General features: G+C 71.8%; 200 protein-coding genes and 13 pseudogenes. 125 read left to right on the forward strand and 88 right to left on the reverse strand.

What is annotated here, in order from left to right; translation table 11 throughout:
* Positions 1-248: 248 nt before the first annotated feature.
* Positions 249-1,688 carry an NADP-dependent phosphogluconate dehydrogenase gene (gene gnd, locus IE277_RS22870; protein ID WP_189955319.1) on the reverse strand — a complete coding sequence of 480 codons (1,440 nt, stop codon included), beginning with the start codon at positions 1,686-1,688 and terminating at the stop codon, positions 249-251.
* A gap of 303 nt (positions 1,689-1,991) precedes the next feature.
* Here gnd and IE277_RS22875 point away from each other — a divergent pair, with 303 nt between their 5' ends.
* Entirely contained in the window at positions 1,992-3,158 is a 1,167-nt protein-coding gene (locus IE277_RS22875; RefSeq protein WP_189955321.1) for a transglycosylase family protein, read from the forward strand.
* Here the strand turns inward: IE277_RS22875 and IE277_RS22880 are convergent.
* Positions 3,148-4,365, reverse strand: a complete 1,218-nt coding sequence (locus IE277_RS22880) for a DMT family transporter (RefSeq protein WP_189955323.1) — start codon at positions 4,363-4,365, stop codon at positions 3,148-3,150. The genes IE277_RS22875 and IE277_RS22880 overlap by 11 nt on opposite strands.
* A gap of 226 nt (positions 4,366-4,591) precedes the next feature.
* Here IE277_RS22880 and IE277_RS22885 point away from each other — a divergent pair, with 226 nt between their 5' ends.
* The 7 genes from IE277_RS22885 (at position 4,592) to IE277_RS22915 (ending at position 13,754) form a co-directional block, all read left to right on the forward strand.
* Positions 4,592-5,353 (forward strand): (2Fe-2S)-binding protein, encoded by a 762-nt coding sequence (locus IE277_RS22885; protein WP_189955662.1) that lies wholly within the window; start codon positions 4,592-4,594, stop codon positions 5,351-5,353.
* A 40-nt stretch (positions 5,354-5,393) separates the two neighbouring features.
* Positions 5,394-6,554, forward strand: a complete 1,161-nt coding sequence (gene glgA, locus IE277_RS22890; protein WP_189955325.1) for a glycogen synthase — start codon at positions 5,394-5,396, stop codon at positions 6,552-6,554.
* Between the two features lie 51 nt (positions 6,555-6,605).
* Positions 6,606-7,826: a glucose-1-phosphate adenylyltransferase gene (gene glgC, locus IE277_RS22895; protein ID WP_189955328.1), complete on the forward strand. Its 1,221-nt coding sequence runs from the start codon at positions 6,606-6,608 to the stop codon at positions 7,824-7,826.
* Between the two features lie 56 nt (positions 7,827-7,882).
* Positions 7,883-8,167, forward strand: coding sequence for a hypothetical protein (locus tag IE277_RS22900; protein ID WP_189955330.1), 285 nt, complete (start codon positions 7,883-7,885; stop codon positions 8,165-8,167).
* A 128-nt stretch (positions 8,168-8,295) separates the two neighbouring features.
* Positions 8,296-10,617 carry a GH92 family glycosyl hydrolase gene (locus tag IE277_RS22905; protein ID WP_189955332.1) on the forward strand — a complete coding sequence of 774 codons (2,322 nt, stop codon included), beginning with the start codon at positions 8,296-8,298 and terminating at the stop codon, positions 10,615-10,617.
* A 152-nt stretch (positions 10,618-10,769) separates the two neighbouring features.
* On the forward strand, positions 10,770-12,104 hold the full coding sequence (locus tag IE277_RS22910) for a wax ester/triacylglycerol synthase family O-acyltransferase (protein ID WP_189955333.1): 1,335 nt from the start codon (positions 10,770-10,772) through the stop codon (positions 12,102-12,104).
* 156 nt (positions 12,105-12,260) lie between these two features.
* The gene (locus tag IE277_RS22915; protein ID WP_189955335.1) at positions 12,261-13,754 is read left to right on the forward strand and encodes an SDR family NAD(P)-dependent oxidoreductase; all 1,494 of its coding nucleotides are present in this window, start codon (positions 12,261-12,263) and stop codon (positions 13,752-13,754) included.
* A gap of 79 nt (positions 13,755-13,833) precedes the next feature.
* Here IE277_RS22915 and IE277_RS22920 read toward each other — a convergent pair whose 3' ends face one another.
* A complete protein-coding gene (locus tag IE277_RS22920; protein WP_189955337.1) occupies positions 13,834-14,229 on the reverse strand; it encodes a hypothetical protein in 396 nt (131 codons plus the stop codon).
* Positions 14,230-14,635: 406 nt separating this feature from the next.
* On the opposite strand from IE277_RS22920, the gene IE277_RS22925 reads away from it, so the two are divergent.
* A complete protein-coding gene (locus tag IE277_RS22925) occupies positions 14,636-14,809 on the forward strand; it encodes a hypothetical protein (protein ID WP_189955339.1) in 174 nt (57 codons plus the stop codon).
* Positions 14,810-14,890: 81 nt separating this feature from the next.
* On the opposite strand, the gene IE277_RS22930 is transcribed toward IE277_RS22925, so the two are convergent.
* Positions 14,891-16,237, reverse strand: coding sequence for an amidase (locus IE277_RS22930; protein ID WP_189955341.1), 1,347 nt, complete (start codon positions 16,235-16,237; stop codon positions 14,891-14,893).
* 219 nt (positions 16,238-16,456) lie between these two features.
* Between IE277_RS22930 and IE277_RS22935 the strand changes: the two genes are divergently transcribed.
* Positions 16,457-18,823 (forward strand): alpha-L-fucosidase, encoded by a 2,367-nt coding sequence (locus IE277_RS22935; protein WP_189955343.1) that lies wholly within the window; start codon positions 16,457-16,459, stop codon positions 18,821-18,823.
* Here the strand turns inward: IE277_RS22935 and IE277_RS22940 are convergent.
* Positions 18,813-19,247, reverse strand: coding sequence for an Lrp/AsnC family transcriptional regulator (locus IE277_RS22940; RefSeq protein WP_189955345.1), 435 nt, complete (start codon positions 19,245-19,247; stop codon positions 18,813-18,815). The two genes, IE277_RS22935 and IE277_RS22940, sit on opposite strands and share 11 nt — an antisense overlap.
* 99 nt (positions 19,248-19,346) lie before the next feature.
* Between IE277_RS22940 and IE277_RS22945 the strand changes: the two genes are divergently transcribed.
* Positions 19,347-20,279: an SMP-30/gluconolactonase/LRE family protein gene (locus tag IE277_RS22945; protein ID WP_189955347.1), complete on the forward strand. Its 933-nt coding sequence runs from the start codon at positions 19,347-19,349 to the stop codon at positions 20,277-20,279.
* Here IE277_RS22945 and IE277_RS22950 read toward each other — a convergent pair.
* Complete coding sequence (locus tag IE277_RS22950) at positions 20,216-21,337, reverse strand: LacI family DNA-binding transcriptional regulator (RefSeq protein WP_189955349.1); 1,122 nt, start codon at positions 21,335-21,337, stop codon at positions 20,216-20,218. The two genes, IE277_RS22945 and IE277_RS22950, sit on opposite strands and share 64 nt — an antisense overlap.
* A gap of 218 nt (positions 21,338-21,555) precedes the next feature.
* Between IE277_RS22950 and IE277_RS22955 the strand changes: the two genes are divergently transcribed.
* The 5 genes from IE277_RS22955 to IE277_RS22975 all read left to right on the forward strand — a co-directional run bounded on the left by IE277_RS22955 (position 21,556) and on the right by IE277_RS22975 (position 29,068).
* Positions 21,556-22,842, forward strand: coding sequence for an ABC transporter substrate-binding protein (locus IE277_RS22955; protein WP_189955356.1), 1,287 nt, complete (start codon positions 21,556-21,558; stop codon positions 22,840-22,842).
* A gap of 6 nt (positions 22,843-22,848) precedes the next feature.
* The gene (locus IE277_RS22960; protein ID WP_189955358.1) at positions 22,849-23,736 is read left to right on the forward strand and encodes a carbohydrate ABC transporter permease; all 888 of its coding nucleotides are present in this window, start codon (positions 22,849-22,851) and stop codon (positions 23,734-23,736) included.
* The gene (locus IE277_RS22965; protein WP_189955360.1) at positions 23,733-24,647 is read left to right on the forward strand and encodes a carbohydrate ABC transporter permease; all 915 of its coding nucleotides are present in this window, start codon (positions 23,733-23,735) and stop codon (positions 24,645-24,647) included. The genes IE277_RS22960 and IE277_RS22965 overlap by 4 nt, the downstream gene beginning before the upstream one ends.
* Positions 24,648-24,673: 26 nt before the next feature.
* The gene (locus IE277_RS22970; protein ID WP_189955363.1) at positions 24,674-25,930 is read left to right on the forward strand and encodes a glycoside hydrolase 5 family protein; all 1,257 of its coding nucleotides are present in this window, start codon (positions 24,674-24,676) and stop codon (positions 25,928-25,930) included.
* A gap of 123 nt (positions 25,931-26,053) precedes the next feature.
* The gene (locus IE277_RS22975; protein ID WP_189955365.1) at positions 26,054-29,068 is read left to right on the forward strand and encodes an alpha-mannosidase; all 3,015 of its coding nucleotides are present in this window, start codon (positions 26,054-26,056) and stop codon (positions 29,066-29,068) included.
* On the opposite strand, the gene IE277_RS22980 is transcribed toward IE277_RS22975, so the two are convergent.
* Positions 29,055-29,759, reverse strand: a complete 705-nt coding sequence (locus tag IE277_RS22980) for a FadR/GntR family transcriptional regulator (RefSeq protein ID WP_189955367.1) — start codon at positions 29,757-29,759, stop codon at positions 29,055-29,057. The two genes, IE277_RS22975 and IE277_RS22980, sit on opposite strands and share 14 nt — an antisense overlap.
* Before the next feature lie 184 nt (positions 29,760-29,943).
* Between IE277_RS22980 and IE277_RS22985 the strand changes: the two genes are divergently transcribed.
* The 8 genes and pseudogenes from IE277_RS22985 to IE277_RS23020 all read left to right on the forward strand — a co-directional run bounded on the left by IE277_RS22985 (position 29,944) and on the right by IE277_RS23020 (position 37,623).
* The gene (locus tag IE277_RS22985; protein ID WP_189955368.1) at positions 29,944-31,008 is read left to right on the forward strand and encodes a sugar ABC transporter substrate-binding protein; all 1,065 of its coding nucleotides are present in this window, start codon (positions 29,944-29,946) and stop codon (positions 31,006-31,008) included.
* The gene (locus tag IE277_RS22990; protein WP_189955369.1) at positions 31,005-32,495 is read left to right on the forward strand and encodes a sugar ABC transporter ATP-binding protein; all 1,491 of its coding nucleotides are present in this window, start codon (positions 31,005-31,007) and stop codon (positions 32,493-32,495) included. The genes IE277_RS22985 and IE277_RS22990 overlap by 4 nt, the downstream gene beginning before the upstream one ends.
* Positions 32,488-33,516 (forward strand): ABC transporter permease, encoded by a 1,029-nt coding sequence (locus tag IE277_RS22995; protein WP_189955370.1) that lies wholly within the window; start codon positions 32,488-32,490, stop codon positions 33,514-33,516. Before IE277_RS22990 ends, IE277_RS22995 begins: the two co-directional genes overlap by 8 nt.
* A 36-nt stretch (positions 33,517-33,552) precedes the next feature.
* Positions 33,553-34,893: an L-fuconate dehydratase gene (locus IE277_RS23000; RefSeq protein ID WP_189955371.1), complete on the forward strand. Its 1,341-nt coding sequence runs from the start codon at positions 33,553-33,555 to the stop codon at positions 34,891-34,893.
* Complete coding sequence (locus tag IE277_RS23005) at positions 34,890-35,645, forward strand: SDR family NAD(P)-dependent oxidoreductase (protein ID WP_189955372.1); 756 nt, start codon at positions 34,890-34,892, stop codon at positions 35,643-35,645. The genes IE277_RS23000 and IE277_RS23005 overlap by 4 nt, the downstream gene beginning before the upstream one ends.
* Positions 35,642-36,613, forward strand: coding sequence for an aldo/keto reductase (locus IE277_RS23010; protein WP_189955373.1), 972 nt, complete (start codon positions 35,642-35,644; stop codon positions 36,611-36,613). The genes IE277_RS23005 and IE277_RS23010 overlap by 4 nt, the downstream gene beginning before the upstream one ends.
* Positions 36,610-36,924, forward strand: a complete 315-nt coding sequence (locus IE277_RS23015; protein WP_189955375.1) for an L-rhamnose mutarotase — start codon at positions 36,610-36,612, stop codon at positions 36,922-36,924. The genes IE277_RS23010 and IE277_RS23015 overlap by 4 nt, the downstream gene beginning before the upstream one ends.
* Positions 36,921-37,623: pseudogene (locus IE277_RS23020) on the forward strand (amidohydrolase family protein). The gene IE277_RS23015 and the pseudogene IE277_RS23020 overlap by 4 nt, the downstream one beginning before the upstream one ends.
* Before the next feature lie 76 nt (positions 37,624-37,699).
* On the opposite strand, the gene IE277_RS23025 reads toward IE277_RS23020, so the two are convergent.
* Positions 37,700-39,223 (reverse strand): lipase maturation factor family protein, encoded by a 1,524-nt coding sequence (locus IE277_RS23025; protein WP_189955377.1) that lies wholly within the window; start codon positions 39,221-39,223, stop codon positions 37,700-37,702.
* Between the two features lie 130 nt (positions 39,224-39,353).
* Between IE277_RS23025 and IE277_RS23030 the strand changes: the two genes are divergently transcribed.
* The 3 genes from IE277_RS23030 (at position 39,354) to IE277_RS23040 (ending at position 43,664) form a co-directional block, all read left to right on the forward strand.
* Positions 39,354-40,589 carry a DUF6777 domain-containing protein gene (locus IE277_RS23030; RefSeq protein WP_189955379.1) on the forward strand — a complete coding sequence of 412 codons (1,236 nt, stop codon included), beginning with the start codon at positions 39,354-39,356 and terminating at the stop codon, positions 40,587-40,589.
* An 84-nt stretch (positions 40,590-40,673) separates the two neighbouring features.
* Positions 40,674-42,755, forward strand: a complete 2,082-nt coding sequence (locus tag IE277_RS23035) for a SpoIIE family protein phosphatase (protein ID WP_189955381.1) — start codon at positions 40,674-40,676, stop codon at positions 42,753-42,755.
* 45 nt (positions 42,756-42,800) lie between these two features.
* A complete protein-coding gene (locus IE277_RS23040; protein ID WP_189955383.1) occupies positions 42,801-43,664 on the forward strand; it encodes an Fpg/Nei family DNA glycosylase in 864 nt (287 codons plus the stop codon).
* A gap of 13 nt (positions 43,665-43,677) precedes the next feature.
* Here the strand turns inward: IE277_RS23040 and IE277_RS23045 are convergent, their stop codons facing one another.
* The 3 genes from IE277_RS23045 to IE277_RS23055 form a co-directional block, all read right to left on the reverse strand.
* Complete coding sequence (locus IE277_RS23045; protein ID WP_189955385.1) at positions 43,678-44,334, reverse strand: zf-HC2 domain-containing protein; 657 nt, start codon at positions 44,332-44,334, stop codon at positions 43,678-43,680.
* 151 nt (positions 44,335-44,485) lie between these two features.
* Complete coding sequence (locus IE277_RS23050; RefSeq protein WP_189955387.1) at positions 44,486-45,001, reverse strand: hypothetical protein; 516 nt, start codon at positions 44,999-45,001, stop codon at positions 44,486-44,488.
* 143 nt (positions 45,002-45,144) lie between these two features.
* Positions 45,145-45,714, reverse strand: coding sequence for a sigma-70 family RNA polymerase sigma factor (locus IE277_RS23055; protein ID WP_189955389.1), 570 nt, complete (start codon positions 45,712-45,714; stop codon positions 45,145-45,147).
* Between the two features lie 251 nt (positions 45,715-45,965).
* Here IE277_RS23055 and IE277_RS23060 point away from each other — a divergent pair, with 251 nt between their 5' ends.
* The gene (locus tag IE277_RS23060) at positions 45,966-47,114 is read left to right on the forward strand and encodes a CapA family protein (RefSeq protein ID WP_189955391.1); all 1,149 of its coding nucleotides are present in this window, start codon (positions 45,966-45,968) and stop codon (positions 47,112-47,114) included.
* On the opposite strand, the gene IE277_RS23065 is transcribed toward IE277_RS23060, so the two are convergent.
* Together IE277_RS23065 and IE277_RS23070 are read right to left on the reverse strand one after the other, a co-directional pair.
* Complete coding sequence (locus IE277_RS23065) at positions 47,115-48,539, reverse strand: amino acid permease (RefSeq protein WP_189955393.1); 1,425 nt, start codon at positions 48,537-48,539, stop codon at positions 47,115-47,117.
* A 40-nt stretch (positions 48,540-48,579) separates the two neighbouring features.
* Positions 48,580-49,542: a LysR family transcriptional regulator gene (locus tag IE277_RS23070; protein ID WP_189955395.1), complete on the reverse strand. Its 963-nt coding sequence runs from the start codon at positions 49,540-49,542 to the stop codon at positions 48,580-48,582.
* A gap of 102 nt (positions 49,543-49,644) precedes the next feature.
* Here IE277_RS23070 and IE277_RS23075 point away from each other — a divergent pair, with 102 nt between their 5' ends.
* Complete coding sequence (locus tag IE277_RS23075) at positions 49,645-50,898, forward strand: MFS transporter (RefSeq protein ID WP_229881917.1); 1,254 nt, start codon at positions 49,645-49,647, stop codon at positions 50,896-50,898.
* On the opposite strand, the gene IE277_RS23080 is transcribed toward IE277_RS23075, so the two are convergent.
* A complete protein-coding gene (locus IE277_RS23080) occupies positions 50,834-51,313 on the reverse strand; it encodes a universal stress protein (RefSeq protein ID WP_189955399.1) in 480 nt (159 codons plus the stop codon). The genes IE277_RS23075 and IE277_RS23080 overlap by 65 nt on opposite strands.
* Positions 51,314-51,446: 133 nt before the next feature.
* Here IE277_RS23080 and lysX point away from each other — a divergent pair, with 133 nt between their 5' ends.
* Both lysX and IE277_RS23090 read left to right on the forward strand, forming a co-directional pair.
* Positions 51,447-54,725 (forward strand): bifunctional lysylphosphatidylglycerol synthetase/lysine--tRNA ligase LysX, encoded by a 3,279-nt coding sequence (gene lysX / locus IE277_RS23085; protein ID WP_189955401.1) that lies wholly within the window; start codon positions 51,447-51,449, stop codon positions 54,723-54,725.
* A 144-nt stretch (positions 54,726-54,869) separates the two neighbouring features.
* Positions 54,870-55,712, forward strand: a complete 843-nt coding sequence (locus IE277_RS23090; protein WP_189955403.1) for a polysaccharide deacetylase family protein — start codon at positions 54,870-54,872, stop codon at positions 55,710-55,712.
* Positions 55,713-55,724: 12 nt separating this feature from the next.
* Here the strand turns inward: IE277_RS23090 and IE277_RS23095 are convergent, their stop codons facing one another.
* A complete protein-coding gene (locus IE277_RS23095) occupies positions 55,725-56,396 on the reverse strand; it encodes a class F sortase (protein ID WP_189955664.1) in 672 nt (223 codons plus the stop codon).
* Between the two features lie 333 nt (positions 56,397-56,729).
* Between IE277_RS23095 and IE277_RS23100 the strand changes: the two genes are divergently transcribed.
* Positions 56,730-57,530: a hypothetical protein gene (locus IE277_RS23100; RefSeq protein WP_189955405.1), complete on the forward strand. Its 801-nt coding sequence runs from the start codon at positions 56,730-56,732 to the stop codon at positions 57,528-57,530.
* 107 nt (positions 57,531-57,637) lie between these two features.
* Here IE277_RS23100 and IE277_RS23105 read toward each other — a convergent pair whose 3' ends face one another.
* Together IE277_RS23105 and IE277_RS48855 are read right to left on the reverse strand one after the other, a co-directional pair.
* On the reverse strand, positions 57,638-58,402 hold the full coding sequence (locus tag IE277_RS23105) for a bestrophin-like domain (RefSeq protein ID WP_189955407.1): 765 nt from the start codon (positions 58,400-58,402) through the stop codon (positions 57,638-57,640).
* 33 nt (positions 58,403-58,435) lie between these two features.
* Positions 58,436-58,564, reverse strand: a complete 129-nt coding sequence (locus IE277_RS48855; RefSeq protein WP_268252646.1) for a hypothetical protein — start codon at positions 58,562-58,564, stop codon at positions 58,436-58,438.
* 22 nt (positions 58,565-58,586) lie between these two features.
* Between IE277_RS48855 and IE277_RS23110 the strand changes: the two genes are divergently transcribed.
* From IE277_RS23110 to IE277_RS23125, 4 genes are all read left to right on the forward strand, one after another.
* Positions 58,587-58,880 (forward strand): hypothetical protein, encoded by a 294-nt coding sequence (locus IE277_RS23110; RefSeq protein ID WP_189955409.1) that lies wholly within the window; start codon positions 58,587-58,589, stop codon positions 58,878-58,880.
* Between the two features lie 424 nt (positions 58,881-59,304).
* Positions 59,305-60,273: an SCO0930 family lipoprotein gene (locus IE277_RS23115; protein ID WP_189955411.1), complete on the forward strand. Its 969-nt coding sequence runs from the start codon at positions 59,305-59,307 to the stop codon at positions 60,271-60,273.
* Between the two features lie 294 nt (positions 60,274-60,567).
* On the forward strand, positions 60,568-61,380 hold the full coding sequence (locus IE277_RS23120) for an SAM-dependent methyltransferase (RefSeq protein ID WP_189955413.1): 813 nt from the start codon (positions 60,568-60,570) through the stop codon (positions 61,378-61,380).
* Positions 61,377-63,521 carry a putative bifunctional diguanylate cyclase/phosphodiesterase gene (locus IE277_RS23125; protein ID WP_189955415.1) on the forward strand — a complete coding sequence of 715 codons (2,145 nt, stop codon included), beginning with the start codon at positions 61,377-61,379 and terminating at the stop codon, positions 63,519-63,521. Before IE277_RS23120 ends, IE277_RS23125 begins: the two co-directional genes overlap by 4 nt.
* A gap of 28 nt (positions 63,522-63,549) precedes the next feature.
* Here the strand turns inward: IE277_RS23125 and IE277_RS23130 are convergent, their stop codons facing one another.
* Positions 63,550-64,413 carry a LysR family transcriptional regulator gene (locus IE277_RS23130; protein ID WP_189955417.1) on the reverse strand — a complete coding sequence of 288 codons (864 nt, stop codon included), beginning with the start codon at positions 64,411-64,413 and terminating at the stop codon, positions 63,550-63,552.
* A gap of 123 nt (positions 64,414-64,536) precedes the next feature.
* On the opposite strand from IE277_RS23130, the gene IE277_RS23135 reads away from it, so the two are divergent.
* A complete protein-coding gene (locus IE277_RS23135) occupies positions 64,537-65,427 on the forward strand; it encodes an NAD(P)H-binding protein (RefSeq protein ID WP_189955419.1) in 891 nt (296 codons plus the stop codon).
* 56 nt (positions 65,428-65,483) lie between these two features.
* Here the strand turns inward: IE277_RS23135 and IE277_RS23140 are convergent, their stop codons facing one another.
* On the reverse strand, positions 65,484-66,368 hold the full coding sequence (locus tag IE277_RS23140; protein ID WP_189955421.1) for a LysR family transcriptional regulator: 885 nt from the start codon (positions 66,366-66,368) through the stop codon (positions 65,484-65,486).
* A gap of 119 nt (positions 66,369-66,487) precedes the next feature.
* On the opposite strand from IE277_RS23140, the gene IE277_RS23145 reads away from it, so the two are divergent.
* From IE277_RS23145 to IE277_RS23165, 5 genes are all read left to right on the forward strand, one after another.
* Positions 66,488-67,159 carry a succinate dehydrogenase gene (locus tag IE277_RS23145; RefSeq protein ID WP_189955666.1) on the forward strand — a complete coding sequence of 224 codons (672 nt, stop codon included), beginning with the start codon at positions 66,488-66,490 and terminating at the stop codon, positions 67,157-67,159.
* 1 nt (position 67,160) lies between these two features.
* Entirely contained in the window at positions 67,161-69,110 is a 1,950-nt protein-coding gene (locus tag IE277_RS23150; protein WP_189955423.1) for a fumarate reductase/succinate dehydrogenase flavoprotein subunit, read from the forward strand.
* Positions 69,107-69,856 (forward strand): succinate dehydrogenase/fumarate reductase iron-sulfur subunit, encoded by a 750-nt coding sequence (locus tag IE277_RS23155; protein WP_189955425.1) that lies wholly within the window; start codon positions 69,107-69,109, stop codon positions 69,854-69,856. The genes IE277_RS23150 and IE277_RS23155 overlap by 4 nt, the downstream gene beginning before the upstream one ends.
* A 244-nt stretch (positions 69,857-70,100) precedes the next feature.
* Entirely contained in the window at positions 70,101-70,871 is a 771-nt protein-coding gene (locus IE277_RS23160; RefSeq protein WP_189955427.1) for a GNAT family N-acetyltransferase, read from the forward strand.
* A complete protein-coding gene (locus IE277_RS23165; protein WP_189955429.1) occupies positions 70,871-71,827 on the forward strand; it encodes a lysophospholipid acyltransferase family protein in 957 nt (318 codons plus the stop codon). The genes IE277_RS23160 and IE277_RS23165 overlap by 1 nt, the downstream gene beginning before the upstream one ends.
* Here IE277_RS23165 and IE277_RS23170 read toward each other — a convergent pair.
* The 3 genes from IE277_RS23170 to IE277_RS23180 all read right to left on the reverse strand — a co-directional run bounded on the left by IE277_RS23170 (position 71,803) and on the right by IE277_RS23180 (position 75,436).
* Positions 71,803-74,133: an ATP-binding cassette domain-containing protein gene (locus IE277_RS23170; RefSeq protein WP_189955431.1), complete on the reverse strand. Its 2,331-nt coding sequence runs from the start codon at positions 74,131-74,133 to the stop codon at positions 71,803-71,805. The two genes, IE277_RS23165 and IE277_RS23170, sit on opposite strands and share 25 nt — an antisense overlap.
* Positions 74,134-74,165: 32 nt before the next feature.
* Entirely contained in the window at positions 74,166-74,354 is a 189-nt protein-coding gene (locus IE277_RS23175; RefSeq protein WP_189955433.1) for an antitoxin, read from the reverse strand.
* Positions 74,355-74,428: 74 nt separating this feature from the next.
* On the reverse strand, positions 74,429-75,436 hold the full coding sequence (locus IE277_RS23180) for an LLM class flavin-dependent oxidoreductase (protein ID WP_189955435.1): 1,008 nt from the start codon (positions 75,434-75,436) through the stop codon (positions 74,429-74,431).
* Positions 75,437-75,558: 122 nt separating this feature from the next.
* On the opposite strand from IE277_RS23180, the gene IE277_RS23185 reads away from it, so the two are divergent.
* Positions 75,559-76,050: a phosphatase domain-containing protein gene (locus IE277_RS23185; protein WP_189955437.1), complete on the forward strand. Its 492-nt coding sequence runs from the start codon at positions 75,559-75,561 to the stop codon at positions 76,048-76,050.
* 57 nt (positions 76,051-76,107) lie between these two features.
* Here the strand turns inward: IE277_RS23185 and IE277_RS23190 are convergent, their stop codons facing one another.
* A complete protein-coding gene (locus tag IE277_RS23190) occupies positions 76,108-76,323 on the reverse strand; it encodes a dodecin (RefSeq protein WP_189955439.1) in 216 nt (71 codons plus the stop codon).
* A gap of 208 nt (positions 76,324-76,531) precedes the next feature.
* Here IE277_RS23190 and IE277_RS23195 point away from each other — a divergent pair, with 208 nt between their 5' ends.
* Positions 76,532-77,785 carry an extracellular solute-binding protein gene (locus IE277_RS23195; protein ID WP_189955448.1) on the forward strand — a complete coding sequence of 418 codons (1,254 nt, stop codon included), beginning with the start codon at positions 76,532-76,534 and terminating at the stop codon, positions 77,783-77,785.
* A 1-nt stretch (position 77,786) separates the two neighbouring features.
* On the opposite strand, the gene egtD is transcribed toward IE277_RS23195, so the two are convergent.
* The 4 genes from egtD to egtA are packed head-to-tail and all read right to left on the reverse strand — an operon-like array spanning position 77,787 to position 82,238.
* Entirely contained in the window at positions 77,787-78,746 is a 960-nt protein-coding gene (gene egtD / locus IE277_RS23200; protein ID WP_189955450.1) for an L-histidine N(alpha)-methyltransferase, read from the reverse strand.
* Positions 78,743-79,558 carry an ergothioneine biosynthesis protein EgtC gene (gene egtC / locus IE277_RS23205; RefSeq protein WP_189955452.1) on the reverse strand — a complete coding sequence of 272 codons (816 nt, stop codon included), beginning with the start codon at positions 79,556-79,558 and terminating at the stop codon, positions 78,743-78,745. Before egtC ends, egtD begins: the two co-directional genes overlap by 4 nt.
* Positions 79,558-80,895: an ergothioneine biosynthesis protein EgtB gene (gene egtB / locus IE277_RS23210; protein WP_189955455.1), complete on the reverse strand. Its 1,338-nt coding sequence runs from the start codon at positions 80,893-80,895 to the stop codon at positions 79,558-79,560. Before egtB ends, egtC begins: the two co-directional genes overlap by 1 nt.
* On the reverse strand, positions 80,892-82,238 hold the full coding sequence (egtA, locus tag IE277_RS23215) for an ergothioneine biosynthesis glutamate--cysteine ligase EgtA (RefSeq protein WP_189955457.1): 1,347 nt from the start codon (positions 82,236-82,238) through the stop codon (positions 80,892-80,894). Before egtA ends, egtB begins: the two co-directional genes overlap by 4 nt.
* A gap of 289 nt (positions 82,239-82,527) precedes the next feature.
* On the opposite strand from egtA, the gene IE277_RS23220 reads away from it, so the two are divergent.
* On the forward strand, positions 82,528-83,361 hold the full coding sequence (locus IE277_RS23220; RefSeq protein WP_189955459.1) for a TIGR02452 family protein: 834 nt from the start codon (positions 82,528-82,530) through the stop codon (positions 83,359-83,361).
* Between the two features lie 6 nt (positions 83,362-83,367).
* Here IE277_RS23220 and IE277_RS23225 read toward each other — a convergent pair whose 3' ends face one another.
* The 4 genes from IE277_RS23225 to IE277_RS23240 all read right to left on the reverse strand — a co-directional run bounded on the left by IE277_RS23225 (position 83,368) and on the right by IE277_RS23240 (position 87,332).
* Complete coding sequence (locus IE277_RS23225; RefSeq protein ID WP_189955462.1) at positions 83,368-83,814, reverse strand: type II toxin-antitoxin system PemK/MazF family toxin; 447 nt, start codon at positions 83,812-83,814, stop codon at positions 83,368-83,370.
* Positions 83,815-83,925: 111 nt separating this feature from the next.
* Positions 83,926-84,339, reverse strand: a complete 414-nt coding sequence (locus IE277_RS23230) for a cupin domain-containing protein (RefSeq protein ID WP_189955463.1) — start codon at positions 84,337-84,339, stop codon at positions 83,926-83,928.
* A 204-nt stretch (positions 84,340-84,543) separates the two neighbouring features.
* Positions 84,544-85,965, reverse strand: a complete 1,422-nt coding sequence (locus IE277_RS23235) for an amidase (RefSeq protein ID WP_189955465.1) — start codon at positions 85,963-85,965, stop codon at positions 84,544-84,546.
* Between the two features lie 137 nt (positions 85,966-86,102).
* On the reverse strand, positions 86,103-87,332 hold the full coding sequence (locus IE277_RS23240; RefSeq protein ID WP_189955467.1) for an MFS transporter: 1,230 nt from the start codon (positions 87,330-87,332) through the stop codon (positions 86,103-86,105).
* A gap of 56 nt (positions 87,333-87,388) precedes the next feature.
* Here IE277_RS23240 and IE277_RS23245 point away from each other — a divergent pair, with 56 nt between their 5' ends.
* A complete protein-coding gene (locus tag IE277_RS23245) occupies positions 87,389-88,366 on the forward strand; it encodes an ArsR/SmtB family transcription factor (protein ID WP_189955470.1) in 978 nt (325 codons plus the stop codon).
* 107 nt (positions 88,367-88,473) lie between these two features.
* On the opposite strand, the gene IE277_RS23250 is transcribed toward IE277_RS23245, so the two are convergent.
* Positions 88,474-89,037 carry an NAD(P)H-dependent oxidoreductase gene (locus IE277_RS23250; RefSeq protein WP_189955472.1) on the reverse strand — a complete coding sequence of 188 codons (564 nt, stop codon included), beginning with the start codon at positions 89,035-89,037 and terminating at the stop codon, positions 88,474-88,476.
* Between the two features lie 100 nt (positions 89,038-89,137).
* On the opposite strand from IE277_RS23250, the gene IE277_RS23255 reads away from it, so the two are divergent.
* On the forward strand, positions 89,138-89,818 hold the full coding sequence (locus IE277_RS23255; protein ID WP_189955474.1) for a TetR/AcrR family transcriptional regulator: 681 nt from the start codon (positions 89,138-89,140) through the stop codon (positions 89,816-89,818).
* Positions 89,819-89,864: 46 nt separating this feature from the next.
* Here IE277_RS23255 and IE277_RS23260 read toward each other — a convergent pair whose 3' ends face one another.
* Positions 89,865-91,040, reverse strand: coding sequence for an FAD-dependent oxidoreductase (locus IE277_RS23260; RefSeq protein ID WP_189955476.1), 1,176 nt, complete (start codon positions 91,038-91,040; stop codon positions 89,865-89,867).
* A complete protein-coding gene (locus tag IE277_RS23265) occupies positions 91,037-91,720 on the reverse strand; it encodes a TetR/AcrR family transcriptional regulator (protein ID WP_189955478.1) in 684 nt (227 codons plus the stop codon). Before IE277_RS23265 ends, IE277_RS23260 begins: the two co-directional genes overlap by 4 nt.
* Positions 91,721-91,881: 161 nt before the next feature.
* On the opposite strand from IE277_RS23265, the gene IE277_RS23270 reads away from it, so the two are divergent.
* A complete protein-coding gene (locus IE277_RS23270) occupies positions 91,882-92,883 on the forward strand; it encodes a LacI family DNA-binding transcriptional regulator (protein WP_373310855.1) in 1,002 nt (333 codons plus the stop codon).
* Between the two features lie 37 nt (positions 92,884-92,920).
* Here IE277_RS23270 and trxA read toward each other — a convergent pair whose 3' ends face one another.
* The gene (gene trxA, locus IE277_RS23275; RefSeq protein WP_189955482.1) at positions 92,921-93,319 is read right to left on the reverse strand and encodes a thioredoxin; all 399 of its coding nucleotides are present in this window, start codon (positions 93,317-93,319) and stop codon (positions 92,921-92,923) included.
* Positions 93,320-93,458: 139 nt separating this feature from the next.
* Here trxA and IE277_RS23280 point away from each other — a divergent pair, with 139 nt between their 5' ends.
* Positions 93,459-94,889 (forward strand): dihydrolipoyl dehydrogenase family protein, encoded by a 1,431-nt coding sequence (locus tag IE277_RS23280; RefSeq protein ID WP_189955484.1) that lies wholly within the window; start codon positions 93,459-93,461, stop codon positions 94,887-94,889.
* 8 nt (positions 94,890-94,897) lie between these two features.
* Here the strand turns inward: IE277_RS23280 and IE277_RS23285 are convergent, their stop codons facing one another.
* Positions 94,898-95,542 (reverse strand): peptide deformylase, encoded by a 645-nt coding sequence (locus tag IE277_RS23285; RefSeq protein WP_189955486.1) that lies wholly within the window; start codon positions 95,540-95,542, stop codon positions 94,898-94,900.
* 440 nt (positions 95,543-95,982) lie between these two features.
* Here IE277_RS23285 and IE277_RS23290 point away from each other — a divergent pair.
* Positions 95,983-96,998: pseudogene (locus IE277_RS23290) on the forward strand (PepSY-associated TM helix domain-containing protein).
* A 169-nt stretch (positions 96,999-97,167) separates the two neighbouring features.
* On the forward strand, positions 97,168-98,250 hold the full coding sequence (locus tag IE277_RS23295; RefSeq protein ID WP_189955488.1) for a M56 family metallopeptidase: 1,083 nt from the start codon (positions 97,168-97,170) through the stop codon (positions 98,248-98,250).
* 19 nt (positions 98,251-98,269) lie between these two features.
* Here IE277_RS23295 and IE277_RS23300 read toward each other — a convergent pair whose 3' ends face one another.
* Positions 98,270-98,617 (reverse strand): tetratricopeptide repeat protein, encoded by a 348-nt coding sequence (locus IE277_RS23300; protein ID WP_189955669.1) that lies wholly within the window; start codon positions 98,615-98,617, stop codon positions 98,270-98,272.
* Between the two features lie 243 nt (positions 98,618-98,860).
* On the opposite strand from IE277_RS23300, the gene IE277_RS23305 reads away from it, so the two are divergent.
* A complete protein-coding gene (locus IE277_RS23305) occupies positions 98,861-99,637 on the forward strand; it encodes an NPP1 family protein (RefSeq protein WP_189955490.1) in 777 nt (258 codons plus the stop codon).
* Between the two features lie 266 nt (positions 99,638-99,903).
* Here the strand turns inward: IE277_RS23305 and IE277_RS23310 are convergent, their stop codons facing one another.
* Positions 99,904-100,965 (reverse strand): DUF6615 family protein, encoded by a 1,062-nt coding sequence (locus IE277_RS23310; RefSeq protein ID WP_189955492.1) that lies wholly within the window; start codon positions 100,963-100,965, stop codon positions 99,904-99,906.
* A gap of 176 nt (positions 100,966-101,141) precedes the next feature.
* Here IE277_RS23310 and IE277_RS23315 point away from each other — a divergent pair, with 176 nt between their 5' ends.
* From IE277_RS23315 to IE277_RS48860, 4 genes and pseudogenes are all read left to right on the forward strand, one after another.
* Positions 101,142-103,274, forward strand: coding sequence for a glycoside hydrolase family 31 protein (locus IE277_RS23315; protein WP_189955493.1), 2,133 nt, complete (start codon positions 101,142-101,144; stop codon positions 103,272-103,274).
* A 20-nt stretch (positions 103,275-103,294) separates the two neighbouring features.
* Positions 103,295-105,841, forward strand: coding sequence for an alpha-N-acetylglucosaminidase (locus IE277_RS23320; protein ID WP_189955495.1), 2,547 nt, complete (start codon positions 103,295-103,297; stop codon positions 105,839-105,841).
* 192 nt (positions 105,842-106,033) lie between these two features.
* Positions 106,034-108,061, forward strand: a pseudogene (locus tag IE277_RS23325) (HelD family protein).
* Between the two features lie 114 nt (positions 108,062-108,175).
* Positions 108,176-110,530 carry a glycoside hydrolase family 3 C-terminal domain-containing protein gene (locus tag IE277_RS48860; protein ID WP_189955497.1) on the forward strand — a complete coding sequence of 785 codons (2,355 nt, stop codon included), beginning with the start codon at positions 108,176-108,178 and terminating at the stop codon, positions 110,528-110,530.
* Positions 110,531-110,557: 27 nt separating this feature from the next.
* On the opposite strand, the gene IE277_RS23335 is transcribed toward IE277_RS48860, so the two are convergent.
* Positions 110,558-110,971 (reverse strand): hypothetical protein, encoded by a 414-nt coding sequence (locus IE277_RS23335; protein ID WP_189955498.1) that lies wholly within the window; start codon positions 110,969-110,971, stop codon positions 110,558-110,560.
* 251 nt (positions 110,972-111,222) lie between these two features.
* On the opposite strand from IE277_RS23335, the pseudogene IE277_RS47385 reads away from it, so the two are divergent.
* Both IE277_RS47385 and IE277_RS47390 read left to right on the forward strand, forming a co-directional pair.
* A pseudogene (locus IE277_RS47385) lies at positions 111,223-111,360 on the forward strand (group II intron maturase-specific domain-containing protein); the annotation flags it as partial.
* A 32-nt stretch (positions 111,361-111,392) separates the two neighbouring features.
* Positions 111,393-111,569: a hypothetical protein gene (locus tag IE277_RS47390; RefSeq protein WP_229881933.1), complete on the forward strand. Its 177-nt coding sequence runs from the start codon at positions 111,393-111,395 to the stop codon at positions 111,567-111,569.
* A 238-nt stretch (positions 111,570-111,807) separates the two neighbouring features.
* Here IE277_RS47390 and IE277_RS23345 read toward each other — a convergent pair whose 3' ends face one another.
* Positions 111,808-112,293 (reverse strand): ML domain-containing protein, encoded by a 486-nt coding sequence (locus IE277_RS23345; RefSeq protein ID WP_189955671.1) that lies wholly within the window; start codon positions 112,291-112,293, stop codon positions 111,808-111,810.
* 289 nt (positions 112,294-112,582) lie between these two features.
* Here IE277_RS23345 and IE277_RS23350 point away from each other — a divergent pair, with 289 nt between their 5' ends.
* The 5 genes and pseudogenes from IE277_RS23350 (at position 112,583) to IE277_RS23370 (ending at position 115,656) form a co-directional block, all read left to right on the forward strand.
* Positions 112,583-112,876, forward strand: a complete 294-nt coding sequence (locus IE277_RS23350) for a hypothetical protein (protein ID WP_189955501.1) — start codon at positions 112,583-112,585, stop codon at positions 112,874-112,876.
* 108 nt (positions 112,877-112,984) lie between these two features.
* Positions 112,985-113,419: pseudogene (locus tag IE277_RS23355) on the forward strand (transposase); the annotation flags it as partial.
* A gap of 245 nt (positions 113,420-113,664) precedes the next feature.
* Positions 113,665-114,342, forward strand: a complete 678-nt coding sequence (locus tag IE277_RS23360; RefSeq protein ID WP_189955502.1) for a hypothetical protein — start codon at positions 113,665-113,667, stop codon at positions 114,340-114,342.
* A gap of 125 nt (positions 114,343-114,467) precedes the next feature.
* Complete coding sequence (locus IE277_RS23365; RefSeq protein ID WP_189955505.1) at positions 114,468-115,019, forward strand: carboxymuconolactone decarboxylase family protein; 552 nt, start codon at positions 114,468-114,470, stop codon at positions 115,017-115,019.
* Positions 115,020-115,327: 308 nt separating this feature from the next.
* A pseudogene (locus IE277_RS23370) lies at positions 115,328-115,656 on the forward strand (hydantoinase B/oxoprolinase family protein).
* A 117-nt stretch (positions 115,657-115,773) separates the two neighbouring features.
* On the opposite strand, the gene IE277_RS23375 reads toward IE277_RS23370, so the two are convergent.
* The 3 genes and pseudogenes from IE277_RS23375 to IE277_RS23385 all read right to left on the reverse strand — a co-directional run.
* On the reverse strand, positions 115,774-116,133 hold the full coding sequence (locus IE277_RS23375) for a MarR family winged helix-turn-helix transcriptional regulator (RefSeq protein ID WP_229881918.1): 360 nt from the start codon (positions 116,131-116,133) through the stop codon (positions 115,774-115,776).
* Positions 116,075-117,289 (reverse strand): AAA family ATPase, encoded by a 1,215-nt coding sequence (locus IE277_RS49235; RefSeq protein WP_308433415.1) that lies wholly within the window; start codon positions 117,287-117,289, stop codon positions 116,075-116,077. The genes IE277_RS23375 and IE277_RS49235 overlap by 59 nt, the downstream gene beginning before the upstream one ends.
* A 94-nt stretch (positions 117,290-117,383) precedes the next feature.
* Positions 117,384-117,605: pseudogene (locus tag IE277_RS23385) on the reverse strand (ATP-dependent metallopeptidase FtsH/Yme1/Tma family protein); the annotation flags it as partial.
* On the opposite strand from IE277_RS23385, the gene IE277_RS49600 reads away from it, so the two are divergent.
* The 3 genes from IE277_RS49600 (at position 117,574) to IE277_RS23400 (ending at position 122,802) form a co-directional block, all read left to right on the forward strand.
* Positions 117,574-118,011, forward strand: a complete 438-nt coding sequence (locus IE277_RS49600) for a CBS domain-containing protein (RefSeq protein ID WP_373310856.1) — start codon at positions 117,574-117,576, stop codon at positions 118,009-118,011. The pseudogene IE277_RS23385 and the gene IE277_RS49600 overlap by 32 nt on opposite strands.
* A 94-nt stretch (positions 118,012-118,105) precedes the next feature.
* Positions 118,106-121,741: a hydantoinase B/oxoprolinase family protein gene (locus IE277_RS23395; RefSeq protein ID WP_189955509.1), complete on the forward strand. Its 3,636-nt coding sequence runs from the start codon at positions 118,106-118,108 to the stop codon at positions 121,739-121,741.
* Between the two features lie 464 nt (positions 121,742-122,205).
* Positions 122,206-122,802 (forward strand): cation efflux transmembrane domain-containing protein, encoded by a 597-nt coding sequence (locus IE277_RS23400; protein WP_229881919.1) that lies wholly within the window; start codon positions 122,206-122,208, stop codon positions 122,800-122,802.
* A 710-nt stretch (positions 122,803-123,512) separates the two neighbouring features.
* On the opposite strand, the pseudogene IE277_RS23405 reads toward IE277_RS23400, so the two are convergent.
* Positions 123,513-123,677 (reverse strand): annotated as a pseudogene (locus IE277_RS23405) (pirin family protein); the annotation flags it as partial.
* A 95-nt stretch (positions 123,678-123,772) separates the two neighbouring features.
* Here IE277_RS23405 and IE277_RS47395 point away from each other — a divergent pair.
* Together IE277_RS47395 and IE277_RS23410 are read left to right on the forward strand one after the other, a co-directional pair.
* Positions 123,773-124,150 carry a hypothetical protein gene (locus tag IE277_RS47395; RefSeq protein ID WP_229881920.1) on the forward strand — a complete coding sequence of 126 codons (378 nt, stop codon included), beginning with the start codon at positions 123,773-123,775 and terminating at the stop codon, positions 124,148-124,150.
* A gap of 17 nt (positions 124,151-124,167) precedes the next feature.
* Entirely contained in the window at positions 124,168-124,929 is a 762-nt protein-coding gene (locus IE277_RS23410; RefSeq protein WP_229881921.1) for a tyrosine-type recombinase/integrase, read from the forward strand.
* Positions 124,930-124,984: 55 nt separating this feature from the next.
* Here IE277_RS23410 and IE277_RS23415 read toward each other — a convergent pair whose 3' ends face one another.
* The 3 genes from IE277_RS23415 to IE277_RS23425 form a co-directional block, all read right to left on the reverse strand.
* Positions 124,985-125,170 carry a helix-turn-helix transcriptional regulator gene (locus IE277_RS23415; RefSeq protein WP_189955511.1) on the reverse strand — a complete coding sequence of 62 codons (186 nt, stop codon included), beginning with the start codon at positions 125,168-125,170 and terminating at the stop codon, positions 124,985-124,987.
* 482 nt (positions 125,171-125,652) lie between these two features.
* Positions 125,653-126,372: a helix-turn-helix transcriptional regulator gene (locus IE277_RS23420; protein WP_189955512.1), complete on the reverse strand. Its 720-nt coding sequence runs from the start codon at positions 126,370-126,372 to the stop codon at positions 125,653-125,655.
* Positions 126,373-126,382: 10 nt separating this feature from the next.
* Positions 126,383-127,321, reverse strand: coding sequence for an alpha/beta hydrolase (locus IE277_RS23425; RefSeq protein WP_189955513.1), 939 nt, complete (start codon positions 127,319-127,321; stop codon positions 126,383-126,385).
* 171 nt (positions 127,322-127,492) lie between these two features.
* Here IE277_RS23425 and IE277_RS23430 point away from each other — a divergent pair.
* The 13 genes and pseudogenes from IE277_RS23430 to IE277_RS23485 form a co-directional block, all read left to right on the forward strand.
* A pseudogene (locus tag IE277_RS23430) lies at positions 127,493-128,041 on the forward strand (helix-turn-helix domain-containing protein); the annotation flags it as partial.
* 3 nt (positions 128,042-128,044) lie between these two features.
* Positions 128,045-128,311 (forward strand): annotated as a pseudogene (locus IE277_RS49605) (GNAT-like putative antirestriction protein); the annotation flags it as partial.
* A gap of 2 nt (positions 128,312-128,313) precedes the next feature.
* Positions 128,314-128,457, forward strand: a complete 144-nt coding sequence (locus IE277_RS23435; RefSeq protein ID WP_189955514.1) for a hypothetical protein — start codon at positions 128,314-128,316, stop codon at positions 128,455-128,457.
* A gap of 14 nt (positions 128,458-128,471) precedes the next feature.
* Complete coding sequence (locus tag IE277_RS23440; protein ID WP_189955516.1) at positions 128,472-129,251, forward strand: hypothetical protein; 780 nt, start codon at positions 128,472-128,474, stop codon at positions 129,249-129,251.
* A gap of 338 nt (positions 129,252-129,589) precedes the next feature.
* Positions 129,590-129,793 (forward strand): helix-turn-helix domain-containing protein, encoded by a 204-nt coding sequence (locus IE277_RS23445; protein ID WP_189955518.1) that lies wholly within the window; start codon positions 129,590-129,592, stop codon positions 129,791-129,793.
* Between the two features lie 438 nt (positions 129,794-130,231).
* Positions 130,232-132,150: pseudogene (locus IE277_RS49240) on the forward strand (1-deoxy-D-xylulose-5-phosphate synthase).
* Positions 132,150-133,271, forward strand: coding sequence for a flavodoxin-dependent (E)-4-hydroxy-3-methylbut-2-enyl-diphosphate synthase (gene ispG / locus IE277_RS23455; protein WP_189955520.1), 1,122 nt, complete (start codon positions 132,150-132,152; stop codon positions 133,269-133,271). Before IE277_RS49240 ends, ispG begins: the two are co-directional and overlap by 1 nt.
* Entirely contained in the window at positions 133,268-134,338 is a 1,071-nt protein-coding gene (locus tag IE277_RS23460; RefSeq protein ID WP_189955521.1) for a polyprenyl synthetase family protein, read from the forward strand. Before ispG ends, IE277_RS23460 begins: the two co-directional genes overlap by 4 nt.
* A gap of 61 nt (positions 134,339-134,399) precedes the next feature.
* The gene (locus IE277_RS23465) at positions 134,400-136,148 is read left to right on the forward strand and encodes an HAD family hydrolase (protein WP_189955523.1); all 1,749 of its coding nucleotides are present in this window, start codon (positions 134,400-134,402) and stop codon (positions 136,146-136,148) included.
* A gap of 83 nt (positions 136,149-136,231) precedes the next feature.
* Positions 136,232-136,879: an acetoacetate decarboxylase family protein gene (locus IE277_RS23470; protein ID WP_189955525.1), complete on the forward strand. Its 648-nt coding sequence runs from the start codon at positions 136,232-136,234 to the stop codon at positions 136,877-136,879.
* 3 nt (positions 136,880-136,882) lie between these two features.
* Positions 136,883-137,734: an SDR family NAD(P)-dependent oxidoreductase gene (locus tag IE277_RS23475; protein WP_189955527.1), complete on the forward strand. Its 852-nt coding sequence runs from the start codon at positions 136,883-136,885 to the stop codon at positions 137,732-137,734.
* Positions 137,735-137,812: 78 nt separating this feature from the next.
* Positions 137,813-138,490, forward strand: a complete 678-nt coding sequence (locus IE277_RS23480) for a transmembrane-type terpene cyclase (protein ID WP_189955529.1) — start codon at positions 137,813-137,815, stop codon at positions 138,488-138,490.
* Between the two features lie 138 nt (positions 138,491-138,628).
* Positions 138,629-139,240, forward strand: coding sequence for a hypothetical protein (locus tag IE277_RS23485; RefSeq protein ID WP_189955531.1), 612 nt, complete (start codon positions 138,629-138,631; stop codon positions 139,238-139,240).
* A gap of 69 nt (positions 139,241-139,309) precedes the next feature.
* On the opposite strand, the gene IE277_RS23490 is transcribed toward IE277_RS23485, so the two are convergent.
* The gene (locus tag IE277_RS23490) at positions 139,310-141,508 is read right to left on the reverse strand and encodes a Tn3 family transposase (protein WP_308433416.1); all 2,199 of its coding nucleotides are present in this window, start codon (positions 141,506-141,508) and stop codon (positions 139,310-139,312) included.
* Between the two features lie 6 nt (positions 141,509-141,514).
* A complete protein-coding gene (locus tag IE277_RS47400; protein WP_229881923.1) occupies positions 141,515-142,357 on the reverse strand; it encodes a DUF4158 domain-containing protein in 843 nt (280 codons plus the stop codon).
* Positions 142,358-143,347: 990 nt separating this feature from the next.
* Between IE277_RS47400 and IE277_RS23495 the strand changes: the two genes are divergently transcribed.
* Together IE277_RS23495 and IE277_RS23500 are read left to right on the forward strand one after the other, a co-directional pair.
* Complete coding sequence (locus IE277_RS23495) at positions 143,348-144,601, forward strand: IS256 family transposase (RefSeq protein ID WP_189955533.1); 1,254 nt, start codon at positions 143,348-143,350, stop codon at positions 144,599-144,601.
* A 64-nt stretch (positions 144,602-144,665) separates the two neighbouring features.
* Positions 144,666-145,094 carry a hypothetical protein gene (locus IE277_RS23500; protein ID WP_189955535.1) on the forward strand — a complete coding sequence of 143 codons (429 nt, stop codon included), beginning with the start codon at positions 144,666-144,668 and terminating at the stop codon, positions 145,092-145,094.
* A gap of 533 nt (positions 145,095-145,627) precedes the next feature.
* Here the strand turns inward: IE277_RS23500 and IE277_RS23505 are convergent.
* The gene (locus IE277_RS23505; protein WP_189955537.1) at positions 145,628-146,506 is read right to left on the reverse strand and encodes a metallophosphoesterase; all 879 of its coding nucleotides are present in this window, start codon (positions 146,504-146,506) and stop codon (positions 145,628-145,630) included.
* A gap of 168 nt (positions 146,507-146,674) precedes the next feature.
* On the opposite strand from IE277_RS23505, the gene IE277_RS23510 reads away from it, so the two are divergent.
* From IE277_RS23510 to IE277_RS23535, 6 genes are all read left to right on the forward strand, one after another.
* Positions 146,675-147,100: a hypothetical protein gene (locus IE277_RS23510; protein ID WP_189955540.1), complete on the forward strand. Its 426-nt coding sequence runs from the start codon at positions 146,675-146,677 to the stop codon at positions 147,098-147,100.
* A 23-nt stretch (positions 147,101-147,123) separates the two neighbouring features.
* Positions 147,124-147,921 carry a terminase large subunit domain-containing protein gene (locus tag IE277_RS23515; protein ID WP_189955542.1) on the forward strand — a complete coding sequence of 266 codons (798 nt, stop codon included), beginning with the start codon at positions 147,124-147,126 and terminating at the stop codon, positions 147,919-147,921.
* A gap of 33 nt (positions 147,922-147,954) precedes the next feature.
* Positions 147,955-148,491 (forward strand): HK97 gp10 family phage protein, encoded by a 537-nt coding sequence (locus tag IE277_RS23520; RefSeq protein WP_229881932.1) that lies wholly within the window; start codon positions 147,955-147,957, stop codon positions 148,489-148,491.
* Positions 148,488-148,937, forward strand: coding sequence for a hypothetical protein (locus IE277_RS23525; protein WP_189955547.1), 450 nt, complete (start codon positions 148,488-148,490; stop codon positions 148,935-148,937). The genes IE277_RS23520 and IE277_RS23525 overlap by 4 nt, the downstream gene beginning before the upstream one ends.
* Positions 148,938-149,067: 130 nt before the next feature.
* On the forward strand, positions 149,068-149,727 hold the full coding sequence (locus IE277_RS23530; RefSeq protein WP_189955548.1) for a phage tail tube protein: 660 nt from the start codon (positions 149,068-149,070) through the stop codon (positions 149,725-149,727).
* A gap of 2 nt (positions 149,728-149,729) precedes the next feature.
* Positions 149,730-150,299, forward strand: coding sequence for a hypothetical protein (locus tag IE277_RS23535; RefSeq protein WP_189955550.1), 570 nt, complete (start codon positions 149,730-149,732; stop codon positions 150,297-150,299).
* 276 nt (positions 150,300-150,575) lie between these two features.
* Here the strand turns inward: IE277_RS23535 and IE277_RS23540 are convergent, their stop codons facing one another.
* From IE277_RS23540 to IE277_RS23565, 6 genes are all read right to left on the reverse strand, one after another.
* The gene (locus tag IE277_RS23540) at positions 150,576-151,757 is read right to left on the reverse strand and encodes a cytochrome P450 family protein (protein ID WP_189955552.1); all 1,182 of its coding nucleotides are present in this window, start codon (positions 151,755-151,757) and stop codon (positions 150,576-150,578) included.
* Positions 151,758-151,761: 4 nt separating this feature from the next.
* Positions 151,762-152,082: a DUF6545 domain-containing protein gene (locus tag IE277_RS23545; RefSeq protein ID WP_189955554.1), complete on the reverse strand. Its 321-nt coding sequence runs from the start codon at positions 152,080-152,082 to the stop codon at positions 151,762-151,764.
* A 35-nt stretch (positions 152,083-152,117) separates the two neighbouring features.
* Positions 152,118-153,083: a pirin family protein gene (locus IE277_RS23550; protein WP_189955556.1), complete on the reverse strand. Its 966-nt coding sequence runs from the start codon at positions 153,081-153,083 to the stop codon at positions 152,118-152,120.
* A gap of 127 nt (positions 153,084-153,210) precedes the next feature.
* Positions 153,211-153,555, reverse strand: a complete 345-nt coding sequence (locus IE277_RS23555; RefSeq protein WP_189955558.1) for a hypothetical protein — start codon at positions 153,553-153,555, stop codon at positions 153,211-153,213.
* On the reverse strand, positions 153,552-154,259 hold the full coding sequence (locus IE277_RS23560; protein ID WP_229881924.1) for a SigE family RNA polymerase sigma factor: 708 nt from the start codon (positions 154,257-154,259) through the stop codon (positions 153,552-153,554). The genes IE277_RS23555 and IE277_RS23560 overlap by 4 nt, the downstream gene beginning before the upstream one ends.
* A gap of 85 nt (positions 154,260-154,344) precedes the next feature.
* A complete protein-coding gene (locus IE277_RS23565) occupies positions 154,345-154,791 on the reverse strand; it encodes a hypothetical protein (protein ID WP_229881925.1) in 447 nt (148 codons plus the stop codon).
* A gap of 242 nt (positions 154,792-155,033) precedes the next feature.
* Here IE277_RS23565 and IE277_RS23570 point away from each other — a divergent pair, with 242 nt between their 5' ends.
* Complete coding sequence (locus tag IE277_RS23570; RefSeq protein WP_189955559.1) at positions 155,034-155,390, forward strand: cupin domain-containing protein; 357 nt, start codon at positions 155,034-155,036, stop codon at positions 155,388-155,390.
* Positions 155,391-155,420: 30 nt separating this feature from the next.
* Here the strand turns inward: IE277_RS23570 and IE277_RS23575 are convergent, their stop codons facing one another.
* Genes IE277_RS23575 through IE277_RS23585 form a run of 3 tightly spaced genes read right to left on the reverse strand, consistent with a single transcriptional unit; the run spans position 155,421 to position 158,659 of the window.
* Positions 155,421-156,395 carry a pyridoxal-phosphate dependent enzyme gene (locus IE277_RS23575; protein ID WP_189955561.1) on the reverse strand — a complete coding sequence of 325 codons (975 nt, stop codon included), beginning with the start codon at positions 156,393-156,395 and terminating at the stop codon, positions 155,421-155,423.
* A gap of 57 nt (positions 156,396-156,452) precedes the next feature.
* Positions 156,453-157,805, reverse strand: a complete 1,353-nt coding sequence (locus tag IE277_RS23580) for a VWA domain-containing protein (protein WP_189955562.1) — start codon at positions 157,803-157,805, stop codon at positions 156,453-156,455.
* On the reverse strand, positions 157,802-158,659 hold the full coding sequence (locus IE277_RS23585; protein ID WP_189955565.1) for an AAA family ATPase: 858 nt from the start codon (positions 158,657-158,659) through the stop codon (positions 157,802-157,804). Before IE277_RS23585 ends, IE277_RS23580 begins: the two co-directional genes overlap by 4 nt.
* 153 nt (positions 158,660-158,812) lie before the next feature.
* On the opposite strand from IE277_RS23585, the gene IE277_RS23590 reads away from it, so the two are divergent.
* The 4 genes from IE277_RS23590 to IE277_RS23605 all read left to right on the forward strand — a co-directional run bounded on the left by IE277_RS23590 (position 158,813) and on the right by IE277_RS23605 (position 161,941).
* Positions 158,813-159,385: a TetR/AcrR family transcriptional regulator gene (locus tag IE277_RS23590; RefSeq protein ID WP_189955567.1), complete on the forward strand. Its 573-nt coding sequence runs from the start codon at positions 158,813-158,815 to the stop codon at positions 159,383-159,385.
* A gap of 195 nt (positions 159,386-159,580) precedes the next feature.
* Complete coding sequence (locus tag IE277_RS23595) at positions 159,581-160,309, forward strand: ABC transporter permease (protein ID WP_189955568.1); 729 nt, start codon at positions 159,581-159,583, stop codon at positions 160,307-160,309.
* A gap of 28 nt (positions 160,310-160,337) precedes the next feature.
* A complete protein-coding gene (locus tag IE277_RS23600) occupies positions 160,338-161,009 on the forward strand; it encodes an ABC transporter permease (protein ID WP_189955570.1) in 672 nt (223 codons plus the stop codon).
* Positions 161,006-161,941 (forward strand): ABC transporter substrate-binding protein, encoded by a 936-nt coding sequence (locus IE277_RS23605; RefSeq protein WP_189955572.1) that lies wholly within the window; start codon positions 161,006-161,008, stop codon positions 161,939-161,941. Before IE277_RS23600 ends, IE277_RS23605 begins: the two co-directional genes overlap by 4 nt.
* A gap of 44 nt (positions 161,942-161,985) precedes the next feature.
* Here IE277_RS23605 and IE277_RS23610 read toward each other — a convergent pair whose 3' ends face one another.
* The 7 genes and pseudogenes from IE277_RS23610 to IE277_RS23640 form a co-directional block, all read right to left on the reverse strand.
* Positions 161,986-163,140, reverse strand: a complete 1,155-nt coding sequence (locus IE277_RS23610) for a betaine/proline/choline family ABC transporter ATP-binding protein (protein WP_189955573.1) — start codon at positions 163,138-163,140, stop codon at positions 161,986-161,988.
* A gap of 93 nt (positions 163,141-163,233) precedes the next feature.
* Complete coding sequence (locus IE277_RS23615; RefSeq protein WP_189955574.1) at positions 163,234-163,875, reverse strand: LutC/YkgG family protein; 642 nt, start codon at positions 163,873-163,875, stop codon at positions 163,234-163,236.
* Positions 163,872-165,350, reverse strand: a complete 1,479-nt coding sequence (locus IE277_RS23620; protein ID WP_189955575.1) for a lactate utilization protein B — start codon at positions 165,348-165,350, stop codon at positions 163,872-163,874. Before IE277_RS23620 ends, IE277_RS23615 begins: the two co-directional genes overlap by 4 nt.
* The gene (locus tag IE277_RS23625; RefSeq protein ID WP_189955576.1) at positions 165,347-166,102 is read right to left on the reverse strand and encodes a (Fe-S)-binding protein; all 756 of its coding nucleotides are present in this window, start codon (positions 166,100-166,102) and stop codon (positions 165,347-165,349) included. The genes IE277_RS23620 and IE277_RS23625 overlap by 4 nt, the downstream gene beginning before the upstream one ends.
* Before the next feature lie 71 nt (positions 166,103-166,173).
* On the reverse strand, positions 166,174-167,622 hold the full coding sequence (locus tag IE277_RS23630; protein ID WP_189955577.1) for a rhamnulokinase: 1,449 nt from the start codon (positions 167,620-167,622) through the stop codon (positions 166,174-166,176).
* Positions 167,619-168,464 (reverse strand): annotated as a pseudogene (locus IE277_RS23635) (SDR family oxidoreductase); the annotation flags it as partial. The gene IE277_RS23630 and the pseudogene IE277_RS23635, both read right to left, overlap by 4 nt.
* Position 168,465: 1 nt before the next feature.
* Positions 168,466-168,961: pseudogene (locus IE277_RS23640) on the reverse strand (L-rhamnose isomerase); the annotation flags it as partial.
* A 10-nt stretch (positions 168,962-168,971) separates the two neighbouring features.
* On the opposite strand from IE277_RS23640, the gene IE277_RS48875 reads away from it, so the two are divergent.
* From IE277_RS48875 to IE277_RS23655, 4 genes are all read left to right on the forward strand, one after another.
* The gene (locus IE277_RS48875) at positions 168,972-169,100 is read left to right on the forward strand and encodes a hypothetical protein (protein ID WP_268252649.1); all 129 of its coding nucleotides are present in this window, start codon (positions 168,972-168,974) and stop codon (positions 169,098-169,100) included.
* Positions 169,101-169,451: 351 nt separating this feature from the next.
* Positions 169,452-170,483: a LacI family DNA-binding transcriptional regulator gene (locus IE277_RS23645; RefSeq protein WP_189955578.1), complete on the forward strand. Its 1,032-nt coding sequence runs from the start codon at positions 169,452-169,454 to the stop codon at positions 170,481-170,483.
* A gap of 104 nt (positions 170,484-170,587) precedes the next feature.
* Entirely contained in the window at positions 170,588-171,889 is a 1,302-nt protein-coding gene (locus IE277_RS23650) for an alpha/beta fold hydrolase (protein ID WP_189955581.1), read from the forward strand.
* Positions 171,890-171,925: 36 nt separating this feature from the next.
* Positions 171,926-172,819: a pentapeptide repeat-containing protein gene (locus IE277_RS23655; RefSeq protein WP_229881926.1), complete on the forward strand. Its 894-nt coding sequence runs from the start codon at positions 171,926-171,928 to the stop codon at positions 172,817-172,819.
* On the opposite strand, the gene IE277_RS23660 is transcribed toward IE277_RS23655, so the two are convergent.
* On the reverse strand, positions 172,781-174,406 hold the full coding sequence (locus IE277_RS23660) for a cytochrome P450 (RefSeq protein WP_189955583.1): 1,626 nt from the start codon (positions 174,404-174,406) through the stop codon (positions 172,781-172,783). The genes IE277_RS23655 and IE277_RS23660 overlap by 39 nt on opposite strands.
* 90 nt (positions 174,407-174,496) lie before the next feature.
* Here IE277_RS23660 and IE277_RS23665 point away from each other — a divergent pair, with 90 nt between their 5' ends.
* Positions 174,497-175,102 carry a TetR/AcrR family transcriptional regulator gene (locus tag IE277_RS23665; protein WP_189955585.1) on the forward strand — a complete coding sequence of 202 codons (606 nt, stop codon included), beginning with the start codon at positions 174,497-174,499 and terminating at the stop codon, positions 175,100-175,102.
* Positions 175,103-175,183: 81 nt separating this feature from the next.
* On the forward strand, positions 175,184-175,909 hold the full coding sequence (locus IE277_RS23670; protein WP_189955587.1) for a DUF2470 domain-containing protein: 726 nt from the start codon (positions 175,184-175,186) through the stop codon (positions 175,907-175,909).
* Here IE277_RS23670 and IE277_RS23675 read toward each other — a convergent pair.
* From IE277_RS23675 to IE277_RS23695, 5 genes are all read right to left on the reverse strand, one after another.
* Complete coding sequence (locus IE277_RS23675; protein ID WP_189955678.1) at positions 175,877-177,076, reverse strand: lactonase family protein; 1,200 nt, start codon at positions 177,074-177,076, stop codon at positions 175,877-175,879. The two genes, IE277_RS23670 and IE277_RS23675, sit on opposite strands and share 33 nt — an antisense overlap.
* A gap of 132 nt (positions 177,077-177,208) precedes the next feature.
* Entirely contained in the window at positions 177,209-178,246 is a 1,038-nt protein-coding gene (locus IE277_RS23680; protein WP_189955680.1) for a hypothetical protein, read from the reverse strand.
* A gap of 63 nt (positions 178,247-178,309) precedes the next feature.
* Positions 178,310-179,563, reverse strand: a complete 1,254-nt coding sequence (locus IE277_RS23685) for an FUSC family protein (RefSeq protein WP_189955589.1) — start codon at positions 179,561-179,563, stop codon at positions 178,310-178,312.
* A 44-nt stretch (positions 179,564-179,607) separates the two neighbouring features.
* Positions 179,608-180,102 carry an FBP domain-containing protein gene (locus IE277_RS23690; RefSeq protein ID WP_189955591.1) on the reverse strand — a complete coding sequence of 165 codons (495 nt, stop codon included), beginning with the start codon at positions 180,100-180,102 and terminating at the stop codon, positions 179,608-179,610.
* A 128-nt stretch (positions 180,103-180,230) separates the two neighbouring features.
* Complete coding sequence (locus tag IE277_RS23695; protein ID WP_189955682.1) at positions 180,231-180,875, reverse strand: PAS domain-containing protein; 645 nt, start codon at positions 180,873-180,875, stop codon at positions 180,231-180,233.
* Between the two features lie 217 nt (positions 180,876-181,092).
* Here IE277_RS23695 and IE277_RS23700 point away from each other — a divergent pair, with 217 nt between their 5' ends.
* The 3 genes from IE277_RS23700 to IE277_RS23710 all read left to right on the forward strand — a co-directional run bounded on the left by IE277_RS23700 (position 181,093) and on the right by IE277_RS23710 (position 186,740).
* On the forward strand, positions 181,093-184,272 hold the full coding sequence (locus tag IE277_RS23700; RefSeq protein ID WP_189955593.1) for a bifunctional cytochrome P450/NADPH--P450 reductase: 3,180 nt from the start codon (positions 181,093-181,095) through the stop codon (positions 184,270-184,272).
* Between the two features lie 173 nt (positions 184,273-184,445).
* Entirely contained in the window at positions 184,446-185,735 is a 1,290-nt protein-coding gene (locus IE277_RS23705; RefSeq protein ID WP_189955595.1) for an ROK family transcriptional regulator, read from the forward strand.
* 126 nt (positions 185,736-185,861) lie between these two features.
* Positions 185,862-186,740, forward strand: a complete 879-nt coding sequence (locus tag IE277_RS23710; RefSeq protein ID WP_189955597.1) for an alpha/beta fold hydrolase — start codon at positions 185,862-185,864, stop codon at positions 186,738-186,740.
* A 180-nt stretch (positions 186,741-186,920) separates the two neighbouring features.
* On the opposite strand, the gene IE277_RS23715 is transcribed toward IE277_RS23710, so the two are convergent.
* Positions 186,921-187,961: a PHP domain-containing protein gene (locus IE277_RS23715; protein ID WP_189955599.1), complete on the reverse strand. Its 1,041-nt coding sequence runs from the start codon at positions 187,959-187,961 to the stop codon at positions 186,921-186,923.
* Positions 187,962-188,070: 109 nt separating this feature from the next.
* Here IE277_RS23715 and IE277_RS23720 point away from each other — a divergent pair, with 109 nt between their 5' ends.
* Positions 188,071-188,316 carry a hypothetical protein gene (locus IE277_RS23720; protein WP_189955601.1) on the forward strand — a complete coding sequence of 82 codons (246 nt, stop codon included), beginning with the start codon at positions 188,071-188,073 and terminating at the stop codon, positions 188,314-188,316.
* Between the two features lie 36 nt (positions 188,317-188,352).
* On the opposite strand, the gene IE277_RS23725 is transcribed toward IE277_RS23720, so the two are convergent.
* On the reverse strand, positions 188,353-189,588 hold the full coding sequence (locus IE277_RS23725) for a ricin-type beta-trefoil lectin domain protein (RefSeq protein ID WP_189955603.1): 1,236 nt from the start codon (positions 189,586-189,588) through the stop codon (positions 188,353-188,355).
* Positions 189,589-189,777: 189 nt separating this feature from the next.
* Between IE277_RS23725 and IE277_RS23730 the strand changes: the two genes are divergently transcribed.
* A complete protein-coding gene (locus tag IE277_RS23730; protein WP_189955605.1) occupies positions 189,778-190,725 on the forward strand; it encodes a ribose-phosphate diphosphokinase in 948 nt (315 codons plus the stop codon).
* 31 nt (positions 190,726-190,756) lie between these two features.
* Here the strand turns inward: IE277_RS23730 and IE277_RS23735 are convergent, their stop codons facing one another.
* The 3 genes from IE277_RS23735 to IE277_RS23745 all read right to left on the reverse strand — a co-directional run bounded on the left by IE277_RS23735 (position 190,757) and on the right by IE277_RS23745 (position 194,510).
* Positions 190,757-191,137: an anti-sigma factor antagonist gene (locus tag IE277_RS23735; protein ID WP_189955607.1), complete on the reverse strand. Its 381-nt coding sequence runs from the start codon at positions 191,135-191,137 to the stop codon at positions 190,757-190,759.
* A gap of 208 nt (positions 191,138-191,345) precedes the next feature.
* Positions 191,346-192,989 carry an amidohydrolase gene (locus IE277_RS23740; RefSeq protein ID WP_189955609.1) on the reverse strand — a complete coding sequence of 548 codons (1,644 nt, stop codon included), beginning with the start codon at positions 192,987-192,989 and terminating at the stop codon, positions 191,346-191,348.
* An 18-nt stretch (positions 192,990-193,007) separates the two neighbouring features.
* On the reverse strand, positions 193,008-194,510 hold the full coding sequence (locus IE277_RS23745; protein WP_189955611.1) for an APC family permease: 1,503 nt from the start codon (positions 194,508-194,510) through the stop codon (positions 193,008-193,010).
* A gap of 148 nt (positions 194,511-194,658) precedes the next feature.
* On the opposite strand from IE277_RS23745, the gene IE277_RS23750 reads away from it, so the two are divergent.
* Together IE277_RS23750 and IE277_RS23755 are read left to right on the forward strand one after the other, a co-directional pair.
* Entirely contained in the window at positions 194,659-195,378 is a 720-nt protein-coding gene (locus IE277_RS23750; RefSeq protein ID WP_189955612.1) for a TetR/AcrR family transcriptional regulator, read from the forward strand.
* A gap of 44 nt (positions 195,379-195,422) precedes the next feature.
* Positions 195,423-195,887, forward strand: a complete 465-nt coding sequence (locus tag IE277_RS23755) for a pyridoxamine 5'-phosphate oxidase family protein (RefSeq protein WP_189955613.1) — start codon at positions 195,423-195,425, stop codon at positions 195,885-195,887.
* Positions 195,888-196,161: 274 nt separating this feature from the next.
* Here the strand turns inward: IE277_RS23755 and IE277_RS23760 are convergent, their stop codons facing one another.
* Positions 196,162-196,611, reverse strand: a complete 450-nt coding sequence (locus IE277_RS23760; protein ID WP_189955615.1) for a nitroreductase family deazaflavin-dependent oxidoreductase — start codon at positions 196,609-196,611, stop codon at positions 196,162-196,164.
* Between the two features lie 303 nt (positions 196,612-196,914).
* Between IE277_RS23760 and IE277_RS23765 the strand changes: the two genes are divergently transcribed.
* A complete protein-coding gene (locus IE277_RS23765; RefSeq protein WP_189955617.1) occupies positions 196,915-198,144 on the forward strand; it encodes a cytochrome P450 in 1,230 nt (409 codons plus the stop codon).
* A gap of 12 nt (positions 198,145-198,156) precedes the next feature.
* On the forward strand, positions 198,157-198,357 hold the full coding sequence (locus IE277_RS23770; RefSeq protein WP_189955619.1) for a ferredoxin: 201 nt from the start codon (positions 198,157-198,159) through the stop codon (positions 198,355-198,357).
* On the opposite strand, the gene IE277_RS23775 is transcribed toward IE277_RS23770, so the two are convergent.
* Positions 198,332-198,919: a TetR/AcrR family transcriptional regulator gene (locus tag IE277_RS23775; protein WP_189955684.1), complete on the reverse strand. Its 588-nt coding sequence runs from the start codon at positions 198,917-198,919 to the stop codon at positions 198,332-198,334. The two genes, IE277_RS23770 and IE277_RS23775, sit on opposite strands and share 26 nt — an antisense overlap.
* A gap of 127 nt (positions 198,920-199,046) precedes the next feature.
* Here IE277_RS23775 and IE277_RS23780 point away from each other — a divergent pair, with 127 nt between their 5' ends.
* Complete coding sequence (locus tag IE277_RS23780) at positions 199,047-199,505, forward strand: nuclear transport factor 2 family protein (RefSeq protein ID WP_189955622.1); 459 nt, start codon at positions 199,047-199,049, stop codon at positions 199,503-199,505.
* Between the two features lie 9 nt (positions 199,506-199,514).
* Positions 199,515-200,039, forward strand: a complete 525-nt coding sequence (locus tag IE277_RS23785; RefSeq protein ID WP_189955624.1) for a flavoprotein — start codon at positions 199,515-199,517, stop codon at positions 200,037-200,039.
* A 143-nt stretch (positions 200,040-200,182) separates the two neighbouring features.
* Here IE277_RS23785 and IE277_RS23790 read toward each other — a convergent pair whose 3' ends face one another.
* Together IE277_RS23790 and IE277_RS23795 are read right to left on the reverse strand one after the other, a co-directional pair.
* Positions 200,183-201,034 (reverse strand): hypothetical protein, encoded by an 852-nt coding sequence (locus IE277_RS23790; protein WP_189955626.1) that lies wholly within the window; start codon positions 201,032-201,034, stop codon positions 200,183-200,185.
* Positions 201,035-201,190: 156 nt separating this feature from the next.
* The gene (locus IE277_RS23795) at positions 201,191-202,093 is read right to left on the reverse strand and encodes an endo alpha-1,4 polygalactosaminidase (RefSeq protein ID WP_229881927.1); all 903 of its coding nucleotides are present in this window, start codon (positions 202,091-202,093) and stop codon (positions 201,191-201,193) included.
* Between the two features lie 139 nt (positions 202,094-202,232).
* On the opposite strand from IE277_RS23795, the gene IE277_RS23800 reads away from it, so the two are divergent.
* Entirely contained in the window at positions 202,233-203,201 is a 969-nt protein-coding gene (locus IE277_RS23800; protein WP_189955627.1) for an aldo/keto reductase, read from the forward strand.
* Between the two features lie 304 nt (positions 203,202-203,505).
* Here the strand turns inward: IE277_RS23800 and IE277_RS23805 are convergent, their stop codons facing one another.
* Positions 203,506-204,315: a phytanoyl-CoA dioxygenase family protein gene (locus IE277_RS23805; protein ID WP_189955629.1), complete on the reverse strand. Its 810-nt coding sequence runs from the start codon at positions 204,313-204,315 to the stop codon at positions 203,506-203,508.
* A gap of 73 nt (positions 204,316-204,388) precedes the next feature.
* On the opposite strand from IE277_RS23805, the gene IE277_RS23810 reads away from it, so the two are divergent.
* On the forward strand, positions 204,389-205,321 hold the full coding sequence (locus IE277_RS23810) for a helix-turn-helix domain-containing protein (RefSeq protein WP_189955631.1): 933 nt from the start codon (positions 204,389-204,391) through the stop codon (positions 205,319-205,321).
* Positions 205,322-205,601: 280 nt separating this feature from the next.
* Positions 205,602-207,470 carry a ricin-type beta-trefoil lectin domain protein gene (locus IE277_RS23815; protein ID WP_229881928.1) on the forward strand — a complete coding sequence of 623 codons (1,869 nt, stop codon included), beginning with the start codon at positions 205,602-205,604 and terminating at the stop codon, positions 207,468-207,470.
* Positions 207,471-207,512: 42 nt separating this feature from the next.
* On the opposite strand, the gene IE277_RS23820 is transcribed toward IE277_RS23815, so the two are convergent.
* From IE277_RS23820 to IE277_RS23830, 3 genes are all read right to left on the reverse strand, one after another.
* Positions 207,513-208,751 (reverse strand): polysaccharide deacetylase family protein, encoded by a 1,239-nt coding sequence (locus IE277_RS23820; RefSeq protein ID WP_189955633.1) that lies wholly within the window; start codon positions 208,749-208,751, stop codon positions 207,513-207,515.
* Positions 208,752-208,957: 206 nt separating this feature from the next.
* Positions 208,958-209,668 (reverse strand): DUF4232 domain-containing protein, encoded by a 711-nt coding sequence (locus IE277_RS23825; RefSeq protein ID WP_189955634.1) that lies wholly within the window; start codon positions 209,666-209,668, stop codon positions 208,958-208,960.
* Between the two features lie 152 nt (positions 209,669-209,820).
* Positions 209,821-211,212, reverse strand: a complete 1,392-nt coding sequence (locus IE277_RS23830) for a serine/threonine-protein kinase (RefSeq protein WP_189955636.1) — start codon at positions 211,210-211,212, stop codon at positions 209,821-209,823.
* 47 nt (positions 211,213-211,259) lie between these two features.
* Between IE277_RS23830 and IE277_RS23835 the strand changes: the two genes are divergently transcribed.
* Positions 211,260-211,811: an RNA polymerase sigma factor gene (locus IE277_RS23835; protein WP_189955638.1), complete on the forward strand. Its 552-nt coding sequence runs from the start codon at positions 211,260-211,262 to the stop codon at positions 211,809-211,811.
* Between the two features lie 210 nt (positions 211,812-212,021).
* Here IE277_RS23835 and IE277_RS23840 read toward each other — a convergent pair whose 3' ends face one another.
* Complete coding sequence (locus IE277_RS23840) at positions 212,022-214,406, reverse strand: SpoIIE family protein phosphatase (RefSeq protein ID WP_189955640.1); 2,385 nt, start codon at positions 214,404-214,406, stop codon at positions 212,022-212,024.
* A gap of 265 nt (positions 214,407-214,671) precedes the next feature.
* On the opposite strand from IE277_RS23840, the gene IE277_RS23845 reads away from it, so the two are divergent.
* The 5 genes from IE277_RS23845 to IE277_RS23865 all read left to right on the forward strand — a co-directional run bounded on the left by IE277_RS23845 (position 214,672) and on the right by IE277_RS23865 (position 221,307).
* A complete protein-coding gene (locus tag IE277_RS23845; RefSeq protein ID WP_189955642.1) occupies positions 214,672-217,776 on the forward strand; it encodes a glycoside hydrolase family 2 TIM barrel-domain containing protein in 3,105 nt (1,034 codons plus the stop codon).
* Positions 217,777-217,917: 141 nt separating this feature from the next.
* Positions 217,918-218,157 (forward strand): hypothetical protein, encoded by a 240-nt coding sequence (locus tag IE277_RS23850; protein WP_189955644.1) that lies wholly within the window; start codon positions 217,918-217,920, stop codon positions 218,155-218,157.
* A 3-nt stretch (positions 218,158-218,160) separates the two neighbouring features.
* Positions 218,161-218,538, forward strand: a complete 378-nt coding sequence (locus IE277_RS23855; RefSeq protein WP_189955645.1) for a toxin Doc — start codon at positions 218,161-218,163, stop codon at positions 218,536-218,538.
* A gap of 335 nt (positions 218,539-218,873) precedes the next feature.
* Positions 218,874-220,568: an RICIN domain-containing protein gene (locus tag IE277_RS23860; RefSeq protein ID WP_189955647.1), complete on the forward strand. Its 1,695-nt coding sequence runs from the start codon at positions 218,874-218,876 to the stop codon at positions 220,566-220,568.
* Positions 220,569-220,875: 307 nt separating this feature from the next.
* Positions 220,876-221,307 carry a subtilase-type protease inhibitor gene (locus tag IE277_RS23865; protein ID WP_189955649.1) on the forward strand — a complete coding sequence of 144 codons (432 nt, stop codon included), beginning with the start codon at positions 220,876-220,878 and terminating at the stop codon, positions 221,305-221,307.
* 309 nt (positions 221,308-221,616) lie between these two features.
* Here IE277_RS23865 and IE277_RS48880 read toward each other — a convergent pair whose 3' ends face one another.
* Positions 221,617-221,748: a hypothetical protein gene (locus IE277_RS48880; RefSeq protein WP_268252653.1), complete on the reverse strand. Its 132-nt coding sequence runs from the start codon at positions 221,746-221,748 to the stop codon at positions 221,617-221,619.
* 440 nt (positions 221,749-222,188) lie between these two features.
* Positions 222,189-223,694 (reverse strand): MFS transporter, encoded by a 1,506-nt coding sequence (locus IE277_RS23875; RefSeq protein ID WP_189955650.1) that lies wholly within the window; start codon positions 223,692-223,694, stop codon positions 222,189-222,191.
* A 211-nt stretch (positions 223,695-223,905) separates the two neighbouring features.
* Between IE277_RS23875 and IE277_RS23880 the strand changes: the two genes are divergently transcribed.
* From IE277_RS23880 to IE277_RS23900, 5 genes are all read left to right on the forward strand, one after another.
* A complete protein-coding gene (locus tag IE277_RS23880; RefSeq protein WP_189955652.1) occupies positions 223,906-224,250 on the forward strand; it encodes an ArsR/SmtB family transcription factor in 345 nt (114 codons plus the stop codon).
* 6 nt (positions 224,251-224,256) lie between these two features.
* On the forward strand, positions 224,257-224,784 hold the full coding sequence (locus IE277_RS23885; protein WP_189955654.1) for an SRPBCC family protein: 528 nt from the start codon (positions 224,257-224,259) through the stop codon (positions 224,782-224,784).
* 226 nt (positions 224,785-225,010) lie between these two features.
* Entirely contained in the window at positions 225,011-225,862 is an 852-nt protein-coding gene (locus tag IE277_RS23890; protein WP_189955656.1) for an SDR family NAD(P)-dependent oxidoreductase, read from the forward strand.
* A 6-nt stretch (positions 225,863-225,868) separates the two neighbouring features.
* Positions 225,869-226,789: a DMT family transporter gene (locus tag IE277_RS23895; RefSeq protein WP_189955658.1), complete on the forward strand. Its 921-nt coding sequence runs from the start codon at positions 225,869-225,871 to the stop codon at positions 226,787-226,789.
* Positions 226,790-226,815: 26 nt separating this feature from the next.
* Positions 226,816-227,583: a polysaccharide deacetylase family protein gene (locus IE277_RS23900; RefSeq protein WP_189955660.1), complete on the forward strand. Its 768-nt coding sequence runs from the start codon at positions 226,816-226,818 to the stop codon at positions 227,581-227,583.
* The last annotated feature ends 52 nt before the right edge of the window (positions 227,584-227,635 follow it).

Here is a 227,635-nt window from a genome sequence, read left to right on the forward strand (position 1 = left end):
CACCCCCGAGCCCGGCCCACCCCTCACCTAGAGCCGCCTCGGGCTGCACCAGGGGCGCGGGCAACTGCGCGCCGAGCCAGACCGCACCCGCACCCCTTCAGGCGGAACCTTCAGCCCGGTCCCTCCCCCTCATGAAGACACCCGGGCTGCACCAGGGGCGCGCGGAACTGCGCGCCCAGCCGCAACGCACCCGCACCCGCCGCCGACGCCCCCGCACCCCCTTACGCGGAAGCCTCCGACTTACGCGCTTACGCGGAAACCTCCGACCGGTCCCCGCCCCACAACGTGTGGAACGACCCCTCCCGGTCCACCCGCCGATACGTGTGCGCCCCGAAGAAGTCCCGCTGCCCCTGCGTAAGCGCCGCAGGCAACCGCTCCGCCCGCAACGCGTCGTAGTACGCCAGCGCCGCCGCGAACCCGGGCGTCGGCACACCCTGCCGCACCGCCGCGATCACCACCTCACGCCAGTCGTCCTGCGCCCCCGCGATCTCCCGCGCGAACGCCTCGTCCGACAGCAGGCTCGGCAGATCGGCGCGGGCGTCGTACGCCGCGCGGATACGGTCCAGGAACGCCGCCCGGATGATGCAGCCGCCCCGCCAGATCGAGGACACCGCGCCGAGGTCGATGTCCCAGCCGTACTCCTCGCTGCCCGCGGCGATCTCGTGGAAGCCCTGCGTGTACGACACGATCTTCGACGCGTACAGCGCCTGCTCCACCCGGTCGGCGAAGGCCGCCGCCTCCTCCTTGCCCAGCGGCACCGCCTTCGGCCCCGCCAGCCCCTGCGAGGCCTCGCGGAGCTTCGCGTGGCCCGACAGCGAGCGCGCGAAGACCGCCTCGGCGATGCCGGACACGGGAACGCCCAGGTCGAGCGCGATCTGGACCGTCCAGCGGCCCGTGCCCTTCTGCTCCGCCTGGTCCACCACCACATCCACGAACGGCTTGCCCGTCGCCGCGTCCACGTGCGACAGCACCTCCGCCGTGATCTCGATCAGGTACGAGTCGAGCCGGCCCGTGTTCCAGGTGCGGAAGATCTCCGCGATCTCGACGGGGGAGTATCCGGCGACATCGCGCAGCAGCTGGTAGGCCTCGCCGATCAGCTGCATGTCGGCGTACTCGATGCCGTTGTGCACCATCTTCACGAAGTGCCCGGCGCCGTCGGGGCCCACATGCGTCACACAGGGCGCGCCGTCCTTCGCCTTCGCGGAGATCTTCTCCAGCATCGGGCCGAGCGAGTCGTACGACTCCTTCGGGCCGCCCGGCATGATGCTCGGCCCGTGCAGCGCGCCCTCCTCGCCGCCGGAGACACCCATGCCGACGAAGTGGATGCCCTGCTCGCGCAGCGCCTTCTCCCGGCGCCGGGTGTCCGCGAAGTGCGCGTTGCCACCGTCGATGATCATGTCACCGGGCTCCAGCAACGGTGCGAACTCCTCGATCACGGCGTCCGTCGGACCGCCCGCCTTCACCATGATCACCAGGCGGCGCGGACGCTCCAGGGCCGCCACGAACTCCTCCGCGGTCTCGGCCGCGATGAAGTCGCCCTCGCTCCCGAACTCCTCCACCAGCGCCTTGGTCCGGGCCGCCGTACGGTTGTGCACGGCGACCGTGTATCCGTTCCGGGCGAAGTTCCGGGCGAGATTGCGGCCCATGACCGCGAGCCCCGTGACACCGATCTGCGCTGAAGTGCTCATACCGCCTGCTCCCTAGCTGCCTCGTGACTACGGCTCCATCAGTACGGGCCCGTCAGGCCCGAGGACCCGTCGGCAAGCTCCCGCCTGCCCATCCTGACCTGCCGCCCTGGCGAGCGCACATCCGACCCGCCACGCATGGGTACGCAAGCACACCGCCCTCGGCCTCAGTCTCCGGCGATTCGGGCCAAGAACGGGCCGTTCCCGGCCACTTGGGCGCCGTGGCGGCTGGATTTCCGTCTTGTCATGGCCTGTTCGCGGCGCTTAGTTTTGCCCCTCCTGACGCTTGCCGAGGGGAAGTCGGACATGGCCGTACGCGGTCGGCACCGCCGGTACCAGCCCAACAGGATCAACCGAGCCTCACTCACCGTCACGGCGAGCGGCGCCGGACTCGCGATCCCCCTGGTCGCCGCCGGTACGGCCGACGCGGCCGACGCCTCCGCCTGGAACAAGGTCGCCGCCTGCGAGTCCAGCGGCAACTGGAGCATCAACACCGGCAACGGCTACTACGGCGGGCTGCAGTTCACCCAGTCCACCTGGGAGGCCTACGGCGGCACCCGGTACGCGCCGCGCGCCGACCTCGCGACCAGGGACCAGCAGATCGCCGTCGCCGAGCAGGTCCTCGACGGGCAGGGCCCCGGCGCCTGGCCGGTGTGCTCGGTGCGCGCCGGACTCACCCGGGGCGACGCCGCCCCCGGCCGGCACGCGGGGAGCACGCACACCGACAGTGCCGCGACCCGGCCCGTGACAGCCGGGAAGAAGAGTTCCGTACGGGACGTGAAGCCACAGACCACCCCCCAGTCCCGGGCCGGCCGGGCCGAGATGTACACCGTGGTGCACGGGGACACCCTGTCCGGGATCGCCGACGAGCACCACGTACACGGCGGCTGGCGCGGACTCTACGCAGGCAACCGCACGACCATCGGCGCCGACCCCGACCTGATACTGCCGGGCCAGCGGCTCAGCCTGCACGGCATGGCCGCCACCCGGTCCCCCGACACCAAGTCCCCGAAGCGCAAGGCCCCTTCGGAGCACAAGGCCGCACCGCGGCGGACCACCGGCACCGGCCGCACGCTCGTCGCGCCGGTCGACGCGCCCATCGGCACCGGCTACCACGCCGCGGGCTCGCACTGGTCGAAGGGCTACCACACCGGCGTCGACTTCCTCGTGCCGACCGGCACCTCCGTGCAGGCCGCCGAGGCCGGGCAGGTGGTGGCCGCGGGCTGGGGCGGCGCGTACGGCTACGAGGTGGTGATCCGGCACGCCGACGGCCGTTACACCCAGTACGGCCATCTGTCGGCCATCGCCGTGCGGACCGGGCAGAGCGTCGGCACCGGCCAGCGCATCGGCCGTTCCGGCGCCACCGGAAACGTCACCGGCCCGCACCTGCACTTCGAGGTGCGGACCGGACCCGGCTTCGGCACGGACATCGACCCGCTCGCCTATCTGCGGGCCGGCGGCGTCAGGATCTGACCCACGTACGGCGGTCGTCCAGGACCGGCAGCGGCACCTGGACGCCCGCCGTCGACGCGGCGCACGACGCGGGGAGTTCCCGGCCGGCCGGCGGTTCACCACCGTCGCCGGCCTCCCCGCTGCCGCCCGGTGCCGTGGCGAGCAGGTCCCGCAGCCCGGGCTCGTCGAGCACACCGGCGGAGTCCGGCACACCGTCGCGGTCCAGCACACCGTCGCCGTCGGGCACACCGTCGGTCTCGGGCGACGCGGCCGGCGCGGCCCGCTCCGCCTCGTCCCGCGCCGCCGTCCGCTGCTGCGGCAGGCCCGGGAGCGACTCCGCCCCGGTGCCGGCCGGTGCGGCATCGGGCCCGGCCGGGTCCGGGAGGGACGGCTCCCCGCCGCGCCCCATCCGCTCCGTCGTCAGCATGACCAGACCGCCCGCCGCCACCACCGCGCAGCACAGGGCGAGCACGGTGCCGGTGGTGCCGTAGCGGAACGTCTCGCCGAACATCAGGATGCCGACCGCCGCCGCCAGCACCGGATTGACCACGGTGAGCGTGGCCAGCGGGGCGGCGAGGCCGCCGCCCCGGTAAGCGGCCTGCGACAGCACCACACCGCCGGCCGCGAACAGGGCGACCGCGGCGAGCGAGGGAAGGTCGCCCAGGTCGATGCCGTGGGTCCAGTCCTCGGCGACGGTCTTGGTGAACACCGAGGACATGCCGAACGCTATGCCGGAGGCGGTGGCGAGCAGCACGCTGCGCACCGCCGGGTGCCGGTGCGCGGCCAGGCCCGCGCACACGAGGCCCACGACCGCGCCGCCCGTGACCAGCGCGACCGCGATCCGCTGGGCCGTGTCGAGGGAGTGGGTGTCGGAGGAGCCGACCAGGGACAGCAGTCCGGCGAGGCCCACGGTGGCCATGACCGCGCCGCGCCAGGCGGTCGCCCCGGCGCGGCGGCCGACGAACAGCGCCGCCATCGGCAGCGCGAAGACAATGGTCAGCGCGCCGAGCGGCTGGACCAGGCTCAGCGGACCGTAGGCGAGCGCCACCACATGCAGCACTCCGCCGAGGGCGTTGAGGGCCAGCGCCCCCCACCAGCTCGGCCGGCGCACCGGCAGGTACGCGCTGCCGGGGGAGGACACCGCCACCCGCTCCTGCACGATCGCGCCGGCCGCGTAGGCGAGGGCGGACACGAAGGACAGGACCACGGACAACGCGAGGGCGCTCATCCGCGTCTCCTCTGCGTGCCGAGGACTCTGGCCCGGCGCGGCGTACGGTCGGATTCCATGGCCAACACTCTGCCCGCCCGCGCCCTTTCCGTCGTCGTCCCTGAGCACGCCATGCGTCCTACTACCGATGGAGTACACCGGCTGCGCGATCATCCTCGGGACGGGTGACGCGAGGTCGGACACCCCCGGTGCCGGCCGGCCAACGGGCCTGGTACGAGTACATGTCGTGGACCTCGACCCCGCTCTCGCCGCCCTCCGCCCGCTCGGCGGATTCTTCGTCCTGCGCACCTGTCCGGGCCCCGCCGGATCCGCCGGCGTGTCCGACCCCGGCCGGCCGCCGACACTCGCGCAGACCTACGAACGGGTGACACCGGACGCCTCCCCCGACGCCCTGGCGGTGCGGGTGGCCACGGTCGCGGACCGGCTGCGCACCGCCGAGCCGCGCGTCGCCGCCTCCCTCGCACAGCAGGGCCTGGCCGCCCGGCTGTGGTCGGCGGCCCTCGGCTGCGCCGTCCTGTACGACGCCGTGCCCGACCTCGGCCCGCGCCTGCTGCGCTGGGACCCCCGCGCCGCCGCCCCCGACGACCTGTACCTGACCGAGCTGCACCCGCTGCCCGGCGACGCCGCCACCCTCGCCGCCACCGTGCTGCAGGGACATCTGCAACCCCTGGGAGACACCCTGAGCGCCCGCTTCGGCTGCGCGCCCGGACTGCTGTGGGGCAACGCCGCCTCCGCACTCGCCGGAGCGGCCGGGCAACTGGACCGCTGGGCCCGCGTGCACGGCCGTACCGACGTGGCGGCGCGGGCCGGGGCCCTGACGGACGAACTCCTCGCCCACCCCCTGCTGCGCCCCACCGGCACCCGTGACGGCACCGCCTTCCGCCGCCGCAGCTGCTGCCTGTACTACCGGGTGCCCGGCGGCGGGGTCTGCGGCGACTGCTGCTTCACCCGCCCGCCACGCTCTTCCCCGGGCGCCGCATCTGGGTGACCATGAAGGGAACCTGCCGCCGGGACAAGGGGGTTGTCGGGTGCGAGTGGCACTGCTGACCCGGGAATACCCCCCGGACGTGTACGGCGGCGCGGGCGTCCATGTCGAGTTCCTCGCCCGCGAGCTGACCTCGCTGGTCGACCTGGAGGTGCACTGCTGGGGTGAGGGACGCGGTGTCGGAGTGGTGCGCCACCGCCCCTGGTCCGCGCTCGACGACGCCAACGACGCGCTGCGCACCTTCTCCGTGGACCTGTCCGTCGCCGCCGCCCTCCGGGGCCGCGAACTCGTCCACTCCCACACCTGGTACGCCAATCTCGCCGGTCACCTCGCCAAGCTGCTGCACGGCGTCCCGCACGTGGTCACCGCGCACTCGCTGGAGCCGCTGCGCCCCTGGAAGGCCGAGCAACTGGGCGGTGGATACGCCCTGTCGAGCTGGGCCGAACGCACCGCCGTCGAGGCGGCCGACGCCGTGATCGCCGTGTCCGGCGCCATGCGCGAGGACATCCTCGCCTGCTATCCCGCGCTCGACCCGGCCGCCGTACACATCGTGCACAACGGCATCGACACCCGCCTCTACCGCCCCGACCACGGCACGGACGCCCTCACCCGGCACGGCATCGACCCGAGCCGCCCGTACGTCCTGTTCGTCGGCCGGATCACCCGCCAGAAGGGCGTGCCCCATCTGCTGCGCGCCGCACGCCGCATCGACCCCGGCGCCCAGGTCGTGCTCTGCGCGGGCGCGCCCGACACCCCGGAGATCGACCGGGAGTTCCGGGAGCTGTACGAGGAGCTGAGCCGGGCCCGCGCGGGCGTGTTCTGGATCCCGCGGATGCTGCCGCGGCCGGAGGTCGTCCAACTCCTCACACACGCCGCCGTGTTGGTGTGCCCCTCGGTGTACGAACCGCTCGGCATCGTCAACCTGGAGGCGATGGCCTGCGGCACCCCGGTCGTGGCCTCGCGGGTCGGCGGCATCCCGGAGGTCGTGGACCACACACGCACCGGCCTCCTGGTCGCCCCGGACGACGACAGCGAGGTCTTCGAGGCGGGCCTCGCCGCCGCCCTGGACGCTGTACTCGGCGACCCCGCAGGGGCCCGGCGGATGGGGGAGGCCGGACGGGAGCGTGCGGTCGGCGAGTTCGGCTGGGACGCGGTGGCCCGGCGCACGGCCGCGCTGTACGAGGAGATCCGCAAGCAGGCATAGCCCCGTCCGCCCGGGGGCAGCCATCGTTCGACCAGGGTGAGGGGAGCGGCCATGCGTCGTGGAGGACCTTCGGTGCTGGGGATCGTACTGGCGGGCGGGGAGGGCAAGCGCCTGATGCCGCTGACCGCGGACCGCGCCAAACCGGCCGTCACCTTCGGCGGCACCTACCGTCTCGTCGACTTCGTCCTGTCCAACCTCGTCAACGCCGACATCCTGCGCATCTGCGTACTGACCCAGTACAAGTCGCACTCGCTGGACCGGCACATCACCACCACCTGGCGGATGTCCAGCCTGCTCGGCAACTACGTCACACCGGTCCCGGCCCAGCAGCGGCTCGGCCCGCGCTGGTACCTGGGCAGCGCCGACGCGCTGCTGCAGTCCCTGAACCTGGTCCACGACGAACAGCCCGAGTACGTGGCCGTGTTCGGCGCCGACCACGTGTACCGCATGGATCCGCGGCAGATGCTCCGCCAGCACATCGAGGACGGCGCGGGTGTGACGGTGGCCGGCATCCGGGTGCCGCGCGCGCAGTCCGCGTCGTTCGGGGTGATCACCCCGGGCCCGGACGGGCACGGCGTGGAACGCTTCCTGGAGAAGCCCGCCGACCCTCCGGGTCTGCCGGACGACCCCGAGACCGTCTTCGCCTCGATGGGCAACTACATCTTCACCACCAAGACCCTCGTCGAGGCGCTGCACCGGGACGCCGAGGACGAGCAGTCGGTGCACGACATGGGCGGCTCGATCCTGCCCCAGCTCACCGCGCGCGGCGAGGCCCGGCTGTACGACTTCGGCGACAATCACGTGCCCGGCGAGACCACCCGTGACCAGGGCTACTGGCGGGACGTGGGCACCCTCGACGCCTACTACGAGGCACATATGGACCTGATCGCCGAGCGCCCCGCCTTCAACCTCTACAACCGCCAGTGGCCCATCTACACCCACTCGGGCCAGCTCTCCCCGGCGCGCTTCAGCGCGGGCGGCATCGCGGGCGAGTCCATCATCAGCGCGGGCTGCCTGATCCGCGGTCAGGTCACCCGGTCGGTGCTCTCCCCGGGCGCCCGGGTCGACCCGGGCGCGGTGGTCCAGGGCTCGGTCCTGCACGACAACGTGCGCATCGGCCGGGGCGCGGTGGTCCGCGGCGCCGTCCTGGACAAGAACGTGGAGGTCCCGCCCGGCGCGACCATCGGCGTCAACCCGGAACGGGATGCCGAGCTGTACACGGTCTCCAAGGGCGGTGTGATCGCGCTGGGCAAGGGGCAGCGGGTCTCCTAGGGCCGCTCCGGCGACCGGATAGGCCCGCTCCGGCGGCCGGGCGATAGGGTCCGCGGATGCGATGTTGGATATGCGGGTCGGCCCGGCTCAGCCCCGTCGGTGAGCTGACCTCGGGGGAGCGGGCGTTCGAGCGGCTGCGGCTGAAGTTCCGCCGGCCGGGGTTCTTCAAGCCCCAGCCGGAGTTCGAGGCCTCGCGTGCGCGTGCCTGCCGCGACTGCGGGGCCCTGTTCCCCTTCCTCACGGAGTACGACCGGCGGGAACTCGACGCGGCGGCCGACGACCTGGCCGAGGCCGACGACGCGGCCCCTTACCACTACGGACCGTCCGACAGCACGGGCTGACGGAGCGTCACCGATCGTGCTCCGGCGCGCGCGACGCGTATGACGTGATAGCCGTACCTTGCCCGGATTTGGGTCGTTCGACCTTCAGGATGCAGACAACGATGTCGAACCTGCGGAGGTCATCCGACATGAGAGGGACCCGGCGTACGCGGCTGTGCCTGGCCGGGGTGATGGCAGCGTCCGCGCTGATCGCCACCCCCGCCGCACCGGCCGCCGAGCGGACCGACGGCCACCTCGCCGATCTGGTCAACCCCTTCATCGGGAGTCAGAACGAGGGCAACACCTTCCCCGGCGCGGCCGTGCCCTTCGGCATGGTGCAGCTGTCCCCGGACACCGGGCACATGACCGGCTACGACTACACGCAGAACCGGATCCGTGGCTTCTCCCTGGTGCATCTCTCGGGCGTCGGCTGCCGCCTCGGCGGCGACCTGCCCGTGCTGCCCACCACCGGTGACGTCACACAGACGGACTACACCAAGTACGCGGCCGGATACTCGCACCAGGACGAGGCGGCCGGCCCCGGCTACTACCGGGTCGGCCTCGCCTCCGGCATCCGTGCCGAGCTGACCGCGACCGAGCGCACCGGTGTGCAGCGCTACACCTTCCCCGCCACCGACAAGGCCAACGTCCTGCTGAACGCGGCCCAGTCGCTGCACAAGGCGGTCTCCAGCTCCGTCGAGATCCTCGACAACCGCACCGTGCGCACCGAGATCACCGGGCACGGCTTCTGCCGGGACACCGGCCCCTACTCCCTCTACACCATCACCCGCTTCAGCCGGCCCTTCACCGCGTACGGCACCTGGAACGGCCAGACCGTCACCCCGGGCTCGCGCACCGGACCCGGCGGCGCCTACGTCCGCTTCGACACCACCAAGGACCGTACGGTCGAGGCGACGACCTCGATGTCGTACGTCGACGCGCGCGGCGCCGCCGGGAACCTGGGCGCCGAGGGCGGCAAGTCCTTCGACGCCGTACGCGAGCGGGCCCGCGAGGAGTGGGAGAAGCGGCTGGCGAGCGTCCAGGTGCGCGGTGGCACGGACACGCTGCGCCGGACCTTCTACTCCTCGCTGTACCGGTCCTTCCTCGCACCGAACATCGGCGGCGACAGCGACGGCCGCTACTTCGGCTGGGACCGCCGGATCCACCACGCCGACGGGTTCACGTACTACCAGAACTGGTCGCTGTGGGACACCTACCGCACCCAGGCCCAGCTCCTCGCGCTGCTCGCACCGCGCGAGGCCCGGGACATGGCCCGGTCCGTCGTCGCCATCGACGAGGACGGCGGCTGGCTGCCCAAGTGGGGCTACGGCCCGGTCGAGACGAACATCATGAGCGGTGACCCGGTCACCCCGTTCCTGACGACGGCCTATCAGATGGGCCTGCTGAAGGGGATCGAGGAGCGGACCTACCGGGCGCTGAAGAAGAACGCCGACGGGGTCCCGCCGAGGGGCAACCCGGGCATCGGCCGGGAGGCCAACACCGAGTACCTCGCACACGGCTTCGCCCCCTTCGACAAGGACCGGGCGTACGCCAAGATGGGCGACTCCGACTACCACCACGGCGCCTCGGTCACCCTGGAGTACGCGCTCGCCGACGCCATGCTGGCCCAGATGGCCCGCGGGCTCGGCCACCAGGCGGACGCCGCCCGCTATGCCGCCCGCGCCCAGAACTACCGCAACATCTTCGACCCGAGCACCGGGTTCTTCCGCGCCCGTGACGCCTCCGGCGCCTTCACCGGCTCGGCCGATCCGACGGCCGGCGCCGGGTTCCACGAGGGCACCGCCTGGCAGTACCAGTGGCTCGTGCCGCAGGACGTGCCCGGCATGGTCCGGCTCATCGGCGGCGAACGCAAGGCCAACGACCGGCTGGACTCCTTCTTCGCCTACGACAAGCTGCTGGCCGACCCCGCGAAGGCCGCCCGCGAGTCGTGGGTGCACGGCAACGCCTACGCGTACTACAACGCGGACAAGTACAACCCGATGAACGAGCCCGACCTCATTGCGCCGTACACCTACCTCGCCACCGGCCAGCCGTGGAAGACCACCGACGTGGTGCACGCGGCCCTGACCCTGTTCACCGACGGGCCCACCGGCATGACGGGCAACGACGACCTCGGCACGATGTCCGCCTGGAACGTGCTGTCGTCCATCGGGCTCTTCCCGATCCAGCCGGGCTACGACACCTGGGGCCTGTCCACCCCCGTCTTCGACCGCGTCGACCTCACCCTGGACCGCCAGTACTGGCCGAACGGCACGCTGACGATCGCCACACCCGGCACCTCCGCCACCGACCGCTACATCCAGTCCGTCCGCACCGACGGAAAGGCCCACGGGCAGACCTATCTGACGACGGGTGCGCTGCGTTCGCTGCGCTCGCTCGCGTTCACGGTCGGCCCGCGCCCGTCTGAGTGGGGTACGTCACCCAAGGCGGCGCAGCCCGTTCTGAAGTGACCTCACGTATCACTGGGTCCCGCCCCTTTTGCAGGGGCGGGACTTAATCTGCTGTTAACTGAGCGTAGCCTGATCATACTTGACCGTAATCAGCTCGCGGGGATTCACTGCGAAGGTCTGCAGATCCACCCGTCGACGCGTGAGGCAAGCCCTTGACTTCCGACCTGCTCGCTCCACTCGACCTGGCGTTCTGGAACATCGAGTCCGAGCGGCATCCCATGCACCTCGGCGCGCTCGGCGTCTTCGGCGCCCACTCGCCGACGGCCGGCGCCCATGCCGCCGATCTGCTGGCCGCCCGCGCCGCCGCCGTACCCGGGCTGCGGCTGCGCATCCGCGACGTCTGGCAGCCGCTCGCCTTCGGCAGCGCCGCCCGGGAGAGCGACCCGGACTTCGATCCGCTGAACCATGTCCGGCTGCACGCCCCGACCGCCGACTTCCACGCGGTCGCCGGCCGGCTCATGGAACGCCCGCTGGAGCGCGGCCGGCCACCGTGGGAGGCCCATGTGATGCCCGGCGAGGACGGGGTGTCCTTCGCCGTGCTGTTCAAGTTCCACCACGCCCTCGCCGACGGACTGCGCGCACTGAAACTCGCCGCCGGTGTCCTCGACCCGGTGGACCTGCCCGAGCGGCGGGCGCCTCGCGCCATCGAGCCGCCGCGCGGCCTGCTGCCCGAGATGCGCAAACTGCCGGGGCTGCTCCCCGGCCTGGTCAGGGGCGCGCTGTCCGACGCGAGCCGGGCCCTGGACATCGGCGCCTCCCTCGCCCGCTCCACCCTCGGCATGCGGACCGTCTCCGCGCTGACGGCGCCGTCCAGCGGCACCCGCCGCACCGCCGGGGTCGTCGTCGACATCGACGATGTGCACCGGGTGCGCAAGACCGTCGGCGGCACCGTGAACGACGTGCTCATCGCCGTCGTCGCCGGCGCCCTGCGCCGCTGGCTGGACGAGCGCGGCGACGGCAGCAAGGGGGTGGCGCCCCGCGCGCTCGTCCCCGTCTCCCGGCGTCGCCCGCGCACCGCCCATCCGCAGGGCAACCGGCTCTCCGGCTATCTGATACGGCTGCCGGTGGACGAGCCCGACCCGCTGCGCCGTCTCGACACCGTGCGCACCGCGATGATCCGCAACAAGGACGCGGGGCCCAACCGGGGGGCCGGCGCCGTCGCCCTGCTCGCCGACCATGTCCCGGCCCTCGGCCACCGGCTCGGCGGGCCGCTCGTCGGCCACGCCGCCCGGCTGTGGTTCGACATCCTCGTCACCAGCGTGCCGCTGCCGGGGCTCGGGCTGCGGCTCGGCGGACACGAACTGCGAGAGGTCTATCCGTTCGCCCCGCTCGCGCCCGGACAGGCGCTGGCGATCGCGATCTCGACGTATCGCGGCCGGGTGCACTACGGGATCGTCGCCGACGGCCGGGCCGTGCCGGACCTCGACCGGCTCGCGTACGCGGTGTCCGCCGAGCTGTCCACGTTGCTCGCCGCCTGCGGGGGCTGAAGCCCCTGGGGTCCCACCCGTACCACTGTCGCCGGCGTGTACGGGTGGCCCCCGTGGACGCGGTTTGGTCCCAGGCCCAGCCCTCCGTAAAATTCCCTGTTCGAAAGCGGGCGCGAGTCGGAGCGCCGCGCAGGTGATCAGGGAAACGGCAGCGCGATGACGGTGACAGAGGACGGCCCCACGGCCACGGACGAGGTCGTGTACGGCCCCGGCATCGATCCCGAGCGCCTGGCCGTCTGCCTGAGCGTGCTCGATGAACTCGACACGCTGGAGGTCGACCACCCGGACGCCATCGCGGTGCGCCGGGCCACGGCCGGCATCTACCGCACGGTCAAGCAGCGCCGCCGCCAGGAGCGCCGGGCCGCCAAGACCGCCCACGACAAGGCGGTCACCGAGGCCACCGCGACCGGCTCCGCCGAGCGCATCGACGACGAGACGGAGGGCCTGCTGCCCTCCTCCAAGATCGATGAGGGAAAGATCGCGGGCATACTCCAGCGCCCGCGCTCCTGCTACACCTGCAAGACCCGCTACGTCGAGGTCGACTACTTCTACCACCAGCTCTGTCCGGACTGCGCCCATATGAACCGGGCCAAGCGCGAGGCCCGCACCGACCTCACCGGCAAGCGCGCCCTGCTCACCGGCGGCCGCGCCAAGATCGGCATGTACATCGCGCTGCGGCTGCTGCGCGACGGCGCGCACACCACCATCACCACGCGCTTCCCCAAGGACGCCATCCGCCGCTTCACGGCGATGGAGGACTCGGCGGACTGGATCCACCAGCTGGAGGTCGTCGGCATCGACCTGCGCGACCCCGCGCAGGCCGTGGCGCTGGCCGAGCAGGTCACCGAGGCGGGTCCGCTCGACATCCTGATCAACAACGCGACCCAGACCGTGCGCCGCCTGCCCTCGGCGTACGCGGCCCTGGTCGACGGCGAGAGCGCCCCGCTGCCCGCCGGTGAGCTCCCCGCCCACCATGTCATCGGCGCCTTCAACTCGGGCGCCGTCGACGGCATCGCCGCGCTGCCCATCGGCACCAGCGGCCTGGACGCGCAGAAGGTCGCCGACCTCGCGCTCGTCGCGGGCCACGCCAGTGTCGCCCGGCACATCGAGGGCACCGCCATCGACGCGGGCGGCCTGGTCCCGGACGTCGTCGACTCCAACACCTGGGTGCAGACCATCGACCAGATCTCTCCGGTCGAACTGCTGGAGACCCAGCTGTGCAACTACACCTCGCCGTTCATCCTGATCAGCGCCCTGCGCCCGGCCATGGCCGATGCCGCGAAGAAGGCGGCCAGCGGGCGCGCCTACGTCGTCAACGTCTCCGCGATGGAGGGCGTCTTCGGCCGCGGGTACAAGGGCGCCGGGCACCCGAACACCAACGCCGCGAAGGCCGCCATGAACATGGTCACCCGGACCAGTGCCCAGGAGATGTTCGCCACCGACGGCATCCTCATGACCTCCGTCGACACCGGCTGGATCACCGACGAGCGCCCGCACTACGACAAACTGCGCCTCGCCGAGGAGGGCTTCCACGCCCCGCTGGACCTGGTCGACGGCGCCGCCCGCGTCTACGACCCGATCGTGCGCGGCGAGACGGGCGACGACCTGTACGGCGTCTTCCTGAAGGACTACGCGCCCGGCAAGTGGTGACCCGGCCCGATCCGACGGCCGGCGCGACGGCCCTGGTACGGGCCCTTCGGGGCCGACGCGTGGCCGTCTCGGTCTGACCTCAGTCGACGGCGCCCAGCCGTGAATGGCGGGCCGCCACCAGCTCCAGCACCGTGCGCCAGTCCTCCAGGACGCCCGCGTCGAAGCCCGTCGTGCGGCTCTCCTCGTCGGCCTGGCGCAGCCGCAGCACATCGTCGTCGGCGGGACCCGCGTCCCCGCGTACCAGACGGAACACCCGCTCCCCGAGCAGGGTGCGCACCGCCTCGGCCGCGCTGAGCGGCCGGGCCTCCTCGTCGCCCGGACTCAGCACCGGTCCGATGCCGTGCACCAGCCCCGCGACCTGGAGCTCCTTGTCGGCGGGGCGCCTGCGGCGCAGCAGCGCGGCCGTTCTCAGCGCGTGCTGGTGCCGTCCGGCGTACAGCAGATCCATCAGCTCCTCGACGCTGCGCAGCTCCATGCGTCAGTCCTTCCGCGAGACAGCCGTTCCCGCTCATCAGCAGATCATGGCCACCTTGCGGTCCGGCCAACGGCACCTGAACTGAGCCACATGGAGGCCGAGTGGGTGAATCGCTCCCGCGGCCGGGTGAGCGGCGCATGGCAAATAGCCTCATATTGGGAGGCCTTGGGAGGCAAAAGACTTCTCATAGTTACACCTTGTTTGCACTCCCGATCGAGCGCACCCCCGCTCATTTGGGTAATCTGGAGGGGCGGACAGCAGGACCGGGTCCCACCCAGACCCACCGTTCGTACCGGCGCCACCGCGTCCGAACTGGCCTTCGAACCAGACCCGAGCGGGCGTTGAGTGCCGTGGCGCAGGCTGTCCGGCATGCCCTCGAGGGTGACCGACACATAAGGAGTGCGCGGTGACACCGGAGAAGACGAATCGCGAGCAGCGCCCCAAGGAACGCACGGAGCGCCTGGGCCGACGGCCCGGGGAACTCGGCAGCCTCGACGTGTGGGCCCGGTCCGCCCCCATCCGCCTCGCGGGATACGAGGACGACCTCGCCGAGCCCCACATCCTGCCCAGCGTGGACTGACCTGCAAGGGCTCAGGAGGAGGGGCTCAGGACGAGGCCCTCGGGCGGCAGGGACTCAGTGTCCGCCATCGACGGCAGGGACTCAGAAGCCCGCCATCGACGCCGTCCGCTGCCACGGGCGCCGCTTCTCCAGCTCCTCCGCCAGCCCCAGCAGCACATCCTCCGCGCCCGGGCGCCCGACGAGCTGTACGGCGCAGGGCGCGCCCGAGGGCAGGGTGCCGAGCGGGACCGTCATGGCGGGCCAGCCGGTCAGGTTCCAGGGCGGGGTGAACGGGGTGTACGTGTTGGCGAGGAGGTTGCGCAGCCAGCCACGCTCGTGCAGCGGGCCGGCCGCGGGCGAGCGGCGGGCCAGGGCCGGGGTGAGCAGCACATCGTGCTCGGTGAAGAACGGCGTCATCCGGGCGCGCAACCGCTCGCGGGCGTCGCCGGCCTTGACCGAGGAGACGAACCGCCGGCCCAGCGCCGCGTGCACCCGGGTCCGCCGGGCCAGCCGCGCCGGGTCCAGCCCCTCGGCGTCCATGGCGGTGCCCGCCGTCCAGTGCCGCAGCGAGGTCACCCCGAGCGAGGGCGGATAGGGCGGCTCGGCCCGCCGCACCTGGTGCCCGCCCCGCGCCAGCACTCCGGCCGCCTCGCGGACCGCGTTCGTATACGACCGGTGCACGCCCACCCCGGGGAGCGGACTGCGCAGGGCCACCGCGACCCGCAGCGACACCGCCTCCCCGGTCCGGGGCAGGGCGCCGTCCGCGAGCACGTCCAGCATCAGCCGCAGGTCCGCGACGGTGGTGGCCAGCGCACCGTTCTCCGCCATGCCGAACCAGTCGCCGTTGCCGATCTGGGCCGGTATCACCCCGTGCCCCGGCTTCAGCGTGACCAGTCCGCAGTTCGCGGCCGGGATACGCAGTGAGCCCATCCCGTCGTTGCCGAGGGCGACCGGCACCAGTCCCGCCGCGACCGCGGCCGCGCTGCCGCCGGAGGAGCCGCCCGCCGTGCGGGAGAGGTCCCACGGGTTGCGGGTCGTGCCGTACACGCCCTCCGTGGTGCCGAAGACACACAGCTCGGGCACGTTCGTCAGGCCGACGACCACCGCGCCGGCCGCCCGCAGCCGGGCCACCGTGACATGATCCTCGGCGGCCGGGGTGTCCGGGGTGGCGGCGGAGCCGTCGCGACGGGACTCGCCGCGCACCGCCAGATTGTCCTTGACCGCCACGGGAACGCCCGCGAGCGGCAGTTCGGACAGGTCGGCACGGGCCGCCAGCTCGTCGGCCTCGGCGAGCGCCGCCCGGCCCCGCACCGTGCGGAACGCCCCGATCCGTCCGTCGAGCCGCTCGATCCGCGCGAGGCACCCGGCCACCACCTCCCGTGGGGTGACCTCCTTGGCGCGTACGGCGGCGGCTGTCTCGGCGGCGGTCCGCCCGGACCAGTCACCCACGGGCACTCCTCGCTCGGTCGTCGGCTACTCGCCGGTATGCGTCACGGCGCAGGGAGAACTGTGCCCGGTCGGGCGCGGTACGTCGAGAGGCCTTTCGCGGCAGCGCAGCGATCGTCCGATCAATGCGTCAAGTACGGCCCTCCGCAGCCCCGTTGACAGCCTCGCGGCCGCCGCACAATCATCAGAGGTCCGATGAATCGGAGTTAATGGGAGCCGCTCATGAGCACGTGTCCCAGACGTCTGATCCTGGGCGCGGCAGCGGGTGCGACCGCCGCGACCGCCCTGCCGCTCACCGCCACGACCGCCGCGCGGGCCGCCGACCGGCAGGAACCGTCGACCGCCGACCGGAAGGGACCGTGGGCCGCCGTCCCCGATCCGGTGCCTGTCCCGCTCGACGCCCTCTACGACAACGACGGCGTCGACACCGCCTCCGCCCGCGGCGGCGACTTCGACGGCTCCGGCTACACCTTCCCCGGCGAGGAACTCCCCGCCGGCCGGGTCGAGGTGGGCGGCGTACCCTTCCGGTTCCCTGCCCCGGCCGCGGGCACCCGCAACAACGTCGTGGCCCTCGGCCAGCGCCTCGACCTGCCCAAGGGCCGCTATCTGTCGGCCTTCTTCCTCACCGCGGCCAGCTATGGCGACGTCTCCGGCACCGCCACCGTGCACTACGCCGACGGTACGACCACGAGCGCCGGCCTCGGCGGCGCCGACTGGTACGCGGCGGGCGGCCCGCTGTCGGCGCCGTACCGCTACCGGCCCGACGGCGGCAAGGACGAGCACCGCGTCGGCATCGGTGTCTCGGAGATCTGGCTCGACCCGCGCCGGGAGGCCATCGCCGTCACGCTTCCCGTCACCAACCCCGCCGTCGCGGACAAGGCGTCCCTGCACATCTTCGCCCTCAGTCTGCAACCCGTCGCCGAGGGGCGCGCGTTGGCCCTGCGCGGCCCGCACTCCACCGCCTCCCTTCTCGAACCGTCGGGTGCGCAGAGCGTGGAGGCCACCGTCGTCAACGCGGGCACCGTCGCCGTACTGGCCGCGGACGGCGTCTCGGTGACCGTGGACGCCCCGGGCGCCCGCACGGTCCAGCCGGCCCGGATCCGCCGTCTCGACCCCGGCGAACAGGCCCGCGTCCGCGTCGGCATCCGCAACGGTCCCGGCACGGCACCGGGCACCCGCGCCGGCGGCACGGTCACGGTCACCGGCCGAGGGGCACAAGCGGCCGCGGAAGAGGCGATGCTGACCCTCGGCACCGCCGACTACCAGCCCACCGAGACCTCCCTCGCCGCCCACCAGGCGCCGTACTGGTTCCAGGGAGCCAAGTTCGGGATCTTCATCCACTGGGGTGTCTACTCGGTGCCCGCCTGGTCACCGGTGGGCAAGCAGTACGCCGAGTGGTACTGGGACCATATGCAGGACCCGGCGGGCGCGGTGTACGCCTACCACCGGGACACCTATGGCGAGGACTTCGCCTACGACGACTTCATCCCCCGTTTCACCGCCGAGCGGTTCGACCCGCGGGCCTGGGTGGAGCTGTTCCGGGACGCGGGCGCCCAGTACCACGTCCTGACCTCCAAGCATCACGAGGGCTTCGCCCTGTGGGACACCAAGGTCTCCGACCGCAACGCCGTGCGCATGGGCCCCCGCAGGGACCTGCTGAGGGAACTGTTCGAGGCGAGCCGACGCTACACCCCGGAACTCCACCGGGGCCTGTACTTCTCCATGCCCGAATGGTTCAACCCGGACAACCCCTGGACGGGGCACGCCCCGCGCAACCCGTACACCCTCCGGCCGGTGCCGTACACCGGCTACACGGCGGGCAAGGACTACGTCCACGACTACCAGGCCGCGCAGCTGCTCGAACTGATCCATGGCTACGACCCCGAGATCATCTGGTGCGACATCGGCGGTGTGAACGACAGCGTCCATGTCCTCGCCGAGTACTTCAACCACGCCAAGAACCGGGCGCGTCCGGTCGATGTCACGGTCGACGACCGCTCCGGCACCGCCTTCCACGACTTCACGACACCCGAGTACACGACGTACGCCGACACGGTCGTCGCCAAGTGGGAGGCCAGCCGGGGCCTGGACCCGTTCTCCTACGGCTACAACCAGGCGACGCCCGACTCCGCGTACATGAGTGCGGAGCAGGTCGTGCACAGCCTCGTCGACATCGTCTCGAAGAACGGCAACTTCCTCCTCGACATCGGCCCGCGCGCCGACGGCACCATCCCCGAGATCATGCAGACCCGGCTGCGGGAGACGGGCGCGTGGCTGAAGACCAACGGGGAGGCGATCTACGACACCACCTACTGGTCGCGGATGGCCCAGCTCGGCGACGACCTGCGGTTCACCGTGCGCCCGGACGAGGCCTTCTACATCCACTCGCTCGTCGCACCCGGCCCGAAGCTCACCGTCGAGGCCCCGGTGCCGGTGCGCCCCGGCGACAAGGTGACGATGCTCGGCCATGACCGGCCGCTGACCTGGACGGTCACGGGCGGCGCACTCGTGGTCGACGTACCGGAGGCGGCCCGCAGGGCGGGCCGGTACGCATGGGTGTTCAAGGTGGAGTGGCGGGTCACGGGGTGACGGGGCGCTCGAAGAAGGTCTCCAGCACCACGGTGGCCTGGGTGCCGCTGACTCCCTCGATCGCGTAGATACGGCGCAGCACGTCCTGGAGCTGCTGCGTCGTGGCGGTCCTGACCTTGACCAGGACCGAGGCGCTTCCGGCGATGACATGCGCCTCCTGGATCTCCGGGACGGCGGCGAACCGGTCGCCGGAATCGCCCACCCAGCGGGTCGAGTCCACCATGACGAAGGCGAGCACGTCCCGTCCGACGGCGGCGGGATCGACCTCGACGGTCGTCCGGCGGATGACGCCCCGCTCGCGCAGCTTGCGCACGCGTTCATGGGTCGCCCCGGCGGACAGCCCCACGGCCTCGCCGAGTGCGGCGTAGGGCCTCGACGCGTCCTGCTGGAGAAGCTCAAGCAACTGCCGGTCGATGTCGTCCAATGGATGTCCTTCGGTGTTGTGGTTGATTTGCCGAATCTCATTCTGCATAGTTTGGATTTCTCAGATCAACATTCAGATCGATGGGTGAGGGTGACGAGTATGCCCGGTGAGCAGCCGCAGCTGTACGAGATTCTTGACGACCGGTTCCGCACGGGCCGGTGCCATGCGGGTGACTCCCGGCTGGAGACCCTCTTCGAGGGCTGCCGCTGGGCCGAGGGTCCCCTCTATGTCCCGGCCGGGCGGTACCTGCTCTGGAGCGACATCCCCAATGACCGTCTGCTGCGCTGGGACGAGACCACCGGGACGGTCGGTGTCTTCCGCTCGTCCGCAGGTCATCCCAACGGCAACACCCTGGACCGCGAGGGCCGCCTCATCACCTGCGAGCAGGGCAACCGCCGGGTCACCCGCACCGAACACGACGGCTCCGTCACCGTGATCGCCGACCGCTTCCAGGGCAGGAGGTTCAACAGCCCGAACGACGCCGCGGTGAGGTCCGACGGCTCGATCTGGTTCTCCGACCCCGACTTCGGGATCACCACCGACTACGAGGGCCACCGGGCCGAGAGCGAGATCGGCGCCTGCAACGTCTACCGCGCGGACCCGGGCACCGGCGAGGTGCGGCTGGTCGCCGACGGCTTTCAGGGCCCCAACGGCCTGGTCTTCTCCCTGGACGAACGCCGGCTGTTCGTCTCGGACAGCAGGGCCAACCACATCCGTGTCTTCGACGTCCAGGGCGACGGCACCCTCACCGACGGCGGGATCTTCGCCGAGTGCAAGACCGGTAACTTCGACAACATCCGCTTCGATAGCGACGGCCGGCTCTGGGCCGCCGCCATGCACGGCGGCGTGCACTGCTACGACCCGGACAGCACCCTGCTCGGGCGCCTCCTGGTCCCGGAGGTCGTGGCCAACATCCGCTTCGGCGGCGCCAAGCGGAACCGCATGTTCATCGCCGCCGACACGACGCTCTACTCGCTTGTCATGTCGGTCACCGGCACCCCGCCGCTGCCGACCGCGCCCCGCCCGTCCTGACCCCTGCTCCCCGGACCGCGGGCACGGCGACCGGTGCTGCCCCGCCCCGTGAGCCGTGGCATCGGCACGCCCACCGACCGGGCCGGGTGTCCGTCCAGCAGTGACATCAGCTCGCGGGCGGCCGTCCGGCCGAACTCGGCGCTGTCCCGGGACAGCGCCGACAGCCGAGGTGTGACCATGCGGCACAGCGCCGAATCCTCCCAGGACACGACCGACACGTCCCGCGGGACGCGGAAGCCGAGTTCGGCCGCCGCCGCGAGGCCCGCCACGGCCATCACATCGTTGTCGTAGATCAGCGCGGTCGGGGGCGGACAGGCGCCGAGCACCCGGCGGGTCACGGCGGCGCCCTCCGCATCCGAGTAGTCGGTGGTCACCGAGCTGACCTCGGTGAGACCGCGGCGCTCCGACTCCGCCCGCAGCGTGGTGATACGGCGCTGGGTGTGCGCGAGGCCCGGCAGGCCCGCGATGTGCACGATCCGGCGGTGGCCCAGCGCCGTCAACTCGTCGACCACCGACGCCATCGCGCCCGCGTCGTCCGCCCACACCGTCGACAGCTCGGGATGGCGCTCGTCGGGCGCGCCGCCGATCACCACGGCGGGCAGACCGAGTTCGTCCAGCAGACCGGGGCGGGGGTCGTCGGCGCGCGGGTCGACCACCAGGACGCCGTCGACCCGGTGTTCCGCCCACCAGCGGCGGTAGACCGCGCATTCGTCGGCCACGTTCTCCACGACCTGGAACAGCAGCCCCAGATGCCGTTCGGCGAGCACCTCCTGGATGCCGGAGACGAGCTGGAGGAAGAAGGAGTCGACGCCCAGGGTGTGCGCGGGACGGGCGAGGACGAAGCCGACCGTGGCCACGCCCTCGCCGGACAGGGCGCGGGCGGCCGTGCTGGGCCGCCAGCCGAGCTGCTCGGCGACCCGGCGGACCCGGGCGCGGGTGGCCTCGGAGACACCGGGGCGGTCGTTGAGCGCGAACGAGACGGCGCTCTCGGAGACTCCGGCCCGCCGGGCGATGTCCTTCATCGTGGGCCGGCGTGCGGGGGACCGTTTGGGCGGCACGTCCCGCCCCCTTCCTGACGGTGCTCGCTAATGCGCTTGAGTGTCAAGACCCTAAAGCGCATTAGCCATTCGTGACAAGTATCCGATCGAACTTCTCTGACCTGCACTAATGAACACCGATTTTCTTTAGCTCGCACGTCCGTTGACTTTTTCCGAAGGGCCCGTGCATGGTCTCTTCCGCCGCCAACAGCCCGACACAGCAAGGGAGCCGTGTCACCGTGCCCATGCCCCGCAGAGCCCTCGCCGCCGCTGCCGTCGCCCTCGTCCTGCCGCTGAGCGCCTGCGGTTCGGGCGGGGACGAGGGCGGCTCGACCGACGCCTCCGGAAAGGTCGAGGGCGACATCACCTTCCAGACCTGGAACCTGCGCGCGAACTTCACGCCGTACTTCGACCGGCTCATCGCCGCCTTCGAGAAGAAGTACCCCGGCACCCATGTGAAATGGATCGACCAGCCCGCCGAGGGCTACGCCGACAAACTCAGCGCCGACGCCGGCGGCGGCACCCTGCCCGATGTCGTCAACGTCTCCCCGGACCTCGTCGCGCCCCTCGCCAAGGCCGGCCTGGCCATGGACCTGGACAAGGCCGCCGGAAAGTACCGGCCCGAGTATCTGGACGGCGCCTGGGCCAGCCACCAGGTGCCGGGCATGAGCGGCACCTACGCCTTCCCCTGGTATCTGAACACCGGCCCGCTCTTCTACAACAAGGCGCTGTTCACCGAGGCCGGACTGAACCCCGGCCGGCCGCCGAAGACCTACGGTGAACTCTTCGCCGGCGCCCTGCGGATGGCGAGCAAGAGCGGCGGCAAGGTCGCCACCCTCGCCAACGTGCCCACGATCGAGGACTTCGGACGCTACGGCGTCACCCTGATGGACAAGCAGGGCACCGCGTTCGCCTTCAACGACACCAAGGGCGTCGAACTCCTCACCAGATACAAGGAGTTGTACGACGCCAAGGCGCTCGATCCGCAGGCGCTGACCGCGACCCCGGAGTCCTCCGGCAAGAAGTTCCTCACCGGCGCCGTCGCCATGAACCCCGGCAGCGCCCTCGACCTCGACAACTTCAAGAAGAACGCGCCGAGCCTGTACCGGAACATCGGCATCACGGACCAGATCACCAGCACCGGGCACGTCAACATGTACGTGATGGGCGTGATGGTCAACGCGCACACCAGGCACACCCCGGCCGCGGTCGCCTTCGCGCACTTCGTCACCGACGCGCAGAACCAGATGTCCTTCGCGAAGAAGGTCGCCATCTTCCCGAGCACCGCCGGCTCCCTGAACGACCCGTACTTCACCAGGGAGGACGGCACCGACGAGACCCGCGTGCGCATCGCGGCCGCCAAGTCCCTGAAAAGCGCCGTCAATTACACGCCCGTGCTGTTCAGCGACCAGATGAAGACCGCGCTGCGCAACGAGGTGGCCAAGGCGCTCCAGGGCAGGGAGAGTCCCAAGCAGGCACTCGACAACGCTGTCAACGCCGCCGACCGCCTCCTCCGGCAGGGCTGACCCGCCATGGCCGTTTCCGTCCGTATCAGACGCCAACTTCCCACCAGTCCATGGCTGTTCGCCGCCCCCGGGCTGCTCGTCACCGGCGCGTTCGTGCTGTACCCGTTCGTCTCCACTCTGGTGAACTCCTTCACCGACCGCCGCACCCTGCTCCCCGGGCGTTTCGTGGGCCTCGCCAACTTCCGCGAACTGCTCCACGACGACATGTTCTGGACCGGGCTGCGCAACAGCACCCTGTACATCGCCGGGGTCGTACCCGCCCTCGTCGTCCTGCCGCTGCTGCTCGCGCTGCTGGTGCAGAAGAACATCCCCGGCATCACCTTCTTCCGTTCCGCCTTCTACACCCCGGTCGTCGCCTCGATCGTGGTCGTCGGGCTGATCTGGGTGTGGCTGCTGGACGAACGCGGCCTGGTCAACTCGCTGCTGGAGACCATCGGGATCGGCCGGGTCGGCTTCCTCAGCGACCAGTGGCTGCTCCTGCTGAGCGCGATGGCCGTCACGGTGTGGAAGGGCCTGGGCTACTACATGGTCATTTATCTGGCGGCACTCGCGAACGTGCCCCGTGAACTGCACGAAGCCGCCTCCGTGGACGGCGCCGGACCCGTCCGCCGCTTCTTCTCGGTCACCGTGCCCGCCGTGCGCTCCACCATGGTGCTGGTCGCCGCGCTCTCCTCGGTCGCCGCGTTCAAGGTGTTCTCCGAGGTGTACCTCATGGCCGGCCCGACCGGCGGCCCCGCCGGCGAGGACACCACCCTCGTCATGCTCGTCCAGCGCACCGGCACCGGCCTGACCGGCCGCGTCGGCTACGCCTCCGCCCTCTCCGTCGTCGTGTTCGCCGTCACCGTCGCGCTCATGCTGCTCGTCCTGCGCGCCGACCGCAGGGACGAGTCATGAGCGCGCTGGACGTCCGACAGAGGGTACGGCCCGAGCCGCCCGGCACCGCGCGGCGCGAGCCACGCGTCACCGACGAACACGGCCGCCGTGTCCGCGCCGGCGAACTGGCCTGGCGCTATCTGCTGCTCCTCGCCGTCCTCGCCCTCACCGTCGGCCCGTTCCTCTGGCAGCTGTCCACCTCTCTCAGGGGCCCCACCGAGGACATCTACCACTCGCCGCCGAGCTTCCTGCCCGCCCGTCCCACCCTGCACAACTACACGCGGGTCGCCGACACCATCCCCGTCTGGGACTACGCCCTGAACTCCCTGAAGGTCGCCACGGCCAACATCGTCACCAACTGTGTCGGCTCGGCGCTCGCCGGCTACGCCCTGGCCCGGCTGCGCTTTCCCGGCCGGCGCGTGACCACGCTGGTCTTCGTGCTCGCGATGCTCGTTCCGGTCGAGGGCATCGTCATCGCCCAGTTCACCACCATGCGCGAACTCGGCCTGAACAACACCCTCATCGGTGTCGTGCTCCCCGGCGCGGTCGGCGCGATGAACGTCCTGCTGATGCGGAACGCCTTCCGCGGCCTGCCGTACGAGATAGAGGAGGCGGCCTACGTCGACGGCGCCGACGTCTGGCAGCGCTTCCTGCGCATCGCGCTGCCCTCGGTGAAGGGCACGCTGGCCGTCGTCGCGATCTTCGCCTTCATGGGCGCCTGGGACGACTTCCTGTGGCCGCTGATCGTGCTCAGCGACCCGTCCAAGTTCACCCTCACCATCGGCCTGAACTATCTGCACGGCACCTTCGCCGACGACGAACGGCTCGTCGCCGCCGGCACCGTGATCGCCGTCGCCCCGCTCATCGCCCTCTTCGCCTGTCTGCAGCGGTACTTCTTCCGCGGCGTCGGCGAGGGCGCCGTCAAGGGCTGAACACCCTGATCCCGCAAGGACACTTCATGCCTGCTGCCGTGCGCTTCGGCGTCAACTACACCCCGAGCGAGGGGTGGTTCCACCACTGGCTCGACTTCGACCTCGACTCCGTGCGCGCCGACCTCGACGCGATCGCCGCGCTCGGCCTCGACCACATCCGCGTCTTCCCGCTGTGGCCCTACTTCCAGCCCAACCGCACCCTGATCCGCCCGCGCGCCGTCGAGCAGCTCGTGGACCTCGCCGACGCGGCGGCCGAACGCGGCCTGGACGTCAGCGTCGACGGTCTGCAGGGCCACCTGAGCAGCTTCGACTTCCTGCCCGCCTGGACCCGCACCTGGCACCGGCGCAACCTCTTCACCGACCCGGAGGCGGTCGAGGGCCAGGCCGCCTATCTGCGCACCCTCGCCGCCGCCCTCGCCGACCGGCCGAACTTCATCGGCATGACCGTCGGCAACGAGGTCAACCAGTTCGCCGCCGCCCCCCACCCCGACCCCGACCGCGTCACCCCGCAGGAAGCCGAGCGGTGGCTCGTGCGGATGCTGGCGGCCTGCGCCGACGGCGCCCCGGACCGGCTCCATCTGCACGCCTCCTACGACGTCGCCTGGTACCAGGACGACCAGCCCTTCACCCCCGGCCACTCCGCCCGGCTCGGCGATGTCACCGCCGTGCACTCCTGGGTGTTCAACGGTACCGCCCAGCGCCACGGCCGCACCTCCGTGCAGGCCGAACACCACGCCGCCTATCTCGTCGAGCTGAGCAAGGCCTGGGCGGACGCACCCCACCGGCCGGTGTGGCTGCAGGAGGTCGGCGCACCCGCACCGCTCGTGCCCGCCGAGCACGCCGCCGCCTTCACCGAGGCCACCGTCACCCACGCCCTCGACTGCCCCGGCCTGTGGGGCATCACCTGGTGGTGCTCGTACGACGTCTCGCGCGAGCTCGCCGACTTCCCCGAACTCGAATACGGGCTCGGCCTGTTCACCAACGACCGCGCGCCCAAGGACATCGCCCGCGTGCTGGCCGGCGCGGCGCGCCGGACCCATGAGACCCCGGCGGTACGCACCACGGCCCTCGCCGTACCCGACGAGCCGGCCCGGCGCTCCCGGTGCGCCCCCGGCGGCAGCGTCTTCGACGCCTACTTCCGGCTCGTCGCCGACGGCGCCCGCCCCACCACCGTCCTCGACTCGCGCGCGGACGACAAGGACCACCTCGCCGCCCGCGGCATCACCGAAGTCGTCACTCCCGACCAGGTACTCCCCACCCCGCACGGAGGCACCCGCTCGTGAACCCCGGCAGACGCACGGTTCGAACCGCGCGCGGCGGGGGAGCTGTACAACGCCTCGAACCCCGTGACCGTCACCCACACCTGGTAACCACCCGGAACCCGTAACCGCGCAGGGAGCACCCGCATGCATGACGACCGCACTCTGGTGGAAGCCCGCCTCAGGCGCGTCCTCGACGAACGCATCCGCCCCGCCGTGTATCCCGAGTCCGTGCCGCTGCGGGTCGCCGTCTGGCACGCGCCCGGCGAGCCCGTACCGGTCGCGGAAGGACTGGCCGCCGAGCCGGAGCCCGTCGAGGTCGGCGCCCGCTGGGGTGCTCCCTGGGGCACGAGCTGGTTCCGGGTGACCGGGACCGTGCCCGAGGCATGGGCGGGGAGGACCGTCGAGGCGCTGCTCGACCTGGGCTTCGACGAGAACATGCCCGGCTTCCAGTGCGAGGGCCTCGTATACCGCCCCGACGGCACCCCGGTGAAGGGCCTCAACCCGCGCAACCAGTGGGTACGGGTCGGCACCCCGGCGGCCGGCGGGGAGGAGGTGGTCCTGCACATCGAGGCCGCCTCCAACCCGGTCATCCTCGACTACCACCCCTTCCTGCCCACCCGGCTCGGCGACAAGGACACCGCCGGGCACGAGCCGCAGTACACGCTCACCCGCATGGACCTCGCCGTGTTCGACGAGACCGTCTGGCAGCTGGTCATGGACCTGGAGGTGCTCGGCGAGCTGATGGCCGAGCTGCCGGCGGACGCCGCGCGCCGGTACGACATCCTGCGCGCGGTCGAGCGGGCCCTGGACGCCGTCGACCTGCAGGACGTGAACGGCACCGCGGACCGGGCCCGGCGGCAGCTCACCACCGTGCTCGCGTCCCCCGCCGTGCCGTCCGCGCACCGCGTCAGCGCCGTCGGGCACGCGCACATCGACTCGGCCTGGCTGTGGCCGCTGCGGGAGACGGTCCGCAAGGTGGCCCGTACGACCTCCAACATGACCGCGCTGATCGAGGACGAGCCGGAGTTCGTCTTCGCCATGTCGCAGGCGCAGCAGTGGGCGTGGGTGAAGGAGCACCGGCCCGAGGTGTGGGCGCGGGTGCGGAAGGCCGTCGCCGAAGGGCGGTTCGTGCCGGCCGGCGGGATGTGGGTGGAGTCGGACACCAACATGCCGGGCTCGGAGGCGATGGCCCGGCAGTTCGTGCACGGCAAACGCTTCTTCCTCGACGAGTTCGGCATCGAGAACGAGGAGGCGTGGCTGCCGGACACCTTCGGCTTCGCCGCGGGCCTGCCCCAGATCATCAAGGCGGCGGGCTCGAAGTGGCTGCTCACGCAGAAGATCTCCTGGTCGCGGACGAACACGTTCCCGCACCACACCTTCTGGTGGGAGGGCATCGACGGCACCCGGATCTTCACCCACTTCCCGCCCGTCGACACCTACAACTGCTCCATGAAGGGCAGTGAACTCGCCCACGCAGCACGCAACTTCAAGGACAAGGGCCGGGCCCGGCACTCCCTCGCGCCCACCGGCTGGGGCGACGGAGGCGGCGGCACCACCCGCGAGATGGTCGCCAAGGCGGCCCGGCTGCGCGACCTCGAAGGCTCGCCGGCCGTCGCCTGGGAGACACCCCGCGCCTTCTTCCGGAAGGCCGAGGCCGAGTACCCGCAGCCGCCCGTCTGGGTCGGCGAGCTGTACCTCGAACTGCACCGTGCGACGCTCACCAGCCAGGCGAAGACCAAGCAGGGCAACCGGCGCAGCGAACACCTGCTGCGGGAGGCCGAGCTGTGGGCCGCCACGGCGGCCGTACGCACCGGATTCCCCTACCCGTACGAGGACCTGGACCGCATCTGGAAGACGGTCCTGCTGCACCAGTTCCACGACATCCTGCCCGGCTCGTCCATCGCCTGGGTGCACCGCGAGGCACGGGCGACGTACGAGCGGATCGCCGCGGAACTGGACGAGATCATCGGCGCCGCCCAGCGCGCGCTCGCCGGCCCGGGGGACGGGGAGCTGGTCTTCAACGCGGCGCCGCACCACCGCGCCGGGATCCCGGCCGGCGGGGCCGGCGCGGAGCCGCGACCGCGGGGAACGAGTCTCACCCCACGGGACGACGGCGGATTCATCCTGGCCAACGGCCTCCTCCGGGTCGGGATCGACGCCCGGGGACTGATCGTCTCCGCCTACGACATCCGGGCCGGCCGCGAGACCGTCGCCCCCGGCAAAGCCGCGGGACTCCTCCAGCTCCACCAGGACTTCCCGAACATGTGGGACGCCTGGGACGTGGACGAGTTCTACCGGAACACGGTCACGGACCTCACGGACGCGCAGGAGGTGACGGCCGGCGAGGACGGCACATCGGTGCGGATCACGCGCTCCTTCGGCGACTCCCGCGTCACCCAGGTGCTGTCCCTGCCGCACGGCGAGCGGTGCCTGGTGATCGACACCGAGGTCGACTGGCACGAGACGGAGAAGTTCCTCAAACTGGCCTTCCCGCTCGATCTGCACGCCGAACGGTACGCTTCAGAAACCCAGTTCGGCCACGTCCACCGCCCCACCCACACCAACACCTCCTGGGAGGCGGCCAAGTTCGAGGCGTGCAACCACCGCTTCGTCCACCTGGAGGAACCCGGCTGGGGTGTGGCCCTCGTCAACGACTCGACGTACGGCCACGACGTCACCCGCACCGTCCGCACCGACGCCGACCACGGTACGACGACCACGGTCCGCGCCTCCCTCCTGCGCGCCCCGCGCTTCCCCGACCCCGAGACCGACCAGGGCGTCCACCGCTTCCGACACGCGCTCGTACCGGGCGCGGGCATCGGGGACGCGATCCGCGAGGGCTGGCGGATCAACCAGCCGGAACGCCGGCTGACCGGCGCCCATGAGGTGGCCCCGCTGGTCACCGTGGACAACGACGCCGTGGTCGTCACGGCCGTGAAGCTGGCCGACGACGGCAGCGGGGATGTGGTGGTCCGCTTCCACGAGGCCCACGGGGGCCGGGCCCGCGCGACACTCACGGCGAGCTTCGAGGTGGCGGAGGTGACGGCGACGGACCTGTTGGAGCGGCCCCTGCCGGAGGCGCTGGAACACCTCGCCAACAGCGTCCAACTACGCCTGAGGCCCTTCGAGTTGGTGACGTTGCGGCTCAGTCGGGCCTGAGTCGGGCCCGCAGCCACTCCTCCACCTCACCCACATGCGCGGCCGCCGCCGCACGCGCCGCCTCCGGATCCCGGGCCACCAGCGCCCGGTGGATGGCGGCGTGTTCGCGGCGCGTACGCGCGAACGCCCCCTCCTCCTGGTACCCGCGCCACACCCGGGCCCGGAAGGTACGCGACGACAGGCCCTCCAGGATCGCGGCCATGGTCTCGTTGCCCGCCGCGCCGGCGATCTCGCGGTGGAACGCGAGATCGTGGGCGAGGATCTCCTCGGGATCGTCGGTGGCGTTCATGGCCGTGAGGTGCTTCTCCACCTCGGCGAGCCGGTCGGCCGTGATCCGCGCGGCGGCCAGCGCCGTCGCCGTCGACTCCAGGATCCGGCGCACCTCCAGCAGCTCCACCAGCCGCGGCCCCCGGGACAGGTCCGCGACCACCCCGAACGTCTCCAGCAGGTCGCCGGCCTCCAGCGCGGTGACGTAGATCCCGGAGCCGTGCCGGGCCTCCAGGACGCCCAGCACCGTGAGCGCGCGGATCGCCTCCCGCATCGAGCTGCGCGAGATACCGAGCTGTACGGCGAGGTCGCGCTCGGTGGGCAGCCGCTGGCCCGGCTCCAGCCGGCCCCCGGCGATCATCGCCTTGATCTCCTCGATGGCGCGCTGGGTCACCGTGCCCTTCTGCGGGGCTTCCTCGTCCACGCCACTCCTCCAGTCACCCGGTGCCGACGTCCGGTCACCCGGTGCGGCGCAGTCTAGCCAGCCAAGTGGTCCGACCACTACAGGTCGTCAGCCGGGTCTTTCGCTGCACGAGGGTGTTGTCACGGCCTATTGGTCTGATAAGTATGCGGCGTCTGCTCGAACACCCTCGACGAGGAGCCGCGAGATGCCCGCCAGCACGGTCGGAAAGCGCAGCAGGTCCCGGATCATCGGCGTGGCGGCCCTGGCCGCCGGCGCCTCCCTCATGCTCGCCGCCTGCGGCAGCACCAAGGACACCGCGAGCACGGGCAGCGGCGGCACCGGCAAGGTCGGCGTGATCCTGCCGCTGCTGACCTCGCCGTTCTGGCAGTCGTACAACGACTATGTGCCCAAGAAGGCCACGTCGGAGGGTGTCGAGGTACTGAAGACGGTCAACTCCAACAGCGACCCCTCGCAGCAGATCACCGACATCGACAACGAACTCAACCAGGGCGTCAAGGGGCTGGTCGTCGCCCCCCTCGACAGCGCCGCCATCCAGGCCGGACTCGACCAGGCCGAACGCAAGGGCGTCCCCGTGGTCACGGTGGACGTCGCGCCCGACAAGGGCAAGGTCGCCATGGTGGTGCGCGCCGACAACGTGGCCTACGGCGAGAAGGCCTGCGACTACCTGGGACAGCACGTGAGCAGCGGCAAGGTCGTGCAGGTCATGGGCGACCTGGCCTCGGTCAACGGCCGGGACCGCTCCGCCGCCTTCCGCTCCTGCGTGAAGAAGAAGTACCCGAAGCTCAAGGTGCTGGAGATCCCGGCCAAGTGGGAGTCCGACACGGCCGCCGCCAAACTGGACACCCTGCTGGGCGCCAACCCCGACATCAAGGGCATCTACCTCCAGGCGGGCGGTGTCTACCTCGCGCCGACCCTGCAGACCCTGAAGTCCAAGCACCTGCTGAAACCGGCCGGACAGCAGGGCCATATCGCCATCGTCTCCAACGACGGCATCCCGCAGGAGTTCGACGCCATCCGCAAGGGCCAGATCGACGCCACGGTCTCCCAGCCCGCCGACGCCTACGCCCAGTACGGCCTGTACTACATCAAGGCGGCGATGGCCGGGAAGACGTTCAGGCCAGGACCGACCGACCACGGCTCCACGATCGTGAAGCTGCCGAACGGCATCCTGGAGGACCAGCTGCCCGCGCCGCTGGTCACCAAGGCCGACGTCGACGACCCCAAGCTGTGGGGCAACACGGTCAAATGAGTACGCCGCTTGTGCAAGCCGAGGGCATCGTCAAACGCTACGGCCCCACCCTCGCCCTCGCCGACGGACGGCTCACCGTGCGGCCCGGCGAGTCCCACGCCCTGGTCGGCCGCAACGGCGCCGGCAAGTCCACCCTGGTCAACGTCCTCACCGGTCTTCAGGCCCCGGACGCGGGCACCGTCCGCTTCGACGGCGAGCCCGCGCCCCCGCTCACCGACCGCGACGCCTGGCGCCGCAAGGTGGCCTGCGTGTACCAGAAACCGACGGTCGTCCCGGAGCTGACCGTCGCCGAGAACCTGTTCCTCAACCGGCAGCCCACCGGCCGCGGCCTCATCAGCTGGCGCCGGCTGCGCCGCGAGGCCGCCGGCCTGCTCGACACCTGGGACGTGCGCGTCGACCCGGAGGCCCGCACCGCCGACCTCCGCGTCGAGGACCGCCAAATGGTGGAGATCGCACGGGCGTTGAGCTTCGGCGCCCGCTTCATCGTGCTGGACGAACCCACCGCCCAGCTCGACAACCGGGAGATCGAGCGGCTCTTCACCCGGATGCGCTCCCTGCAGGACTCCGGTGTCACCTTCCTGTTCATCTCGCACCACCTCCAGGAGGTGTACGAGGTCTGCCAGACGGTCACCGTGCTGCGCGACGCCCGCTGGATCACCACCGCACCCGTCGCCGACCTGCCGAAGGCGGCGCTGGTGGAGGCCATGGCGGGGGAGTCCCCGGCCCAACAGGCCGTTCGGAACAGATCGGTTGCCACCGGCTCTCCCGTCCTGCTGGAGGCACACGGGCTCACCTCGCCGGCGTACGACGGCGTCGACCTCACCGTCCGCCGCGGCGAGGTCGTCGGACTCGCCGGCTCCAGCGGCAGTGGCAAGACCGAGCTGGCCGAGTCCTTCGCCGGACTGCACACCCCGACCGGCGGAACCGCTCAACTCGACGGTGAGGGGCTGTCGTTCGGGGATGTACGAGCTGCTCTGCGGGCCGGGATCGGCTGTGTGCCACGCGACCGGCACGAGCAGGGGCTGGTGTCCGCCATGAGCATCGGCGACAACGCCACGCTGAGCGTGCTGGACCGGCTCGGCAGGGCCGGTTTCGTCGCCACCGACGCACGCCGCCGCTTCGCCGCCGAGCTGATCGACCGCCTCGACATCCACGCCTCAGGCCCCGACCAGCCCGTGTCCGACCTGTCCGGCGGCAACGCCCAGAAGGTCGTCATGGCCCGTGCCCTCGCCCGCGACCCGCGTCTGCTGGTGCTGATCAACCCCACCGCCGGGGTCGATGTGAAGTCCAAGGAGTCGCTGCTCGCCCGCATGGACAGCGCCCGCGACGACGGCACCGCCGTGCTCGTCGTCTCCGACGAACTCGACGACCTGCGCCGCTGCGACCGGGTCCTCGTCCTCTTCCACGGCCGTGTCGTCGCCGAGCACCCGGCCGGCTGGCGCGACCACGAGCTGATCGCCTCCATCGAAGGAGTTGACCATGGCTGACACCCGGGCAGCCCCGCCGCTCGCACCCCCGAAGACCCCCGACGCCCGCTCGGCCCGGACCGTCCTGCTCCGCCGCGCCCGTGAACTCGCCCTGGTCCCGGCCCTGTTGCTGCTCATGGTGCTCGGCGCCATGGTCAACGACTCGTTCCTCACCGAGCGCAACCTCATCTCCATCCTCGGCGCCTCCGCCGCGCTCGCGATGGTCGTGCTCGCCGAGTCCCTCGTACTGATCACCGGCAGGTTCGACCTGTCCCTGGAGTCGGTCGTCGGCATCGCCCCCGCCGTCGGCGCCCTGCTGGTGCTGCCCGCCGCCCAGTCCGGCTGGGGCACCACCTGGCCCGCCGCGCTCGCCCTGGTGGCGATCCCCCTGGTCGGCGCCGTCATCGGCGCCTTCAACGGCGTCCTCGTCGTGAAGTTCCGGCTCAACGCCTTCATCGTCACGCTCGCGATGCTCATCGTGCTGCGCGGCCTGCTGGTCGGCGCCACCAAGGGCAAGACCCTGTTCGGCATGCCCGACAGCTTCTCCTCCCTGGCCACCACCACCTTCCTCAACGTGCCCATGTCGGTGTGGCTCGCCGCGATCGCCTTCGCCGTCACCGGGTTCGTCCTGAAGTACCACCGCACCGGCCGCGCCCTGTACGCCATCGGCGGCAACGCGGACGCGGCCCGCGCGGCCGGGGTCCGGGTGGACCGCGTCATGCTCGGCGTGTACGTCGTCGCGGGCGTGCTCGCCTCCGTCGGCGGCCTGCTGCAGACCGGCTACGTCGGCGCGATCAGCGCCAACCAGGGCCAGAACATGATCTTCACCGTGTTCGCGGCCGCGGTGATCGGCGGCATCAGCCTGGACGGCGGCAAGGGCACCATGTTCGGCGCGCTGACCGGCGTACTCCTCCTGGGCGTCGTACAGAACCTGCTCACCCTCGCCCAGGTCCCGTCGTTCTGGATCCAGGCCATCTACGGCGGGATCATCCTCGTCGCCCTGGTGATCGCCCGCGTCACCACGGGCCGCGCCCAGGACTGAGGATCCTCAGGGCTCCCTACGACCGAAAGGACTTCAGTGTCCCAGGCCCCCGCCCGCGTCACCGCGGTCGACACCCACGACATCCGTTTCCCCACCTCGCGCGAGCTGGACGGCTCCGACGCGATGAACCCCGACCCCGACTACTCGGCGGCCTATGTCGTGCTGCGCACCGACGCCGCCGACGGGCACGAGGGACACGGGTTCGTGTTCACCATCGGGCGGGGCAACGACGTCCAGGTCGCCGCGATCCACGCGCTACGGGACCATGTGCTCGGCCGGGACGTGGCCGGGCTGTGCGCCGACCCCGGCTCGCTCTTCCGCGATCTGATCGGCGACAGCCAGCTGCGCTGGCTCGGCCCCGAGAAGGGCGTGATGCACATGGCGATCGGGGCCGTCGTCAACGCCGTCTGGGACCTCGCCGCCCGGCGGGCCGGCAAGCCGCTGTGGCAGCTGCTCGCCGACGCCGAACCGGAGTGGCTGGTCGGGCAGATCGACTTCCGCTACATCGCGGACGCGCTCAGCCCCGAGGAGGCCCTCGGTCTGCTGCGGCGGGGCAGGCAAGGCATGGCGGAACGCCGGGCGCGGCTGCTGGCTCGCGGCTACCCCGCCTACACCACCTCCCCGGGCTGGCTCGGCTACGACGACGACAAGCTGAGCCGGCTCGCCGCGCAGGCCGTCACCGACGGCTTCACCCAGATCAAGCTGAAGGTCGGCGCCGACCTCGACGACGACATCCGGCGCTGCCGGGTCGCCCGCGCCGTCATCGGGCCGGACATCCGGCTCGCCGTCGACGCCAACCAGCGCTGGAACGTGGACGAGGCGATCCGCTGGACCCGGGCCCTCGCCGAGTTCGGCCCGTACTGGATCGAGGAGCCCACCAGCCCCGACGACGTCCTCGGCCATGCGGCGATCCGCCGCGCGGTGGCCCCGGTGAAGGTCGCCACCGGGGAACATGTGCACAACCGGATCGTGTTCAAGCAGCTGCTGCAGGCGGACGCCCTGGACATCGTGCAGATCGACGCGGCCCGCGTCGCCGGCGTCAACGAGAACCTCGCCATCCTGCTGCTCGCCGCCAAGTTCGGCGTCCCCGTCTGCCCGCACGCGGGCGGGGTCGGCCTGTGCGAACTCGTCCAGCACCTGTCGATGTTCGACTACCTGGCCGTCTCGGGCACCACCGAGGACCGGGTCATCGAGTACGTCGACCACCTCCACGAGCACTTCGTCACCCCGGTCGTCATCCGCGACGGCCACTACACCGCACCCACCGCGCCCGGCTTCTGTGCCGCCCTGCGCCCGGAGTCCCTCGCGCGGTACACCTTCCCCGGCGGCACCTACTGGGCCGCCGACCCCGACACCCAGAAGGGACAGGCCGCATGAGCGACTTCGAGGGCCTGAGGGCCCTGGTCACCGGCGGCGCGTCCGGCATCGGCCGGGCCACCGCCGAGCTCCTCGCCGCCCGCGGGGCCAAGGTCGCCGTCCTCGACCGGGACCCGGCGGACGTCGACAAGCCGCTCCTCGCCCACTGCGCCGACGTCACCGACGACACCTCGGTGCGGGCCGCCGTCGAGCGGGCCGCCGAGGACCTCGGCGGCCTGGACGTCCTGGTCAACAACGCCGGGATCGGCGCCCAGGGCACCATCGAGGACAACGACGACGCCGAGTGGCAACGCGTCTTCGATGTCAACGTCCTCGGGATCGTCCGCACCACCCGCGCCGCCCTTCCCCATCTGCGCCGCTCCTCGCACGCGGCGGTCGTCAACACCTGTTCGATCGCGGCCACCGCAGGCCTGCCCCAGCGTGCCCTGTACAGCGCCGCGAAAGGCGCCGTGTACTCCCTGACCCTCGCCATGGCCGCCGACCACGTCCGCGAAGGCATCCGCGTCAACTGCGTCAACCCCGGTACGGTCGACACCCCATGGGTCGGCCGGCTGCTGGCCGCGGCCCCTGACCCGGCCGCCGAACGCGCCGCCCTGGAAGCCCGCCAGCCCACCGGGCGGCTGGTCACCGCCGCCGAAGTGGCCGCCGCCATCGCCTACTTGGCCGGCCCGCAGTCCGGCGCCACCACCGGCACCGCCCTCGCCGTCGACGGCGGCATGCAGGGCCTCAGGCTGCGACCGGCGGGCCGATGAGGACGCTCGGCCGCAGCGGCGTCGAGGTCAGCCCGCTCGGCTTCGGCGCCGCGCCGCTCGGCAACCTCTACACCCCGCTGGACGACGAGCAGGCAGGGCAGGCCCTGGCGGCCGCCTGGCAGCGGGGCATCCGGTACTTCGACACGGCCCCGCACTACGGACTCGGCCTGTCCGAACGCCGGCTCGGCGCGGCCCTGCGGCCGTACGACCGCGCCCACTACACGGTCTCCACCAAGGTGGGCCGCCGGCTCGAACCCGCCGCCGGCCCGGGCGACGACCTCGCCCACGGGTTCGCCGTACCCGCCACCCACCGGCGGGTGTGGGACTTCAGCGCCGACGGCGTCCGGCGCACCCTGGAGGCGAGCCTTGCCCGGCTCGGCCTGGACCGCGTCGACGTCGTCTATCTGCACGACCCCGACGACCACGCCGAGCAGGCCTTCCGCGAGGGCTACCCGGCCCTGGAGGGGCTCCGCGCCGAAGGCGTCGTCGGCGCGATCGGCGCGGGCATGAACCAGACGGGGATGCTCACCCGGTTCGTCCGCGACACCGACGTGGACGTGGTCCTGTGCGCGGGCCGATACACCCTCCTCGACCAGAGCGCCGGCACCGAGCTGCTGCCCGCGGCCGCCGAGCGCGGGGTGTCGGTGGTCCTCGGCGGCGTCTTCAACTCGGGCCTGCTGGCGGACCCGAGGCCCGGGGCGACGTACGACTACACCCGTGCGCCACAGGAGTTGCTGGACCGCGCCCTGCGGATGCGGGCGGTCGCCGAGCGGTACGGCACCACCCTGCGCGCCGCCGCCCTCGCCTTCGCCGCCGCCCACCCGGCCGTCGCCTGTGTCCTGACCGGCCTCCGCTCCGCTGCCCAGGCCCACGACAGCGCCGACCAGTTCGCGGCCCCGGTCCCGGCGGAGTTCTGGCGGGAGCTGCGCGAGTCCGGCCTGCTGCCCCGTGAGGAGGGCCCGTCATGAGAGTCGCCCCGCACACCAAGGTCCGCCCCGACCGCATCGCCGCCTACGAGGCCGCCCACCGGGAGGTCCCCGAGGAACTGACCACGGCCATCCGCGCCGCAGGCGCCACCTCCTGGACCATCTGGCGCAGCGGAAGCGACCTGTTCCACCTGCTGGAGTGCGAGGACTGCGCGCGCCTGATCGCCGAACTGGAGCAGCTGCCGGTGAACGTGGCCTGGCAGGCGCGCATGGCCGAGCTGCTCGACGTCGTGCACGACTACTCGCGCGGCGGTGCCGGCGCCGGGCTGCCCGTCGTCCGGGAGCTGCCGTGACCGTCGACGCCCACCACCACGTCTGGGACCTCTCCGTACGGGACCAGGACTGGATCCCCGAACACAGCCCGCTCAGACGCGACTTCACCCTCGCCGACCTCGCTCCCGAGGCGCGGGCGGCCGGAGCCGCCCGCACCGTCCTCGTCCAGACGGTCACCGTGCCCGAGGAGACCCCCGAGTTCCTCGCCCTGGCCGCCGCACACGAGCTGATCGCCGGCGTCGTCGGACGTACACCGGGGCCTGACCGCACTCGCGGACGCGGGCCTCGTGTACGACCTCGTCGTCCTGCCCCGTCAGCTCCCGGCCTGTGTGACGGCGGCCGCGTCGCTCCCGTACCTCACCTTCGTCCTCGACCACCTCGGCAAACCCCCGATCGCCTCCGGCGCCCTCGAACCGTGGGCCACCGCGCTGCGCGCCCTCGCCGCCCTGCCCAACACCGCCGGCAAGCTCTCCGGACTCGTCACGGAGGCCGACCTCGCCTCCTGGACCGTCGCCGGCCTGCGCCCGTACACCGACACCGCCCTGGAGGCCTTCGGGCCGGACCGTCTGATGTTCGGCTCGGACTGGCCGGTCTGCACACAGACCGCGACGTACACCCAAGTCCTAGATATGACACGGGAGTTGACGGCGGTCCTCGACGCCCCGGAGTGCTCGGCCGTCTACGAGGACACCGCGCGGCGCGTCTACAACCTCCGGTGAGCGGCGGCGTAATCGTCCACGGTGGTCACCGGCGTCCCCTTCCCTTGGCTCCGCGCCGGGGGTCGGTTCTCGCCGCTCACGTTGGGATGTGAGGGTCGGGGAGTGGGCGCAGGCGGATAGGGGGAACCAGGTCTCGGACGTATTCCCGGTGCCAGCAGGCATGCGTCTCTCGCAGCTCCTGCCACGTCGTGAAGCGGTACCGGTAGAGACGCGCGCGCACGAACGCCGGAGGGTGGTCGGGGAAGGGGTTGTGCCGGATCAGGCGCAGCGTGTCGCGGTCGTTGAGCAGGAGTCGCAGGACGAAGCCGTCGAACCAGGGGACGCCGTATTCGGGGGAGAGGGCTACAAACCAGAGCAACCAGTCAAGCCTCAAGTGATAGGGCGCGAACTGGCGCGGCCACCGCCGCGGCTCGCTGGGCTTGCCGTGGAAGCTGTACTCCTGCCACACCGCATCGGCGGGAACGTCCTGGTCAGCGCGCTCAAGCACCCGGTAGCCCTGGTTGCCTCGCTCCTTGTACCAATCCGCCTGGTGCCGGTCCAGGCGCAGATGGTAGGGAGCGGCGTCGTCCGTCGTGCCCTCGACCGCCACCTCGTAACGGACCCGGCTGACGCTGCCGAACGCGCCGTAGGTGTTCACCAGGTGCAGCGGGTCGAAGGAGCGGTTCATCACCTGCCGGCGGGAGATCATGTTCGTCACCGGGTGGTAGCTGAGGACGACCAGCAGCGCGGCGAGCGCGAGCACCACGACCTCGTACCACAGCGGGGCCGCCGGCACGGCCGGCGCCGAGCCGGGGATCCGCAGCGCGGACAGGGCCAGCACGATGGTGATCCAGTTCAGCCAGGAGAAGTTGCCGGACAGCACCAGCCACAGCTGGGTGACGATCATCAGCGCGGCGGCGGCCGAGGCGATCGGCTGCGGCGTGAACAGCAGCACCGGCACGACGAGTTGGGTGAGGTGGTTGGCGGCCACCTCCGCCCGGTGCAGCGGCCTCGGCAGATGGTGGAAGAACCAGCTCAGTGGGCCCGGCATCGGCTGTGTCTCATGGTGGTAGTACAGGCAGGTCAGCGTCCGCCAGCACGTGTCGCCCCGCAGCTTGATCAGCCCGGCGCCGAACTCGACCCGGAACAGGATCCAGCGCAGCAGGAACAGCACCAGGACCGGCGGCGCCACCTCGTCGTTGCCGAGGAACGCGGCCAGGAAGCCCGTCTCCAGCAGCAGCGACTCCCAGCCGAACGCGTACCAGGTCTGGCCGACGTTGACGACCGACAGATACAGCGCCCACGGTGCCAGCCACAGCAGGATCCCGGCCCACAGCGGCAGCAGCGAGTCCGCGCCGGCGAGCAGCGCCGCGGACACCGCGCAGCCGGACCAGGCGCAGCCCGCGAAGAAGCGGTCGGAGTAGTGCAGCTGGAACAGGCTCGGGGCGCGCGCGAAGGGGATCCGTGCCACGAAGCGGGGGATCGGCAGCATGCCCCGCTCGCCCAGCAGGGCCCGGAACTGCAAGGCCGCCGTCAGGAACGCGACCAGGTACACGGCCGCCAGCGCCCGCTGGAAGACCAGCCGGCACAGCCAGTAGTCGGCAGCGGTGAACCAGTCCACGGCTGTGCGCGCCCTTCGTCACGGCCAAACCGCCGGTGTCGTCTTCATCATGGCTCCCCCCGAGTTGCCAGCCAAACCGGCGCAAGGCACACAATAGGGAGAAGTCACCCACAGTGTTGCGGAGTGTACGGTGCGGATACCCATCGGATCCACCGGATCCACCGGATCCATCGTCCTCGCCTGGGCCCTCTCGATGGCGTTCCTCGTCGCCGGCTGCGCCCGCCCCGGCGTCAAAGAGGCCCGGATGGGCGAGGACGTCTATCTCCTCCCCGCCGCGGCGCGTGGCCCCGACCCCTTCACCGGCTCCACGGTCACGGCGACCACCGCGCCGACGGCCCCCGGCACGGGCAGCGCCGACCCCACCGCGCCCCCGCCCACCGGCACGGCCGACCCCACCGCCCCCGCGACCCAGCGCGTCAGCTCCACGAGACCGCCCGTCGCCGCCTCCTCCCGGCCCGCGCTGCCCGCCGCGCTGGTCGCCGCGCCCCTGCGGTCGGTACGCGTGCTGTCCGGCGCGACCCCCGGCCTCTACAGCGGCACCCCGCGCGTCGCTGGCTGTGACGTCGAGCGGCAGCTCGGGTATCTGACGGCGGACCCCACCAGAGCCGCCGCCTTCGCCCGCGCGGCCGGCGTCTTGGGCGGCGGCCTGCCCGGCTTTCTGCACGGTCTGACCCCGGTCGTGCTGCGCGCCGACACCCGGGTCACCAGCCACGGCTACCGCGGCGGGGAGACGGCCGGCTACCAGGCCGTGCTCCAGGCCGGCACCGCCGTCCTGGTCGACGACCGGGGCGTGCCCCGGGTGCGCTGCGCCTGCGGCAACCCGCTGGGCTCGCCCGAGCCGACCCACGGGGGCTTCGGCGCCCGGGGCAGCGCCTGGTCCGGCTACCGGCCGGGCCAGGTGATCGCGGTGACCCCGGCGCCACGGGCCGTCACCAGCTTCACGATCGTCAATGTCGAGACCCGCACCTGGATCGAACGCCGGATCGGCCACGACGTACGCGACGACCATGTCGTACCGGCGCCCGCCTGGGCCACCGGCGCACCCCACGACACGACCGCCCCCAGCGACACGGCCTCCGCACCACCGGAGAGCTCCCCGGCCGTTCCGCAGCGGACCGGGCCGGGCCCCTCTGCCGGCACGACCGGCGGCCCACGCGTGAGCCCGACCGGCACCGGCACCGTCACTCCGACGGCCCCGGGCCTGCCCGCCGGGCGGAGCACCTCGGCCCCCGGTACCACCGACCCGTGGGCCCTGCCGTCGTTCGGTCTCATGCCGGGCACGCCCGGCCTCGCGGACACGCCCTTCGGGACCGACCCGTTCGACGGGATCGGCCTGCCCGACCTCCCTGCCCCGCCCGGCGGCTGAGCCCCCGGAACCGGCCCCCGCACGCCCGGGACCGCACCGGACGATCAGGTCGAAGATTCCGGTGAATCCTGGCAAGGTGGGCCCATGGCAGACCGGGGAGCGAGTGCCATGTCACTCCCGGAGGACTGGCCCGCCCACCCGGACCCGATCCTGGCGCTCAACGGGATGGGCACCTTCGACTGGGACCTGGACACGGGCCTGTTCCACATGGACGCCCAGGCGTACCAGGTGTTCGACCTGCTGCCCGAGGAATTCGACGGACGCCCCCGGTCCCTGGCCGTACGGGTACCGCCGCCGGAGGCGGCCCGGCTGGACGCCGTCGTGGCGCGGGCCATCAAGGACGGCAGCGAGAACTACGGCACCTACTTCCGCATCCGCCGCCGTGACGGCACCCCGCGCTGGACCCACACCCAGGGCTACATCCGGCGGGACGACACCGGCCGCCCGCGCCGGGTCGTCGGGATCGTCCGCGACGCCACCGGGGAACTCGCCGACAGCGCGGCCCGCAGCCTGCGCGCCGCCCACGACGAGGCGTTCCGCCAGCAGACCAACATCGTGCAGATCGTCTCGGCGGCACTCGCCCACGCCCGTACCGTCCGCGACGTCATCGACGTCCTGAAGGACACCCACGGCATCCGCCGCCTCGGCGCCACCAGCCTGGTGATGGGTCTGGTGGAGGCGAGCCGTATCCGTCTGGTCGCCGAGGCCCCCGTCGGCAGCTTCGTGCCCGCCAGCCAGGTGAACCGCATCGACGAGCCGTACCCCATGAGCGAGGTCGTGCGCACGCTCCTGCCGCGCTTCATCGAGTCCCCGGAGGAGTTCGCCGAGGGCTACCCGGTCCTCTGGCCGCACCTGACCGGTCTGCACATCACCTCGGCCGCCTATCTGCCGCTGATCGCGCAGGCCCGCCCGATCGGCGCGATGGGCCTGCTCTACGCCGACCGGCGCGGCTTCTCCGCCGAGGAGCGCGCCGTCCTGGTCGCGCTCGGCAGCAGCATCGCGCAGAGCCTGCAGCGCGCCATGCTCTACGAGCAGGAGAAAGACCTTGCCCAGGGCCTCCAGCAGGCCATGCTGCCCCGCACCATCCCGAGCGTCCGCGGTGCCGACATCGCCGTCCGCTACCGCGCCGCCACGGCCGGGGGCACCCTCGGCCGGGACATCGGCGGCGACTGGTACGACCTGATCCCGCTGCCCGGCGGCCGGGTCGGCGCGGTCATCGGCGACGTCCAGGGCCATGACACCCACGCCGCCGCCGTCATGGGGCAGTTGCGGATCGTGCTGCGTGCCTACGCCGCCGAGGGACACACCCCGGCCACCGTGATGGCCCGCGCCTCCGTCTTCCTGCACGAACTCGACACCGACCGCTTCGCCACCTGCCTGTACGCCGAGGCCGACCTGTCCACCGGGGTCGTCCAGGCGGTCCGCGCCGGGCACATCGACCCGCTGATCCGGCACAGCGACGGCACCTGCAGCCGGGTGCCGGTCGAGGGCGGGCTGCCGCTCGGCCTGTCCGCCGAGTTCAGCCGGCTGGAGTATCCCGTCTCCACCCTGGAACTCGACCCCGGCCACACCCTGCTGCTGTGCACCGACGGGCTGGTCGAGAAGCCCGGCGCGGACCTCGACGACGGCATGCGCCGGCTGACGGCACTCGTCACGGACGGCCCGGACGATGTGCGCGCGCTGGCCGACCGGCTGATCCAGCTGGCCGAGGAACGCGGCGGCGACGACGACGTGGCGCTGCTCCTGCTGCGCCGCCGCGCCCCGGAGGCCGCGCGGGCCGGCGGCCGGCTCCAGCAGCATGTGGCCCCCGGCGACCCGGAAGCCCTGACCCACGCCCGGCACATGATCCGCGCCGCGGTCCGCCGCTGGGGCGCGGGCGAGCGCGCCGACGAGATCGAGCTGGCCGCCGACGAGCTGATCACCAACGCGCTGATGCACACCGAGGGCTCCGCGATCGTGACCCTGCGGGCGATCGACGACGGGGAGCGCAGGCTGCGCATCGAGGTCGAGGACTCCTCCAGCGCCCTGCCGCGCCGCCGGGAGGCGGGCGAGGACGGCGTCTCCGGCCGGGGCCTGCTTCTCGTGGACCGGCTCGCCGACGCCTGGGGCGTGGAGGCGCGCGGCGGCGGCAAAGCGGTGTGGTGCGAGTTCCGCCCGGACGGCTGACAGGGCTCGCCCGGCCTTGTCAGTGCCCGGTGGCACTCTGGACGTATGCCGGAACTGCCCGAGGTCGAAGCGCTCAAGGACTTCCTCACCGAGCACCTGGTCGGCCATGAGGTCGTCCGGGTGCTGCCGGTCGCCATCAGCGTGCTGAAGACGTACGACCCTCCCGTCGGCGCGTTCGAGGGCAGCGAGGTCACCGCCGTGTACCGGCACGGGAAGTTCCTCGACATCGAGGGCAGCGCCGGTCTGCACTTCGTCACCCATCTCGCCCGCGCCGGCTGGCTGCACTGGCGGGACCGGTTGCCGGACGGCTCGCCCAGGCCGGGCAAGGGGCCGCTGGCGCTGCGGGTGGCGCTGGAGACCGGCGAGGGCTTCGACCTCACCGAGGCCGGCACCCAAAAGCGCCTCGCGGTGTATGTCGTCCGCGATCCGCGGCAGGTCGAGGGCATCGCCCGCCTCGGCCCGGACCCGCTCGCCGCCGGCTTCGACGAGGAGCGCTTCGCTGCGCTGTTGGGGGACGAGAGACGCCGGCTGAAGGGCGCGCTGCGCGACCAGTCGCTGATCGCGGGCGTCGGCAACGCCTACAGCGACGAGATCCTGCACGCCGCGAAGATGTCCCCGTTCAAGCTCGCCGCCTCGCTGACCCCGGACGAGACCCACCGGCTCTACACGGCACTGCGTGACACGCTCACCGAGGCCGTCGAGCGCTCCCGGGGGGTGGCCGCCGGACGGCTGAAGGCCGAGAAGAAGAGCGGTCTGCGGGTGCACGGCCGGACCGGCGAGCCCTGCCCGGTGTGCGGCGACACCGTCCGCGAGGTCTCCTTCAGCGACTCCTCGCTGCAGTACTGCGCGACCTGCCAGACGGGCGGCAAGCCCCTGGCGGACCGCAGACTGTCCCGGCTGCTGAAGTGATTCCCCGCCGACGTCACTGCGGCGCCTCGACGGACACCAGCCGCTGTCCGTCCGTGGTGCGCACCTCGTAGCGGTCGATCTGGTCGCGGTGCATCGTGGAGGATCCGAGCGCGGTGAAGGAGCTGGAGCCGTGGCCGGTTTCGGTCCAGGTGCCGGCGATCTGCTCGGAGCCGTCGCGGCCCACTACGACGAGGCGGCAGCTGTGCGGGCCGGTGGCGTCCTTCACCCGCAGCAGCAGACGGCTGCCGCTGTCCCCGTCGTCGGCCGTGACCTCGGCCCACACCCCGGTCCCCGGATCCGTCGCCGCGGTGATGTGGGCGGCCGGCTCCCCACGGCCGGCGAAGGCCACGACGCCCGGACCGGCCACGGCCAGCACCACCGAGGCGGCCAGGCCGTACAGGAAGCGCCGGCGGCGCACCCGGTGCCGGTGCGCGACCTCGCCGAGCAGCCGCTCCAGCAGCCGGGGACCGGGCTGGGACATGGGGTGCACAAAGCGCGGCGTGGCGCGGCGGTACAGCATCAACTGCCGTGTGGCCGGTCCGAATTCGGTCACCTGTGCCGCGCACTGAGCGCACTCCATGAGGTGGTCCTCGAAGCGGAAGGCCTCCGCCTCGTCCAGCACGCCGAGCGCGTACGCGCCGACGTCGCGATGCCTTTCCAGGGACCTCATGCCGAATCCTCGTGCCGATGGGTGCGGGTGGGGTTACTCCGTGCACCCACCCGTACGCAGCCGACAGCCGAATCACTCAAGCCACCCACAGAATCCGGGAGAGGAGATTCGGAGCGGCCCGGCCGGCGGATTGGTCCGATTTCGAGAAACCTCAGAAAAGATGGATCGCCAGATGCCCGAGGGGCAGCCCGAGCCGCCAGGCCGGGGTCCACACCTTCGGCCCGTCGTCCTCGCCGGCCGGCGCTCCGCCGCCCGGCACCGCGTCCAGATCCGGCGCGAGCAGCTCGGTCTCCTCCAGCCAGCGCCAGGCGTCCGCGGCGAGGGCCAGATCGGGGGAGGGGGTGCCGGACCGCTCGGCCGCGTCGGCCAGCTCGGTCATGCGCTCGCGCACCCAGTCCCGCCAGGGCTGGTCGTAGGCGGTCAGCGACAGCCAGTTCTCCAGCTGGGAGATCACCCGGATGCCGGACAGCTCCCCGTCGGTGTCGGACAGGAAGACGGTCAGCGCCAGGGCGTCCCGCCCGGCCCGGAACTCGAAGGACGTCGGCGGCATCAGATCGCCGGTGCGCAGCAGCTCGTCGGCGATGTACTCGGCGTACAACCAGGCCATGGGGACGGCCAGTTCACCGCCGTCGGTGCCGTCCGTGCTCTCGTGCCCTCTGTGCAGCATCCCTTCCTGCCCTTCCTCCGGTACGTGCGCGTCGCCCGAATTCCCGGGCCCGGCCCCCGCCCGGAACGCGGATGAGGACAGCCCATTGCCCGAACGGGGGCCACAGCAAGGCGCTTTACCGAGGTTTGACCAGGCCGACGGTTTCAGTACAGGTCGGCCGCATAACCCGGAAGGACCCGGCGCAGCGCGCGCAGCGCGTAGAACGCGCGGGATTTCACGGTACCGGGTGGAACGCCCAGGGTCTGCGCCGCTTCCGCCACACTGGCCCCGCGGAAATACACGAGTACCAGGACGTCACGGTGTTCCCGCGTGAGTGTCTTCACAGCCTCCCGGACATCGAGCGTGGCGGCGGCCCGTTCGGCGTGATCGGCGGCCACCCGCGCGGTCTCGGGGATCTCGTCGCCGGTCTCCGGCGGCCGGGCCAGCCGGGCCCGCCGGGCGTCGATGGCGAGCCGCCGGGCGACCGTCAGCAGCCACGGCCGTACGGAGTCGAAGTCGTCGGCGTGCAGCGCCTCGGGATGCTGCCAGGCGCGCACCAGGGTCTCCTGGACGAGGTCCTCGGCGCGCTGCCGGTCCCCGTCGCAGAGCCTGAGCAACAGGGTGAACAGCGGTCCGCCGTGCTCGCGCTGGAGCGCGGCCAGTTCGTGCTCGGCGGTCGTCGTCCGGTGGGTCGGTGTCACGGTCCCGTGGATGAGTGAGGTTCCGGCCGTCATGGCCGTATGGCAGCACAGGGCGCGGCCGGGGAACAGAGCGCGTGCACGGCTGCGCGGTGACCGGTCGATCGTGTCGGTGAAGCTCGCTCACGCGCTCGGGCGGGTGCTCGCGCGAGCGCTCGGTCGCGGGGTCCGGCACGGCGCCGGATGGGCTAACGAGCCCGCTCGGGTTGTTTATCCGACAAGCAAGATTCGTACCCATATGCCCGTCACGGTTTTGTCGGTAAATACGACATTCCTGGGGTGAGCTGATGATCGGACGCAGACAACAGGTGGCCCTGGCCTTCACCGCCGTCCTCGCGGCCGGGGCCGCCTGCCAGAACCACGCGCGCGAGGAGTCCGGGCACGCGGCCCCGTCCGGGTCCGCCACCGCCCGTGGCTTCACCCTCGTCGCGACCGGTGACGTCCTGCCGCACACCTCCGTCATCGACCGGGCGGCCTACGACTCCGGCGAGGGCGGCTTCGACTTCCGGCCCATGCTCTCCGGCGTCCAGCCGGTGGTCTCCCGCGCCGATCTGGCGCTGTGTCACATGGAGACCGTCTACGGCGCCGACGGCCAGTACTCGGGCTTCCCCTCCTTCAAATCACCCCCGCAGATCGCCCAGGGCCTCGTCGCGACCGGCTACGACGGCTGTTCCACCGCGTCCAACCACTCCCTGGACGACGGCACCGCCGGCATCCGCCGCACCCTGGACGCCATGGACCGGGCCGGGCTCCGGCACGCCGGCACCGCCCGCACCGAGGCCGAGTCCCGCTCGGTCACGATCCTCAAGGCCGGCCCCGCCAGGGTCGCGCATCTCGCGTACACCTTCGGCGGCGACGTCCGGCCGCCCGCCGGCCGGCCCTGGGCCGTGAGCCACATCGACGCGGGGCGGATCATCGCCGACGCGCGCGCCGCCCGGAAGGCCGGTGCCGACGTGGTCGTGGTCTCGGTGCACTGGGGCACCGAGTGGCAGGAGGAGCCGGACCGACTGCAGGTCGGCCTCGCCCAGCGGCTCACCGCCGCCGCCACCGACGGCCGCCCGGACATCGATCTCATCCTCGGCACCCACGCCCATGTCCCGCAGGCCTACGAGAAGGTCAACGGCACCTGGGTGATCTACGGCATGGGCGATCAGATCGCCGGGCAGATGTACAACGCGCAAGGCGTCCGGGACCCGCGGGGCAACGAGTCCACCATCGGCCGCTTCACCTTCGCCCCGCCCGTGCGGCCGGGCGACCGCTGGGAGGTCCGCAAGGCCGAGTTCATCCCGCAGCTGTACGACCTCGACGCCGGCCGGGTGGTGGACGTCAACCGGGCCATCGCCGACGGCGCCGGTCTGGAGGGGGTGCGCGACCGCATCCGGGACGTGGTGCTCAGCCGCGGAGCCGCCAAGGACGGCCTGGTCATGGGGGAGTGATCACTCGGCGGTCGCCCGCCCGGCCAGCGCCGAGCGCTGGTAGGAGTAGCCGAAGTAGATCACGCAGCCGACCACGAACCACACCGCGAACCGCACCCAGGTCTCCCACTGCAGGAACGTGATCAGCCAGATCGAGAAGACCACACCCAGCGCGGGCACCACGGGCATGCCCGGTGTGCGGAAGGTGCGCGGCAGCTCGGGCTGGCGGTAGCGCAGCACGATCACCGCCGTGCACACCACCACGAACGCCAGCAGGATGCCGATGTTGGTCAGCTCGGCCGCCGAGCCGATCGGCACGAACCCGGCGATGGCGGCCGAGCCCGCTCCGACGATCCAGGTCACCCGGGTCGGCACATGGCGCGTCGGGTGCGTCTTGGCGAACCACCTGGGCAGCAGCCCGTCCCGGGACATCGAGAACCACACCCGGGTGACACCCAGCATGAACGTGAACATCACCGTGAGGATGCCGATGATCGCGCCCACCGCGATCACATCCGCGAGGCCGGTCAGCCCGACCGACTTGAACGCCGTCGCGAAGCCGCTCTCCTTGTCGATGTCCTTGTAGTTCTGCATGCCCGTCAGCACCAGACAGGCCGCCACGTACAGCACCATCGAGATGGCGAGCGAGTAGAGGATCGCCTTCGGCATGTGCCGCTGGGCGTCCTTGGACTCCTCGGCCGCCGTCGACATCGCGTCGTAGCCGAACACCGCGAAGAACACGGTCGCCGCGCCGGTGAAGGCGCCGCCGACGCCGTACGGGAAGAACGGGTGGTAGTTCGCCGTGTCGATGTGGAACACGCCCACCCCGATCACCAGCAGCACCACCAGCACCTTCAGGGCCACGACGACCGTCTCGAAGCGGGCCGCGCTGCGGATGCCCAGGTTCAGCAGCCAGGCGATCAGCAGGCACAGGATCGCCGCGAACAGGTCGACGCGGTGCCCGTCCCCGGTGCCGGGCGCGCCCAGCATCCAGTGCGGCAGGTTCGCGCCCATCTCCTCGACCAGGAAGCCGAAATAACCCGAGATGCCGATCGCCACCACCGCCACGATCGCGGTGTACTCCAGCAGCAGGTCCCAGCCGATGAACCAGCCCGCGAACTCGCCGAGCACCGCATAGCCGTAGGTGTACGCCGATCCCGCCTTCGGGATCAGCCCGGCGAACTCGGCGTACGACAGCGCCGCACAGGCGCTCGCCACACCGGCGATGAGGAACGACACCAGCACCGCGGGCCCGGCCGTGCCGTTCGCCACCGTGCCGGCCAGCGTGAAGATACCCGCGCCGATGATGCCGCCCACGCCGATCGCGGTGAGCTGCCACAGGCCGAGCGACCGTTCGAGCCGGGGGCCCTCGCCGACCTCGGTCTCCTCGATGTGCTCGATGGGTTTGCGGCGGAGAATCCCCTCACCCGCGCGGAGCTTGGCCATGCGTCTCACCTCTTCGCCGAAGGCAACGGCTGACGGCGGATCATGATGGCTCAGGGGCGTCACGGACGGAAGACGCCACGCAAGCCCAGGAAGGAGTCCAGGTGCCGGCGGCGGCGCGCAGGGACCAGACCTCGGCCAGATGGGTGCGGAGCGCGGCGAGCGCCGGGTGCGGGTCGGCGGCGGACCACAGGAGGCAGTGCGGGTAGACGGGGGTCGGGTCGACCAGCGGGATACGGCGCAGATCATGGCCGGCCGGCCAGGTCAGCCGGAGCCGCTCCGTGACGAGGGTCGCCAGCGTGTCGGAGCCGGCGACCGCGTCCTGCACCGCCCCGGTGAAGTTGGCGCCCCGGGAGTCGATGGTGAGGCCGAACTCGGCGGCGAGCGAGGCGTAGTAGGCGGCCCACTCGGTGCCTTCCACGATGCCCGGCATCCAGATCCGGTGCCCGGCCAGCTGCCCGGGTGTGACCGAGCGGTGGCCGGCCAGGGCGTGCCCCGGGCCGGTGAGCAGCTGGACCGGCTCGTCGTACACCCGCGCGGCCTCCACGCCCCTGGGCAGCGGCCGGCCGGGCATGGCGACGGCGCGGAAGGACGCGTCGATCGTCCCGGAGCGCAGGGCGGTGAGCGCCGAGTCCACGTCGAAGAGCGTGACGACGTCCAGGGCGATGTCCGGGTGCGCCTCGTGGAAGCCGCGCAGCAGCGCCGCCGGGGCGAGCCGCGCGCCGATCACGTCGACCCGCAGAGCGCGCCGCCGTGGCCGTACCGAGGCGGTCGCGCGCTCCTCGGCCAGCAGCAGCTCGCGCGCGTGCGGCAGGAAGGTCCGGCCGTCGGCGGTCAGGCCGGCACCCCGGGCGGTCCGGGTGAACAGCCGCACCCCCAGCTCCTTCTCCAGCGCGGCGATCCGCTTGGAGACGGCCTGCTGGGTGACCGCGAGCACCGCCGCGGCCTCCTGGAACTGGCCCGAGTCGGCCACCGTGACGAAGGTGCGCACTGCCTTGAGATCCACCTCGTCACCGTACAACCGCTGGTTGTGGCAGGTGGCCCCTGGGTTGTTTGATTCCGCAGCCACCTGCACGTTTTCATGTCCCGGGGCAACGGGAGGATATGCATGGGACGGCGGTTCGGGTGGCTGTGGGCCGCCTACTCGGTGAGTGCGCTCGGTACGTATCTCGCCTTCGACGCGTTCTCGGTGATCGCCGTGGTCGCGCTGCACGCCGGGCCGGCCGAGGTGGCGCTGCTCGCCGCGACCGGGCCCGCGGTGGGTGCCGTGCTGGCGGTGCCGCTGGGGCCGTGGATGGAGTTCCGGCGCAAGCGGCCGGTGATGATGGGGATGGACCTGGTCAGGTTCGCCGCGCTGCTGACCGTGCCCGCCGCCTACGCGCTCGGCGGACTCGGCCTCGGTCAGCTGCTGCTCGTCTCCATGACCGTGGCCGCGGCCGACATCGCGTTCAACGCGGCGTCCGGTGCCTTCCTGAAGACGCTCGTGCCGGCCGACGGGCTGCTCGGTGCGAACGCCCGGTTCGAGTCCACGAACTGGACCGCCCTGGTCCTCGGGCCGCCCCTCGGCGGCGCCGCGATCGGCCTGTTCGGTCCCGTCACGACGGTCGTGGCGAACGCGGTCAGCTTTCTGCTGTCGGCCCTGGGCATCAGGGCCGTCGGCGGCGGCGAGCCGCGCCCCGGGCGCACCGGCGCCGAACGCCTGCGGGCCGCCGACCTGCTCGACGGCTGGCGGCACATCCTCACCAGCCCGGCCCTGCGGCCGCTGTTCTTCAACAACCTCGCCGCCAACGCCCTGATCATGGTCGCCGTCCCGCCGCTGGCCGTCCTCATGCTCGGCCCGCTCGGCTTCGCCCCCTGGCAGTACGGTCTCGCCTTCGCCGTGCCCTGCCTCGGCGGCCTCCTCGGCTCACGCGTGGCGCGCCCGCTGGTCGCCCGGTACGGGCAGCAGCGGGTGCTGCGCACCGCGGGCACCCTGCGCGTCGTCTGGCCGCTGGGGCTGGCCTTCGTCCGGCCCGGTCCGCCCGGCCTGCTGCTGGTGATGGCCCTGGAGCTCGGCGTGATCACCTGCTCGGCCGTCTACAGCCCGGTGTCCGCCACCCGCCGCCTGGAGCGCACCCCGAACGACCGGGTCGCCCGCACCCTGTCCGCCTGGTCGATCACCGGCAAGGCCACCACGGCCGCCCTGACCGCCCTGTGGGGCCTGCTGGCGAGCCTCACCGGACCGCGCACCGCCATCGCCCTCGCCGGAGTCCTGCTGCTCGCGACCCCGCTCCTGCTCCTGCGCGAGCCTCGGGAGGCTACGGCACCACCGTCACCGGCCAGCGTCCCGCCTTCACCAGCCGCACCGCCACAGAGCCGATGATCCGGTGCCCGGCCTGCTCCGAGGCGCCCACGACCACCGCGTCCGCCGTCAGCTCGTCGGCCGCCTTGACCAGGCCGTTGTAGGGGTCGCCGCGGAAGGTGTGGAACTCCCAGCGCACCTCGAATATCCCCTTGACCCGCTCGGCCGCCTCCCGGATGTAGGCGACCAGGTCCTCGGCGATCTCGTCGGTCGTCTCCGCCACCGGCGCCCCGAGCGCCGCGCCGGCCGCCAGCACCGGCTGCACGTACACCACGGCCAGCAGCGCGTGCTGCCGCCGGGCGAGCCCGCCCGCGTACGCCGCGGCACGCAGCGAGGAGTCGGAGCCGTCCACCCCGACCACGATGACCTTCGGTCCGTCCGTACCCCGCTCGAACCCCGAGTGCGAGGGCGAGTGCTGCTCGTGCTGTTCCGTCACGGCGTGAGGCTATCGGAACCGGCCCTTCCCCCGGCGGCGCGGGGCCGTTCCGCGCCGGTTGGACACGGCCGCCCGGGCAGCCGGGCGCCGGCTCGACGGGCGAGGCGGGCGCCCGCTTCCTACAGTCGACATCATGACCGTCAGCGCGGAGCCCGCCGCACCGAGGGACCCCACGGCCCCGCTACGCCCGCCCGCCGCCGGGCGGCTCGGCTGGGTGCCCGAGGCCTTCGCGACGCTCTTCGCCGCACTCGGCCTGCTGTGCGCACTGATCGCGCTCATCGAACCGCTGCGGCGCCTGCTCCGCCCGGTCGCCCGCACCCTCGACGCGCTGTTGGTGCCCATCAGCGCCAACCTGGCCTACGCCGTCTTCCTGTTCCTGCTGGCCGCCGCCACCGCCGCCCGCAAGAAGGTCGCCTGGTGGCTGGTCGTCGTCTATCTGGGCCTGCTGTGCCTCACCGACATCCTCGGCGTGGCCCTTCGCCAGTACGCCGCGTCGCTGCCGTCCCTGGTGCTGTGCGGCCTGCTGCTGCTTCTGCTCGTCGTGGCCCGCGGGGAGTTCTACGCCGCCTCCCGCCGCGGCGCCCTGTGGCGGGCCATCGGCGTCCTGCTGGCCGGGCTCGCCGCGGCGATCCTGCTGGGCTGGGGCCTCGTCATGCTGTTCCCGGGCACGCTGCCGGCGAACGAGCATCTGGTCTGGGCGGCCGACCGGGTCCTCGGCGGACTCTTCCCGTCCAGCACCTTCTCCGGCCGCCCGCCCCGCCGGGTCACCTTCGTGCTCGGCCTGTTCGGCGCCCTCGCCCTGCTCAACGCGGCCGCCGCGCTCTTCCGTTCCCAGCGCCTGGAAGCAGCACTGCACGACGACGAGGAAGCCCGCATCCGCGCCCTCCTCAAGGCCTACGGCGCCCGGGACTCCCTCGGCTACTTCGCCACCCGCCGCGACAAGGCCGTCGTCTTCTCACCCAGCGGCAAGGCCGCCGTCACCTACCGCGTCGAGGCCGGCGTCTGCCTCGCCAGCGGCGATCCCGTCGGCGACCCGGAGGCCTGGCCGCACGCCATCGCCACCTGGCTGGACCTGGCCCGCCGCTACGCCTGGGCGCCCGCCGTGATGGGCGCCTCCGAGGACGGCGCCCGCGCCTACGCCCGCGCCGGCCTCGGTGCCCTCCAGCTCGGCGACGAGGCGATCGTGCACGTGGCCGCCTTCGACCTCGACGGCCGTGACATGCGGGTGACCCGGCAGGCCGTGCACCGCGTCCGCCGCACCGGCGCCACCTGCCGCATCCGCCGGCACGCCACCCTCACCGAACACGAGATGGAGGAGATCGTCGACAAGGCCGACGCCTGGCGCGACACCGAGACCGAACGCGGCTTCTCCATGGCCCTGGACCGGCTCGGCGACCCCGCCGACGGGGACTGCCTGCTCGTGGAGGCCCTCGGCGAGGACGGCCGGCTCCTCGCCCTGCTGTCCTTCGTGCCCTGGGGCCGCGACGGCGTCTCCCTGGACCTGATGCGCCGTGACCGCGCCGCCCCGAACGGCGTCATGGAGTTCATGGCCGCCGAACTGTGCGCCGCCGCCCCCAAGCTGGGGGTACGCCGGATCTCGCTGAACTTCGCCGTCTTCCGGTCCGTCTTCGAGGAGGGCGCCCGGATCGGCGCCGGACCCGTCCTGCGTCTCTGGCGCCGGCTGCTGCTGTTCTTCTCCCGCTGGTGGCAACTGGAGGCCCTGTACCGCTCCAACGCCAAATACCACCCGGAGTGGTACCCGCGGTTCATCTGCTACGGCGACACCGGTTCCCTCGCCCGCATCGGCCTCGCCTCCGGCATCGCCGAAGGCTTCGTCTCCGTACCGTCGTTGCGCAAACTCTGGGGAAAGGGGCACCCGAAGACCGGGCAGCGGCCCGCCACCACCCACGGGCTGCCGTCCCTGACGGCGCTCGGCCTCGACGGAGGGGACCAGGCCGGGCCGGCCGCCCCGGACGCGGGCCTGCCCGACCAGGTCCGCGTCCGCCACCGCAAGCTCGACCGGCTGCGCGCCGGCGGCACCGACCCCTACCCGGTCGGCGTCCTGGCCCCCACCCACGCCCTCGCCGACGTGCCCCCCGGTGAGGAGGTCACCGTGGCCGGACGGCTCATGCTGGTCCGCGACTTCGGCGGCATCGTCTTCGCCGTGCTGCGGGACTGGTCCGGCGACCACCAGATCGCCCTCACCCGAAGCACCTCGGGCGCCGCCCTCGGCCGCTTCACCGCCGGCACCGACATCGGCGACCACATCACCGCCACCGGCCGGGCCGGCCTCAGCGACCGCGGCGAACCCACCGTCTTCGTCACCGACTGGCAGCTCACCGGCAAGTGCCTGCGCCCGCTGCCCGACAAACGCCGGGGCCTTGCCGACCCCGAGGCACGCGTCCGCCGCCGCTATCTCGACCTCGCCACCAGCCCCGCCGCCCGCGCCGTGCTCCGGGCCCGCTCCACCGCCGTACAGGCCCTGCGCCAGGGCCTGCTGGACCGCGGCTACGTGGAGGTCGAGACCCCGATGCTCCAGCAGATCCACGGCGGCGCCAACGCCCGCCCCTTCACCACCCACATCAACGCCTACGACCTCGACCTGTATCTGCGCATCGCCCCCGAGCTGTATCTGAAGCGGCTGTGCGTCGGCGGCCTGGAGAAGGTCTTCGAGCTGGGCCGCACCTTCCGCAACGAGGGCGTCTCCTACAAGCACAACCCCGAGTTCACGATGCTGGAGGCCTACCAGGCGTACGCCGACTACGACGTCATGCTCGACCTCACCCGCGAGCTGATCCAGGGCGCGGCGACCGCCGCCTTCGGCTCCCCGGTGGCCCGCAAGGACGGGCAGGAGTACGACATCTCCGGGCAGTGGCCGGTCAGGACGGTGTACGGCGCGATCTCCGAGGCGCTGGGGGAGGAGATCGGCCCCGGCACCGAACTGCTGCGGCTGCACCGGCTGTGCGACCGGGCCGGGGTGCCGTACACCGCCGACGACGGCCCCGGGGACATCGCCCTGGAGATGTACGAGCGGCTCGTCGAGGACCGCACCCGGCTGCCCACCTTCTACAAGGACTTCCCGACCGGTGTCTCACCGCTGACCCGGCAGCACCGCACCGACCCGCGGCTCGCCGAACGCTGGGACCTCGTCGCCTTCGGCACCGAACTCGGCACCGCCTACTCGGAGTTGACCGACCCCGTGGAACAACGCCGACGGCTCACCGCACAGTCGCTGCTGGCCGCCGGCGGCGACCCGGAGGCCATGGAACTGGACGAGGACTTCCTGCAGGCCCTGGAGTACGCGATGCCCCCGACCGGCGGCCTCGGCATCGGCGTCGACCGCCTCGTGATGTTCCTCACCGGCCTGACGATCCGCGAGACCCTGCCGTTCCCCCTGGTGCGCCACCGCTGACGGCACATGCCGCTCGGTGACCGCTGTCCGGACCCCCGAGTGGCCGACCGGGACCGTGCCCGTGCTCCGCCGTCCGGGTGTAATCCCACCGCCGCACCGGTGTCGCGGTGGTGCGCCGGAGTTCGGTGGGGCGACTGATGAGTCATGCAGAAGGATCATTTCTTCACGCGGCGCCGGATGCTCCTCGCCGGCGCCGCCGCTCTGGGCGCCGCGGGTACCGGTGGAGCGGTTCTGGCGGGCGTCGGCGAGAAGACCTCAGGGACCGCCGCGGCCCCCGCGCCCGTGCCCGGTCCGCAGGCCCGGCCGGCGCTCAAGGGATCCGCCTTCCGGCTCCAGCCGCTCACCGGTGACGGACCGCCGCACACCCCGGCGCACCGGCTGAAGGTCCGCGAGGAACCCATCCTGCGGATCTCCGGGCGCGGCCGGCACATGATGCTGACCTTCGACGACGGCCCCAACCCGGACTACACCCCGCACATCCTGGACACCCTCGCCAAGTACGACGTGCGCGCGATGTTCTTCGTGTGCGGGGAATGCGTCGCCGACTACCGGGAACTGGTGGCACGGATGGCCGACGAAGGCCATGTCGTCGGCAACCACACCTGGACGCATCCGCTGCTGACGACCCTCAACCGCAAGGAGATCCACTCCGAGATGGCGCGCACGAGCGACATCATCGAGGACACCTACGGCGAGCGCCCGCAGTGGTTCCGCGCACCCTACGGCGCCTGGAACCGGGCCGCGTTCCAGCTGGGCGCCGAGATGGGCATGGAGCCGATGGCCTGGACGGTCGACACCACCGACTGGATGGAGCCCGGCACGGACACCATCACCGACCGGGTCGAGAGCGGCGCCGCCCCCGGGGTCGTGGTGCTCTCCCACGACGCCGGGGGCGACCGCTCGCAGACCGTTCACGCCATCCATGAATGGCTGCCCTATCTCATCGACTCCGGATATCACCTGACGGTCCCGCGCCGCCGCCTGTGACGCCTTTCCGGATCAGTTCACCGCGACCAGGCGGGCGAAGGCGACGACGTTCCCGTCGTAACCGTTCCGCTTGGAGAATCCGCCGCCGCAGGTGATGACCCGCAACTCCGCAGTTCCCTTCGAGCGGTACACGCGGTCGCCCGGGAAGCCGCTCTTGGAGAAGACCTCGACGCCATAGGTCTCGAACACCGCGGTCTTCCCGTCCTTGCGCAGCACCTCGATCCGGTTCCCCTTCTTCAGGGCCCCGAGTCCGTAGAACACGGCAGGGCCGCGCTGGTTGTCGACGTGTCCCACGATGACGGCGGTGCCCTTCTCGCCGGGGGAGACCGCGCCCGTGAACCAGCCCGCCAGATTGGGGTTGTCCGGCGGCGGCGCGGTGACCCAGCCGTCGGTGTTCAGACCGACGGGCATCACCGGAGCGTTCACCTGGATCGCGGGGATCCGGACCCGGTCGACGGCGGAGAACGCGAGCGGCGCCGCGGCCGCGGAGAGGGTGCCCGTGCCGGTACGGGTGTCCGGGGCCACCGCCGAAGCGGGCTGCGGCGGACCGGCGTCGAACTCGCCCGAACCGTTGCGCATGAGCGCCACGCCGGTCAGCAGCAGAAGCGCTATCACGCCCCACGGGGCGCGTCTGCGCCGCCGCTCCTCCTCTTTGGCCAGCTCGGCCAGCTCGAACGCGGACATCCGCCATTCCTCCTCGACGCGGTCGCCACCACCTCCAACGCGCATGGGAAAACGCTAAGTCCCGTGCGCGCGGCGGGCGACGGGGCAAGTGGCGAACGGGTGGCCGGGGGCCTTGGTGGTGCGCCATCCGAGTTGCCATTCCCAGGATTTTTCTGACACTCCGTGACCTGCGGCAATATCCGATTGTGTGCTTTTCGTCCGGCGTGTTGCCTCACCAGGACGGACGATTCTCGACATGCGGGCGTGTTCCGCGCGCCCGAGTGTCGTCCCGGGAGGTGTTCTCTCGCCGATCGCCCGGGGACAGGCCCCCGGCTGCCTCCCGCGGAGGATCACATGCGAAACCAACGTGCCCTGGTGGCCGCGTGCGCCGCGGTCGCGGCGCTCGGGCTCGCTGTCCCTGTGGCCGTCGCGGACGGCATGGGCAACGACAACGGAATGTCAGTCGACAACGCGGGGTTCGGCAACGGCGGCGGCCCGACCGACAACCACGGGGGCGGAGACCCGGGCAACAGCAGCTTCAGCGGCAGCTTCAGCATCCACGGTCACTTCGACGACAACGGCAACCGTGGCTCCGACGGCGGCCGGGGCGACGGCGGCCACGGGGACGGCGGCCGTGACGCGGGCCGCGGGGACGACTTCGGGGGCCAGGGCGGCGGCGACCAGGGCGGTCGTGGTGACGACTTCGGGGGCCGGGACGGCGACCAGGGCGGACGCGGCGATGACTTCGGGGGCCGGGACGGCGGCCCGCGCAGCGTCGTCGCCACGCCCCATGTGATCGCGAGCGGCGCCCCCCTCACCGTCACCGTGAGCGGCTGCCGCGGCGGCACCGTCTCCTCCCGCGCCTTTCCCACCACCCAGCTGAACCCGTTCCGTGACGACACGGGGCGGGCGCACACCCGCATCGACCACGACGCCCGTCCCGGCCGGTACGACATCACGATCCACTGCGACGGCCGGTCGCTCACCCGCCCGGGCGCGTTCACCGTGCTCGGCGGGGTCCAGGGCGGAATCGGCGGCGGCATCACCTCCGGCGCCACCCCGACCGACATGGCGATCGGCGCCGGACTCGTCGCCTCGGCGTTCATCGGGGGCGGCCTGTTCTGGCTGCGCCGCCGGCGCGAGAAGGGGATCTGACCCACAGGGCGTACAAGGCGATCGCCCCGGTCCCTGACGGGAACCGGGGCGATCGCCGTCCGGCGGGAGAGCGGTCGCACGGCGAGCGCGCGGCCGCGGCCGGGCGACTATCCGGTGACCCCCGGGAACATGTTCAGAAACGGTTCCGCGGTCACCGCGATGCCTCGGCTGTACGGCGCATCGAAGTCCCAGATGAGGAACAGCATGAACGCGATCGTCGCCGAGAACAGCCCGGCCAGGATCAGTTCGCGCCTGGTGCGCCGGATCTGCAGCGCGAACACCATGCCGACGGTGACCACCGCCCCGGCGAGCAGGCCCCACCACACGACCGACGGCATGGTGGCCCCGGTGGAGTCGGCACGGGCGTTGCGCGCCTGGTCGGCGGCGGACATCTGGTCCAGCAGCGGCTGGTAGGCCTGCGCCTGGAAGTCGTTCTTCGGCTGGTAGTCGGTGACGTCCTGGCGGACCTTCTGCAGCAGCTGCGCGCCACGGCCGGTCACGTGCTCGTCGGCCGACATCGTCCGCCACTCGTGGTCCACGACGTAGCCGACATAGGCGTTGACATCGTCCCGGATCCTGTCACGGACGTCCGCCGGATACACCCGGACCCGCTCGGAGATCTCGTGCAGCGCCTGGGCCTCGCTCTGCACATAGTCCTGCGCGGCGCTGCGGGCCTCCCACACGCCGGCGATGGCCAGGCCCAGCACGATGGCGTACACGACGCCGATCCACATGGTCATGTACTCGATGACGTCCGGGGTGTCATTGGGATCCTCGTCCTCGGGCGCCCGTTTGTGCCGCATGAGGGTGACGGTCACCACGACGGCACAGGCCGCAAGCATCGCGAGGACGAGAACAAGCCAATCCGGCAACGGATACCTCCAGAAGATGAGCCGGCCCACGCGTCAGCGCGGGCGCAGGGCCGCGACGGCGACGATCGCCGGAACGGTGATGAGCAGGACATAGGTGACCGGAGTGGTGTGGCCGGGCGCGGCGTGTGCGACGGGATGCGGGTGGTACGCCGGATAGGTCACCCGGGCCGTCAGGGTGTGCGGCGTGGGCGTCGGCCTGGGGGTCTGGGTGGGCGTCGGCGCGGGGGTGGGTGTCGGTGCCGGCCGCGGGGACGGCGGAGCCGGGGCGGGCCGGGCCGGCGGCTTCGGCACCGGAGTGGGCTTCGGCACCGGGCGCGGCGTCGGTGTCGGCGTCGGTGTCGCCGTCGGTTCCGGCCGAGGCGGTGGCGGTGGCGGCGGGGGTGGCGGTTTCGGCGTCGGGGTCGGCGAAGGCCGGCACGGCGGCAGGGTGAAGCCCGGCCAGGGCCGTGGTGTCGGCCAGTGGCGGTCGCCTGCGTAGGCCACCGCCGCGCTGCCGTCCGGGCCCGCCGAGGCGTACGCGCAGGCGTCGGCCGACGCGACCCCGACCGGGCAGCCCACCAGGGTCCAGGTCAGCGCCGCCAGGGCCAACACCCGTACGGCGGGCGGATATCGGGTCGGTTCGGGTCCATGCACGACGAAGATCATGGGGTGTGGAACCCGGTCGTACGCCGTAGCGCGGCGGTATTGCTCCGAAGGAGGGACATACCGCGATCAATGGTTTGACGCGGTGAGCGATCCGATGGGCGTGCTCCGCACATCTGTACGGGCCGCGTGGGGTCCGGAAAGAATTTCCGGAGGAACTTCCCCGCCCGTTGAACACTCCGGCCCCCGCGGTGCGTATCCATGGCCGTGCGGCGGCGCGGCAGGCGCTGCAACATCCAGGCGAATATGGGGAGTTGGACATGAAGACCTCCTGGCGGACCGCCTCACTGGTGGCCACAGCCGCTTCGGTGCTGGCGCTGACGACGGCGTGCGGTCAGGACAACGGCACCACCCCGGCATCGGCGGCCCAGAACGTCGGGGCCACCGCGCCCGCGGGCAGCCCGACCACCGGCGCCGGAGTCGGCACCGGCACGAGCGCGGGCAACGGCTACGGCGCCGACGGCAGTCAGAGCTCCGGCTCCCCGTCCCCGGCCGCCCCCGCGGGCAAGCTGACCGTGGCCGCCAACCCCGACCTCGGCAGTGTGCTCACCGACGGCTCCGGCCTCACCCTGTACCGGTTCGACGCGGACACTGCCAATCCGCCCAAGTCGAACTGTGCCGGCGCCTGCGCGACCACCTGGCCGCCGGTGCCCGCCGACGACGCCGCCGCCGGCGCCGGCATCGACAAGGCGCTGCTGGGCGAGGTCACCCGCGCCGACGGCACCAAGCAGCTCACGGTCGGCGGCTGGCCCGCCTACCGTTACGTCAAGGACGTCAACGCCGGTGACGTCAACGGCCAGGGCGTGGGCGGCAAGTGGTTCGCGCTCGCCCCCAACGGCAAGAAGGCCTCCCTGGCCGCGCAGCCGGGACTGTCCGTCCGCAAGGACCCCAAGCTCGGCGACATCGTCGTGGACAAGAACGGCAGGACGGTCTACCGCTTCCTGAAGGACAAGGCCTGGCCGAAGTCCGTCTCGAACTGCACCGGAGCCTGCCTGGAGAAGTGGCCGGCGGTCGCTCCGGTCAAGGCGGAGGACACCCAGGGCGTCAAGAAGAAGGGCCTGATGGGCTTCACCCGCCCCGACGGCACCAAGCAGATGACCGTGAACTGCTGGCCGGTCTACACCTTCTCCGGGGACAAGGCCCCCGGCGACACCAACGGTCAGGGCGTGGGCGGCACGTGGTACGCCGTCTCGCCCGACGGCAAGCCGGTCGGCGCACCGGGCAACTAGATCACCTCCCCAGGGTCGATCGCCCCGCCCGACCCGGAGCGCCACCGAAGGTCCGCCCCCTCCGCACCGCACGGAGGGGGCGGACCGTTGTGCATGGAGGGGTGCCTCGGTGGGGAGGAGCAGCCCAAGCGCGCACCGGCATCACACAACGGGGTCGTACGGGCACTTGCCGCAGGCAGTGGCGGGGAACGGACGGTCAATTTCCGGTTTGGGTCGCTCCGTTGGCGGGCGATCAGTAGCCTCAGCTCGAACACCGGATCGCCTGTCCCTGTCGCCTACCCCTGGGAGAGATATATGGAGCGCCCCGCCTGGGCCCCCCGGAGCATCGACATCTCGGTGCCGAGCGTCTCGCGGATCTACGACTATTACCTGGGCGGTTCGCACAACTTCGAGGTGGACCGGGACGCGGCCCGCAAGGCGATGGAGTTCCTGCCGGGGCTGCCGAAGATCATGCAGGCCAACCGGGCGTTCATGCGCCGCGCCGTGCGGTTCGCGGCAGACCGGGGCATCACCCAGTACCTGGACGTCGGCTCCGGCATCCCGACGTTCGGCAATGTCCACGAGCTGGCCCAGTCGGCCGTACCCGGCGCCCATGTGCTCTACGTCGACAACGACCCGGTCGCCGTCGCGCACAGCCAGGCCGTGCTGGCGGGCAACGACATCGCGGACGTGGTCGCGGCGGACCTGCGCAAGCCGCAGGAGATCCTCTCCAGCCCCCAGCGGGAGCGACTGATCGACCTGAACCGTCCGGTCGCCCTGCTCCTCGTTGCCATACTGCACTTCGTGGAAGACGCGGACGATCCCTACGGTGCGGTGGCCGAGCTGAGCGAGGCCCTCGCGCCCGGCAGCCTGTTGATCCTCACCCATGCCTCGTACGAGGGAATCCCGGTGCCTGCCGAGCGGGCCGAGGGCGCGGTGGACGTATACAAGGACATTCGCAACCCGCTGATCATGCGCTCGCGCGACGAGATCGCGCGGTTCTTCGAGGGGTACGACATGGTGGAACCGGGACTGGTGCCGATGCCGCACTGGCGGCCGGAGTCGGCGCCGGAGGACGAGGATCCGTTCGCCTTCTCCGGATTCGCCGGCGTGGGGCGTACGGCGTGAGGGCGGAGCCGGACGGGCCGGAGGACAGACTGCGCCGGTTCACGACGATCTGGAGCCGGGCCGTCTACCCCGTGACCTCCACGTCGCGGACCCGCGCGGAGTTCGAGGAAGAACTCCTTCCGCTCGCACGCCGGTTGAGCGAGCTGCTGCGGGCCCGCGGCTTCGACGCGGACGGCGCGAAGGCGGTCGGCGCCGCGCTGGTCGGCGCGCACTGCACCGACCCCGAGGCGCTCACCCGGACCCTGGACTGCGTCGACGCCTATCTGGTGCTGTACTGCGCCGAGGACGGCCCCCAGGACCAGCCGCGGATGCGCTCCTCGCGGTTGCAGCACGCGATGGCCGCCGGGTACGCGCAGGCGCTGCGCGAGCGGACGCTCGTGGAGCAGGAGGCCATCGCCCAGGCCGCGTTGCAGGCCCAGGGCGTGGTCGCGCAGGCGCTGCACGCCAGCGAGGCCCGCTTCCGCGCGGTCTTCGAGGGCGCGGCCATAGGGATCGGCATCGCCGACCTCGACGGCAACATCCTGCAGGTCAACGAGGCGCTGCTGCGCATGTTCGGGCTCTCCTCGCACATCCTGCGCGACCGCCGTGTGCAGGACTGGGTGCATCCCGAGGACGCCCCGCAGACCTGGAGGCTCTACGAGGAACTCGTCCGCGGCGACCGCGAGCACTACCACCTCGAAAAGGCCTTCAACCGCCCCGACGGCACCGTGCTGTGGACCAATCTGACGGTCTCCCTGCTGCGCGACGCCGACGGCGCCCCGCAGTACCAGCTCGCCCTCATGGAGGACACCACCGAGCGCAGGCTGCTCAACCTCCGGCTGCGCTACGAGGCGACGCACGACGCCCTCACCGGGCTGCCCAACCGCACGCTGTTCTTCGAGCGCCTGGAGAAGGTGCTGGCCGCGGGCGAGGGACAGCGTTTCGGGCTGTGCTACCTCGACCTGGACGGCTTCAAGACCGTCAACGACAGCCTCGGGCACGCGGCCGGCGACCGGCTGCTGGTGGAGGTCGCCGACCGGCTCCAGTCCTGTGCCACCGCACCCGGCGAGATGGTCGCCCGGCTCGGCGGCGACGAGTTCGTGGCCCTGACCACCGGTCCGGGCACCGAGCGCGCGGTGGACGAACTCGCCGAGCGCATCATGAACGCCCTGATCACCCCGATCAGCATCGACGGCCGGGATCTGATGGTGCGCGGCAGCCTCGGCATCGTGGAGGGCCCGGCCGGTGAGCGCACGGCGGCGGAAGTGCTGCGCAGCGCCGACATCACCATGTACCGGGCGAAGTCGGCGGGCGGCAACCGCTCCGAACTCGCCGACCCGGAGGCGGACGCCCGCGCCATCACCCGCCACGGCCTCACCACGGCCCTTCCCACGGCCCTGGAGCGCGGCGAGTTCTTCATCGAGTACCAGCCGCTGGTCCACCTCGGCGACGGCAGTGTGCGCGGCGCCGAGGCCCTGGTCCGCTGGCTGCACCCGCAGCACGGAGTGCTCGGCCCCGACCGCTTCATCCCGCTCGCCGAGCACACCGGTCTGATCGTCCCGCTCGGCCGCTGGGTGCTGGAGGAGTCCATCCGCCAGGCCCGCGCCTGGCGGGAACGCCACGGCGAGGAGACGGCCGCCGGTCCGCTGCGCATCAACGTCAACCTGTCGCCGTGCCAGCTCACGCATCCGGGTCTGGTGCAGGACACCGTCGACATCCTGGAGCGGGCGGGTGTCGCTCCGGAGGCGCTGTGTCTGGAGGTCACCGAGTCCGCGCTCATCGGGGCCGACGACGATCTGCTCAAACCCCTGCGCCGGCTCGCCGAGATGGGCGTCGACATCGCCCTGGACGACTTCGGCACCGGTTACTCCAACCTGGCCAACCTGCGCCGGCTGCCGGTGAGCATCCTCAAGCTGGACCGCTCCTTCACCCAGGGCATGCAGCAGTTCCCCGCCGACCCCGTCGACCTGAAGATCGTCGAGGGGATCGTCACCCTCGCCCACAGCCTCGACCTCGCGGTCACCGTCGAGGGTGTGGAGACCGGCGCCCAGGCCGAGCAGTTGCGGATACTGGGCTGCGACACGGCCCAGGGCTGGTACTACGCCCGCCCCGGCCCACCGGAGCGACTGCACGACCTGGCACTGGTGGACGCGACGGGGTGAGCTCTTCGGGGACGGGTGACGCATCCCTTCACTGCCGCACGGGCTCGGCGTCCGCCTCGCCCGGGCGCAGGTTTTCGGCCACGGCGGTGGCCGCACGGACCAGTGCCGCCGTGGCCGTCGAACGGGACTGCTGGGGCCAGGCGATCGTCAGGACCGCCGGGAGCGCGTCCGGGACGGGCCGGTAGACGACGCCCGGGCGGGGGTAGCGGGCGGCGACGGAGGCCGGCAGCAGGGTGACCAACTCGCCCAGCGCGGCGAGCGTGAGCAGTTGGGCGAGATCATGGACCCCCTGCCGGACCTCCTCCAGGAACCGGTGCAGATCACCGGCGCGCAGGCCCAGGTCGGCGAGCGACAGACGGTCGCGCGCGGCGAGCGGATGCGTCGCGCCGAGCACGGCGACGCGCGGCTCGCCGGTCAGCGTCTCGCAGTCGAGTCCGGTGTGGTCGAACGGCTCGTGGACCAGCGCCGCGTCGGCCTCCCCGCGCCGCAGCAGCCCCGGCAGCTCCTGCCAACCGCCCAGGCGTACCGTCACCGGGACCGCGGTGGGCAGAGCGGCGTAGTGCTCCAGGATCGGCTCCAGCAGCCCCGACTCCCCGTCGGCCTTGATCGCCAGCACCAGTCCGGTCCCCGGGCCGGCGGCGCGCTGGGCCCGGCGCCCGGCGGCCTGAAGGGCGTCCAGCGCGACCTGCGCCTCGGCGAGGAGGACCTCGCCGGCCCGGGTCAGCGCCACATGGTGTGTGGTGCGCTCGAACAGGGTGACGCCGAGCTCGGTCTCCAGCCGGCGGATCGCCCGGGACAGCGGCGGTGGGGAGATGCCGAGCCGCGCGGCGGCACGGGCGAAGTTGAGTTCCTCGGCGACGGCGACGAAATAGCGCAACGGGCCGGATTCCACGGCTTCCCCCTGCCCTCGGTATTGCCCTGAGGGTAACAACCGTGAGCCGGGCGATCCTTCAGTTCCCCGGCCCCACAGGGCAGTCTCGATCACGTAATCCGCGCCCTGCCCACGGGAGTTGCCATGATCCTCGTCACCACGCCGACCGGCCATATCGGCGGCCAGGTCCTCGACTCGCTCCTCGACGCGGGGGAGGCGGCGGGAGAGATCCGCGTGATCGTCCGCGACCCCGCGCGGCTGTCCCCGTACGTGCGCGCCCGCGTCGACGTCGTCCCCGGATCACATGCCGACCCCGATGTCGCCGCCAAGGCGTGCGCGGGGGCCGACCGGGTGTTCTGGCTGGTGCCCCCGACGCCCGCCGCGCGGAGCGTGGCGGGCCACTTCCGCGCGTTCACCGGGCCGCTCGTCGAGGCGGTGGTGAACCAGGACGTCGAGCGCGTCGTCGCCGTCTCCACCCTGGGCCGCGGTGTCGCCGAGCACGCCGGTCAGATCTCGGCCTCGCTCGCCATGGACGACGTGATCCGGGCGACGGGCGTCCACTACCGGGCGCTCTGCCCGCCGTACCTCATGGAGAACCTGCTCCACCTGGCCGTGTCGATACGCGACGAGGGTGTGATCACCATGGCGGCGCCCGGCGACCAGGTCCTGCGCACCTGTGCCACCCGTGACATCGGCGTCACGGCGGCGCGGCTGCTGCTGGACGGCTCCTGGACCGGTCAGGACGACATCCCGCTGGTGGGGCCCGACGAGCTGACCCCCGAGGGCATGGCGGCGGTCGTGTCCGCGGTGCTGGACAGACCGGTTGCCTTCCGGGAGATCAGCGGCGCGGAGTACAAGGCGACGCTGATGCGGTACGGGGCGAGCGAGGACTGGGCGCAGGGGCTGGCCGATCTCGCGGCCGCGACCACCGGGCAGGGCTTCTACGGCAGCATGGCGCCGAGCACGCCGCACACCGCGCCCACGTCCCTGCGCCGCTGGTGCGAGGAGGTGCTCAAGCCCGCCGTCCTCTGCTGACCCCGTCGTCCTCTGCTGATCCCGTCGTTCTTGGCTGACGCCGGGGCGCGCCCCGGTCACTGCTCCAGCAGCATCCGCTGCAACTCCCGGGCGGCCCGGGGCGGAGCGACGTCACTGCGGTGGGCCAGCGCGATGGCCCGGTGCAGCCCCGGCCGGGCCAGCGGAGTGACCCGCAACCCGCGCCCGGCCCGCGTCGCCACCATGCGCGGTACGACGGCCACGCCGAGCCCCGCCCGGACGAAACCGAGGACCGCGTCCATCTCGCCGCCCTCCACCGCGAAGTCCGGTTCGAAACCCTCGGCACGACAGGCCGCCACGGTCAGTTCCCGCAGGTCGTAGCCGTGCCGGAACATCACCAGGCGCTCGCCCTCCAGATCGGCGATGCGCACCACCCGCCCGCCCCGGCCGGGCGCCGGCGCCTCCGGTGAGGACACCACGACCAGGTCCTCCCGCAGCAGCTCCACCGTGGTGAGCGCCGGCGCCGGCGTCGGCAGGGGCAGCACGATCAGAGCGAGGTCCAGCGCGCCCCGGGCCAGTTCCCGCACCAGGTCGTGCGAACCGCCCTCCTCGATCAGCAGCTGGATGCCGGGATAGCGGTCGTGGAACGCGCGCAGCACATCCGGCAGCAGCCCCGTGCACAGGCTCGGTGTCGCCCCCAGCCGTACCCGGCCCCGCCGCAGCTGCACCAGTTCCAGCACCTCGTGGCGGGCCGTGTCCGCGTCGGCCAGGATCCGCCGGGCCAGCGGCAGCAGCGCCTCACCGGCGTCGGTGAGGCTGATGTTGCCCCGGGCGCGCAGGAACAGATCCGCGCCCAGCTCCCGCTCCAGCGCCTTGATCTGCTGGGACAGTGAGGGCTGGGCGACATGCACCAGTTCCGCGGCGCGGGTGAAGTGCCGGGTCTCGGCTACGGCGACGAAGTACTGAAGTTGCTGGAACTGCATGGTGTCACGATAGCTTCCGGCTATGGAAACGAGCTGGACCATGTCTTGGACTGATCGGGTCCTCCGGCCCTAGCGTGCGTGCCATGGCTCTGGCAACGCGGACGGACCGACGGCCGTCCATGGCGCGCACGATGTGGGACTCCTCCGTCGGCAAGAAGACAGTGATGGCCGTCAGCGGCCTGATCATGCTGCTCTACCTGGTGGCGCACATGATCGGCAATCTGAAGATCTACTTCGGAGCGGGCGAGTTCAACCACTACGCCCACTGGCTGCGCACCGTCGGCGAACCCTTCATGCACTACGAGTGGACGCTCTGGCTCATCCGGATCGTGCTCGTCGTCGCCGTGGTCGCCCACGCCACGTCCGCGTACCAGCTCAGCCGCCGCGACATCAAGGCACGGCCCAGCAAGTACGTGCACAGCAAGCCCCGGGCGAGCTACGCCACCCGCACCATGCGCTGGGGCGGCGTCATCCTCGGTCTGTTCATCGTCTGGCACGTCCTCGACCTGACCACCGGCACCGTGCACCCCGGACACTTCCAGCACGGGCACGCGTACCAGAACGTCGTCGGCGACTTCTCGCACTGGTACAGCAACGTCATCTACATCGTCGCCATGCTCGCGCTCGGCCTGCACATCCGGCACGGCTTCTGGAGCGCCGCACAGACCCTCGGCGTCGGCAGCCGGGCCCGCGACCGCGCCCTGAAGACCGTCGCCAACGTCCTCGCGCTGCTGCTCACGGCCGGTTTCATCGCCGTACCCGTGGGCGTCATGACCGGAGTGGTGAGCTGACATGACCGAATACCTGAACTACGCGACGGGCGAGCCGGTCGCCGACACCAAGGCCCCGGCCGGCCCGGTCGGCGAGCGCTGGGACACGCGCCGCTTCGAGGCCAAGCTGGTCAACCCGGCCAACCGGCGCAAGCACACGATCATCGTCGTCGGCACCGGCCTCGCGGGCGGCTCGGCGGGCGCGACCCTGGCCGAACAGGGCTACCACGTCGTCCAGTTCTGTTATCAGGACTCCCCGCGCCGCGCCCACTCCATCGCCGCGCAGGGCGGCATCAACGCGGCGAAGAACTACCGCAACGACGGCGACTCGATCCACCGGCTGTTCTACGACACCGTCAAGGGCGGCGACTTCCGCGCCCGCGAGTCCAATGTGCACCGCCTCGCCCAGATCTCGGTCGAGATCATCGACCAGTGCGTGGCCCAGGGCGTGCCCTTCGCCCGCGAGTACGGCGGCCTGCTCGACACCCGCTCCTTCGGCGGTGTCCAGGTCTCCCGCACCTTCTACGCCCGCGGCCAGACGGGCCAGCAGCTGCTGCTCGGCGCCTACCAGGCCCTCAGCAGGCAGATCGCCGCCGGGAACGTGGAGATGCATCCGCGCACCGAGATGCTCGACCTGATCGTCGTGGACGGGCGGGCGCGCGGGATCGTGGCCCGCGATCTGGTCACGGGCCGTATCGACACCTACTTCGCGGACGCCGTCGTCCTCGCCAGCGGCGGATACGGCAATGTCTTCTATCTGTCGACCAACGCCATGAACTCCAACGCGACCGCCGTCTGGCGGGCGCACCGGCGCGGCGCGTACTTCGCCAACCCCTGCTTCACGCAGATCCATCCGACATGCATCCCGCGCACCGGCGACCACCAGTCCAAGCTGACGCTGATGAGCGAGTCGCTGCGCAACGACGGCCGGATCTGGGTGCCCAGGGCCAAGGGCGACACCCGCCCCGCGCACCAGATCCCCGAGGACGAGCGCGACTACTACCTGGAGCGCATCTACCCGTCCTTCGGCAACCTGGTCCCGCGGGACATCGCCTCCCGCGCCGCGAAGAACGTCTGCGACGAGGGCCGGGGCGTGGGCCCCGGCGGTCAGGGCGTCTACCTGGACTTCGCCGACGCGATCCGGCGCATGGGCCGCAAGGCGGTCGAGGCGAAGTACGGCAACCTCTTCGACATGTACCAGCGGATCACCGACGAGGATCCGTACGAGGTGCCGATGCGGATCTACCCGGCCGTGCACTACACGATGGGCGGCCTGTGGGTCGACTACGACCTGCAGACCACCGTTCCGGGTCTGTTCGCGATCGGCGAGGCCAACTTCTCCGACCACGGGGCCAACCGGCTCGGTGCCTCCGCGCTGATGCAGGGCCTCGCCGACGGCTACTTCGTGCTGCCCGCCACCATCAACGACTATCTCGCCCGCAACCCGCACCAGGACCCGGTCACCGCCGAACACCCCGCCGTCCGGGAGGTCCTGGCCGAGACCGAGGACCGGCTGGGCAGGCTGCTGAAGGCGGCGGGAGACCGCACCCCGGACTCCTTCCACCGGGAACTGGGCGAGCTGATGTGGGAGTTCTGCGGCATGGCCCGCACCGACTCCGGGCTGCGCAAGGCCCTGGAGCGCATCCCGCAGATCCGCGAGGAGTTCTGGCGGCGCATCAAGGTGCCCGGCACCGGCGAGGAGTTCAACCAGTCGCTGGAGAAGGCCAACCGGATCGTCGACTATCTGGAGCTGGCCGAGCTGATGTGCCTCGACGCGCTGCACCGCGCCGAGTCCTGCGGCGGCCACTTCCGCGAGGAGTCCCAGACCGCGGACGGCGAAGCCGCCCGCAGGGACGAGGAGTTCGGCTACGCGGCCGCGTGGGAGTTCACCGGCACGAGCACCGCTCCCGTCCTGCACAAGGAAGACCTGGTCTTCGAGTACGTCCACCCCACCCAGCGGAGCTACGCATGAAGCTCACCCTGCGCGTCTGGCGGCAGCGCGACGCCGGCGCCGAAGGCGCCATGTCCACATACGAGGTGGACGGCATCTCGTCCGACATGTCCTTCCTGGAGATGCTGGACGTCCTCAACGAACAGCTCATCCTCTCCGGCGAGGACCCGGTCGCCTTCGACCACGACTGCCGCGAGGGCATCTGCGGCGCGTGCTCGCTCGTCATCAACGGCGACGCGCACGGACCCGAGCGCACCACCACCTGCCAGCTGCACATGCGGTCCTTCCAGGACGGCGACACGATCGACATCGAGCCGTGGCGGGCCGCCGCCTTCCCGGTGATCAAGGATCTGGTCGTCGACCGGTCCGCGTTCGACCGGATCATCCAGGCCGGCGGCTACGTCACCGCCCCCACCGGGGCCGCGCCGGAGGCGCACGCCACACCGGTCCCGAAGGCCGACGCCGACTTCGCGTTCGAGCACGCGGAGTGCATCGGCTGCGGGGCCTGCGTGGCCGCCTGCCCCAACGGTGCGGCGATGCTGTTCACCTCCGCCAAGGTCAACCATCTGAACGTGCTGCCCCAGGGGGCGCCCGAGCGGGAGACCCGGGTGCTGGACATGGTCGGGCAGATGGACGCGGAGGGCTTCGGCGGGTGCACGCTGACCGGCGAGTGCGCGACGGCCTGCCCCAAGGGGATCCCGCTGGTGTCCATCACCCGGATGAACAAGGAGTGGCTGCGGGCCACCCGGAAGGCGGGAAAGCGGTAGCGCACCGCTGACCAGCAGACGTTCGCCACGACAACAGGGGGCGGACGGGCGGGGCCGGGAGCGGTGCTCTTCCCGGCCCCGTCTGGCATCCCCTTGATCGCGGGACCCCGGCGTTCAACATCCCCACATCCTCTCTCCCGGCACAGGTCACGTGCCGGTCAACCGGCGTCGGAAGAACAGGAAGGGCGGACCGTACGCGCGGTCCACCGCCGTCGCCGAACCGGCCCGTGACCAGGAGAGAGCCATGACCGGCGTTTCCACCCTCGACCGCCCCCGACAGCCCGCGGCACCGACCCGCTACACCGTGACCCTCGCCCGTGACGAGGACGACGTGCGGGCCGCGCAGCGGCTGCGGCACGACGTCTTCGCCGGCGAGATGGGGGCCCTGCTGGCCACCCCGCAGCCGGGCCTCGACATCGACGCCTTCGACGCCTACTGCGACCACCTGATGGTGCGCGACACCATGACCGGCCAGGTCGTCGGCACCTACCGGCTGCTGCCGCCGGAGCGGGCCTCGGTCGCCGGACGGCTGTACTCGGAGGGCGAGTTCGAGCTGGGCGCGCTCGACGCGATCCGGCCCGGCCTGGTCGAGGTCGGCCGCTCCTGCGTGCACCCCGACCACCGCGACGGCGCCGTCATCAGCCTGATCTGGGCCGGGATAGCGCGCTACATGGTCGACCGCGGGCACGAGTGGCTGGCGGGCTGCTGCTCGGTGCCGCTCGCCGACGGCGGCACCCTCGCGACGGCCACCTGGGAACGGGTCCGCGCCAAGCACCTGGCCCCCGCCGAGTACCGGGTACGGCCGCTGCTGCCGTGGGTCCCGAACACCGAGGCCCCGGCCGGACACACCGACCTGCCCGCCCTGCTCCGCGGCTATCTGCGCCTCGGCGCCTGGGTGTGCGGCGAGCCCTCCCACGACCCGGACTTCGGGGTCGCCGACCTGTACGTGCTGCTGTCGATGCGCCGGGTGAACGCGCGCTATCTGCGGCACTTCCTCTCGCTCGTGCCGGCCTGATGAGCGTCTGGCTGCCCAGCGCGCCCTGCACCCCGGGCGCCTGTGTGGAGCAGGCGCCCGCCGCCGCGGCCGTACCCCGTGCCGTGCTGCGGCTGACCGCGGTGGCGGTCGTGGTGCTGGCCGGCGTCATGCTGATGCCGCTCGGCAGGAGGATCCCCGCCGAGTGGGTCAGATGGTGGTGCCGGACGATCGTACGGGCCATCGGGGTCCAGGTCCGCACGGCCGGCGCCGCCGCACCGGCCGGCGGACTGCTGCTGGTCGCCAACCATGTGTCATGGCTGGACATCCCGCTGCTGACCGCCGTACGGCCCGCCCGGATGCTCGCCAAGACCGAGATCCGGCAGTGGCCGGTGGCGGGCGCGCTGGTCGCGCGCGGCGGGGCCCTGTTCATCGAGCGGGACCGGCTGCGCGCGCTGCCCGAGACCGTCGCCCGGATCGCCGGGGCGCTGCGCCAGGGCGCGGCCGTGGCCGCGTTCCCGGAGGGCAGCACCTGGTGCGGCCGGGCCCACGGCCGCTTCCACCGGGCCGTGTTCCAGGCCGCCCTCGACGCGGGCGTGCCCGTGCAGCCGGTGCGGCTGCGCTACACACAAGAGGGCGGTACGGCCAGTACGGCCCCCGCGTTCGTCGGCGAGGACACCCTGCTGGCCTCCCTGTGGCGGGTGGCCCGTACCCGGGGCCTGATCGCCGAGGTGGAGATCCGGCCGGTGATACCGCCCGGCACCCACCCCGATCGCCGTGCGCTGGCGGCCGCGGCCCAGCCGGTCGCGTCCGCACCGGCGTGGACTCATGCGGCGCTCCTGGGCAGGGCCCGGGAAGGGGCGTCGGTCGTCCGCGGGTCCGTCGTGGCTGGTCGGGCCCCCATGGCGGAGCCATATAGTCGGGCCCCATGGCGGAGCCATATATGTGATACGGCCTCGCGTCCCTTCGAGCGCTACGGCATCACCCGCGCCAGATAAGGCGCTGTCGCACTCCCCGCCGTCGAGGCGACCCGCTCCGGCGGGCCGGCTGCCACGATCCGCCCGCCCCGGTCACCCCCGCCGGGGCCCAGGTCGATGACCCAGTCCGCGCCCGCGACCACCGTCATGTCGTGCTCGACGACCACGACCGTGTGCCCGGCGTCGACCAGCCCGTGCAGCCGGTCCATCAGCACCTCCACGTCGGCGGGGTGCAGCCCGGTCGTCGGTTCGTCCAGCAGATAGAGGGTGTGGCCGCGCCGGCCGCGCTGCAGCTCGCTCGCCAGCTTGATCCGCTGGGCCTCGCCGCCGGACAGCTCGGTCGCCGGCTGCCCGAGCCGCAGATAGCCGAGGCCGACGTCGAGCAGGGTGCGCAGACTGCGGGCGGCGGCCGGGATGTCGGCGAAGAAGTCCGCCGCGGCCTCCACGGTCAGATCGAGCACCTCGGCGATGTTCCGCTCCCGGTACGCCACGTGCAGCGTCTCGGGGTTGTAGCGGGCACCGCCGCAGTCCGGGCAGGGCGCGTACGTGCTCGGCAGGAACAGCAGCTCCACGCTGACGAACCCCTCGCCCTGACAGGTCTCGCAGCGCCCTCCGGCCACGTTGAAGGAGAAGCGGCCGACCCCGTATCCGCGTGCCGCCGCCTCCTCGGTGCCGGCGAACACCTTGCGGACGACGTCGAACAGGCCGGTGTAGGTGGCCAGATTGGAGCGCGGGGTGCGCCCGATCGGCCGCTGGTCGACCCGCACCAGCCGGTCCACCCCCGGCGGCTCCTGCTCCAGCGCGCCGATCAGCGTGGACTTTCCCGATCCGGAGACCCCGGTGACGGCGGTGAACGCGCCGAGCGGGAACTCGGCCGTCACCCCGCGCAGGTTGTGCCGGGTCACCGGCCCCACCGTCAACCAGCCGCGCGGCACGCGGACTTCACGCGCCGGACCGGGCGACTCGTCGAAGAGGAACGCGGCCGTCGCCGACTCCGCCACCGACGCCAGCTCGGCAGGCGGCCCGCTGTACAGCACACGTCCGCCGTGCTCGCCCGCGCCGGGGCCGACGTCCACCAGCCAGTCGGCGCCGCGCACCACCTCCAGGTGATGCTCCACCACGAACACCGAGTTACCCGCGGCCTTCAGCCGGTCCAGCACCGTCAGCAGGGCCTCGGTGTCCGCCGGATGCAGGCCGGCGGACGGCTCGTCCAGCACGTACACCACACCGAACAGCCCGGACCGCAACTGCGTGGCGAGTCGCAGCCGTTGCAGCTCGCCCGTGGACAGCGTCGGGGTGGAGCGGTCCAGGCTCAGATAGCCGAGGCCCAGCTCGACCACGGGCGCGATCCGGGACTTCAGATCCCCGGTGAGGACCCGGGCGGTCTCGTCGCCGCCGTCGAGCAGCCCGGCGAGGTCGGTCAGCGCCAGCGCGGCCAGTTCGGCGATGGTCCGGCCGCCGAAGGTCACCGCGAGCGCCTCGGGCCGCAGCCGGCTGCCCGCGCACACCGGACAGGGCGCGCTGGTCAGAAACCGCTCCGCCTTCGCCCGCAGCGACGCTGACCTGGTGTCCGAGAACGTCTTGAGCACATAGCGCCGGGCGCTCATGTACGTGCCCTGGTACGGCCGTTGGATGCGGTCCGCGTCCCGGACCGGATGCACGGTGACGACCGGCTGCTCGTCCGTGAACAGGATCCACTCCCGCGCCTTCGCGGGCAGCTCGCGCCAGGGCCGGTCCACGTCGTGGCCGAGCGTGTCGAGGATGTCCCGCAGGTTCTTGCCCTGCCAGGCGCCGGGCCAGGCGGCGATGGCGCCCTCACGGATGGACAGCGCGGGATCCGGGACCAGCAACTCCTCGGCGGTGTCGTGCACGTGGCCCAGGCCATGGCACTGCGGGCACGCGCCGGCCGCCGTGTTCGGCGAGAACGCGTCCGAATCGAGCCGCCGCGCCCCCGGAGGATACGTTCCGGCACGGGAGAACAGCATGCGCAGCGAGTTGGAGAGATTGGTGACCGTGCCGACCGAGGAGCGGGAGGTGGGGGCCGCGCGGCGCTGCTGCAGCGACACCGCCGGCGGCAGTCCGCTGATCTCACCGACCTTGGGCGCCCCGACCTGGTGGATCAGCCGGCGCGCGTACGGCGCGACCGACTCGAAGTACCGCCGCTGCGCCTCGGCGTAGATCGTGCCGAACGCCAGGGAGGACTTCCCCGAGCCGGACACGCCGGTGAACACGGCCAGGGCGTCGCGGGGGATGTCGACGTCGACGCCTTTGAGATTGTGCTCGCGCGCGCCGCGGACGCGGACGTACTGGTCCTGAGGGCTGTGCATAGGCGCACAACTCTATCCGCGCCCGTGGGCCGCTACTGCGGAGGGTTGTCCTGGCGATTGCGGTCGATGAACTCGTCCGCCGACTTCTGCGCGGTGTCCACCTGGGAGCGGTACGTGCCCTGGGTCCGCTCGTCGATCATGTCGCCTGCCTTGTCGACGCCCTGCTTGGCCTGGTCCTCGTGGCCCTTGAGCATCTGCTTCAGCTTGTCCATCACGGACATGGCAGCCCTCCTCATCGCTTGAGGCTTCCCCTCCCAGGGTCACCGCCCCGGCGACCGTGCGCATCTCGGAGCCGTCAGCGTCCCGGCGTGACCAGCGCGGCGAGCCGGCGGAAGGAGTCCAGCAGGGCCGTACGGTCATGGCTGCTGGTGGTGACCAGGACCTCGTCGGCGCCCGTTTCCTTCAGCACCGTCTCCAGCTCGTGGGCGACCCGGTCCGCGGTGCCGGCGATGTGCCCGGCGAGCCCGGACTCGTACAAGTCCCGCTCCTTCGCGGTCATCGGGCGGGTCTCGATCTCCTCGGCGGGGGCCAGCGGCGGGAAGGTGCCATGGGTGCGCGCGTACGCCATCGACCAGGCCTCCGGGACCAGCAGCCGGCGCGCCTCCTGCTCGGTGCCGGCGACCGCGACCGTTCCCGAGATCACGACGTACGGCTCGGACGCCCAGGGGGAGGGGCGGAACAGCGAGCGGTACCGGTCGATGCCGCGCAGCATCTTCTCGCGGCCGCGCAGATCACCGATCACCATCGGCAGCCCCGCGCGGGCCGCGATCTGCGCGCCCTCGCCCATGGCCAGCACGAACGGCGGCACCCGCAGTCCCTCGGCGGGCCGTGCCCGCACCCCGGTCGGCGAGGTGCCCGCGAACCAGCCGAGCAGCTCGCCGAGCTGAGCCGCGAAGTCCCCGGCGTCGTCCTTGTCCCGGCCCAGGGCCTTGCGCACCCCGTCGGTGAAGCCGACGGACCGCCCGAGACCCATGTCGATCCGGCCCGGGAACAGGGACTCCAGGACGCCGAACTGCTCGGCGACGACCAGCGGTCGGTGATTGGGCAGCATCACCCCGCCGGTGCCGACCCGGATCGTGCGGGTGGCCGCGGCGACCGCCGCGGCGAGCACGGTCGGCGCGGACCCGGCGACGCCCGGCACACCGTGGTGCTCGGACACCCAGAGACGGTGATAGCCGAGCGCCTCCGCCTCCCGGGCCAGCGCGACGGTGTCCCGCAGGGCCTCGGCGGGCGGATGCCCCTCGCGGGTGCGCGAGCGGTCGAGGAGGGAGAACCGGGTCCGGGCGATCACTGTGCTGCTCACGCAGGGTTCAACGCCCTGACGGGCGGGGGATTCCCGGTCACCCGGTGTCAGGACCCGGCCACCGGCCGCCGCCCCCGTACGGCGCCTGACCGAGCTGCCCCGCGCCTGGCTAAGGTGACCCCGTGACCGACAGCAAGCAGCGTCCGCTCGCCGTGTTCGACCTCGACAACACCCTGGCCGACACCGGGCATCGGCAGCACTTCCTCGAAGCCCGGCCGAGGGACTGGGCCGGGTTCTTCGCCGCCGCGCCCGTGGACCCGCCGCTCGCCGAGGGCGTCGCGCTGGCCGTGGAGAGCGCCGGCGCCTGCGAGATCGTCTATCTCACCGGCCGCCCCGAACGATGCCGGCGCGACACGCTGGACTGGCTCGCCGCGCACGGGTTGCCCGAGGGGCGGGTGCACATGCGGGGCAATGCCGACCGCAGGCCCGCCCGGTTCACCAAGCTGGAGATCCTCCGCCGGCTCGCCCGGGACCGCGAGATCCGGGTCCTCGTGGACGACGACGAACTCGTCTGCGACGACGCCGAACGCGCCGGGTTCCGCGTCGTACGGGCCCGCTGGGCCGCGAAGTCCGAGGCCCTTCAGGAGGCGCAGGAGCGGGAGGGCCGTACCTGACGCCGGTGGCAGGTACGGCGCTCGTCGTGGAGGCGCCAAAGACGCCGAGCGGCCGGGTCAGTCCCCGTCCTCGATACGGAAGCCCACCTTCAGCCCCACCTGGTAGTGCTCGATCCGCCCGTTCTCGATCTGGCCGCGGACCTGGGTCACCTCGAACCAGTCCAGGTTGCGCACGGTCTGGTCGGCGCGCGCGATGCCGTTGCGGATGGCCTGGTCGATGCCCTCGTGCGAGGTGCCGACGATCTCGGTGACCCGGTAGGTGTGGTTCGACATGAGGGTGCTCCTCTCGTTGCACGCCGTACTCCACCGTGCCCCATCCCCGCTCCGCCCGCACGGTGTCCCGCAGATACCGGGGCAGCCCTTGACCTCTGCATTGGTCCATACCAAAATCCAGCACACCCGTACGAGCCGTGCCGCTCGTCCCCCCACGTCGGGCCCCCACCCCTGTCCGCACCCCCTGCCAGACAGAACAGGACCCCTCGTGAGACGTCGTCTGCTCGCCCTCGTGTGTGTCACCGGTTCCCTCCTGAGCGCCTGCGGGATGCTCCCGGGCGCGCACGAGCGCACGACCGTCACCGTGTGGGTGATGAAGGACAGCGCGTCCAAGGACTTTCTCCGGCGCTTCACCGAGGACTTCGAACGCACCCACAAGGACCTGCGCCTCGACATCCGCGTCCAGGACTGGACCGGCATCGTCGACAAGGTCCGCAAGGCCCTCAAGGGCGACTCCGGCGACGGACCCGACGTCATCGAGGTCGGCAACACCCAGGTGCCGCTCTACGCGGACGGCGGCCGGCTCGCCGACCTCACCCTGGAGTCGATGCGCGACTGGGATCAGGACGCCTGGCTGCCCGCGCTCGCCGAGCCCGGCAGGGACGGCAACGCGCAGTACGGCATCCCCTGGTACGCGGCGAACCGCGTCGTCATCTACCGCAAGGACCTGTTCGAGGCGGCCGGCCTCACCCGGGTGCCGCGGACCCGCGCGGAGTGGCTGGCCGACACCCGGCAGCTCAACTCCCATGGCAACCAGGGCATTTACCTCGCCGGACAGGACTGGTACACGCTCTCGGGGTTCATCTGGGACGAGGGCGGCGACCTCGCCCAGCGGAAGGACTACAAGTGGAAGGGCACCCTCGACGCCCCGGCCGCGCTGCGCGGCATGGACTTCTACCGGCGGCTGCAGGCGCTGGGCGCGGGACCGGCGGGCGCCGACGAGGAACATCCGCCCCAGGCCGGGGTGTTCGCCGGCGGCAAGGTGGCGCAGATCGTCGCCGTACCGGGGCTCGCCCGGTCGATCGTGCGGCAGAACCCGGGCCTGCAGGGCAAGCTGGGCTTCTTCCCCGTGCCGGGAAAGAGCGCCGCGCGGCCCGGCACCGTGTTCACCGGCGGCTCCGACCTCGTCGTCCCCGGCAACACCAAGGACCAGTTCGCCGCCACCGCCGTCGTCGGGGCGCTCACCGGAGCACAGTGGGACACCGAACTCGCCCGCACCATGAACTATGTGCCCAACAAGACCGCGCTGGCACGCGCCGTCGCGGGTGAGGAGGGGATCGCCGCCATGGCCGCGGGCGCGGCACACGGCCGGGCGACCCCCAGCACCCCTCAGTGGGCCGACGTCGAGGCCGACAACCCGGTCAAGGAGTACATGACCCGGGTGCTGGACGGAGCCGACCCGGCGGCCGAGGCCCGTCGGGCCTCGGCCAGGATCACCGAGCAGCTCACCCCGGACGTCTGACTCAGCGCACCACGCTCAGAGACAGCGCGAAGCGGTCCTGCGCGTCCGTCCACCAGTGGGTCAACTCCAGGTCGGCGGCGGCCAGTTCGGCGCTCACTCCGTCCTTGCGGAACTTGGCCGACACCTCGGTGCGCATCTCCTCGCCCGCCGCGAAGTCCACGGCGAGATCCAGGGCGGGGACCTTCACGGTCTGCGCGACCCGCGAGCGCAGCCGCATCTCGATCCACTCCTGCCCGGCGTCCCACAGCGCCACGTGGTCGAAGGCGTCCGGGTCGAAGTCGGCCCCGAGTTCACGGTCGACGACGGCCAGCACGTTCTTGTTGAACGCGGCCGTCACCCCGGCCGCGTCGTCGTACGCCCGGACCAGCACCCGCTCGTCCTTGACCAGGTCGGTGCCGAGCAGCAGCCCGTCGCCGGGCGCGAGCAGCGAGCGCACGGAGGACAGGAACTTCGCCCGCTCGTCCGGCAGCAGATTGCCGATCGTGCCGCCGAGGAACGCCACCAGCCGGGGACCGGGGGTGGCGGGCAGGGCGAGCGGGGCCGTGAAGTCGGCGATCAGCGCATGGACTTCGAGCTCCGGGCGGGCCTCGACAAGGGCCTGCCCGGCCTGGGTGAGCGCGCTCTCGCTGACGTCGACGGGGACGTACACGGAGGGCATGAGCGCGTCGAGGAGATAGCGGGTCTTCTCCGAGGAGCCCGAGCCGAGTTCGATCAGCGTCCGGGCACCGCTGGCCGCGGTGATCTCACCGGACCGGGTGGCGAGGATCTCCCGCTCGGCACGGGTGGGGTAGTACTCGGGCAGTTCGGTGATCTGCTCGAACAGGTCGCTGCCGCGCGCGTCGTAGAACCACTTGGGCGGCAGCCACTTGGGCTGGACGGTCAGGCCGTGCCGGACGTCGGCGCGCAGCGCGGCGTCGGTCGCGTCCTCGGGGAGGGTGCGGGTGACAAGCAGGGGGCTCACGTACAGGGCTCCTTCGATGATGGGGGCGCCCCCGCTCGCGCGGAGTCGAGAGTGGGGGAGGACGCCGGACTCTCCAGCGGGGCGAGCAGCACGCCGGAGCGGCTCGCGGTGAGCACGGTGCGGTCGGGGACCTCCTGCCAGAGCGGGTCGTCGTCGTACGGCTCGGAGGCGACGACCGCGCTCAGGCCGGGCTCCGTGCGGAACCAGAGGCTGTCGCCCCAGGCCGTGGCGGCGATCGTCGCGCCGTCGGTCAACAGCAGGTTGAGCCGGGAGGCCGGGGCCGCCCCCGCCAGCAGGCGCACTGTTTCCCCGAGGGCCCGGCCGGGTTCGTCCCCCGAACGCAGCCGGTGCAGGACCAGCGCCCAGACGAACGCCGAGTCGGTACGGGCCTCCAGCGACAGCAGCTCCACCGGGGGCAGCCCGGACGCCAGCGGGGCCGCCGAGTCGGGCCAGCCCGCGACCGCGCCGTTGTGGCTGAACAGCCACCGCCCGGAGGCGAAGGGCGCCGCGGCCGCCTCGCCGTCCGCACCCGCGAGCGTCGCGTCCCGTACGGCGGCGAGCACGGCGCCGGAGCGCACCACCCGGGCCAGATCGGCGAAGGACAGGTCGGCCCAGACCGGCCCGGCCCGCCGGTAGCGCGCCGGGACGGGGTCGTCGGGGGCGTACCAGCCGACCCCGAACCCATCGGCGTTGACGGTGCCGTAGCGCTGCCGCCGGGGTGCCCATGACTGGCGCACCAGGCTGTGCTCGGGCTCCGCGAGAACGCGGCCGAGCGGCTCCTCGGGCCCCACATAGGCCAGATGACGGCACATCAGACGGCCTCCGGGCGGGCGGTGCGGAACCCGGAGAAGATCTGCCGCCGGACCGGGTAGTCCCAGTTGCGGAACGTGCCCCGGCAGGCCACCGCGTCCACGGCGAACGAACCGCCGCGCAGCACCTTGTGCTCCGGGCCGAAGAACACCTCCGAGTACTCCTTGTACGGGAAGGCCCGGAAGCCCGGGTACGGCAGGAAGTCGCTCGCCGTCCACTCCCACACATCACCGATCAACTGGCGTACACCCAGCGGCGACTCACCCTTCGGGTAGCTGCCGGCGGGGGCGGGCCGAAGATGCCGCTGGCCCAGGTTGGCGTGCTCCGGGGCCGGGTCCGCGTCACCCCACGGGTAGCGCGTCGAGCGGCCGGTGGCCGGGTCGTGCCGGGCGGCCTTCTCCCACTCGGTCTCGGTGGGCAGCCGGCGCCCGGCCCAGCGGGCATAGGCGTCCGCCTCGTACCAGCACACGTGCAGCACCGGCTCGTCGGGCGGGACCGCCTCCGTCACCCCGAAGCGGCGGCGCAGCCACTGGTCGCCGTCGCGCCGCCAGTACAGCGGCGCCGTGATCGAGTGCCGGCGGATGTGCGCCCAGCCCTCCGGCGTCCACCAGCGCTCGGTGGTGTAGCCGCCGTCCTCGATGAACGCCTGGTACGCCGCGTTCGTCACCGGAGTGGTGTCGATCCAGAACGGCGCCACCTCCCGGACGTGCGCCGGGCGTTCGTTGTCCAGCGCCCAGGGCTCGGCCGAGGTGCCCATCGTGAACGGGCCGCCGGGGACCAGGACTTCGGCCGGGCCGGTGAACAACGGGGCCGGCTCCGGGTCCGGGGCGGTCAGGGCCTGCGGGCCCGTTCTCAGCTGATGGGTGATCAACATGGTCTCGTCGTGCTGCTGTTCGTGCTGCGCGATCATCCCGAAGGCGAACCCGGCCTCGGTCAGCCGGGAGCCGTGGAAGTCCGCGCCCCCCAGCAGGTCCATGACCCGGCCGCGCACCTCGGCCGCGTAGTGGCGGGCCTCGGCGGGCGCCAGCAGCGGCAACGACGGCCGCTCGGCCCGTGGATGCTCGAAGGCGTCGTACAGGCGGTCTATCTCGGGCCGCATGGCGTCCCGGCCGCCGACCGCCCGCAGCAGCCACAGCTCCTCCTGGTTGCCGATGTGCGCGAGGTCCCACACCAGCGGGGACATCAACGGCGAGTGCTGGGCCGTGAGGTCCGGGTCCTCGACACAGCTGGTGAGCAGCGTGGTGCGGTCGCGGGCGGTGGTGAGCGACAGCAGCGCCCGCTCGCGCAGCGCCTCGGTGTCCGCCTCGGTCGTCGTGGTGTCGGTCTCGGGGGCGGTCATGTGCGGATGTCCTTCCCATGGGCGGTGGGGGTGCCCCCGGTTCGGCCGGGCCGGTGCGGCGGCGGATCGCCGCCGCCCAGCCGGTCCAGCAGGTCGTCGGCCGGGCAGCGGCTCCGGGCGACATAGCGGTCCCGGTACGCGGCCACCGCCTCCGTTATCTCGGCGGTGGCGCCGATCCGGGGCAGGGCCTCCAGCGCCGCCGCGAAGCACACATCGGCGGCCTCGCGCAGCTCCGGGTCGGCGAGGCCGAGGCGTGCCGCGTCGGTCCACAGGGGGTTGTGCGGGGCGGGCAGGTTCAGGGCCCGCTCCGCGAGCGGTTTCACGCTCCGGTACGCCGTCTCGGCGGCCTGCGGATCGTCGAACAGCGCCGCCGTCACCGCGAGCGGCACGATCCAGCCGTCGTCACCGGGCTGCGCGTCGATCATGCGCAGCTCCAGATGGCCGCGCGGCCGGACCGGCGGGAACAGGGTGGTGAGGTGATACTCCAGGTCCGCCCGGGTGGGCGGCCGGGGCGAGCGGGAACGCGTCCACTCCCGGAAGGTGAGCCCCTCCGGTACGTCCCACGGCCCGCTGTCCCGTCGTACACACATCACCGGCGAGTCCAGCACATGCCGGGCCCAGGCGGCCCGTGGCTCGCCGTCCAGCGGGGGAGCGCCCGCGCGGCCGGCGCCGATCTCCAGCCACATCAGCTGCCGGCTGGACTGCCAGCCCGTGGGCTCACGGCCGATCAGCGGGGAGTTGGCGAACGCGGCCACCAGGACCGCCCCCAGCTGATGGGCCAGCCACCAGCGGCGCGCGTGTCCGAGCGGACCGGGTTCCTCATGGCCGGCGTCCACGCACACCTGCACGGAGGCGGAGGCGCACATCATGTGCCGGCCCGCAGGACCGGTGCGGTCCAGGCACGTCTCCATCGCGTCGTAGCGCGGTTCGTGCAGGAACCTGCGGGGCGTGTGCCAGGGGTCGTGGCCGATGCCGACCAGGCCGAGACCCTCTGTGGCGAGGACGGCGCGGACGCTGTCCAGGTCGGCGGAGACCGTGCCTATGCACTCCATCAGGGAGGCGGCGGGCGGCGAACTGAGCTCCAGCTGGCCGCCGGGTTCCACGGTGAGCGGCGACCGCAGGGGCACGGAGCGCAGTGCCGCGTAGACCGTTTCGAGTCGTTCGGGTGTCACGGGGAGCTGCGGCGCGCGCAGCTCATGGATCAGCCACTCCAGTTCGACACCGAGCGCGCGGGGCGGCCCGGTCTTGAAGCAGATGCCCCGGACCAGGGCCTCCACCTCGGGTTCGGTGACGGCGGTGCGGTGGTCCGTACAGTCGCCACCGTCACTCTGTGCATCGGACATGTCGGGATCCTCCTGAGATTCCACCATGCCACCGGCCCGGTTCGTTCGTCGGTTCGTTCGCCGGGCCGGGCAGACATGCGTTCCACCCAAGACCCTCTCGCCGATTCGCACAAGGGTGCCCCCGTGGGCGTTCGGGTTCGGTCATCTCCGTTTCCGTATGCGTTCTCCGGGCCGTCGCGGGGGCGGAAACTCCGTTGCACGCCCTCACCAGCATCGCCCAGGATGAGTGCATGAGCACAACGGGGGAAACCGCGCCGGCCGCGGGTACGGCGTCGACGGGGGTGGCGCCGTGAGCGCGCGCCTGCGCGGGATCGCCGCGGAGACGGAAGAGATCGTCGCGGCGCGCCGCTATCGCACGGCGGACGGCCGGGAGGTGCCCCTCGGCGCGCAGACCGAGGCCGCGCGGGCCGGCACGCGGATGTACGGCCCCGCGCCGGTGCCGGTGCCCACGCACGCGGACGTGGAGCCGTTCTTCGAGGTCACGGCCGAGAGCAGCCTGGAGGCCGCCCGCCGGCTGGCCGACGCCCCGGTCGCGGTCCTCAACTTCGCCTCAGCCCGCAATCCGGGCGGCGGCTATCTGAACGGCGCGCAGGCCCAGGAGGAGGCCCTGTGCCGCGCCTCCGCGCTGTACACCTGCCTGCTGGGCGTCCGGGAGTTCTACGACCACCACCGCGCCCACCGCGACCCGTTCTACACGGACCGGGTGATCCATTCCCCGGCCGTCCCGGTCTTCCGTGACGACCGGGGCCGGCTGCTGGCCGAGCCGTATCGCGCGGGCTTCCTGACCGCGGCCGCCCCCAACGCGGGGGTCGTACGGCGTACGGCACCGCAGCGCGCCGCCGAACTGCCCGGAGCCCTCGCCGTACGGGCGGAGCGGGTGCTGGAGACGGCCGCCGCCCACGGCTATGGCCGGCTGGTGCTCGGCGCCTGGGGGTGCGGAGTGTTCCAGAACGACCCGGACCAGGTCGCGGGCGCGTTCCGGGCGCTGCTCGGCCCCGGCGGCCGGTTCGCCCGCACCTTCGAGCACGTGGTGTTCGGAGTGCTGGACCGGACGCCGGGAGCGACGGTCCGGGAGGCCTTCGTACGGGCGTTCCCGGCCGGTCTGTCCACGGCTACGCCGTGACAGGCGTCAGGTCCAGCCGTAGCGCTCGTGCAGCCGCTGCCGGACGAGGTTGAACCGCATCCGGTCCAGCGCGCACGCCTCGCGCCGCATGCCCTCCTCGTGCAACCGCAGCACGCGGTCCACATCCACCCACGAGTCCCGGTCCGACCGGTCCCACGGCCCGCTGCCGATCGCCACATAGTCCCGGTCGCCGTCATGGCGCTTGCTGGTCAGCTGTACGGCGAGGAAGGTGCCGGCCGCCTCCCGGGCGACGACCAGCACCGGGCGGTCCTTGCCCCGCCCGTCGTTCTCCTCGAACGGCACCCAGGTCCACACGATCTCGCCGGGGTCGGGGTCGCCGTCGTGGGCCGGGGAGTACTCGGTGCGCACCCGGCCGACCTCGCGCGGCTCGGCCTCGGTGGTCGCATGGCGGCCGTACCGGCCGGGGACGTTCTCATCGGTATACGTGGTCACGGAGGCACCCTAGTCGGCGGCCATCGGCGTGCAAGGGGCGCCTGTCGTGCGAGCGTTGCGCCGGTGGGTGAGACCGCCGCAGTGGGCGCCGGGGGCGTGGCAGGGGGGTGGTCAGGGGCCCGGCCGCATGCCGATCTGTATGCCCGGCCGGCGTCGGTGCACGGTCACATACGTCAGTCCCGTCGCGCCGGCGGTGATGCTGCGCGGCGCGCCGTGCGGCAGCCAGGCCAGGGTGCCCTCGCCGAGCGGCCGGGGTGCGTCGCCGGGACCCCGGCCGAGCACGCCGTCCCCGGCGACGACCAGGACCAGCACGTCCAGCTGAGTCTCGGTGTGAGCCGTGATCCGCTCGCCCGGAGCGATCCTCACCACGTTGGCGTCGAGCTGCCGCCCGCTCTCGGCCAGCTTCCGCAGCACTCCGCCGGGCAGCGGCGGGGCCTCGGCCAGCGCGCGGGCGTCACACAGTACGCGGGCATCCGCCGGGGTGGGCCTGGCCGGCCCGGGTCCGGCCGCGGACGGCGACGGCATCTGGTATTTCCCCTCGGCTTGCGCGCTGCTCGTCCCACACCTGCCCACGGCTTGCCCGGCTTGCCCCTGGCTGAGCCGATCGCCGACGCGGAACTCGCCCGTCCGGCCGCCGCCCACCCCCGCATCGTGCCCGGCCACGACGGACCGGCTGCCCGCGACGCGCGGCCGCGAACCCGAACCCCCCGGTGAACTCCTGACCAGTCGTCAGGCGGCCCGCGGTGCCGTGGCCGGGCGCGGCGGCCAGAGCTCGTGCCAGCGCAGCTCCGCCTCCAGCTGGGCGGCGAGGGACACCAGCAGCGGTTCGCCGGCGGCGGGGCCGAGCAGCTGCGCACCCACCGGCAGCCCGTCCCCGACGAACCCGGCGGGTACGTTCACCCCCGGCCAGCCCAGCACGTTCCACGGCCAGGCGTACGGACAGGCGGCGATCATCGCGCGGTCCGTGGCCGGCCCGCGCAGCCCGTACAGGGCGCCGATCCGGGGCGGGGGAGCGGCCGTCGTGGGCGCGAGGATCACGTCGTAACGCGCGAAGAACCGGCCGATCCGCCGGTGCAGCACCGCCTCCGCGCGCCGGGCCGCCCGCAGCGGGGCGCCGCCGAGCAGCCGGCCGAGCCGCGCCGCGTCCCGGGTGCGCGGATCCAGCAGCGCCGGATCGGGGGTCTCCCGGACCCGCTCGGCGATACCGGCGGTGGCGCGCGGCACGAAGGTCAGCCCGATCTGCCCGTACGGCGGATCGGCCTCCTCCACGTCATGCCCCAACTCGGCCAATTTCTCCGCGAGTTCGACGACCCGGGCGCGGATCTCCGGATGCAGCCGGGCCGGTACGGCGGTGAACGGGGGCTTGAGGGACAGAGCGATGCGCAGCCGGCCCGGGTCGCGGCCGGCCGCGTCCGCCACCGTCAGGGCGGCCGGCCGGTGCGGATCACGGGCGTGGTTGCCGCTCGCCGCGTCCAGCAGCAGGGCAGCGTCGGCCACCGTCCGGGCGAGGGTGCCGTTGACCGTGATGCCCTGGAAGGACTCCCCGTGCGGCCAGGTCGAGATCCGGCCGCGCTGCGGCTTGATGCCGATCAGACCGGTCCACGACGCCGGTATGCGCACCGAGCCGGCGCCGTCGGAGCCGAGCGCGGCGGGGACGAGCCCGGCCGCGACGGCGGCGGCCGAGCCCCCGGACGAACCCCCGGGCGTGTGCCCGGTGTGCCATGGATTGCGGGTGTCCCCGAACGCCGGTCCCTCGGTGAACGGCCACTGCCCCAGCTCGCAGGTGTTCGTCTTGCCGACGATCACCGCACCGGCCGCGCGCAGCCGCCGTACCGCCTCGCCGTCCTCGGTGACCGGTGCGAACGCGCCCGGACAGCCGAACGCGGTCGGCTCCCCGGCCACGTCCATGTCGTCCTTCACCGCCACCGGCACCCCGAGCAGCGGGCGTCGCACCCCGGATGCCAACTCCCGGTCGGCGGCGTCCGCTTCGGCGAGCGCGGCCTCGGCCCGCACGATCCGGAAGGCGTTCAGGGTCCCCTGGGTGGCCTCGATCCGGGCCAGCGCCCGCTCCACCAGCGCCCGCGAGGTCACCTCCCCCTCGGCGAGCGCACGGCGCGTCGGCAGGAGTCCGGCGGCACGGTCGGGCGTCATGGACGAGCACCTCCGGGAAACTCCGGGAACCCCGGGGGTCCCCGGGAACGATGTCTACCGAACGGTAACGTCGGAATCCGGTGGCCGTACGGGTTTCGCCGGGACGTCCTCGGGTGCCGGGGCCGATGTCCGGCAGGTCAGCAACGCCGCGCCCGCGTCGCCGCCTTCCTGGTCCGCGCTCCCATGTGCCGGAGCAGGCCCAGCCCCGTCAGCAGTGCGACCAGCGCGCACACCCCGGACCAGCCGTACCGTCCGTACGCGCGGGCGGCGAGCCAGGAACCGAGGCCGCCGCCGAGGTACGCGCACGTCATGTAGGCGGTGTTGAGGCGACTGCGGACGTCCGCGGCGAGGGCGTAGACGCGCACCTGGTTGGCGACCATGCCGGACTGCATCCCGACGTCCAGCAGCAGCGTGCCCGTCACCAGGGCCAGCACCCCGGGGGTGCCGCCGACGCCGCCGAGGGCGAGGGCCGGCGCGGACACCAGGACCAGCACAAAGCACACCAGGTTCACCGGGTCCGGCCCCCGCCGGTCCACCAGCCGCCCCGCGACCGGCGTGACGAGCATCGTCACCGCGTTGACCAGCGCCAGCAGTCCGACCGCGTCGGCCCCGAGCCCGTACACCGGGCCCGTCAGCAGCAGCGCCACGCCGGTCCACGCCGCGGAGAAACCGGCGAACACCGTCGCCTGGTAGAAGGAGGAACGGCGCAGGTCCGACTCGCCGAGCAGCAGCCGGACCGGCTCGGCCAGCAGCCGGGCGTAGCGCTGCCGGGACGGCGCGGCGAGGGGCGGGAGCGCCCGGGCCAGCAGCAGCGCGACCAGAAAGGTGAGCAGGGCCGCCAGGACGTACGGAGCCCGCCAGCCCAGCCGGTCCGCGAGGGCGCCCCCGGCCGTGCGGGAGAGCAGCATCCCGGCGAGGGCACCGCTCAGCAGCGTGCCGCCGACCACGCCCCGCCGCTCGGCGGGGACCAGTCCGGCGGCCAGCGGACCGGCCAGCGGGGCGATCACCGTGGCCGTGCCGACCAGCGCGCTCGCCCCGAGCAGCGGCGGCAGCCCGGGCGCGGCGGCAGCGGCGCACAGGCCGGTGCCGGTCACCAGGAGCAGGGTGACCAGCAGCGGGCGGGGCGGCAGCCGGTCGCCGAGCGGGACCAGCAGGAAGACGCCCACCGCGTAGCCGAACTGGGTCGCGGTCACCACGCCGGCCGCCGTGCCGGGGGAGACACCGAGGCCCGCCGCCACGAGCGGGGCGACGGCCTGCGGGAAGTACACATTGCCGACCGCCACCCCGCAGGCCACTGCCAGCGAGGCGACGAGGAGGGAGGACCCGGGCGCACGCGCGGTACGCTGCCCGGTGTGGTGATCCGTCATGTGCCGAAGTCCACGCCCCGCGCGGACGGTTGGCGAAGGATGTAGGCGGGAGCTTAATGATCAGCTTCCGGCTCGGGGTCGACGACCTGACCGACACCCGGTTCGCCATCTCCCCGCTCGGCGAGCTGATGGAGAGCCTGCGCGTCCTGCGCGCCCCGGCCCTGCACCCCCTGCACCGCGACTGGCGCCGCACCGTGCTCGCCGCCCTCGCCCCCGCCGATCTGCCCCTGCTGTCCGCCCTGGTCGGCCCCACCCTCGCGCTGCCCGACTTCCTGACCCCGCGGCCCCTCGTCCACGCGCCCGCGTTCGCCGAGGAGCTGACCGTCGTACGGGCCACGCCGGCTGAGGTCGTACGCCGCGATCTGCGCGCCGCGCACGCCCCGCGCCCGCACCCCGGCGTGCTGCGGCAGGCCGACGAGCCCGGTGACGGCCCGGTGCTCGAACTCCTCGACGCCCTCTGCGCGTTGCTGCTGCGCTACTGGCGGACGGCCCTGGAGCCGCACTGGCCGCGGATCCGGCTCGTCCTGGAGGCCGACATCACGCACCGCGCGGGACAGCTGGCCACCGGCGGCGCGCGCTCGCTGTTCTCCGCTCTGCACCCGAACCTCGGCTGGCGGGACGGAGTGCTCACGGTCGAGAAGATGATCGGCCGGCACACGGTGGACGGCGCCGGGCGGGGGCTGCGGCTGGTCCCCTCGGTGTTCGCGCACAAGCCGGCGCCCCCGATCAGCGCCGAGGCACCGCCGATGCTGGCCTATCCGGGCCGGGGTGCGGCGACCCTGTGGGAACCGGCGCCCGCGCCCGACGCCTCCGCACTCACCGCCCTGCTCGGCGCACCCCGGACGACCCTGCTGCGGATGCTCGCGGAACCCCTGCCCACGGTGGAACTCGCCCGCCGGCTCGGCGTGACACCGAGCGCCGTCTCCCAGCATCTGCGCGTGCTGGCCGCCACGGGCCTGGTCACCCGCGTACGGGACGGCCGCCGCGTCCTGTACCGCCGCAGCGCACTGGCCGAACAGCTGACGACGGCCTGACCGGCGCGTGCGCACGGGAAGCGGCCGGGGAGTGCGGACGTGGAGGCGACGAGGGTGGGACATGCGAAGGGGCCGGACGGATCCGGCCCCTTCGTGGTGGGTGCGGCTCAGGCGGCCGTGGCCTCGCCCACGTTGCCGTGCAGACGGGCGACGACCTCGGTCAGCTGCGCGGCGACCTCGGCGTCGTCGACCGGGTGGGTCTCGGCGAAGCGGGTCATCGAACCCGGGATGGACAGCTTGATGTCCTCGATCACCTTGCCGCCGGCGATGCCCACGGCCTTGCGGGTGTCGTCCTGCGCCCACACGCCGCCGTACTGGCCGAAGGCGGTGCCGATCACGGCGACGGGCTTGCCGCCGAAGGCGCCGGCGCCGTAGGGGCGGGACAGCCAGTCGATGGCGTTCTTCAGGACGGCCGGGATGGTGCCGTTGTACTCCGGGGAGAAGAGCAGGAAGGCGTCGACGCCCTGCGCGGCCTCACGCAGCTTCGCGGCGGCGGCCGGCACACCGCCCTCGACGTCGATGTCCTCGTTGTAGAAGGGGACGTCGGCCAGGCCCTCGAACAGCACGACCTCGGCGCCCTCCGGGGCGAGCTTGACGGCCGCCTCGGCGAGCTGGCGGTTGTGCGAACCGGCGCGGAGGCTGCCGACGAGCGCGAGGATGCGAACAGACATGAGAACTCCAAAGAGGCTGAAACAACGCTGTTACGATCCGGACCTGGGTCCGTTTAAGTTTCTATCACCCCAAACGGACCACGGTCCAGTTTTGTTCCCGATGCTTTACGCTGTCTTCATGTCCCGCGCCCTGCCGCCCTTCCCGCCGCCTCAGGAGCCCTTCGACACACCCCAGTTGCTCGAAGTCGGCACGGCGCCCGAGGAGCCGTACCTGCGTGCCGACGCGGCGCGCAACCGGGCCCGGCTGCTGGAGGCCGCCGCCCGGCTGATCGCGGAGCACGGGGTGGCCGGGGTCACCATGGAGGCCGTGGCCGCGGCGGCCGACGTGGGCAAGGGGACCGTCTTTCGCCGCTTCGGCGACCGCACGGGACTGCTGATGGCCCTGCTCGACCACTCGGACCGCACGCTGCAGGCCGACTTCATGGGCGGGCCCCCGCCGCTGGGGCCCGGGGCGCCGCCCCTGGAGCGCCTGCGGGCCTTCGGCGTGGCGGTGCTGTACCGCTATGCCGAGCAGCTCGACCTCCTGCTGGCCGCGCAGACGGAACCCACCCGCAGGCTCTCCCACCCGGCGGTCGGCGCACTGCGCACGCATGTGACGATGCTGCTGCGGCAGATCGTGCCGGACGCCGACTGCGAGCTGCTGGCGCAGACCCTGCTCGCCTCTCTCGATCCGGCGGTGATCCACCACCAGACCCGGCAGTGCGGGATGCCCATGGAACGGCTGGAGGCGGGCTGGACCGACCTGGTCGCCCGGGTGACCGGAACCCGGCCGTCCCACTGAGCGGGCTGCCGCGCCGCCCCCGCCCGGCTGCTGATCCGAACGCCGGTCACCCGCAGGCCGGGGCCTCCTGGGTTTCCTGGTCCGGCCGGCCCGCGAACACGTCGAGCAGTCCCTGCGGACTGTCCGCGCGGAACAGCAGCGCGGTGTTTCGCGCCGACTCCGCGGCGGACACCTCGGCGCGCCGGAACATCCGGTCCTCGTAGGCGGCCAGCGCGGCCTCGGTGTCGCCGGGACGCGCGGCGAGCGCGAGGCCCAGTTCGGCGCCGTCGAGCAGCGCCAGATTGGCGCCCTCGCCGGCGAACGGCGACATCAGATGGGCCGCGTCCCCGAGCAGCGTGACCCCGGGCACCCGCTCCCAGCGGTGACCGACCGGCAGGGCGTGGATCCGCCGGGGCACGAGCGCGCCGTCCGCGTCCGTGACCAGGGCCCGCAGGCTCTCGTGCCAGCCGTCGTACTCCTTGAGTACGGCCGCCCTGGCCGCCTCCGGGTCGCCGAAGTCGATGCCGTCCAGCCAGTCCTCCGGGGCCACGACGGCCGCGTACACATGCAGGCTGCCGTCCGTCTCGCGGTGCGCGAGGAGACCCCGGCCCGCGCCGAGCGCGAAGAGCATCCCGCCGCCGACGACCGCCGCGCTCGCCGGATGGCGCAGATCCGCATCCCGCAGATCGGCCTCGACGAAGGACACGCCCGTGTACGCGGGCCGGGCGGGGGAGAGCAGCGGGCGGATCCGGGACCAGGCGCCGTCCGCGCCGACCAGCAGATCCGTGGTGAACGCGGTGCCGTCCGCGAGCGTCACCTCGTGCCGGCCGTCGCCGAGGGGGCGGGCGTCGGTGACCTTGGCGCCCCAGTGGACCGTGTCCTCGGGCAGCGAGCCGAGCAGCAGGTCCCGCAGATCGCCGCGGTCGATCTCGGGCCGGCCGCCGGTACCGTCGTCCTCATGGGCGAGCCAGACGGTGCCCTGCCGGTCCAGGACGCGCGTCGCCTCGCCGCCCGGGTGGACGCGCCGCAGGAACTCCTCGTGCAGCGCGGCGGCTCGCAGCGCCTCCTGGCCGGAGTCGTCATGGATGTCGAGCATGCCGCCCTGGACCCGGGCGGCCGGCGAGGGCTCCAGGTCGAACAGGGCGGCCGCCGCGCCGTTCACGTGCAGGACCCGGGCGAGCGTGAGCCCGCCGAGACCGGCGCCGACGACGGCGACCGGGTAGTGGGGAGAGCGGGTGGTCATGCGGGCCTCCTGGCAGGGCGGTCGGGTACGGCGGTGTGCTCGATGCCGTTGATCAGGGTCCGGACGGCCCACGACAGGCGGGCCTCGGGGGCGCCGGAGAGCAGCGCGTCGGCGCTCGCGGCGATGTGCGGATAGATGCCGGCCGGCGCCTCGCGGACGGCGTGGGACAGGGCCTGCAGGTCGCCCGGGGCCCCTTCCCCGGCGTGCTCGGCGGCCGTCGCGGCGGCGTGCTGCAGCAGCAGGTCGACGCCCCACGCGGCCTGCGCGCGCGGCACTCCGCCCGATGCGAGCAGCTCCAGCAGGGTCTCGATCAGCCGCAGATAGTGCGGGCCGCTCGGCCACGCGGTCAGCGCCGAGCGGGCGAGACTCGGATGCTCCAGGAGCATCGCGGTGTATCCGGTGAGCACCGCCTCCAGCCGCTCCCGCCAGTCGCCCTCGGCCGGGGCGGGGGGCACCGTGCCGAGCAGCTCGTCCAGGACGGCCGCGTGCAGCTCGTCGGTGTTGCGGACGTAGACGTACAGCGAGGCCGGGCCGGTGTCCAGTTCCTGTGCCAGCCGCCGCATGGTCACCTTGCGCAGTCCTTCCGCGCGCAGGATCGCGACGGCGGCGGCGACGATGCTTTCCCGGCTCAGGGCGGGCTTGGCGGGGCGCTCGCGGCGGGAGCGGGGAGAAGCGGTCATGGGTCCACCGTAACGAACATGTTCGTAGCGAACAAGTACGTGACGAACGTGTTCGTCGGAGAGAGTGTGTGGCCCGGTGCGGGCCCCGATTTCGTGCAAGGGTGAACCACGTCGCCCCGCCGGTTCCCGGCCCCCGCCCCTCTGCCAAGATGCGGTCTGTCATGGTGCAGATACCGAACACGCCCACGAGTGCCGATGTGGCCCGCCTGGCCGGCGTCTCGCGCGCGACCGTGTCCTACGTCCTCAACAACACCAGCGCCGTACGGATCAGCGAACCGACGCGGCGGCGCGTTCACGAAGCCGCGCGCGAACTGGGGTACGTGCCCCACGCCGCCGCCCGCAGCCTGCGCGCCGGACACAGCCGTATGGTCCTCATGCCCGCCCCGGCGATCCCTGTGGGCCCCCTGTACAGCGGATTCCTCAACGAACTCCAGTGGGCGCTGGGGCGGCTCGACTACACCGTCGTGCAGTACGGCACCGTCGGCCTCCTGGGCGACGAGGCCGCCCGCGCCTGGGCGGAGCTGCGGCCCGTCGCCGTCCTGGTGCCCGGCGCGGAACTCGGGCCGCAGGGCGTCCGCGTCCTCAAGCGCTCCGGCGCCCGAGCCGTCGTCACCCTCGGCCCCGAACGCGTCGACGGCGCCCATGCCCTGCTGATGGACCACGACACCGTCGGCCGGTGCGCGGCCGCCCACCTCTACGAAGGGGGCCGACGCCGGATCGGTGTCGTGGTGCCCGAGGAGTCGGGTCTGGAGGCCTACTCACGGCCCCGGCTCGCCGGGGTGCGCCAGGCGCTCTCCGGCACCGACGCCGCCGTGACGGAGCTGCCGCTCGCCTACACCGAGGAATCCGCCGCCCGACTCGCCGCGGGCTGGCGGGAGTCGGGACTGGACGCGGTGTTCGCCTACAACGACGAGTACGCGATGCTCCTGATGCGCGCCCTGCAGGACGAGGGGCTGCGCGTCCCCGAGGACGTGGCCCTGATCGGCGCCGACGACCTGATGCTCGGCCGGCTGCTGCGGCCCCGCCTGAGCACGGTCCATATCGAACTGCCCTCGGGCCGCGACCTGGCCGAACTGGTCGACCGTGCGGTACGCGACCCGGGCGGTGAGCCGGAGGTGCACAAGGTGCTGGGCGCCTCGGTGGTGCGGCGCGAGTCCAGCTGACGGCCGTACGCACGGGGCGCCGGACCCGCCGCGGGTGCTACTGGGCGGTGCCCTCCTGCGCGTGCTGAGCCTGGGCCTGCTGGGCCGCGATGCTCTTGTGCACCTCGTCCATGTCCAGCCCGCGGGCCTGCCCGATGAGGTCGGCCAGGGCGGGCTCGGGCAGGGCGCCCGGCTGGGCGAAGACGGCGACCTTGTCGCGGACGATCATCAGCGTCGGGATCGACTGGATGCCGAAGGCCTGGGCCAGCTCCGGCTGGGCCTCGGTGTCCACCTTGCCGAAGACGAGGTCCGGGTTGTCCGCGGCGGCCTTCTCGTACACCGGCGCGAACTGCCGGCACGGCCCGCACCAGGCAGCCCAGAAATCGATGAGAACGAAATCGTTCTCGCTGACCGTCTGGTCGAAGTTGTCCTTGGTCAGCTCCACGGTGCTGCTCATGGCGTGAGTCCCTCTTCCTGTGTGGGGTGTGCCGACGGCGCAAACACGGTCGCCGGGCCGCCTATTCCACACGTGTATGTGCATGTCCCGCGCGTGTACCCATGTGGCCGTCGCGCACACCACCCACCAGACTGACCCCATGACGGAAACGGAATCCATCGCGTACGACGTCGTGGTGCTCGGGGCCGGTCCCGTGGGGGAGAACGTCGCCGACCGCACCCGTGCGGCCGGCCTCACCACGGCGATCGTGGAGAGCGAACTCGTCGGCGGCGAGTGCTCGTACTGGGCGTGCATGCCCAGCAAGGCGCTGCTGCGGCCGGTGATCGCCCAGGCGGACGCCCGCCGCCTGCCCGGCCTCGCCCCGGCGGTCCAGGGCCCGCTCGACACCCCGGCCGTCCTGGCCCGCCGGAACGACTACGCCTCCCACTGGAAGGACGACGGCCAGGCCGCCTGGGTGCACGGCATCGGCGCCGACCTCTACCGCGGCCACGGGCGCCTCGCGGGCCCCCGCACGGTCACCGTGACCGGTGCCGACGGCACGGTCACCACCCTCACCGCCCGGCACGCCGTCGCGGTCGCCACCGGCACCCGCGCCCAACTGCCCGACCTGCCCCATCTCGCCGGGGTGAAGCCCTGGACCAGCCGCGAGGCCACCAGCGCGCAGGCCGCCCCGGGCCGGCTGATCGTCGTCGGCGGCGGTGTCGTCGCCACCGAGATGGCCACCGCCTGGCAGGCCCTCGGCTCCCGGGTCACCCTGCTGGTCCGTGGCAAGGGCCTGCTGAACCGCATGGAGCCGTTCGCCGGGGAACTGGTCGCCGAGGCACTCGCCGAATCCGGCGTCGACGTCCGCACCGGCACCTCCGTGGAGTCCGTCACCCGCGAGAACGGCACCGTCGTGGCCGTCACCGCCGGCGGTGACCGCGTCGAGGCCGACGAGATCCTCTTCGCCACCGGCCGCGTCCCGCACACCGACGACATCGGTCTCGACACCGTCGGCCTGACCCCCGGCTCCTGGCTGGAGGCCGACGACACCCTCCGCGTCACCGGCACCGACTGGCTGTACGCGGTCGGCGACGTCAACCACCGCGCCCTCCTCACCCACCAGGGCAAGTACCAGGCCCGGATCGCGGGCGCCGCCATCGCCGCCCGCGCGGCCGGCGACCCCGTGGTGCACGAGCCCTGGGGCCCCCATGTGGCCACCGCCGACCACCACGCCGTACCCCAGGTCGTCTTCACCGACCCCGAGGCCGCCGCGGTCGGGCTCTCCCTCGCCGAGGCCGAACAGGCCGGCCACCGGGTCCGCGCCGTCGACGTCGAGTTCTCCTCCGTCGCGGGCGCCGGCCTGTACGGCGACGGATACAACGGCCGCGCCCGGATGGTCGTGGACCTGGAGGACGAGACCCTGCGCGGGGTCACCTTCGTCGGCCCCGGCGTCGGCGAACTCATCCACTCCGCCACCGTCGCCGTCGCCGGCCGGGTCCCGGTCAGCAGGCTGTGGCACGCGGTCCCGTCCTACCCGACGCTGAGCGAGGTGTGGCTGCGGCTGCTGGAGGCCTACCGCGACAACTGACGTGCTGCTTACGGCAGTTCGAAGCCGAGGGCGTCGGCCGCCGCCTCGGGCGTCGGCCGGTTCCACAGGGCGGCGACCGCCTCGTTCGTGGACAGCGAGCGCAGTTCGGCGCGGTCCAGGTAGAGCATGCCGTCCAGGTGGTCCGTCTCGTGCTGCACGATACGGGCGGGCCACCCGGTGAACACCTCGTCCAGCGCATGGCCCCGCTCGTCCTCGCCGCGCAGCCGCACTTCGGTGTGCCGGGCCACCACCGCCTGCCAGCCCGGCACGCTCAGACAGCCCTCGAAGAACGCGGCACGCGCACTGCCCACCGGCTCGTACACCGGGTTCACCAGGACGCGGAACGGCTGCGGGACGCGCCCCCGGGCCACCGCCACCTCCTCGGGCACCGGCGCCGGATCCTCGATGACCGCGATCCGCAGGGGTACACCCACCTGCGGCGCGGCAAGACCCACGCCGGGCGCGGCGTGCATGGTGGCGCGCAGGGCCTCGACGAAGCGGGCGAGCAGGGCGGGGCCGAGCTGACCGTCGTACGGCTCGGCGCCGCGCCGCAGCACCGGCTGCCCGGCGGCGACGATGGGCAAGGTGCCGCCCGCGGCGAGGAGTTCCTCGACCCGTTCGGCGAGCGGCGCGTGATCAGAGGGAGGTGCCATCGCGTCAGCATGCCATGCCACCCCCGCACTCCCTGTGGCACACCTCACCAACACCCCGGGGAACTCAGCCGCTTCGCGGCCCGACCACTGGACCGCCAGCGCTTCCGCACCGAGTCCCCCGGGGAAGCCTCCCCATGACCGCCGCTCCCTCGCCCGCCCCGACCGAGGCCTCCCGCCCCGCGGCTAGGGCCTGTCCGGCGGATCCTGTCGCGGACGCGGGGGGCGGTGCGCCCATCTGCTGCGTTGTCGTCGGTCGTCAACTCCCCCACGCTCGACTGCTCCCCCACGCTCGACTGCTCCCCCACGCTCGACTTCGCTCGCGCGGGGGGACCCCCACCGCGGGGGCGCCCCCATCGCGTCGACTCCCTCCTCCGCCTTGCAGCTGGACGCTCCGCCCCCCGCTCACCTGCGCCGATGAGGCACCGTCACTTTCCCGCGACCTGATCCGCCGGACAGGCCCTAGGGGCCGCTGGGCACCCCTGCGCCCGCTGGTCCTGCGCCTGCACTTCTACGCCGGGTGTCCTCGTCGCCCCGTTCCTGCTGGTCGCCGCAGTCACGGGACTGCTGTACGCGGGCTCGTTCCAGGCCGAGGAACTCGTCTACGGCCATGAGCTGACCGTCCCCGCCGGGACGACCGAACTGCCCCTCTCCGCCCAGGTCGCCGCCCGCACGGCCCACCCCGAAGGCACCGTCGCGGCCGTACGCCCCGCACCCGAGGCCGGCGCCACCCGGGTGCTGCTGTCCGGCGTCCCGGGTGTCGACCCCGAGCACACTCGCGCCGTGTTCGTCGACCCCAGCACCGGCCGGGTGCGCGGCTCCTTCGAACAGTACGGTGCGACCGGCGCGCTGCCCCTGCGCACCTGGATCGACGGACTCCACCGCGATCTGCGCCTCGGCGACACCGGCCGCCTCTACAGCGAACTGGCCGCCAGCTGACTGTGGGTGATCACGGCCGACGGGCTGGTGCTCTGGCTCTCCCGCCGCCGCGCCCCGCGCACGGTCCGTGGCACCAGCGGGCGGCGCCGCACCCTCCTCGGCCAGGCCACCCCGTCCGTCTCCGCGTCCGTGACCGGCGGCGAGCACGCGGGCCACGCCGCGGCGGCCGGTTCCGGGGGCGGCGCCGCACCCGGCGTGGGCCTGGACAAGGTGCTGGCCGCGGCCCGCGCCAAGGGCCTCGGCGACCCCGTCGAGATCGTGCCGCCGGCCGACGCCCACAGCGCGTACGTCGTCCGGCAGATACAGCATGTGGTGGCAGCGCGGACGCGGCTCCGCCTTCGGCCGGCCCCTGCCACGCGGAGCCTGGGCCGAGGTGCCGCCGTACATCCTGGTCCCCGCGCTCGCGGCCGTCGCCGTGCTCGGCTGGTTCGTGCCGCTGCTCGGCATCCCGCTGGCCGCGTTCCTCGCCGTCGACATCGCCCTCGGCGAGCTGGCACACCGCCGCGGACGCCGGACCTAGGGGGCGCGCCGCAGGGGACAGCGCGGTCCGGCACGCCGGTCCGAGAAGAAGACGGGGCACCAGAAGAAGACCGGGCACCAGAAGAAGACCGGGCACGAGAAGAAGACCGGGCACGAGGGACGGCCGTAGCACGGACAGGGGGCGCGGTCGTACGGAAGACTGACCGCCCATGGGGGTCTTCGTCTTCCTGCCACTGGTGCTCCCGCTGTCCGCCTGGCCGGTCGCCCGGCTCGGCGAGACACGGCTGCATCCGCGTACCGCGACGCGGCTGCTGACGGCGGTGGCGGTCGTCATGGCCATGTGCAGCACCCTCTGCCTGGCCCTGGTCATGGCCGTCGGCACCGCCCAGCTGCCCGGCAACCCCCTCCCGGACGCCTGGTCCGACCCGCGGGTGCGGGCCGCCGTCCCGTACGACGAGATCGCCGGCCGGGCCGCCATCTGCGCGCTCACCCTGGTCGTGGCCGCCTGTGCCCGCACCCTGCTGCGGCACCGCCGGGTCATCCGCCGGACCCACCGCGCCCTGGGCCCCGGCCCGGGTACCTCCCGTACGAGGGCGAGGGTGAGGACGAGGGCGAGGGTGAGGGTGAGGACGAGGGCCAAGAGTCGGCACACCGACGGGACGCACCTGGCGCCGTGGACGGCGGGAGCCCGGCGGCCCGGCCCGGCCGCGCGGCCGGGGCAGGGGCCGGGGCCGACGGTCGCGGTTCTGCCCGACGGCGCGCCGTACGCCTACGCCCTGCCCGGCGGCCGGGGCCGGATCGTCGTCAGCACCGCACTGCTGGCCGGGCTCGCTCCCGGCGAGCGGCGTGCCCTGTTCGCCCACGAACGCGCCCATCTGAGGGCCGGCCACCACCGCCATCTGCTCGCCGCGCATCTCGCCGCCCGCGCCAACCCGTTCCTGCGCCCGCTGCGCACCGCCGTCCTCTACACGGCCGAGCGCTGGGCGGACGAGGAGGCCGCCCGCACGGTCGGCGACCGGCGTACCGTCGCCCGCGCCATCGGCCGGGCGGCACTGTTGTCCGCCGATACCCCCGGGCCCACCCTCGCCGCGCTCGCGGCCACCGGTCCCGTGCCGCGCCGGGTGGCGGCGCTGCTGGCCCCCGCGCCCATGGCCCGCACCTGGCCGCCGGCCTGCACCCCGGTCGGCCTCGCCGCCTGGGGCGCCGCCGCCGGGGCGCTGGTGTCCGCGATGTCGTCGGCGAACTCCGCCGTCACCCTGTATCTGATCCTGCACGCGACGGCCTCGATGTGACCCGGCTCATCGACCCGGCTCACTCCTGCGGGAAGTCGCCCGCCAGCGCCGAGGCGATCCTCAGATGCCGCTCCGCCTCCTCGTGCCGGGCCTGCCGCTGGAGCGTACGGCCCAGCATCAGCCGGGCGTAGTGCTCCACCGGGTCACGCTCCACGATGATCCGCAACTCGGCTTCCGCGCGGCGCAGTTGGGCCGAGTGGTAGTAGGCGCGGGCCAGCAGCAGCCGGGGTCCGGTCTGCTCCGGAACCTCCTCGACCAGCCCGCTCAGCACCCGCGCCGCGCCCGCGTAGTCCTTCGCGTCGAAGAACTGCTGCGCGCGCTCCCAGCGCTCGGCCGGTGTGCCGTGGTCGTAGTACGTGGTCTCCACTTGCGTCCCCACTTGAGTCTCTACTTGCGTCCCCGCTTGCGTCTCCACTCGTGACCTCCTTCGGCGGCCACAACTGAACGCGTTCGTTAAATATTCCACTAACCCCCTGAAGGCAAGATCAATTACCCGAAAGTCCATCCATCCGTTCGCGGAAAGCCCTTTCATGGAGCCTTCGGCCCGCCATCCTCTCGCTCGGTCACGGATGTGCTGACCGGACGAGCGGACCATCGACTGGAGGACCCCATGCCCCGAACCCCCGGCAGGAACAGGCCGCGCCACCTCGGCAGAGCGGCTGTCGTCGCCGGCAGTGCCGCCGCCCTCGCCGTCGCCCTGTCGGGCAGCGCGTCCGCGGGCGTGCTGCAGAACCTGCCCGAGAACGCGACCCAGTTGGAGAGGTCCTTCGAGCCCGTGTACGACTACGACACGGACAGCTGCTACCCGGCGGCCGCCATCGATCCGGCCGGCAACCTCAACGGCGGTCTCAAGCCGACCGGTTCGATCACCGGCGAGTGCCGCGGCGGCCACCTCGGCCACGCCGACACCTACGCGCGGTCCAAGTGCAACAACGGCTGGTGCGGCATCATCTACGCCAGCTACTTCGAGAAGGACGAGGCCTCACCGGGCATCGGCCACCGGCACGACTGGGAGTGCATGGTCGTCTGGGTCAGGCAGGGCGCGGACACCCCGTCGTATCTGTCCGCCTCGCGGCACGGCGGCTTCAGCACCCACCCGATCGCCGAGGTCCCGATGAGCGGCCCGCGGGTCGAGGCGGTCTACCACAAGGACGGCGCGGGCACCCACGCCTTCCGCTTCGCCAAGTGGGGCGAGACGCCGGAGAACGACACCGGCGCGTGGCACCAGGAGAACCTGCTCAGCTGGGACACCATGACATCGAACCTGCGCGGCATCCTGAACGCCTCGGACTGGGGCGACGCCAACTTCCCCCTCCAGGACGCCAAGTTCGCCGGCCACCTGAACAAGGCCAAGCCGAGCGACATCACCTTCGACCCGTACGCCTGACGGCCCTAGGGCCTGTCCGGCGGATCCTGTCGCGGACGCGGGGGCCGGCACGCCCATCTGCGGCGTTGCGGTCACTCGTGCGGCGTTGCGGTCACTCGCCGACTCCCCCACGCTCGACTTCGCTCGCGCGGGGGGACCCCCCACCGCGGGGGCACCCTCATCGCGTCGACTCATTCCTCCGCCTTGCAGCTGGACGCACCAGCCCCCGCTCACCTGCGCCGATGAGGCGCCGTCACTTTCCCGCGACCTGATCCGCCGGACAGGCCCTAGTCCGTCAGGTCGATCACCGCGGACACGGCGAGACGGGGATCGGGGGGTTCGGCGGCCTGTCCGTGCGTCATGGCCAGGACTCGGTCAGGCAGCGCGGGCAGCGGCCGCTCGTCGGGGTGCCGGGCGGCGAGGTCGGCGAAGGACGGGCGGGGAAGCATGGGCGGTCCGTCAGCGATACGCGCACGCTCCGGCGTGCTGCCGGGCGTCGCGCGGTCGTCGGAAACGGGTCGCCGCTCCGTGCGCTGTCCGGCCCCGCCCTGGGAACGAGCGGTGTCGCGCGCCGCGGACCGCGCCCATGAGAGATCGTGGAGGCCGCCGTCGTCCAGCGTCGTGACCGCCGCATAGGCGGCCTCCAGGCTGCTTCGGTCTCGGCTCGGCTCGTCACAGAAGATCCTGTGCCACGGCCGGCTTTGATCCCGCGCGTACCTCGGGCCCAGCCGGGGATCGAGCAGCACGGCCCGCACCGTGTGGGCGGATACGACGGTGCACCCGAGCTGGGACTGCGCGCCGCGTCCGTGACGGCAGTCGAAGACATTCCCCTCCAGGTGGGAGGGGACCCAATTCCGGTGGTTGTAGAAGACGTAGGCAGGCAGACAGCCCGACGCCTCCGCGTCCTCCACGAGCAGCTCGCTCTGCAGGCGGCCACTGCCTCGCACGGTGTGCTTCAGCGTGTAACTGCCGCCGCGCTTCATGCGTTTGGCCTGCACCCGCATGCCGAAGCCCTGCCCTCCGGAGTGGAACCACCACTCGAAGTCGGCTCCGTTCCGGGCCTCTTGCGCGCGAGGGAACTCATGGATGAGGACGCGGTCCTGGTGCCGTCGGCGAATGTTGCGCAGGTTGGACTTGGTGAACTCCTCCTCGTTCGCGGGCGCTCCATGGAAATGGTCCAGGGCGAGCCACTCGAACGTCTGCGTCGCGCAGGCGCGCAGGGTGCGGCACAGGGAGTCCGGGGGAGTGGAATCCCGGACCGCTCCTGTCTCCGCAACCCGATCGATCTTGATGCCGCAGCGTGGGCAGTAGCTGAACCGGCGGTCCAGTTCGTGTCCGCAGCACAACATCGGTCCCCCTGACCCCGAGCATCGAGCAGCGACCAGCCTAGGCCCTGACACGGACGGCACCATGGACAAGTGACGTTTCCTGCACGATTATCTGCAGAATCAAGCATGTTCTTGCATGGACTCGTACGGACCCTGTCACGCAGCTCTCAGGCCCCCTTCGTCGAAGGAGATGCGCCATGCTCGGACGACTCCGCGGACTCGGACTGCTTCTCGCGGTCTCCTGCCTCGCTCTCGGCCTCCCCGCGGCCCTGCCCGCGCAGGCCCGGGCGAGCGGTGAGCCCCCGGCGGCCGCCCCGCCGAGGATGACCGCCACCGCGGGCGGACTCGCGCTCACCGTCCCACCGAGTGGCCACGCCCCCGGCTACGTTCTCGATGTGACGACCGCTCAACTGGGACTGACCACCAGACGCTCCGGCACATCCGTACTGGCCACCGCGGCCGGCGACACCGGCGCCCTGCGCTTCCGCCTCGGCGGCGAATGGCAGCACGCGACCGAGGTCACCGGCTGGACCTGGCGCGGCGGCACCCTGACCCTCACCGCCGACACGACCGCCGAAGGCGTCACCGTGCAGGCCAGGATCACACCGTCCGCCGACCGCTACGCGCTTGAGTGGAACGTGCAGGGCGCGGCCCCCGACCGGCTGGGCCTCGCCTACGACCTGAAATCCGCCGGCCACTGGTACGGCCATGGCGAGGCCGAGACCCCGCAGGGCGGACCCGGCACCGACCAGCCGTGGCCGCTCGACAGCGGTGAGGTCGTCCACCCGGCCTTCGGTCCGGCGTCGTACGACATGATCGATCCCTTCTGGTACACCTCCAGCGCGACCGGGCTGCGGGTGGACACCGGGCATGTCATGGATGTCTCGGTCAACGCCGGCAAGGACGGGCTCGGCCGCTTCGACATCCGGTCCGCCGAGCCCTACAAGGCGACCGTCTTCGTGGAGTCCACCCCGCTGGAGGTCTACCGCGACTACGTCGGCATCGTCGGCAAGCCCGCCAAGAGCGACGCGACGTACGAGCAGTACGCCACACCGGTGTGGAACTCCTGGGCGCAGTTCTACACCCACGTCGACCAGGCCCGGCTCCTGGACTACGCCCGGGACCTGCACGACAACGGCCTCGGCGGCCACACGCTCCAGCTCGACGACAAATGGGAGTCCGACTACGGGAACATGACCTTCGACGCGAAGGCCTACCCGGACCCCAAGGCCATGTCCGACAAGATCCACGAGCTCGGTTTCGGCTTCGGCCTCTGGGTCACCCTCTGGATCAACCTGGACTCCGACCAGTACCGGTACGCCGCCGACCACGGCTATCTGCTCAAGGACGCGGCCGACCCGGCGAAACCGTGCACGGTCACCTGGTGGAACGGCACCGCGGGCATCGTCGACCTCGCCAACCCCGACGCCAGGGCCTGGTACGTGGGACGACTCGACAAGCTGATGGGCACCTACGGCATCGACGGCCTGAAGTTCGACACCCGCTTCTTCGACGACACATGCGCCCCGCACGACGGCTACCGGCCCACCGACTACCAGCGGCTCGGCGCCGAACTCGCCGACCGCTACGACCTCCAGGGCGTCGGCATCCGCGTCCACTGGGACACCACCGCCCACCGCGCCGGATTCGTCACCCGGCAGGTGGACAAGGGCACCGGCTGGAACTCCCTGCGCGCCTCCGTCACCCAGAACCTCGCGCTGTCCACGATCGGCTACCCCTTCGTCACCACCGACATGATCGGCGGCTCCAGCAGCGAGCCCCCGCCGAGCAAGCAGGTCCTGGTCCGCTGGGCCCAGTCCGCCGCCCTCCAGCCACTGATGTACTCCTCCACCTCGCCCGTGGACACCATCGACGTGACGACGGGCAAGAAGGTCGTCTACGACCGCGAGACCATCGATCTCTACCGGCAGGCGGTCGCCCGCCACGAACGGCTCGCGCCCTACATCTGGGACCAGGTCCGGCAGACCCTGAAGACCGGCGACCCGATCATGCGTCCGCTGTTCTTCGACTACCCGCAGGACGAGGCGGCCTACACGATCACCGACGAGTGGATGCTCGGCCCGGCCGTCCTCGCCGCCCCGCAGCTCACCGACGAGGCCACCCGCACCGTCCGTCTTCCGCCCGGAGTCTGGTACGACGTCGGTCACGGCACGGTGATCCACGGTCCCAGGACCCTCCCCGGCTACGCCACCCCGCTCGGCGTCACCCCCGTGTTCGTGAACCTCGGGGCGAAGGGCGCCGCCAAGGCCCTGCGCGCGTTCCGGGACCCCGACATCCCGCCCGCCCCTTCGAAGACGACGACCAAGTGACCCGTTCCGGAGGGACGTTCATGGCAAGGCACCGTCACGGCACCAACGGTACCAACGGCGTCACCCGCAGAGGCGTCCTCGCCGGCGCCCTCGTCCTCAGGGGCGCAGCCCTGCCGGCCCGCCCGTGGGAGGCGTACGCGGCCGACGACCCGGCACCCGCCGCGGCCGCGCTGCGGCGGCTGCTGCCCGCGCACCACGACCAGTTCACGCTGCGGCCGCTCGCCGCGGACGGCGCGGATCACTTCCGGGTCACCGGCCGCACCGGCCGGATCACCGTCGAGGGCACCGGCCCCGCCGTCCTCCTCACCGCCGTCCACACCTATCTGCGGCGCGCCCTGCATGCCTCGTTCTCCTGGACCGGCGACCAGCTCGCGCTGCCCCGCCTGCTCCCCGCCCCCGCCCCCGCCGAGGAACTCACCGGCAGGGCGAACGTGCCCCACCGGTTCGTCCTCAACGACACCGACGAGGGCTACACCGGTCCCTACCGCGACTGGGACACCTGGCAACGCGAGCTGGACGTCCTCGCCGCGCACGGCATCAACCGCGTCCTCGTCTACGTGGGCGCCGACGCCGTGTACTACGACACGTTCCGCCGCTTCGCCTACACCGACACCGAGCTGCGGTCATGGATCCCGGCCCCGGCCCACCAGCCGTGGTGGCTGCTGCAGAACATGTCGGGCTTCGGCGGCCCGGTCTCGCGCCGGCTCATCGAGCGGCGGGCGGAGCTGGCGCGGCGGATCGTGGACCGGGCGCGGGAACTGGGCATGACGCCGGTGCTGCCCGGCTATTTCGGCACGGTCCCCGCGGGCTTCCCCGCCCGGCACGGAGGGGACGCGAGGGTGGTGCCACAGGGGGACTGGGTCGGTTTCGAACGGCCCGACTGGCTCGACCCGCGCACCACGGCCTTCGCCGACGTGGCGGCCGCCTTCTACCGAGCCCAGTCGGACCGCTTCGGCGACAGCACGATGTACAAGATGGACCTGCTGCACGAGGGCGGCACCGCGGGCGACGTACCGGTGGGCGACGCCGCCCGGGCGGTCGAGGCGGCCCTGCGGCGGGCACACCCCGGCGCGGTCTGGGCCATCCTCGGCTGGCAGACCAACCCGCCGCGCGCCCTGCTGGACGCCGTCGACAAGACCCGCATGCTGATCGTCGACGGGCTCTCCGACCGCTTCCCGACGGTCACCGACCGCGAGCGTGACTGGGGCGGCACCCCCTACGCCTACGGCAGCATCTGGAACTTCGGCGGCCACACCGCGATCGGCGCCAACGCCCCCGACTGGGTGGAGTGGTACCCCACGTGGCGTGACAAGCCGGGCAGCCGCCTGGCCGGGGTCGCGGCGATGCCCGAGGCCTCCGACAACAACGCGCCCGCCCTCGCCCTGCTCACCGACCTGGCGTGGACGCCCGGCACGATCGACCTGGACGACTGGTTCGCCGCCTACTCCGTCTCCCGCTACGGCGGCACGGACCGGCACACGGCCGCCGCCTGGCGCACGCTGCGCGCCACCGCCTACGGCACGCGGCGCACGGACTCCTGGAGCGAGGCCCCGGACGGCCTCTTCGGCGCCCGCCCGAGCCTGACCGCGACCAGGGCCGCCTCCTGGAGCCCGGAGGCCGCCCGCTACGACACCACCGCCTTCGACGCCGCGCTGAGCGAACTCCTCGACGTACGCGAGGAGTTGAGGGGGAGTGCCGCGTACCGGTACGACATCGTGGACGTCGCCCGTCAGGTCCTGTCCAACCGTAGCCGGCTGCTGCTCCCGCAGCTCAAGGCGGCCCACGACATCGGCGACACGGACCTGTTCGGCACCCTGACCCGCACCTGGCTGTCCTGGATGGACCTGCTGGACGACCTGCTGGCGACGTCCCGGCCCCATCTGCTGGGCCGCTGGCTGGCACAGGCGCGGGCCTGGGGCGCGGACACCGCCGAGAAGGACCGCCTGGAGTACGACGCCCGGTCGATCCTCACCACCTGGGGCGGCCGGGCGAGCAGCGAGGCGGGCCTGCACGACTACGCCAACCGTGAGTGGGCGGGCCTGGTCGGCGGCCTCTATCGCACCCGCTGGCAGACGTATTTCGACACTCTGTCATCCGGCGAGGACCCGGCCACGATCGACTGGTTCGCCCTCGAAGACGCCTGGGCGCACGCCCACGAGACATATCCGACCGAGCCCCACGGGTCGCCGTACGCCCTGGCCTGCCGGGTGCGGGACGTCCTGGCGGACACCCCGTACCAGTCCACGCTGACCGCGGTGGCCGACCGGGACGCGGTGGCCGCGGACCGCCCGGCCGTCGTGACGCTCGCCCTCACCCACCGCAACGGATTCGCACCGGCACGCGAGGTGACCCTCTTCCTGAAGGTCCCCGCCGGCCTCACCGCGCGCCCCCTCGACCCGGTACGGGTGGCGGCGCTCGCCCCCGGCGCCGCACACACCGCCCGCTTCGAACTCCGCCCGGCCGGGGCCGGCGGCACCCCGGTCGGCCGGCTCGTCGCGGTGGCGACCGGGCGGGGCGGCGGCAGGGCGGTGGCCCCGGTACGGCCGGCGGTGGCCTCCGGAGGGTGAGCGGCAGCCGCCGCCACGGCCGGACGAGGGCGCACGCACACAAGTAAGTCAAGCCTTACCTTCTCGGGAATGTGGTCGCACAGTGGAGGCCCTCGACGAGCGAGAGGGTGGCTACCGGTGCGGTGGGACGGCGGCGGAGCGGTGCGTCAGACGGAGGCGGAGCAGTGTCATGTGCCCGCCGCGTACCGGCTCCTGGACGAGCGGCTCGTGGACGCGAGAGCACAGCTGGCGGACGTGCTGCGGACCCGGGCCGACGGTCGGGGCGAGACGCATGCGCGTGAGGTGGCCGCGGGCCGGCTGGCCGGGCAGGTCCACCGGCTCGAAGGGGCCGAGGAGGGACTGGTCTTCGGCCGGATCGACCGCGCGGACGGCATGGTGCTGCGCCTCGGGCGGCTGGGCCTGCACACGCAGGAGTGCGAGACACCTCTGGTGGTGGACTGGCGGGCGGAGGCGGCCCGGCCGTTCTACGAGGCGACGCCGCTGCGTCCGCTGGGGTTGCGGCGCCGCCGCCATCTGCGGGTCCGGGGCCGCCGTGAGCGATGAACTCCTGGACGGCTCGTCGCCGGCCGAGGAGGACGTCGTCGGCGACGGACCGCTGGCGCACGCGCTGGAGGCCGGACGGACCGGGACGATGCAGGCCGCGGTGGCGCCCCTCCAGGCCGAACAGGACGCGATCGTGCGTTCCGCGCACCGCGGGGTGACGGTCGTACAAGGCGGCCCCGGCACCGGCAGGACGGTGGTCGCGCTGCACCGGGCCGCCTACGTCCTGTACGCGTTCCCGCGCGTGGCCGAGCAGGGCGTGCTGGTCCTCGGCCCGAACGCACGGTTCCTCGACTACATCGGCCAGGTCCTGCCCTCCCTGGGGGAGAACGACGCGGTCCTGTCGACCTGCCCCGGCCTCGCACCCGTGACCCGTACCGCGGTGGAGCCACCGGAAGCGGCCCGGACCAAGGGAAGAGGCGAGTGGGCCGAGGTGCTCGCGGCCGTCGTGCGCTCCCGCCAGGCTCCGGCCGGAGACTTCGCCGTACAGGTGGGACAGGAACGGGTCCGTCTCACGGACGAGGAGGTGGCCGGGGCACGCGAGGCGGCCGCCACCAGCGGTCTGGCGCACAACCCCGCCAGGGAACTGTTCAAGCGCCACCTGGCCGACCAGGTCACCGCGGCGCTGGAGCGCGCCATGGCCGCCGCGCTGGAGGACATCGACACCGAGGTCGCGCAGAGCACGGGCCTCGACCTCGACAAGGCCGTCGCGGCCGATCTGCGCGCCCTCGGCCTCGACGGCACGCCAACTGCCGTACCCTGCACGGAGTTCGACGCGGACGCCGTCCGGGCCGGGCTGCTCGACGACGCCGAGGTCGACCGCGCCGTGGAGACCCTGTGGCCGCGGCTGAGCGCCGGCCCCCTGGTGCACGGCCTCCTCGCGGACGCCGACGCCCTGGCCCGTCACCTGCCGTCGCTGACCGACCGGGAACGCTCCCGGCTGACGCGCACCCCAGGGCCGGCTGGACCGACGCCGACGCGGCGCTGCTGGACGAGGCCGCGGCCCTGGTGGAGGGCCCGGCCGAACGCACCTTCGGGCATGTCGTGGTCGACGAGGCCCAGGAACTGACGGCCATGCAGTGGCACATGGTCCTCAGACGGTGTCCGTCCCGGTCGATGACCCTCGTCGGCGACTTCGCCCAGGCCGGCCCCACGACGACGGCGCACGACTGGGCCGAGGCGCTACGGCCGCACATCGGCACCAGGTACGCGCTGCACACCCTGACCGTCAGCTACCGCAGCACCCACGAGATCCTGTCCGCCGTCCGCGCCCTGCGCACACGGATCGCCCCCGGCCACGCACCGAGCCGCGCGCTGCGCCACGGCCCGGTCCCGCGCGAGTTCACCGCCGGCGCGGACGAACTGGCCGACGCCCTGGCGGCGGAGCTGCGCAGCCAGGCGAGCGCACACCCGGGCGACCTGCTCGCGGTGGTCTGCGCGGACACCACGGCGGCCCGACTGACGGCCGCCGGGATCGATCAGCGGGCCCGTGTCGTGCCGGTCTCCCAAGCCCGCGGCCTGGAGTTCGACGCCGTGGTCGTCATCGACCCGCCGGAGATCGTCGCGGCCCGCCCGGCCGGCGAACGCGACCTGTACGTCGCCCTCACCCGCGCCACCAAGCGGCTCTGCACCCTCCACGTGCCCCCTCGTCCGGCCGGCGCTCACCACGCGTCGCACTGAGCGGGCCGCCGCGACTTTCGTCGTGGTCACGGCTGGCCGGCCGGCTACCAAAGTCGCGGCCCCGCAGACCGGAGGACGACGCGGGACCGGCGGTGCCGGTGCCAGCCTGAAGCCATGAGCGATGAGATGTCCCGCAGGGCGTTCACCGGCACGGCGGCGGCCGTCGCGGCGGGCCTGGCCCTGCCCGGCCCGACGGCCCACGGGGAAAGACACCGGGTCGACGCCCTGCTGGCGCGGATGTCTGTGGCCGACAAGATCGCCCAGCTGAACATGCCGGTCTGCCTGCCCGAAGAACTCCTCGGCGACTCCCCGGACCCGACGGGCACGCCGAAGGACCGGGAGGCCTACGTCCGCGGTGCGACCGTCGTCGGCGAGAAGGGCGACCGGCTCACGCTCGGCCCCGGCGGAGGCTTCTTCGGCCTGGTCAACCAGAGCCTGTCCGGTTCCGTCGAGGTGCCCCACCCGCTGACCCCCCGCCAACAGGCCGAGCAGCACAACCATCTGCAGCGCCTGGCGCGCACCACCCGCCTCGGAGTGCCGCTGCTGCAGATCAGCGAGGGCACCCATGGCTCACTGGGCCCCGGCTCGACCGTCTTCCCCGAAGGGCTCGCGCTGGGCGCCACCTTCGATCCGGAGCTGATCGGCCGGGTGTACCGGGCCGTGGCCAGGGAAGCCCGCGCGGTCGGCATCCACGCCCTGAGCACCATCATGGCCGAGCTCAACCGCGATCCACGCTACGGCCGTGGCATCTGGTCGTTCAGCGAGGACCCCTACCTCACCGGGCGCATCGTCGCAGCGCTCGTCCCGGCGATGCAGGGCGACGACCTCGCCTGCGAGGAGTCGGTGGTCGTCTCGCTGTGCACCTTCCCCATGGAGGCCCCCAACACCGGCGGGCTGGAGACCAGCCCGGTCGAGATCGGCAAGCGGACGTTCCGCCAGGTGCACCTGGAGCCATGGCGGGCCGGGTTCACGGAGGCCGGCGCGCTGATGACGGAGGCGAGCGAGCAGACCATCGACGGTCTGGTGGTGCACGGCTCACCCCGCTATCTCACCGACCTGCTCCGCGACGAACTGCGCTTCCGTGGTGTGGTCATCGGCAACGACGTCCGCGGCCTGGTCCGTGAGCAGGTGGCGGACACCTCCCGTGCGGCGGCCGGGCTGGCCCTGCGGGCCGGTGTGGACGTCAGCCTGTCATGGGACGAGATCTACCTCGACCAGCTGGCCGCCGCCGTGCGCGAGGGGACGGTGGACGAAGCGCTGCTCGACCGCGCCGTGCGCCGGGTGCTGACCCTGAAGGAGCGCCTCGGACTCTTCGAGGACCCCTACGTCGATCCGGACCGGGCCGAACGGGTGGTGAACGGCCCGGCGCACCGCCGGCTCGCCCTGGAGGCCGCCCGCTCCTGCCTCGTCCTGCTCAAGAACGAGGGAGAACTGCTGCCGCTGTCCAGAGACCGGGTGCGTACGCTGGCGCTGATCGGCCCGAACGCCGACGACAGCCTGAATCTGCTGGGGGAGTACAACGCGTTCCCCACCCTGCATCCCGTCCCCTCGATCCGGGAGGCGCTGCAGGAGCTGGTCGGCGACGACGTCCGCATCGTGCACGTCCGCGGCTGCGCTGTCACCGGCACCGACACCTCCGGCTTCGCGGCGGCCCGTGCCGCGGCGCGGCAGGCGGATGTGACGGTCGTGGTGGTCGGCGAGCAGACGAAGGGCGGCTACTTCTCGCCCGACCGCACCGACGGAGAGCTGAAGGACACCGCCTCGCTGGATCTGACCGGCGTCCAGGAACAGCTGCTGCGCGAGCTGCACGCGACGGGTACGCCCACCGTCGCCGTGGTCGTCACCGGCCGGGCGCTGTCGCTGCGCTGGGCGGCCGAGCACCTGCCCGCGCTGCTGATCGCCTGGCTGCCCGGCGAAGCCGGCGGACGGGCACTGGCACAGGCGCTGTTCGGCGACACCGAGCCGACCGGCCGCCTGCCCGTCACCTTCCCCCGTCGTGTGGGCCAACTGCCCATGTCCTACGACCAGAAGCGCGCCCGGGCGCACGCGGACGCCTATGTCGACCTGCCGTCCAGCCCGCTGTTCGAGTTCGGCGCGGGCCGTGGCTACAGCAGCTTCCGCTACGACCGGCTCCGGCTGACCCACGCACGCATCGGGACCGACGGCACCACCCGGGCCCTGGTCGACATCACCAACACCGGACCGCGGGCCGGCACCGAGGTGGTGCAGCTGTATGTCACCGACAACCAGGCGTCGGTGTCCCTGCCGTACATCCGGCTGCGCGGGGTGCGCAAGGTGCGGGTCGGGCCCGGCGAGCGGGTGACAGTGGCCTTCGACCTGTCGGCACGCCGCGATCTCACCCTGGTGGACGACCGGATGCGGACCGTCGTCGAGCCGGGCACGTTCGACATCAAGGTCGGCAGCTCCTCGGCACACATCCACCAGCGGGTGACCCTCACCGTCACCTGACCGACGCGGGAGGCAGGGCGAGGAGCGTCAGCGGACCTTGACGTTCACGGTCGGGGTGACCCACCGCAGGACGAGGTCGTGCTTCCCGTGGAGATCCTTCTCATAGAGCGCGCCACGGAACTGCAGTGTGCCGCGCTGCCGCGCCGTCACCCAGACGTCGGCGGAACCGCCCAGGCCGATGCCTCCGCGGGCGCACTTGACCGTGTGCCAGGGGCCCTTGCCCGGACGCTGCTGGATACAGAACCTCTGGAACCTGTCCTCGTCGTTCGCGGCGTCCCCCTTCACATGGACGCGCGCACCGGCCTTCACGGTGTGCGGGCTCGCCGCGAAGTCATAACTGATCTTCGCCGAGGCGGCCGTGGCACCGAGTCCCAGCGCGGACAGGCCTACCGCCGCCACGACGGCGGCCCGCACGGTGTGCCGGTGGACCGTGGATATCATCCTGTTCCCCCTTCGGGTGTCTACACCCTGACAGACGGGGAGGCGGGCGAACGCGTTGTCCTGACGCATATAACCGTTCGACAAATTCCTGGGTTTCTCCAGGTCAGCGCACCGTCGCCGGAGAAGACTCTGATCACCCGCATCGAGCAGGGCCTGGACTTCCTCGGCTGGCATATCCAGCGCCACCGGAAACCAGGCACCAACCGGTATTACGGCTACACTACCCGGCCAAGAAGGCCCTGCGGGCCATCATGGCCAAGGTCAAGACGCTCTGCCGAGAGGTCGGTACGAACCAGCCGCTCGACGCCCTACTTGCCCGGATCAATCCGGCAGTGCGGGGTTGGTGCGCCTGCTTCCGGCCCGGGGTGTCCTTCGCGACCTTCTCCTACCTGCGCAACTACATGTGGCACACGGTGTGGAGATGGGTTCAGCGCAAGCACCCAAGACGGGCCGGAGGAAGATCTTCAGCCGCTACTGCGGCCGCAGATCATGGTGGACCGGGGAGACCCGGGAACTGTTCAACCCGATCACGCTGGGCACCACTCGCTACCGCTACCGGGGCCTGACGATTCCCACCCCCTGGGACGCCACGGGATGAGAGCAACCACCACGAACCCCTTCGGGGCTTGTGGAGAGCCGGGTGCGGTGCCAAGTCGCATGCCCGGTTCGGGAAGCGGCTCCGGGGGAACGGGCCGGTCGAAAGACCGGAACCGCGCCCCGAACCGACTTCACCAGCCACGCCACCGAGTGCTCCGCTGCCCCCTGGTTGCTCACTGCCGCCCTGCTCGTGCTGCGCCCTGCAAAGGTGGCGCGGGGTGCAGCACGAGTGGCGCTGCTCAGGGCAGGGGGACAGTCACCGTGGCTTTTACGCAGGCCAAGCCCTCGTCGTCGTCGGTGTACGCGTCGGCGAAGACTGAGTAGGTGCCCGGTGGAGTGTTGTTGGCGAAGAAGTCACCGTAGTAGATGGGCAGTGAAACCTGCCCGGCTTCGACGGGCAGCTGGACCGGAGCATCGTGATCCTTGAGTTGCTCGCCGAGGTCGAGCGTGGTGCTGATGAGCCGGATAAGCCCGTACTTCACGGTGACCTTAACGTAGGCCCCCTCATGCACAGCTTTCTGAAGGTTTCCGTGCACTGTGATGACGAGTGGCTTCCCCTTCTCCAGAGGTGCGGGCTCGACGGTGATGCTGTCGGGCTTCAGAATGTAGCTGTCGTCCGAGCAGTCCTCGGCCGGCCAACTCTCCGCCGCGGCCCGAGCTGTTTGCTGCGTCGCGCACGGTCTTGGTGGCGGCAGCGGCGTGCGCTGCCCCCGTGAGCGATGCAGCCAGGAGCAGACTCAGTGCCCCCGATGCCACTACGCCAAGCCGTCGTGAAATCCTCATCCGGCAATCCCTCCCGCGTCGATCTCAGATGATCGGCAGGACACTGCCCAACGCACTGCACGCGCCACCATCCCGTTCGGGTGACACCGGCGCTCGCGTCCCCAAGGCTGCGCCGGAGTGAGCGGCTCAATCGCACTGCGGGCCAACTATGAGGCTCAGAGAGGCCAACTGAGCAGTCCGGCCGCCCGGGTGATGTCCGACAGGCCGGTTAGCGTCGGCTGAATGGATCACATGACCGACAAGGACACGCCCCGGCGCGTTGAAATCACCGCGAAGGGCGATCGAGCCGACGTCGAGATCGACGGCACCCGGATAGATCCGCGTGCCGTCAAAGCGTACTCCGTCAGCCACTTCGCCGGACACCGGCCGCAGGTCCTGCTGCACGTCGCCGATCGCGACGACGCCCAGTGGTCCGGGCTGGCCCGCGTCGCCGTGGCCGACCTCCCCGACCCCGGCCCGGCCGCAATGGTCACCAAGCGGGATTCGGGTTGTTCGACATGTACTTCCTGGTCGAGCAAGTGCTGAGGGCCCATCGTTCGGGCGTGATCGAGTGCCGCTGTGACCACGTGGGGCAGGCTTCCACCTCGCACGGCACCCCTTGCGTGAACGTGCTCGGGCTCACCGAAGAGCTATGAGAACTACAGGTACTCGACCAGCCACCAGGTCGTCATCGACGCCGACACCCGGCTCGTCGTCGCCGTCGGCCGACCACTGCCCGGCAACCGCAATGACTGCAAGGCACGGGAACTGTCCGGCGCAAAGGGCGCGGTCGGCAAGACGACCGTGATCGCGGACGGCGGCTACCGGGGCACCGGCCTGGTCATCCCGCACCGTCGCGAGCGCGGCCGGGCCGAACTCCCGGCCTGGAAAGAGGAACACAACGCATCCCACCGAAAGGTCCGCGCCCGCGTCGAGCACGTTTTCGCCCGGATGCAGGGCTGGAAGATCCTTCGCGACTGCCGACTGAAAGGCGACGGCGTCCACCACGCCATGCTCGGTTCTCGGCCCCTCCTGGCCGATCCGCAATGTCCCCTGAGTATCCCCGTCCCCGGCTGCGGTAACCCTTGAGGGCTGCGGACCTAGATGCGCGGGCCGGGACTTCCGTCAGATCCGGGGGCAAGTGCTATCGCCTTGGCGTGGGCGGGCCGAGGCCAACCGTGCACCGGGCAGGGGTAGCGGTCCGCGGGACGGGTATTGCGGGCAGCAGTCCAGCCGCGCCTCGTGCGGTCGTGTTTCGTCCGGTCGGGCGGAATGCCCGCCACACCGGCGCCGTACGGGGAACAGTCGTATATCCACCCCTTAGATTCCGGGGCATGAATTCAGCTGATCATGTAACTGCCGACCGTCGAGGCTTCCTCACCGCCGCGGGGGCCGCCGCGCTCGTGGCGGGTGCCTGGTGGGCGGCGCCCTCGAAGACGTATGCGGCCGATGCCTCGCTACCACGCACGGGGCAGGAGATCCGGTGCTCCAGCACGGCACGCGGGGTGGTGCTGCGCACCCTGGCCGGGTCGGGCACCGCCGACATCGACTGCACGATGCGGCTGCGTGTCGAGGCCGACCCCGCCGACTCGGGCAGGTCTTGCCGACTGCGGGTGCTGGAACACCGGATGCAGGGCGAAAGCGCCCGGTTCGGCCGGATCACCATCACCGAGGAGGCCGACCCCCGCTCGCTCCCGGCCAGCACTCTGCGCTTGGCCGACACCAAGGCACCGCGCTATGAACTGCGCCTGGTCTGCCCCCGCCTCACCGTCGAGGTCGAACACGTGCTGCCGGGGCTCCTGGGCCTGGGCGCCTTGGGGGGAGGGCCGGTGACGCTCACCACCACCGAACCGCTGGTCCTGGAGAACGACCGCCTCACCAGCTGGGAGCTGCACCGCCAAGCCCTTGCCTCGAAGAACCCGGTCGGCCTGGCACTCGCCGGTCTGCCGAGGACGGCTGTCGCCACCATCGAGCCGTTCACCGTGCTGGCCGAGCACACCGAGCACTCCTGACGCGAGCATCGGTCCCGAAGGGTCCGCTGGGGCCGGCGCTGCGGAGTGCGGTTTCGGCGCGGCCGTGGAGGAGAAGGATGACGTTGCGTCAGAACTTTGTCGGAAACCGGCTGAAGGAGCCGCGCATGCCGCACATCGAGCTCGGCAATGACCTGCCCGGGATCGTGTCGCTGTTCGCCTTCCGACCCGAGACGGCCGCACCGCTGAGCGAGCTGGCCGAGGTCCTGCTGCGCGGGCCCAGCGCCTTGAGCCAGGGCGAGCGGGAGCTGATCGCCGCCCGGGTCTCCCACCTCAACAGCTGCTCATTCTGTACCGACTCCCACGCCGCGTTCGCCGCCGCCCAGCTGGACCAGGGCATGTCCTTGGTCGACCAGGTCCGCACCGACCCGGCCGCAGCGCCCGTCTCCGACAAGCTCAAGGCCCTGCTCGCCGTGGCCGATGCGGTTCAGGAAGGCGGCCGCGCGGTCACCGACGAGCACATCAAGACAGCCCGTGCCGCCGGGGCGACGGACAGAGAGATCCACGACACCGTCCTGATCGCGGCGGCGTTCTGCATGTACAACCGCTATGTCGACGGCCTGGCAACCACCGTCCCCGACCAGTCCGCCGCGTACACCGAGATGGCGGAACACATCACCACCCACGGCTACCGCGGTGCCGTGCCCCTCCAACCCTGACGGCCTGACGGGTGAGCACCTGCGGGAAGGCACCGATGGCGCCCGCTACGGGCGGTCAGAGGTGACCTGCCACCAAGTCGGCTACCTCTGTGCCGAGTTTCCGGCCGACGCGGTTGTCGAGAGAGGTGTGCTGGCCGGACCGTACCCGGCTGAGCCACGCTTCGGTGGCGGCGACTTGGAGGCCGGCAAAGGTTCGGGTGATGCCTTTCGATGTCACTGAGAGATGGGCTCCGGCACTATGAACAACCTCTCCTTCGGCAACGACCACGTGCACTACTACGAGACCGTGGCCTCCGGCTCCGGTAGGGATGGAGGAGTTCCGCGTCCGTGAGGGCAGTGGGGGCGCGGGCCGCTGGCGCGGCGGATGCGGCGTGGAACGCCGGATCCGCTTCCTGGACCGATGACCGTCGCAGTCGTCTCCGGCCACCGCCGCATCCCGCCCTACGGCATGGACGGGGGCCGCCCCGGTGCTCTCGGCGAAAACCTCATCGCACGCGCGGACGGCACGACCACACCCCTGCGCGGCTGCGACGCGGCTGACGTCGTCGCCGGGGACAGGCTCGTCATCCGCACTCCCGGCGGAGGCGGATACGGCCCGACCGAGGAGACATCGCTCCAGCACACGACTGACGACTGATCCACAGTTCGCGTCACGCCGGTCGTCCGGTTGGAACCGTTCGAGGGATCCACGGCCGGCACCCCTCGCCGGCCAGCCAGGAACAAGCGCGCCCCCGTCGAGCTCGGGGCATGGGCTTCAGCTCAAGCCAGAGCCGTAGGTTTGTTCGTCGAGGTGCTCGGCGAGCCGGAGAAGCACGGGCAGTGCCTCCGCGATCACCGCGCGCTCGGTGTCGTCGAGGCCGGCGTAGGCGGTATCCATGGGATCTTTGTGGGTTCTGGTCCAGGTGGCGAGCCTCTCGCGGCCGGCAGCGGTGAGGGTGACGACGGAGGACCGATGGTTGACCGGGTCGACGTCACGCGCGACCAGCCCGGCGCCGACTATCCGGCTGATCAGTCCACTGACCGTGCTGGGTGCCAGGTGCCGGCGGGCGGTCAGGTCACTGATGTGCGCGGGAGAGTGTTCCCGTAGTACCTGGAGCACCTCGACCTGGGCCATGGGGAGAGTCTCCCGCGGATAGTCCGTGCGGATCATCGAGGAGTGCAGCGCGCGATGCAGCCGGGTGATGGTCTCGGTGAGCAGTCGGGCGTTCGGCTCTTGCCCGGCGGGACGGAGCGGGGAGGCCCCGGAGTTGGGTCGCGCAGACATGGAGCCAGGGTATCCGGGCCGTGCTCGGGTACGGCTCCGCCGTATCTGGATCCAACGCCGTGTCGGGCCGGCTCACGACACCTGCTCCAGTACCCCCGCCCGAGCACATCGCGGCCGGTCGATCACCGAGGAGGAGTGCGAACCTCCGGCTCTGGACGCGCAGGGGGCAATGACGCGTTGACGGCGTGGTCTTCGCCTTTCCCGTCCGCCTGGCTGCGTTCCTGGCGCAGGACGTCGAGGACGACGGTGTGGCGCGAGCAACGGCATCCAGGTCCACGTCCGGAGCCAGGGTCTTGTCCCGGGCGTGGACGGCGAGGATCGCGGCCCGCTCGGCCTGGTTGGGCAGCGGCACGGTGACCTGGCGGTCGAAGCGCCCCGGGCGCAGCAGGGCCGGGTCGAGGGCGTCGGGCCGGTTGGTGGCGGCGAGGACGACGATGCCGCTGGACTGGTCGAAGCCGTCCATCTCGGACAGCAGCTGGTTGAGGGTCTGCTCGCGCTCGTCGTTGCCGCCCAATCGTGCCCCGCCGTTGCGACGTGACCCGAGCGCGTCGATCTCGTCGATGAAGATGATCGACGGTGCGCGTTTGCGGGCCTGGTCGAACAGGTCGCGCACCCGGGAGGCACCGACCCCGACGAACATCTCCACGAACGCGGAGCCGGTCATGGACAAGAACGGCACGTCCGCCTCGCCGGCAACCGCTCGCGCGAAGAGGGTCTTGCCGGTACCGGGTGGCCCTACCATGATCACGCCACGGGGACCTTTGGCGCCTGCGGCGGTGTACCGGGCGGGATTGCGCAGGAAGTCGACGACCTCGCTGATCTCCTGCTTGACCCCGTCGTAGCCGGCGATGTCGTCGAAGCCGGTGGTGGGCCGCTCCGCCTCGATGATCTTCGCCCGTGAGCGTCCGATGGCGCTCGGTCCGCCGGTCAGCGGCCCTGCGGCCCGGCGTCCCATCCACACGAAGAAGCCGATCAGCAGCAGGAACGGCAGGAACGAGAAGAGCACGGACAACCATGTTGCCGCCTCCGCTGCTGCTCTGGCTGGCTTTGATCTGCACATGATGGGAGGTCAGGTGCTGCTGCAACTGAGCCCCGGTGCCCAGCGCGGTGGGGAGCTGGGTGGTGAACCTCGTGCCGTCCTTCAGGGTGCCGCTGACCGCTCCCTTGTCGTTGATGTCGACCGTCTGCACCTGGCTGGCACCGACCTTGCCGACGAAGTCGCTGTAGGACAGTGACGTCGTGTGCGGCTCGGAGCGGGCGTGCGAGAGCAGCAGGACGACGACGAGTGTCATGACGAGTGTCATCAGGATCCACCAGAACATCCACCGTCCGCCGAGCGGCTGCGGTTGTCGGGACGGAGGCGCGGGCGGTTCGCGCGGCGGCCCGGGCTTGGCGGGCGGCGACAGGTGCCGGTGCACGGCCCCGGCCGCGGTGCTGTCCGGTCGCAAGGTGCGCGACCTCGTGCACGCCCGCCGGACCGTCGTGGTTCACCCCGAGAACCCCCTTCCACGGGCGGCAGCCGTGATGACGCAGGAGCACCTCGACGCACTGCCGGTCACGGATCCGCACGGACGCCTGGTCGGCCTCCTCACGGCCCGGACTACGTCGCCTCAGCTGCGGGTTTGGACGGGCCGAGCCAAGCCCGTCGGCCAGCGCCCCACACGGGCGACCTTGCCCGGGCTGGCGCCTCACCGCGCAGCACGGGAACGCGGAATCGTCATTCCGTAGCGCGCCGCGCAGGAGGGCCGCTCGGACCCGAGAGCGCCTCGCGGCCCGGTGTCGTCGGCCTTTGTGCGGTGGCGGGCGGGCGCACAATGAGTTCATGACGGGTCGCTGGCAGTTCTGGATCGACCGGGGCGGCACCTTCACCGATGTCGTGGCGGTGACCCCCGAGGCCGGGGTGGTCAGCCGCAAGCTGCTGTCCGAGCGCCCGGAGGCGTACCGGGACGCGGCGGTCGCCGGGATCCGGCAGGTGCTGGAGCTGGAGCCGGATGAGTCGATTCCGGCCGACCGGATCGAGGTGGTGAAGATGGGCACCACCGTCGCCACCAACGCGCTGCTGACCCACACCGGCGAGCCGACCGTCCTGGTCACCACCCGGGGTTTCGGGGACGCCCTGCGCATCGCCTACCAGAACCGGCCGCGCATCTTCGACCGCCGCATTCTGCTCCCGCGGGCCCTGTACGACCGGGTGATCGAGGTGGAGGAGCGGATCGGCGCGCACGGCGAGCCGGTCCGCCCGCTCCATCTGGACGGCGCCCGCGATGCGCTGCGGGCGGCGTACGAGGAGGGGTATCGCAGCGCCGCGGTCGTCTTTCTGCACGGCTATCGTCACCCCGGCCATGAGGCCGCCGTCGCCGAGGCCGCCCGAGCGATCGGCTTTCCACAGGTCAGCTGCTCGCACGAGGTCAGCCCGCTGATCAAGTTGGTGCCGCGCGGTGACACCACGGTGGTGGACGCCTACCTCTCGCCCATCCTGCGCCGCTATGTCGACCAGGTGGCGAGCGAACTGCAGGGCGTGCGGCTGATGTTCATGCAGTCCGGGGGCGGTCTGCGCGAGGCCGGGCATTTCCGGGGCAAGGACGCCGTGCTCTCCGGCCCGGCCGGCGGCGTCGTCGGCATGGCGCGGGCCGCGACCCGGGCCGGCTGCGGCAGGGCGATCGGGTTCGACATGGGCGGCACCTCCACCGACGTCTCCCACTTCGCGGGCGAGATCGAGCGGGTGCTGGGCACGCAGGTGGCCGGGGTGCGCATGACCGCGCCGATGACCGACATCCACACCGTCGCCGCGGGCGGCGGCTCCATCCTGCACTTCGACGGCATGCGCTACCGCGTCGGCCCCGACTCGGCCGGTGCGGACCCCGGCCCGGTCTGCTACCGGCGGGGCGGGCCGCTGACCGTCACCGATGCCAACGTCATGCTCGGCCGCATTCAACCCGCCTTCTTCCCCCGGGTGTTCGGCAAGGCAGGCGACCGGATGCTGGACGGCGAGGCGGTCCGCGCCCGCTTCGCCGATCTCGCCGAACAGACCGCCATCGCGACCGGTGAGCGCCGCAGTCCGGAGGAGGTCGCGGCGGGCTTCCTCGACATCGCCGTCCTCAACATCGCGGGCGCCGTCAAGAAGATCTCCGTCCAGCGCGGCCGCGACATCACCCGCTACGGGCTGGTCAGCTTCGGCGGTGCGGGCGGCCAGGTGGCGTGCGCGGTCGCCGACCGGCTCGGCATCGACACCGTCCTGGTCCCGCCGCTGGCGGGAGTGCTCTCCGCGTACGGCATCGGCATGGCCGACGCGGTCGCGCTGCGCGAACGCTCCGTCGAGGCCCCGCTCGATGCGCCGGAGACGGCCGCCCGCGTCACGGCCGTACGCGCCGAACTGGAGCAACGGGCCCGCGCACAGCTGTGCGAGGACGGCGTGCCGCAGGAAACCGTGCGCACCACCGCCCGCGCGCTGCTGCGCTACGAGGGCACCGACTTCTCCCTGCCCGTCGCGCTGGACACGGCCGACCGTATGCGGGCCTCGTTCGAACGCGATCACCAGGACCGCTACGGCTTCACCATGAACAAGCCACTGGTCGTCGAGGCCGTCGCCGCCGAGGCAACCGGTTCCTCCGGCCCGCCCACCACCGACACGGTGACCGCCCCGTCCCCGCGGCACGGCCCGCTGCGCCCGGCCGCCACGGTGGAGATGTTCACCCAGGGCCGCCGGCAGCCCACCCGCCTGTTCCGCCGCGAGGACCTCCGCCCCGGCGACAACGTCAAGGGCCCGGCGATCATCGCCGAACCGGACGCGACCACCGTCGTCGACCCCGACTGGCGGGCCACCGCCGACACCCACGGCGACCTCCTCCTGACCCGCTCGCGGCCCCGCCCGTCCCGTGTCGCGGTCGGCACCAGCGTCGACCCGGTGATGCTGGAGGTCTTCAACAACCTCTTCATGTCCGTAGCCGAGCAGATGGGCGTCCGGCTGCAGAGCACCGCCCACTCGGTCAACATCAAGGAACGCCTCGACTTCTCCTGCGCCCTGTTCGACCCGGCGGGCAACCTCATCGCCAACGCGCCCCACATCCCCGTCCACCTGGGGTCGATGGGCGAGTCCATCAAGGAGGTGCTGCGCCGCAACACCGGCTCGCTGCAGCCCGGCGACGTCTACGCCATCAACGACCCGTACCACGGCGGCACCCACCTGCCCGACATCACCGTCGTCACCCCGGTCTTCGACGAACCGGGCGAACGTCTCCTTTTCCTCGTCGCCTCGCGCGGCCACCACGCCGAGATCGGCGGCATCAGCCCCGGATCCATGCCCGCCTTCAGCACCACCATCGACGAGGAAGGCGTCCTGTTCGACAACTGGCTGCTCGTGCGCGACGGCCACTTCCGCGAGAGCGAAACCCGCAATCTGCTGACGACCGCCCGCTACCCGTCGCGCGACCCGGACACCAACCTCGCCGATCTGCGCGCCCAGATCGCCGCCAACAACAAGGGCATCCGCGAACTGCGGGCGATGATCGGCCAGTTCGGTCTCGACGTCGTCCACGCCTACATGCGGCACGTCCAGGACAACGCCGAGGAATCGGTGCGTCGCATCATCGCCACCCTCCACGACGGCGAGTACCGCTATGAGACGGACAACGGCGCCGTCATCCAGGTCGCCCAGCGCGTCGACCACGCATCCCGCAGCGCCGTACTGGACTTCACCGGAACCTCACCCCAGCAGCCAGGCAACACCAACGCCCCCACGTCCGTCGTCATGGCGGCCGTGCTGTATGTCTTCCGCACCCTGGTCGCAGACGACATCCCCCTCAACAGTGGCTGCCTGAAGCCCCTGGACGTCCGAATCCCCGACGGCTGCATGCTCGCGCCCGTCCACCCGGCCGCCACTGTCGCCGGCAACGTCGAGACATCCCAGGCCGTCACCGGCGCCCTGTACGCCGTGCTGGGCGCCCAGGCAGAGGGCTCCGGCACCATGAACAACCTCTCCTTCGGCAACGACCACGTGCAGTACTACGAGACCGTGGCCTCCGGCTCCGGCGCAGGCGAAGGCTTCGACGGCGCGGACGCCGTCCAGACCCATATGACCAACTCCCGCCTCACCGACGCCGAGATCCTGGAATGGCGCTACCCGGTACGGGTGGAGGAGTTCCGTATCCGTGCGGGCAGCGGGGGCGCCGGCCGCTGGCGCGGCGGGTGCGGCGTCGAACGTCGGCTCCGCTTCCTGGAACCGATGACCCTCGCGGTCGTCTCCGGCCACCGCCGCATCCCGCCCTACGGCATGGCCGGCGGCCACCCCGGCGCCCTCGGCGAAAACCTCATCGAACGCGCTGACGGCACGACCACACCCCTGCGCGGATACGACACGGCAGACGTCACCGCCGAAGACACACTCGTCATCCGCACTCCGGGCGGAGGCGGATACGGCCCGACCTCGGAGCCGGCGCGACGGCACAGCACTGGCGACTGATGCCCAGCCTGCGCCATTCACCAGGCCGGCCAGGCTCGTTCGAGAGGATGCACGGCCCGGTTGGCCCTCATCGGCGAACCGGGCACAAGCCCGCGCGGTGCCGCGCTCGCCCAGTCCTGCGCATCCGTCACGGACAGCCACTTCCCCACCGGCACCCACGGCGTGGTGGGCGGGATTGCAAGTTTCCGCCGCACTGACGCGTAGGCGACCAGGAGCGGCAGAGCCTACAGGCTTCAGTGAGTACGGGCTCATGGCTGTGTCAGTGTCCGTGGATGTCGTTTCGACATGAGTTCGGGAGTCAGGTGAAGCACTGGCGGTTGAGCGATGTCACTGTGAAGTGATGTCGCTCGAAGCTCAGACACCCGAACCGGGGGTTCGGTGAAGCGCGGTTTCTGATGTCTCTGTGCCGCTCAGGGAGCCGCCCCAGGCCCCTTGCGGTGTGGGACTGCTGGGAGACTCGCCGGGTGAGCGACGTGAACGAGATCTCCTGCAAGTCCCTGCTGCGCCGGGGCTTCGTGCTGGAATACGTGACCTTGGGCTGGAACGTGGTCGGCATTGTGGTGCTGGCCGTGGCGGCGGTTGCGGCGAAGTCAGTGGCGCTGACCGGGTTCGGCCTGGATTCCCTGATCGAGATCGGCGCCTCGACTGTGGTGATCTGGGAGTTGTCCGGCACTGGTGAGGACAGGCAGCGCCGTGCCCTGCGGCTGATCGGTGCCGGGTTCGCGTTGTTGGCGGCGTATCTGCTGGTGCAGTCGACGTGGGTCCTGGCCAGCGGTTTCCGTCCGCATCACTCGCCGCTGGGGATCGTGTGGACTGCGGTGACCGCGGTGGTGATGTTCACTCTGGCTTTCGGCAAGGCCCGCACCGGTGCCGCACTGGACAACCCGGTGCTGAAGACGGAGGGCCGGGTCACCCTGATCGACGGGCTGCTGGCCGCCGCGGTGCTGCTCGGTCTGGTTCTCAACGCCCTGGCCGGGTTGTGGTGGGCGGATCCGGCCGCCAGCTATGTGCTGGTGTACTACGCAGTGGGAGAAGTGAAAGAGATCTTCGGAGACCGCTGAAAGCGATCTGACAGCCCTCCAACCGAGGAAAATGCCGTAGATGTCCTCCCAGAACGCTCCCTCCAGCCCATCACAGGAACAGCTGATCCAGGACGTTCTTGCCTGCTTCGACGCCTATGCCGGCTGAGGGGACGACGCGACAGCGTTCTCGACTCCGCCCGTCCCTCCCCGCAGGAGGAAAGTCGCGCCTTTGATGACCTCTGGCAGGCGATCACGCAGCTGCGCGGCACCGTCCAGGCAGGCGAACAGTGACCCGACCTGTGTGCTCTTGGGTCGACGATGGCCGCGCCGAGCAGCGCGAAGGCCCGAAGGGGGGAGCGAGAGGGGAGGGGAGGGGGGAAACCGGTCAGACGATCCGGCGGACGTCGAGAACGTCCGGACGCCACTCGGCGAGGGCCGAGTTCTTGACCACGTCCTCCTCCACGGGCACCGCGCGTCTGAGCCGGACAGCCGAACTTCTCCCTCCGAGGGGCAAACGCGTCCCGACTGGCTGTGACTCAGCAGAGCCTCGCGCCTCGGGTGTGAAGGAGCACGTATTACGACGCGGGGCCTGCGCCCAGACAAGTACGAGTCCAGTAGGTTCCTGCCGTGTCGCTCTCCGGGCAGGCGGAGGTGGCATCGGGTTTGTTGGAACCGTGCAAACGGGGTTTGTCAGTAAAGTCAGCATTGAGTCAGCATCAGTCCGATCAAAGCTGACAACGGATGCCGGCTCAGCGCACCCGGCCGCGCGGTTTCAGCGGCACAGAGGGAAGCTCCGGTGCCGCCAACCGATCCCCGTCGTACCCTTTCACTTCCCCAAATCTCGACCCGCTCATCCACTCCTCCCGGGCCTGTTTGATGTCGTCCTGCGTACGCCCTACGAAGTTCCACCACATATCACGGATTCGGCGGTTCTTCCCAGGTCAGAGGTATCGAAGACCCTCGGGCGTCAGCAAAAGGTCAGCGTCGGACGCCGAGGAGTCAGCACGACATGGCGGCACGCACGCTCGCACGCGGTATGGGCACTTTCTTCAAGGACTGCGAACACCCTGAGTCCCGTTGGTCGAAGTGCCGGCACGAGTACAAGATCCGGTATCGCAACGCGGCGGGCAGGCAGACGGAGGAGGCCGGCTTCGCGACGCAGGACAGGGCCATCGAGCGCCTGTTGGAGATCTACAACGAGAAGAAGGCGGCTGCGTCGCGGTCCCAGTCGAAGGCGGAGCGCATCCAGAAGTACGGGACGATGCGGTTCGAGGAGTATGTCGAGGAGTGGAAGGCCGGGCAACGGCATCTGGCGTCTCGTCGCTCCGGCACCTCGACTCGCTCCTGCTGCACCACCTTTACCCGGCGCTGGCCAGCCGGAGGATGAACTCCTTCGACCACAAGGTGGTCGACGGCTTCATCCGCACGCTGGAGCGCGCGGGAGCAGGACTGGCCACTCAGGCCAACGCCTTCGACAAGCTGCGCGCGATCCTCCTGGATGCGCATCGCCTCGGCATCTACTCCGAGAACCCGGTGGCAGGGGTCAAGCCGCCGCAGTACGACCCGGCTCGTGCGGTGATCCCGTCCCTCGAACAACTGCGCGCGATACGAACCGCCGGCGACGACGCGTTCATGTTGATCGTCGACCTGATGAGCGGCTGCGGCCTGCGGAATGGCGAGGCGGCTGCGGTGAACCTCAAGAACATCGTCGCCGACGACGTGTACCGGATCACCGAGCAGGTCATCCTCTCGACTCGCCAGTACGGGCCGCTCAAACACCGCAAGGCAGGGGAGTACCGTGACGTGCCCCTACCCGCACGGATCAGGCGGACGATCGAGTGGTATGCCGAGAAGTACGGCACTATGGACGTCTACCTGCTGCGTCAGCCGACCGACCCCGGCAAGCCGTATCCGCACTGGGGGATGGACAACCAGTGGCGCCGGATCAGGGCGTCGGGCGAGGTGGACGTCCCGCAGGGGATGGTCCTCTACGGGAACCGTCACTTCTACGCCTCGAACTGCCTGAGCAACGGCATCCCGATCACGGACGTTGCCGAGTGGATGGGGCACAAGAGCGTCGACGTCACCTTCAAGATCTATCGGCACCTCTTGCCGGGATCGATCGGCAAGGCGGCCCAGGTGCTGGACATGGCACTTGCGGCCTGACACGGCAACGAGTCCTGGCCGCGCCGGCGGCCAGGACTCGAGCGTGAGTGAGGGCTCATCCGAGCTTCTGCTGCTGAGCCCAGGCCTGCACATCGCTGATCTTGAACTGCAGCTTCGCGCTGCGACCGCGCCCGAACTTGTAGGGAACGAGCCCGAGTTTCGGTGCGTCTCGGTACACCCATGTGATCGACATGTTCAGGTACTGGGCGGTCTGCTTGACGTTCATGAACTGGGTGGGCATGCACGGTCCTTAGAGATCAAAGGTGTCAGGAACGTCCGAGCTTCCGTTGCAGCACGCGGTTTGGGTGGGCCGTGGATCAAGTGGTAGAGAAACGCTCCACGTGATCGCCTGGCTGCAACCGGTCGGCCTCCCGGGTGAGCGATCCGAGCGGCCGCAACTAGGTGGAGGGGGCTTCGACCTGCAGGTTCTTCTCTGCTGGTGGTACACCTGCCCACACCACGCTGACTTGCGCGAATAGGTGTTGAAGGTGAAGGTCCAGTGTCGGAGTTCCTGGTACGCGTATGGTCGGGATCTTGGCCTCAGCTGTGATCACCGGCGACCGTGCCGGGACTCGTGCTGGCTGTCATGGGGAAATGCACTGCCAGCGCGGTGGCCGGGGTGCAGGCGAATGGCAAGTGAGGCCCTGAAGCGTGGCGTGAAGGTGAGGCGTGGACGCTAGTGCCGTGACCGGAATGCTTCACCGGAGTGGTGCCATGTGTTTCTCAAGACGGGGGTGTGAGCGGAGCCAGCGTGGTGGGTTGCACCGCGTCGGCTGCGGCCGATCCGCGCAGGAGTTCGGTCAGGTCGTGGGGGCGTGCCTGCTCGGTGGTCGGAGTCGCTGCTGTGATGCGGTCCAGCCGGAAGCCCCGGCCGGCCTGTCGCGTGTGGCACCAGGCGATGAGGTACCACCGGCCGTCGGCGGTGAGCAGTCCGGCCGGTTCCACCAGGCGCTCGCTTTCGCGTCCTGCGGCGTCGGTGTAGGACAGCCGCAGGACCGTGTGGGTGGTGAGGGCCTGTTCCACGGCGGTGCGGACTGCGGCGTCGGAGGGCGCGGGCAGCGCAACGATCCGTGTGGCCAGTTGCTGTGCCGCCGCTGAGGCGGGGCCGGTCATCGAGGCCGCGATCTTCTGGGCTGCGGTGCGGGCCGCCCCGGCGTACGGGGCGAAGGCGTCGGTCGCGGCGAGGGCGACGGCCAGGGCCGAGGCTTCCTCGGCGGTGAAGTGGATGGGGGGCAGGGTCATGGCCGGGTCGATGGACCAGCCCCCGCCGCGTCCCGGTGTGGTGCGCACCGGGACGCCGGTCTCCATCAGTGCCTGGAGGTCGCGCTGCACCGTGCGCGTGCTCACCTCGAGGTGCGCGGCGAGCGCCGCGACTGTCAGCGGCCGCGGCGCCACCGCGCGCAACTCTTCCACCAGCGCGTACAGCCGGGCGGTGCGGTTCATGCCGGCGACGCTACCGGCCCGTGGTGGACAGGAAGTGCCGTTCGCGGCGCTGTTCCCGTTCGGTGATGGTCAGCGGGAAGAGGGTGAAGCCGTGCATGGCGCCGGCGACGACGCCCAGCTGCACGGGCGCGCCCGCCGCTTGCCACCGCCCGGCCAGGAACAGCGAGTCGTCCCGCAGTGGATCTTCGCTGCCGACGACGATCCGGGCGGGCGGCAGACCTGCAAGGTCGGCGAACAGCGGTGAGACCTCGGGGGCACGGCGCTGTTCCGCGTCCATGCCGGGGGTGACCAGCTCATAGGTGCGCCGTAGGGTGTCGGTGTTGCTCAGCAGCCGCTTGGAGCCGAACGATCGCTGGCTGGGTGTCATCGACAGGTCGTAGGGGCCAAAGAGCAGGTGGGCGGCCCGGAAGGCGCCGGTGATGCCGTGCCGGTCGCGAAGGCGCAGCAGCGTCACGACGCTGAGGTGGGCGCCGGCCGATTCACCGCCGATCAGCAGTCGCTCGGTGCCGAACTCGGTCGCGGCGTGCTTCACCAGCCACCGGGCGGCCGCTTCGCAGTCGTCGGGTCCGGCGGGGAAGGGGTGCTCCGGTGCGAGGCGGTAGTCCACGCTGATCACGGCGAGCCGGGTCTGCTCGGCCAGTCGCCACAGTCTTTCGTCCTGCCCGTCCGCGGAGCCGAACGTCCAGCCGCCTCCGTGGAAGTGCAGGTACACGCCGTCAACGTGCTCCGGGACGAAGACGCGTACCTTCACCCCGCCCTCAACGACGCGGTCTTGGCCCTGCGGCAGTCGCACCGGTGGCGTGTCGCCGCCGAGCCGGTTGCGCCGCAGGGCGGCCAGCATGGTTGCATCGGGCGTCTCCTCGCGCGCCGGGCGGCTCGCGGCCGTGGCCTTGAATTGCTTGTTGAATGCCAGGGTTTCGGCGAGGCAGTCCTCATCGGTGATCGTCATGCGTCGACCATCGCAGCCGTCCGCGACAACACCCTGTCACCGTTTACCGGTGACCCGCGTCACGTTCCTGTTGTCATTCCTGCCGCATCACCATCCAGCCCTGCTCGTGAGAATCCCTGCTGCGTGCCGGCTGGATGGGGCGAGGTGTCCGATTAACGAGGGGAGGCCGGGATGGAACAACCGGTCCGGGCCCGGTGGTTGTCCGACGAGGAGGAACAGAAGCTGCAACGGATCGTGCGCCGCGGCAGCACGAACGCGGTCCGCTACCGCAGAGCGCTGATCGTGCTGGCCTCGGCCGGCGGGAACACAGCTCCGGTCATCGCCCGGCTCATGCAGGCCGACGAGGACACGGTCCGCGACGTGATCCACGCCTTCAACGACAAGGGGCTGGCCTGCCTGGATCCTCGGTGGGCGGGAGGCCGTCCCCGCCTGCTCGCCGGTGACGACGAGGACTTCGTCGTGCAGACCGCGGCCACCCGCCTGGGTGTGCTCGGCCTGCCGTTCACCCGCTGGTCCATCCGGAAACTCGCCGCCTACCTACGCAAAGCCCCGGGACGGTGCATACGGATCGGCCGCGAGGCCCTGCGGACGCTGCTGCTCCGGCACCAGATCACCTTCCAGCACACGAAGACGTGGAAGGAGTCGCCCGACCCCGAGCGGGACACCAAGCTGGACCGCATCGAGGAGGTGCTGGAGCACTTCCCGGACCGCGTGCTCGCGGCCACCAGCGCCGAGGCGCAGCTGCTGTGCCAGCGGGCGTTCTCGCGCCGGATTGGGGCGGTGTCGACGATGGCGTTCGGCAACAACCCGGTGTCGATGAAGTACCGCGGGCTGCTGAGGCTGACCAAACGCGGCCCGTCGAACGAGGACGGCTGGAAGTACCAGCTCCTGTACCAGGGGGCGATGGGCGGGCACACGCTCGCTGACGCCTTTGGGATGTGGGCGATGCGGTGGAGCGCCCGGACCACGACGACGCAGACGGGAGTCTGACCATGGACGAGACCAGCCAGCTTGCCCCGCCGCAGATGGTGCAGGGTGACCCTCGCACTCTGATGCTGCTGGACGTCAACGCGCGCTACCTGCCTCACGAGCAGTTCCGCCAGCTGGTGGCGAACTCCAGCGGGACGGGCACCTGACCTCGACGCCGCTGGTGTGGAACGACGCCGGCAGCGGGCGGCTGATCGTGCTGTCCGGCAACCACCGCACGCTCGCGGCCATCGAGGTCGGCCTGCCCCAGATCTGGTGGATGCAGATAGAGGAGCCGCTGCCCCGCCAGCGGCAGATCGCACTCCAGCTCTCTCATAACGCCATTGCGGGCCAGGATGACCCGGCGATCCTGAAGGAGCTGTACGACGAGCTGGAGTCGGTGGAGTGGCGCCAGTACACGGGCCTGGACGACAAGTCCCTCGACCTGCTGGAGAAGGTGGACGTCGCTTCGCTGGGTGAGGCGAACCTCGACTTCGCCAGCGTGCAGTTGATGTTCCTGCCTGATGAGCTGGAGCGTGCGGAGGCCGCGTTCGATGCTGCGTGGTCCACGGCTTCCGCGGATCAGCGGTGGGTGGCTGGGCTGGAGCAGTACGAGCCGGTTCTCGATGCGCTGGAGACGTCGCGGGCCGCGTACAAGATCGGCAACAGCGCGACCGCGCTCGGCGTGATCCTCACCGTGTTCGAGCGGCATCTCGGCGAGCTGGCCGTGGGATGGTTTGACGCGGGCACGGCCGAGCCCACCCGGGCGGGGACTGCACCGCTGGAGACGGTGTTCGGCGTGCGGGAGATCCCGGTTGAGACCGCGGCCGCCGTACGAGCAGTGATCGACTGCTTGGTTCGCGAGGGCAACGTGCCGGAGTCGGAGCCATGGCGTGCCCTGGACGTCCTGATGTCGAGACGTGAGACGGGTAAAACGATGCCAAGCCGGAACGGCGCGTCGTGAGTGATCGCGCGGCGAGCACCGCCCTCACGCTGGTGGGGACGACGTGTCACCGAAAGGACATCACCTGCCGCGAGACGGAACACCCCCGCGTCGGCGGGACGGACACCCAGCTCACCCGCGTCGTGCAGTTCGAGGACGGAACACCCCCGCGTCGGCGGGACGGACGCCGTCTTCGCCCCGTACACAGGTCACCAGCGTCTCGCCCGCCATCACTGCCGACTTCGAACTCGTCACCGTACCGGTGGGTCTGACAGCGGGTTCGGCGGAACCAGTGACCGCAGCCCGCCCTCGGGCACGATCATGGCGGCATCTGCTATCCCCTTGGGAGGGAATCCGCGATGTCCAGGAAGAAGCCGGCCCGCAAGCTGATGGCGGGCCCGGACCGTGGCAAGGTCGCCGCCGGGCTGAAGGCCCAGTACGAGGGCGGTGCTTCCATCCGCTCGAGCGCCGAGGCCACGAATCGCTCCTACGGTGGCGTGCACCGCCTCCTCGCCACCACGGGTGTGACCTTTCACCCCCGTGGTGGCGAGATGCGGAAGTAGGCGGACAACAATTGACGCTCCGGTAACCCCGAAGCACCCGTAGCCGTTGAGGTCTGCGGCATCAGCGAGGCATCCCTTTCGGCATCGCCGCCTCGTGGCCGCAGCCGGCCGCCGGACCGGACGGTCAAGGTTGGGCCCCGCCGGTCCGGCAGCTACCGCACCAGCAGGTTGCGCAGAGCTCGTACTGCGTCGTTCGGCAGCCAGTGAGACGTGTGGGGGCGCTCGCCAGTGGAGAGGTGCGCGTCTCGTGAGCCCGCGCGGGAGGTGTGTCGGGCTTGCGGGGGCGCACTTCGTAGATCGTGTACGCGTCCAACCGGTGCCGATACGCCTTCCTGATCAGGTGTTTGACCTGCACAGTTATGGAACTGATTCAGGTTGCGTCTGCGGCCTGTCGTCAGGGTTCGCGCTGTTGCCGGTGCCCGGATGCAAGGGGTTGCCATGGCCCGCAAGACCATTGCTGCAGAACCGTTGCTGCCCTCTGTGGCGCAGGACCCGGCGGTAATCAGAGAACTGCCTGCGCACCGGCTTGGTGAACTGGCCTCTGAAATCCGCCGGTTCCTGGTGGAGAAGGTGTGCGCGAATGGCGGCCATTTGGGCCCGAATCTGGGCGTGGTGGAACTCACGCTGGCACTGCACCGGGTGTTCGACTCCCCGCGCGACAGCCTGGTCTTCGACACCGGTCACCAGGCCTACGTGCACAAGATCCTGACTGGTCGTCACAAGGAGTTCGACGCGTTGCGGCAGGCGGGGGGTCTTTCCGGGTATCCGTCGCGCGCCGAGTCGGAGCATGATCTGGTGGATAACTCGCATGCCTCCACGGCTCTTTCCTACGCCGATGGTCTGGCCAAGGCCCGCCAGCTGGCCGGGGAGGGCGACCGTGCGGTGGTGGCCGTCGTGGGGGACGGTGCGCTGACCGGCGGGCTGGCCTTCGAGGCGTTGAACAACCTTGGGGGCGCGAAGGACCGGCCGGTGATGGTGGTGCTGAACGACAACGGCCGCTCGTATGCCCCCACGACCGGGGCACTGGCCGCACACCTGGAGCAGCTGAGGATCGGTGGAGGTCTGGGGGCCTGCCGCAATGTTTTCACCGATCTGGGTTTCGCCTACTTCGGTCCCGTCGACGGCCACGACATCGCAGAGGTGGAGCGGGTGTTGCGCCGGGCGAGGGCGATGCGCCGGCCCGTCGTGGTGCATGTGGTGACGGTCAAGGGCAAGGACTACCCGCCTGCTGAACAAGACGTCGCGGATTGCCTGCATGCGGTAGGCGCCGTGGATCCGGCCACCGGCCGCCCCCTCCCTTCCGCGCCCGGGGCGGCCGGTACGAAGGCGGGCCCGTCCCGCAAGTCCTGGACAGATGTGTTCTCCCATGCCGTGCTCGACCTTGCTGCGGCGCGGGACGACATCGTTGCCCTCACCGCCGCCATGCTGCGTCCCACCGGCCTGCACCGGATGCAGGAGCGTTTCCCGGAGCGGGTGTTCGATGTGGGGATCGCCGAGCAGCACGCGGTCACTTCGGCCGCCGGTCTGGCGATGGGCGGCCTGCGCCCCGTCGTCGCCGTCTACGCCACATTCTTGAACCGGCCTTCGATCAGGTGCTGATGGATGTGGCGCTGCACCGGCTGCCGGTGACGTTTGTCCTGGACCGGGCCGGGGTGACCGGCCCGGATGGTGCGTCGCATCACGGCATGTGGGACCTGTCGGTGTTCTCCCATGTGCCCGGCTTGCAGATCGCCGCCCCGCGCGATGCCGCACGCTTGACGGAACTCCTGACCGAGGCGGCCGGTGTGGACGACGGCCCGACCCTGCTCCGCTTTCTCAAGGGCAGCATCCCGTCCGATCTGCCCGTGGTGGAGCGGGTCGACGGGGTGGACAACATCCACCGCAGCCCGGCCGGCACACGCGATGTGCTGGTGGTGGCTGTGGGCCCGATGGTCCATCCGGCGTGTGAAGCGGCAACGAGGCTTCAGGAGTTGGGAGTCGGTGTCACGGTGGTGGATCCGCGCTGGGTACTGCCCGTCTCTGCCGCACTGGTGGATGTGGCGGTACGGCACAAGATGGTGGTCACCATCGAGGATGGTCTGCGCGAGGGCGGGGTGGGCACGGCGGTGCTCCACGCCCTCCAGGAAGCACAACATTCCCTCCTGGTGATACGGCTGGGCCTGCGAAGGATGTTCCTCGACCACGGAGAGCGGCCCCATCTCCTCAAAGAGGCAGGCCTGAGCGCCGAGGGCATCGTCAACGCGGTGCTGGGCGCCCGCACCCGCAACTACTCTCTGCTTCCGGATGCGGCGGGCGTTCCCGCCCAGCGCCTCGCGCCCGTCCCACGCCCGGCCACCCCCGCCTCCAGGAGCGTGTGATGAGCACGATCGAACTCGGCCTGCCCACCATCCAGGCCCCACAGATCCCGGGGCGTCGCCGCCCGACCCGCCAACTGCGCGTCGGGTCGGTGCCCATCGGCGGCGGCGCCCAGGTGTCCGTCCAGACCATGACCACCACCAACACCGCCGACGTAGATGCCACGTTGCAGGAGATCGCCGCGGTCACCGCCGCCGACTGCGACATCGTCCGCGTCGCCGTTCCCTCCCAGGACGACGCCGATGCCCTCCCCGCGATCGTCGCGAAGTCCTCGATCCCTGTGATCGCGGACATCCACTTCCAGCCCCGGTACGTCTTTGCCGTCCTCGATGCCGGCAGCGCAGGCGTGCGGGTCAACCCCGGTAACATCAAGAAGTTCGACGACCAGGTTGCCGCGATCGGCGCGGCGGCCGGGGTGTCGATCCGCATCGGCGTGAATGCCAGCACACTGGATCCGCGGCTGCTCGCCAAGCACGGCCGGGCCACGCCCGAGGCGCTGGTGGAGTCCGCGCTGTGGGAGTGCTCCTTGTTCGAGGAGCACGGCTTCACCGACATCAAGATTGCGGTCAAGTACCACGACCCCCGAACGATGATCACGGCGAACCGGCTGTTGGCGAGCCGCTGCGACTACCCCCTGCACCTGGGCGTCACCGAAGCAGGCCCAGCCTTCCAAGGGGCGATCAAATCGGCCGTCGCCTTCGGGATCCTCCTCGCCGACGGCATCGGCGACACCATCCGCGTCTCCCTGTCCACCGACCCCGTCGAACAGGTCAAGGCGGGCTGTCACATTCTGTCCGGCCTAGGGCTGCGGCCGCGGAAACTGGAGATCGTCTCCTGCCCCGGGTGCGGCCGCCTCCAAGTTGACATCCACCGTCTCGCCTCCCAGGCGGAGGCCGCCTTCGACGGATTCCCGCACCCGCTGCGCGTCGCCGTCACGGGGTGCGTGGTGAACGGGCCCGGTGAGGCCCGCGAAGCCGACCTAGGGGTGTCCTGCGGCAACGGCAAAGGCCAGATCTTCCGCAAAGGCAAAGTACTGCGCACCGTCCCCGAAACACAGATCGTCGAGACGCTGCTCAAGGAGGCCCTGGCCCTGAGCGAGACGGAAACGGAGAGCGTGACATGACAGCCACGACCACGCCTGGCGCTTTGGACCCGGCAGATGTCCGCACCAGAGTCGACGACGTGCTGGGGAGGTTCCTCGACGAACAGGAACACACCAGCTCCCTTCCGGAAATGGCGTTGTTCACCGAGGTGCTGCGCCGGATGCTGGACGGCGGCAAGCGGATCCGTCCGCTGCTGTGCGTCACCGGATGGCAGGCCGTACGCGAGCAGGCGCCGCCAGAGACGGTGATGCACGTGGCAGCCTCGCTGGAGCTGTTCCATGCCTTCGCGCTCATCCACGACGACATCATGGATCGCTCGGCCACCCGCCGCGGACAGCCATCCGCACACAGGGTCCTGGCAGCCCGGCACGCCCACCGCCCCGACGCTGACCTGCTGGGCGTCAACGCCGCCATCCTGCTGGGAGATCTGGCCTTCGGCTGGTCGTACGAACTTCTGCACGAGCCCATCCTGCCTGCCCAGCAGATGCTGGTGGTATGGCCGCTGCTCAACGCGCTGCGTGCGGAGACCTTGATCGGCCAGTACCTGGATCTCCGCGCCAGCCGCACCCACCAGCACCCTGATCCCGACACCGCTTGGCGCATCGTCCGCTACAAGACAGCGAAGTACACCTTCGAGCGTCCCCTCCAACTGGGTGCGGTACTCGCCGGGGCCACTCCCCATCAGCTGCGTACGCTCAGTGCCTACGCGCTGCCGCTGGGCGAGGCGTTCCAACTGCGCGACGACTTGCTGGGGGTCTTCGGTGACCCCGCTCGCACAGGCAAGTCCACCCTGGATGATCTCCGTGAGGGCAAGCACACCATGCTCTGTGCTCTGGCTCTCGAGCGGGCCGATGGCGAACAGGCCAAGACGCTGCGCGCTCTGATCGGAGACCCGGACCTGGACACCGACGGCGCGGACCGGATCCGCACCATCCTTGTGGCCACTGGAGCCAGAGACGCCGTGGAGGAAGCTGTCAAGGAGCGCGCCCAACGAGCCCTGCGCGCGCTCGACGGCACCCTCCTCCAACCCGGTGCCGACATCCTGCTGCGTCAGATCGCCACGACCGCCTCCAGCCGGGATTCCTGAGGCTCACACCCGCTCAGACGCGGCACGGCGCCACACCCCAGTCTGGAAAGAAGGGACGACAGTGCCCAAGGACCCGCCAGCAAAGACCAGCCAGTACGAGGCCGTCATCTTCGATTTCGACGGGACCCTGTTCGACACAGCGGATATGCACATCGAAACGGCCCGCACCACGCTGTTGGAAGCCGGACTGGCCGTCTCTGTGGAGTGGCTGCGGTCCGCCCCGCTTTCAGACCCGGCCGAGCTGCGCCGAAAGCTGCGCAGCGACTTCGACTGGACCCCGCCATTCTCCGACGAGGAGATGCTGGCTCGTGGAACACGCAACTGGCGCACGGTCATCACCCATGCCGTGCCCGTCCCGACGGTGGTGGACCTGGCGCGTGTGGCAGCCGTGTCGAGTCCGGTTGCGGTGGCGTCCTCCAACGACAGCAAGGCCATCAGTCGGGCACTGGACCGCAATGGCCTTGGCATGCTCTTCTCCGCCGTCGTGGGCCGCGGCGACGTGACGCACCTCAAGCCGGCCCCGGACGCCTTCCTCCTGGCTGCGGCACGCCTGGGGGTGGAGCCGGCGCGCTGTCTGGCATACGAAAACAGTGATGAGGGCGTCACGGCGGCCCTGGCCGCCGGCATGGACGTCGTCGATGTGCGGACGATGACGGTGACCACACCGGAGAGATCCAGCAGCACGGCCGACCAACGTGACGCGTTGAGTGCGCTGCCCGTGGCCGGACACGAGCGAGGGACGGACCACGGCAGCGGTGCCTCCGTGGCAGAGCACGACGCGTTGATCAAGGCCCTCACATTCCTCGCCGACGAGAAACACGGGCACGACGGGTACGGTGCTCAGCTGGCCGTCGACCCGCTGTTCAAACAGATCATCCCGAGGCAGGAAGCACGATCCTTCCTGCGCGAGCGCCACGGTGTCGAAGTGGGCTTCGACCTCGGGCGTGAAGCGTCCGGAGCAGGCTTGGCACTGGCGCACGTGCCGCCCGAAGCCGACGAAGGACACGCCCTGTCCGCCCGGCTGGCCCCCTGGGTGCACTCGGCCAGGCGCGGTAGACGCTACTGCTTCTTCCCCGACAACCCGCAGTTCGCCGCCGACACCGACTGCACCTCTGTCGCGTTGATGGGACTGTTCACCCACGGGCTGCTCTCCGAGGGTGAACTGCGCGTCGGCATAGCCCAGTTGCTGTCCTCGGCTACGCCACCAGGCCCTTCAGAACCAGCGCGGGACACCGACCCGGACGAATGGCCAGGCGTCTTCCAGGTCTACTGGGAAGACGGAGAGGAACCACAGGCCTGGCCACGCGGCCGCAAACACGATGCCGTCGTCTGCGCCAACATCCTCTACACCCTCGATCTCTCGCCTGCCGGGGTCGACTCCTCGGACGCCCGCGTCCAGGCGACGGTGGCGTACCTCGCCGACCACCTCACCTCCGGCGGCTTCCTCTCGGGAACCCGGTACTACCCCGCCCCGGAAGCCTGCCTGCACGCCGTATCCCGCTTGTGCGCACGCTCGCGGTACTACGCCCGCCACCTCAGCACCCCACTGCACGACGCCTTCACCTCCCCAGGCCTGCAAGGGATCCCGGACGGCGAGAACGGTCCGCTCAACCTTGCCCTGCGGATCATCACAGCCGACAACCTTGGCCTCGCCCATGACCAAGCCCGCCAACGCACACTCCTGCTGGCACAACAACGGCCTGACGGCTCGTGGCCGGCCTGCGCCTACTACCGGCTCGGCCGTCTGCCCTTCCACTTCGGTTCACCCGTCCTCACGACCGCTTTCGCCGTGGCGGCTCTCCACGGCTGACGGCACGTCCCCACCTGCCCCAGCCCCCGGACCGGAGCAAACCCCGTCCCAACCACCCGCCCCCCCAGAGCGCCAGGAGCGACATGTCCCTCCCGACCGAGCCCCCACTCACCAGCTACCCGCCCGCCCCATGGCACGCCAGCGGCCAGATCTGGTGCGCTCTGCTGACCTCACGCTCTCCCCTCAAGTCACCGCTGACGACCTGCCTGATCCCCCACACCCTTGCGGCCCTGCTCATCCGCTACCAGGAAGGAGCCCTGCGCTACGACGAGTTCGCGCTCGTCTCCGTTCAACGCCGCGGACACCGCATCGGTCTGTGGACCCACTGCATCTGGGTCGACAGCGCGACCGCCCTGTGGGGCGGGCGGCAGATCTGGGGAATCCCCAAGCAGATGGCCCACTTCACCTGGACGAACAACACAGTGGCCGTCAGCGACGCCGACGGCCCACTGGCCGAACTGTCCTTCACCCCGCGGGTAAGCGTCCACACACCGTTCGTCGTGCGGTTCAACGCCTTCGGGCAGCGCGACCGCGCGCTGCTCCTCGCCTCTAGTCAGGCGAGCGGCCGCCTCCGGCCGGGCCGGGCCACGATCACCCAGTGGGTCGACCGCCTGCCCGCCCTCGCACACACCCGGCAACGCCTCGCCCTGATCGCGGAGTCCGCGAAGATCGCCGTGCACCGGCCCAGACACCTGGGGCACGTCCCGACCGAGCCTCACAGCGGAGTATGACCAATGGGCAGCCCCTCTCCTCACCCACTCGCAGGACGCACCTGCCTGGTCACCGGAGCCGGGTCAGGCGTTGGCCAAGCCATCGCCACGGCCTTCGCCGACGCAGGAGCACGGGTCTGGGGGTGCGACATCAACCCGAACAACCTGGCTACCACCCGCAGCCAACTCGCCCGCAGCCAAGCTCCCACAGCCGTCACCCTCGAACGGGTGGACGTCACCGACCGGTCGGCCGTCGAACAGTGGATCGCCACCGCCCACGAAGCCACCGGGCGGATCGACGTGCTCGTCAACAACGCCGCCTTCGTCAGCTGGGCAGATGTGACCGACGCATCTGTCGCCGACGCCGAACGCACCATGCGCACCGCCTACGACGCCATGGTCTACGCCGTCACCGCTGGCCTGCCGACCATGCTCGCTGCCGGAAGGGGACACATCATCACCATCGGCTCCTCCGCCGGCCGCATCTACGCACCCGGCCCGTCAGCCGCCTACGCCGCCGCCAAAGCAGCCCAGGAGGCCTACACCCGAATCCTCCAGCTCGAACTCGCCCCAACCCCCGTCCACGCCACCCTCGTCAGACCCGGCGTCATCACCGGAACCCAATTCTTCGGCGACCACGTCCCCTCATCCCGCCTGCCCCGCCTCGCCGACTTCCTCCCCACCACCACCGCTCCACACGTCGCAACCGCCGTCACCGCCGCCGTCCTCAGGCCCCGCAACACCATCGACCTTCCCCGCTACCTCCCGCTCGCCTACCTGGCCCACGCCGTGGCCCCAAGAACCCTGCAGCGACTGGCGCAAGTCGGCGGCCCATCTCGCCGTGACTTCGGTGCCCGTGAACCAACCGGCAGATGAACTACCCCACCACGTTCACAGCCGACGGCAACAGGTATGACCCGCCGAACTCAGACCACACATCTGCAGGGGTGACACATGTCGGACAACTTGATGCTGCAGAGCCTGGGCTTTGACATCGGGGTCGCACTGTCGGGGCTCTTCTGGACCATCGCGTACGTACTCATCATCCGGCAGGGGTTCCGCGACAAGACGTACGGCATGCCAGTCGTTGCCCTGTGCGGGAACATCTCCTGGGAGTTCACCGTCGCTTTCATCGCCCCTCTCCCGGGCATCCTGCAGACGATCTCGTATGTATGGTTCTTCATCGACACGGTGATCGTCTACCAGGTGCTCCGCTACGGCCCGTCGCAGTTCCCCGGGATCTCCCCACGCCTGTTCTACGGGATGTTCGGCCTGACCCTTGTAGCGGCGTTCTTCGGAATCCTGCTGCTGAACCAGATGTTTCACCGGTACTACCACGACAACTGGGCCATCTACACAGGCTTTGCTGACGCCCTGATGATGGCAGGGCTCTTCCTGTCCATGCTTCACAACCGCTCCTCCACATCGGGCCAGTCTGTCCCGATCGCGGTCTGCATGTTTCTCGGCAACGCCACCTCGATCGCCTGGTTGGTCACGCCACCACCCCAACTGGAAGGCTCCGCTCTGCAGGTGTACCTGATCGGCGCGACCACCACACTCAACCTCATCTATGGCATCGCGCTATGGCGTGTAAGGGGGCGTATCAACGCCGTCGACTTCGCCGCGGTGTAGTCGGCTCGTCGTCGACGGGTTCGGGTCTGGCTGCAGGTGAACGGCACCGGCCCGCGCGGCAAGAAGGGTGAGCCGGGCGAGCCGTTCCACCCCGAGCCGATGGTCACGGTGCCCTGCCAGTGCGGGAAGTAGACGTTCATGGTCATCCTCGATACGCCGTACCGGCTCGTCGGCCTGAGCGGCGCCGACCCGGTGTCCGGCGAGCACTACCCCGAGACCGAGGGCGGCCGGTGGGGCATCGGCGGCCGCTCCGCCTGGGCCCGCCTCGCCTACGCCGACGGCCGCACCGTGTTCACCGTCGCCCGCTGCGACGAGGAACCCGGCGACACCTTCGTGCCCGCCTCGCGTACGTACGCGGTCGGCTGCCTCAGCAGCGTGCTGCAGAGCCGCGGGCGGCCGGGCCGGATGATCGCGGTCCACGGCACCACCGAGACCGCGGTCCTCACCGTGGACGACGTCGACGTCGAGTACCCCGCCTTGCGGGCGTACGCGCAGGGCTCGTACTGGTGGGACGCCCGCGCCCGCCTCGCCTGGCTGATCGCCGGACTGCGGCGCCGACCCGGCACCCTGCCGTATCGGCAGGCCGTACCCATGGGCCCGTACGAAGCACTCGCCGTGCACCTTGACGACGACCGGGTCATCGCCGTCACCCAGCCCACCGAGATGCCCGTCCCGGCCTTGCGTACGTACGCCCCCAAGGCGCCGGGACAGCCCGCCCGCGGCGGGTCACCGGCGCGGGCGGGCAGCTGACCCGGCCTCTACCCGGCGGCAGCTACGGTCGGCTGTGCGGGCGGCCGCCCGTCGTGTTCGGCGCGAACCTCACCCGCGGCCGCCCGCACCAGCCGTCGGCCCGGTCTGCGCGGTCGAGGCGTCATCGGGTGCGCTGCGCGGGCCGGGCACCGTGGGCAGGCTGATGTCGAGCCGGTTGCTCATGTCGAGTTCGAAGCGCCCGTATGGATTCACGTGGGTCCAGAACAGCGGGGACAGGGCCCGCCGGTCGACGTCGGTGAGCTTGTCGGCCCACTTCGGCTCGGCCAGGATCTCTTGCAGCAGCAGCGTATTGACGTGCACGAGCGCCGACTGCAGGAGGTGCAGGGCGAGCATGGAGACCTCCTGGCTCTCCTTGTCGTCCCCGGTCAGGTCGCCGTCCTTGCCGTAGAACAGATCGTGGTTCGCGGAGTTCCAGTTCTCCACGACCTGCAGCCCGTCATTGATCTCACGCCTGAGCTCGGCATCGGCGAGGTAGTCGCAGATGAACGCCGTCCTGACCGCCCGCCCCAACTCCTCGATCGCCTGATATGTGGGGTGCTTGGGGCCGCCGCGAGTGAAGCGCCGCAGTACCTGCTCGGCCTCTGCGGTGCCCAGGTGGAGCGCGGTGGTGTACTTGACGATCTGGTCGTACTGCTGGCGGATCAGCTCCCAGTCGATCGTCTTCTTCGACAACACCGGCCCCAGACGTGGCCAGGTGTCATCCTCACCGGTCGCCGGCCGGTACAGCCGGGCGGACCCGACGTTCTTCAGCCTCGGGAGCAGGTTGAAGCCGAGCATGTGGGCGAACGCGAACCCGACGATCGAGGCACCATGCGTATCGGTGTACGGCCGGTCGACAACCATCTCGGTGCAGTGCCGCAGCACGCCCTCGATCATCGCCGCGACCTCGGAGGCGGAACAGGACTTCAGCTGGCTGTAGACACACACCGACTTCCGCTCCACATGCCAATAGATCATGACTCCCGGGCCCCGGTAGCGCTGGTGCCACTCGGTCGTGAAATTCGATGACCAGGAGCCGAACTTCTTGCTGTCGCTCGCGCATGCGGTGCCCTCGCCCCACCACTGCTCGTCGCGGGCAGTGAAGGTGGCGTTCACCAACTTCACCAGGCCGGCCCTCATGTTGGCCCGGTTGACGAACAGGTGCCGGGTACGGCGCAGCACGGCTTCCGTTTCACCGTGCTTGCCGGTGGCCGTGACCCGCTCGATCCCCATGTTCGTGCCCAGCGCAAAGAGCACCAACAAAAGCCGGCGGCGCAGCACCGCCTTCGGGGTCGCCTCCCTCGTGGCCACCGACACGAACTCGTCGGTGAAGTCGGTGGCGAACTCGGCCTCCTTGAGGATGTCGAGCAGGTCGATGGTGCCCCACCGGCGCTGGATCTCCGTCTTCAGGGCGGTGAGGTTCTCCGGTTCCTCCTGCTTGCCCAGCGGCGACACCTTGATCCACGGCTCGCCACGCTTGCTGGTGATCTCCACCCCGCCCGTCATGCCGAGTTCCAAGGCGGTGTCGAAGCGGGTCAGCGCGTCGCGGAGCTTCTTCTCCAGTGCGTCGGTGAACGCCGTGGCATCCAGCGGCTGGCGGATCGCGTCGTAGTGCACATCACGGTTGTCGTCGAAGTCCGGCGGCAGGTCGTCTTCCGGGTTGCGCCACCGGTTCGCGCCCACCACCCATATCTCCCGCCGCCGCAGCGCGTCCCGCAGCGACACCAGAACGCACAGCTCGTAAGGGATGCGCTCCACGCGGCCCTTGTCGTCGACGACGGCCTTGCGCCACTGGTCAGGCACCACCTTGTCCAGCGGGATCTTCTCCGCCTCGTCGAAGTACGCCTCTTCCGCGATCGGCTGGTCCAGATACCGCTTGAGCAGGTCGATCGCGTCCATCACCGGCCGGTACACGGTGTTGTTGCTCTTCAACTCCAGCGCGTTCAACAACGGCTTGAGCATCCGGCGCCAGTGCCCCGAGTACGACGAACGCAACACCGTACGCACCCGGGCCCGGTAGCGGGCCTCATTCGCCTTCGCCTCCGCCGCCAGAGCCTTGAGCGTGGTCTCACCGGCCACCGGATAGATCACCTTGCGCACCGTGCCCTGCGGCTGCGCGATGGCCGCCTCCGCCAGACGCAGAAGGATGCCCTCCTTGCCGCGGACCTTCTTGAGTTCCTTGATGAACTCGCCCTCGACCTTCTTCTCCGCCCGCGTGTTGATCTTCTGCACCAGCTGGATGAACAACTCCACCAGCGTGTCCGTGATCTCCGTCTACCGCACGTGGCAGAGCGTGGACAGCAGCGCGTAGCGCACCGGCGTCTTCATCGCCCGCAGATCGGAGGGGTACTCCTTGGAGGCACGGGCCCGCCAGGCCGCGACCTGCTTCTCCGAGACATCCGAGAAAAGCTCCGGCGGCATCTCCAGCTTGCGCACGCGCTGCAGCTTGGTGATCTCACCGAGCAGGCTCTCCAGCCCGAGCCCCGCCGGGTCCTCCTTCAACTCGGTGAAGAACGTCTGCCCGCCGCCGACACTGCTCTTGCCCTCACAGTCCTCGCTGTCGTCCTCCGCGACCAGGTCGTCGAGCCTCGACCGCGTCGCGGCCGATAACCGCTCCGTCGTGCTCCGGCAGAACCCGTCCTCAAACGTGCTGACCGCCGAACCCACCAAGCGGCCCACCTGCCCCGGCGCCGGCGGCTCCATCCGGTCATTGCGGCACCGGGCCACCACCGCCTCCGCCAACCGCTCCCGCGACAGCTCCACCGGGCACAACTCCGAGGCCAGCCACTGAGCCAGCTGGACCTGGTCCTCCTCGCTGCAGATCCGGAACCCGTACGCATCCCGGATCTCCACCCGGTGCCGCTTGATGGCCCGGCCCGTCCAGTCGTACGCCGCCCACTCCTCGGCAGGCACCTTCACCTGCTGCGCGACATACGACACCGCCGACGCCGGCACCTCCGCGGCAGCCTCCGGGAAACGCGCCTCGACCTCGAAAAACTTCAGCATCAGCCCGAAGCCCAACCGGTTCGCTCCGGACTTGTTCCGCAACTTCGCCATGTCGTCTTCGAGTAGCGTCCAGACCTCGATCAGGTCCTCCGACTCCCACTGCTGCCGCATGTGCCCCTCCTGCCTCAACTGTCAGTGACAGTCGTCACCCTGAGACAGGACCCCACCCCGCAAGAACCCCCAAAACGCAAGCGCCAACAGGCGCCACCCCTCGCCACACCATTACGTACCGCTACTTGTCACTTCGCCGTAGCTTCGGGAGCGCAGGGCCGATAACCCATGACCGGCCGCTCATGCGTTGGTTCCTCGATCGTGCCGTAAATCGGTGGCGCAGGTGTACATCGCTCCCGCTCGGACTCCGCAGTTGGCGCACATGGCCCTCAAAGTGGCTACTCCGTAAGTCAGTTCTCCATCTACCAGCGGGCCTGCGTTGTATTGTCGTGCTGCTTATCTCTTCCGGGCGTTGGCCCGCACCTTCCAGCTGGGGTGCGCGGACTACCCCTAGCGCCGCGGGACGCGATCCCGCATCGTCGGCCTCCGGGCCGGGAAGGGAGCCACCGTCTTGAGGCGCAAGCTCCGAGATTGGTGGCGGATCCACGTTCGGCAGCACGTCTCTTCGGAGCGTGTGTGCGCGACTTGCGAGGTCTTCCTCGTGGGCGCGTGGCTCTACGAGCACTGCCCGTGGGTCTGAAGCGTGTGAGCCCCAGCTGAGCAGCGAACTCAGCTGAGGCCCACGTCACCACCACGGCCCCGTCCTCGTGGTCCGGCCCGTCGCATGGGCAGGGAGGGCGGGGCCTCTGGTCTTCTCGTATCGCTAAACGTTGTCAAGTAATACGAGACAAGACGTTGAGAGCGTACCTGAATGGGGCGAGCAATGCTCAGGACTTGTGGATCGGTCTCGGGAGAGTGCTTCGCGAAAGGCGGAGGGCGTACCTTCCCGAGTGATCGACTCAAGGTCACCGAGTAGACCCGCGTTGCAGCGCGGGTTGGGAAGGGTGAAGTAGGCCGCCGACGAGGTGCCCGGGGCTCGGGTCCTTTTCCGACGGCCCCTTCCCGAACCGGGCGTGCGGCTTATGACCGGTGAAACGGCGCACCACGCCCGTGCTCAGCGTAGTCAACATCGACGGAACCACCGAGACCGGATCCCTGATGGACGACATCGTCCGCGAGGGTGCCCGGCGAATGCTCGCCGCGGCCCTGGAGGCCGAAGTCAACCAGTACATAGCCGAGTTGGTTGGTGAGCGGGACGAGGCCGGCCGCCGTCTGGTGGTCCGCAATGGCCATCATCGAGAACGGACGGTGACCACCGCCGCCGGGCCGGTCGCGGTGAAGGTGCCCCGCGTGAACGACAGGCGCGTCGACGTGGAGACCGGTGAGCGCAAGCGGTTCTCGTCGAAGATCCTTGCGCCGTGGTGCCGCAAGTCCCCGAAGATCAGCGAGGTCCTGCCCCTGCTCTACCTCCACGGACTGTCCTCCGGGGATTTCGTGCCCGCGATGGAGCAGTTCCTGGGCTCCTCGGCCGGCCTTTCGCTGGCAACGGTGACCCGGCTGACGAAGCAGTGGACCGACGACCACACTGCCTTCCAGGCCCGCGGCCTGTCGGATTCCGACTACGTCTACGTGTGGGCCGAAGGGGTCCACCCCAAGGTCCGCCTCGGCCAGGCCCACTCCTGCGTCCTGGTCCTCATGGGCGTGCGCCCCGACGGCCGCAAGGAACTCATCGCCCTGGCCGAGGGGCTGCGCGAATCGACCGAGTCATGGACGGATCTGCTGCGTGACTGCCGCCGACGAGGCATGCACGATCCCGCACTCGTGGTCGGTGACGGCGCGATGGGCCTGTGGAAGGCCCTCGCAGACGTGTTTCCGCAGGCCAGGCACCAGAGGTGCTGGGTTCACAAGGTCCGCAATGTCATGAACGCGCTACCGAAGTCGACTCAGCCCGGCGCGAAGAAGGCCCTGCAGGAGATCTACAACGCCGAGGACCGCGACCACGCCGAGAAGGCGATCAAGGACTTCGAGCGCACCTACGGAGCGAAGTGGCCGAAAGCGGCCAAGAAGGTCACCTGCGAGACCGACGAGCTCCTCGCGTTCTACGGCTTCCCCGCGGAACACTGGGTGCACCTGCGCACGACAAATCCCATCGAGAGCACTTTCAGCACCGTGAAGTTGCGGACCAAAGTCACCCGCGGAGCCGGCAGTTCGGCCGCGGCCCTGGCGATGGTGTTCAAGCTCGCCGGGTCCGCCCAGACCCGCTGGCGCGCGATCACAGCACCCCACCTCGTCCCCCTCGTCCGCACCGGCACCCGCTTCAAGAACGGTCACCTCGTCGAACGCCCCGAAGCCACCGCAGCCTGAACAACCCCGCTGATCACGCACCCTGAGCGTTGTGTCAGGGCGCTGAAAACTGGATCATCGAGCCGTGGCCCGTCATGAACTGTGGATGGAAGAGCTGCTCAGCTTCCTGCTGATGCGACTTGACGAAACCGGCTTTGAGCAGCTCGTTGCCCACGAGCCCAAGCGGATGGCGGCTACCTACCTTGAGACGGCCGGGGGCCGATGCGAGCAACGGGCGAGATACTTCACCGGCTGCGATACCTGCTGTCAACTGCTGCCACCTGACTCGCTCTACTACTACGCCGAAGCATGGCCCTGCCAGGCTGTACGGTCCCTGGCGCTGCCGTTCGCCGGCGACCCGGAATACGCCGAGGCATGGAGACCTGAGTACGCCATGCTGGCCTCCGGAAAATTCATCCACCCCGAACAGGAAGAAGCTCGTCACCGCATCCTGAGATGTCAGAACCCTCGATCCACAGGTCTTGACAATATCTCGAATGGGGCGTCGCAATAACATAGTTTGCAGGCGTCGAGTCACCGCGCCGACGGTGCGGCAGGATGCATGCGGCCCCTGATACCCGTGAGATCTTGATGTGGCTTCGACCTCGTCGCGTCGGCCGCAGCGGCTGGCCCATCTAACCTTGGTCCGTGCAGGTGGCCGGGATTCGGTGGCGCATGGGGAGAAGGAAGGCCAGCCGGTGGTTGACCGGTGCGTCGTCGACACCTGGGAGCGCCGGGACGGTGAGTCCCGTCAGGCGTTCGAGGCGTTCGCCGCATATCGCGATCTGGGTCCGGCTCGGAGTGTCACGAAGGTGTGGCTTTGTCCACGAGATCGGACAGCAGTTGTTCATTACTTCGGACAGCGCTCTGGTGGGGCTCTCGATTCGAACAGCCAGCAACCGCAACGGGTGCCAGGGGACGAATACAGCCCGCCTCCTCGATGGTCTTGGCATGCTCACCGGACGTCAGCTGTGCGGACGTCCGTGACTGCCTTGCCTGCCGCTCGGCGCGAGCGGCAGGCAGGCGGCGGTCCAGCGGGCCGCAGGCTCAGCTCAGGCTCGCAGAGGAGGGGCCGAGCCTTTCGATGACCTCGCGCATCTCCTCTTCGTCGGCCTCGTAGACCGTCTCACCCATACGCGGGTCTCGTGCGTGGAGGGTGTGGATGAGTGGCCCGTTGGGCGCTCCAAGGTGGACGAGGGAGGCCGACGGGCCGTGGACGGCGCGCTCGGTGCCGGGGCGGGCGGTGAGGTCGATGCGGCTGACGACGCCGGGGGTGACCCAGACGGTCGCTTGTTCCAGGCGCCCCAGAATCTGGAGGTGGAAGTGCCCGCACAGGATGAGCTGAACGTCGGTCCCGCGGATCGTGTCGGCAAGCTCTGCGCTGTTCTGCAGGCCGAGCGCCCGCTGAACGCCGACGTCCAGGGCGACCGGCGGGTGGTGGAAGGCCAGAACAGTGCCGAGCGGTGCCGGGGTGGTCAGTAGTTCGCGGAGCCAGTCGAGTTGGCCGCCGTCGAGTCGACCGTAGCCCTTGCCCGGAACGAGCGTGTCCAGGGTGATCAGTCGCCATCCCTTGAGGCTGCTTGCCCCCGCCCGCTCACCGGCGGCTCCCTCATACACGGCCTCGGGCTGGGCGTGGCCGCTTCCCAGCACGTCCGCGAATGCGGTGCGCTCGTCGTGGTTGCCGGTGGCGAAGAAGACGTTGGCCCCGCGTCGGCCGGCGTAGTCGGACAGGAGCTCACGCGCCCGCGCATACGCTTCGTGGGAGCCGTCGTCCGCGACGTCGCCGGTGACCACCACCGCGTCGAGGTCGTGCAGATGGCCCAGTTCGGTCAGCAGACGGCGGAGTGCCGCACTGCCGTCGGCCCCGTCGGCGTCAGGGCCACCGGACCGGTCGAGATGGGTGTCAGAGAGATGCAAGATCCGCATCGTCCGAAGTTAGCCTCGGGTGTTCGGCCGAGCCATGGCTTTTCTCGCAATGCGGTCCCGTCCAAGCCGGTTCCTGGCTGCCCCGCGCATGAAATCGAACGGTGACGGGGCTGGGCGCTGTCCGAAGTGCTGAACAACTGCTGCCCAATCTCGTGTACAGAACCAAAGGTGGCACGGGAGTTGGATAAATCTCGCACGCTGTTGGGCCGGTGGTCGCGTCAGTACGCGTGGGTGATGCGGGCGGCGGCGTACGACCGTGAGCAGGATCGGCTGTTCCTTGCCGAGCAGGCGCATGCGCGACGGGAGATCGCCTGCAGGCACGCGAAGCTGGCCCAGGCTGTGCAGAGCAAGGCTGTGGCGCGGCTTCAGGCTCTCGACCCTCGTGAGCTGTCGCCGTCTGACCTGTTGCGGTACATCCAGGTGGCGGCGGAGATCGAGCGGCGGGCGGTCGGCGAGGCACCGTCGGCGGCCGGTACGGCGGTGGCTCCGGAGCAGGGTGGGGACGTTGCTGGCTTGACGGATGAGGAGCGTCGGGCCCGGATGGATCAGCTGCGGCGGGAGCTGGAGCGACGTCTGGCCGAGGGTGCGCAGTGATCCGGGGGCGGGCGAAGCGCCAGATGATCGAGAGTTTCACCGACCCGTCGGTGATGAGCCTGGAACAGCTGAAGGCCGAGGTCGCCGAGCTGGTGCGCGCCGATGAGCTGTCGGCGCGCCGGTGGGCGTGCGAGGTGCCGGGCTGTGACGGCCTGCCGCATGAGGGATGGCGGCACCATCACGCTCGCGCGGCGCAGCGGCAGCCGTCGTGGCTGTGGACGGTGTGGATGCTGCTCACCGGGCGCGGCTGGGGGAAGAGTCGTACGGCGGCGGAGGCGGTCCGGGAGTGGGCGAAGACGCCCGGGTTGCAGATCGCTGTGGTCGCCAAGAACGCCACCCTGGTGCGTGACATCTGCTTCGACTCCCCGAAGTCCGGGCTGCTGTCGGTCATCCCGCCGGAGGATGTGGCGAAGTACAACTCGTCGCTGGGGGAGACGACGCTGCGGTTGAAGAACGGCACGCTGATACACGGGTTCGGTGCGGAGACGCCAGACAACCTGCGTGGCTGGGCCTTCGACAAGGCCTGGTGCGACGAGTACGCCGCCTGGTCCCGGCATACCGCGCAAGAGGTGTACGACATGATCTGGTTCTGCCTGCGCGAGGCGGACACCCCCCAGGTCGTCATCTCCACGACGCCGAAGCCACTGCCCCACGTGAAGCGGCTCGTCGAACGTGGTCGCAACCAGGAAAAGGCGCACAGGGAAGGCGGAGAAGCGCCCCGAGTAGTGCTCACGCGCGGCCACATGCGAGAGAACGACGCCAACCTGTCGTCGGCGGCGCGGGCGGAGCTGGAGGAGGAGTACGCCGACACCCGCCTCTGACGGCAGGAGCTGTCGGGTGAGCTGTTGGAGGATGTGGAGGGTGCGCTGTGGAAGGGCTGGATGCTGGAGGTCGAGGGCTTCCGGCCCCGGCCCGAGCATCTGCCAGACCTTCAGAGGGTGGTCGTCGCGGTCGATCGCCTGATGGCAGAGATGAACCCGCACCCGAACGTTCACCCTGACGCGACCGCGTTCCGGGATCCGATCGCGCTGGCTGCTGCCCTGGCCCGCCTGGGGCCAGCCGCTCATGCTCGTACGCGGACGATCACCCGGCATCACGCGATGCTGCTGCGGGTGCGTATCCAGCGCAACGCCTCCGGCAGGCCGGGACCGAACGTGATCACCGGCCAGTACCGGGCCTCCTGGGAGGTGCGGATGAGCACCAGCGGCGGGCACGTGACCGCCGATGTGTTCACCGATGCTCCGCAGGCGCGCCGGTTGGAGTACGGCTTCGTCGGCGTCGATGCGCTCGGCCGTCACTACCGGCAGCCGCCGTACCTGCACGTCGAGCCCGCCTTCCGGCAGACCGAGGCTGGTTTCGTCCAGGCCCTGGAGGACGGAGTGCTGCCGTGAGCCTGGCCCGTCTACCGGTGACCCGGGCACTGGCCATGCTCATCGAGCAGGCCACCGGCCGCCCCTGCGGCGTGGCCGAACTACCCCGCGCACGTACGGAGTCGGGCGAGTGGAACCCTACCGCCGCGCCGTACACCATCCTCGATTCGCTGCCGAGTGCGTTCACCGGGCCGCCCCTGTGGGACTGGCACGCGGATGCGGCTTGGACGTACCAGGTGACCTCGGTCGGTGAGCGCGGGGACCAGGTGCAGTGGCTGGCCGACCGGGTACGTGCCGGCGTCGTCGGCCGCAGCGGCGGCCGCTGGACCCACCACCTGCGAGTTCCCCAAGCCCGGGTTATCGACCGGGAGTTGGACCACGACGCCGGAGGAGAGACCTCCGTGTCGGCGGCAGGCGCTATCGTGTCCTACGTACAGCGGTTCACGATCACCGTGACCCCAGCCTGAAGACCCGTTCTTCGGCTCCTCACCGCGGAGGCCCGCGCGGACGCTAGGCCCCAGGCCAGGCGAACCCCCTTTTGAACTCAAGGGGCAGGGCCTCGACTTGGGACGCTGCCCCGGAAGCGGGAGCGGACCTGTGTCCCTGAACAAGCCGTCCAGGAAGCCCGTCCAGACCCGGTTCCTGCGGCGCGGCATCTCCAAGATCTACTGGCTGAAGAAGATCAGTGATCCGAAGCGGCCTGCCCGCACGGAGCTGTCCGAGCCGAACCGGTTCGACCTGACCAGCGCAGTGTCGGACATCGAGGGCTGGGCGCTGACGAACGAGCCGATCGAGACCCCCGACATGGGGACCACCTTCAACTCCTCGATCCCCGGCAACGACAAGGCCGACAACAGCTCGCTGACCTTCTACGAGGACCGGTTCAGCGACGCCATCGAACAGGAACTGCCCAAGGGCGCCCAGGGCTACATCGTCCTGCTCCACAAGGGTGACATCCCCGGCTCCCGCTCGGTCGACGTCTTCCCCGTACAGGTCGCCACCCGAGCTGCGACTTACAGCACCGGGAACGAGGCCGCGAAGTTCAAGGTCGACTTCACCATCACCGACGTCCCCTCCCTCGACAGCCCGGTGCCCGAGACGATCCGCCCGATCCCTCTGCCCCACCCGGCGGAGGACTGCGAAGACGAGCACGGGCACGACCACCACGAGCACGGTGAGCACGTCGACGTGACCGTCGTGGCCGCCACCGCGACCGCGGCGGCAGCCACCGTGCACGAGAACAGCGACGAGGACTGAGCGTGTCGCGCCCCGCACCGGCCAAGCGCCCGCCGTCCCCTTCCACCGCCGCCGCGAGGTCGGCGGCGGAGGGGGCATGGGCGGCCAAGATGGAACGCCTGCGCGGCCGTGCCCGGCCGCAGAACCGGCTGCGCATCTGCGACGACGACCGGCTACGGCAGCAGTTCGAGGAGGCCCGGGAGACGGCCGCTCGCGCTCTCCTGCTGGCTGACGCCAGCCCCGGCGACGAGCGGGGTACCCAGCATGCTGCCGAAGCCACGGTCGCTCTGGAGGAGGCCCGCGCGGCGCTGGACGACGCCTCCGACTTCCTCACCTTTCTCGCCCTGCCCCGCCCGGTGCTGGAGGAGCTGATCTCCCAACACCCGCCGACGGAGGAGCAGGCCGGCGAGGGCTCAGTGTTCAACCCGGACACCTTCCCGGCCGCGCTGATCGCCGCGGCGTCCTTCGACGGCATGAACCAGGCCGAGGCCGCCGAGCTGCTGAACAGCTGGTCGGCGCCCGACGCGAACATGCTGTGGGAGGCCGCCTGGTCCGTGCAGCAGGAAACCCGGGTGGAGCTGGGAAAAGACTGAGCCGCGACGCTCAGCTGCGTGCCGAGCTGGAGCTGTGCGAGAAGTTCCGGATCCCGCACTCGCAGTTCCTCGGTGGCGACGGCCGCTGGACGGAGCTGGACCGGGCGAAGGCGCTGGCGTGGGCGCAGTGGCAGCGGTCGGTGTGTCCTGAGTGCCACACCCGGCTTCAGGAGTGGGACCCCGAGCGCGGCGGTGACCCGCACGCCTACGTCCTGCGGCCAGCACCTCGGCGGCTGAGGTGCGTTGCCGCTCGGTGGGGTGTATCGCGAGTAAAGATCAGTATGTCCGGACGGGAAGCGATGCCAGCCCGCGAACAAGACGAGTGCGCCGCCAATCCAGTTGATCAGGCGGTGCAGCAAGCCGGATTCCGGGAAACCGAGTCAGTACCGCTCGCAGGGCGATCTCCGCCTCGGCCTTGGCCAGGGGAGCGCCGACACAGCGGTGGATGCCGTGGCCGAAGCTGAGATGAGCGGCGGCATCTCGGTCCAAGTCGAGCAGGTCCGGCGACGGGAACCGCTCCGGGTCGCGGTTGGCGGCTCCAAGAGCGACCAGCACCGGGACGCCGGCCGGGATGTCGGTGCCGCCGAGTGTGATGGCCTCCGTGGTGAACCGGAAGGTGGCCGTGCTGACGGGGGAATCGAACCGAAGCAGCTCGTCCAGCACGGCTGGGACATCGTCCGGATTCTTCCGAAGGCGATCCAGCTCGGCAGGGTGCTGGAGCAGCGCCAGGGCGGCGTTGCCGAGGAAGTTGGTGGTGGTCTCGTGTCCGGCCACAAGCAACAGCACGGCCAGAGAGACCAGCTCTTCCTCGCTCAGATGGTCGTCTCCGTCGCGAGCCGAGATGAGCCGGTCAAGAAGAGAGCCACCGGGGTCCAGGCGTTTGGCGGCGATGAGGTTCGTCATGTAGTCGGCCATGGAATGCGAGGCCGCGTCGATGACGTCGGGCTTGCCTGCCGCGAACAGCTCCCCGGACCAGCGCTGGACGTCGGGCCGGTCTCCCTCTGGGACTCCGAGCAGCTCACAGATCACGATGACCGGCAGCGGCACCGCCAGGCCGGACACGAAGTCGAACTGCTCGCCGGCGGGCCACTGATCCAGTAGCTCGTCGGTGACCTGGGCAATGAACGGACGCAGCTCCGCGACGGCCCCGGTCGTGAACGCCTTGGTCACCAGTTTGCGCAGCCGGGTGTGCTGGGGTGGGTCGCTGGCCAGCATGGTGTGCGCCACCGCAGGGTGCAGGCGACGCCGTGACCCCTTGCCCGCGAAGAAGGCGGCCGTGTCTTTCGAGAGCCGAGCGTCGCCGAGTGCTTCCCTCGCTTCCGCGTAGCCGGTGACCAGGTAGCTGATGTGCCCACCGGACCCGGTGGGTACGGGCTGCACCGGGCACCTGGACCGCATGGACGCATAGGTGGGGTAGGGGTCCTGGAGGAAGCGAGGATCCTGAGTCGGGTCGGTCATGCTTTCAGGCTCCAACCGGTTCTGGTTGGCCGTCATCGGCGACACGCCCAACACGATGCGTGTAAGCGTTGGTCACCAGGAGGAGCCACTCGGTGTCCGCACGGAGGTCCTTGCGGGAGGCGGCCTCCGCCGACGGTAGGGCAACCTCGTCTGCGAACTGGCCGGTCTTGAAGGCGGCCAGCGCTGCCTTCACGACAGTCGCTTCGACGGCGGTGGCCCCTTCCTCAGTTCCGGCATCGAAAGTCCTCTGGGCCATCTCCTGCACTCTGCGGGACCGGTAGGGGCGAAGGGCGAGGATGCCGTCACTGAGTGCGCTTTCTCTCACCCTCCCATGTATACGCCGGGCTGGAAAGTCTCAGCTCAGCGCACTCGACCTCGCGCCTTCAGCGGCACCGGCGGCAGCTCCGGCGCAGGCAGCGGATCCCCGTCGTACCCCTTCACAACCCCGAATCTCGACCCGCTCATCCACTCCTCCCGGGCCTGTTTGATATCGTCCTGCGTGCGCCCGACGAAGTTCCACCACATGATCAGCTCCTCGGCGAACGGCTCGCCGCCCAGCAGCATGATCCCGGCGTCCGACTCGGCGCGCAGCGGCAGTTCGGAGCGCCCGCAGCCGAGGTAGAGCATCGAACCGGGGAGCACGGGCACGCCGTCCACATGGACCTCGCCGGACATGGCCAGCACGCCGTACTCGAAGTCGGGCTCCAGCGGCAGCCGTACATCCGTGCCCCGGGCGAGGGTGAGATCGGCGCCGACGATCGGGGTGTACGTCGTACCGGGCGAGGTGGAGCCGTCGAGGTCGCCGAGGATCACCGTGGCGGTCAGGCCGGGCGCGGTCACCGTGGGCAGGTCCGGGTGGTGCTCGAACCGCGGCTCGGTGTCGCGGTGTTCGTCGGGCAGCGCGACCCACAGCTGGGCGCCGTGGAGGAAGCGGGCGTGCGGACGCGGGCTCTCCTCGGAGTGGCTGATCGCCCGGCCGGAGGTCATCAGACCCAGCTGCCGGGGCCGGATCGTCTGCAGGCTGCCGGTCGAGTCGCGGTGCAGTACCTCGCCCTCGTGCAGCCAGCTGACCGTCTGCAGACCGATGTGCGGATGCGGCGGGACCTGCATGCCGGGCTCGTCGGCGATGTCGTCCGGGCCGTAGTGGTCGACGAAGGCCCATGCGCCGATCATCCGGCGGCCGAGGTTCGGCAGCAGCCGGCGCACCTCGGTCGACTCGCCCAGCTTCACATGACGGGGGCTCAGCAGTTCGCGGACCGGCTCGGCCACGACGAATCCACGGCCACCGCAGGCACTGGGCACGGGCGCCCGGTCAAGATTGCTCATGGCGCCCAACTTAGCGGGGCGGACGGCGTACCGGTGAGTGCGGAAACGCCGTTTTTTCCTGGTAAGTCAATCAACCGACTTACCGACGGCCGGCAGGCGCGGTGCGAACGGCGCGGGTCGCTCAGGGTCAGGGCTGCGATGCGTTCGGGGTGGGCTGGGCCGTGGTCGGGGGCACCGGGCTCGGTACGGGGGACGGCGTGCCGGTCGCCGGGCGTGGCGGGCGGGCCGGCTCGGCCGGACGGGAGGGGGCGCCGCCGCGCACGCTGAAGAACACCAGCGCGGCCATGGCGGCCAGCGCCAGCACACCCACCACGACCCGGCGCAGCACCAACCGGCGGGGCCGTACCGCGTCGGTCGGCGGGCGCAGCGGACGCAGGTCGCCGGGGCCCACGGACTGTGCCCGCGCGGCCAGCGCCGCTCGCAGCCGCTCTTCGAGCAGCGCCTCTTCGATCCCCGTACCGGAACCGTTCATCGCGGCTCCTCCAGCCGTCGGCCGAGCGCGTCCAGGGCGCGGCTGGCCGTGGACTTGACGGCGCCCCGTGACAGGCCGAGCGTCTCGGCGATCTCGGCCTCGCTCAGATGCGACCAGTAGCGCAGCACCAGCACCTCCCGCTGCCGCCGGGTCAGGGTGCGCAGCGCGGCCAGCACCTCCCGGTGCTCCTCGTGCAGCAGCACGTCCTCCTCCGGGGCGGGCGCGTGCCCCTCCGGCGCGGGGGTGTGGGCCCGTACGGTCCTGCGCCTGCGCAGCACCGAGCGGGCCGCGTTGATCACGCTGGTGCGCAGATACGCCTCCGGGTCGTCGAGGGAGGCGAGCCGGTGACCGTGCCGGCGGAAGAGCGCGGTGAAGGCGTCCTGGACGACGTCCTCGGCGGTCGGCAGGTCGTCCACCAGCAGCACCGCCAGCCGGACCAGGGAGAGCCGGCGGTGGTGGTACAACTCCTCGATCCCGGGCTGCTGTTCGGCCGCGGAGAGCGGGAGTGCGCCGGTGCCGCCGGCCGTACCGGCCGTACCGGCAGTCGCGGCCGGATCGGACGACGGATGCGTGCGGGCGCGGGCGAGGACACGGGCGCGCAGGGAGCGGGTGAGGCGCCGCCAAGGCGCGGGGCGCGGCTCGCAGCCGGCCGCCCGGCCCCAGGGCAGGGCCGCCGGCGCCGTCGGAGGTGGTGCTGTCGTCATGGGTCTCCCGGAGCCGGGAGCGGGTGCCGCCGGGCGACGACCCGCTTCCGGCCCCTGGCTCGATGGTGCTGCTCAGCGGTGCTGCTCAGCGGTGCTGCTCAGCGGTGCCGGCGTGGCGGGGCCGTGGTGCGCGCGATGCCCGGGCCGCACCGGTGCCGGCACGGGGCTCGGGGTGGCGTGCGTGGGCGCCGACGGTACGGGGCCCGGGGCCGGCCCGCGTCGGAGCCGGCACCGGCACCGCGGTGGCCGGCACCGGAGAGGGGGTCGCGGTGCGGAGCGGTGAGGGGACGGGGGAGGGCACGGGGGAGGGCACGGGGGAGGGGGTAGCCGTGCGGACGGGTGACGGCACCGGGGATGGGGTCGCCATGTGGACCGGGGGCGGCGTGGCGGACGGGGTCGCGTGGCTGCCGGTCTGGGCCGCCTGGGCGGTCACGGTGCCGGCGATCGCCAGGGCCGCGCCCACGGCGGAGACCCCCAGGACGGCATGGAGCCTCGTGGCACGGCTGGGGCGGGATGCACGGTGTGCGGACATGGGTTCCTTCGGTCGTTCGGGGTCGGACATCTGGTCGAAGTGGAGGCCTCCACCCCGACAGGTCCGATCCCGAACGAGGTTGCAGCCGGCGACCGGGAAATTTTCCTCGCTTAGCCCTCGCTTGGCCCAGCTTCTGCGGCGACGTGGCTGACATCGTTGTCCCCGAATCGAATGGCGGTGCGCGGGTACGCGGCCGACGATGGAGGCCTGGGGTACCAGGCCGGAAGAAGGAGGGCACCGTCATGCTGGAAGTGAAGACGGTCGAGAAGCCGGACGAACGGCGCGACTTCCCCCGCGGCCACCTCGAAGCCCTGCATCTGACGGGCCTCGACTTCGCGGTGGGCACCTTCGAACCCGGGTGGCGCTGGTCGGAGTCCGTGGCTCCGATCGCGGGCACCGCGAGCTGCATGGTCCCGCACAACGGATATGTGGTGCAGGGCCGTATGCATCTCCGTATGGACGACGGCGGCGAGGCCGAGGTGGGCCCCGGCGACGTCTTCGTGTGCCCGCCGGGCCACGACGCCTGGGTCGTGGGCGACGAGCAGGTCGTGGTGTACGACTTCGCCGGGACCATGGCGAACGAGTACGCGAAGGGCTGAGAGCCGAAAGACGGGCCGACCCCGCCGCGGTCACGCCTCGAACGCGACCGCGCCCCCCTCGGCGAAGGCGACCGCGTCCTGGTGGCCGAAGAGGCCGGGCAGGCCGCCGGTGTGGAGGAACACGGTCTTCTCGCCCGGCCGGACGTCACCGTCGCGGACGGCCGCGTGCAGCCCGGCGAGGGCCCGGCCTGTGTAGACGGGGTCGAGCACGAGGCCCTCGGTGCGGGCGGCCAGCCGGAGCGCCTCCGCGGCCGGGCCGGTCAGCGTCGCGTACCCGGCGCCCACCTGGTCCCGGCGCACCCGCAGCCCCTCGGCCGTGACCTCCCGCGTGGTCAGCGGTGCCGCGAACTGCGCCACGGCGGCCGCCGGATCGGCCAGGGCGCCCACGTCGACGCCGAGCACCGCTTCGGTGCCGAGGGCCGCGACCAGTCCGGCCATGGTGCCGCCCGAGCCGAGCGCGACCACTGCCGTGCGCAGCCCGGGCACCTGCGCGTCCAGTTCCTCGCCGCAGCGCACATAGCCCCGGGCGCCCGGCACGCTCGACCCGCCGAACGGGATCAGCGCCGGTCGGGCACCTCCGGCCCGCAGCCGTGCGCACACCTCGTCCGCCGCCGCGTCCAGCCCCGCCCGGTCGACGTCGCCCGCCCAGGCGAGACGCGCTCCGAACAGCCCGTCCAGCGCGAGGTTCCCGGACCGGGAGGCGCCCGGCGACCCGCGCAGCACGAGGACGGCGGCAAGGCCCAGCCGGGCGGCCGCGGCGGCGGTCAGCCGGGCGTGGTTGCTCTGCGGGGCGCCCGTGGTCACCAGGGTGTCCGCACCTTCGGCGAGAGCCGCGCCCGCCGTCCACTCCAGCTTGCGGACCTTGTTCCCGCCGCCGCCCAGCCCCGTCAGGTCGTCCCGCTTGATCCACAGATCCTCGGGGCCGAGCCCGAGCGCGGCGGCGAGCCGGGGCGCCGGTTCGACGGGCGTGGGGAAGGTGCCGAGCGATGCGGGGGAGTGGCTCATGGCGTACGTCCTTCGGTGCGGATCAGGCGCGGAGCGCGGGCGTTCGGCACCAGTCGATCACACCGGCAGCAGCCGGGCGATCAGTGCGCCGAGCTGACGGGCCGTACGGCACTCGTGCATCTCGGCCAGATCGGCATAGGCGGGCGCGGCCGAGTCACCGGTGCCCCACTGCGCGCGCGGCTCGGGGTTCAGCCAGTACACCCGGCGGGCCCGCCGGGCGACCTCGCGCACGGCGGCCAGGTTCGGGTCGCTCATGTTCGTCCGGGCGTCCCCGAGGACGAACACCGTCGTGCGCGGCCCCACCGCGTCGACGTACCGCTCCGCGAACTCGCCCAGGGCGACGCCGTAGTCGCTGCTGCCGTGCCAGCCGGTGAGCGTGGCCTCCGCGCGGATCCGGGCGCTCAGCCCGTCGGGGTCGGCGCGCCCATGGCCGAGCAGGCCGGTCACCTCGTCCAGCCGGTTGACGAAGGCGAACACGCGAACCTTGCTGAACTGGTCGTGCAGCGCCTGCACCAGGAGCATCGTGAAGTCCGAGAAGCCGGAGACCGAGCCGGACACATCGCAGAGCAGCACCAGTTCGGGGCGGACGGGCCTGCGCCGGCGCAGCACCGGCCGCATCGGCACGCCGCCCGTGGACAGCGAGGAACGCAGGGTGCGGCGCAGGTCGACCGTGCCGCGCGCGGCACGGCGGCGGCGCGCGGCCAGCCGGGTGGCCAGTTTCCGGGCGAGCGGCTGAACCGCCCTGCGCAGCTCGGCCAGTTGGTCCCGGCCGGCGAACAGGAAGTCCACCCGGTCGGCGGTGGGCAGAACGCCGCGCCGGGCGATCTCGTCCCGTCCGCGCCGCTCGGCGACCCGCCGCCGCGCCTCTGTCCCGACCATCCGCCGGAACGCCTCGATCCGGCGCCGGATCTCGTCGTCCAGCAGCCGGTCGGCGAAGTCGGCACCGCCGCCGTCCCGGCCCCGCACATCCGCCCGCACCCGCGCCAACAGGGTCTGCGGACGCAGCCGTTCGAGGGTCTGGTACGCCGAGAAGCCGTCGGAGCCCGGTGAACTGCCGTATCCGCCCATGCCGTCGACCGCTTCGGCCGCCAACCGGGCCATCATCGCCTGGTCGTCGGCCGCCAGTGCCTCGGCCAGCCGGTCACGCAGCGCGTCCCGGTCCGGGCCGGAGCCCTCAAGACCACCGACCGCACGCGGGAAGTACAGATCGAAGACCGGATCGAACACCGCCCGCTGACCCGGGCCGTGCAGCAGTGTCGCGGCCAGCCCCTCGCGCAGCAGCTCCCGGTCCGTAAGGCCCAGCGCCTCCACCGCGCGGGCCGCGTCCACGCTCTCGCCGGTGCCGATCCGCACGCCGTGCGCGCGCAGTGCCCCGACCAGGCCGGTGATGCGGTCGGCGACCTCGGTCACAGCGCGTCCAGGTCGAGTTTCGCCGCCGCCTTCTGGATGTCGTCCTGATGCTTCAGGATCACCCCGAGACTGTCCCGTACGACCGTCTCGTCCAGGGTGTCGGCGCCCAGGGCCAGCAGGGTGTGCGCCCAGTCGACGGTCTCGGCGACGGAGGGCGCCTTGCGCAGGTCCATCGCGCGCAGCGCCCCCACCACCCGGACCACCGACTCGGTCAGCGCCGCGCCGAGGCCCGGCACCTTCAGCCGGACGATCCGCCGCTCCAGCTCCTCCTCGGGGAAGCCGATGTGCAGGAACAGACAGCGCCGGCGCAGCGCCTCGGACAGCTCCCGGCCGGCGTTGGAGGTGAGCACGACGAACGGGCGGCGGGTCGCGGTGACCGTGCCCAGCTCCGGGACCGTGATCTGGAAGTCGCTGAGCACCTCCAGCAGCAGCCCCTCCATCTCGACGTCGGCCTTGTCGGTCTCGTCGATCAGCAGCACCGTCGGCTCGTCACCGCGGATCGCGGTCAGCAGCGGGCGCGGGAGCAGGAACTCCTCGCTGAAGATGTCGGTGCGGGTCTCGTCCCAGCTCTCGTCGCGCCCGGCGCTGATCCGCAGCAGTTGCTTGGCGTGGTTCCACTCGTACAGCGCCCGGGACTCGTCCACGCCCTCGTAGCACTGCAGTCGTACCAGCCGGGCCCCGGCCACCTGGGCGACGGCCTTGGCCAGCTCGGTCTTTCCGACCCCGGCGGGGCCCTCGACCAGCAGCGGCTTGCCCAGCCGGCCGGCGAGGAAAACGGTCGTGGCGACGGCGGGCGAGGCCAGATAGCCGGTCTCGGCGAGGCGGGCGGAGACGTCGTCGACGGACGTGAACAACGGGGCCTCCGGTGGGTCGGGAACCGTGTCCGGTCTCCTATCTAAGCGCTTGTTCACCGACTCTGTCACGTGGTTCCGGCCGAGCCCGCCGGGGCGCGGAGTGATATACACCGATCGGTTTCCTTTCGTCCGTGCTCCGGCTAACCTCGTTGCATGGCCTCCACAGACAAGCTGTCCCCGCGTGACCGGCTGCTCGACGCGGCGGCGCGGCTCTCCTATCGCGACGGCGTCTCCGTCGGCATCGAAGCACTGTGCCGGGAGGCGGGCGTCTCCAAGCGGTCGATGTACCAGTTCTTCGACAGCAAGGACGCGATGCTGGCCGCCAGCCTGGAGCAGCGCGTCCCCGGGTACGACGCCCAGCTCGCGCACCCCGACCCGCGGTCCGCGTCCCCGCGCGAGCGCGTCCTGCACGTCTTCGGACGCCTGGAGCGGGCCTCCGTGTCCGCCGACTACCACGGCTGCCCCTACCTCGCCGTCCTGGTGGAGCTGAAGAACCCCGAGCACCCGGCGAGCATCGTGGCCCGCACGGTCAAGGAACGGCTGGCCGAGACCTTCCGCGCCGAGGCGGAGCGCGGCGGCGCCCGCGACCCCGAGCTGCTCGCCCGCCAGCTCGTGCTGGTCTTCGACGGCGCCAGCGCCCGGGCCGGAGCCGGAGTGGAACGCCTGGACGACGGACTCGCCACGAAGACGGTGACGGCACTGCTGGACGCGGCGGGCATGGAGTAGGCGCCCCGAAGGGGCGTCGAAGGGGCGTGCCGAAGGGCGCGGGGCGGCTTCGGCATGCGGCTGCCGCCGCGTGGGCGCGAGCAGCCACGACGGCCCGCGGACGACAGGCGGCCCAGCACGGCGGCTGCGCGCGGAGCGCCCCGTACGGGCCAGCACAACGCGCCGATCCGCTCGCCCGGCCGGTCCAATGAAACAGTGACCGCGCCCCCGGACGACTGCCTCGCGCGCAACGAATGGATCTGCGGCGCCTATATCGGCAGCCGCCGCCAGATCCTCCTCGACGCGGTCCTCCAGCACCTCCAGCTGACCGTCCTGTCCGTCCTCATCGGCCTGGCGCTCGCCCTGCCGCTCGCGGTGCTGGCCCGCCGCTGGGGCTGGGCCGCCGGCCCGGTCCTCGCCCTCACGACGATCCTCTACACGATCCCGTCCCTGGCGATGTTCTCCCTGCTCCTGCCCCTGTACGGCCTCTCCGCCACGCTCGTCGTCGCCGGGCTCGTGCTGTACTCGCTGACCCTGCTCGTCCGGAACATCCTCGCGGGCCTGCGCGCGGTCCCCGAGGAGACCCGGCAGGCCGCCCGCGGCCTCGGCTACGGCCCCGTCCGCGTGCTGCTCACCGTGGAACTGCCCCTCGCCCTGCCCGCCGCGATGGCCGGCCTGCGGATCGCCACCGTCTCGGCGGTCTCCCTGGTCACGGTCGGCGCGATCGTCGGCTTCGGTGGACTCGGCAACCTCATCTACGCGGGCATGAACACCTACTTCAAGGCCCAGGTGCTCACCGCGTCCGTGCTGTGCGTGCTGATCGCCGTCGCCGCCGACCTGTTCCTGCTGGGCCTGCAGTGGCTGATCACGCCCTGGACGAGGGCGGGCCGCGCCCGCGTGCCCGCACGCCGAGCGCGGGCGCGCACGGAGGCGAGCCGGGTATGAGCGGCTTCTCCGCGAAGGCGGGCCGCGCATGAACACGCTCACCGCGGCCTGGCACTGGCTCACCGACCCCGCGCACTGGTCCGGCGACGACGGCATCGGGCACCGGCTGCTGCAGCACCTCGCCCTCACCGTCGTCTGTCTCGTCATCAGCTGTGTGATCGCGCTCCCGGTCGCCCTGGTCCTGGGCCACCTCGGCAAGGGCGGCGCGCTCGCCGTCAACCTCTCCAACATCGGCCGGGCCGTCCCCACCTTCGCCGTCCTGGTGCTGCTGCTCCTCACCCCGGTCGGGAAGTGGGGCGAGGGACCCACGGTGGTGGCCCTGGTGCTGTTCGCCGTACCCCCGCTGCTCACCAACGCCTACGTCGGCATGCGCGAGGTCGACCGGGGTGTCGTCCAGGCGGCCCGGGGCATGGGGATGACCGGACGGCAGATGCTGCTGCGCGTGGAGCTGCCCCTCGCCCTGCCGCTGGTCATGACGGGGGTGCGGATCGCCGCCGTCCAGCTCGTCGCCACCGCCACCATCGCCGCGCTCGCGGGCGGCGGCGGGCTCGGCCGGATCATCACCGCCGGCTTCAACCTCGCCAGTACGCCGCAGGTGGTCGCGGGCGCCCTGCTCGTCGCCCTGTTCGCACTCGTCGTCGAGGGCGTCTTCGAGATCGCCGAGCGACTGGCACCCAGCTGGGCGAGGGGCGGCCGATGAGAAGAGTCCTCCCGGTGCTCCTGCTCCTCGCCCTCACCGCCTGCTCCACCGGCCCCTCCCTGGAGAACCGCGGCGCGGTCACGGCGCCGCCCGGCGACAGCCACCACCTGACGATCGGCTCGGCCGGCTTCACCGAGAGCGATCTGCTCGCCCAGATGTACGCCCAGCTGCTGGACCAGGCCGGCTACAAGACCTCGATCCTCACCGTCGCCAACCGTGAGCTGTACGAACCGGCCCTGGAGTCCGGCCAGATCGATGTCGTGCCCGAGTACGCGGCCACCTTCGCCGACTGGCTGAACGCCAAGACCCACGGCGCCGACGCCGAGCCCGCAGGCTCACCCGACCTCGACGCCACGATGAAGGCCCTGCGCGCGCTGGCCACACCCCGCGGGCTCACCGTCCTGCCGCCCGGCCGCGCCGTCGACCAGAACGCCTTCGCGGTCGGCGCCGCCTACGCCCGGCAGCACCACCTGAGGACGCTCAGCGACCTCGGCGCCTCGGGGCTGAGGGTACGCCTCGCGGCCGGCGACGAATGCGTCCAACGGCCGTACTGCGAACCGGGGTTGAAGAAGGTCTACGGCATCGATATCACCGGTGTCGACCCCAAGGGCGTCGGCACCACTCAGGCCAAGCGGGCCGTGCAGAGCGGGCAGGACCAGATGGTGCTGACCACGTCCACGGACGCCACACTGGACCAGTTCGGGCTGGTGCTCCTCGCCGACGACAGGCATCTGCAGAACGCCGACTACATCGTCCCGGTCGTCAACCGCTCCCGCGCGGGCAGCGAGGGCGTGACGAAGGCGCTCGGCAGGCTCAACGACGTACTGACGACGGCCGACCTGGCCACCATGAACGAGCAGGTCGACAGCTGGCGACGGCTCGCCTCGGACGTCGCCGGCGGCTACCTGAAGGACAAGGGCCTGCTGAAGTGACCAGAGCCGGCTGAAACGACCGGGGCCGTCGCGGCGACGCCTGCTCAGGCGTCCGACACCGAGTCGAAGGACACCTGACCCCGCGCCACGCCCCGCGCGTCCGCGTCCACCGAGCGGCGCAGCGCCTCGTGCAGCTTCGCCGGGGTGAGCACGCCGAGGAAGCGCGCGCCGTCCACCACCGCGACCCACCCGGCGTCGTACTGGAGCATCACCCCGAACGCCTGCTTCAGCGGTGTGCCCACTGGCACCCACGCGGTCATCCGGTGGGTCAGCTCCCCGACCGTGCCGCCCGCCGTCAGCTCGTCGATGCCGACCCAGCCGCGCAGATCGCCGTCCGCGTCGAGGACGACGGCCCAGCGGGCGCGCTCGGCCCGCAGCCGCTCGACGGCCCGTTCGGCGGGCTCGTCCAGCCGGGCCACCGGAGGCTGTTCCAGGTCGTCCGGCTCGATCGTGGTGACCGACAGCCGTTTCAGCCCCCGGTCGGCGCCCACGAAGGAGGCCACGTACGGGGTCGCGGGCGCCCCGAGCACGGTGCCCGGCGTGTCGAACTGCTCGATCCGGCCCTGCCCGTACACGGCGATCCGGTCGCCGAGCCGGACGGCCTCCTCGATGTCGTGCGTCACCAGCAGCACCGTCTTGCGCACCGCCGCCTGCATCCGCAGGAACTCGTCCTGCAACTGCTCGCGCACCACCGGGTCGACCGCGCCGAACGGCTCGTCCATCAGCAGCACCGGCGGATCCGCGGCGAGCGCCCGCGCCACCCCGACCCGCTGCCGCTGCCCGCCGGAGAGCTGCTCGGGATAGCGCGTCCCGTACGTCGTCGGGTCGAGCCCCACCAGATCCAGCAGCTCGGCGGCGCGTGCCCGGGCCTTCGCCCGCTTCCAGCCGAGCAGCGCGGGCACGGTCGCGGTGTTGTCCAGGACGGTGCGGTGCGGGAAGAGGCCGACCTGCTGGATGACGTACCCGATACGGCGGCGCAGCCGCACCGGGTCGACGGTGGCGATGTCCGCGCCCTCGACGAAGATCCGGCCGGCGGACGGCTCGATCAGCCGGTTCACCATCATCATGGTCGTCGTCTTGCCGCAGCCGGACGGGCCGACGAGCGTGACCAGCTCACCCTCGGCCACCTCGAAGGAGAGGTCGTCCACGGCCGTCGTACCGTCCGGATACCGCTTGGTGACCTGCTCGAACCGGATCATTCCCTCACGCTAACGGCGCCGCCCGCGGCCTGCTCGCCGGTGCGGTGAAACGGGTCAACCGGGGGGAGGAGAGAGCAATCCGGGCATGCCGCGTCAGCCGAGCAGGATCACTTCCAGAGTGCGCGGACCGTGCACGCCCTCCACCCGGTCCAGTTCGATGTCGCTGGTGGCCGACGGACCCGAGATCCAGGTCAACGGGCGGGCCGGATCGAGGCGTTCGAGGGCCTGCGGCACCGAGGACACCACCTGCCCGGGTACCCGGACGACACAGAGGTGATGGTCGGGGACGAGCGAGATACGGCGCCGGCCCTGGTCGGGGGAGCCGTCCAGGACGATCGTGCCGGTCTCGGCGATCGCCACCGCACAGCCCGTCACCACGCTGTCCACCTCGTCGAGCCGCTGCGGTGTGCTCTCCGCGCGGTCCTCGACCCGCACCACGTCGGCGGCCGACAGCCACTCGGGCGGCAGACCGGGCGGCTCCAGCACCTGGCGGGAACCGCGCCCGGCCAGCAGCCGCGCCACCAGGTCCGGCAGCTCCCCGGCGCCGCAGCGGTGCACGATCGCCCGGTAGTCCGCGAGGTTCTCGGCCAGCAGCTCCACGGTCTGCCCGGTCGTGCGGTGCCCGTGCTCGGGCAGATAGTCCCGGCCCACGGCCTCCTCGTACGGCCCGTTGTGCGGGGTCACATCGGCGAGCGCCCGCCGCACCCGGCCCAGTACCCGGTCCCTGCTGCTCACTTGGAACTGTCCTTTCCGCCGTGTGTGCGCTGCCACCAGTCCCGGAACGGCTCGGCCGGTACGGCCGGCAGCTCCCGGGTGCCGCTCCACGCCCGGCCCGGGCCCGGCAGCGTACGCGGGTGCAGCCGGCGGGTGCGGGAGACGAGCCGCTGGCCGGCGCCCAGGACGCCGGGGCGGGCGAACGCCCAGCGCGCCGCGCGCATGGCCGCCCGCTCGGCCGCATGCCCCTTGGCCGGCTTCAGCAGCACCTTGTTGCCCTGCCGCACCGCGGGACCGCCCTGCACCACCCGCTCGCGCAGATGCACCAGCACCTCGGGGATGTCGATGGCGACCGGGCACACCTCGTAGCAGGCGCCGCACAGACTCGACGCGTACGGCAGCGAGGCGTCGATCTCGCTCGCGGTGCCCCGGAGTTGGGGGCTGAGGATCGCGCCGATCGGGCCCGGGTAGACCGAGCCGTAGGCGTGCCCGCCGGCCCGCTCGTAGACGGGACACACGTTCAGGCAGGCCGAGCAGCGGATGCAGGCGAGGGCCTGGCGGCCGACCTGGTCGGCGAGGGTGTCGGTGCGGCCGTTGTCGAGCAGCACCAGATGGAAGGTCTGCGGCCCGTCGCCGTCCGTCGTCCCGGTCCACATGCTCGTGTACGGGTTCATCCGCTCGGCGGTGGAGGAGCGGGGCAGGGTCTGCAGGAAGACCTCCAGGTCCCGCCACGTCGGTACCACCTTCTCGATGCCCACCACCGAGATCAGTGTCCGAGGAAGCGTCAGACACATCCGGCCGTTGCCCTCGGACTCCACCACCACCAGGGTGCCGGTCTCGGCGACCATGAAGTTGGCGCCGGAGATGCCGACCTCGGCGCGCAGGAACTTCTCCCGCAGGTGCAGCCGCGCGGCCTCGGCGAGTTCGGCGGGCGTGTCGGTGAGGCCCTCGGGAGCCGGGCGGCCCCACGCGCCCATCTCCGTACGGAAGATGTCCCGGATCTCACCGCGGTTGCGATGGATCGCCGGCACCAGGATGTGCGAGGGCCGGTCCTTGCCCAACTGCACGATCAGCTCGGCGAGATCGGTCTCATAGGCGCGGATGCCCTCGGCCTCCAGGGCCTCGTTGAGCCCGATCTCCTGCGTGGCCATCGACTTGACCTTGACGACCTCCGACTCGCCGGTCTCCTTGACCAGATCGGCGACGATCCGGTTGGCCTCGTCCGCGTCGGCCGCCCAGTGGACCGTGCCGCCCGCCGCCGTGACCGACTCCTCCAACTGCACCAGATAGCGGTCGAGATGGCGCAGTGTGTGGTCCTTGATCCGGCGGCCCGCCTCGCGCAGCGCCGGCCAGTCGTCCAACTCGGCCACCGCGCGGGCCCGTTTGGCGCGGATGGTGTGGGTCGCGTGCCGCAGGTTCGCGCGCAGGGTGGGATTGTGCACGGCCTCGTGCGCGGCCTTCGGAAAGGCCGGCATGCCGACGAACGTCCCGCTCATACGGCAGGTTCCTCCTCCGTGCTCGCCAGGATCTCCGCGATGTGCACCGGCCGCATGGCGGTGCGCAGCCGGCTCATGGTGCCACCGATGTGCATCAGACAGGAGTTGTCGGCCGCGCACAGCACCGACGCGCCCGTCGACTCGGCACTGCGCACCTTGTCCGCGCCCATCGCCGCCGACACCTCCGCGTTCTTCACCGCGAACGTGCCCCCGAACCCACAGCACTCCTCGGCGCCCGGCAGCTCGACCAGCTCCAGCCCCTTGACCGCCCCGAGCAGTCGGCGCGGCCGGTCGCCCAGGCCGAGGGAGCGCAGGCCGTGACAGGTCGGATGGTAGGTGACCTTGTGCGGGTACCAGGCGCCGACGTCCGTCACCCCGAGCACGTCCACCAGGAACTCCGTCAGTTCGTACGTCTTCGGCACCACCGGCGCCAGCGTCCGCGCCAGGGCGTCCCCGCGTCCCTCGGCCCATGCCCGCTCACCCAGCCGCGGATACAGCTCCCGCACCATCGCCCCGCAGGACCCGGACGGGGTTACGATCGCGTCGTAGGGAGCGAAGACATCGGAGAAGTGCCGGGCCAGCGGCTCGGCCTCATGTCGATAGCCCGTGTTGTAGTGCGCCTGTCCGCAGCAGCTCTGACCCCTCGGGAAATCGACGTCGACACCCAGTTTGGTCAGCAGTTTCACCACGGCACGACCGGTGTCCGGATACAGCGTGTCGTTGACACAGGTCAGGAACAGGGCGACACGCATCACGGCTCCTCGGGATCGGTCATCGGATGAGTGCAGGGTAGTCGGCGGAATCCACCGTGGGGAGAGCGCCGCTATGGTCTGGCGAGCCGTGCCTCGGCCGCCCGCCGGCGCGCGCCGTCGCCACGGGGTGCGTACCGGGTCAGCGGCTGGGTACGGGCGAGCAGTGCGCGCATCGCGGGGAGGTCGCCGGCCCGCCCCCGCGCGCGGGCCTGGACCAGCACATGGCCGAGGGCCGCCGCCTCCGTCGCGCCGGCCACCACGGGCAGCCCGCAGGCATCGGCGGTCAGCTGGCACAGCAGCGCGTCACGGGTGCCGCCCCCGACGAGATACACCACGTCCACCGGGTGATCGGCCAGCCGCCGCGTGTCCGCGACGGCCCGCCGGTGGGCGAGGGCCAGCGAGTCCAGGACGCACCGGGTGACCTCCGCCCGGGTCACCGGCACCGGCTGCCCCGACATCCGGCACGCCTCGGCGATCCGCTCCGGCATCCGCCCCGGCGCCAGGAACGCGGTGTCCCCGGCGTCCACCACCGAGCGCAACGCGCACGCCGCGGCGACCTCGCGCAGCAGCAACCCCAAGTCCGGCTCGCCCCAAGCCCGTTGGCACTCCTGGAGCAGCCACAGCCCCATGATGTTGCGCAGGTACCGGACCGTGCCGTCGAGCCCCAGCTCATTGGTGAAGTTCGCGGCCCGGCTCTCCTCGGTGAGCACCGGAGCGGTCAGCTCCAGCCCCGCCAGGGACCAGGTGCCGGTGCAGATGTACGCGAAGCGCGCACCGGTCGCCGGGACGGCGGCCACGGCCGAGGCGGTGTCGTGCGAGCCGACGGCCGTCACCGGCACCGGACCGGTCAGCCCCGTCTCCTGCAGCACCTCCGCCCGCAGCAGCCCGGCCGGATCGCCGGGCCGGCGCAGCGGCGCGAACAGCGCGAGGTCGACACCGAGCCGCTCGGCGATGTCGTACGACCAGGTCCGCGTCCGCGGGTCGATCAGCTGGGTGGTGGAGGCATTGGTCAGCTCGGTGCCGTGCTCGCCGGTCAGCCAGTACGCCAGCAGATCCGGGATCAGCAACAGCCGCTCCGCCTGCGCGAGTCGCACGGTGGACCGGGCGGCGGCGAGCTGGTACAGGGTGTTGAACGGCGCGTACTGGATGCCCGTCGCCGCGTACAGCTCCTCGGCCGGCACGGCCGCCCACACCTTCTCCGCGACGCCCTCCGTCCGGCTGTCGCGATAGTGCACCGGGTTGCCCAGCAGAGCCCCGTCGGCGTCCAGCAGCCCGTAGTCGACGGCCCAGCCGTCGACGCCCACGGAGTCCACCGGGCCCGCCGCCCGCAGCCCGTCAAGGACACCGCCGTACAGCGCGAGCACATCCCAGCGCAGTCCCTCCGGGAGCCGCACCGGCCGGTTGGGGAACCGATGCACCTCGCTCAGCTCCAGGAGGTCCGGCCCCACCCGGCCGACCATCACCCGCCCGCTGGCGGCGCCCAGATCGACCGCGGCGTACGCCTGCGGGCCCGCGCTCATCGCAGGAACGCGGCCGCCACACCCGCGTCGACCGGGATGTGCAGCCCCGTGGTGTGCGTGAGGTCGCCGCCCGTGAGCGCGAAGACGGCGGCGGCGACATGCTCGGGCAGCACCTCACGCTTCAGGATCGTGCGCTGCGCATAGAACGCGCCGAGCTCCTCCTCCGGCACCCCGTACACCGCGGCCCGCCGCGCACCCCAGCCGCCCGCGAAGATGCCCGAGCCGCGCACCACACCGTCCGGGTCGACCCCGTTGACCCGGATCCCGTGCGCACCCAACTCAGCGGCGAGCAGCAGTACTTGATGAGCCTGGTCGGCCTTGGCCGCCGAGTAGGCGATGTTGTCCGGACCGGCGAACACGGCGTTCTTGGAGGCGATGTACACGACGTCACCGCCCAGCCCCTGCGCGGTCACCACCCGCGCCGCCTCCCGCGACACGAGGAAGGACCCGCGGGCCATGATGTCGTGCTGGAGGTCCCAGTCCCGCACCGATGTCTCCAGCAGCGGCTTGGAGAGGGAGATCCCGGCGTTGTTCACGACGAGGTCGACCCCGCCGAAGGCGAGCACGGCCGCCCGGAACGCTTCGGCGATCTGCTCCTCGTCGGTGACGTCCACGGTGACGGCGACGGCCTGGTCCGGCCCGCCCAGCTCCTCGGCGACAGCCGTGGCGCTCTCGCCGTTCCGATCGGCGACCACGGCACACGCCCCCTCGGCCACCAGCCGGTGCGCGATCGCCTTCCCGATGCCGCTGCCGGCCCCCGTGACGAAGGCGACCCGCGTCGCCAACGCCTTCGCCCTCGGCATCCGCCGCAGCTCGGCCTCCTCCAACGACCACTGTTCGATACAGACAGTGGGCGTAGGCGGTGCCCCAGTCCGGCACATCGGTCGTGTAGAACGCCGGCTCGAACAGCTTGTACTCCAGCAGCATCCGCTGCCCCTCGCCGAGCCGCCCGTACACCTCGGCCAGCCCCTCCGCCAGCCGGTCCTGCCGCGCCCGGATGTCGTCCTGGCCGGGACAGTTCGTACCGTCGGCGAACCACAGCTTCAGATCCCGTGACCCGGTCGCGTCCATGATGTCGACGCACTCCAGGAGACGGGCGAGGGCCTTGCGCCGTACCGCCGCGTCCGGATGGCAGATGCTGCCGAGCCGGTAGTCGTCGTCCTGGAAGGTGTTGGAGTTGATCGCGCCAGCCGCAGCCGCGCTCCTCGGCGTACTCCGCGAGTGCCGTGTAGTCCTCGACCCGGTCCCAGGGGATGTGCAGCGCCACGGTCGGGGCCACGCCGGTGAACTCATGCACCTTCGCCGCGTCCTGGAGCTTCTCGAACGGATCGCGGGGCACTCCGGCCTGGGTGAACACCTTGAACCGGGGCCCCGAGTTCCCGTACGCCCACGACGGCGTCTCGACGGCCTGGGCCTTGAGCGCGGCCTTCACCGCGGCGAGGTCGGTCACGGCAGGACTCCTGGTGGTGTCGGGGTGACGACGGAGTATGTGAAGGAGTATGCGGATGAGTATGTGAAACGATTCAGAACCGCAAGCCAGGGGCCTTCCGGAGAGGTGTCAAGCGGTCCGGCCAACCCTCTTGCCCGTGACTCCACAGTGACCTTTGGGTGTCGAAACTTCTTCGATACGGCCCCATTGACGCGCCCCGGCCGCGGCGTCTACGGTCCCGGCAATCCAGTTGAAAGCTTTCATGGCGCGGTGAGGCCCTCGTGGTGCTTCTGCCGGTGTCGCCGGGTGAAGCGGACGAAACTGCCGCTCTTCGCCCTGCCGGCGTGACGGTAGTGGGAAATTCCCCCGCCGCCCCTCGTCCCCTGGAGGTCTTCGCCCGATGGCCCAGTCGGTGGGTATCAAGGACGTCGCCCGCGCCGCCGGAGTGTCGGTCGGCACGGTCTCGAACGTCATCAACCGTCCGGACACCGTCGCCGGCGAGACCCGGGCCAGGGTGCCGTCCGCGATCGAACGGCTCGGCTATGTCCGCAGCGAGTCCGCGCGCCAGCTGCGCGCGGGCCGCAGCCGGATCATGGGCCTGCTCGTGCTCGACATGGGCAACCCGTTCTTCGTGGACGTGGCGCGGGGCGCGGAGCGGGCGGCCCGCGAGGCCGGGCTCGGCGTGATGGTGTGCAACAGCGCGCAGAACGCCGCCGAGGAGGCCGAGTACCTGTCCCTGTTCGCCGAGCAGCGGGTGCGCGGAGTGCTGCTCACCCCGGCCGACGCCACCGGCCGTACCATCGCGGCCTTCCGCCGGCACAACATCCCGTTCGTGCTGGTCGACCGGGTCGCCGAGGGCACGAGCGAATGCTCGGTGTCCGTGGACGACGTGGCCGGCGGCGCCCTCGCGCTCCGTCATCTGGTGGACGCCGGGCACCGCTCCCTCGCCTACGTCAGCGGACCGCCCGGCCTCAACCAGGTCCGGGACCGCCGCACCGGAGCGCTGAACGCCCTCGCCGAGGCCGGGCTCGGCCAGGATGCGCTGCGCGAACTGCCCACCGAGCGCCTCGACGTGGCCGCGGGCCGGGACGCGGGCGCCCGTCTGCTGGGTCTCGCCGACCGTCCCACCGCCGTCTTCTGCGCCAACGACCTGCTGGCCCTCGGTGTGCTGCAGGCCCTGTACGCGGCCGGCGTCGCCGTGCCGGACGACCTGGCCATCGTCGGCTACGACGACATCGAGTTCGCCGCGGCGGCCGCCGTACCGCTGACCTCCGTACGGCAGCCCGCCGTCACCCTGGGCGCCCTCGCCGCCGAACTGCTGCTGGAGGAGACCGAGCGGCACGGGGGCGGGCCGGCCCATGAGCACCGCCGGGTGGTGCTCCAGCCGGAGCTGGTGGTCCGCCGCTCCAGCCTCGTCGCACGCTGCCCCTGAAGCTGACCGCGAGTTCAGTAAAAATCCATGATCCCCGGGGTCGGCGCGCGGCCGCTCTTGTGCTCAACTGGGAGGCGTCCGTGCCGTCCGTCCCAGGAGACCCGTTGAGCCTCAGCTACCGTCAGCCCGGCGTCATCCTCACCGACCGCCGCTTCACCGTCCCCCTCGACCACGCCGACCCGGACGGCGAGACCATCGAGCTGTACGCCCGTGAGGCGGTCGCGAGCGACAAGGCCGGGCAGGAACTGCCGTGGCTGCTGTATCTGCAGGGCGGTCCCGGCTTCGGGGCGAATCGTTTCGTCGGACGTCAGGCCTGGCTCGACCGGGCCCTTGCGGACTACCGCGTCCTGCTGCTCGACCAGCGCGGCACCGGCAGTTCCACCCCCGCCACCCGGCAGACGCTCCCCCTGCGCGGCGGCCCGGCCGAGCAGGCCGGCTACCTCAGCCGGTTCCGCGCCGACGCCATCGTCCGGGACTGCGAGGCCATCCGCCCCGAGGTCACCGGCGGCGCCCCGTGGACCGTGCTCGGCCAGAGCTTCGGCGGCTTCTGCACGGTGTCGTACCTCTCCCTCGCCCCCGAGGGCCTCACCACCGCCGTCGTCACCGGGGGCCTGCCCGCCCTGCGCGCCCACGCCGACGACGTCTACCGCGCGGCCTACCCGCGCATCGAACGCAAGGTCACCGCGCACTACGCCCGCTACCCGCAGGACATCGAGCGGGCCCGCCGTATCGCCGACCACCTGCTGACCCACGACGTGATCCTGCCGAACGGCTACCGGTTCACCGTCGAGGCCTTCCAGTCCCTCGGCCTGATGCTCGGCGCGAGCGACGGCAGCCACCGGCTGCACCACCTCCTGGAGGACGCCTTCGTCCGCACACCGGGCGGTCCGGAGCTGTCCGACGCCTTCCAGGAGCAGGCCCAGTCCCTGCTGTCGTACGCCGCACACCCCCTCTACGCCCTCGTCCACGAGTCGATCTACGGCCAGGACGCCCGGCCCACCGACTGGGCCGCCGAGCGGGTCCGCGCCGAATTCCCCCAGTTCGACGCGGCGAAGGCCCTCGCCGGCGATGCCCCCGTGCTGTTCACCGGGGAGAGCGTCCACCCCTGGATGTTCGAGACCGACCCGGCGCTGCGCCCCCTGCGCGACACCGCCGACCTGCTCGCCGCCCGCACCGACTGGCAGCCCCTGTACGACCCCGCCCGCCTCGCCGCCAACGAGGTCCCGGTCGCCGCCGCGATCTACCACGACGACATGTACGTCGACACCGGGCACTCCCTGGAGACCGCCCGCGCGATCCGGGGCCTGCGCACCTGGGTCACCGACGAGTTCGAGCACGACGGTCTGCGCGCGGGCGCGCCCAGGGTCCTGGACCGGCTGTTGTCGTTGGCGCGGGACGAGGTGTGACGCCGGGCCGCGCGCAGCGCCCGTAGGCTGTCGTATGTGTCAGACCAGCCAGACCAGACAGATCAGACAGCGGGCGCCGGGGGCGGCGTGGAACTGCGCGGGGACTGTGCACAGTGCTTCGGCTTGTGCTGTGTCGCCCTGCCCTTCGCCGCCTCCACCGACTTCGCGCTGAACAAGCCGGCCGGGAAACCGTGCCCGAACCTCCAGGGCGACCACCGCTGCGGCATTCACGCCGACCTGCGGAAGAAGGGGTTCACCGGCTGCACGGTCTACGACTGCTTCGGCGCCGGACAGAAGGTCTCGCAGATCACCTTCGGCGGGCAGGACTGGCGCACGGGGTCCGGGGAGCACGCGCGCCGGATGTTCGATGTGTTCCCGGTGGTGCGGCAATTGCACGAGCTGCTGTGGTATCTGACCGAGGCGCTCGGACTGTCCGCCGCCGGCCCCGTCCATGCGGACCTGCGGCGGGCGCTTCAGGAGACCGAGCGGCTGACCCTGCGGAGCCCCGGGGAACTGGCCGAGCTGGATGTGGACGCGCACCGCCGGCAGGTCAATGTGCTGCTGCTGCGGACCAGCGAACTGGTCCGGGCAGGCGCCGGCGGCGGTGCGGGCGGGAAGGGCGGGCGGAAGGCCGGGAGCAAGGGCAAGGACCGGCGCGGCGCGGATCTCATCGGGGCCCGGCTGCGGGGCGCCGATCTGCGCGGGGCGAGTCTGCGCGGCGCGTATCTGATCGCCGCCGATCTCACCGGTGCCGATCTGCGCGACGCGGACATGATCGGCGCGGATCTGCGCGACGCCGACCTGACCGACGCGGACCTCACCGGGGCGTTCTTCCTGACTCAGCCCCAGCTGAACGCTGCGCGGGGCAGTGCCGGGACCCGGTTGCCGGAGTCAGTCAGTCGGCCGGTGCACTGGGCAGCGGGACGCTGACACCGTTGGTTCCGCCGGGGGTGCGGCAACGGGGGAGTGCCGCGATGTGTCCTCGTTCGTCTGTGGGTCCGTTGTGGCTTGTCGCGCCCGCGCGGCGGTAGCCGCATGTCCGGCGCAGTCCCGCGCCCCTTGGCGGCGTTGTTCCAACCCCAGTCGCAAGCCCTCCGGCATCACGGTCAGACGTTCGGTCACGCTCAGCGAGTAGGCCGGGTCAGAGTGCAGGTCGTAGCGGCGCAGCAGCAGGCCGAGGACCAGGGTGGCCTCGTGCAGGGCGAACTGGCGGCCGATGCAGGCCCGTGCGCCGGTACCGAACGGCTTGAAGGTGTGCGGGGGCCGGGACCGTACGGCCTGTGCGTCGAAGCGGTCCGGGTCGAACCGCTCGGCGCCTTCGCCCCACACCTCGGGGTCGCGGTGCAGCATCGGCGTCAGCACCAGCGCCCAGGCGCCCCGGAGCATCGGATGGTCGTCGGCGAGCACGGTGTCGTGCCGGGCCTCGCGGGCGAAGGCCGGGGCGGTCGGCCACAGCCGCAGTGACTCGTCCAGCACCCGGCGGACGTAACGCAACTTGGCGACCTGGTCGTATCCGGGCTCGGCGGTGTCGCCCCAGACCCGGTCCACCTCCGCGCGGGCGCGGGCGGCGATCTCGGGATGCCGGGCCAGGTAGTACAGGGCGAAGGACAGCGCGCCCGAGGTGGTCTCATGGCCCGCGACCAGGAACGTGATCACCTGCCTGCGGACGTTCTCCGCCGACAGTCTCTCGCCGGTCTCCGGGTGGGCCGTCTCCAGCATCCGGTCCAGGAGGTCGCCGTCCCCGCGGCCCGAGCGGCGCCGGTCCGCGACCAGGTCGTCGACCGTGCGGTTGAGATGGGCCATGTCGGCCGCGTTGCGCCGGGCGGCGGCACGCAGCACCAGCGGGGCCAGCGGCGTCGGCACGCTGTTCAGGCGCTGGGCGTAGGTGAGCGTGCCGACCATCGCGGTGACGAAGGGGTGCGGCCGGTCCCGCTCGAAGGAGCCGAAGTCATGCCCGAACCCGGTCCGCGCGATCGTCTCCAGGGTCAGTTTGGTCATGTCGCCGGGCACGTCCACCGTGCGCCCGGCCGCCGCCTCACGGTCCCAGTGATCGGTCAGCCGCCCGGCGACCGCCAGCATCATGCCGTGGTAGCCGGCCATGGCCTCCCGGCTGAAGCCGGGCGCCAGGACGTCATGCGCCAGCTGCCAGTTGGGCTCGTGGTTGTAGGCGGTGAACAGTCCGTCCCCGGCGACGGGCCGCAGATTGGCCACGCCGAGACCGACATGCTTGGCGAACCGGGACTCGTCGGCCAGGTCCGCGGCCTGCCGCGCCCCCCAGACGAACACGAACTCCTTGCCGAAGGCCCGCCGCCGGAAGACCGGTCCCAGCTCGCGCGCGATGCGCATCGAGTCCTGCACGGGCGTGCGCCGGTCGACGCCGAGCACATCGCCGAGCAGCGGCAGCCGGCGCGGCGGATGCGGGATGCGGCGCAGTTCGGGCCAGCCCTGCTCGGCGCTGCGGAAACCCTTCGGCAGGCCCGGGTCCGTCCGCTGCGTGGTCTCCGTCGTCTGCGCCATGACGCCGATCTCCCGCCGTGTTGTACGTGGGTTCAATAACCGGTTTCAGTCTGGGCCGCTTGTTGAATCCACGTCAAGTAAAGTGACGCCATGCCCGTGAACCAGGGGGAGCGTGCCCGGCGCAGACTCAGCACCGGGGAACGCCGTGAGCAGTTGCTGTCGGTCGGGGCGAAGCTGTTCTCGGAGAGCCCCTACGACGACGTCCGGATCGAGCGGGTCGCCGAGATCGCCGGGGTCTCCCGCGGGCTGCTGTACCACTACTTCCCGACCAAGCGGGACTTCTTCGCGGCGGTCGTCGAGCGCGAGAGCGAGCGGATGCTGCGCATGACGGCGGCCGTGCCCGGTGTGCCGGTGCGCGAACAGCTCGGCGCCGGCCTCGACACCTATCTCGGCTACGTCCAGGCCCATGCCCACGGCTTCCGCGCCTTCCATCGCGCCGACGCCGCCGGCGACCAGGCCGTACGCCGGGTCTATCAGCGGGCCCTGGCGGCCCAGGAGCGGCAGATCCTGGCCGCGCTGGCCGCCGACCCCGAGCTCGGCCCCGTCCTGGAGGGTGCCCCGCAGGTGCGGCTGGCCGTGCGCGGCTGGCTCGCCTTCACCACGGCCGTGTGCCTGGAGTGGCTGCGCGAGGGCGAGTTGACCCGCGAGCAGGTGCGCGACCTGTGCGCGCGGGCGCTGTTGGGTGTCATCGTCTGACTCCTGCCGCCGGTGGGAGGTGGTTGGCGTGCGCCCCGATCTCCGATAAGTTAGGCAAGGCTTACCTAAGGAGGTCTCGGGATGGGTGACACGCAGGACTGGACGGCCGCACCCGGCGCGGCGGAACGGGCACGCTCGGTGCTGGCCGCCGCCTGGTCGTGTGCGGTGACCGCGGACGGCGCACGCGAGGAGTACGTCGGCGCGCACACCGTGACCGACGACGGCGCCGTACGACTGGCGGTGCCCGACGACAGCGCCCTGCTCACGGCGGCCGTCTGTGCCCCGCGTCAAGAGCCCTCCGCCGTACTGGAGTTCGCCGACGTGGCGCCCGTGCCGGTGCGCGGCCGGATCCGGTCCCGGCTCTATCTCGCCGGCTGGTTCGCCCCGGACCGCGGCACCCTGCTGTTCCGGCCCACGCGGGTGGTGCTGCGGCAGCCCTCCGGAGCCGTGGTCATCGACCTCGGCGAGTTCGCCGCCGCGCGGCCCGACCCGCTCGCCGAGGCCGAGGCCCGGCTGCTCACCCACCTCGCCGACGCCCACCCGGACGCCGTGGAGCGGCTGACCCGCCTCGTCCGGCCGGAGAGCCTGCACGCCGTGACCCGGGTGCTGCCCCTCGCCGTCGACCGGCACGGACTGACCCTGCGCATCGAGCGCACCCGCGCCCACGGCGACGTACGCCTGCCCTTCCACGCACCCGCCGACGACGTCGCCCAGCTCACCGAGCGCATGCACGCCCTGCTGGCCCAGGCCGGCGCGGCCGCCTGCCCCCGGGCCCTACAGCGGCAGCGCGCAGACGGCGACGGGTGAGGCGAACGGCTCGCCGGCCGGCCGGAGTTCACCGCTCGCCGGGTCCACCTGGAAGACGGTGACCGTGCTCGAGCGCTGGTTCGCCGCGAACAGCAGCCCGCCGTCCGGCGAGAGGGCGATCTGCCGTGGGAAGTCCCCGCCCACCGGCACCGTGCCCAGCAGCCGCAGCCCGGCGCCGTCGGCCTCGATCGCATAGCGCGCGATGCTGTTGGCGCCCCGGTTGGCCAGGAACGCGTACCCGCCGTCCGCCGTCACCGCGAACTGCGCCGGGTGGTTGGTGCCGCCGCCCGAGCCCGAGGACTGCGGGTCGCCGATCGTCAGCCGGCCGGTGCCGGGATCGTAGGCGCAGACGGCGACCGTGTCGTCCACTTCATTGGCCAGATAGGCGTGCCGGCCGCCCGGATGAAAAGTCAGATGGCGCGGCCCCGCCCCGGGCCGGGTGTGCGCCTGCGCCACCTCCGTCAGGGTGCCCTTCGCCTGGTCGAGGCGGTAGCTGTAGACCGTGTCCGTGCCGAGATCGACCGCGAGGACATGACCGCCGTCGGGAGCGGTGATGAACTGGTGCGCGTGCGGCCCGTCCTGCCCCGGACCCGGCGCCGGGCTGCTGTGCGTGACCAGGTCGGTGCGCTCGCCGAGGGCACCCGAGGCGTCGATCGGATGCACGGCGACACTGCCCGACCCGTAGTTGGCGCTCAGCAGCCAGTGCCCGCCGGGGTGCACCGACAGATGGCAGGGGCCCGCTCCGCCCGTGCCGCGGGCGCCGAGGATCCGCCGGTCGGCGAGGCGTACGGCGCTCACACCGCCGTCCTGCCGCTCGTCCACCGCGTACAGCGTGCGGCCGTCCGGGTGCACCGCGAGATATGACGGGTCGGGGACCCCGGTGAGCGTGCCGGAGCCGGTGATCCGGCCGGTCCCAGGGTCGTAGGTGGCCAGTCCGATGCCGGTGCCGCCGCCGTCGACCGAGGTGTAGGTGCCGAGGTGGAGGGGCCGGGGGCCGGCCTGGCGGCGGGGCGGTGCGGCGGCCCGCGGGGCGTCGGCCGGCGTCGCGGAACCGGCCGGCGGGGCCACCGGGGTCGGCACCGTCACCACCGCCGCCGCGCCCGCCACGGCCCCGACGAACCGGCGTCTGCTCCAGCTCCGGTCCCTCGACTCCGCCTCCGTGTCCATACCGCACCTCAGGTCGCCGACCGTCCCGCTCATGACAGCCACCTTGGCCCTGCGGGCGGTCAAGGGCAAGTACGGCAACGGACGTTGCGCATCACGCAACGCGCGCCATCACGCGCCGTCGTCCGACGTGCGTCACCACTCGCCGTCCTCCACCGGCCTGCCCGGCGCGTCCTTCAGCGGGGTCACCTGGCCCGCGGACGGCGGCTGCCACGGGTCCAGGTCGTCCCCGAGCCACTCGCCGACCGGCTTGACCGCCTCCAGGGTGTCCGAGGGGGCCAGATCCCCGGCATCGGCGTCGTAGTAGTCGTACCAGGGCAGTCCCGCGCTGGTGTACGCCGCCCGGTCGACCGGCGAGGGCGGGGGTGCCTCGCCGGTGATGCGCCGCCACTGGGGAGGGGTGACCAGGTGCACGAACACACGACCCGCGGGCTGCTCGGACCAGTCCGTCGGCGGCCGGTCGTCCTGGTAGACCTCCTGGCGCATGGTGCCGCCGACGCCGAGACCCATGGCGGCACCGCCGAACCGCGGCGCGCCCGGGGCGGACGCCGTCATCGCCATCGGCGCGCCGTACCCGCCCACGGGTCCGGTCGTCATGGCCCTGCACCGCTCCCGCTCCCTGGCCAGCTCCTGCTCCCGTCGGCGCCACTGTGTGAGGAGGGGCTCGCGCAGCGCGAACGACTGGAGCTGCACCCCGCCCCACACCTCCTCGCCGGTGACCTGGCCCTCCACCGTCGCCCCGAGTCCCAGCGGCACCGCGACGAACTGGCGGACGGTGCCCTTGCCGGAGTTGATGCCGTCCAGCCAGGGCTGGCGGGGCAGCACCACGTAGTTCTGCGGATCCCGGGCGAGCCGGTCGCTCCAGGGCCGGCCGGACACCGCACACACCTTGCCGACGCCCACCTGGAGGGCGGCCGGCTCCGTCGTGCCGGTGAAGCTCAGCCACATCGCCTCACGCAGATACACCGGCAGCATCACACCACCGCGCGCCCGCCACTCCTCGGGAACGGTGTCCGCGTGGTCCGCGACCCGCCGGACCGGGAACTCGCCCAGTCCCGGCGGCAGCGGATGCGTGCCCGTCTCCGGCAGCCGCAGTGTGCGGATGAACCGCACCGCCGCCCCGCCCGGCAACTGCAGGGTGTTCCCGTCGATCCGCACTCCGGAACCGGCCATCCGGTCGTCCCCCTCATGTCGCTCCGGCATCGCAACGCCCACCGTCCGTGGGAACGTTCATCCTCACCGAGAACGCTCACCGAGCCCCGTACGGTTCCGCCACAGCTCCTCCTGCACCCCGAGCCGTTCCCGCAGCCGGGTCATCCGGGGCAGCTTCGCCCGCTGCTCGCGCGAGACCCGGTCCAGCTCCTCCAGCAGGCGCCGGGCACGGTGCTCGGTGTTCAGCTCGTCGACGATCCGGGTCGTCTCGGTCAGCACGGCACCGAGCAGCTGCCAGTTGGCCCAGTCCTTGGCGACCTCCTCCCGCAGCAGCTCCGCCAGCCGGTCCCGGGTGCCCGCCGCCGTATGCAGTTCGGCGGACAGACGCGCCTCCGCCGACTCCGCGTTCTCGCTCAGATGAGTGGTGACCAGGACCGCGAAGCTGACCACCGCGTCACCGATCTCCGACAGCAGCTGCTCCACGGTGGCCCCGACCCGGGGCGGGAACAGGTCCTCGGACCCGCGTGCCTTCGCCAGGTCCGTGACGGACCTGGCGAGCACCCTGAGGACCACCGTGCAGATCTCCAGCGTGTCCAGACCCGTGCGCAGCACCACCCGGTGCAGCAGCCCCTCCCTGACCCGCGGATTGAGCCGCAGGCTGTCCTCGGCCTGCCGCAGCGAGGCGTCCACATGGGCGATGTGCTGGTCCAGCCGGCGTGCCTCGTGCAGCCGCTCGGCCGCCCGCTCCCAGGGGATCCGGCCCGCGGCCTCCTCACCCATCCGCAGCATCAACTGCCGTACCCGGCGGGCCAGGTCCTCGATCGAGCGGCCCGCCTCGTCCACCCACACCGGTGGCGGAAGCAGCAGATTGCAGGCCGTCCCGACCACCGCGCCGATCAGTGTCTCCACGATGCGCGCCCAGGCGGTGAAGCCGACGGTGGTGACCCCGAGGACCAGCATGGCGCTGATCGCCACCTCGGCCACGTACTCGTCGACCCGCACCAGATGCCCGACGGTCAGCGAGGCCACGATCAGCAGCGCGAGGCTCCACCACGTCAGCCCCACCAGCACGCTGAAGACGATCGCGACCAGCACCCCGGCCACGACCGAGTTCACCCGGCGGATGCCGTTGGTCAGGGTGGCGTAGAAGGTCACCTGGACGACCAGCAGCGCGGTCAGGGGCGCGGTGAGCGGCGCCGGCTCGGGGCTCAGCCGCAGGGCGATGACATAGGCGATCGTCGCCGCCGTCGCCGACCGCAGCGTCTGGACCACCACCGGCTCCCGGCGGCGCCCCAGCAGGCGCAGCAGCCCCGCGGTCCCCTTGCGTACGTCGTGCATCCCTTGGCTTGTTCCCGCTCCCCGGGCGCGTCGAACACCGAGCGTCAGATGTACAGCCTGTCGAGGAACGCCGACAGATTGCCCGTCGTACGGGCTATCTGCTCCTCGACCGTCAGGGTCTCCTCGAACCGGCTGCCGGACTCCGGCACCTTCCTGCCGCGCACATAGAGCGAACATGCCAGGTCGGTGCACATGTACAGGCCCACCGAGTTGCCCTCGCGGCCCGCCACGCCCGCTTTCCGTGCCGCCATCAGCGTCACCCCGCCACCGGGATGCGTGGTCAGACAGAGCGAGCACATGCTGCGGTGCAGAAATCCCCGCCGCGCGGTCTGGAAACGCAGGGCCACGCCCACGGGCCGGTCGTCGCGTACCGTGACCAGATAGCTGCGGTCGGGCGCGCCCGGATCCCGCCAGCCGAGGAAGTCAAGGTCGTCCCATGGACGTTCGCCGAGGTCCCGCGGGACCGTCAGCCGCTTGGCCTCGCCCTTGGAGCAGTTGACGAAGCAGTTGCGGATGTCCTGCTCGGTGAGCGATCTCATGGGGGGATTCCTTCCGGATACGTGGCTGTGAACATGTACACAGCCGTGAACCTAGTGGGTCTAGGTTCACGGCTAGCCTACGTAGCCATGGGAAGGGCGGGCCAATGGATTTCCGCGGACGGCAGGCCTCACCCCGGCGAGTCGGCCGTCCTCGCCTCCGGTGGCCACACCCCCGGCGCCAGCACCCCCAACGCGTAGGCGCGGGCCACCAGTTCGGTGCGGTTGGCCGCATGCCAGCGGGCCGAGAGGCGCCGTAGGTGGTAGGTGACGCCGTCCTTGCTCAGGCCCAGTTCGCGGCCGGCGCCGGCCGTGGTGGCGCCGGCCGCCAGCAGGGCCAGCACCCGGCCCTCCACCGGTGTGACCCGCACCGGCTCCGGCCCCGGCGGCGGGGACGCGCCGTGCACCCGCAGCATCACCAGCAGGGCCGGGGTCTCGTCCACGCTGTCGCTGACCGGGTCCGCCGTCAGTTCCCCGAGGCGTTCGGTCCCGTCGGGCGCCCGCCAGCGCACCGAGACCTGGTAGCGGGAGCGGTGCCGCAGCCGCAGCGCCTCGGCGATCCGCTCCACCTGGCCCGACTCCTCGGGGCGGAACAGGTCCAGTACGTCCTGGCCGCGCAGCCCTCCCGGCGTCGTACCGCACTCGGCCGCCATCGCGGGATTGGCCAGCACCACCAGGCCGTACACATCGCACACCGCGACCGGCACCGACACCCGGTCGAAGAGCGTCAGCGCCCGGTTGCGCCATACGACCCCGTCGGCCCGCCCCGTGTCCACGGCCACCTCCCGAAGTATCGAGTCACCCTCTCATCCAAGACGTGGATCCAGGTCAGCGGCAAACCGTACGCCCCGAGGACACCGGCGCCGGGGCCGCGCAAGGCCCGCGACCAAGATGTGACTGCACGATGGTGTAGTGCGCCGGAGCGGGTGCGCCCCGTGGGTCCACCACCCTGGAACCCAGTGCTCCGTTACCGCGAAAGGCAGTTGTCGCGCCATGCCCCCCACCGCACTGCACCCCGATCCGGCCGGAACCCTGCCCGGTGTCCCCGTCGTGGACATCACCGCCACCGGACCCGGACACACCCCCATGCAGCAGATCATGGGCCTGATGCGCGCCCACGGACCGGTGTTCGTGCGCCGGCTGCACGGCCGGGACGTGCTGTTCGTCGCCGACGCCGACCTGGTCGCGGACCTCGCTGACGAGGAGCGGTTCGCCAAGCACATCGGGCCCGCCCTGGAGAACGTGCGGGAATTCGCCGCCGACGGCCTGTTCACCGCGTACAACGACGAGCCCAACTGGGCCAAGGCGCACGACATCCTGATGCCCGCCTTCGCGCTCGGCTCGATGCGCACCTACCACCCGGTGATGCTCCAGGTGGCCCGCCGGCTCATCGGCTCCTGGGACCACGCGGCCCGGGACGGGCGGGCCGTGAACGTGCCCGACGACATGACCCGGATGACCCTCGACACCATCGGACTGGCCGGGTTCGGCTACGACTTCGGCTCCTTCGCCCGCAGCGAGCCGCACCCCTTCGTGGAGGCGATGGTCCGCTGCCTGGAGTGGAGCATGAACCGCCTGGCCCGCACCCCGGGCGAGGACGACTCCGCCGCCGACGCGGCCTTCCGGACGGACGCCGGCTATCTCGCCCAGGTCGTGGACGAGGTCATCGCCTCCCGCGCCGGCACCGACCAGAGCGGCGCCGAGGACCTGCTCGGACTGATGCTGAGCGCGCCGCATCCCGCCGACGGCACCACCCTGGACGCGGCCAACATCCGCAACCAGGTCATCACCTTCCTGATCGCCGGCCATGAGACGACCTCCGGCGCGATGTCCTTCGCCCTGTACTACCTCGCCAAGCATCCGGCCGTGCTCCGGCTGGTGCAGCGCGAGGCCGACGCGCTGTGGGGCGACGCGACCGACCCCGAGCCGTCGTACGACGACATCGGCCGGCTCACCTACACCCGGCAGGTCCTCAACGAGGCGCTCCGGCTGTGGCCGACGGCCGCCGCCTTCAGCCGGCACGCCCGCAAGGACACCCTGCTCGGCGGCCGGATCCCGCTCCGGGCCGGCCAGGCCGTCACCGTGGTCGCCCCGATGCTGCACCGGCAGCCGGTGTGGGGCGACAACCCGGAGCTGTTCGACCCCGAGCGGTTCACCGCACAGGCCGAGGCGGCCCGCCCGGTGCACGCCTTCAAGCCGTTCGGCACCGGTGAACGCGCCTGCATCGGGCGGCAGTTCGCGTTGCACGAGGCGACCATGCTGCTCGCCATGCTGGTCCACCGCTACCGGCTGCACGAGGACGCCGACTACCGGCTCACCGTGAAGGAGACCCTCACCCTCAAGCCCGAGGGCCTCACCCTCACGCTCACCCCGCGCACCCCCGCCGACCGCGTCCACGCCCCGCTGCCCGGGGCCGCCGTGGCCCCGTCCGAAACGACGGCCGCCGCGGACACCCTCCCCGCCCGCGTCCGGCCCGGCACCAGCGCCCTCTTCCTGCACGGCAGCAACTACGGCACCTGCCGTGCCTTCGCCGCCCAGCTCGCCGACGAGGCCGCCGCCGTGGGCTGCGCCACCGAGGTCGCGGCCCTGGACGCCTACGCGGAGGGACTGCCCGCCGACCGGCCCGTCGTCATCACCGCCGCCTCCTACAACGGCCGCCCCACCGACGACGCCACCGCCTTCACCGCCTGGCTCGACGGCACCCCCGACCTGACCGGTGTGACCTACGCCGTCCTCGGCGTCGGCGACCGCAACTGGGCCGCCACCTACCAGCAGGTGCCCACCCGCGTCGACGCCCGCCTCGCCGAACTGGGCGCCACCCGGCTGACCGACCGGGCCGCCGCCGACGCCTCCGGCGATCTCACCGGCGCCGTCCGGGAGTTCACGGCCCGGCTGCGCACCGCACTGCTGACGGAGTACGGCGACCCCGACGCCGCGCCGCAGACCACCGCCGACCCCGCCCACGCCTATGAGGTCCGCACGCTGGACGACGGCCCGCTGGACGCCCTCGCCGCCCGGCACGAGCTGGTGCCGATGGCCGTGACCGAGGCGTACGACCTGACCGCGCCGGGCCACCCGCGCACCAAGCGGTTCCTGCGCGTCGCCCTGCCCGAGGGCGTCACCTACCGCACCGCCGACCATCTGACCGTCCTGCCGGCCAACGCACCGCGGCTGGTGGACCGCGCCGTCGCCGCGTTCGGCCTCGACCCCGACGCCGTGCTCGACATCCGCGCCACCCGCCCGCGGCGCGACAATCTCGCCGTGGACCGCCCGCTGTCTGTACGGCAACTCCTCACCCACCACGTCGAGTTGCAGGAGCATCCGACGGCACGCCAGCTGACCCTGCTCGCCGAGGCCAACCCCTGCCCGCCCGAGCGCGCCGCCCTCGCCGCCCTGACCGGTGACGATCCGCGCACCCTGGTCGAACTGGCCGAGGACCACCCCGCGCTGCGCGGCGCGCTCGACTGGCCGGCGCTGCTCGACGTGCTGACCCCGCTGCGGCCCCGCCACTACTCGGTCTCCTCCTCGCCGGCCGTCGACCCGCGCCACGCGGACCTGATGGTCTCCGTCCTCGACGCCCCCGCCCGCTCCGGCCGCGGCCGCTACCGCGGCACCGGATCCGGCCACCTCGCCTCCCTCGGGGCCGGCGACACGATCCACGCCCGGATCCAGCCCTGCCGCGAGGCCTTCCGGATCGACGGCTCGGGGCCGGTCGTGATGGTGGCCGCCGGCACCGGACTCGCCCCGTTCCGCGGCGCCGTCGCCGACCGCGCCGCGGCCCGCGCCATGGGCCGCCAACTTCCGCCCGCTGTGCTGTACTTCGGCTGTGACGCCCCCGACGCCGACTTCCTGCACGCCGGGGAGCTGCGGGCCGCCGAGGCGGCCGGCGCCGTCTCGCTGCGCCCGGCCTTCAGCGCCGCCCCCGAGAACGGCGCCGCCTTCGTGCAGCACCGCATCGCCGCCGAGGCCGACGAGATCGGGGAACTGCTGGACGCCGGCGCCCGGGTGTACGTCTGCGGCGACGGCGCCCGGATGGCCCCCGGCGTCCGGGCGGCGTTCCGCACGCTGTACCGGGAACGCACCGCCGGCAGCGACGAGGCGGCGGCCGAGCGCTGGCTCGACTCGCTCGTGACGGACGGGCGTTATGTCGAGGACGTGTACGCGGCGGGCTGAGCCGCGCCACACACACGCTCTGGCACCTCATGGACCGCCCCGTGCCCCTCGTGGCGCGGGGCGGCCCCGGCTCCGCTTAGCTCAGATCGTGAACTAAGGCGTGGAGGAATATCGCGTTCCGGCTGTCCGAAGGGGTATGTTGCAGGTCGGGCAGGGTTCGTGAAGGGAGCCGTATGGCGGCGCGTAACGGGCGCACGGTGCGCGATCTCAGGCGGGGCAACCGCACGGAGGTGCTGCAGAAGCTGTACTTCGACGGCCCCCTCAGCCGCTTCGAGCTGGGCCCGGCCACCGGCCTCAGCTCCGGCTCGGTCAGCAACGTGGTCGCCGATCTGGTCGCGGACGGCCTGGTCGAGGAGGCCGGCAGCGTCGACTCCGACGGCGGCCGGCCCCGCACCCTGCTGCGCGTCGCCCCGCAGAGCGGCCAGCTGATCGGCGTCGACGTCGGCGAAACCCGGGTCCGCGTCGAGCTGTTCGATCTGGCCCTGACCGAACTCGCCCGCACCGAACGCCGGCTGAGCCCGCAGGGGTACGACGTCGAGGTGATCGCCGGTCATATCCGCGACGGCGTCGCCGAGGTCCTCGGCGCGGCGCAGGCCGCGCCCGAGCGGCTGCTCGGCGTCGGTGTCGGCGTCCCCGGCATCGTCGAGCACACCCCGGAGCGGGGCGCCGTCGTGCACGGACAGACCATCGGCTGGGACGCGGTCCCGCTGGAGCGGCTGCTCCGCTCGGCCTCCCGGCTCCCCGACGAGATCCCGTATTTCATCGACAACGGCGCCAAGACCCTCGGCCAGGCCGAGATGTGGTTCGGCGCGGGCCGCGGCGCCCGCAACGCCGTCGTCGTGCTCTTCGGCTCCGGCGTCGGCGCCTGCGTGGTCACCCCGGAGGTGGAGCACGGACGGGCCGTCGAGTGGGGCCATCTGACGGTACGGGTGCGCGGGCGCCGCTGCCGCTGCGGCGCGCCCGGCTGCCTGGAGGCCTACGCGGGCGCCGAGTCGCTGCTGGCCCGCTGGCGCGAGGCGGGCGGCCGGCCGCCCGGGGACACCGACGAGGAGACCGCGCTCACCGCGATGCTCGCCGCCGCCTACCCGGCCGAGGGCACCGCGCCCGACCCGGTCGCGCTGGCCGTCCTGGAGGAGACCGCCGAGTACCTCGGCGCCGGCCTGTCCGACCTGATCAACCTCTTCCAGCCCGAGCGGATCCTGATCGGCGGCTGGGCCGGGCTCCAGCTCGGCACCCGCTTCCTGCCCGCCGTACGCCGCCATGCGACGACGTACGCGCTGCGCCATCCGGCCGACAGGGTGAGCATCGACCTCGGCCGGCTCGGTCCGGACGCGGTCACCGTGGGCGCCGCGATCCTGCCGCTGGCCGAGTTCTTCGGCAGCGGCGGCCGCCGCCCGGAGCCGGTCGCCGAGGACCGCCCGCCCGCCTGGCGTGCGGCGCTCCGGCAGCGGGCGCCGCGCTGAGCGGACCGCGCGCCCGGCCATGACATGGCAGGTAATCGACCCGTGCGCGGGACCCGGGGAGTATCGGGGATGTCAGCGCGACCGAGCAGCGTCGCACCTGGTTCCGACCGCCCGAGGAGGCACCCCATGCCGTACTTCGAGAGCCCCGTCGACGGCACCCGACTGCACTACGCCGACCACGGCCCCGCCACCGGGCCCGTCGCCGTCTTCGTCTCCAGCGCCTACATGGGGCACGAGATGTGGGAGTACCAGATGCTGCCCCTCGCGGAGGCCGGTTACCGCTGTGTCGCCCTGGACCGGCGCGGCCACGGCCGCTCCGACGACGTCTGGTCCGGCTACGACCTCGACACCCTCGCCGACGACGTACACGGTCTGCTCGACCACCTCGACCTGCGCGACGTCACCCTCATCGGCCACTCGGTCGGCACCGGTGAGGTGATCCGCTGTGTGACCCGGCACGGCCGGGCCCGGGTGGCCCGCGTCGCGCTCGTCGCCGGTGTCAGCCCCGGGACCGTCCGCTCGCCGGGCACCCCGGACGGCCTGGACCCCCAGGTCGTGCGGGCCGACGACGAGCTGTTCCGGCGGGACCGGGCCGGGTACTTCACCGCCCTGGCCGACGACTTCTTCGCCGTCCACCTGCCCGGCAACCAGGTGTCGGCGCCGTACGTCCGCTACATGATCGACCGCTGCCTGGTCGCCACCCCGCGGGCCGCGAACGGCATCCGGGCCGTGGTGGCCGCGCTCGACCTGGCCGGCGAGCTGCCCGCGCTGGACCTTCCGGTGCTGGTCGTGCACGGCACCCATGACACCTCGGCGCCGCTGGCCGGCACCGGTGAGCGCGCGGCGCGGCTGCTGCCGGACGCCACCTTGAAGGTGTACGAGAACGCCGGCCACGGCCTGTTCGCCACGCACGCCGCCCGGCTCACGGCCGATCTGCGGGAGTTCCTGGACGCCGGGGCCGTCCGCGCCGCCGAGCCGGCCATTGCCGGTGCCGGACGCCCCTGAACACGAACCGGCGCCGGACGGCCCCGGACGGAGAAGGGCCCCGGCCGCGACGGGGGAATCACGGCCGGGGCGGTCCGGGGGCCTTCGCTTTGTTCAACGGGCAATCACTCCGCGGTGTTCCGCGACCGTACATGACCTGCGTCACCCTGAGTGATCGCGGTCCGGGCGGTCCCGGACGCGTCAGGCGGGTGCCGCGCGCGCCGGCACCCGGCCCTCGTGGGTCCAGGCCAGCAACTCGTCGGCGGACCAGGTGGTCACCACCCGCTCGGCGGGCACCGCGCACTCCTCGGCGCGGGCGCAGCCGAGGATCTGCCAGTCCAGCTGTCCGGGCGCGTGCGCGTCGGTGTCGACGGAGAACAGCACCCCCGCCGCCACCGCCCGGCGCAGCAGCCGGCGAGGCGGGTCCAGCCGCTCGGGCCGGCTGTTGATCTCCACGGCCGTACCGGACTCGGCGCAGGCGGCGAACACCGCGTCCGCGTCGAACTCCGACTCCGGCCGCCTCCGTCCCGTCACCAGGCGCCCGGTGCAGTGTCCGAGGACATCGGCGTGCGGATCACGTACGGCGGCCACCATCCGGCGGGTCATCGAGCGGGCGTCCATCCGCAGCTTGGAGTGCACGGACACCACGACCACGTCCAGCCGCGCCAGCAGCTCCGGCTCCTGGTCCAGCGAGCCGTCCTCCAGGATGTCGCACTCGATCCCGGTGAGCAGCCGGAACGGCGCCCACCGCGCATTCAGCTCCGCCACCGCCGCCAGCTGCTCCCGCAGCCGCTGTGCCGACAGCCCGCGAGCCACGGTCAGCCGCGGGGAGTGATCGGTGAGGGCGGTCCACTCATGGCCGAGCGCGGCCGCCGCCCGCCCCATCTCCTCGATCGGACTCCCTCCGTCGGACCAGTCCGAATGGGTGTGACAGTCCCCGCGCAGACGCGCCCGCAGCCCGGCCCCGGCGCCGTCGGCGGGCGCGGCCGGGCTCTCCTCCTCCAGGTCACGCAGATAGCCGGGCACCTCCCCGGCCAGCGCCTCCCGCACCACCTGCGCGGTCTTCGGCCCGATGCCCCGCAGTGCCTCCAGGCTCCCGTTCGCCGCCCGCTCGGCGACCTCGCCCTCGGGCAGCGCGGCCAGCGTGCGGGCGGCGGTACGGAAGGCTCTCACCCGGTAGGTGGGCGCGAGCGACCGTTCCAGCAGGAAGGCGATCCGGTCGAGGGCGGCGACGGGTTCCACACCATCACGGTGGCACGACGAGCCCCGAGGGGCGCGGGAGCGCCGTCGATCTTCAGGCCGGCTCCGGTGGACGACTCGTCGGAGCCGGATGCGTTCTACGCTCTATTCCATGACCGAACAAGGAGTTCCGCACATCTCCCATCCGCGGGTCCTGGTGCTCGGTGTGTGCCAGGGCAAACCGGGCGAGCCGCCCTTCCGGATCATGGAGATCGACGGTCAGGTGATCGGTGCGGCCAGGCACGTGACCGACGTACTGGAGACCGCCGCCTCGTACGGCATCACGATCCATGACATGGACGACCCGGACCTGGTCCGCTGGGTCGGCGGGGACAAGTACACCTGGACACTGCACTGAGCCACCCGGACGCCGCGGCACCGCGCCCGGTCCGGCTCAGCCGACGGTCCACTTCTGGTTGGCGCCGCCCGTGCACGTCCAGATCTGCAGACGGGTGCCGTTGGCCGAGGTGTTCCCGGTCGCGTCGAGGCACTTGTCCGCCTGCGGGTTGACGATGTCGTGCGCCCCGGTGACCGTCCACTTCTGGTTCGGGCCGCCGGTGCAGTCCCACAGCTGGACGGTCGAGCCGTCGGCCGTGCCGTTGCCCGTGACGTCCAGGCACTTGCCGAGCGCCCGGATCGTGCCGTCGGAGCCGGCCGTCCAGTTCTGCGCGGACGTGCCGTTGCAGTCGTAGAGCTGCACGGGTGTGCCGTTCGCGGTGTTCGCGCCTGCCACGTCCACGCACATGCCGGCCAGGCCGCGTATCGGCATCCCGGCCGCGCTGTTGCTCGTCGTCACCGACACCGAGTCCACCACCAGCGCCTGCGGGAACCGAGTGCTGCCGTCGGGGTCGCCGGGCCAGTAGCCGCCGACGGCCAGGTTCAGGATCAGGAAGAACGGCTTGTTGTCGAAGACCCACGTCCTGCCGCCGAGATCGGCGGGGGTACGCCGCTCGTAGACGTTGCCGTCCACGGACCAGGTGATCGAGCCGGGCGACCAGTCCACGGCGAAGGTGTGGAAGGCGTCCGCGAAGGCCTGGCCGTTCGGCAGCGAGTAGGCCGCGCCGATGCCGCCGGAGCCGGAGTAGCCGGGGCCGTGGATGGTGCCGTGCACGGTCGAGGGCTCGAAGCCGACGTTCTCCATCACGTCGATCTCGCCCGAGTCCGGCCAGTTCACGGGCGTGCCGAGCATCCAGAACGCGGGCCACATGCCCTGCCCTCGGGGGATCTTCATCCGCGCCTCGACATGCCCGTACCGGGCGTTGAACTTGCCGGCCGTGTTCAGCCGGGCCGAGGTGTACTGGCAGGAGCCGTACCAGCACCGGTAGTCGGCCGGGTTCTCCTTGCGGGCCGTGATCACCAGGTGGCCCTGGCCGTCCAGGGCGGCGTTGTCCGTCCCGGAGGTGTAGTACTCCCGCTCGTGGTTGTTGACGTTGTCCCCGGTTTCCGTCGTCCACTTCGAGGAGTCGACGGCGGAGCCCGCGGGCCCGTCGAAGCTGTCGGAGAACGTGCTGACGGTCGCCGCCGCCGGCACGGCGGTCTGCGCCCGCGCCGGACCGACGACGGCGGCGCCGACGAGTGCCGCGGACAGGGCGGCGAGGAGGCATCTGCGAGGCAGGCGTGGGGAGGCCATGGCTCTCCGTTCGGCGTGGGGGATGTGATGCCTCTTGATTTAAGGAGTGAGAAAAGAGGGCGTCAATACCCTGGTACGGACCTATTGCTGATGGTCCGTCAGTCAAGACGTCGGCCGGTGCCGTGCTGCGCGGTGGGCCCGCCGGTAGCATGACGGCCCTGACCGTGATGATCAGGCGAGGAGCGCATCGTGCGAGACATCGCTGTCTTCAGCGGCAACGCCCATCCCGATCTGGCCCGCGAGGTCTGTGCCCACCTCGGGGTGCCGCTCAGCCCCACCCGGATCAGCCGGTTCGCCAACGACTGTCTGGGGGTGCAGCTGCAGGCCAACTGCCGGGAGCGGGACGTCTTCCTGATCCAGCCGCTGGTCCGGCCGGTGCAGGAGCACCTGGTGGAGCTGCTGCTGATGTGCGACGCCGCGCGCGGCGCCTCCGCCGCCCGGATCACCGTCGTCATGCCGCACTACTCCTACGCCCGTTCCGACAAGAAGGACGCGCCGCGCATCTCCATCGGCGGCCGGCTGGTCGCCGATCTGCTCGTGGCGGCGGGCGCCGGCCGGGTGCTCGCCATGACCTTGCACTCCCCGCAGGTGCATGGCTTCTTCTCGGTGCCGGTCGACCATCTGAACGCGTTGCGTGAACTCGCCGCGCACTTTCGCCGGTACGACCTCAGCCACACCACGGTCGTCTCGCCGGACCTCGGCAACGCCAAGGAGGCCGCCGCCTTCGCCCGGCTCGTCGGCGCCCAGGTGGCGGCCGGCGCCAAGCAGCGGTTCGCGGGCGACCGGGTGAGCATCAGCTCCGTCATCGGCGATGTCACCGGCCGGGACGTCATCGTGCTGGACGACGAGATCGCCAAGGGCAGCACCGTGCTCGAACTGCTGGGCAAGCTGCGCGAGTCGGGGGTGCGGTCGGTGCGGGTGGCGTGCACGCACGGGCTGTTCGCCGCCGGCGCGCTGAAGCGGCTGAGCGAGCAGCCGGACGTGCTGGAGATCGTCTGCACCAACACCGTGCCGGTCCCGGTGGACGGCGAGCCCACCGAGAAGCTGCGGGTCCTCTCGATCGCCCCGGCGCTCGCGGAGGCGGTACGGCGCATTCACAACGGTGAATCCGTGAGCGCCCTGTTCGAGCAGTCGTAGCGGCATCGGCCCCTCGGAGGGGGCCCGCGGGTCAGAGCGAGCCGGACGCGGCCCCGGACCGGGCCAGGGCGGCCTCCAGCGTGGGTTGCGGGGGCAGCAGCCGCGACAGACCGGTGACCCGGAAGACGCGCAGGGTCAGCGGGTGCGCGCACACCAGCTGCAGCTGCCCGCCGCCGTCCAGCACCCGGGCACGGGCCCGGTACAGCAGTCGCAGCCCCGAGCAGTCGAAGAACTCCACCGGCCGCAGGTCGATGACGACCCGTGCGCCGGGCCGGCCGGTGACCCGGTCCAGCGACGGGCCGATCTCCGTCGCCGAGAGCAGATCGATCTCGCCCCGCAACTCCAGCACCGTGTGCGCCCGGTGCTCGTACACACGGAGGTGACAGGTGAGCGGGCAAGGCTCGTCCCGCACGACGGCTTCACCTCCCACCCGCGCCCGGACGTCGGTCTCCCGATCGTCAAGTTACCCTCGATGGAAGGAATTTGAGCATGTTCGATTGACATATGTCTGCGAGTTTGGCGCTTGCTGCTCGGTACTGTCCGGTAACCGTGCTTCGCCGGCCGGCGGGAACGCCCCGGCCGGCGGGCCTGCCGACGGTCGTTCCGGCAGGCCCGCTGCATCATTCCGCGCTGTACACCCGCTCGCCGCCCACATAGGTGAGCGCCACGGACGTCTGCGCGATCTCCTCCGGCGGTCCGGCGAACGGATCGCGGTCCAGCACCACCAGATCGGCGAGCGCCCCGACGGCCACCCGGCCGGTGTCGTCCAGATGGTTCACGTACGCCGAGCCGGCCGTGTACGCGCGCAGCGCGTCCGCGAGGCCCAGCCGCTCCCCGGGCAGGAACACCGGCCGGTCGCCGCCCGGCTCCACCCGGTTGACCGCGACATGGATGCCCTGCAGCGGGTCGGGGCTGCTCACCGGCCAGTCACTGCCGGCCGCGAGCCGCGCCCCCGAGCGCAGCAGTGCCCCGAACGGGTACTGCCAGGCGGCCCGTTCGGCCCCGAGGAAGGGGATCGTCAGCTCGTCCATCTGCGGCTCGTGCGCGGCCCACAGCGGCTGGATGTTCGCGGTGGCGCCGAGCCGCGCGAAGCGGGGCACATCGGCCGGGTGCACGACCTGCAGATGCGCCAGATGCGGCCGGGTGTCGCTCGGCCCGTTCGCGGCACGGGCCGCCTCGACCGCGTCCAGCGCGTCGCGTACGGCGCGGTCGCCCAGCGCGTGGAAGTGACACTGGAAGCCGAGGGCATCCAACTCCGTCACGAACGCGGGCAGTCGGGCCGGGTCGATGAAGCTCTTGCCGCGGTTGGCGGTCGCGCACCCGCACCGGTCCAGATAGGGGTCGAGCAGCGCGGCCGTGTGGTTCTCGGCGACCCCGTCCAGCATCAGCTTCACCGTGCCCGCCCGGAACCGGCCCTGGCCGAACTCCGCCCGCCTGTCGACCAGTTCGGGGATCTGCTCGGCGCCGCGCTCCCGGTCCCACCACAGCGCGCCCACCACCCGCGCGGTGAGCGAGCCGTCCCGCGCCGCCGTGCGGTACGCCTCGGCCGGGTCGTCCATCCCGAGGAAGTCGCCGACCAGCGCGTCCTGCCAGGCGGTGATGCCGAGCGCGTGCAGATGCCGCTGGGCGTGCAGCAGCGCGGCCAGGCGGTCGGCCGGCGTGGCGGGCGGGGTGAGCCGGCCCACCAGCTGCATCGCACCCTCCTGCAGCGTGCCGCTCGGCTCCCCGGAGGCGTCCCGCTCGATCCGCCCGTCGGCCGGGTCGGGCGTGTCCCGGTCGATACCGGCGAGTTCGAGCGCCCGGCTGTTGACCCAGGCGCCGTGGTGATCCCGGTTGGGCAGATACACCGGCCGGTCCGGTACGACCGCGTCCAGCAGCTCCTTCGCCGGCGTACCGCCCGCGAACGCCTCCATCGACCAGCCGCCGCCCAGGATCCACTCCCGCTCCGGATGGGCGTCGGCGTACGCCCGGACGGCGGCCACGCTCTCCGCGGCCGTCGTCCGGCGGGTCAGATCGCACTGGGCCAGCTCCAGTCCGGCAGGCACCGGATGGATGTGCGCGTCCTGGAAGCCGGGCAGCAGCAGCCGCCCCGCGAGATCGACCACCTCCGTGCCCGGCCCGGCCAGCTCGCGCAGCTCGGCGCCGCCGACGGCGGTGATGCGGCCGCCGGTGACGGCGACGGCGGTGGCGCCGCGGCCTTCGGGGCCTGCGGGTCCTTCGGGGGTGAGGACGGGGCCGCCGGTGAACAGCAGATCAGCGTGCATGGTGTCTTTCCTGGTCGGTCAGTGGGAAGTGGTGAGCAGTTCGGGGGAGTCGGCGTCGGTGCCCGCGCCGGTGCGGAAGTACGGCGACCTGCGCACCCACTTGGCCCAGCCGGCGACCACGAACCCGGAGGTGATCATCGCGATCGGCATGAGCAGCAGGAACCAGCCGTTGTCCGCCCGCAGTTCCAGATGGTCGGCGGAGTCGTAGAAGGACCAGGCGAGATAGCCGCCGAGCCCCAGCAGGGCCAGCGCGCTGAGCGCCGGCAGCACCACCGCCCGTACGCCCTGCCACCGGTCCTGGCGCAGCAGCGCGCGAAAGCGTACGGCGGCCGCCAGCGCGGTGAGCGCGTAGGACACGGCGACGACGATGCCGACGGCGTTCACGACCGCGTCGATCATGTCGGCGAGCCGCGGGATCACCAGCGCGCCCGCCGCCACCGCGATCGACAGTGCCCCGATCAGCAGCGTCCCGGCCGCCGGAGTCCCGTACCGGGCGCTGATCTTGGACCACACCGGTCCGAGGGTACGGTCCCGGCTCATCGCGAACATCCCGCGCGCCGTCGGGATGACCCCGGCCTGCAGCGAGGCCACCGCCGAGAACATCAGGGCGACCAGCGGCAGCGCGGCCAGCGGCTGGTCGGCCAGCCGGTCCCCGTAGTACGCGAGTCCCTGTGCACCGTGTCCCGCCAACTCGCCCGGGGACAGCACCCGTTGGAAGGCGATGGCGCCCAGCAGGAACAGCCCGAGCATCGTCACCAGGGTGATCGTCCCGGCCCGGGAGGCGTCCCGGGGGTCGCGTACCTCCTCGTTGACGGTGAACGCGGCCTCGAAACCCCAGTAGCAGAACACCGACAGCAGCAGCCCCTGCGCCAGCGCGGTCGCCGAGGGGATCGCGAACGGGTCGAACCAGGACAGACTGAAGGAGTGCGGGCCGGTGACGATGCCATAGCCGCAGAACCCGAGCAGGACGAGGTACTCGAAGACCAGCAGCCCGGTCTGCAGCCGGGCCGCCGTGCGCACACCGGTCACGGCGGTCAGCGTGACGGCGACCAGGACGACGATGCCCAGCGCCGTCGTCTGCGCGGTCGAGTCCGGATCGAGGCCGAGCGAGCCGATCCGGTGCAGCCCCGCCTCCCCGGCCAGCTGGAGCAGCGCCGACCCGGTGACCGCCGTGGTGTACGCGAGAAACGCCACGCTCGCCACGAAGTTCACCCAGCCGACCATGAAGCCGAGCCACGGGCTGAGCGAACGGCCCACCCACACATAGCCGTTGCCCGCGTTGGGCTCCACCCGGTTCAGCCGTGAGTAGGCCCCGGCGATACCGAGGACGGGCAGGAACGCCAGCAGCATGATGGCCGGCAGATGCGGGCCGACCACGCCCGCGGTCACCCCCAGCCCGATGCCGATGCTGGTCGTGGCGGCCGTGCTGGAGGCGGCGACGGCGACGCCGTCCACCACGCTCAGGGACTTGCGCAGCTCGGGCCGCGCGGGTGGATCCACTCCGAAGGGTCTGTCGCTCATGCCGGTTCTCCGCTCGCACCGCGGGGGCCCCGGTCGGCCCCGGTGACCGGAAATGAAACTGCCGGGGTGCTTATCAGGTCAACGGTGTTGTCGTAAGGTGCCGGACACGAAGCCGGACACGAAGCCGGGCGCGAACCAGGGAGGCCCCATGACCGACCGCGTCGTCCCCGACGCCGCGCGGCAGCGCCGCCGCCCCACCAAGCAGGGCGTCGTGCTGTCCGAGGAGCTGATCGTCGCCACCGCCCTGCGGCTGATCGAGGAACACGGCGCCGACGCCCTCTCCGTACGCCGCCTCGGCCGGGCCCTCGGCGCCGACCCCAGCTCCCTGTACCGGTACTTCCGGCACACCGACGACCTCATGCTGGCCATCGCCGACGAACTGATCGGCCGTACCCTGGGGGTCTGGCGGCCGACCGGCGACTGGGTGGCCGACCTGCGCGAACTCGGCCTCCGTATGCACGCGGGCGCCCTCGCGCACCCCCGGGCGGCGATGCTCAGCGCCCACCGCGTCACCGGGCGCGCACATGAGATCCAGGCCGTGGAGAGCATGCTCGGCGTGCTCCGCCGGGCCGGGTTCCCGGACCCCGAGGCGGTGCGGATCTACCACGCCTTCATCGACCAGTCCCTCGCCTTCGGCGCCCTGGACTCCGCGTGCACCGCCCTGCCGCGGGCCGCGCGCGAGGCCGAGGCGGAGGTGTGGCGCAGCACCTACGGCCGGCTGCCCGCCGGCACCCATCCGCATATCGCGGCCACCGCACCCCATCTCGTCGCCGCCATGCGGACCAGCTCCTATCCGGCCGCCCTCGACCTGCTCCTCGCGGCCGCGCGGACACGCCTCGATCACCTGCGCGCGGGGACCGCGGACTGACGTCCACACTGGACGGGACCCGTATCCCGAGGAGGCCGCACGCCATGACCCCACCGCCCGCCCGCACCCTCGCGGAGCGCCAGAAGGACACCCTCCACCGGCTGGAGCACGACGTCGACGTCTGGGTCGCCACCGCCGCCCCCGACGGCGGCGTTCCCCATCTCGTGCCCCTGTCCTTCGTGTGGGACGGCGCCACGCTGCTGATCGCCACCCCGGCCGAAAGCCCGACCGGCCGCAATCTCGTGGCCACGGGCCGGGCCCGTCTCGGCCTCGGCCCGACACGGGACGTCGTCGTGATCGAGGGCGTCGTCCAGGCGGTGACCCCGGAGGACCTCCCCGAGGAGGACGCCGAGGTCTTCGCCGGGCAGACCGGCTTCGATCCCCGCCGGCTCGCCACCCCCTACCTCTACTTCAGGATCCTCCCGCAGCGCGTCCAGGCCTGGCGCGAGGAGAACGAGCTGAGGGGCCGGGAGCTGATGCACAAGGGGGTGTGGCTGCTCGCCGACTGACGGGGCCCGTAACCTCCTAGGGCTCAACCGTGCCCCTCCGCGCACGCCACAGGCGACCGAATACCGCCGTCCGGCCGGTCGCCGGCCGAACATTTCCGGCCGCCGGAACACGCCCGCCCGGCTCGCCGCCGGGCCGGCCGCGCCCGCGCACGAAAAAGGGCCCCGCCGCGACGGGGGAACGCGGCGGGGCCTGACGCACGGGTGCCCGTACCGAGGCGGGTTCACACCTGCCCGGCGCGGATTCTTCCGAGAACCGGCCGGTTCCCGGCGCGAATCAGCTCCCGGCGAGGGGTTCCAGCACGAAGACCGGGATCGTCCGCGAGGTCTTCTTCTGGTAGTCGGCGTACGGCGGATACGCGGCGACGGCCCGGTCCCACCAGCGGGCCTTCTCCTCGCCGGTGATCTCACGGGCCCTCATGTCCTGCTTGACCGGCCCGTCCTGGAGCTCGACATGCGGATCGGAGGTGATGTTGAAGTACCACACCGGGTGCTTGGGCGCGCCGCCCAGCGAGGCGACCACCGCGTACGTCCCCTCGTGCTCCACCCGCATCAGCGGTGTCTTGCGGATCTTCCCGCTCTTCGCGCCCCGCGTGGTGAGCACGATCACCGGCATCCCGGTGTCCAGGAGTGTCGTGCCCTTCGTCCCACCGGAGCTCTCGTACAGCTCGACCTGCTCGCGCACCCACTGCGTCGGGCTGGGCTCGTACTCGCCCTCAAGAGGCATGGGATCCGTCCCCTTCGTCGGTCCAACAGGTGTCTGGCACCGGTATTCAACACCGGTCGCCCGGCGCATCTTCCGTATCGCGGATCGGCTGGGCCGATGAGGTGATGACCTCCGGGGCCCTCGCGCCGGCGCCGAAGCCGCCGCGCACGTCCGGGCACCGGCCGGAATTCGTCCCTCCGCCCCCTTCGCTTCGGCCAGATCACCCGGTTGGCCGAACTGGCCGAACTTGAGGTCGACCCATAGATGCCCGAGGCATCTAATAAAGATCGGCACGACGCACTTCTTCGTCTGCGAGGTCTTTCCATGACGGATCTGACGGACATCACCGGCCCGGCACACCAGGCCGACCCCGTCGCCTTCCCACAGGACCGCACCTGCCCTTACCACCCGCCCACCGGATACCAGCCGCTGCGCGACGGGCGATCCCTGTCCCGCGTCACCCTGTTCGACGGCCGCGAGGTCTGGGCCGTCACCGCACACGCCACCGCCCGCGCCCTGCTCTCCGACCCCCGTCTGTCCAGCGACCGCCGCCACCCCGACTTCCCCGTCCCCGCCGCGCGGTTCGCCGCTGTCCGCGACCGGGGGGTGGCCCTGCTCGGCGAGGACGATCCCGAACACAACCGGCAGCGGCGGATGATGATCCCGTCGTTCACCGTCAAACGCGCGACCGAGCTGCGCCCATGGATCCAGCGGACCGTGGACGGCCTGCTGGACACGATGATCGCCCAGGGGGCGCCCGCCGACCTGGTCTCCGCCTTCGCGCTGCCCGTGCCGTCGATGGTGATCTGCGGACTGCTCGGAGTGCCCTACACCGACCACGAGTTCTTCGAGGAACAGTCCCGCCGGCTGCTGCGCGGCCGCACGGCCGCCGAGGCCACCGACGCCCGCGAACGCCTGGACGCGTACCTCTCGGGTCTCATCGACGACAAGGCGCGCCAGGCCGAGCCGGGCGACGGCATCCTCGACGAACTCGTCCACCATCAGCTGCGGGACGGCTCCGTGAGCCACGCCGAACTCGTGTCGCTGGCCCTCATCCTGCTGGTCGCGGGCCATGAGACGACCGCCAACATGATCTCCCTCGGCACCTACACCCTGCTCCAGCACCCCGACCGGCTGGCCGAGCTGCGCGCCGACCCGGCGCTGCTGCCCGCCGCCGTCGAGGAGCTGATGCGGATGCTGTCCATCGCGGAGGGAATGCAGCGGGTCGCGCTGGAGGACATCGAGATCGCCGGCACCACGATCCGGGCCGGCGAGGGCGTGCTCTTCTCCACCTCGGTGATCAACCGCGATCCGACCCGCTACGAGGCCCCCGACACCCTGGACTTCCACCGCTCCGCCCGCCACCATGTCGCGTTCGGCTTCGGGATCCACCAGTGCCTGGGGCAGAACCTGGCCCGTGCGGAGCTGGAGATCGCCCTGGGCAGCCTGCTGGCCCGGCTGCCCCGGTTGCGCCTCGCCATCCCGGCCGACGAGGTCCGCTTCAAACGCGGCGACACGATCCAGGGGATGCTGGAACTCCCCGTGACCTGGTAAGAGGCTCTGCTCATGCACATCGACATCGACAAGGACGTCTGTATCGGCGCGGGCCAGTGCGCCCTGGCCGCGCCGGGCGTCTTCACCCAGGACGACGACGGCTTCAGTGCCCTGCTGCCCGGACGTGAGGACGGCGCCGGCGACCCCATGGTCCGGGAGGCGGCCCGAGCCTGCCCGGTGAGCGCGATCAGGCTGTCGGAGCCGGCCGGCTGAGCCCGTCCCGGCCGGCGGCCGCCACCAGGGTCCGCGCCGCCTCGCGGGCCTCGGCCGCCGGCCGGGTGCTCCCGGTGATCCCCGCCGTCACCATGGCGCCCTCGGCGAGCAGGAACAGCGGTCCGGTGAGCGCGGCCGGCAGATCGGCCTCGGCCACCAGGGTGTCGAGGTAGTCCCGGAACGCCTCCTTGTGCGCGCGCACCTGCTCGGCCACCAGCTCCGACGTGGCGCCCAGCTCGCCGTGGACATTGATCCAGGCGCAGCCGCGGAACCCGGGTTCGCCGAACCACTCCTCCAGCCAGTCGAACACGGCCGGGATCCGCTCCCGTGCCTCCGGCTGCCGCGCCACCCGCGCGGCCAGGCGCCCGCGCCAGCGTTCGTCCCGCCGCGCCAGATACGCCGCGACCAGCTGTTCCTTGGCGGGGAAGAGCTGGTACAGGCGCTTGAGCGAGAGGCCCGACGTGCCGCGCAGTTCGTCCATGCCCACGCAACTCACGCCACGGGCGTAGTACAGCTCCTCGGCGGCGTCGAGCGCCCGGTCCCGGGCGGCCGCGCTGTCCATCGGCGACACCATCACTCCTCGATCACTCCGCGATGCGCTCCTTGACGAGAGAACGAGCGTTCTCCTACGGTAGCAGCCATCTGGAGAACGCTCGTTCTCCCTTGCTGTGCAAGCCCAGGAGGAGACCATGGCCGACCGCCCGCCCCTGCCGCCGTTCACCCGCGAGAGCGCCGCCCGGAAGGTCCAGGCCGCCGAGGACGCCTGGAACACCCGCGACCCGCACCAGGTGGCTCTCGCCTACTCCGAGGACTCGGTCTGGCGCAACCGCGACACCTTCGTCACCGGCCGCGCCGAGATCGTCGCGTTCCTCACCGCCAAGTGGCGGCGCGAGCGGGAGTACGCCCTGCGCAAGGACCTGTGGGCCTTCGACGGCAACCGCATCGCCGTCCGCTTCCAGTACGAGTGCCGCGACACCGACGGCCGGTGCTGGCGCTCCTACGGCAACGAACTGTGGGAGTTCGACGAGCACGGCCTGATGACCCGGAGGGAGGCCAGCATCAACGACGTACCCATCGAGGAGACACAGCGCCGCATCCACGGGCCCCGCCCCGAGGCCGAACGAGGGGAGTCCTTCCCGCTTCAGTAGGGTTCCGGGATGACCGAACAGGCCGGGAAACCCTTTCTCTACGTCGTCGTGTGCGCCGCCGGGATCGCCGCGGGCGTCGGCGAGCTGATCACCGCCGCCCAGGAACGGCACTGGGAGGTCGGCGTCATCGCCACACCGGTCGCCATGGGCGGCTTCTTCGACACCGCGGCCGTCGAGGCACGGACGGGCCGCCCCGTCCGCTCGGCCTGGCGCACCCCGGCCGATCCCCGCCCCTTCCCGCCGCCGGACGCCGTCGTGGTGGCGCCGGCCACCTTCAACACCGTCAACAAGTGGGCGGCCGGCATCGCCGACACCCTCGCCCTCGGCACCCTGTGCGAGGCCGTGGGCCTGGGAGTACCCGTCGCCGTACTGCCGTGTGTCGCCGGCGCGCTGGCCGCCCATCCGGCCTACCGGGACAGCCTGGAGCGGCTGCGCAAGATGGGCGTGCGCCTCGGTGACGCGTACACCGGTGAAGACCGGCCGGACGGCGGCCGGCCGGACTTCGCCTGGCAGCGGGCGCTGGACCTGCTCTAGGGCGTGTTGCGAAAGTCCCGTCGTCCGCCCGGAGGGCGGCAGGCGGGACTTTCGCAACACGCCCTAGGCCCTGCCCCCGGGGGAACCCGTCGTGGCCGCGGGGACGAGGGGCCGCCCGGCGGACCATGCCGCGGGTGCGGGGGCTACTCGCAGGTCAGCGTCGGTCCCGCCAGCATGTTGCCGGTGAACATGTCCTGGCCCTTCGGCACCCAGTAGCCGAGCTTGGACACCACCGTGGAGCACTTCGCCCCCACGGTGTAGTTGATCTTGAGCGTCTCCGGGTGGCCGGGCTGCAGTTCGGTCACCGTGCAGTCGATGGAGTGCGCCAGCCGGGTCTTCGACGGGTAACGGCCCACCAGCGGGTTGACGCAGCGCTGGTCGGCCGTGCTGATCCGCAGCCCGGAGCCCTCCTCGCCGATCATCCCCAGCCGCGCGTCGCCGTCGCCCTCGTCGCTCTCCCGGCGGATCGTGTAGGTCACGGTGGTGGTGGCGTTGCGCCGCAGCACGGTCCGGTCGACGGTGACGGCGTGCGTGACCTTCGCCTTGGGCGCGGTCAGCGACACCGTGGCCTGCACCGTGCCCTTCAGGTCCACACCCGCGGGCGTCGACCGCACATGCACGGTGGCGCCGAGGTCGTAGGTGCCAGGGCCCGGGTAGAGGCCCGAGCCGGGCAGCGCGCCCGAGCCCGTCGTCTTGCCGGACTTACGGGCGGTCCAGGTGCCCTCGGTGCGGCAGGCGTAGCGGACCCGGGTACGGCCGATCCGGCAGGTGGCCGGGGCCGTGATGCTGAATCTCGGGGAGCCGGTGTCCGCGCACAGGCTGACATCGGCCCGTTCGCCGTGCGCACCGTGCAGCGTGCCGGCGAGCGCGCACAGCGTGGCCGGGGCCTCCGGAGCCGGCGCGGGGGCGGGGTGCCCCCAGGCGGGGGTGACGAGGGCCAGCGGCAGCAGCGCTGCTCCGGCCAGAGTTCTCAAGGTGGTGGGGCGAGAGAGCACCGCGGTTCCTCCGGACGGCCGAGACCGGCCGGATGCCGGTCGTCTGCGCCGAGGATGAGCCGACAGCACGACGCTCGTCGGGCTCCCACGCCGGACGCTCACCTGGGGGCAGTAATACAAACGCCCGGTCGGCACTGCCCCGAAGGGGCGTGCGGCTCACGAAGAGGGCGCCTCGGCACTCTCGGCGGAGCGGCGGACGTATCCCCTGCTTCCCGGTGTGGACACGTCCCGGTCCCGGCGGACGATGCTCAGCCGGTGGTTCCAGCGCGCGAGTGCCGAGCGCAGCCCGGAGTCGGTGTACTCGATGTCCACGACCCGGTCGTCGAACGCCTTCGCGTACACCCCGCACTCGTCGTACTGCCCGCACTCCTCCGTCACCGCGAAGTCCAGCCCGGCGCGCCCTCGCACACCGGCCAACTCGGCGGTGTTCTTCTGCGCGATGGCCAGGTGCCGGGTGTGCGCGTGCCGGGACAGCAGAGCCATGAACGCGGTCGCGTCGGCGCCGCTGAGCAGATGACGGGAGCGGGTGTAGCTGTCGTAGTTGTCCGGCTCGACGGCGTCGAAGCCCTTCTTCGCGCAGCCGTCGATCCACTGGTTCACGCGCTCGGCCACCCGCTCCCGCTTGGCCGGGGTGCCGATGTCGAGCAGCGCCTCGTTCCAGTCCTCGTCGATGACGGCCCGGCCGTGCGCGTCGCGCAGCAGCAGGCCGGCCGGCCAGGAGGAGCGCTCCTCGGGCTGGGCCTGGAAGGCGTTGACGTAGCAGATGTTGTACAGGCCGGGGGCGGGGGAGTCGGAGCGGTCGCGGCTGACGATCCGTACCCCCTTCGGCGGGGGATAGGCCCCCCCGATCTGGTAGTCGAAGCCGGCGCCGCGCGGCGGCAGCCGCACCGCGGCGGGCTTCGCCGAACTGCCGCTGCCCTTGCCGCTGGAGGTGTCCGAGCCCTCCGAGCCGCCGACGCCGCAGCCGGCCAGCGCCGAAAAGGTGACGATCAGGGTCGCTGCCAGGGCGCCCGCGGCTCTCGTGGGGCCCGCGGCGCGGAGAACACCCTTGGGGGCCACGTCCGCTCCATCCTGCGCACGCCGGGCGGCGCGGCACGGCTCAGGATCAAATCGCCCGCGTACGTGAGTCGTCAAGTCGGCGCCGGGCCGCGTCGTAGGCTCGTCGCAGACCATCGTCCCGAAGGCAGGAGCAGCAACGATGCAGTACGTGAAGCTCGGTTCGACGGGCCTGGACGTGTCGCGGATCTGTCTGGGCTGCATGACCTACGGCCTGCCCGACCGCGGTGTCCACGAGTGGACCCTCGACGAGGAGGCGTCCCGTCCGCTCATCCGGCAGGCGCTGGAGGCGGGCATCAACTTCTTCGACACCGCCAACATCTACTCCGACGGCACCAGCGAGGAGATCGTCGGCAAGGCCCTGCGCGACTTCGCGAACCGCGACGAGGTGGTGCTGGCCACCAAGCTCAACGGCCGGATGCGGCCGGGGCCCAACGGGGCCGGGCTGTCCCGCAAGGCCGTCATGACCGAGATCGACCACAGTCTGCGCCGCCTCGGCACCGACTACGTCGACCTCTACCAGATCCACCGCTACGACCACACCACCCCCGTCGAGGAGACCATGGAGGCGCTGCACGACCTGGTCAAGGCGGGCAAGGTCCGCTACCTCGGGGCGAGTTCGATGTACGCGTGGGAGTTCGCCAAGCTGCAGTACACGGCGGAGCGGCACGGCTGGACGAAGTTCGTGTCCATGCAGAACCACTACAACCTCCTCTACCGCGAGGAGGAGCGGGAGATGCTGCCGCTCTGCGCGGACCAGGGCGTCGGTGTGTTGCCGTGGAGCCCGCTCGCCCGGGGCCGGCTCGCCCGCGACTGGGGCACGGTGACCGAGCGCAGCGCCAACGACAACTTCGGCGGCCGGCTGTACCTGGACAGCGACCGCTCGATCGTCGAGGCGGTCACCCGTATCGCGAACGACCGGGGCGTGCCCCGCGCCCAGGTGGCCCTCGCCTGGCTGCTGCACCGGGACACGGTGGCGGCCCCCATCGTGGGCGCCGCCAAACCGCACCACATCGAGGACGCGGCGGCCGCGGTCGACCTGGAACTGACGGAGAAGGAGATCGAGGAACTGGAGCAGCCCTACACCCCCCATCGGATCAGCGGCCACTGAACCAACCCGAAGGGGCGCGGAGCCCTGTCCGTCAGCGGCTCCGCCACGGGGCGCGACCAGCCCCGGACCATGCACCCGAAACCGGCCGAACCCGCGGACGCCCTAGGGCGTGTCGCGAAAGTCCCGCCTGCCGCCCGACGCCTGGCACGCACTCTCGCCGCACCGGGCGAAAACCCACGTACAACCAGTACGAGGGCTTCCGCCCGGCACTCCCCCAGCCTCCGGCCGGGGGGACCCCCAGAGCACGCGCCGGACGCCGCTCGGCCCGCCCTCCGGGCGGACGACGGGACTTTCGCAACACGCCCTAGTGCGGGCCGTGCGGCAGGAACTCCGTGCCGCACGGCCCCGCCCCCTCGCTCTGCGGCAGTGGCATCCGCTCTCCGGACATCGTCAGCGTCCGGTAGTGCGCTCCGATCCGCTCGGCCGAACGGCCCACATAGTGCCCGATGAACGAGCGCCGGAAGCGGTCGGCCGTGCGGTTGGGTCCGGAGCCGTGCACCAGGCTGCCGTTGAAGAACAAGACGTCACCCGGCGCCAGATCCACCGGAACGGGGGTCAGTCCGGCCGGCGGCGGAACGTACTCGCGGGCGAACGAGACGTCCTCGTCGGCGAGTTCGGGACAGAACAGGTCCATCCGGTGGGTGCCCGGGACGACCTCCAGGCCGCCGTTGTCCCGGTCGATCGGCTCACAGGCCAGCCACGCCGCCACACAGGTGCCCGGCTCGACCCGCAGATAGAAGTTGTCCTGGTGCAGCGCCTGTCCGCGCGCCCCCGGCGGCTTGAAGTAGAACATGCTCTGCGCGGCCAGCACCTCCTCCCCGAACAGCACCTCCAGCACGGCCCGCAGCCGGGTGTCCAGCAGGAACTCCCGGGCGACGGCGCTGAATTCGTGCGGATGCATCACCCGCGGATACCGGCGCAGCGGATCGGGGTCGGCCGGGCGGGGCCGGAAGTGTCCCGGCACCGGGCCGGCCGCGTGCAGCGCGTCGAACGCGGCGCACAGCCGCTCGGTCTCCGCCAGGGCGAACAGTTCCCGCAGGACGATGAACCCCTCCTCCTCGAACCGTTGCCGCAGTGCCTCGGGCCGGCCGGCGTCGCTGTCCGTGGCTGTCATGTGTCCGCTCCTGCGCTGACGGGATCGGGTGGTCACTCACCTGCCACGCTAGGACGAAGCGCCCGACGGGAGGATGCCTGTGCGTGCTGACGACCTGCCCGTGACGGCTGCCGCCGCCGACCCGTCCCCGCCGCCCGGACCGGTGGTGACGGGCCGCTACGACCAGGGGCCGGGCTACGGCGTGAACCGACCCGGCGGCTCGGACAGCTGGCTGTTCACCTTCACCCTCGGCGGGTGCGGACTGCTCCGTCAGGGTGGTGCCCGGGCCCGCGTCGGCGCCGGGGATCTGGTGGTGCTCGCTCCGGGCACCGCCCACCGCTACACCGTGGCGCCCGGCGTCGGGCGCTGGCGGTTCTGGTGGACGCACTGCCGGGCCCGGCCCTCCTGGACGCCCTGGCTCGCCCCCTATGCCGTGTCCGACGGCCTGTACGCCGTGCCGGCCGTGCCCGGCGCCCTGTACGAGCGGATCGACGCGGCGTTCGGGCGGATGCTCGCCGACGCCCGCCAAGACGCCCGCGGACCGGCCGGGAGCGCCCCGTCCGCGCCGGACCCTGTGGCCGTGGCGCACGGCGGCCCGGCGCGGGAACTGGCCCTGTGCGCGCTGGAGGAGGTCGTGCTGCTCGCCGCCGGCGCCCGGACGGCGCCGGCCGCTCCGGGCCGGACACCGCGGCCGGCACCGGACACGGACGCCCGGGTGCGCCGGGCCGAGGAGCTGATCGCCGCCGACCCAGGAGCCGCGCACACCGTCCGCTCACTCGCCGAGAGCGTCGCGCTGTCCCCGTCCCGGTTCGCGCACCTGTTCACCCTGTGCACCGGCCGGTCCCCGATGCGGGCCCTGCGCGAGGCCCGGCTGCGGCACGCGGCCCGGCTGCTGGAGGTCACCGACCTGACGGTGGAGCGGGTGGCCGCGGCCTCCGGATTCATCAGCCCCTTCCACTTCAGCCGGGTTTTCCGGGAACGTTACGGAGTGCCGCCCGGCACCTACCGGGCGGGCGAACGGCGGTAAGGGAAGAAAAGGGCCCACCTGAATTCGCGTCAATAAGAAAACCAGTCACACGCGATTGTCGATTATCGAAAGATCCCTTGTTCGGGCGTGTGTGACTGTGCAAAAGTGTGTGCCGTCGGCGTGCGGACGGATCATATTTCCCGCTCTTGCGCCAGGTCGCTCCCCGTACACCCCCCACGCTTCAAAAGAGCCGCCTCAGGTGGACGTTCGAGCAGCCCACCACTCTTCCGTATCGCTTGGTATGGACTAATTTCGTTATCACGTCTGGAGGAATGCAGTCGTGAATGAGGCAGGCCTGTCGGACGAGCGGCTGAGTGCCGAGCTGAAGAAGTGGACGGGCGGGACACCGGCGCTCCATCCCGTCGGTGAACTTCTCGACCGGCACTGGGGAGCGGCCTTCGCCTACGCCCGGCTGTGCGCGGACGGGACGCGAGCCGCCGGCATGCTCACCACCGCCGCCTTCACCCGGCTCTTCGGGGAGTCGCTCCGGCAGGCGGGCCCGACCGCCGCCTGGCGGCCCCAGGTGCTGGTCACGGTCCGCCGGATCGCGGCCGAGTGGGACACCGACGGCCGCCGGGAACTCCTCCACCCGCTGCTGCGGTCCGGCGACGGCGGCGAGCGTGCCGCCGCCCGGCTGCTGCCGCCGCCCGGCAGGCGCCAACTGTCCCGCGCGTTCCAGCGGGTGCCCCCGACCAGCCGTGCCGTGCTGTGGCACACGGAGGTCGAGGCCGAACCGCTCGCCGTACCCGCCGCCCTGCTCGGCCTGGACGAGGAGGACACCCGTATCGAGCTGCGCCGGGCCCGGGAACGGCTGCGCGAGGAGTGCCTCCAGGTCCACCGCGAAGTCGCCCCCGACACCGAGTGCCGGCGCTATCTGCGGATGCTCGATGTGACGTACCGGCGCGGCGGCGTCGACCTCGACCCGGATCTGCGCGCGCATCTGGGCGGCTGCGGCCACTGCGGCCGGACCGCGGACCAACTCGCCGCGTTCAACACGGGACTGGGGCTCGCGCTCGCCGAGGCGGTCCTCGGCTGGGGCGCCCACGCCTATGTGGAGTCCCGGGCGAGCCGCGCCGAACACCCGGCCGAACCGGCTCCGCAGCCCCCGACGGTCACCCCGTCACCCGACGCGGCCGCCCCGGCCGCCGCGCGCACCCGCCGCCGAGGCGCCACCGGTCCGCTCCGCCGGCCCCGCTCCGCCCCCGCAGGCGCGGCGGCCGGCACCGGTGAGACCGTCGCGCCCGGCCGCTCGGCCCGTCGTGCCGCCCGCGCCCGGCGGACCCGACGCCGCCAACTCGCCCTGGCCGTAGGCACCGTGAGCGGACTGGTCGTGGTGCCCCTGGTGCTGTGGTCGGTGCTCGGCTCCGGGGGCGGCGCGGCCCCGGCCGGCGGCGGCGCGTCCTCGCCGGCGCCGGGCAAGGGCACCGCCACCGCCGGCACCTCGTCCTGGTCCGGTGCGAGCACGGCCGGTCAGGGTGCCGTACACGGCCGGCTGCACAATCTCGCCTCCGGGCTGTGTATCGGCGTCGTCGGGAAGAAGGCCGTCAACGGCGCCGAGACCGAACTCGCCGCCTGCTCCACGACACCCAGCCAGCAGTGGACGTACGAGAGCGACGGACGCCTGCGCAACTCCGCCGCTCCCGAGCTGTGCCTGGACTCCCACCTCGGCTACTCGGTCGTCCTCGCCCCCTGCTCGGCCACCGGGAAGGCCGCGCGGAACATCCGCTACGACTTCACGCTCCAGGGCGCCCTGATACCCCGCTGGAACCAGGAACTGGCCCTCACCCCGGCCGCCACCGACGGCTCCGGTGCCCTGGTCCTGAAGAACCGCGCCATCGGCGCCGACCAGCGCTGGACCGTCGACACGGCCAGGCCCGAACTGCAGATGCAGAACGTCGACTGGGGCAGCGGCAAAGCGTCACCGACCGCCACCGCCCACCGGACACCACCCGCGCCGACGCCCACCCCCAAGGCCTCCACGGCCACGTCCGCCCCGCCCCCCGCCCCGAAGCCGTCGGCCACCGTCGCAGATCCGGCGCCTGCGCCGTCCGCCACGGTCGCCCCGTGCACCGCTTACCCGTCCTCCTGCGGCTACGGCGGCGGGGGCTACGGGGGTGGCGGGTACGGAGGCTGGCGCCGCCACCGCTGAAGACGCGGTATGCGCCCATGAGGACAGACCTTCGCGTACCGGTCAGGAGGTCTGGCTGCCCGCCGCTCCCAGGAACTCCGCCCAGCCGCCGACCGGGGCCTGTCCGGGGACGAGCGTGCGCAGCTTGCGCAGCATCGCCGGGTCCTGCGCCTCCAGCCAGTGCACGAGCTGCTTGAACGACACGAAGCGCACATCGTCGCCGTACGCGGCCATCTTCCCGATGGCCTCCTCCACGGCGTCCATGTAGATGCCGCCGTTCCAGCGCTCGAAGTGGTTGCCGATGAAGAAGGGCGCGCGGTTGGTCGTGTAGGCGCGCTGGAAACCGGCCACATAGGCGTCACGGGCCTGGGAGCGCCAGGCGGCGTACTGGGCGCGGTCGCCGTTCGGGTTGCCGGCGGACTGGTTGAACATCATGTTGTAGTCCATCGACAGGACCTGGAAGTTGTGCCCGGGGAACGGTACGGACTGCAGCGGGAAGTCCCAGATCTTGCCGCCCTGCACTTTGCCCGGCCAGATCTGCAGTCCGCCGGGGGAGCTGGCGTCGTACTTCCAGCCGAGTGCCGCGGCCGTGGGCAGCAGGTTGGACTGGCCCTCCAGGCAGGGGGTGCGGCCGCCCATCAGCTCCTTGTCGTAGTCGAAGGGCAGCGGTTCGAGGTCCGTGAAGCCGGTGTTGGTCTTCCACTGCTTCACAAAGCTCTTGGCCTGGTCTATCTCGCTGCGCCACTCGGCCGGGGACCAGTTGCGCACGCCGTCCGCGCCGCAGAAGTGCCCGTTGAAGTGGGTGCCTATCTCATGGCCCTCCAGCCAGGCCGCACGGACCTGCTGCAGGGTGGCGTGGATGTGCCGGTCGGCGAGATAGCCGATGGCGGAGGTGCCGACGGGGTGCTGCGGCGGACGGTACAGGTGCTTCTTGGACTCGGGCAGGGCGTAGATGCCGCTGAGGAAGAAGGTCATCTTGGCGCCGTGGTCCGCGGCCACCTTGCGGAACCGGGAGAACAGGCCGTTGCTCAGCTCGCCCGCGCCGTCCCAGGAGAACACCACGAACTGCGGGGGCTTCTGGCCCGGCTTCAGCCGCTCGGGCGTCGGCTGGTGCGGCTGGGCGCCGGTGTCCGCGGTGGAGCCGTCACCGATCGGCTTCGCCTTGGCCTGGGCGGTGCCCTTGCCGTCCGGGTCAGGGTCGCCGACCGAGAGGCCGGTGCCGGAGGAGCACGCGGCCAGCGTGCCCAGGGCGCCCGCGGCCGCGCCCGCTGTCAGCACCCGCCTGCGTGAGATCCCGCTCATCTTGTCCCCGATTTCCTGTCACGGCCCTTGCTGGGCCTGCTCGCCGGTGTGGGTCGACGGGTTCGATGACGGGAGCCGAAGGAAAGATCGGGGCCGGGGATGCCTGTTGCCGTCCTGTGACAGTTGTGGCGCGGTCATGACGAACCCCGCTGTCCGGGGTGGGGAACAGCGGGGTTCTAGGGGTGTTTCGGGTGGTTCGTAACTGGTCAGGGAGCGGTGCCGGGGCTGAGCACCGACAGGAAGACGGACGAGGAGTTGCCGGAGACGGGCACCGCCCCGCCCGACCACGCGACCCTCAGCGAGTCCTTCTCGTTCGGCGGCGTGACCAGCAGCGCGGCCGGGGTGGCCGTCTCGGCGCCGCTGACACCGGGGTTGGAATAGGTCAGCCCGGCCCAGGCGCTCTGCCCCGGCCTGAGAGTGATCGTCGTCGGGGAGCCCGACTCACGCCGGGGGTCCGGGCCGAGCTGGGTGCCGGAGCCGTTCACGAACGCCGCGCCGGCATAGCCGTGCAGGGTGCAGGTGCGGCCGGACCTGTTGGTCAGGACGACCGGGAAGTTCTCCTGGCCGGCGCCCGGGTCGTTGCGGCCCACCGAGGCGCTCAGCTCGGAGGTGTGGCAGCGGCTGCTCACCGGGACGGTGGTCGCGGCGCCCCCTCCGCCGCCCGCGGTGGGGGTCGCCTTCGAGGCGCCGGGGGACGAGGGGGCGCCGGCGGGTGCCGAGGCCGTCGAGGCCGGGGCGGAGGTGCCGGGCGCCGGGCTCTTCGTGCCGTCCGTCGCCGGCGCGGCCGTACCCGAGGCCGTGACCGGCGGGTTGCTGTGGACGTCGTGGCCGTTGCCGCAGGCGGTCAGGAGGCCCAGCACGGCGACCGTGCCCACGAGCAGGGCCCCGTGCCGCGCGGACCGGGGGGTGTTCACCATGTCGATCGACGCTCCTGGTTGTTCATGGCACGCGACGGACCGCGTACCTACGGCACCGAGTGCGCCGTCATCACACTCCGATGCGCGCGGCCCCGGAAAAGTTCGGCACACGCTGGAATCTCTTCCCCTCCGTGACCGCATGCAGGCGCCCGTCAGGTCACGCTCAGCGAACGGAGTATGTCCTCGGTCGCGTCCTTGTCGCCCCGCTCGCGCACCTGTACGTACACCTGAGGCTGCGCCGTGCCGTCCGCCGGGTTCAGCGCGGACTCCGTGACCGAGCCGCCGTCCGGGCAGCCGCTCCAGGCCCGCACCAGACCGTGCCAGTCGCCGTCGGCGAAACTCCGGCTGCCGGAGAAGCGGCAGCCGGAGTGGGCGAGCGCCTTGACCCGCTCCGTGACGTCGCCGTGTTCGCTCAGCCCGACGAACACGCCGTCCACGGCCGCCCCCAGATCGGGCCATCGGCTCAGGTCGTCGGCGACCACCAGCCCGGGTTCGTGCCCCTTGGCGAGCCCGAGCGCGCCCGGGTCCCAGCCGGAGTCCCGCAGCTCCTGGCGCCAGCCCGCCGGTACCTCGACGACCACCCGCCCCGTCGAGTCCGTCACCCGCGCCTGGTCCGCGGAGCCGCCGCGGTGCAGCAGCACGGTCACCCCGGCCGCGGCCGCCGCCGCGGCGAGCAGCGCGGCGAGGGACAGCGTCACCGCGTTCAGCCGGCCGCGTACGCCGTCGAGGCGCCGGGCGGGCCGCAGCGACGGCGTCCCCGCCGCCAGCCGGTCCAGCTCATCGGCGAACGCCTGGGCGCCGGGCCAGCGCCGCGCCCGGTCCGGCTCCAGCGCGCGCAGCAGCGCCCGCTCCACGTCCTCCCCGAGGCCCGGCCGCAGCCGCCCCGGCGGTACGACCCGGCCCGGCAGGCCCGGCACACTGCCCGTGACCAGCTCATAGCCGACCGCGCCCAGGCTGTAGACGTCCGCCCGCTCGTCGATGCCCTCACCGGGCTCGGCCTGCTCCGGCGGCTGATAGCCCGCCGAGCCCGCGGCCAGCGTGAGCACCGACGCCTGCGCGAGGCTCTTGGCCAGGCCCAGGTCGGCCAGCAGCACCCGCCGGGTGCCGTCCCGGGCGGTGTGCAGCAGCACGTTCGTCGGCTTGATGTCGCGGTGCACGATGCCCGCCTCGTGCAGCGCGGCGGCGGCCCGCGCGGCCTCGGCGGTCAGCGCGAGCGCGTGGCCGACCGGCAGCGGGCCGCCCGTCAGCAGGTCGGCGAGGGTGCCGCCGTCGGCGTACTCCATCACGAAATACGGCCTGCCGTCGGGCAGTTCACCGATGTCGTAGACCTGCACCACGCGGCCCGAGCCGGCCCGGCGCAGCAGCCGGGCCTCGGACAGGAAGCGGTCCCTGATATCGAGCCGGTGGGCCCAGTTCTCGGCGAGGACCTTCACCGCGACCTGAGCCTGCAGCTCGTCGTCGTGGGCGAGCCACACCGTGGCGAAGGCGCCGGTGCCCAGCGGACGTTCGAGGCGGTAGCGGCCGATCCGCTCCAGGGAGTGCATACGACTATCATGCCTGGCCTGAGATCGACTCGAAGGAGGACCCTTCCGTGCAGGACCAGGCGCCGGTGGAAGACCTCGCCCGGCGGGCCGCCGTCGGCGACAGCGCGGCTCTGGACCGGCTGCTGCACGAGATCCGGCCGGAGGTGGTGCGCCGCTGCGGCCGTTTCCTGCCGTGCCGCGAGGACGCCGAGGAGGCCGCCCAGGACGTGCTGTTCCAGGTGGCCCGGCACATCTCCCGCTTCGAGGGCCGCAGCCGCTTCAGCACCTGGCTGTACACGGTGGTCGCCAACTGCTGCCGGCAGAAGTACCGTGAGCTGAAGCGGCGGGCCGCCGAGCAGCCGGCCGCCGCGATCGAGCCCTCGTACGCGGTGGACCCGCGCACCACCAGCGTCATCGCCGGTTCCCGGGTGGATCTGCTGGACGCGCTGGACCGGCTGGAGCGGACCCATCCGCATCTGGTCGCTCCGCTGGTCTACCGGGACATCTGCCAGCTGGACTACGCCGAGGTCGCCGAGCGCGTCGGCATCCCGCTCGGCACCCTCAAATCCCGTCTGCACGAGGCCCGCAAACAGGTACGGCCCTGGCTCGCGGGCGGCTGACCGGCCCCGCCGCCGGTGCGGACCGGGACGTGCCCGGGATGCAGCGGGGGCGCCCCGGCGCTTCCATGGAGGGCGGCGAGATCTCCCGGGCCATGGACCGTCGGGGGGCCGCTTCTCGGGCCCGGGGTACACACACTCGGCTGCCGCCTTCCGGACTCGGGCAAGACGAAACTCACCTGTTCGCTGGTCCGGCACCGACATCGCGCCCGGCTACCGGTCCTCCTCGTAGAGCGGCAGCTCCGCCCAGATCGTCTTGCCCTCCGGGGTGTGCCGGCTGCCCCAGCGCTGGGTGAGCTGAGCGACCAGCAGCAGGCCCCGGCCGCCCTCGTCGAAGGTCTTGGCCCGGCGCAGATGCGGGGCGGTGGGGCTGGTGTCGGACACCTCGCAGATCAGTGTGGCCGCGTCATGGATCAGCCGCAGCCGGATGGGGTGGGCACCGTACCGGATGGCGTTGGTGACCAGCTCGCTGACCACCAGCTCCGTCGTGAACGCGGCCTCGCTCAGCCCCCACGTGTCCAGCTGCTCCACGGCCTGCTTGCGGATCAGCGCCACCAGCGCCGGGTCCGCCGGGATGTCCCAGGTCGTCACCCGGGAGACGGGCAGCACCCGGGTCCGGGCCAGCAGCAGCGCCACGTCGTCGGCGGCGCCGCCCGGCGGCAGCAGGGCGTGCAGGACCCGGTCGCAGGTCTCGTCGAGGGAGGCCGTGTGCCCGGCGAGCACCTCGTACAGCCGCGCGCGGCCGGCGTCCCCGTCCCGCTCCCGGGACAGCACGAGACCGTCGGTGTACAGGGCGAGGACGGTGCCCTCGGGCAGTTCCAGCTCGGCCGACTCGAAGGGCAGCCCGCCCAGGCCGAGCGGGGGACCGGCGGGCAGGTCCAGCAGCTGCGGCCGCTCGCCCGGCCGCAGCAGCACCGGCGGGGGGTGCCCGGCGCGGGCCAGGGTGCAGTGCCGGGACACCGGGTCGTAGACGGCGTACAGGCAGGTCGCGCCGACCTCGCCGGGGCTGCCCTCGCCGCCGGACTCCTCCGACAGCCGGACCACCAGGTCGTCCAGATGGGTGAGCAGCTCGTCCGGGGCCAGGTCGATGTCGGCGAGGGTGCGTACGGCGGTGCGCAGCCGGCCCATGGTCGCCGAGGCCTCGACGCCGTGCCCGACCACGTCCCCGACGACCAGCGCGACCCGCATCCCGGACAGCGGGATCACGTCGAACCAGTCGCCGCCCACCCCGGTCCGCGCGGCCGGCAGATAGCGGGAGGAGGCCTCCAGAGCGGCCGTGCGCGGCAGGGTGCGGGGCAGCAGGCTGCGCTGGAGCGTGAGCGCGGTGTCCCGTTCCCGGGAGTAGCGGCGGGCGTTGTCGATGCAGACGGCGGCCCGGGTGGTGATCTCCTCGGCGAGCAGCCGGTCGTCGGCGGCGAACGGGTCGGCGCGCCGGTGACGTGTGAAGACCGCCACGCCGAGGGTCAGCCCGCGGGCCTGGATCGGCACCGACATCGAGGAGTGGATGCCGAATCTGCGCACCCGCTCGCCCCGCGCGGTGCCCCAGGCCAGCCAGGGCAGCATGTCTCCCGGGGCGACCGAGGAGATGATCGTGTGGCCCACGGCCATCGAGTCCGCCTGGGGGGAGCCGGCCGGGTACTCCTCGGTGTGCCCGGGGGCCAGCACCGCCTCCGGCACTCCGTCGAGGACCGACCGATGGGCGGCCCGGCGCAGGGTGACCGGCGCGGAAAGGCGGGCCGGGGGCTCACCGCCGTAGTCCTGCGGGTCCAGCAGGTCGATGGTGACGAAGTCGGCGAGCGCGGGCACGCACACCTCCGCCAGCTCCTCGGCCGTTCGGGTCACGTCGAGCGTGCTGCCGATGCGCACGCTCGCCTCGTTCACCAGCTGCAGCCGCTGCCGGGCGCGGTGGTTGTCGGTGATGTCGTGCGCGGCCAGACACACTCCGCGCACCCGGCCCCGCGCGTCCCTGACCGGGGCCATCCGGGCGAGCCAGGCGTGGGCGGCGCGGCCCTCGCCGCCGGCGTGCACGGAGGTCTGCACGTCCAGTGGCTGCCCCGTGGTCAGCACCCGGAGCATGCCCTGTTCCAGTTCCTCGCTGTCCGGGCGGCCGCCGATCTCCGCGAGCCGCAGCCCGCGCAGCCGCTCCCGCGGCAGCCCGATGACGTCGGCCATCGCGTCGTTCATCCGGCGCAGCCGCAGCGCGTCGTCGTACACGGCGACCGCGCACGGTGACTGGACCAGGCCCGCCTCGGCGAGCGGATCGTCCGCGCCGGGCGGCCCGTCGCCGGTCAGCGGGGTGACGACGAGCCAGCCGCCGCCGTGTCCGTCGTGCGGCGGCCGGCGGTGGGCGAGCAGCCAGACCGGGACGGTACGGCCGTCGCGGTGGCGCAGTCCGACCGTTCCCTCCCAGCGGGCGCCCGTGGGCGGCGCCGGGGGGCCGTCCCCGGCCAGGAGCCGGGCGGCGGGGCGGCCCAGGACGGTCTGTGCCGGGTGGCCGAGCAGCCGGCGCGCGCCTTCGTTCCACTCGACCAGTGTTCCGTCGTCGTCGATGACAGCCCGGGCCGTCGCCGCCTCGTCGAACGGATAGACCCGGCTCATCGTCGCCGCTCCCAAGCGCACACTCACAGTGAACAGGTGGCACCTCTCGTGTTCCAGCGTAGTGCTTCGGGGACTGCCGTGAATCACCATCCGTGCCCGCGCTGCCGGTCGGTCGAACACAGTCAAAGGGACGATCCGGTCGATCTGCCGCAGACGGCGTACGCGTGCTGCCGGACCCTTGACGATCGCGTGTGGCGGACCGTCAGAATCTGTTTGTTCACGATCAGTTGTGAGTACTTCTGCGTCTTGATGAGGGAGAGCCGCCATGACGGTCACTCGCCGATCGGTTCTGGTCGCCGCCACCGCGACGCCCGCGACCGGAGCGCTGCTGAACATGCAGGCGCCGCCCGCCGGCGCCGCCGAGGCGTCCGCCGGCGTCACCGGACGCCGGATCGTGCCCCTGCGGGACGGCTGGCGCTTCGCGGCGGTCAACCTGGACGACATCACCGACCCGACCGGCGCCTACGCGCGCGCCGCCGATCCCGGCTACGACGACTCCGCCTGGCGCGAGGTCGCCGTCCCGCACGACTGGAGCATCGAGCAGACCCCGACCACCGACCACGGCACCACCGCCGGCACCGGCTTCCTGCCGGGCGGCCTCGGCTGGTACCGGCTCGCCTTCACCCTCCCGCCCGCGTACGCGGGCAAGCGCGTCTCGGTGGAGTTCGACGGCGTCTACATGGACGCCTACGTCTACTGCAACGGCACCCAGATCGGCCACCACCCCTACGGCTACACGGGCTTCGCCCTCGACCTCACCGGCCATGTGCACACCGACGGCAGCACCCCCGACGTGCTCGCGGTCAAGGTGCAGAACCGGCTGCCGAGCAGCCGCTGGTACTCCGGCAGCGGCATCTACCGCGAGGCCCGGCTCGTCATCACCGAACCGGTGCACGTGGCCCGCTGGGGCACCCGGGTCAGCACGCCCGAGGTCTCCGCCGGCAGCGCCCTGGTCCGGGTGGCGACGACGGTGCTGAACGAGTCCGGCACCGGCACGGACGTACAGATCCTGTCCCGGATCACCGGCCCCGACGGCCGCACCCTCGCCCGCACGGCCAGCACCGCCGCCGTCTCCGGCCAGGCCACCGAGACCCATGAACTGACCGTCGCCGAACCCCTGTTGTGGGACTTCGCGACCCCGGAACACCGCTACACCCTGCACACCGAACTGCGCGTCGCGGGCCGCACCACGGACGCGTACGAGACCCCCTTCGGCATCCGCAGCTACCGCTTCGACCCCGACGAGGGCTTCTCGCTCAACGGCACCCACACCAAGATCAAGGGCGTCGACCTGCATCACGACCAGGGCGCGCTCGGCGCCGCGATCAGCGTCGACGCGGTCCGCAGACAGATGCAGATCATGAAGTCGATGGGCGTCAACGCCCTGCGCACCTCCCACAACCCGCCCTCGCCGCAGATGATCCAGGTCTGCGAGGAGCTGGGCATCGTGATGATGGTCGAGGCCTTCGACTGCTGGCGCACCGGCAAGACCGCATACGACTACGGCCGGTTCTTCGACGAGTGGTGCGAGAAGGACGCCACCGAGATGGTGCTCGCCGCCCGCAACTCACCGGCCGTCGTCCTGTGGTCCATCGGCAACGAGATCCCCGACTCCACCTCCACCGCCGGGCTCGCCATGGCCGACCGGATCATCGGCGCCGTCAAGGCCGCCGACGACACCCGCCCGGTGGTCATCGGCTCGGACAAGTACCACGGGGTGCCCGCCACCGGCTCTCCGGCCGACCGGATGCTCGCCAAACTCGACGGCCTCGGCCTGAACTACAACACCGCCAAGTCGGTCGACGCCCTGCACGCCGCCCACCCCCATCTGTTCCTCTTCGAGTCCGAGTCCTCCTCGGAGACCTCGACCCGGGGCGCGTACCAGGAGCCGGAGCACCTCAACACCGGCGAGAACCACACCCCCGGCAGGCGCGAGACGTCCTCCTACGACAACAACCTCGCCTCCTGGACGATGAGCGGCGAGTACGGGCACAAGAAGGACCGGGACCGGAAGTGGTTCGCGGGGCAGTTCCTGTGGTCGGGCATCGACTACATCGGCGAGCCGACCCCGTACGACGTCTTCCCGGTCAAGGCGTCCTTCTTCGGCGCGGTCGACACGGCCGGCTTCCCGAAGGACATGTACCACCTGTTCAAGAGCCAGTGGACGACCGAGCCGATGGTCCATCTGCTGCCGATGAGCTGGAACCACGAGGAGCTCGGCGAGGGCGCCACGGTCGAGGTCTGGGCGTACGCGAACGTGCCCTCGGTCGAGCTGTTCCTGAACGGGGAGTCGCTCGGTGTGCGGGAGTTCGACGTCAAGCGGACCACCGACGGGCGCTCCTACCTGGAGACCACCGAGGCCACCGGCGACGACAAGACCTTCACCGACGGCCCCTACCCGGGCAGCTACACGAGTCCGAACGGCAGCGCGGGCAAGCTGCATCTGACCTGGAAGGTGCCGTTCCGGCCGGGCGAGCTGAAGGCCGTGGCCCGGCGCGGCGGCAAGGTCGTCGCCACCGATGTGCTGCGCACGGCCGGCGCCGCGCACGCGGTGCGCCTCACCGCCGACCGCACCTCGCTCGCCGCCGACGGCCGTTCCCTGGCCTTCGTCACCGCCGAGATCGTCGACGCACACGGTGTGCCGGTGCCCGATGCCGGCCACCTGATCACCTTCGACGTCACCGGCGGCTCCCTGGCCGGCGTCGACAACGGCCGCGAGGAGAGCGCCGAGCGCTACCAGGCGAGCACCCGCACCGCGTTCCACGGCAAGGCCCTCGCCATCGTCCGCTCCGGGACGCGGCCGGGAGCCCTGAAGGTCACCGCGCACGCGGACGGCCTGCGCGCCGGCACGGCGAGCGTGCGCACCACCCCGGCGTCCGAGACCTCCCGCACCCCGGCGGCCGCCTTCGGGCCCCACCACCCCGAACCGGTGAACTACCCCTACGCGGACGCCAGTTACTCCGGAAGCCCGGACACCCTGCCCGCCGCGATGCTGGACGGCGACCCGGCCACCGGCTGGTCCAACGCCTTCGCCAAGCCGGCCACCGCGCTGCTGCCCGCGTTCGACGGGGCACGCACGACGGACTGGGTGTCGGTCGACTTCGGCCGCGACCGCACCTTCGACCACGTGGCCGTCTCCTTCACCGTGGACACCACGCATGCGCTGCCCGCGCGGGCCGAGGTGGCGGTCTGGGACGGCCGTGCCTACGTGCCGGTGACCGACGCGAGGACGGACTGGGCCACCGCGTCGGACACCCCGACCGTGATCACCTTCGCCGCACTGCGCGGCTCCCGGCTGCGCCTGACCCTGACCAGCGCCCACCCGGGCGAGCCGAAGGGGGCGGTACGGATCAGCCGGCTCGACGTCTAGGGCCTGTCGCCGGACTCCCGTCGTCCGCCCGGAGGGACGGCGGGATTCGGACATGGCCCTCGTACCCCGTAGGTACCGGGAGGAAGGGCACCTGACCTGGGGATATTTACGGGTAAGTACCCGCACGGTACCGTAGGGGGTATGCCAGCTCTCAATGTGGAGTTCAGTGAGCGGGAACTCGAGGATCTGCGGCAGATCGCCAAGGAGCGCGGTACGTCGATGAAGGCCCTCGTGCGCGAGGCCGCCGCCGCCGACATAGCCCGGCACCGGGCCCTGCAGGAAGGCGCCGAGGCCTTCCGGAAGTTCTTCGCCACGCACGCCGAGGAGTTCGCGGCGGCCTTCCCCGACGATGAACCCCCCGCGAAGGACGAGGCCGCCTGACGCATGCCCTCCGTCATCCATATCGACGTCCCCTGGCTGCTCCAGCGCCACGAGGAGGTCCTGCCCGACCAGCCCTCGGTCGACGACTTCTCCGCGCTGGTCGCCGCCGTCGCCCGGCACCGCGTCGACCCGCCCCGGCTCGGGGTGGACTCCGACCCGGCCTGGCGGGCCGCCGCCCTGCTGCACACCCTCGCCGTCCTCAAGCCGCTGCCCGCCGCCAACGCGCGCTTCGCCTGTGCGACCGCCGTGGCCTACATGTTCGTCAGCGGCGTCGGCATCGACCCGCCCTACGGCGCCCTCGTCGACCTCGCCCGCGATCTGATCTCGGGCAAGACCGATGTGTACGGCGCGGCCGACCGGCTGCGCTCCTGGCAGATCTGAGCCTGCCCCGGCCGGCGGGGGAAGCCGCCGGAAGCGTGCGCGCGCCCGCCGGTGTGTGCGTACGCTTCACGCGGGGCGCATGAAATGCCGAAAAGCGGCCGCACGGGACCAGGGCGGGAACCGATTTCTGACTTTCTTTCAAAGCAGCCGATGTTGTGCGGTTTCCTTGTTGCTCGTGAGGAAGTTGTGCAAGGGTTGTAATGCTCGTGTGGGGGGTACAATGCCGGGTTCTTCCCGCAGTTGCGGAACTTCACCGGCCGAACGCCGGCCCATTCCCCTCCCTCCGCGCGGCAGAGGTACGCATCGACGCAAGCCGCACCAAAGGAATCCGCTCAGTGTCCACCCCCCACCCCCCTCGCCCTCCCTATCCGCCGCCCGGCGGAGACCCGGGGGAGCCCGACGCATCGCTCGCCGGCCCGCTGCGGGCCGGTTCCGACGCGGAGGCCTCCCGGTCCGCCGCCCTGCTGATGGCCCGGCACTGGCAGCCGGCGCAGGACTACGCGGTCGTCTGCCTGGCCCTGTCCGGGCCGCTCGCGCACATGGTCACCGCCACCGCCTTCCACCAGGTCCTCGGCCGGCTCGCCCTCGGCGAACCCGCCGAGGCGCTGCGTCCCCGGCTGCTCGTGGCAGTCCGGGACACGGTCGTCAACTGGTCCGCCGCCGACCACATCACCGCCGTACTGCCCGGACTCGGCAAACCCGCCGGGGGCCGCGGCATGCGCGCCGCGAAGACCCTGATACCGGAAAACCGCGCCCTCTCCGACCGCTCATTCCACGCCCTTCCCCGCCCGGAACAGACGCTGTTGTGGCACATCGAGGTCGAGGCCGAACCGATAACCGTTCCCGCCGGACTGCTCGGCGTCGACACCGACGGCGCGGCGGTCGCGCTGGAACAGGCGCGCGAGAAATTCCGGGAGGGCCTGGTACGTGCCCACCGGGAACTCGCGCCCGGCACGGAATGCCGCTACTACAACCGTTTGCTGGACGTTCCGATCCGCCGTGGCGGCGCGCTGCTGCCCGATGTCCAGGAGCATCTGTCCGCCTGCTCCTACTGCCGGCACGCCGCCGAGCAACTCGGCCACACCGACGCCGCGTTGGGAGTGCTGCTCGCCGAGGCGGTGCTCGGCTGGGGTGCCCGCCGCTACCTCGAATCCCGACCCGGCCGCCGCCCCGGCCCCGCCCGTGGCGGCTCCCGGCGCTCGGGCGGCCGGCGGCGCGGCGGTGACAAGCCCGGCCTGTTCGCCGGTGCCACCCTGCCCGGCGCGCGGCGGCGCGGCGAGGGCCGGTCCCGGGTCCGCACCCCGGGCTCCCGCGGCAGGCGCCGCGCCGGGGACGAGCCCGGACCACTCGCCCGGATCCCCGGGACCGCCTGGTCCTCCCGGACGCTGCTCACCGGAGTCGGCGTGGCCTCGGCCGGACTGCTCGCGACCGTCCTCGCCCTCAGCCTGTGGCCGGAGGGCGGCGACGGCACCGACCCGGTCGCCTCCGCCGGCGCCGCCACCGGCCGGCCCGCGCCGCCGTCCGCCACGCGCCCCGGCACCGCGGCGCTGCCCGCCACCGGTCGCCCCGGCCGGCTGCGCAACGCCGCCGCCGACCTGTGCCTGGACATCAAGGGCACACCGAAGGCCGGGGCGGGCGCGGTGCTCGCCGGCTGCTCCACGGCACCCACCCAGCAGTGGACGTACGACGCCGACGGACTGCTGCGCAGTGCGGCCGGCTCGGGGCTGTGCCTGGACTCGCACGCCGACGCGGGCGTGGTGATCCTCGGCAGCTGTGCCGGCGCCGGTTCGAAGCGGGCCGACGACGTGCGCTACGACGTCACCGTCCAGGGCGAGTTGCTGCCCCGCTGGGACCGCACCCTCGCCCTCGCCACCACCGCCGAGAGCGTGGGCGCCGACCTCGTGGCCAAGGTCCGGGACGGCTCCACCGGGCAGCGCTGGGTGACCGACGCGTCCTCGGCGAGCCCCGGCTCCCTCTCGGTCGCGGGCACGGACCCCTCCGCCCGCCCCCGGCGCACCCCCGCGCGGTGATCACTTCGTGAACACAAGGAGTCATGAAGGGGCTTGAGGGGGTCAGAGTCGGAATGTTTCAGGACGATTAACGAAGCGCCGATTTTCGGCCATCGGGCGCGGCTGCGACCGCTGGACCCGCGTAGTTACTGGGTCACAGTGTGTGGATTCCGTGACTTCACGCCACTGCTTCAACACGAAAGGTTACCGAAATCCATGTGTGCGATGTGAGTTTCGACGGCGGACTCGGCAGAGTGGCGCTCGCCGCTCCGGTGCCCGACCGGGCCCGAGCCGGTACCTCAACTGTTCGAGCGGAAGGATGCACACAATGCGGAACACCGCGCGCTGGGCAGCGGCCCTCGGCCTCACGGCCGCTGCCGTCTGCGGACCCCTGACCGGGGCCGCCGTCGCTGCACCGGGTGCCGCCCCGTCGTCGCTCTACGCCCCCTCGGCGCTGGTCCTCACCACGGGCCACGGCAGCGACGCGGCCACGGCCACACCTGAGCGCGCCGTCACCCTGAGCTGCGCGCCCACGGCCTCCGGCACTCACCCCGCCGCCGACCAGGCGTGCGCCCAACTGCAGGGCATCGGCGGCGACCTCGCCGCCCTGAAGCCGGCCCCCGGCGTCTGGTGCACGAAGCTGTACAACCCGGTGGTCGTCACCGTGCAGGGTGTCTGGCAGGGCAAGCGCGTCGCCTACGAGAGCACCTTCGGCAACGCGTGCGAGAGGGACTCCATGGGCGGCGTCTTCGCCTTCTAAAGACCGCGGGATCGCAGAGGTCTCCGCATACGCCGGATCAGGTCCGCAACTGGGGAGTGCGGCCCCTGCTGCGGGGTACCTGCGATCTCGCACCGGGGCCGACGGGCGGAGTGGGGCCGCCCGCCGGTTTCCGGGCACACAGCCGCTCCCTGGGGAGGCCCGTGGGGGGCCTTCCCGGGGGGCGGCGAAAAACCACCGGTTTCGTCCGGTGTCCATGACCTTGGGCCGGTGACTCGTGTCGCACCAGGGCCGACGGCGATCGCGCCGCCGGGCACGGAGAGCGACGCGTACCCGGTCCCGCGGCGCCCCTCAGGTGCCCTGCCAGGGGGTGCGCCGGGGCCACCAGGGCGGCACCGCCCGCCGGTAGCGCTCGTAGTCGGCCCCGAAGCGGCGCAGCAGCCCCGGCTCCTCGTACCGGCGGACGTAGACCCGGAGCAGCACCCAGGCGCCGGCGGCACAGCCCGAACAGCACCGGCCGGGCGAGCAACAGGCCCTGCCCGGCGAGCACGGCGACGACCGCGAGGTAGATCGGATTGCGCACATACCGGTAGGCGCCGCTCACCACCAGCCGCGCGGGCGGCGCGACCGGCGCCGGGGTGCCCCGTCCCTCCAGGGCGAACCTGGCGTAGGCCGCCAGGATCACGGCCGTACCGGCCGCCAGAGGCACCAGACCCAGCAGGCGCGGCGGCAGCGGCCAGTGGCCGGTGCGCCAGCCGCCGGTCAGCCACCACGGCAGCAGGACGGCTCCGCAACCCGCCGCCAGGACCAGGAACAGGGCGCTGCCGAGCACCGCCGTCGCCTTGCGCACACCTTCACCATGACAGGCCGAGGGGCCGCCGTCTCCCTGCGGACGGCGGCCCCTCGGGCCCGGAACCCGGCTGTCACATGTGGACGACCGGGGCGGCTTCCGCGTCCTGCGCCGGCACCCCGCGCCGGTAGAGCAGGAAGGCGATCAGCGCGCCGGCGGCGAAGAAGCCCGCGGACCACCAGAAGGCGGTCGTGTAGCTTTGGATCGTCGCCTGGGCCTGCACCAGCTTGCTGGTGGCGTCGCGGCCGGAGAGGTAGTCGGTGGCGGCGCTCGCCGCGAGGGTGTTCAGCAGGGCCGTACCGATCGAACCGCCCACCTGCTGCATGGCGTTGACGGTCGCGGAGGCCACACCCGCGTCCTCGGCCGCGACCCCGCCGGTGGCCAGCTGCATGGCCGGCGGCATGACCATGCCGAGGCCGACGCCGATCACGATCAGCTGCGGCAGCACCGCGCTCGCGTAGTGCGAGCCAACGCCGATACCGGTCAGCCAGGCCATACCGGCCGTGGCGATCGCGAAGCCCAGCGGGATGACCGCCTTGGGGCCGATCCGGGGCAGCAGGACCGTGGTGCCCAGCTGCGCGGTCACCATCAGCGCGCCGACCATCGGCAGGAACGCCACACCGGTCCTGGTGGGGCTGAAGCCGAGGTTGAGCTGGAGGTAGTAGGTCAGGAAGAGGAACACGCCGAACATGCCCGCGCCGGTGATCAGCACCGCGAGGAAGGAGGCCGCGCGGTCGCGGTCGAGCAGGATGCGCAGCGGCAGCAGCGGGTGCGCGGCCCGGGTCTGCCACCAGGCGAAGGCCGCCAGCAGCACACCGCCCGCGATCAGGAAGCCCCAGGTCAGCGGCGAACCCCAGTCGTGTGTCTCGGCGTTGGAGAAGCCGTAGACCAGCGTGAACAGACCGGCGGCGACAAGGACCGTGCCCGGCACGTCCAGCTTGGCGTTCGCGGCGTCACGGTGGTTGCTGAGCAGGATCCAGCCGCCCGCGAAGGCGACGACCGCGATGGCCACGTTCACGTACAGGGTCCAGCGCCAGTCGAGCGCGTCGGTCAGCACCCCGCCGAGCAGCAGGCCCACGGCACCGCCGGCACCGGCGATCGCGCCGTACACGCTGAAGGCGCGGGCCCGTTCCCGGGCGTCGGTGAACGTGGTGTTGAGCAGCGAGAGCGCGGCGGGCGCGAGGAGCGCGCCGAAGGCACCCTGCAGGGCGCGCGCGACGACCAGCATGGTGAAGCCGTTCGCGGCGCCGCCGAGCGCGGAGGCCGCGGCGAAGCCGACGACCCCGACGAGGAAGGCGGGCTTACGGCCGAACAGGTCGGCGATCCGGCCGCCGAGCAGCAGCAGGGAGGCGAAGGCGAGGGCGTACGCCGTCACGATCCACTGCCGGCTGCCGTCGGAGAACCCGAGGTCGGTCTGGGCGGACGGCAGGGCGATGTTCACGATGGTGGCGTCGAGGACCACCATCAGCTGGGCTATGGCGACGACCGCGAGGATCCACCACCGCTTCGGTGACACCGCCGGCTGCTCGACCCCGGTCACCCCCGTTCGGGAGCCTTCGGGCAGGGTCTTCTGGGACATGGGGAACCACTCCAGGGAAAGTCGTTCGAGTGCAGGGAATGTGCCGCTTCTTGTCGAAACAGCTGGACGAAAGGAACCCGTAAACGAAACTGTTTCGTACACATCGAGGTTAGAGTACGTCCAGCGAAACGGCAACGTTTCGTTTCGTCTCGCGGGTGAGATCGGCATGAATTCCTTGACGGGCATATAACTGTCGAGGCATATTCGCTGTATGTCCGATGCCGCGCTCTGGTCCGCCCTCGCCGACCCCCACCGCCGGGCGATCGTCGCGCTCCTGCTGGAACGCCCCCGGCCCGTCGGGGAGATCGCCGAGGCCTGCGGACTGAGCCAGCCGAGCACGTCCAAGCATCTGAAGGTGCTGCGCGAGGCGGGCCTGGTCCGGGTCCGGCAGGACGCACAGCGTCGCGTCCACGCCCTCGACCCGGCGCCGATCGCCGCCCTCGACGCCTGGCTGGAGCCCTACCGCAGGCTGTGGAACCGCAGCCTGGACGCCCTGGGCCGGCGCCTGGACGAGACGTCGGACGCCCCCCGGCACCCCCCACCACCGAAGGACTGAGACACCATGCCCGTCGACCTCACCGGCACCTATCTCACCCTGGACGACGGCCGGCCCGCCGTCCGGTTCAGCCGTGTCTACGACCACCCGGCGGACCGCGTCTGGCAGTTCGTCACCGATCCCGACGAACTGGAGCAGTGGTTCCCCTTCCGCGCCGAGATGGAGCTGCGTCCCGGCGGCACCATCCGGTTCAGCGGCGACCCGAACGTGCCCGACTTCACCGGCCGCGTGCTCGCCTTCGACCCGCCCCGGCACCTGTCCTTCGCGTGGGGCGGCGACGAACTCCGCTTCGACCTGGAAGCCGTCGGCGACCGGCGCACCCGGTTCACGCTCACCAACGTCCTCGGCGAGGCGGACACCGCCGCCCGCAACGGCGCCGGCTGGGAGGTCTGCCTGTCCGCACTCGACGCCAGGGCACGCGGCGAGCGCTTCGAGGGCCCGCACGCCGGGCCGAGCGGACCCTGGAAGGAGTTCTACGCCGGCTACCTCGACGCCGGTGTCCCCTCCGGCGCCCCCGTACCGGGCCTGGACTGACCACACCGGGCCCGACCGCTCGCCGGGTCCGGTCCTTCGGCGGGACGCACGCCCTTCTGCCACCGGGTGGCCGGGCGTACGGTCGTAAGGCCGGCCCCCGCTCGCGCACAGGTCGCGGCGGCTCCGCCGTGCACGGAGTTCCAGTGTGTGGCGCCCTGGAGACACCGCGAAGGTTCGCTCCCGGAGTTCGCGAGCCCGTGCCCCACGTCGCAGCGAGGTCGTCACCATGTCCCACACCCCGCCTCCCGCAGGACCGTCGAACCGCACCGGGCCGGTCGCGACCTCCGGCCCGGCGGGCTCCGTTCTCCCCTCCGCCGGGAGCCGCCCGGGCCCGGGCGGCACGGCCCTGGTGACGGGTGCCTCCTCGGGCATCGGTGCCGCCGTCGCCCGCCGGCTGGCCGCCGAGGGAGGCTGGCGGCTGGTGCTGAACGGACGGGACGCCACACGCCTGGCGCAGGTGGCCGCCCCGCTCGGCGCCCTGGCCGTCCCGGCGGACCTGACCCGGCCGGGCACCGACCGTCTGCTGACCGATCTCGTCCTGGACCACGCCGGCCGGCTGGACCTGCTGGTGGCGAGCGCGGGCGTGGGCTGGGCCGGTGACTTCACGGGCATGCCCCGAGCCCGAATCGACGAGATCATCTGCGTCGACCTGCTGGCCACCGTGCACCTCGTGCGCGCCCTCCTGCCCCACATGGTCGCGGCCGGATCGGGCCGCATCGTGCTCATCGGATCCGTCGCGGGCAGCGTCGGCGTGCGCGGCGAGGCCGTCTACTCCGCCGCCAAGGCCGCACTGGCCGCCTTCGCCGACGCCCTGCGCTATGAGCTGCGTGGCACCGGGGTGGGCGTCAGCCATGTGATCCCCGGCGCCGTCGACACGCCCTTCTTCGAACGGCGCGGCGCCCCCTACCCCCGCACCTGGCCGCGGCCGGTGCCGCCCGAGCGGGTGGCCGACGCCGTCCGGACGGCCGTCCTGCACGGCCGGGACGAGGTGTACGTCCCCGGCTGGCTGCGCCTTCCGGCCCGGGTGCGCGGCGTCGCACCCGGCCTCTACCGGCATCTCGCCGCCCGCTTCGGGTGACCGGCCATGACCGCCGTCACCGTGCTGCTCGCCCTGCTCGCCGCCCTCACCAACGCCTCCGCGTCCGTGCTCCAGCGCCGCGCCGCCGTACAGGAACCGTACGAGGACGGTCCGGCCGGTGGGGCGGGCTCCGCCGTGCGCAGGCTCGGTCGGCTGCTGCGGCGCCCCTTCTGGCTGGCGGGGGCCGCGCTGCTCGCGGTCTCCGGGCTGCTGCAGGCCGGGGCGCTGGCCGTGGGCGGTCTCTCCCTGGTCCAGCCCCTGCTCGCCACCGAGCTGCTGTTCACCCTGGTCGTCGGCAGCGTGGTCTTCCGGCGGCGCCCCGGCGGGGGCACCTGGCTGGCCTTCGCCGCCCTCGCCGCCGGGCTCGCCCTCTTCCTGCTGGCGGCCGCCCCGGGCGCGGGCCGGCCGACCGCGCCGCCGCGGGCCTGGCTGCTGGGCGGCGGCGGGGCGCTCGGCGCCGTCGTCCTCCTCGTGGCCCTCGCCCGCCCGATGCGGGGCGCACCCCGCGCCGCCCTGCTCGGGCTGGCCTCCGCCGTGTGCTTCGCCACCACCGCCGCGCTGCTCAAGGAGGCCGTGGGCAGGCTCGGACACGGGCCGGCGGCGATGTTCGCCCACTGGTCGCCGTACGCCACGGCCGGCGCCGGACTCGTCGCGTTCCTGCTGCTGCAGAGCGCGTTCGGCGCCGGCTCGCTCACCGCCTCCCAGCCCGCGCTCACCCTCGGCGACGCGCTCACCAGCGTCGTCCTCGGCTGGGTGCTGTTCGCCGAGACCGTCCACCTCGGGCTGCGCGTGCTGCCGGAGGCCGTCGGAGTGGCGCTGATCGGGGCGGGCAGTGTCGGGCTGGCCCGGGCAGCGGCCGCCGGACGGGAGTGGGACACGTCCGCGCGGGACGGTGCCGGGAGCCGCCCGCATCGAGTACACCGGTGAGAACGCGACAGGAAGGCAGACCGGCGATGTCCCTCATGCCCGGCCGTCCGGGGCGGACGGCGGCCCTCCTGGTGCCGGCCGTCGCCGCCGCGCACATCGGACCGGCGGCGACCTGGCTCCCCGGCGTACGCCTGCTGCTGTGCCCGCGCCTCGCCGGCGTCGGCCCCCCTCGGCACATCGCGCTGACCTTCGACGACGGCCCCGATCCCGCGTCCACGCCGCGCTTTCTCGACACGCTGGACGAACTGGGGGTGCGCGCGACGTTCTTCGTGCTCGGCGAGCACGTGGTACGTCATCCGGCGCTGGTCCGGGAGACCGCCCGGCGGGGACACGAACTCGCGGTGCACGGCTGGACGCACGACCGCCCCTGGCGCCCCGCCCCCGCCCGGGACGCCGAGCAGGTCGCCCGGACCGTCCGCGCGCTGCGGGACGTCTGCGGCCACCGCCCGCTGTGGTACCGCCCGCCCTACGGGATCCTCACCTCCGGGCGGTGGCTGGCCGCACGGCGGGCCGGGCTGCGGCCGGTGCTGTGGTCGGCGTGGGGCAAGGACTGGACCGCCGAGGCCACCCCGGCGTCCGTGCGGGCCCGGGTCGCGGCCGATCTGCGCGGCGGCGGCACCGTCCTGCTGCACGACTCCGACCGGCTCGCGGCCCCCGGCTGCTGGCGCGCGACCCTCGGCGCCCTGCCCGGCCTGATCCGCGACTGCCGGGAGGCCGGCCTCACGCTCGGCCCCTTGCGCGAACACGGCCCACCGCCCCAGGGATACCGGCACGGGCCGACGCCTTGTCCGTGACGGCACGGGCCGACGCCTTGTCCGTGACGGCACGGGCCGACGCCTCGTTCAT

Origin of the sequence: Streptomyces alanosinicus, assembly GCF_014650595.1 — a bacterium.
Classification (GTDB): domain Bacteria; phylum Actinomycetota; class Actinomycetes; order Streptomycetales; family Streptomycetaceae; genus Streptomyces; species Streptomyces alanosinicus.

Excerpts from the sequence above, each read along its gene's own strand:
- IE277_RS23820 (WP_189955633.1), bottom strand. The coding sequence starts at position 208,751 with ATGAGCGGGATCTCACGCAGGCGGGTGCTGACAGCGGGCGCGGCCGCG.
- IE277_RS23845 (WP_189955642.1), top strand. The coding sequence starts at position 214,672 with ATGACGGTCACTCGCCGATCGGTTCTGGTCGCCGCCACCGCGACGCCC.
- IE277_RS23055 (WP_189955389.1), bottom strand. The coding sequence starts at position 45,714 with ATGACGGCCGGAACCTCACTCATCCACGGGACCGTGACACCGACCCAC.
- egtA (WP_189955457.1), bottom strand. The coding sequence starts at position 82,238 with ATGTCCGATGCACAGAGTGACGGTGGCGACTGTACGGACCACCGCACC.
- IE277_RS23590 (WP_189955567.1), top strand. The coding sequence starts at position 158,813 with ATGGCCTCCACAGACAAGCTGTCCCCGCGTGACCGGCTGCTCGACGCG.
- IE277_RS23720 (WP_189955601.1), top strand. The coding sequence starts at position 188,071 with ATGACCGAACAAGGAGTTCCGCACATCTCCCATCCGCGGGTCCTGGTG.
- IE277_RS22975 (WP_189955365.1), top strand. The coding sequence starts at position 26,054 with ATGCATGACGACCGCACTCTGGTGGAAGCCCGCCTCAGGCGCGTCCTC.
- IE277_RS23035 (WP_189955381.1), top strand. The coding sequence starts at position 40,674 with ATGGCAGACCGGGGAGCGAGTGCCATGTCACTCCCGGAGGACTGGCCC.
- IE277_RS23620 (WP_189955575.1), bottom strand. The coding sequence starts at position 165,350 with ATGAGCGGGACGTTCGTCGGCATGCCGGCCTTTCCGAAGGCCGCGCAC.
- IE277_RS49600 (WP_373310856.1), top strand. The coding sequence starts at position 117,574 with ATGACGAGTGTCATCAGGATCCACCAGAACATCCACCGTCCGCCGAGC.
- IE277_RS23570 (WP_189955559.1), top strand. The coding sequence starts at position 155,034 with ATGCTGGAAGTGAAGACGGTCGAGAAGCCGGACGAACGGCGCGACTTC.
- trxA (WP_189955482.1), bottom strand. The coding sequence starts at position 93,319 with ATGAGCAGCACCGTGGAGCTGACCAAGGACAACTTCGACCAGACGGTC.
- IE277_RS23725 (WP_189955603.1), bottom strand. The coding sequence starts at position 189,588 with ATGGCCTCCCCACGCCTGCCTCGCAGATGCCTCCTCGCCGCCCTGTCC.
- IE277_RS23600 (WP_189955570.1), top strand. The coding sequence starts at position 160,338 with ATGAACACGCTCACCGCGGCCTGGCACTGGCTCACCGACCCCGCGCAC.
- IE277_RS23165 (WP_189955429.1), top strand. The coding sequence starts at position 70,871 with ATGAGCGTCTGGCTGCCCAGCGCGCCCTGCACCCCGGGCGCCTGTGTG.
- IE277_RS23865 (WP_189955649.1), top strand. The coding sequence starts at position 220,876 with ATGCGGAACACCGCGCGCTGGGCAGCGGCCCTCGGCCTCACGGCCGCT.
- IE277_RS22970 (WP_189955363.1), top strand. The coding sequence starts at position 24,674 with ATGCCTGCTGCCGTGCGCTTCGGCGTCAACTACACCCCGAGCGAGGGG.
- IE277_RS23505 (WP_189955537.1), bottom strand. The coding sequence starts at position 146,506 with ATGCGGATCTTGCATCTCTCTGACACCCATCTCGACCGGTCCGGTGGC.
- gnd (WP_189955319.1), bottom strand. The coding sequence starts at position 1,688 with ATGAGCACTTCAGCGCAGATCGGTGTCACGGGGCTCGCGGTCATGGGC.
- IE277_RS23515 (WP_189955542.1), top strand. The coding sequence starts at position 147,124 with ATGATCGAGAGTTTCACCGACCCGTCGGTGATGAGCCTGGAACAGCTG.
- IE277_RS47390 (WP_229881933.1), top strand. The coding sequence starts at position 111,393 with ATGGGTTCAGCGCAAGCACCCAAGACGGGCCGGAGGAAGATCTTCAGC.
- IE277_RS23415 (WP_189955511.1), bottom strand. The coding sequence starts at position 125,170 with ATGCCCACCCAGTTCATGAACGTCAAGCAGACCGCCCAGTACCTGAAC.
- IE277_RS23895 (WP_189955658.1), top strand. The coding sequence starts at position 225,869 with ATGACCGCCGTCACCGTGCTGCTCGCCCTGCTCGCCGCCCTCACCAAC.
- IE277_RS23810 (WP_189955631.1), top strand. The coding sequence starts at position 204,389 with ATGCCTGTGCGTGCTGACGACCTGCCCGTGACGGCTGCCGCCGCCGAC.
- IE277_RS23890 (WP_189955656.1), top strand. The coding sequence starts at position 225,011 with ATGTCCCACACCCCGCCTCCCGCAGGACCGTCGAACCGCACCGGGCCG.
- IE277_RS23235 (WP_189955465.1), bottom strand. The coding sequence starts at position 85,965 with ATGACGCCCGACCGTGCCGCCGGACTCCTGCCGACGCGCCGTGCGCTC.
- IE277_RS47400 (WP_229881923.1), bottom strand. The coding sequence starts at position 142,357 with ATGCGGCAGCAGTGGGAGTCGGAGGACCTGATCGAGGTCTGGACGCTA.
- IE277_RS23140 (WP_189955421.1), bottom strand. The coding sequence starts at position 66,368 with ATGCAGTTCCAGCAACTTCAGTACTTCGTCGCCGTAGCCGAGACCCGG.
- IE277_RS23565 (WP_229881925.1), bottom strand. The coding sequence starts at position 154,791 with ATGTCCGCACACCGTGCATCCCGCCCCAGCCGTGCCACGAGGCTCCAT.
- IE277_RS23135 (WP_189955419.1), top strand. The coding sequence starts at position 64,537 with ATGATCCTCGTCACCACGCCGACCGGCCATATCGGCGGCCAGGTCCTC.
- IE277_RS23190 (WP_189955439.1), bottom strand. The coding sequence starts at position 76,323 with ATGTCGAACCACACCTACCGGGTCACCGAGATCGTCGGCACCTCGCAC.
- IE277_RS23060 (WP_189955391.1), top strand. The coding sequence starts at position 45,966 with ATGATCGGACGCAGACAACAGGTGGCCCTGGCCTTCACCGCCGTCCTC.
- IE277_RS23800 (WP_189955627.1), top strand. The coding sequence starts at position 202,233 with ATGCAGTACGTGAAGCTCGGTTCGACGGGCCTGGACGTGTCGCGGATC.
- IE277_RS23885 (WP_189955654.1), top strand. The coding sequence starts at position 224,257 with ATGCCCGTCGACCTCACCGGCACCTATCTCACCCTGGACGACGGCCGG.
- IE277_RS22985 (WP_189955368.1), top strand. The coding sequence starts at position 29,944 with ATGCCCGCCAGCACGGTCGGAAAGCGCAGCAGGTCCCGGATCATCGGC.
- IE277_RS23855 (WP_189955645.1), top strand. The coding sequence starts at position 218,161 with ATGCCCTCCGTCATCCATATCGACGTCCCCTGGCTGCTCCAGCGCCAC.
- IE277_RS23605 (WP_189955572.1), top strand. The coding sequence starts at position 161,006 with ATGAGAAGAGTCCTCCCGGTGCTCCTGCTCCTCGCCCTCACCGCCTGC.
- IE277_RS23295 (WP_189955488.1), top strand. The coding sequence starts at position 97,168 with ATGGGGGTCTTCGTCTTCCTGCCACTGGTGCTCCCGCTGTCCGCCTGG.
- IE277_RS23350 (WP_189955501.1), top strand. The coding sequence starts at position 112,583 with ATGACCGACAAGGACACGCCCCGGCGCGTTGAAATCACCGCGAAGGGC.
- IE277_RS23375 (WP_229881918.1), bottom strand. The coding sequence starts at position 116,133 with ATGGCCCAGGTCGAGGTGCTCCAGGTACTACGGGAACACTCTCCCGCG.
- IE277_RS23470 (WP_189955525.1), top strand. The coding sequence starts at position 136,232 with ATGTCCCTCCCGACCGAGCCCCCACTCACCAGCTACCCGCCCGCCCCA.
- IE277_RS23875 (WP_189955650.1), bottom strand. The coding sequence starts at position 223,694 with ATGTCCCAGAAGACCCTGCCCGAAGGCTCCCGAACGGGGGTGACCGGG.
- IE277_RS23680 (WP_189955680.1), bottom strand. The coding sequence starts at position 178,246 with ATGGCCGGTTCCGGAGTGCGGATCGACGGGAACACCCTGCAGTTGCCG.
- IE277_RS22920 (WP_189955337.1), bottom strand. The coding sequence starts at position 14,229 with ATGGAGCTGCGCAGCGTCGAGGAGCTGATGGATCTGCTGTACGCCGGA.
- IE277_RS23775 (WP_189955684.1), bottom strand. The coding sequence starts at position 198,919 with ATGGACAGCGCGGCCGCCCGGGACCGGGCGCTCGACGCCGCCGAGGAG.
- IE277_RS23280 (WP_189955484.1), top strand. The coding sequence starts at position 93,459 with ATGACGGAAACGGAATCCATCGCGTACGACGTCGTGGTGCTCGGGGCC.
- IE277_RS23145 (WP_189955666.1), top strand. The coding sequence starts at position 66,488 with ATGGCGCGCACGATGTGGGACTCCTCCGTCGGCAAGAAGACAGTGATG.
- IE277_RS23335 (WP_189955498.1), bottom strand. The coding sequence starts at position 110,971 with ATGATATCCACGGTCCACCGGCACACCGTGCGGGCCGCCGTCGTGGCG.
- IE277_RS23705 (WP_189955595.1), top strand. The coding sequence starts at position 184,446 with ATGGCGGCGCGTAACGGGCGCACGGTGCGCGATCTCAGGCGGGGCAAC.
- IE277_RS22915 (WP_189955335.1), top strand. The coding sequence starts at position 12,261 with ATGACGGTGACAGAGGACGGCCCCACGGCCACGGACGAGGTCGTGTAC.
- IE277_RS23850 (WP_189955644.1), top strand. The coding sequence starts at position 217,918 with ATGCCAGCTCTCAATGTGGAGTTCAGTGAGCGGGAACTCGAGGATCTG.
- IE277_RS23265 (WP_189955478.1), bottom strand. The coding sequence starts at position 91,720 with ATGACCGCTTCTCCCCGCTCCCGCCGCGAGCGCCCCGCCAAGCCCGCC.
- IE277_RS23285 (WP_189955486.1), bottom strand. The coding sequence starts at position 95,542 with ATGGCACCTCCCTCTGATCACGCGCCGCTCGCCGAACGGGTCGAGGAA.
- IE277_RS22880 (WP_189955323.1), bottom strand. The coding sequence starts at position 4,365 with ATGAGCGCCCTCGCGTTGTCCGTGGTCCTGTCCTTCGTGTCCGCCCTC.
- IE277_RS23755 (WP_189955613.1), top strand. The coding sequence starts at position 195,423 with ATGACCCCACCGCCCGCCCGCACCCTCGCGGAGCGCCAGAAGGACACC.
- IE277_RS23240 (WP_189955467.1), bottom strand. The coding sequence starts at position 87,332 with ATGACGGATCACCACACCGGGCAGCGTACCGCGCGTGCGCCCGGGTCC.
- IE277_RS23700 (WP_189955593.1), top strand. The coding sequence starts at position 181,093 with ATGCCCCCCACCGCACTGCACCCCGATCCGGCCGGAACCCTGCCCGGT.
- IE277_RS23550 (WP_189955556.1), bottom strand. The coding sequence starts at position 153,083 with ATGAGCAATCTTGACCGGGCGCCCGTGCCCAGTGCCTGCGGTGGCCGT.
- IE277_RS23230 (WP_189955463.1), bottom strand. The coding sequence starts at position 84,339 with ATGCCGTCGCCGTCCGCGGCCGGACCCGGGCCGGCCAGGCCCACCCCG.
- IE277_RS23625 (WP_189955576.1), bottom strand. The coding sequence starts at position 166,102 with ATGCGTGTCGCCCTGTTCCTGACCTGTGTCAACGACACGCTGTATCCG.
- IE277_RS23805 (WP_189955629.1), bottom strand. The coding sequence starts at position 204,315 with ATGACAGCCACGGACAGCGACGCCGGCCGGCCCGAGGCACTGCGGCAA.
- IE277_RS23485 (WP_189955531.1), top strand. The coding sequence starts at position 138,629 with ATGGTCATCCTCGATACGCCGTACCGGCTCGTCGGCCTGAGCGGCGCC.
- IE277_RS22990 (WP_189955369.1), top strand. The coding sequence starts at position 31,005 with ATGAGTACGCCGCTTGTGCAAGCCGAGGGCATCGTCAAACGCTACGGC.
- IE277_RS23040 (WP_189955383.1), top strand. The coding sequence starts at position 42,801 with ATGCCGGAACTGCCCGAGGTCGAAGCGCTCAAGGACTTCCTCACCGAG.
- IE277_RS23665 (WP_189955585.1), top strand. The coding sequence starts at position 174,497 with ATGCCCGTGAACCAGGGGGAGCGTGCCCGGCGCAGACTCAGCACCGGG.
- IE277_RS23710 (WP_189955597.1), top strand. The coding sequence starts at position 185,862 with ATGCCGTACTTCGAGAGCCCCGTCGACGGCACCCGACTGCACTACGCC.
- IE277_RS22905 (WP_189955332.1), top strand. The coding sequence starts at position 8,296 with ATGAGAGGGACCCGGCGTACGCGGCTGTGCCTGGCCGGGGTGATGGCA.
- IE277_RS48860 (WP_189955497.1), top strand. The coding sequence starts at position 108,176 with ATGAGCGATGAGATGTCCCGCAGGGCGTTCACCGGCACGGCGGCGGCC.
- IE277_RS23425 (WP_189955513.1), bottom strand. The coding sequence starts at position 127,321 with ATGACGATCACCGATGAGGACTGCCTCGCCGAAACCCTGGCATTCAAC.
- IE277_RS22875 (WP_189955321.1), top strand. The coding sequence starts at position 1,992 with ATGGCCGTACGCGGTCGGCACCGCCGGTACCAGCCCAACAGGATCAAC.
- IE277_RS47395 (WP_229881920.1), top strand. The coding sequence starts at position 123,773 with ATGGCGGCACGCACGCTCGCACGCGGTATGGGCACTTTCTTCAAGGAC.
- IE277_RS23610 (WP_189955573.1), bottom strand. The coding sequence starts at position 163,140 with ATGATCCGGTTCGAGCAGGTCACCAAGCGGTATCCGGACGGTACGACG.
- IE277_RS23015 (WP_189955375.1), top strand. The coding sequence starts at position 36,610 with ATGAGAGTCGCCCCGCACACCAAGGTCCGCCCCGACCGCATCGCCGCC.
- IE277_RS23690 (WP_189955591.1), bottom strand. The coding sequence starts at position 180,102 with ATGAGATCGCTCACCGAGCAGGACATCCGCAACTGCTTCGTCAACTGC.
- IE277_RS23065 (WP_189955393.1), bottom strand. The coding sequence starts at position 48,539 with ATGGCCAAGCTCCGCGCGGGTGAGGGGATTCTCCGCCGCAAACCCATC.
- IE277_RS23745 (WP_189955611.1), bottom strand. The coding sequence starts at position 194,510 with ATGAGCGACAGACCCTTCGGAGTGGATCCACCCGCGCGGCCCGAGCTG.
- IE277_RS23010 (WP_189955373.1), top strand. The coding sequence starts at position 35,642 with ATGAGGACGCTCGGCCGCAGCGGCGTCGAGGTCAGCCCGCTCGGCTTC.
- IE277_RS22965 (WP_189955360.1), top strand. The coding sequence starts at position 23,733 with ATGAGCGCGCTGGACGTCCGACAGAGGGTACGGCCCGAGCCGCCCGGC.
- IE277_RS23120 (WP_189955413.1), top strand. The coding sequence starts at position 60,568 with ATGGAGCGCCCCGCCTGGGCCCCCCGGAGCATCGACATCTCGGTGCCG.
- IE277_RS23660 (WP_189955583.1), bottom strand. The coding sequence starts at position 174,406 with ATGGCGCAGACGACGGAGACCACGCAGCGGACGGACCCGGGCCTGCCG.
- IE277_RS23760 (WP_189955615.1), bottom strand. The coding sequence starts at position 196,611 with ATGCCTCTTGAGGGCGAGTACGAGCCCAGCCCGACGCAGTGGGTGCGC.
- IE277_RS23245 (WP_189955470.1), top strand. The coding sequence starts at position 87,389 with ATGATCAGCTTCCGGCTCGGGGTCGACGACCTGACCGACACCCGGTTC.
- IE277_RS23780 (WP_189955622.1), top strand. The coding sequence starts at position 199,047 with ATGGCCGACCGCCCGCCCCTGCCGCCGTTCACCCGCGAGAGCGCCGCC.
- IE277_RS23050 (WP_189955387.1), bottom strand. The coding sequence starts at position 45,001 with ATGCTGCACAGAGGGCACGAGAGCACGGACGGCACCGACGGCGGTGAA.
- IE277_RS23630 (WP_189955577.1), bottom strand. The coding sequence starts at position 167,622 with ATGAGCGCGGGCCCGCAGGCGTACGCCGCGGTCGATCTGGGCGCCGCC.
- ispG (WP_189955520.1), top strand. The coding sequence starts at position 132,150 with ATGAGCACGATCGAACTCGGCCTGCCCACCATCCAGGCCCCACAGATC.
- IE277_RS23115 (WP_189955411.1), top strand. The coding sequence starts at position 59,305 with ATGAAGACCTCCTGGCGGACCGCCTCACTGGTGGCCACAGCCGCTTCG.
- IE277_RS22960 (WP_189955358.1), top strand. The coding sequence starts at position 22,849 with ATGGCCGTTTCCGTCCGTATCAGACGCCAACTTCCCACCAGTCCATGG.
- IE277_RS23090 (WP_189955403.1), top strand. The coding sequence starts at position 54,870 with ATGCAGAAGGATCATTTCTTCACGCGGCGCCGGATGCTCCTCGCCGGC.
- IE277_RS23540 (WP_189955552.1), bottom strand. The coding sequence starts at position 151,757 with ATGACCGACCCGACTCAGGATCCTCGCTTCCTCCAGGACCCCTACCCC.
- IE277_RS23560 (WP_229881924.1), bottom strand. The coding sequence starts at position 154,259 with ATGACGACAGCACCACCTCCGACGGCGCCGGCGGCCCTGCCCTGGGGC.
- IE277_RS23840 (WP_189955640.1), bottom strand. The coding sequence starts at position 214,406 with ATGAGCCGGGTCTATCCGTTCGACGAGGCGGCGACGGCCCGGGCTGTC.
- IE277_RS23480 (WP_189955529.1), top strand. The coding sequence starts at position 137,813 with ATGTCGGACAACTTGATGCTGCAGAGCCTGGGCTTTGACATCGGGGTC.
- IE277_RS23420 (WP_189955512.1), bottom strand. The coding sequence starts at position 126,372 with ATGAACCGCACCGCCCGGCTGTACGCGCTGGTGGAAGAGTTGCGCGCG.
- IE277_RS23740 (WP_189955609.1), bottom strand. The coding sequence starts at position 192,989 with ATGCACGCTGATCTGCTGTTCACCGGCGGCCCCGTCCTCACCCCCGAA.
- IE277_RS22945 (WP_189955347.1), top strand. The coding sequence starts at position 19,347 with ATGCCCGGTGAGCAGCCGCAGCTGTACGAGATTCTTGACGACCGGTTC.
- IE277_RS23250 (WP_189955472.1), bottom strand. The coding sequence starts at position 89,037 with ATGTCTGTTCGCATCCTCGCGCTCGTCGGCAGCCTCCGCGCCGGTTCG.
- IE277_RS23315 (WP_189955493.1), top strand. The coding sequence starts at position 101,142 with ATGCTCGGACGACTCCGCGGACTCGGACTGCTTCTCGCGGTCTCCTGC.
- IE277_RS23670 (WP_189955587.1), top strand. The coding sequence starts at position 175,184 with ATGGGTGACACGCAGGACTGGACGGCCGCACCCGGCGCGGCGGAACGG.
- IE277_RS23750 (WP_189955612.1), top strand. The coding sequence starts at position 194,659 with ATGACCGACCGCGTCGTCCCCGACGCCGCGCGGCAGCGCCGCCGCCCC.
- IE277_RS23395 (WP_189955509.1), top strand. The coding sequence starts at position 118,106 with ATGACGGGTCGCTGGCAGTTCTGGATCGACCGGGGCGGCACCTTCACC.
- IE277_RS23170 (WP_189955431.1), bottom strand. The coding sequence starts at position 74,133 with ATGCACAGCCCTCAGGACCAGTACGTCCGCGTCCGCGGCGCGCGCGAG.
- IE277_RS22900 (WP_189955330.1), top strand. The coding sequence starts at position 7,883 with ATGCGATGTTGGATATGCGGGTCGGCCCGGCTCAGCCCCGTCGGTGAG.
- IE277_RS23435 (WP_189955514.1), top strand. The coding sequence starts at position 128,314 with ATGGACGAGACCAGCCAGCTTGCCCCGCCGCAGATGGTGCAGGGTGAC.
- IE277_RS23645 (WP_189955578.1), top strand. The coding sequence starts at position 169,452 with ATGGCCCAGTCGGTGGGTATCAAGGACGTCGCCCGCGCCGCCGGAGTG.
- IE277_RS23175 (WP_189955433.1), bottom strand. The coding sequence starts at position 74,354 with ATGTCCGTGATGGACAAGCTGAAGCAGATGCTCAAGGGCCACGAGGAC.
- IE277_RS23555 (WP_189955558.1), bottom strand. The coding sequence starts at position 153,555 with ATGAACGGTTCCGGTACGGGGATCGAAGAGGCGCTGCTCGAAGAGCGG.
- IE277_RS23100 (WP_189955405.1), top strand. The coding sequence starts at position 56,730 with ATGCGAAACCAACGTGCCCTGGTGGCCGCGTGCGCCGCGGTCGCGGCG.
- lysX (WP_189955401.1), top strand. The coding sequence starts at position 51,447 with ATGACCGTCAGCGCGGAGCCCGCCGCACCGAGGGACCCCACGGCCCCG.
- IE277_RS23095 (WP_189955664.1), bottom strand. The coding sequence starts at position 56,396 with ATGTCCGCGTTCGAGCTGGCCGAGCTGGCCAAAGAGGAGGAGCGGCGG.
- egtC (WP_189955452.1), bottom strand. The coding sequence starts at position 79,558 with ATGTGCCGTCATCTGGCCTATGTGGGGCCCGAGGAGCCGCTCGGCCGC.
- IE277_RS23765 (WP_189955617.1), top strand. The coding sequence starts at position 196,915 with ATGACGGATCTGACGGACATCACCGGCCCGGCACACCAGGCCGACCCC.
- IE277_RS23255 (WP_189955474.1), top strand. The coding sequence starts at position 89,138 with ATGCTTTACGCTGTCTTCATGTCCCGCGCCCTGCCGCCCTTCCCGCCG.
- IE277_RS23685 (WP_189955589.1), bottom strand. The coding sequence starts at position 179,563 with ATGCACGACGTACGCAAGGGGACCGCGGGGCTGCTGCGCCTGCTGGGG.
- IE277_RS23475 (WP_189955527.1), top strand. The coding sequence starts at position 136,883 with ATGGGCAGCCCCTCTCCTCACCCACTCGCAGGACGCACCTGCCTGGTC.
- IE277_RS23785 (WP_189955624.1), top strand. The coding sequence starts at position 199,515 with ATGACCGAACAGGCCGGGAAACCCTTTCTCTACGTCGTCGTGTGCGCC.
- IE277_RS23880 (WP_189955652.1), top strand. The coding sequence starts at position 223,906 with ATGTCCGATGCCGCGCTCTGGTCCGCCCTCGCCGACCCCCACCGCCGG.
- egtB (WP_189955455.1), bottom strand. The coding sequence starts at position 80,895 with ATGACCGCCCCCGAGACCGACACCACGACGACCGAGGCGGACACCGAG.
- IE277_RS23305 (WP_189955490.1), top strand. The coding sequence starts at position 98,861 with ATGCCCCGAACCCCCGGCAGGAACAGGCCGCGCCACCTCGGCAGAGCG.
- IE277_RS22935 (WP_189955343.1), top strand. The coding sequence starts at position 16,457 with ATGAGCACGTGTCCCAGACGTCTGATCCTGGGCGCGGCAGCGGGTGCG.
- IE277_RS22995 (WP_189955370.1), top strand. The coding sequence starts at position 32,488 with ATGGCTGACACCCGGGCAGCCCCGCCGCTCGCACCCCCGAAGACCCCC.
- glgC (WP_189955328.1), top strand. The coding sequence starts at position 6,606 with ATGCGTCGTGGAGGACCTTCGGTGCTGGGGATCGTACTGGCGGGCGGG.
- IE277_RS23310 (WP_189955492.1), bottom strand. The coding sequence starts at position 100,965 with ATGTTGTGCTGCGGACACGAACTGGACCGCCGGTTCAGCTACTGCCCA.
- IE277_RS23075 (WP_229881917.1), top strand. The coding sequence starts at position 49,645 with ATGGGACGGCGGTTCGGGTGGCTGTGGGCCGCCTACTCGGTGAGTGCG.
- IE277_RS23460 (WP_189955521.1), top strand. The coding sequence starts at position 133,268 with ATGACAGCCACGACCACGCCTGGCGCTTTGGACCCGGCAGATGTCCGC.
- IE277_RS23575 (WP_189955561.1), bottom strand. The coding sequence starts at position 156,395 with ATGAGCCACTCCCCCGCATCGCTCGGCACCTTCCCCACGCCCGTCGAA.
- IE277_RS23155 (WP_189955425.1), top strand. The coding sequence starts at position 69,107 with ATGAAGCTCACCCTGCGCGTCTGGCGGCAGCGCGACGCCGGCGCCGAA.
- IE277_RS23900 (WP_189955660.1), top strand. The coding sequence starts at position 226,816 with ATGTCCCTCATGCCCGGCCGTCCGGGGCGGACGGCGGCCCTCCTGGTG.
- IE277_RS23675 (WP_189955678.1), bottom strand. The coding sequence starts at position 177,076 with ATGGACACGGAGGCGGAGTCGAGGGACCGGAGCTGGAGCAGACGCCGG.
- IE277_RS23260 (WP_189955476.1), bottom strand. The coding sequence starts at position 91,040 with ATGACCACCCGCTCTCCCCACTACCCGGTCGCCGTCGTCGGCGCCGGT.
- IE277_RS23005 (WP_189955372.1), top strand. The coding sequence starts at position 34,890 with ATGAGCGACTTCGAGGGCCTGAGGGCCCTGGTCACCGGCGGCGCGTCC.
- IE277_RS23320 (WP_189955495.1), top strand. The coding sequence starts at position 103,295 with ATGGCAAGGCACCGTCACGGCACCAACGGTACCAACGGCGTCACCCGC.
- IE277_RS23770 (WP_189955619.1), top strand. The coding sequence starts at position 198,157 with ATGCACATCGACATCGACAAGGACGTCTGTATCGGCGCGGGCCAGTGC.
- IE277_RS23830 (WP_189955636.1), bottom strand. The coding sequence starts at position 211,212 with ATGCACTCCCTGGAGCGGATCGGCCGCTACCGCCTCGAACGTCCGCTG.
- IE277_RS23365 (WP_189955505.1), top strand. The coding sequence starts at position 114,468 with ATGCCGCACATCGAGCTCGGCAATGACCTGCCCGGGATCGTGTCGCTG.
- IE277_RS23160 (WP_189955427.1), top strand. The coding sequence starts at position 70,101 with ATGACCGGCGTTTCCACCCTCGACCGCCCCCGACAGCCCGCGGCACCG.
- IE277_RS23445 (WP_189955518.1), top strand. The coding sequence starts at position 129,590 with ATGTCCAGGAAGAAGCCGGCCCGCAAGCTGATGGCGGGCCCGGACCGT.
- IE277_RS23360 (WP_189955502.1), top strand. The coding sequence starts at position 113,665 with ATGAATTCAGCTGATCATGTAACTGCCGACCGTCGAGGCTTCCTCACC.
- IE277_RS23150 (WP_189955423.1), top strand. The coding sequence starts at position 67,161 with ATGACCGAATACCTGAACTACGCGACGGGCGAGCCGGTCGCCGACACC.
- IE277_RS23825 (WP_189955634.1), bottom strand. The coding sequence starts at position 209,668 with ATGGTGAACACCCCCCGGTCCGCGCGGCACGGGGCCCTGCTCGTGGGC.
- IE277_RS23045 (WP_189955385.1), bottom strand. The coding sequence starts at position 44,334 with ATGAGGTCCCTGGAAAGGCATCGCGACGTCGGCGCGTACGCGCTCGGC.
- IE277_RS23270 (WP_373310855.1), top strand. The coding sequence starts at position 91,882 with ATGGTGCAGATACCGAACACGCCCACGAGTGCCGATGTGGCCCGCCTG.